The organism is Halotalea alkalilenta DSM 17697 (assembly GCF_000621205.1).
GTDB lineage: Bacteria > Pseudomonadota > Gammaproteobacteria > Pseudomonadales > Halomonadaceae > Halotalea > Halotalea alkalilenta.
This window is the reverse complement of record NZ_JHYY01000021.1, coordinates 1-168,256: the sequence shown is the minus strand read 5'-3', so window position 1 is coordinate 168,256 and position 168,256 is coordinate 1. Positions and strand designations below refer to the sequence as shown.

Here is a 168,256-nt window from a genome sequence, read left to right as displayed (position 1 = left end):
TCGCAAACCCCGGTGCAATCGATTGCCGGCCAGCGCGCTCTCGGAGGCGGCTGGAAGCCATCGTGGCATCTTCGAATACTTTGTCAGCAGTCTGCCGCGACATAGCCGCGGTGAGCCCACCCCTCCCCCCCGTTCGTCCCGAGCGGCGCCCATACGCGTCAAGACCGAGCGTCATCCCGGCGATTGGGGGGCGCCAGTCGAGGGATCGGACGGCGCCGCCGGGTCGGTGGTTCGAGACGAGATGTTTCCGAGCATCCTGAGCGAGTACCGCGAGTCGACGGGCCCTCGCTACGAACGGGCGCTATCAGCCGATCCTTCTTTCGGTGGCTCGGGCGAAGCCCTGGCGGATCCGTTCTTCCGGCAGGTGCTCGCCGATGAACACCACCACGCTCTTGCGGGGCTCGCTGCCCCATTCGCGGTCCCAGTCGAAGCCGTAGAGGCGAAATACGCCCTGGAACACCAACCGGCGCGGCTCCCCTTCGATATCGAGCACGCCCTTGTAGCGCAGCAGCCGGTTGCCGTGCTCTTCGAGCAGCTCGTTCATGAACTCGCTCAAGGCGTCGATATCGAGCGGGTAGATGCTCTCCAGCACCAGGGTGGAGATCGCATCGTCGTGGCGGTGCGGGGTCGGTGAGGGGGTGAACAGGGTAGTAGGAGGGATCAATGAGGCGGCGACCAGCGCATCGGGGTCGCCTTCGAGGTGGAAACCGCGCAGCTCGATCAGCTCCGTGAGCGGCACTTTGCCGTGATCGGCGAGCACGATCGGGGCGCGGCGGTTGATCCGCGCCAGCCGGGCACACAGCGCCTCGAGCCGGGCATCATCGACCTGGTCGCGCTTGGTCACCAGCAGTTTGTCGGCGAAGCCGACCTGCGCCTGGGCCAGCGGACGATCGAGCTGGCGCTCGGCGTGCACGGCGTCGACCAGGGTGAGGATGCCGTCGAGCTGATAGCGATCACGCAGCTGTTCTTCGGCGAAGAAGGCCTGGGCGATCGGACCGGGATCGGCCATCCCCGAGCACTCGATCACCAGCCGTTCGAAGTCGAGCTCGCCGGCGTCCAGCCGCTCGAGCAGGACCACCAGCGCCTGGGTCAGGTCGCCGCCGATCGAACAGCAGATGCAGCCGTCGGCCAGGGCGACGACGGTGACCGGGGTATCGCCGAGCAGCTGGTCGTCGATGCCGCTGGCGGCGAACTCGTTCTCGATCACTGCGATCTTGAGCCCGTGGCGGGCATCGAGCAGCTCACGCAGTAGCGTGGTCTTGCCGGCACCGAGGGCGCCGCTGAGCAGCGTCACTGGGATCGGCGTCACCGGGCTGTCGAGGGTAGGGTTGGTCATCGCGATTCCACTGGCGTGAATGTCGTCGCAGCCTACTAAAGGCGTCGGGGCCGCGCCAGGCGCGCCCGTCAGCAGCAGCGCACCGGACGGCCTTTGCCGCCGCCGTAGCGCGCGTCCTGGCGCTCGCGGAAGAACTCCTGGTAGCTCATCACCGGCTGGTCGGGATGCCGGGTGCGCATGTGCGAGACGTAGGTGTCGTAGTCCGGCATGCCGACCATGAGCCTTGCGGCCTGGCCGAGATAGCGGCCTGCACGGGCGATGTCGTTGAACATGGCGATTCTCCTCGCCACCGGCCGAAGCCGGCGGCGTGCTGGTTCAGTGGGCGCTGGGCATCGGTTGGTAAGGGGCTTCCTTGTCGCTGCGCTCGCTGTGGCGACGGGCCACCAGCGCGGTCTTGATCGCGTAAAACAGGATGCTCGAGACCACGGCGAGGAACAGCACGGTGAGACCGGCGTTGATGTAGTTGTTGATCATCACCTGCTGCATCTGCGCCGCGTTGACCGCCGGGGCGAGCAGCTCGCCGTTGGCCAGCGCCTCACGGTAGCGGTTGGCCTGGGCGAGGAAGCCGACCGCCGGGTTGGCGTCGAACAGCTTGATCAGCCCGGCATAGGTGGTGCAGATCAAAAGCCAAGCCGCGGGCACCGCGGTGACCCAGGCGTAGCGGCCACGCTTCATCTTGATCAGTACCACGGTGGCGAGGATCAGCGCGACGCCGGCGAGCATCTGGTTGGAGATCCCGAACAGCGGCCACAGGGTGTTGATCCCGCCGAGCGGGTCGACCACGCCCTGGTAGAGGAAGTAGCCCCAAAGCGCCACGCAGCCGACGGTGCCGAGCAGGTTGGCGAACCACGACTTGGTACGGGCGAGGGCGGGCACGAAGCTGCCGAGCAGGTCCTGGAGCATGAATCTCCCGGCGCGGGTGCCGGCATCCACCGCGGTGAGGATGAACAGCGCCTCGAACAGGATCGCGAAGTGATACCAGAACGCCATGGTGTTCTCGCCCGGCAGCACCTGGTGGAGGATCTGCGCGATCCCCACCGCCAGCGTCGGTGCGCCGCCGGCTCGCGCCAGCACGGTGTGCTCGCCGATATCCCGGGCGGTGGCTTCAAGCGTTTCAGGCGTGATCACGAAGCCCCAGCTCGACACCGTGGCGGCGACGCTTGCGACGTCGGTGCCGACCAGCGCCGGTGGGCTGTTCATCGCAAAGTAGAGGCCGGGTTCGATCACCGAGGCGGCGACCAGCGCCATGACCGCGACGAAAGACTCCATCAGCATCCCGCCGTAGCCGATGTAACGGGCGTTGACCTCGTTGTCGAGCAGCTTAGGCGTAGTGCCCGAGCTGATCAGCGCATGGAAGCCTGAGACCGCGCCGCAGGCGATGGTGATGAACAGAAACGGAAACAGCGCACCCTTCCACACAGGTCCGGTACCGTCGACGAACTGGGTCAGCGCCGGCATCTTGAGCTCCGGCGCGATGACCAGGATGCCGATCGCGAGCCCAACGATGGTGCCGATCTTGAGGAAGGTCGAGAGGTAGTCGCGCGGTGCGAGCAGTAGCCACACCGGCAGCATCGCGGCAACGATCCCATAGCCGATCAGCATCCAGGTGATCTGCACACCGGTGAAGGTGAAGGCCGGGCCCCAGTAGGGGTCGGCGGCGATCGCTCCGCCGTACCAGATGGCGCCGAGCAGCAGCACCAGGCCGATCACCGAGATTTCGCCGATGCGTCCCGGGCGGATGAAGCGCATGTAGATACCCATGAACACCGCGATCGGCAGCGTCGCGATCACCGTGAACATGCCCCATGGGCTCTCCGCCAGCGCTTTGACCACGATCAGCGCCAGCACCGCGAGGATGATGATCATGATCATGAAGCAGCCGAACAGCGCGATGGTGCCGGGTACCCGGCCCATTTCCTCGCGCACCATCTCGCCGAGCGAGCGGCCGTTACGCCGGGTGGAGAGGAACAGCACCATGAAATCCTGCACTGCCCCGGCGAACACCACGCCCGCGATCAGCCACAGCGTACCCGGCAGGTAGCCCATCTGCGCGGCCAGCACCGGGCCGACCAGCGGCCCCGCGCCTGCGATCGCAGCGAAGTGGTGGCCGAACAGCACATGGCGATGGGTCGGCACGTAGTCGAGCCCATCGTTGTTGACCACCGCCGGTGTCGCCCGGGTTGGGTCCAGGCGCATTACCTTGGTGGCGATGAACAGCGCGTAGTATCGATAGGCGACCAGATAGATCGACACCGAGGCGGCGACGATCCATAAGGCGTTGATCGATTCACCTCGGCGTAGTGCGACGACCCCCAGCGCGCAGGCGCCGACGACTGCCAGCAGCAGCCAGGGAAGATGTCGCACCAGGCCGCCGTTGACGGCTGGGGAGCGGTTCATGGGCAGGCTCCGGATGGGGCAGGAAGGAGACTGCGTTATAGCGGCACAGCATGAGTTAAGCATCACGACTTAAGTCGCAACCCGTGCGGGACAAGACGCCTCCTAATCCATCAGCGCTGCGCAATCGATCCGCGCCGAACCTTTAGCTGGTGCGGGGCCTGCGCCCCGCGGCAATGCTCAGCCGGCGAGCGGTGCGGTGCGAAGTTCGAGCCAGGCCAGCGCCTCGCCTTCTAGCTTGGGCGCCAGGCGGGCGCGGACCTCGGCGTGATAGGCGTCGAGCCAAGCGATCTCTTCTTGCGTGAGCAGCGCAATATCGATCGGTCGGGTGTCGATCGGGCACAGGGTCAGGGTCTCGAAGTACAGGAACTCGCCGAACTCACCGTCGGCCTCGACGAACGGCCGGTTGGCGACCAGGTTCTCGATCCGGATGCCCCACTGGCCGGGACGATAGAGGCCTGGCTCGATCGAGGTGATCATGCCTGCCCGCATCGCGGTCTGCGGGGCCGGCTGGGCATGATAGGAAATCACCTGCGGCCCTTCGTGGACGTTCATGAAGTAGCCGACCCCGTGGCCGGTGCCATGCCCGAAGTCGACCCCCGCGGCCCACAGCGGTGCCCGGGCGATGGCGTCCAGTAGCGGTGCCTTGAGTCCTTCCGGGAAACGGGCGCGGGAGAGCGCGATGGTGCCTTTGAGCACCAGGGTGTAGTCGCGTTTCTGGGCGTCGCTGGGCGTGCCGATCGGCACTACCCGGGTGATGTCGGTGGTGCCGTCGAGATACTGGGCACCGGAGTCGATCAGTAGCAGGCCGTTGCCCGAGATGCTGGCATGCGCCGTTTCGGTGGCGCGGTAATGGGGCAGTGCGCCATTGGCATTGAAACCGGCGATGGTCGGAAAGCTCAGCGAGACGAAACGTGAACGCTTCGCGCGACGCGCGCTCAAGCGCTCATCGATGGTCAGCTCGGTGATCACTTCCCCCCTGGCCAGCGCGGCTTCGAGCCAGGCGAAGAATTCGCACAGCGCCGCGCCGTCTTCTTCCATCGCATGGCGCACGTGGGCGAGATCGGCCTCGCTCTTGCATGCCTTGGCCAGCGTCGTGGGGCTGATGCCCTCGATCGCAGCGGCTCCCTCGGGCAGCGCCTGATGGAGCCGTAGGCTCAGCCTGTTCGGATCGAGCGACACCCGCGCCTGCGAGGGCAGCTGGGCAAGCGCCTCGAGCACCGAGTCGTAGGGGGCGAGGTTCACTCCGTCGGCGGCCAGCTCATCGATGAGTGCTGCGTCGAACTTGGTCTCGTCGACGAACAGCGTCGCTTGCTCGGGTCCGATCAGTGCATGGGCGAGGAACACCGGATTGTAGTCGACGTCGCTGCCGCGCAGATTGAACAGCCAAGCGACGTCATCGAGACTCGACAGCAGCTGCCACTGCGCGCCGCGCGCCTCGAGCGCCCGGCGCAGTGCGGTGAGCTTGACGGCGCGCTTGGTGGTGGCGAATTCATCGAGGTGGGCGTAGACCGGTGCCTTGGGCAGCGCCGGGCGATCGGGCCAGATCGCACCGACCAGATCGCGCTCGGTGGCGAGTTCGATGCCCTTGGCGGCGAAGGCGGCCTCGAGCGTACGGGCGGCAGCGAGGGAGAGCACCGCGCCGTCGACCCCGACTCGCGCTCCCTCGGCAAGCCTCGAGACCAGCCAGGCGATATGGTCGCGTCCTTCGGCGGGGATCAGTCGCTCCAGCCGTATGCCGCTGCCATCGAGCTGCTGCTCGGCTTGTACCCAGTAGCGGCTGTCGGCCCAGAGCGTCGCATCGTCGGCGAGTACCACCAGGGTGCCGGCCGAGCCGGTGAAGCCGGAAAGCCACTCACGGTTCGAGAAGTGGGCCGGCAGGTATTCGGACAAATGGGGATCGGAAGAGGGCGCGATCCAGGCATCGAGGCCCTCTCGCTTGAGTGCTTGGCGCAGCAAGTCGATGCGGTTGGCGATGGTCTGCACGGTCTCTGCGGGCATTTCTTCTCTCTCAGGGCGCGGTGGTCCATGGTCGCGGCGGGCGACGACGGGATTGACTCCCCAGCATACGCCGGATCGGCTCGATCGCCAGCGCCGGGATAGCCGCCGAGGCGGCCTGCACGGTCGCCGCGGTCTTCAGCGATAAGAAAGCCGTCGGCGAATCGAACGGTGGCCCGACTGACCGGGGCGCGGCCGTACCATTCGGTGCAAACGGCAATAAATCTCAACTAAAAGGCATTTTCTTAGCGGATATTGTCGGTTTTTCGCGCTTGTCCCACGGATCCAAGCGTCGGCTCAGGCGGGATCGAAAGCGCCCTGAACCAGACGGGTGGGACGATCTGATCGTCGTTGGTTTACTACTTTGGTAGGGGGTAGCATTTGCCGCATAGAGTCGGCCGGGCCTTGATGGTACCGTTCACAGCCATTCATTGGGCGGCCACGTTCTGTGCGTCCATCATGTACCTTTTTTACTAACCAGGTTCGGGAGAATTTCTCATGACCCAACCGATGGCCGTCATCTTCATGGGCGTCTCGGGTTCAGGCAAGACCACGGCCGCTCAGGCATTCGCTCAGCGCATGGGCTGGGCATTCGCCGAGGCCGATGAGTTCCACCCCCAGGCCAACATCGACAAGATGTCGGCGGGCATTCCGCTTCAGGATGAGGACCGCTGGCCGTGGCTGCGGGACATTCGCGATTGGATCAGTGCGAAGGGCGAGGCTGGCGAGAACGTCGTGCTGACCTGCTCCGCGCTCAAGCGCAGCTATCGCGACCTGCTCCGCGAGGCGAAATGCGACGTTCGCTTCGTGCTGCTGGACGTCGACTACGAGGTGCTCACCGAGCGGATGCGCTCGCGCAAGGGCCACTATATGCCGGTATCGCTGCTCGATTCCCAGCTCGCCACCCTCGAACGTCTCGCCGCCGACGAGTCGGGCGAGACGATCAAAGCAGAGTCCACGCCTGAGTCGATCGTCGACCAGGTCATCGCCGATATGAACCTCGCCAAGCCAAGCCGGCTTTGAGATCGCGCGCCGGGAGGCCGTCATGAATTCGACCGCAGAGTGGGAACAGACGCTTGGCGTAGCGCCTTTGTTAGGCATCGCCGGGGCGGCGATTGCGCTGCTCCTGGTGATGATCATCAAGTTCAAGGTCCATGCGTTCATCGCGCTGATCATCGTCAGCCTTTTGACCGCGCTGGTCACCGGGATTCCCGCCGGCCAGATAATGACTACCCTGACCAGCAGCTTCGGCAGCACCTTGGGTGGGGTCGCGCTGCTGGTCGGGCTGGGGGCGATGCTAGGCAGGATCATCGAGGTCTCCGGCGGCGCGCAGTCGCTGGCCGACGAGATGATCCATCGTTTCGGCGAGAAGCGCGCGCCGATGGCGCTGGGGGTCACCTCGCTGCTGTTCGGCTTCCCGATCTTCTTCGATGCCGGGTTGGTGGTGATGCTGCCGGTGATCTTCAGTGTCGCGCGCCGGGTCGGTGGCTCGATGCTGCTCTACGGCCTGCCCGCCGCCGGCGCTTTCTCGGTAATGCACATCTTCGTGCCGCCGCACCCCGGTCCGGTGGCTGCCTCCGAGCTGCTCGGTGCCGACGTCGGCCTGGTGATCCTGCTGGGCCTCGTGGTCGCTTTGCCGACTTGGTACTTCACCTGCTATCTGTTCGGGCTTTGGGTCGGTAAACGAGTCCATCTGCCAGTGCCGGACGTTCTCGGTGAGCAGCAGCCGCGCGAGGAGAATCCGCCCAGCGCCGGCCTTGTGATCTCCATGCTGCTGCTGCCTTTGATGTTGATCTTCCTCAATACCGGGCTCGACGCGCTGCGCGTGGCCGGCCTGCTCAGCGGCGAGGCGGCCTGGTTCGGCTACGCACGGATGATCGGCACCACGCCGGTGGCGCTGCTGATCGGGGTGCTGGTCACCGCGACGGTACTCGGCACCCGACGCGGCAAGGGGCGTGAAACGATCGAGAAGCTGCTCGACTCGGCGCTTGGCCCGGTCTGCTCGATCATTCTGATCACCGGCGCCGGTGGCATGTTCGGCGGGGTGCTGCGCGCGAGTGGAATCGGTGATGCGCTTTCGGGGGCGCTTTCCGAACTGGGGCTGCCGGTGATCGCTGCGGGCTTCCTGATCGCCGCACTGCTGCGTATCGCCCAGGGCTCGGCGACGGTGGCGCTGATCACCGCGGCCGGGTTGATCCAGCCCGCTCTTGCCGACCTCGGTGCGGTGCAGACGGCGGCGATCGTGCTCTCCCTGGCCGCGGGCTCGGTGGTGGTGAGCCACGTCAACGACTCCGGTTTCTGGCTGGTCGGTCGGTTCTTCGACATGGACGTGAAGACCACCTTGAAGACCTGGACGGTGCTTGAGACGGCGATAGGGTTGATGGGCTTCGCTATCGCCTGGCTGATCTTCTCTCTGGCCTGATCCTCACGGTCAGGCACTGGCGAGGCGGATAGCTTGGTCTATGCTGCGGGGGAGGCGTCTTATCGGCGTCTCCCCCGTCGTGCTTCAGGCGATCGTTCCCAGCAAATGCAGCCAGGGAGGATGCGCAATGTCCCCTAAAGCAAGAAGCTCCGGTCCCCGGATCAAGGATAGCGATACCTACGATGCGCTGCGCGACCAAGGCGCATCGAAGGAGAAAGCGGCGCGGATCGCCAATGCCGCGTCGAAGCAGGGCCGATCCGAGATTGGCAAGCGCGGTGGCGAGTCACAACCCTACGAGCAGTGGACGGTGCCGGCACTCAAGCAGCGCGCCAAGGAGCTCGGCTTGAGCGGCTATTCGGCGCTGCGCAAGGGTCAGCTGATCGACGCCCTGCGCGCGCATTGAACCGAAATCCTGCTTCTCGGGCACTCATCATGAGCGGGCTGCCATGGCTATTCTAGGCAGCCTGGGCGGCCTCGGCCGCGGGAACCAACCGCTGGGCGACCAGCGCGTGGAGGGCGGCGAGATAGGCGCCGCCCGGTGACGGCGGTGTGGGGTCCGAGAGCATCGCCACGCTCATCCCCAGGCTCGGCAGTACGTAGAGCAGCTGGCCACCGTAGCCCCAACCGAAATAGACCGGGTGGTCGCCGAAGCGGTCGATGAACCAGCCATAGCCGTACTCGCTACCGTTGAAGAACGAACGAGTGCGCGGCTGCCATGAGGCTGCGATCCAATCCTCCGACACCACACGGCGGCCATCGATGGCGCCGCCCCGGCGGAACAGTTCACCGAAACGCAGCAGCGCCATCGGCGATAGCGACATCTCGTTGCCGCCGAGGTAGATCCCCTGCGGGTCGCGGGTCCAGGCCGGGATCTGTATGCCGAGCGGATCGCCGAGCCAGGTTCGCGCCAGCGCCAGGGTCGAGGTATCGCTGACCCGGGTGAGGATTCGCGAGAGCAGGTGGGTGTTGCCGGTGGAGTAGAGCATCGCCCCGCCGGGACGGTCGACGAATGGGCGGGTAAGGGTGTAGGCGGTCCAGTCCCGGCTTGCGATCCAGCGCCCGTAGGACGCCCCCGAAGTACGTTCGAGTCCAGCCTGCATCGAGAGCAGGTTGCCTACCGTGATGCGCTCGAGCCCGGGTGTCGCATCCGCGGGCAGTCGGCCTAGCAGCTCGGTGATCGGCTGGTCGCTGGAGGCGATCAGCCCACGGTCGATCGCGATTCCGGTCAGTGCCGCGATCAGCGTCTTCGACAGCGACTTGATGTTGACCGGCCGATCCAGCGCGGGACCGCGCAACCGCTCGTTGACCAGCGTGCGCCCGTCGACCGCTACCAGCAGTGAATTGAGCCGCAAGAGCCTCCGGGCCTCGTCCACCGCGGCATCGAAATTCGGCGCCGGCTGGGCGCGCCCGAGCGCTGGCAGCAGCAGCGCTGCCGTGCCCAGGCCCGCGGCGGCGAGCAGTTTTCGGCGATGCAGCACCCTTCCTCCCTGCCGGCGATCCCGGCTCATTTCACCCAGCGAAGCCCCATATCGTGCTGTCCTTCTGCGTCGTTGACGTAGAGTGCGCCCTCGCTGACCATCACGCTCCATTCGATGCTTCTCTGCAGGCCTGCGGCCAGGGTTTCCAGCGCCTGCTGGTCTGGAGCTGCGATGCGCAGTCGGTCGAGTCGCGCCAGCGATGGGAGGTGCTTTTCTTCCCAGGGCGCGAGATTGCCGTAGGCGAGCAGGGATACGCGCTGGTCGCGGCGGGCGGCGCGGTCGAGGCGCTCAGCGTCCGGCTGGCCGACCTCGATCCAGTGCAGCACCCGGCCATCGAGGCTCTTCTCCCACAGTGCGGGTTCGTCGACGTTCGACAGGCCGCGCCCGAACTCTAGCCTTTCGTCGTACCATAGCGCATAGGCGAGCAGCCTGGCTGCGAGCCGCACCGGTGTCTCGGAGGGGTGGCGGGCGACGGTGAGCCGCACGCTGGGATAGAGCCCGCGATCGAGATCGCTCAGCTGGAGGTTGAACTTGTAGGGCGTGGCGGTAAGGGCCATGGGGTCTCTCGGTGCGTGGAGTGGTCGTGCATACTGCGGGGCCAAGGGCGTGTTCGCCGCATGATGGAGGATTTTAGCCTAACAATCTCTTACGCTTAGCCGTGTCGTGAGGTGACGGGCCGCTGCGGTGGACGTTTCGGGTCGAGCGGCAATTCTTTCCATTCTTCGAGGTCGTCGATGCGTCATCACGGCAAGAATCCCCTGCGGGCACTGCGCAAGTGGTTGAGCGTCTATGCGCGCCCGATGAAGAGCGACCGCGGGCGCGGCGGTTTGGTGATTCACCCCTATCGAGGCTACGGCTCCCATAGTGAAGTCTTTCTGATGGGGCGGGTGTTCCGTCAGAGCGGGGTCGGCGAGAGCATCGAGCAGGGTGGGGTGCTGCGCGACCTGATCGACGTCTTCCGCCGCCTGATGCGCCGCGGAATGAGCCAGGTCAACGTGGCGGTGCGCCTTGGCGACTCCCATACCATCGTACCCACTGACGCCGACGGCTACTTCGAGGCGCACATGGCGATCGACGGGCCGCTCGAGCTCAGCCGTGTGTGGCACGAGGCGGAGCTGCGGGTGCTGGTCGATAGCGAAGAGACGGTCAAGGCGACCACCGAGATCTACATCCCGCCGCTTGGCGTCGACTTCGCGGTGATCAGCGACATCGACGACACGGTGATGTACACCGGCGTCGCCAACAAGGCCAAGATGCTCTACCGGCTGTTCCTCGAAAAGGCCGATCGGCGGGCCGCTTTCCCCGGCGTCGCCGCTTTCTACCAAGCGCTCTATCTCGGCGACGGCGAGCGCGAGCGTCCGCTGCTGTATGTCTCGCGCGGTCCTTGGAGCATCTACGAGATGCTCGAAGAGTTCTTTCGCCTGCATCGCATTCCCGTCGGCCCGGTGCTGTTCCTGCGTGAATGGGGGATGTCGCTGCACCGGCCCTTCCCGCGCCGGGCCAAGGACCACAAGCGGCTGATGATCCGCAGGATGCTGTCGCTCTATGGGGAGCTGCCGTTCATTCTGATCGGCGACAGCGGCCAGCAGGACCCCGAGGTCTACGCCAAGATCGTTCGTGAGTTCCCGACCCGGATCAAGACCATCTACATTCGCGCGGTGAACGAGGACAGCGAGCGCGACGCGGCGATCCAAAAGCTCGCCCAGGAGGTCTCCGACGCCGGCAGCACCCTGGTGCTCGCCGCCGACACCGCGACCATGGCGCGCCACGCGCTCTCCCAGGGCTACATCTCCAAGGAGGCGCTGGCGACCGTGCTCAAGGAAGAAAAGCAGGAGCGCCGGATCAAGATCTGAGCCGGCGGGCCCTGTCCAACTCGCTTTGTGCTGTCACGCTGAGGACGACGAGGCCCCTTTCTTTATACGCCTTGCGGTCTTGCGCTCAAAATTCCGCGTGGGTCACTGGGTGGGATGGATGTCGTAGTCGAAGTAGCGCCGCATGATCTCGTCGTAGGTACCGTCGGCCATCACTTCATCCAGTCCCCGGTTGAACGCTTCGACCAGCGCGGTATCGCGCTTCCTGAACGCCGCCGAGGTGCCCTTGCCGAAGATCGCTTCGGGGCCTCTCACCGGCTCGCCCTGGATCGCGTAGGCCGCATCGCCGAGCAGCAGCGCCTGCGCCTGGGGCAGGTTGGCGAAGATCAGGTCGAGACGCCCGGTCTGCATGTCGACGGCGACGGTGTCGACCGTGGTATAGCGGCGGATATCCGCTTCCGGGTGGGTCGCGGTGACATAGTCGTCCTGGACGCTCGCCCGCTGCACGCCGACCCGCTTGCCGCTGAGATCGGTTTGCTCGTCGACCTCTAGGGGGCGATCGGCGGGGCCGACCCATACCGAAGGGTTGAAGTAGTACGCCTTGGCGAAGGAGACCTGCTGCTGGCGTGCCGGGGTCATCAGCATCGAGGAGGCGATGATGTCGTACTTGCGCGCCAAGAGCCCTGGGATGATGCCGTCGAAGCTTTGCGCCTGCCATTCGCAGCGCCGCTGCATCCGTTCGCAGATCGCGTTGACCAGCTCGACTTCGAAGCCGGTGAATTCACCATCGGCGGTGAGCATTTCGTAGGGCGGGAAGGGGACGTCGGAAGCGATGCGCAGCGGCGGCTCCTCGGCGAGGGCGACGGAAGAGAGAACGCAGAACAGCGAGGCACCGAGCAGGGCGCGCAGGGAAGGGAGCATGAGAGTGTCCGGTGTTGTCGTTGAAACCCACTCGCCGGTGCCCAGCACCGACGGCCGTTCATCCTAAGGCCGCCGCTGCCGCGGGCTCAAGTCTCGGCGGTGGGACCGGCGCGTAGCGCCGTCAGGGTCTGGTCGAGCCGCTCGATCAGGATGTCCGCGTGCTGGCGCTCGAACACCAGCGGCGGGCGAATCTTCAGCACGTCGCCGCCCGCGCCGGTAAGGCTCAGCAGCACCCCGCGCTCGCGCATGCCCTCGACCACCGCACGGGCGATGGCTGCGGCGCTGCGTACTGAGTTGGACGCGAATGCTACGGCGATGAAGAGCCCCGCGCCGCGCACCTGGCCGATCTCCGGGTGGAGAGCGGCGAGCTGGCCGAGGCCGCGGCGAAGGTATTCGCCCACTTCCTCGACCCGCCCAGGGATACCTTCGCGCTCGATCACGTCCAGCACCGCCAAGGCCGCGGCGCAAGAGACCGGGTTGCCGCCGAAGGTGTTGAAGTAGCGCGAGGCCTGGCCGAATGCCTCCATGCACTCCCTGCGCGCGACCACGGCGGCGACCGGGTGACCGTTGCCGAACGGCTTGCCGAGGGTGACGATGTCCGGACTCACGCGATGGCGCACGAACCCCCAGAAGGGTTCGCCGAGCCGCGCGAGCCCTGCCTGCACCTCGTCGGCGATGAACAGTCCACCGGCGCGATGGATGACCTCCACCGCTGGCGCGATGAATCCGGCCGGGTCGGTGAAGATACCGTCGCTGGCGAACACGCTGTCGAGCAGCAGCGCCGCCGGGCGGATGCCGGCCGCCGCCAGTTCGTCGACCGCGCGCTGCACCTGGGCGGCGAAGCGCTGGGCTGGGCTCAGCCCGTCGCGATCGCCGGCGCCGGGCAGCTCGACCGTGCGTACGTGCCTGCCGAGCGGCACTTGCGCGCCCAATGAGGGCGAGGCCTGGGCGAGCGCTTGAGTGACGCCGTGGTAGGCCATGCGGGTGACGATCAGCCCTCGAGCGCCGGTGTACTGGCAGGCGATGCGATAGGCGAGGTCGTTGGCTTCGCTGCCGGTGCAGGTGAAGATCACCTGCGCGAGCGGTGGTGGCAGCGTCGCCAGCAAGCGTTCGGCGCAGTCGAGGATGGTCTCGTCGAGATAGCGGGTGTGGGTATTGAGCCGCGCGGCCTGGCGCGAGATGGCGGCGACCACCTGGGGATGGCAGTGGCCGAGGCAGGCGACGTTGTTGTAGGCGTCGAGATAGGCCCGGTCATGACGATCGTAGAGCCATACTCCCTCGCCGCGCTGCGGGTGCAGGGGCTGGTCGTAGAACAGCCGGTAAGCGCCGCCGAGCACTTTGCGCCGGCGCTCGAGCAGCGCTCGGTCATCTGCATCGAGGCCGCTCATGGCGCCTGCTCCTGGGCGACGCCGAGCCGTGACAGCAGCTGCGCGATCAGCGCCTCGCGTGGCTGTGCCAGGCAGTACACCAGTGCACGGCGCGCGCGCGCATGGTTGCGCAATACGTAGTCGGCATTGTCCGGGGCGCGTGCGGCCCGCCACTGTGAAATGGTCACCACCATCATCAGCCGCGCGATGACAAGCTCCGGCAGCAGGCCCACCTCGATGGCCTGCAGCGGTGCCACGCGGTGGTAGCCTTCGACCACCGCCAGCGCTTGGTGCCAAGAGGTGTCGTCGAGCGCGAGCTGGTAGCTGACGGCGATCGCCAGCTCGTTGATCCTCGGGGCGCAGACCATGTCGCCGAAATCGATGATGCCCGCCACCCGTTCGCCGTGCTCGTCGACCAGCAGGTTGTGGCTGTTGAGATCGTTGTGGATCGCCTGGCGCCGGAGCCCGGCGAGCGCCGCCGCGGCGTGCCGCTCGAAGCGCTCGAGCCCGGCGATCGCCAGCTGGCGAGTGCCCGGCTCGATGATCGTCTCGATCAGCGGGCGGAGATCGGCGGCATGCTGCAGGTCCCACGGCAGCTTGAGCCGCATCGCCGGGTGGTGGAAGTCCTCCAGCGCCAGGTCGAGTTCGGCCGCAAGCGTGCCGAGCGCGCGGCGGCGATCGCTCGATACCGGGAGATCGGCCAGCGGCTGGCCGTGCAGATAAGTGCTCAGCCGCGCGACGCAGGGGGCGCCCAGGGCGCTTCGATAGCGCGGCACCGTCTCGCCGGACAGGCTGGTCACCACGCGCGGCACGGGGAGTAAGGGCGCGGTGCGGGCCAGGTGCAAGAGCGCCTGGGTGTGGAAATCGGCGATTTCGGCCCGCTCGGCCGGGTGGGCGATCTTGAGCACGTAGTCGTGGCCGTTCGATCCGCGCAGGTGGAAATTACGATCGCGCTCCCCTCCGAGGGCGCGTGCGGTAGCGCGCAGGCCATAGCGTTCGGCGACGAACGCCTCGGCTTGCTCGCACGATACCGGGGGCGATGCGGCGCTCAGCACCGCATCGATGACCTCGACCCCACTCATGGCCGTGCGTCCGCACTGCCGCGTTCGAACCCTTCGAGCACGCGGGCTAAGTTGTCGCCCAGCGCGTCCGACAAGTATCCCCCTTCCTGGATCAGCGCCGTGGGCAGCCCAAGCCGGGCGATCGCCGCGCCGATGTGGGCGAAGCCCGGGGTGGAGATAGCGACGCCTTGGTAGGGATCGTGCTCGTAGGTATCGAGGCCGAGCGAGACCACCAGCGCGCCCGGCGCGTAGTCGACGATCCGGCGGCAGGCATCGTCGAGCACCTCCAGGTAGCCCTCGGTGGCTAGCCCCTTGGGCAGCGGATAGTTGACGTTGAAACCAAAGCCCTCTCCCGAGCCGCGCTCGTCGGCATGCCCGGTGAAGAACGGAGTCATGTAGTGGGGGTCGGCGTGCAGCGAGATCGTGAGCACATCGCTGCGCGCATAGAAGAGCCCTTGGGTGCCGTTGCCGTGATGGACGTCGATGTCGAGCATTGCAACGCGCGAATGCCGGCTGCGCAGGTATTGGGCTGCGATCGCGGCATTGTTCAGGTAGCAGAAACCGTTGGCGCGCTCGGCGTAGGCATGGTGTCCCGGCGGGCGGCACAGCGCATAGACCGCGCGCTCGCCGTCGAGCAGCAGCTGCGCGGCCTCGATCGCGCATTGGGCCGAGCCGTATGCGGCTTTCCAGGTATGCATGCCGATCGGGCAGGCCATGTCGCCGAGGTGGAAGCCTACCTGTCCGACCAGATGGCGAGGGTAGGTACAGGGTTCGCCGGGAAAGGGATGGATGTTGGCGACCACCTCCTCGCCGGCACCCTCGAGCGTTTGCCAGCGCGGATGCACCGTGGAGAGGAAGTCGAGATAGCGCCGGGTATGAATCGCTTCGATCGGTGCCAGCCCATGCTCGCGTGGGGCGATGATCGTATGCCCTGCCGCGCGCGCAGCGGCGAGCAGGATCTCCCCTCGCGCGGGCTGTTCATTGCTGCGCTTGAGCCGGCCGCGCACTACGAAGAACTGGGGGTCATGCTGTAAGTGGTCGTCGTTATTGATTATTTTCACCGCGGGCTCCGTCGTGGCGGATGGATGAACGGATGCTTCATGTTTTAGTTATATGATGCATCATACACCCTGTACAGTCTCGCCATCTGGCTGTACATTTACTTTCAGGCCCGGGGACTTTCAGCGCATGGGGGTGAACCCGCCCGGCCGAGCAGCGAACGGAGAGCGATTCATGCAGCACCGGTTCGAGAGCGTCGAGCACGCTTCGCTGGGGGCCAGCGTCTACGGCCATTTGCGCGAGGCGCTGATCGAAGGGCGCCTGAAGCCCGACGACCGATTGCGCATTCGTGAGCTGGCGGACCAGTTCGGCACCAGCGTGACGCCAGTGCGAGACGCGATCCTGCGACTGGCCAAGGAGCAGGCGCTGGAGATGCGCTCGCCGCGCGATATCAGGGTACCGGTGCTGGACGTGCCAGGATATGACGAGGTCTATACGCTGCGCCTCGAACTCGAAGGCCTGGCGGCGGCCACCACCGCGAAGCGCATCCAGTCGCATGAGCTCGAGCTGTTCAGGCGCAACATCGAAGAGAATCATCAGGCGCTGTCGAATGGAGACATGGAGAGCGCGATGCGCCTCAATCAGCGTTTCCATTTTCATCTCGTCGAGCTCGCCGGGCTGCCGCTGCTCGAGCGCTTCATCGACAGCCTGTGGATGCGTGCCGGGCCTGTGATCGCGCTGGCCTATCGGGAGTTTTCCGAGCGGGTGGCGATCCAGCACCACTGGGAAGTGCTCGACGCGCTGGTGGCGAGAAGCGAAGAGGGCGCGCGTGCGGCGATTCGCGCCGATATCGAGGACGGCTACGAAATGATGGCGCACTTCCTTTCCACGCTGCGACGATAGCGGGCGCGAGGCGAGGAAGCACTTGGCCGTTTTGTTCATTCCAACGATAAGCAAGGACGAAACGATGCAGTCGATGTCTTCCGCGACGGATGCGTCGCTTGGCGTGGCACGGCGCGATCTGGCCGCTGCCTACCGTTTGATCGCCCATTTCGGGCTCGATGACAGCATCTACACCCATATCTCGATGCGCGCCGAAGAGGGCGAATCGCGCTTTTTGATCAACCCCTATGGCTACCGCTTCGAGGAGGTCCGCGCCTCCAACCTGGTCACCGTCGATCTCGAGGGCAATCTCGTCGACGACCCCGACGGGGCGGGGATCAACAAAGCCGGCTTCACCATCCACAGCGCGATCCATGCCGCCCGCGCCGACGCCCACTGCGTGCTCCACACCCACTCGGTGGCGGGCGTCGCGGTCTCCTGCCTGGAAGAAGGGCTGCTGCCGCTCAACCAGTGGGCGATGCAGTTCCATGGGCGCATCGCCTATCACGACTACGAAGGCATCGCGCTCGATCTCGCCGAGCGCGAGCGGCTGGTCCGCGACCTTGGCGACAAGCCGGTGATGATCCTGCGCAACCACGGGCTGCTGGTCTGCGGGCGCAGCGTCGGGGAAGCGTTCCGGCGCATGTACAACCTCGAGCGCAGCTGCAAGGCGCAGCTTGCGATCATGGCCACCGGCGCGCCGGTCCGCCGTCCCGCCGCGTCGCTTTGCGAGCATGTCGCCGGCCAGTACGAACGCTGGGACAGCGATCACGACACCACCGCGCGAGACCCCGAATGGGAGGCCTACCTGCGGCTGATCGCGCAGCTGCAGCCCGACTTCGCCGACTGAAATCCCGCGGCCGACCGCCGGCCGGCGATCGCTTCCGCTCGACAATTACAACAATGGGAAAAACGCCATGAGTGTTTTCGTATCGCTTCCCGGCCGCCTGGCGGCAACCGCCCTGGCCCTATGCATTAGCGCCGCCGTGCATGCCCAGTCGGCGCCGCAGTCGGGCGGGGTGATCAATGTGGCGATTCAGCCCGAGCCGCCTGGGCTGATGATCGGCCTGGTCCAGAATGCTCCGACCCAGCGCATCTCCGGCAACATCTACGAGGGACTGTTGCGCTATGACGCCCAGCTCCAGCCGATGCCGCAGCTGGCCAGCGCATGGGAGATCAGCGATGACGGGCTGACCTACACCTTCCACCTGCGCGAAGGTGTGCAGTGGCACGATGGAGAGCCATTCAGCGCCGACGACGTGGTGTTCTCCACCGACGTCTTCATGCGCGAGACCAATCCTCGCTCCCGGGCGATCCTCGACCATGTGGCGAGCATCGAGGCGCCGGACGCCAACACCGTGGTGTTCACGCTCAAGCAGCCGTTCCCGGCCTTCATCCAGGCGTTTGAGGTCGGCACGCTGCCGATGGTGCCCCGGCACGTCTATGCCGACACCGACTTCTACGACAACCCCGCCAACAATACGCCGATCGGCACTGGTCCTTTCAAGTTCGCCAGGTGGGACCGCGGCTCGGTGATCGAACTGGTCAAGAACGAGGATTACTACGAAGCGGGCAAGCCGTACCTGGACAGGATCTACTGGCACGTGATCCCCGACGCCGCCTCGCGCGCCGCCGCCTTCGAGAACGGTACGCTGCAGGTGATGCCCGCGGGGTCGGTGGAGAACTTCGACCTTGCCCGGCTCGAGGCGCTCGATGGCAGCTGCATGACCGAGGCGGGCAACGAGTACTTCAACCCGTTCGCCATGCTGTGGCTCAACAACCGCGAGGGGCCGACCGCCGACAAACGCTTCCGCCAGGCGGTGATGTACGCGCTCGATCGCGAGTTCGTCAGGAACGTGCTGTGGAACGGACTCGGCAAGGTGCCCAACGGCCCATTCTCGTCGACCCTGGCGGCCCACGATGCTGATCTCGAACAGTACGACTACGACCCCGACAAGGCACGCGAACTGCTCGAGGAGATGGGCTACGACGGTGCCCCGGTGCGCCTTTTGCCGCTGCCCTACGGCGAGACCTGGACGCGCTGGGCCGAGGCGGTGCGCCAGAATCTCGAGGATGTCGGTATCAGGGTGACCACCGAGTCCACCGATGTCGCCGGCTGGAACCAGAAGATCAGCGACTGGAGCTACGACATCGCTTTCACCTACCTCTTCCAGTATGGCGACCCCTCGCTCGGCATCGCGCGGACCTACGTCTCGAGCAACATCGCCAAGGGATCGCCCTGGAACAACGTCGAGGGCTACGCCAATCCCGAGGTCGACGCGCTGTTCGCCCGTGCAGCAGTCGAGAACGATGAAGCCGCGCGTCTCGCCGACTTCGCCGAGGTCCAGCGCATCCTGCGCGAGGACGTGCCGCTGGCGTGGCTTTTGGAGATGGGCCAGCCGACGCTCTACCGCTGCAACGTCCATGACCTGATCACCACCGGGATCGGACTCAACGACGGCTTCAAGAACGCTTGGATCGAACGCTGATCACGCCGCGCCGACGGACTGATAAGGAGGTGGATCGATGCCTTACGTTTCTTTCATCCTGGGGCGCCTGGTCAAGGCAGCGCTGGTGCTGCTGGCGATCGTGGTGCTCAATTTCTTCCTGATCCACATGGCGCCGGGCGACCCTGCGGCGGTGATGGCCGGAGAGGCGGGCGCTACGGACCAGCAGTTCCTCGATGACCTGCGCGAGCGCTTTGGGCTCGACCAACCGCTGCCGGTGCAGCTGTGGCGCTACGTCAGCGGTGTGGCGACGCTCGACTTCGGCTACTCGTACCGCCAGCAGATGCCGGTGCTCGAGCTGATTCTCGACCGGCTGCCGGCGACGCTGCTGCTCACCGGCACTGCGTTCGTGATTTCCCTGGCGCTGGGGGTGTCCGCCGGCGTGCTGGCGGCGATGCGGGCCAAGCATCCCTCGGGCTCGCTGATCATGGTCGTGGCGCTTCTGTTCTACGCCACGCCGCTCTATTGGGTCGCGATGATGGCGGTATTGGTGTTCTCGGTACTGCTCGGCTGGCTGCCGGCCTACGGCTACTCCACCGTGGGCGCCGACTACCAGGGGCTCGCCCATGTCGGCGATGTGGCCCTGCACCTGATCCTGCCGGCGACCACGCTGGGGCTTTTCTTCATGGCGGTCTATACCCGCATGACCCGCGCCTCGATGCTGAACGCCGGGCAGCAGGACTTCGTCAAGACCGCGCGCGCCAAGGGGCTGGCTCCCGGGGTGATCCAGCGTCGCCACGTGCTGCGCAACGCGGTGCTGCCGATCATCACCCTGGCGGGCCTGCAGGCGGGCCAAATGGTCGGTGGGGCGGTGTTGACCGAGACGGTGTTCGCCTGGCCCGGCATCGGCAGATTGATGTACGAGGCGCTGATGCAGCGTGACTACAACCTGCTGCTGGGCATCTTCTTCTTCTGCGCGCTGCTGGTGATCGTGTTCAACATGCTCACCGACCTGATCTACCGACTCGCCGACCCTCGGATCAAGGAGGCCAGATGAGCTTCTTCGCCCGCTTTGCCCAGAACCGTGGTGCGCTGTTCGGTCTCTTGATCCTCGTCATGGTCGTCGCGCTCGCGCTGCTCGCGCCCTTGCTCTATCCGGAGTCGCCGTGGCGGATGGTCCAGCGCCCGTTCCTCGCCCCGGGAGAGCTCTCGGGCTTTCCGCTGGGGACCGACACCATGGGCCGCGACGTCGCCGCCGGCTTGGCCCATGGCGCCTGGGTGTCACTGCTGATCGGGTTGATCTCCACCCTGGTGGCACTGGCGATCGGCGTGCCGCTGGGGGCATTGGCCGGCTACTTCGGCGGCTGGATCGACGATGCGCTGATGCGGATCACCGAGCTGTTCCAGACCATACCCAGCTTCGCGCTGGCGATCGTACTGGTGGCGATCATGTCACCGAGCGTCGGCTCGGTCGTCGCCGCCATCTCGATCGTCAGCTGGCCACCGGTGGCGCGCCTGGTGCGGGGCGAGTTCCTCTCGCTGAAGCAGCGTGAATACGTCGAGGCGGCGCGCCTGGCCGGGCTCGGGCACTGGGATCTGATCGTGCGCCAGATCCTGCCCAACGCGCTGTCGCCGGTGATCGTGCTGGCCTCGTTGATGATCGCCACCGCGATCCTGCTCGAATCCTCGCTTTCGTTCCTCGGGCTGGGTGACCCTGACGTGATGTCGTGGGGCTACATGATCGGCGCCGCGCGCACGGTGATGCGCCAGGCCTGGTGGCTGAGCGTGATCCCCGGGGTGATGATCCTGCTCACCGTGCTTGCGCTCAATCTGGTGGGCGAGGGGCTCGACGATGCGTTGAACCCGCAGCTCGCGCGACAGCGACACTGAGGAGCCGTTTGATGTCCAATCCACTGCTTCGTATCGAACGACTGGCGCTGGCGCTGCCCGAGGGGGCCGACCGGCTCTATGCGGCCGAGAACCTGAACTACGAGCTGAACCGGGGAGAAATACTCTGCGTGGTCGGAGAGTCCGGCTCGGGCAAGTCGATGACCGCCAACGCGGTGATGGGACAGCTCCCTCCGGGGGTGCGCGCCGCCGAGGGGCGGGTGCTGTTCGATGGCATCGACCTGCTGCGCCTGAGCGAGCCCGAGCACCGTAAGCTGCGCGGCAGGCGGATCGGGATGATCTTCCAGGAACCGATGACCGCGCTCAACCCGCTGATGCGGATCGGCGAGCAGATCGCCGAGGTGTTCGAAGCCCACGGCCTTTTGACCACCAGGCAGCGCCAGGCGCGGGTGATCGAGCTGATCGATGAGGTCGGTTTGCCGGATCCCCGGTCGATCGCACGGGCCTATCCCTTCGAGCTCTCCGGCGGCCAGCGCCAGCGGGTGATGATCGCCATGGCGCTGGCCCTGGAGCCGGAGCTGCTGATCGCCGACGAGCCGACGACCGCGCTGGACGTCACCACCCAGGCGCAGATCCTGCGGCTGATCAAGGCGCTCCAGGCGCGCCGGGGGATGGCGGTGATGTTCATCACCCACGACTTCGGGGTAGTGGCGGAGATAGCCGACCGGGTCTGTGTGATGCGCCACGGGCGGATCGTCGAGATGGGCACCGCCGAGGCGCTGCTCGCCGCACCGCAGGAGGCCTACACCCGGGCGTTGATCGACGCGATCCCGGGGGATGCGCTGCCGCCCGAGCGCGAGGCGCGGGAGGAGGTGCTGTTGAGCGTCGAGGGCTTGTCCAAGGTCTATCGCAGCGGCGGTGGCTGGTTCAAACCCAAGCGCGAGGTCGCGGCGCTGAACGACATCTCGCTCACCCTCGGGCGAGGAGAGACGCTGGGCATCGTCGGCGAGTCGGGGTCGGGCAAATCGACCCTGGGGCGCTGCATCGTCGGGCTCGAGCGGCCCGACGCAGGCGTGATGCAGTTCGCTGGAGCGCCGCTCGAGAACCGCAGCGCGGCCCTGCGCCGGCGTATCCAGATGGTTTTCCAGGACCCCTACGCCTCGCTCAATCCGCGCATTCGCATCGGCATGGCGATCGCCCAGGGGCCGATCGCCAACGGCGTGGCCAAGGCCGAGGCGCTGGCCCAGGCTCGTACCCTGCTGGCGACGGTCGGCCTCGACGAAGCCGTCGCCGAGCGCTATCCGCACGAGTTTTCCGGCGGCCAGCGCCAGCGTATCGGTATCGCCCGGGCACTGGCGCTGGCGCCTGAGCTGATCGTCGCCGATGAAGCGGTCTCCGCGCTCGACGTCTCGATCCAGGCCCAGGTGCTCGAGCTGTTCGTGCGCTTGAAGCGGGAGCTGAACCTTTCGCTCCTATTCATCACCCACGACTTGAGGGTCGCAGCACAGATCTGTGATCGGCTGATCGTGATGCGCAAGGGTCTCATCGTCGAGCAGGGCTCGGCGCAGCGGATATTCACTGCGCCTCGGGAGGCCTACACCAAGGAGCTGCTCGCCGCGATCCCCGGGCGCGACCGAGGGGTGTCGCATCTCGCTACGGTGACGGCCGGATGAGCATCGGCCCGTCTTAGCGGCCCTTGGTCCGCTGCTCGCTCAGCCCAGCGGGCCGCCGAGGATGGTCTTGCGCATCCCCTGGATCACGTGATCACCGCTCTCCTCGAGGAGTTCGGCATACCACGCTTGCGTCTCCTCCGGCTGTTTGCCGTGGGTAATGTCGCAGCGCTTTCTCGCCCGCTCGACGATCGAGGCGACGCGCTCGACGCGGGCGCGGTCGTAGGCATCGAGTGCCGCCGGGACGTCTTCACCTGCGGCGGCGAGGCACTCCGCCAGCACCCAGGCATCCTCCATCGCCTGGCAGCCGCCCTGGCCGAGGTCGGGCGCCATGGCGTGGGCGGCGTCGCCGAGCAGCGCCACCCGCTGGTCGACCAAACGCTCGAGCGGTTCGATGTCGTGGATCTCGACGCGCGCGACGGTGGCGGGGTCGAGGCGCTCGATCAGCCGCTGCACCGGTGCGGCCCAACCGGCGAAGTGCTCGCTGAGCTCGTCGCGGTAGAGGCCGCGATCGTTGACGCTGCCTTTGGCGAGCGGCACGTCGAAGAAAAAGTAGAATTGACCTCCCCCCATCGGCATCAGTGAAACCCGCTTGCCGTCGCCGACGAACTGCGCCCACTCGTCCGCCTGGGCGAGATCGTCGCTGGCCGTGACCCGGCCGTTCCAGTTGACGTAGCCGCAGTAGCGGCGCTCGATCGCCCGCCCCGCGACCAGATCGCGCAGCTTCGAGTGGGTGCCGTCGGCGGCGATCAGCAGGTCCGCTTCGATACGCTGCCCATCATCGAAGAACACGGCGACTCGATCGCCTTCGAGCTGGTAGCGCTCGCAGCTGACGCCGAGGGTGACGTGCTCCGCACCGACCGCGTCGAGCAGTACGCGCTGCAGTTCGGTACGCGCGATCGGCTTGGCGCTCTGGCGTACCTGGTCGTAGAGCGGCTCGAGGCTGAAGCGAGTGAGCAGGCGTCCGTCGCGGTCGCTGTAGCTCATCGTGCTCATCGTGCCACTGGCCGCGTCGATCGCGTCATGCAGCCCCAGCGCGCCGAGCACCTTGACCCCGTTGGACCATACCGAGATCGCCGAGCCCGCGGGCGTAAGCTCCGGGACGCGGTCGAACAGGCGGACACGGTGGCCCTGGCGCTTGAGGGCGATGGCAGCGGTGAGGCCGCCCATGCCGGCGCCGGCGATGACGATATCGAGCGTTTTCATTGGAATGATCCTTGCCATGAGCGATATGGAGATGGCGCCTGCGCAGTGGCGCACCGCTGATAGGGATCATCTTAAAGCCAAAGTGCGTACCGTTATCGGCGCTCAGCTGTACTGGATTCGGCAGCGGTGAGAGATTTCAAGCCTCCTGATGAGCGCAGGAGCTGCGCTATCGCCTCGTATCGATCCTGTCGGCGATATCGAGGATCTGCGACGACGGCAGATAGCCTTCGATATCCATTTTCGGTTCGCCGTCACGGCCGATCAGTATCACCCGCAGCGGGCCGAAGCCATCGCTTTGCAGCGCAGCCATGAGCGCGGCGGTCTCGTAGGGAGTGAGCGGATGTCCATCTCGACTGCCGACGCCGCCGATCACGGTGTACAGCGGCATGCCGCGCTGCTCGAGGGCGGTGCGGTTGGGCGGCTGGTCGAGCTCGATCGCCAGCCGGCGGTAATCGGGGTCGTTGGCCTGCGGTGCGATCATCACCAGCGGTCGATGGTGGCCGCGTTCGGCGAGCAGCGGATTGGCCGCCGGGTCCTGGGCGGCCGTCAGCGAGGAGGCCAGCAGGCCGGTCAGTGCGATGCAGTAGCCGAGCATGCGCTTCATCGGTGCTCCTTGCGCAGGGCGTCGATCCGGGTGATCGCGCCATCCAGCGCCTTTGCCGCCTGCTTGGCGACGTCGGCGACGGGGTGGGCACTGTAGCGATCGTTGAACGTCTCGATCGATAGCGGCCCGCGATAGTCGATCGCGGCGATCGCCGCATAGAACGGCTCGAGCGCGAGCTCTCCCTCGCCAGGAAAGCGCCGCGCGTGGCGGCTCCAGTCGAACAGCTGGCGCTTGCACAGCTCGTCGTCGCCGCTGTCGAGGAACACCTCGCGGCGCGGCGCGTCGGCGAGCTGGACCAGGAAGATCCGCTCGGCCGGCAGGGTCGCCATGAGTTCGAGCGGTTCGTTGCGGGCCAATGGATGGAAACTGTCGAGCACCAACCCGAACTGCGGATGGTCGAGCCGGCGCACGATCTCCCAGGCCTGGCGGTAGTCGCAGACCTGGTCGCCCCAGGCGAGCGCCTCGAAGCCGATGCGCTTGTCGTGGGCGCTGGCGAACTCGGCCGCAGCGCCAAGGTCGTCCAGACGGCGCTCGGCGCTGGCGCTCGCCGTGCGATCGGTGTTGCTCGCGATCAGCAAAAGCTCGGTACCGAGCGCATCCATCGTCTCGAAACAGCGCTTGAGACGCTCGCCACGCTGTTCGGGGTCGCAGTGGCCCTCGAAATCCTCGATCGGCTGCAGGCAGACCACGCGCAGGCCCAGCTCGCGGGCGAGACGGCCGATCCGCTTTTCGGTGAGACGGCTCTGCGCCAGGTCGGGGGCATGGATTTCGACACCTTCGAAGCCGGCGGCGGCGATCGCCTCGAGCTTGTCGGCCAGATCTCCACCGAGGCAGACAGTGGCTATGGTGCGCATGGGTCACTCCTGGGTCCGCGGGAACGCGCTTGCCGAGCGCAGATGTCGTTCTGGACAAGCGAGCAATGGCGCGCAGCTGGGCGCGGGCCGGCCTCCATCTTATTGCAGCCAGCGCGGATCGAGGATGCCATCGAGTCGCGAATAGGGAATCACCAGTTCCGGCTGGCCCTCCGAGTAGGGCGCGATCGCATAGACGTCGTACTTGAGCGTCAGCCCATCGGTGAGCGGCGCGACGTTGTCGCTGAGCGAGAACGCCCACTGCTCGGTGAAGCCGGGATCATCGGGAAACTGCCGCTTCGCCCAGTCGGCGTGGGCCTCGCGGGCGAGCTGTTCGAAGGCATCGCGGCGGCCCGGCAGCAGCAGGTCGTCGAGCCCGAGCGCTCGCCGGTCTCGCAGATCGAAGATCAGGTAGCGAGTGGTCGGCATGCCGTGGGCGCCGCCGGTGTAGACGTAGGCGTCGAGTTCGAGCACCACCAGGCTTGAAGTGCGGCGCAGCTCGCGGGCGCTGAGCTCGCTCGCCCAGCGTGGGTCGTCGGCGCCGATGCGTGCGGCGATGGCGAGGAAGCGGGTGGCATAGGCCTCGGGGCTGGCGGAGGCGGTGTTGGTCTCACCGACGTCCACCGCGATCCCCGCCAGGCCTTCACGCACCGCGCGGTCGAGCTCGGGCTGGCCCGGGTAGCGCGGGTAGTCGGCACGGACATAGGCGCAGTCGTCGCCCTGGCAGCCCGGAGCGACGCGTCGCCATTCGACCTGGGTGGCGGACGAGACCGGTTCAGGGGCGCGATCCGGTGCGGTGGCGCAGGCGCTCAGCAGCAGTGGCAGCAGCGCGAGAAGGATACGACGCATGATGGCTCCGTGAGGCGTGGGTGAGGAGACCCATGAAGCGACGCGCGGTGCGGGAATGCAAGCCATCATGTTCAGGTCGGCGGCCGGCCGGGCGGATATCCGAGCCGCTCGGCCAGGTTGACTCAGTAGCGCAGCTGGCGAGCGCGGGCATGCGCTTGGGCGGTGATCCTGATCGAGGCATTGGCGGCCCCGAACTGGCGGTAGCCGCCGCGCCGCTCGACGATCTCGAAGTAGAAGCGGTCCTGGAACGCCAGGGTGTAGACCTGGAAAAATTCGCCGTCGTCGATCCGGTCGTAGAGGATATGACGGCTTTGCAGCGCCTCGAGCAGCTCATCGGAGAGCTCGAAGCGCGCGGCGAGATCGTCATAGTAATTGTCGGGAATCTCGAGCAGCCTTGCGCCGGCCGACCGCAGCCGATCGACGGTGGCGAAGATGTCCGCGCATTCGAGCGCGATTTGCTGTATCCCGCCCTGGTGTTGTTCGAGAAAACGCCCAGGCAGCGTCTCCCGCGCCGGCGAGACGTTGAGCGGCAGGCGGATGGTGCCGTCCTGGCTGGTCACCGCCTGGCTCAGCACCAGCCCGCGGGGATCGGCGTACTCGTGCTCGCTGCCAGCGACGAAGTCGAACACGGTGCGATAGTAAAGCTGCCAGGAGAGCCGCTGGGTTGGCTGCAGCACGTAGGTGAGGTGGTCCACTGCGCGAATACCCGCTTCTTCGCCCTCTGGTTCGAAGAGCTGGAAGTCCTGGCGCCACTGCTTCTCCTTCGCGGTCTCGGGGTCGACCAGATAGATCAGGCTGCCTTCGACGCCGCGCAGCGCCGGGATGTCGCCTTCGCCCTCACCGATCGGACCGTGGTACACCGGGGCTCGAAAGGCGCGCGCCCGTGCCATCGCCAGCTCAGGGTCGCTGACCCGGAAGCCCACCGCGCAGACGGAGGGACCATTGAGCAGCCGATAGGTGTGGGCGAAGCTGTCGGTTTCGAAATTGAGCACGAGATGCAGCTCGCCTTGGCGCCAGAGGTCGACGTTCTTCGAGCGATGGCGCCCGACCTTGCGGAAGCCGAGCGCTTCGATCATCGCCGAGAAGGATTTCTCGCTGTCCTCGTCGAGGGTGAATTCAATGAAATGGATGCCGTCATAGCGCGGCGCCTGGGGAATCGGGGTGAAGAACTCGGCGTTCGGCACCATGTTCTCGACCAGGATCAGCGAACGGATGCCGTCGAGCGCAGTGGCCTGGGTGGGCGCGGCGCGAAAGGCGTCGTTGAAAATCTCGTGAGAGAGCGGGCCCTGGTAGCCGGTCTTGCCAAGCGCCTTCATGAATGACTCGATCGGCAGCCGTCCCTGCCCCGGGAAGTTGCGGTAGTGCCGGCTCCAGCTGAGCACGTCCATATCGAGCAACGGCGCATCGGCGAGCTGGACCAGGAAGATCTTGTCGCCGGGAATCCGCTGGATCGGCTCGGTGGGTAGGCCGAGCGCGAGGAGGTGGAAGCTGTCGAGCACGATGCCCAGCGCCGGATGGTCGATTTCCTCGACGATCGACCAGACCTCGCGATAGTCGTTGATGTGGCGGCCCCAGGCGAGCGCCTCGAAGCCGATCCGCAGGCCGTGGGCGTGGGCACGGCGGGCCAGCTCGCGGAAGTCCTCGACCACCCGCGAGCGATCATCGAGCGAAAGCGGCGAAGTGTTGCTGCACACCAGCATGAAGTCGGTGCCCAGCGTCTTCATCAGTGCGAACTTGCGCTCGGCGCGCTCGAAGTTGCGCGTGCGCTGTGGTTCCGGCATCGCCTCGAAATCGCGGAACGGCTGCAGTGCGATGATCTTGAGCCCCAGCCGCTCGGCCAGCCGGCGCACCTCCTCAGGGGGCCCCGCGTAGCCGAGCAGGTCGTTTTCGAAGATTTCGACGCCTTCGTAGCCGGCGCGCGCGATCGCTTCGAGCTTGTCGGGCAGTTCACCGCTCAGGCAGACCGTGGCAATGGCTCGCATGCTGTTCTCCTATGCAGATGTCGACTTGGTGAAGGCTGGTCGCTCGATGGCGCTTGACTCAGCAACATAGCGGCTGATCCCGCCTTTGGCCCGTATTGCGCCTCAGGAGGTGCTCAAGCCCGAACGCTGCTTCACGCTGTCGCGCCGGCGGGCGTCGATCGACTTGACCAGCAGCGCTACGGAAGCGACCAGCGCCGGGATCGACAAGCAGATGAAGATTGCCTGCATCGATATCGACGAGGCGAGCAGGGTGGCGCCGATGAAGGCGCTGGAGATTGCGCCGAGGCGACCGACGCCGTGCATCAGGCTGGCGCCGGTGGAGCGCACCGCAGTGGGGTAGAAGGCGTTGGCCAGCGCATTCATCCCGGTGTTGCTGCCGCTGAAACAGAAGCCGACCAGCGCCGCCAGCGCGCACATGGCGATGAAGCCGCCGCTGGTCAGTCCGATGCTGATCACCAGCGCGCCGCCAAGGCCATAGCCGAAGCAGAGCACCAGGTTGGGTTCGAGCCGGTCCATGCACCAGCCCCAGAACACCGATCCGACGGTGCCGCCGAGCTGGAAGAACGAGGCGATGAATGCAGCCTGGGCGACGGTGAAGCCCATGTCCTCGACCATCAGCGGTAGCCAGCTGCCCAGCAGGTAGACCAGGAACAGGCCGGCGAAGTAGACCACCCACATCGACAGGGTGCCGACCATGAACGGAGAGCTGGTGATCATCTTGAGCGGTGAGCGCTTGAGCGCACGTTCTACCTCGACGCCCTGGTCGCAGCTCGGTGCCACCAGTTCGAACTCCCGGCCCTTGAGTTCGGGCGCCAGGCGAAGGGCGACCCGTCGCGCCCGGGCGCTGAAACCCTCGCGCAGCAGCAGCAGTTTGACCGATTCGGGCATCTTCCAAACCATCAGCGGCAGCGTCACCAGGGGGAGCACGCCGCCCAGCACCATCAGCCCTTCCCAGCCATAGGCGGGTATCACCCAGGCGGAAACGAAGCCACCGAGCGAGGCGCCGAGGGTGAAGCCGCAGAACGCCACGGTGATCAACAGCGAGCGGTACTTCGCCGGTACGTACTCGGCGACCAGGGTGCCGGCGTTGGGCATCGCCGCACCGAGCCCTAGCCCGGTGATGAAGCGCAGCACCATCAGCGTGGTGAGATCGGTGGCGAAGGCGGTCATCAGGGTCATGCTGCCGAAGATGAATACGGCGGCACAGAGCACTTTCTTGCGCCCAAAGCGGTCCGCCAGCGGCCCCGCGAACATCGCGCTGATAGCGAGTCCGATCAGTGCGGCACTCATCACCGGGCCGAGATCGCTGCGCTCGATGCCCCATTTGGTCAGCAAGTCCGGCGCGGCGAACGCCATCACAGCGATGTCGAAGCCATCCAGTGCGATGATCAGGAAGCCGAAGCCGACCACCAGCCATTGGAACCCGCCTAGCGGACGCTCATCGACGAAGGTCTCGACATCCTGTTTGAAACGCTGCATGTGGCTCTCCTCATCCTTCGATGACGGGGTGCGGCTCCGCTCACTAGGTAATATTTACGCTATGCGAACAAATGTTTTCACCTCGAACGTGGCCTGGATCATAAAGGCAGTCGCTGCCGCCTACATTTCAACCAACGTCTTAGAAATGCCCCAGAATGTGCCATCGATGTAGAGATCTGTGGCGCAACTTATTGTTTTTTATGATTGATTCATGGGTTTGGCAGGATTGGAGCGGCCTTTCCCGAGCTTGGGACGTGGGGGGGCAGCTCGCTGCCCAGCGAGCGCGGCACGCCGGGGCGAGGCGATGCTCGGCCAGCCGCGTCGCCCCGTGTGCCGGGGGGCGACGAGCGGCGGCCTACGAGGCCCGGGCGATGCTCCCCGGGGTGGTATGAGCCGGCATGGAGGGGAAGGGGCTTACTGGGTGAGGAAGTCGACCGCGGCGAGATAGCCGTAGGAACCGAGACCGATGATGATCCCGTCCGCTCTTCCGGCGATGTAGGAGCGGTGTCGGAACTCTTCACGGCGATGCACGTTGGAAAGATGAACTTCGACCACCTTGCCGTCGAACGCATTCAAGGCGTCGAGAATTGCCACCGATGTGTGGGTATAGGCGCCTGCATTGATGATGACCGCATCGCAGCCCTGGCGCGCGCGATGGATTGCCTCGATCAGCTCCCCCTCGTGATTCGATTGGTAGCACTCGATCTCGGCCCGCCCGAAGGCATGTCCACGGACCTTGTTCTCGATGTCCTGGAGGGTCTCGTGACCATAGATCTCGGGCTGGCGCTTGCCGAGCAGGTCGAGGTTGGGGCCGTGGAGCAGGAGGATTCTCATCTTGGCTCGCTCGTGGTGGATGACGTGGATGATTCAGCGAAATCCTAACAGGCTTTCGGGCTGTGCAGCATCGCCGCTCACCGGCTGCCGGAGCGACGATGCCGATGGCGACCAGACCGGGCTGCATGCGCGAATTCCCGCGGATGAGGGGAGGCCGGCGCCGGGCACGGCCCGGCGCCTGGGGCTCAGAGAGCGAAGAACACCGTCTCTTCGCTGCCCTGCATGTGCAAGTCGAAACGGTAGCGGTCGAGGCCGTCGCTGCTGCCGTCGCGGCGTGCGATCAGCGTGCGGCGACGAGCCTCGGGCACTTCGGTGAGCATGGGGTCGCTGTCGAGCCCGGGTTCGCCCTCGAAGTAGATGCGGGTGAACAGATGGTTCAACAGCCCGCGCGAGAACAGGTGCAGATTCAGGTGCGAAGCCTGACCGTCGACCCGGCCCGGCAGCACCGTGTCGATCACGAAGCTGCCATCCTCGCGTGAGTGCAGCCGTCCGAAGCCGTCGAACGACGCCTCCGCGCACTCGGTATTGAACTGTCCGAAGCCGTCGGCTTGCCAGATCTCGAGCAGCGCATCGTTGACCGGATCGCCCGCGCCGTCGAACACCCGGCCCTCGATCCGTATCCGTTGCCCGGCTGGCGCATCGGTGCCGCGGATCAAGGGTACGTCACCGTTCTCGAGCAGTCCGTAGTGAAAGAAGGGGCCGACTGTTTGGCTGCCGCTCGGCAGCCGCGAGGTCTCCATCTCGCGCATCGCTCGTGGGGTGGTGGTCATCGGTCGAATCTCCTTGCGTTATTCGAACGGGGTCGCGCGCGGCGAGCCGATCACGATGTCGAAACGATAGCCAAGTGCGATGCCCGGTACGTCGAAGCGGCGATCGAAGCGGGCGATCAGCAGGTCGCGGGCGCGAGCGCTGGGGTTGGCCATGTAGATCGGATCGATCTCGAGCAGCTGGTCTCCGGGAAAGTACATCTGGGTGACCAACCGCTGGTGGAAGGCGCGGCCGAGCAGCGAAAAGTGGATGTGCGCCGGGCGCCAGGCATCATGGTGATTGCCCCAGGGATAAGGCCCCGGGCGAATGGTGATGAACTTGTAATAGCCGTTTTCATCGGTGAAGGTGCGTCCGGCGCCGGTGAAGTTAGGGTCGAGCGGCGCGGGGTGCTGGTCCTTCTTGTGGATGTAGCGCCCCGAGGCGTTGGCCTGCCAGATCTCGATCAGCGTGTTGGGCAGTGGCTGCCCCGCGTCGTTGCGGACTTGGCCTACGATCACGATCTTTTCGCCCAGCGGCTGGCCGTCGTGCTGGATCGTCAGGTCGTTGTCCATCCGTCCGATGTTGTGGAAGCCATAGACCGGCGCGGTCCGCTCGGTACGGCTCGATGCGACTGGCACCAGCTTGTTGCGCGGGCCGCGCAGCCGGGTCGACTGGTAGGGATCGAACACCATCGGCGGCTGGTGCAGGTTGGCAGGATTCTCGATCAGCGAGTTGGTCTCATAGCCGGTCACCGGCGAGACGTAGTCGCCAGGGATCGTCGGATCGTCCGATTCACGTATGCCGTGGCGGCCGAGGTCGATCGTCATTCTATATGTCCTCCTTCGTGCCGCTCACGGCGGCGCTTCGAAAGTCAGTGGTCGCTCATTCGAGCGCCGTGGGCCTGTCGCCCCAGCCATGCTGGCGCGCCATCGCAAGCGCATGGTTGGCGGCCGGGACACCGGCGTAGGTGGCAACGTGCATCATCACCTGGCGCAGCTCCGCTTCGCTGACGCCGGTGCGGCGGGCGGTGCGCAGGTGCAGTGCGAGCTCGCCATCACGGCCCAGCGCAGCGAGGATCGCGAGAGTGATGTGGCTGCGCTGGGTCACCGACAGGGTCGGGTCTCCCCACAGCTCGCCCCAGGCGAAGCGGGTGATCAGCTGCTGGAACGGTGCATCCAGGGGGGTGGCGCGCTCCAGTGAGCGCTCGACGTGCTCGGTGCCGAGCACCCGCTTGCGGATTTCTATCCCGGTATCGAAGTCGACCCCATGCATGCCCAGCCCTTCACGCGCGGGCGCAAGCCATGCATCGAGACGAGCGGCGAGTACGTCCGGCGCCTCGACCGAAGGCACATGGCCGACGTGCTCGAGGATCTCGAGCGGTGCATCGGCAAGCTTCGCGGCCAGTGACTCGAGCGTCTGCGGCGGCGTCGACAGATCGTCCGCGCCGCCGAGCAGGTGCACCCCGCGTGCGGCATCGGCATCCAATTCGGGGCCTTCGAACCCGGCCAGTACCGCGCAGAGCCGGGCATAGCTTCGATCGTCAGTGCGAGCGAGCCCCTGCGTCCAGCCCTCGACCAGCCCGGCGCGCTCGCGGCTGACCGGCGAGAACCAGCGCGGTGCGAGCTCGGGGGCGAGCGTCGAAAGCCCCTCTTCCAGCACCCGCTCGGCGCGGGCGGCCCAATGTTCGGGCGTGCCGATCCTTGCGCCGGTGTTGGTCAGCACCACCTGATTCAGTCGCGCGCGATGGTCGCGCAGCAGCGCCTGGCCGATCACACCGCCGATCGAGGTGCCGACGAAGTCGAAACGTTCGCTACCGGCGAGTGCGACCAGCGCCAGCAGGTCCTCGACCAGTGCGTCGAGCGTCAAGGGCCCATCACAGGGAGCGCTGGCGCCGTGGCCGGGCAGGTCCCAGGTCAGCACCCGATGGCGCTTGAGCAGCGCCGGCAGCACGCCGTCCCACACCGATTGAGACATTCCTAGTGGATGGGCGAGCACTACCAGCGGTGCGGCCTCGGGGCCGAGCAAGCGATAGCCGATCAGACGGCCGCCGCGATCGAAGAATTCCATCTCATAGCTCCTCTGGACGGCCGTCGACCCGCTCGATCACCGCAGCGATCCCCTGGCCGACGCCGATGCACATGGTGCACAGCGCATAGCGCCCGCCGCCCTGCTCGAGCTGATGAGCGGCGGTAGCGACCAGCCGCGCGCCGGACATGCCGAGCGGGTGGCCGAGCGCAATCGCGCCGCCGTTGGGGTTGACCCTGGGATCGTCGTCATCGATGCCGAGCTCGCGCAGGCAGGCCAGCGCCTGGGCGGCGAAGGCTTCGTTGAGTTCGATCACGTCCATCCGCTCGATCGAGAGACCCAGCCGCGCGAGCAGCTTGCGGGTCGCCGGCACCGGGCCGATGCCCATGATCCGCGGCTCGACCCCGGCCACGGCGACACCGAGCACCTTGGCGATCGGCTTCAGCCCGTGCTTCGTCACTGCCCGCCGGGAGGCCAGCAGCATCGCCACCGCGCCATCGTTGACCCCCGAGGCGTTGCCGGCAGTCACGCTGCCGCCTTCGGCGCGAAACGGGGCGGGAAGCCTGGCGAGCTTTTCCAGGGTAGTGTCGGCGCGCGGGTGCTCGTCGATCTCGAAGCGCAGCGGATCCTGCTTGCGGCGGGGGATTTCGACCGCCACGATCTCACGCGCCAGCCGTCCGCTCTCCTGGGCGGCGGCGGTCTTCTGCTGCGAGCGCAGTGCGAAGGCGTCCTGGTCCGCGCGCGAGATGCCGAACTGCTGGGCGACGTTCTCGGCGGTCTCGGGCATCGAGTCGACCCCGTAGGCGGCCTCCATCTTCGGATTGACGAAGCGCCAGCCGATGGTGGTGTCCTCGATCCGCTGGTCGCGGCCGAAGGCGCTTTGCGCCTTGCCCATCACATAGGGAGCGCGGGACATCGATTCGACTCCGCCGACCAGCAGGAGCTCCGCCTCGCCGGAGAAGATCGTCCGCGCGGCATAGCCGATCGCATCCAGGCTTGAGCCACACAGCCGGTTGACCGTGGTGCCCGGCACGCTGGTCGGCAGCCCCGCGAGCAGCGCGGCCATCCGCGCCACGCTGCGATTGTCCTCCCCAGCCTGGTTGGCGCAGCCGAAGATCACATCCTCGATCGCTTGCGGGTCGAGCCGGGGATTTTCGGCCAGCACGGCCTCGATCAGCCGTGCGGCGAGATCGTCCGGACGCACTGCGGCGAGCGTGCCGCCGAAGCGGCCGATGGCCGAGCGCAGCGGGGTGCAGATATAGGCATCGTTCATCCCTTCACTCCTTGGCGCTGGCGGTGAAATCCGCCTGGGCGCTGTCGTGGTGCGCCTCGGTGCGCGCCTTCAGCGCGCGCAGCGCCTCCAGCGAGCGGGCGTCCGGCGCCGGCGTGACCTCGACCCGGTCGGAGAAGCGAATCTCCCAGCCGGTGGCATCGCGGATCCGATCGCGGCTGACGCCCGGATGGATCGATACGACCACCAGTTCGTTGCTGCCGGCCTCGGGGGCGAGCACGCACAGGTCGGTGATCACCTTGGTCGGACCTCGACCTACGTGGCTGGCGGTCTGCGGGGGAAGTTGCGCGCGCGCCTGGCCGTCGCGGCCGAAGCCGAGCGTGGTGATGAAATCGACGTCGCGAACGAAGGTGCGCTTGGAGTGCTTGAGCATGATGAACACCTCGCGCGAGTGGGTGCCGATCTCCGGCGCCCCGCCGCCGCCGGGCAGGCGCACCTTGGGGTTGCGGTAGTCGCCGATCAATGTCGAGTTGAGGTTGGCGTAGCGGTCGACCTGGGCGGCGCCGAGGAAGCCGACGTCGATCCGCCCGCCCTGCAGCCAGTAGCGGAACATCTCGGGTACCGAGACGGTGGTCAGCGCGGTCTCGCACAGCTCGCCGTCGCCGATCGACAGTGGCAGCACCTCGGGCCTGGTCTGCACCGTGCCCGATTCGTAGATCAGCACCACCTCGGGGGCATGGGTGAGCCGGGCGAGATTGGCCGCCTGGCTGGGCAGGCCGATGCCGACGAAGCAGGTGGTGCCGTTGCCGAGCGCGCGCGCGGCGGTGACGGTCATCATCTCCTCGAAGCTGTAGTCGAGCGCGGCGTCGGCGCCGTCGCGGACTGGTACGGTATCGCTCATGACGGGCTCCCGATGGTGGATCGTTCGGCGGACTGGGGCTCGATCACGTGTTCCCGCATCCAGGCGGCGAACGCGTCGCGGTCGCGGGCGATCGCATCCCAGCTCTTGTAGAAACCGTTGTCGCGGGCGTAGTAGCCGTGGGCATAGGAGGGCCAGGCGCCGCGCGGCACCACGCTGATCGCGTCGATCGTCCAGGCCGGCAGTACACACGCGTTGGGGTGGGTGTCCAGCTCGTCGACTCGCTCCTCGACGGTGACCAGCGCGACGCGGGCGGCGAGCACCGCCTCCTTCTGTACCCCGATGATGCCCTCGACCAGCACGTTGCCGGCCCGGTCGGCCTTCTGGGCATGGATGATCGCCACGTCCGGCCGGTTGGAGGGGATCGCAGCGAGCTTCTCGCCGGTGAACGGACACTCGATATGGCGGATATCGGGATTGACCTGGGGCAGGTCGCTGCCGATGTAGCCGCGCATCACCGCCAGCGGCAGGCCGGCGGCACCGGCCTCGTAGGCATGGGCCATGGCCGCGTGGCTGTGCTCGAGCAGCTCGAGCGGGCGCGGGTAGCCGCGCTCGACCGCATCGCGCATGCGGTGCAGCGAACCGACGCCAGGGTTGCCGCCCCAGGAGAAGATCAGCTTCCTCGCGCAGCCCATGCCGATCATCTGGTCGTAGAGGATGTCCGGCGTCATCCGCATCAGGGTCAGTTCGCGCCTGCCCTGGCGAATGATCTCGTGACCGGCGGCGTAGGGGATCAAGTGGGTGAAACCTTCGAGGGCGACCGTCGCGCCGTCTTCGACGTAGCGGGAGATCGCCTCCTCGAGGCTCAGGAATTCGGCCATGGACATGGCTCCTTCGGCGCAGCGTGGTGGATGTATTCGTTTGGTGAACAAATATTTGATATGCGAACAAGCTATGCCCGGCGCTGGCGAAAATCAATTCGCCCTCGGCCGGCCGCGGTTTCCCACCATCGCCGCGAGGAATACATAAATCCGATGATTATCAGACTGTTGGCGTCCTCCCAGGCTCGGTGAGGGGAAGCATAGGGGCGGGCTGGTTACGACCAAGGTCTAGGATTTTTCGGCTTCCGTTTGCTGCTGCCATCAGCACTGGGGCGAACGATGCAGGGCCTTGAGTGCGCGCTGGCACAGCAGCCTGGCGTTGTCGCTGCTTCCCGCGTCGGCGTGGCCGGCGGCGGCGAGGTTGGTGCGCATCGCTTCGCGGTCGAGCTCGAGTCCTTCGGCCAGGGTGGCGGCATGTTCCAATGCTCCTTCGAGCAGCGCCTGGAGCTCGATCAGCGGTGCCCACTCGGCGTGCCACTGGCCGAGTCCGCGCTCCAGCGGCTGGGCGCAGGCATCGGTGACGACCCGGCTCAGCCCGTGGATCTGGCGCGCGGCGGCGATGATCAGCGCGCAGCGCACCGGGTTGCGCTTGTGCGGCATCGAGGAGGATTCCCCCACGCCCTTGCCGCCGGGCTCGCGGACTTCGCCGATCTCGCTCTGGGTCAGCAGCGAGATGTCGAGGGCGAACTTCTCGAGCGCGCCGGCCACCGCGTCGATACCGGTGGCCAGCGCGTGAACCGGCTGGCGATCGGTATGCCAAGGCAGCGCCGGGGCATGAAGGCCGAGGCGAGCGGCGAGTGCGTCCATCACCGCGGGACCATTCTCGAGTCCTTCGAGCATTCCGACCGGCCCGCCGAACTGCACCGGCAGCCGCTTCTGCTCGATCGCGGCCAGGCGGCCCGCGGCCTGGTCGAGTCCCAGCGCCCATTGGGCAGCCTTGACCCCGAAGCTGATCGGCAGCGCCTGCTGCATCAGCGTGCGGCCGATCATCAAGGTGTCGGTTTCGCTCTCGATCAATTGCGCCAGCGCCCGCTCGACCCGGGCGATGAGCGCGAGCAGCAGCGGCAATCGTGCCTGGGTGAGCTGCATCAGCGCGCTGTCGAGCACGTCCTGACTGGTGGCGGCGAGATGAAAAACCTTGCGCAGCGGCTCGGGCAACGCTTCCTTGGCCTGGCGGACGAAGGGAATCGCCACGTTGCCGCCGCGCTGGATCTCCTCCTCGAGTCGCAAGATGTCGAAGCGGTGTCCTTCGAGGTGGCGCGCAAGCGCGGCCTGGCTGCCTTCGGGCAGCTCGCCGGCGAGCTCCTCTGCGCCAGCGAGCTCGAGCTCGAAGCGCAGCATCGCGCCTACCAGCGCTTCGGCGCTGAAATGCTCGAGAGCCGCTGCGCTCATCAGTGGGCGTGAAAGAAGATGGACATGGCTGGTCATGGGGTGACCTCCATTGGAGCCTGCTAGAGAAAGTGGGGGCGAGGGGATAGCACAATAGTGCCTTAGCGGCAGATGCTCGGATAGGTAATGAGTACAGGTGTACGCCATGCGAACTCTATGCTAGGGTCGGGCGCATCGAGGCCTTGCCCACGAACGGGGTGAAAGGCGTTCGCTGGTTCGCGCGAGCAGATAACAGACAAGCGAGGATGCCCATGTCGTCCGATACGCAGCAGCCCTCCCTGTCGGGCGGAGAAGGGGGCTTGAGCCCCGACGATCGCGATTTCGTCACTGCGCTCGCCAGCGGCCTGGAAGTGATTACCGCCTTCGATGAGCTGCATCGCAGCATGACGCTCTCCGAGGTCGCCGAGCGTACCGGGATGAACCGCGCCCGCGCCCGGCGCTTTCTGCTCACCCTGCACTCGCTTGGCTATGTGGTGAAGCGCCATCGCTACTTCGAGCTGGCGCCCAAGGTGCTTTCGCTCGGTTACTCCTTTCTTTCCGCCAACGATTATCTCGGTGCGGTGCAGCAAGCGCTGGAGGAGATCACCGAGGCGCTCGGTGAATCCTCCTCGCTCGGCGTACTCGACGGTGACGACGTGGTCTACGCCGCGCGCTCGGCTTCAAAACAGCGGCTGATGGCGATTTCGCTCTCGGTCGGCACCCGGTTGCCGGCGGCGGCGACCTCGATGGGACGCATGCTGCTCGCATGCCTCGACGACGAATCTCTCGACGCCCGGCTGGCGGGGCTCGAACTCAAGACCTACACCTCGAACACCATCACCGACCGAGCGCGTCTGCGCGAACGGATCCTCGAGGCTCGCGGGCTGGGCTACTGCATCGTCGACCAGGAGCTCGACTCCGGCCTGCGTTCGCTGGCCGTACCGCTGCGCACCGCGGGGGGGAGGCTGCTCGGGGCGATCAACCTGAGCACCAACGCTTCCAGGGTCGACATGCAGACCCTTACCGAGCGCTTCCTGCCCTTCCTGCTCGAGCGCCGCGATCGCCTCGCTGCCCACCTGAGCTGAGCCTTTCGGGGTCGCTGGAGGCCGAGGCGAAGGCTATGATGCGCGCTCCATTCACGGGGCGCGTCATGCCCCCCAGGCCGGTAGCCGCATGTTTCGCTCGATCTCTTCCGCTCCGCTCGCATCGTCGTCGCCGTCGATTATCTCCCGTTCATCCGCCTTGATCCGCGTGGTGCTGGTGGGTTGGCTTTCGATCTTCGGCCTGGTCCAAGCCATGCCGGCGCAGGCCGTGGCGCCGCCGAGCGGCGTCGAGGCGCCCTCCTGGCTGCTGCTCGATGGCGATTCAGGCCAGGTGCTGGCCGAGCATGATGCCGATCGGCGCCGGTCGATGGCTTCGCTGACCAAGCTGATGACCACCTTCGTGGTGTTCCGTGCGATCGAGGCGGGCCGCCTCGATTGGGATGATACGGTGACCGTGCCGCAGGCGGTGCGTGAGGTCGCCGGCGACGAGTCCAAGATGTACCTGGTGCCCGGCGAGCGAATCAGCATCGCCACGCTGATGCGTGGGCTGATCATTGCCTCGGCCAACGATGCGGCGATCACCCTGGCGGTGGCGCAGGCGGGCGATATCCCTCGTTTCGTCGCCGAGATGAACCAGGAGGCGGCGCGGCTCGGCATGCGCGATACCCGGTTCGCCAACGTCTCCGGGATCACCGCGCCGGGGCACTACTCGACCGCGCGCGATCTCGGTCGACTGGCGCTGGCGCTGACCCGTGAATTCCCGGGCTACTACCAGATCTCCGCCGAGCCGGTCTTTCGCCACGGCCAGTTCGTCAAGCACGCGACCAACCTGATGGTCGGCGGCGACGACCGCAGCGTGGACGGGCTCAAGACCGGCTATACCTCGGCCGCCGGCTACTGTGTGATCGCCTCGGCCAAGCGGCCTCAAGTAAACGGCGGGTCGCGGCGGATGTTCGCGGTAGTGCTGGGCGCGGACAGCGACCTGCGTCGCTTCGACGATGCGAAGGTCCTGCTCGACTACGGCTATAGCCGTTTCCATAACGTCCAGCTCGCCCGTGCCGGGGTACCGTTCGGCGACCTGCCGGTCTGGAAGGGTGCGAGCGACCGGCTCGGCGTGGCCACCGACCACGACCTGGTGCTGTCGCTGCCGGACGATATCGACCCGAAGACGTTGCGCAGCGAGCTGGTCGGCGCGCGCGCGCCGCTGCTGGCGCCGGTCAACGCGGGCGAGGCGGTGGGCAGCTATCGGGTGCTGCTCGGCGAGCGGGTAGTCGCGAGCGGTGCGCTCTATGCGGTCGAGCCGGTGGCCGAGGGCGGGTTCATCTCCCGCACCGTCGACTCCGTGCGGCTGCTGTTCGGCGGCGGCGAGCCGGTCGCCGTCCAGGGCGATGCGCCCTTGGCCTCGCGCGGCTGAGGACTTGGAACCCCGTTCGTCGCTCGTTTTTGGTGTTTCAGGCGCTTGCCGTTGAGACCTGCCGGCCCTGCTGCCAGACGGCATGGATGCGCCGGCTGTTGACGATGGCCTCGAGAGGGTCGGCATCGAGCACCACCAGGTCCGCGCGCGTGCCTGGGGCGAGCCGGCCGCGGTCGTCTTGTCCCAGCAGCGCGCTAGCTTGACGGGTGGCGGTATCGAGCGCCTTCGGTGCGGACATCCCCGCCCGTACCAGCAGCTCGAGCTCGCGATGCTCGGCGAATCCCGGCAGGCGGTGGGGAAAGGCGCCGGCATCGGTGCCGAAGCCGAAACGAACGCCCCCTGCTTCGATCAGTCTGCCCATGTTGGTGAGGTTCATGGCCAGGTTTCGTCGCGCTTCGGCCGCCTCTGCGCTTGCCGCTTGCTCGCGCCGCCACTCGGCGTTGCCGAAGCGTTCGCGCATCGCGGGATCGAGCGCGGCGAGCAGGAAAGGATCCTCGAGCCGCTCGGGCTCGTCAGCGAACAGGAAGGTCGCCTCGTCGAGATGCAAGGTAGGGATGTACCAGGTACCGCTCTCCTGCAGCGTACGGATGAAATCGTCGTCGACCTCGCGATCGCGCACTCCGTGGGCGATCACGTCGACGCCCGCATCGATCAGACCCTTGGCGTGTTCGAGGGCACGGACGTGGCCCGCGACCCGATAGCCCAGCGCGTGCGCTTCGTCGATCGCGGCGCGATAGCTCTCTGGACTCATGGGCGGCACATCGCCGAAGCGATCTACCCACAGTTTGAACATATCGATGGGCTGCTGCGCCAGCTCACGTACCGCTTGACGCGCTTGCTCGGCGTCCTGCGGGCGCGGCGACAGACCATCCGGGGCGTAGATGCCCGGGCCGCCGGTGAAGAAGGCCGCGCCGCTGGCCGGATCGTCGCGCAGCCGCGCGAGGTCCTCGGGGTCAGGGGTCGGGGTCATGCCCAACGACATCACCGAGGTGACGCCGAAGCGCTGGAAGCGTCGAAGCGAGGCGATCGCGTTGTCGGTGGTGAAGAACCGTCGCCCTTGCTCAGTGCCGCTGACCAGGCCGACGTGGGCATGATCGCAGACCAGGCCGGGCATGACCCAGCGGCCCTGGTAGTCGATCCGGCGGGCATCCGCGGGGATCTCGAACCGCTCCATCGGCGCGATCGCGACGATCCGCTGGCCTTCGACCAGCAGCGCCGAGGGCGGGCCCATGCGCTCGCCGTCGAACGGGCGCAGGTTCAGTAGTACGGTGCGCCCAGCGCTGTGATCGTCGGCCCAGGACAGCGGTAGGGCGCCAGCGGCCAGGCCTGCGCCGAGCAGGGTGGTGAAGCGACGGCGGGTGAGCGATGAGTGCATCGATGAGGCTCCTGGGTCGATGGGTGAGACTCCAGGTTAGATCGATGAGCCGAGGATGGCCTCGAACGACTATGTATTTTAAGCGAGCCGAGCGCGCAGCGCAGCGCAGTCGCGCACTTCCAGGTCGACCAGCTCGGGCCAGGGCGGGGTGCTGCGCGGATCGTGTCCTTCGGCGCGGTTGACCAGCACGGTGTAGGCCCCCGCGCGGCGACCGGCGTCGAGATCGTGGACGCCGTCGCCGACCATCACCAGCCGTTCAGGCGCTGTATTCCAGAGCGCGGCGAGCCTGTAGAGGCCATCGGGGTCGGGTTTCGGCTTCGCTTCGTCGCGCCCGAGCACTTCGGCGGGAGTGAAGCAGTCGTCCAGGCCGATGGCGCGTAGGGTGACCCAGGCCAGCTCGCGTGCGTTGCGGGTGAGAATACCGAGCTCGCAACCCTGGTCCCGCAGCTGTCGCACCAGCGCCACCGCACCCGGCGCAGGACGCGAGATGCCGGCGAGCTCGCGCTCATGTTCGAGCAGCCAGGCATGCTTGGCGCGTGACTCTTGCGCTGGCAGCGAGGCTAGGTGGCCGAGGATATCGGCATTCTCAGGGATATCCAGCGCGCGACGGATCGCCGGGAAGTCGTGGACCGCGAGGGTGAGGGTGCCATCCATGTCGAACACCCAGTGGCGGCGCGAAGCGAGGGTCATCTTGGGCTCCTGTCTTGAACGTCCGGTGTCGAACTGCCGAGCTGCATCAGTGGCTGATCGTACGGGAAAACAGATTGACCACCGCGACCCCTGCGATGATCAGGCCGAGGCCGATCATCGCAGGCGCATCGAGGGTCTGACGGAACCAGAACACACCGACCAGGCTGATCAGCACGATCCCGATACCGCTCCACAATGCGTAGGCGATGCCCACCGGCAGGACGCGCAGGGTCAGCGAGAGAAAATAGAACGCGCCGGCATAGCCGGCCACCATCAGTGCCACCGGCACGGGGCGAGTGAATTGCTGCGAGGCTTGCAGCGCGGATGTCGCGATCACCTCGAGGGTTACCGCGATGAGCAGGTAAAGATAGGTCATCTGGTGCACGGGTCCGAAGGGAGTGGTCTTCCGAGTGTCGCTCAGATCGAAGGTCTAAGCGATACGTCCCGTGCAGGCACGGTGGGCGGAGAGCGCTCCCCGCCCGTCGTGCGTCATGCGCTGGCGTGGATCAAGCGGCGACGCGCTTGGCGATCGCGGCGGCGAAGCTCGAGGTGGTGCCGCTGCCGCCGAGATCGGGGGTGAGGCTGTCCTTGGCTTCGAGGGTGGCGATGATCGCCGCGCGCAGCCGCTCGGCTTTGTCCTGCTTGCCGAGATGGTCGAGCATCTGTGCGGCTGCGAGCAGCAGTGCACAGGGGTTGGCCAGGCCTTTGCCCGCGATGTCCGGCGCCGAGCCGTGGACTGCTTCGAAGATCGCCGCCTCTTCGCCGATGTTGGCGCCCGGGGCGAGGCCGAGGCCGCCGACCAGACCCGCGCAAAGATCCGACATGATGTCGCCGAACAGATTGGTGGTGACCACCACGTCGAACTGCTCGGGGCGCATCACCAGCTGCATGCAGGCGTTGTCGACGATCATCTCCTGGGTCTCGATCTCTGGATACTCCTCGGCGACCTTGCGCGCGGTCTCGAGGAACAGCCCTGAGGCGGTCTTGATGATGTTCGCCTTGTGCACGATGGTCACTTTCTTGCGCCCTGTGCTCTTCGCCAGCTCATAGGCGTAGCGGGCGATCCGCTCCGAGCCCTTGCGGGTGACCTGGATCTCGGACTTGGCGATCTCGCCGTCTTCGGAGAGCGTCTGGCCCTCGGAGCGATAGGCACCCTCGGTGTTCTCGCGCACGGTGATCATGTCGATGTTGCTGTAGCGCGACTTGGTGTTGGGGAAGCTGATCGCCGGACGCACGTTGGCGTAGAGATCGAAGATCCGCCGCAGCTGGACGTTGATCGAGGAGAAACCGCCGCCCACGGGCGTCATCAGCGGGCTTTTCAGCGCCACCTTGTGCTTCCTGATCGACTCGAGCGTCGCTTGGGGCAGCAGTTCGCCCTGCGACTCGAGTGCGCCGGTACCGGCTTCGACGAACTCGTAGTCGAGGCCGACGTCGAGGCTGTCGAGCACCTGCAGGGTGGCGTCCATGATTTCGGGGCCGATACCGTCGCCGCGAATCACTGCGATCGTCTGGGTCATTGCGGATTCCTGTCTGACGTGGCTGAGCGAGCGTCGGCGGCGAGCGCCCCGACCTCCAGGCCAGCCCGAACGGGCTGGCCGATCGAATGAGAGATGCGGCTGCTATTGTAGACAATCATGCGCGCAGATGGGAGTCGTTCGCGTCGGCTTTGGGTATTATTCCACACTGCGATCCGATGGAGTGCCCGTTCCGCGCTGCTCACCAGGTAAGTTTCCTACTTCGCGGTCTTTTATGTCGACAGTGGCGTGGCAGGAGCCGCTCATCGAGCGTGCGCAGGGCGAGTGAGTTTTCTGGCCGTCGCGATTCACGATCGCAGGCTGGTCGATGAGGGGCGGCTAGGCTCAGGGCGCCAGCGAGCCTGCGCCGAGGTAGTTGTCCTGCCAGTAGCGCACCGAAAGATTGGCCAGCTCGACCCTGCGGCCGCTGCCGGGGGCGTGGATCATCTGCTGGTTGCCGAGGTAGATGCCGACATGGGTGGCGCGGGAGCCGGCACCGAAGAACAGAAGATCGCCGGGGCGGGCCACAGCGGTCTTGGGGATCGCTTGGAACTGATCGTTGGTGATCCGCGGCAGCGAGAAGCCGGCGGCGCGGTAGCTGAGTTCGCTCAGCCCGCTGCAGTCGAGCCCTTGGGCGGGGTCGTTGCCGCCCCAGCGATAGGGTACCCCCAGGTTGCTCTTGGCGGTGGCGATGATCAGCGCACGTTCGATGCTGATTCCATCCGCGCTGTCCAGTCCACGGTCGCTGGTCTCGAGCGGTGGGCGTCCGGCACAGCCAGCGAGCAGGGCGAGCAGCACGATCAAGCAAAGTGGAAGAGGCGATCGACGCATGGGGGGCTCCAGGCCTTTGGCGGTCGCGCACCAGTATCGTTGCAGCGCTCGAGAGCGTCGAGCCTTGATTCGCTCGGCCAGCGTCGCCATCTCCCCGCCACGGATCGATCGAACCAGAGGAAGATATCGAATGAGCTTCACCGAACAGGCCCCGGGCGTGGTCGAACACGTCCCCTCGCGGACCCGCGGGTTCACGCTCAATCACTCGATGGTGCGGATCAAGGATCCCGAGCGGGCGCTCGCTTTCTACACCGGGATACTCGGTATGCGGCTGTTGCGTAAGCTCGATTTCCCCGAGATGCGTTTCACGCTCTATTTTCTCGATCACCTCGATGATGACGAGATCGCGCCCGAGGATGCCGGGGAGCGCAGCGTCTGGACCTTCTCGCGCCGGGGGCTGCTCGAGCTGACCCACAACTGGGGTACCGAGGAGGATCCAGGGTTCGGCTACCACAACGGCAATAGCGAACCACAGGGCTATGGCCATATCTGCATCGCGGTGCCGGATCTCATCGCTGCGGTGGCCTGGTTCGATGAGCAAGGGGTCGAGTTCACCAAACGCCCGGAACAGGGCAAGATGAAGGACGTCGCCTTCATCAAGGACCCCGATGGCTACTTGATCGAGATCGTCCAGCCTTCGCTCAGCGCAGAGCTCGGCGGCTGAGACGATGCTCGCCTTCCGGGGGATCGTGGCTATGCTCTTTGTTATCGACACAGCTACCGATATGCAGCGCCGGGCATGTCCGGCGCCGCCCGATTCAGGAGCGAAGCATGGGATTCGAACTGCGCCATGATCAATTGCAGCAGTGGCCGGTCGTCGAGGTGGTCGAGGAGGGAGCATGCCGCATGCGCGTCGCGCTGCGTGGGGCGACGCTGCTCTGCGCCAACGCTCGCGCACCCGATGGGAGACTGGTCGAACTGATCGATGGCTACCGTGAGGGCGCCGAGCTGGCCACCCTCGATGCAGCGCGCAGTGCGCTGATGGCACCGTTCAGTAATCGTATCAACGATGGTCGCTATCGCTTCGATGGAGATCTCTTGCGCTTGCCGGTGGTCGAGGGCGAGGGCCATGCGATGCACGGGGTGGTGCGCGGGCTCGATTGGCGGCTGCGTGACGCGGTGCTCGAGCCGGATCATGCTGAATTGGTATTCGAAACCCGGATAACGCCTCGTGCGCTCAGTGGATATCCCTTCGAAATCATTTGCTTGACCTCGTTTTCAGTCGATCGGAAGGGACTTTCCTGGAGTTTCGAAGCGCGCAACCTGGGGCGGTTGGACGCGCCCTTCGGCTGTGGTTGGCACCCTTACCTGCTGCCTCCTGGGGGTGATCTCGACGCCTGCCAGGTGCGCCTGCCCGCCTGTCGACGGGTGATTTGCGATGCGCGCCGGATTCCGCTGCCGGGTGACGAGGCCTATGCGGTTTGCGACGAAACGAAGCTTGCGCTGGCTGGCCGGGCGCTCGATGACTGCTTCTACGATCTCGAGCCTGATGCCGACGGCTGGCTGCGTACCAGGCTCGAGGCCCCTGACTGCGGGCTTGCCGTGGTCCTCGCCCAGCCGAGCGGCGCGGTGCAGCTCTATACCGGAGACTCCCTGGGGGCACGTCGGCGCCAGTCGATCGCGATCGAGCCGACCGAGTTTCCTCCCGACTCCTTCAATCGCGACGAGTTCGCTGCGGCGCTGCGCCTTGCACCCGGGGGGCGTCGCAGCTTCGGGGCGCGGCTAAGCTTGGAGGCGTTGGCGTAATGTTCGGCAAAAGTTGCGAAACGCGGAGCGAATCGATCGCTTCGAAAGCTGGCGACTTTCGTAATATTCGGTTGGTTGATGAGCGGTGATGCCCTGGGTGATTAGGTCATGCCGATTCGGTATGAGGCTGGATTGAATCGTAGAACCCTTCGATTCCTAGGAGTATCTTCGCAATCCAAATTTGACAGGCCGATGACCGGGGCGTGAATCCCGCATCGAATGATCGGAAAGACCACCGTGACCAGACGTTCAGCGAGGGCTGAGTAAGATGGATGCACGTAAGATCGAATGGGACATTCCATTCAAAGACAGCGTGACCGGATATAACGAACCGCGCCGCATGAGCCGCAAGCAGCCGAAGACCGGCTGTATCATCACCGCGCGTTATCATGGCGCCAACGTTCGCCTGCGCGTGCTCGACCGTGATGGCGACAAGAACTCCATCGCCGAGGTGATCGGTGTGGACGCCGATGGCGCAGAAAACGATGCTCAGCTGCTGCTGAACAAGGGCGATACCGTTGTGGTGCCCGACAGCAAGCGTGCCGTCGTTCGCTACTGCTGAGTGGCGCGCTCTCTCCTTTATATAGTCTTAGTATCACACTCCCCTTGAGCTTCGTCGTCCAGCCGCTCGCCGAGCGCGATGGCGCGGTTTTTCCGCAGCCAGCGCCCGACGCATGCGGTGTGGCGGGGTTTTCGCCGATCGTTCGATCGCATGGTCTATGCTGGTGAGCATTACCTTAGGCGAACTCGTTGTTTTGCAGTGCAATGACAAAGTCGCAACATATGGCCTCGTACCCAGGGCGACCCTGAGTGGTCCTGATGCCCGAGGGGCCAAGCGATTTCATCGACCGCGCCGCGAGCCGCGATCGATTAGCCAAGCAATCATCGACGTGAGGAGTGAAGATAATGACATTGCGTCTCGGCGATACCGCCCCAGATTTCACCCAGCGGAGCACCGCCGGCGATATCAGCTTCCACCAGTGGCTCGGCGATAGCTGGGCGATCCTGTTTTCCCACCCGAAGGACTTCACCCCGGTGTGCACCACCGAGCTGGGCGAGGTCTCACGGCTGAAGCCTGAATTCGACAAGCGCAATACCAAGGCGATCGGCCTGTCGGTGGACGGCCTCGAGGAGCACGAGCGCTGGAAGGGAGACATCGAAGAGACCCAGGGCTACGGGCTCAACTTTCCGCTGCTTGCCGATGATGACCGCAAGGTCGCTTCGCTTTACGACATGATTCACCCGAATGCCAACGACACCCTCACCGTGCGTTCGGTATTCATCATCGATCCGAACAAGAAGGTGCGGCTGATCCTCACCTACCCGGCGAGCGCTGGGCGTAACTTCCAGGAGATCCTTCGGGTCCTCGATAGTCTCCAGCTGACCGACAAAGAGAAGGTCGCGACGCCGGTGAACTGGAAGGAAGGCGACAAGGTGATCATCGCACCTTCGGTCAGCAACGAAGATGCCGAGAAACTCTTCCCGCAGGGTTGGGATGAGAAGAAGCCCTACCTGCGCTTGGTCGATCTGAAAAAGTAAGCCTCGACGGCAGCTGGTCACGAACGCCCGCGCCCCGCAAGGAGCGCGGGCGTTCTTCGTCGTTACGCTCACCAGCGCAGCAGGCCGCGCCGTTCGAGCCGCTGCAGCAGCCGATGGGTCGTCTCCATGCCGAGGAACGTCTCGAGCTGGTGCGCTCGCGTCGGGCCTATGCCGGGTACCTGCCGCCACTCGGATGGAGTGAGCGCCAGGAGGCTTGCGGTGTCTGCGATGGCGAGCGTTTCCCGTGCGCTTTGCAGCAGCGGGCGTGACAGCGGCAGCCCAAGGGCGATCAGCCAGTCGCTGGCGCTACGCCCTCGGGCTGCCTGGCGTGCGGCTCGCCAGAGCGGTGCGTCGAGATCCATCGCCTGCCCATCCAGCCAGTCGAGCAGATCCATCGAATCGCGCTCGGTAAGCAGCGCCCGCCAAGCACCTTCGTCGATGCCGGCAAGGTTCAGACCCGCGCGGCCCGAGAGCCAGCGCAGGCGAGCGATGAACTGATCGGTGCAGGCGGCGCTGGTGGTGGCGCTGGCTTCCATGCAGGTGGTCAGGCCATGCGCCTGCGCCGGCGGTGGTAGCGGTACGTTGCGGTGCGCCGTGCGACTCACCACCTCGGTGAAGCGAGGGATGGTGCTGCCTGCGAGCGCGATGCGGACCTGGTCTCCCGGGACCACCTCTAGCGTTTGCCAGCGGCGCAGCGAGCCCAGCGAGACGCGCGCCACCCGCTTGTCGTCGAGCATTACCGGCTCGAGCTCAAGCACTGGGGTGATCCGCCCTGTCCTGCCCACGGTGAAGGCCACTTCCCGCACCTCGGCCAGCGCGGCCGGAGCTGGATGCTTCCAGGCCACCGCCCAGTGGGGAGGGCTTGCACTCCAGGCGCTCGCCGGTGGCCGATGCGACTGCCTGAGTACTATGCCGTCGGTGGCGAACGGCAACGCCGTGCGATACCAGTGTTCGCGCCAGCGTGCCGCTTCATCGAGGGTCGCGACCCGATGGGTATTGGCGACGGTGTCGCCGAACCCCCAGCGCGACAGCGCCTCCAGCCGGGCTTCCTGCGTCGCCGGGCCATCGGCGTAGTCCCAGATGAATAGCCCGATCTCCTCCCGCTGCGCTTCGCTCAGATGCAGCCGGCCCATCAGCGCGATGATGCGGTGGCGCGCATTAGCTGCGCCGTCGGCGGCCTGGACGTGCATGTCGCGGTGCGCATATAGCTCGCCATGGAGGACCACTCGAGGTGGCGCCGGGGCTTCGAGGTGGAGAGGGACCGCTGGCAGCTCTTTGGCTCGTGCGCTCCAGTCGAGGCCGTGGAGGCCATCGCCGCGGCTGATCGCGCGGGTCAGAACGCCTTGCTCATAGACCAGCGTGACCGCGACGCCGTCGACCTTGGGCTGGACCCAGAGCGCTTGGCGCATACGTATCCACTCGGCGACCTCCTGCCGAGCGTGCAGCTTGTGAAGACCGGTTTGCGCCACCGGATGGGCGATGCGCGTGGCGTTGACGTAGCGCGGCGTGGCGGGAGCCATCCCGCAGCGTTCGAGGCGCTGGCGGGCTTGGTCGTAGACGCTGTCCTCTACTTCGCGCCGACCTTCGAGGTAGTAGGCGCGATCCCATTCGCGAACCTGCTGCGCCAGGGAGGAGAGCGCAGCACAGGCGCCGCCGTGTAGAGCTGCGGCGCCAACGGTCGGGGCGGCCAGCCCCAGGATCAGGCAAACGAACCAATAGGCTAAAGGCACGACGCTCCTCCCATCCGGCCAGTCTTCTTACCGATCGGCCGATGGGAGGAGCGTTTTAGCCTGGGGGCGTTTGTCTCAGGCGCGGGTGAGCTTCGCGGCGATGCCGGCGACGTACTCGCCCTGGAAGCGGGCGATCGTCAGCTCCTCTGCGCTTGGCTGGCGGGAACCGTCACCGCCGGCGAAGGTCGTCACGCCATAGGGCGTACCGCCGCGCACCTGGGAGATGTCGAACATTTCGGGAATGCCGTAGCCGATCGGCACGATCACCATGCCGTGGTGGGCGAGGGTGGTCCAGGTCGAGGTGATAGTCTGCTCCTGGCCGCCGCCGGTACCGGTGGAGGCGAACACGCTGGCGATCTTGCCACGTAGGGCGCCGCTGGCCCAGAGCCCACCGGTCTGGTCGAGGAAGGTACGCATCTGCCCGGCCATGTTGCCGAAGCGGGTAGGTGTGCCGATGATGATCGCATCATAGTCCGCGAGTTCGGCGGGGGTCGCCAGCGGTGCTTGCTGGTCGGTCTTGCCGCCGGCATTGGCGAATGCTTCCGCCGGCATCGTTTCCGGCACGCGCTTGATCGTGACCTCGACGCCCTCGACCTTGCTTGCGCCTTCCGCAACGGCATTGGCCATGGTCTCGATGTGGCCGTACATCGAATAGTAGAGCACCAGCAGTTTGGTCATCGTGTTCTCTCCTGACGTGCAAGTGGGTATGCGACGCAACAAGGGTAGCTCGTCGCAGCGTGAAGAGAAGTGTTTAGATTCCTACGCTGTATTCGTTTTTTTCGATCTTGGCTGGTTCGATCGGACGAAACGAGCCGTTGGTCTCGCCGGTCGGTGGAGGTTCGGGCCAGAGCGCCGATACCTCACGCCTCGTCCTGAATCTTGTCCTGTACCCGTAGCCAAGCGTTGGTCAGATGGCTGCCAAGCGCCTGGATCAAGCCATCCGCGTCGCGCGCTTCCAGGGCGGTGATCATCCGCTCGTGTTCTTCCACTGCGGCTGCCCATTTGTCCGCACCGCTGTGGCCGATGAAGCGAATGCGCTTGAGCCGGGACTGCAGTCCGGCATGGGCGTGCACCAGCGTGGCGTTGTGCGAAAGCCGCACGATCGAACTGTGGATCGACTGGTTGGCCTTGTAGTAGGCCAGGCGATCCTGATTTCGATAGTAGCCGAGCATCTCTTCATGGAGCGCGCGAACCTCGGCGATCTCGGCATCGCTGGCCTTTTCGCAGGCTATTTTGCCGGCGAGCTCCTCCATCGCGCGAATCACGACCAGCATGTCCTCGATGTCCTGGGCGCTGAAACGACGCACCGAGGCGCCGCGATTGGGCGTCAGCTCGACCAGTCCTTCGCTGGCGAGAAAGCGCAGCGCTTCTCGAAGCGGAGTGCGGGAGACCCCGAGCTGTTCGCACAGAGGGCCTTCGTAGATGCGCTCGCCCTGCACCAGCTCACCCTCGATGATCATGTCGCGAATCCGCTCGGTGATGGCGTCGTGCAGCGTATTGCGAGAGATGGAACCGATCTGGGTCATAGACTTCATCCCTAGTGAATGCACCGGCTGGTCCAGCCTGCCACGCCGCTGCGCGCGCGTCGTGGTGTCGTGGCGCGCGCGCCTCTCTGAGGCGCTAAGGCATCGCTGATTCTAACCATTCGTCGACACTGCGTCGTACGCTGGATCGATGGTTTGGCGTAAGTCGTAAGACCTAAGTGCGATGCTGTCAGCCCAGAAAAAATACCTTTGTATAATGTATACGTTTTATTTTCCGGCGCAATCTCATTCCACGCGACCCCCGCGTCCACCGGAGATGAGATCAGAAAATGAACGATCACGTGCTTGGAAAGGAGACAGCGGATCGTCCTGTCATCGCACTGGCGATGGGGGATCCCTGCGGAATAAGCCCCGAGCTCACCGCGCGTATCGCCAGTGACCCGGTGGTGCTGGAGCATGCCAGGCTGATCGTCATCGGCGACCGCCGGGTATTCGACCAGGGAGCCGAGGTCGCACGGGTCAGGCCTGCCATGCGCACGGTCTCCCTGGCCGAAGCGGAAGCGCCGAGCAGTGAGGCGGTGCGCTTCATCGACCTGAAAAACCTTGATCCCTCGCAGGTGGAGCGCGGCGTCGCGAGCCTCGAAGGCGGGGAGTTCGCCTCCGCCAATTTTCGCCAGGCGCTGGATCTGGCCCATCGAGGGCTGGTCGATGCGGTGTGTTTCACGCCGTTCAACAAAAAAGCGATGCGCTATGCCAATCCGGGCTACGACGATGAAATCCGCTTCGTCGCCGAGGCGATCGGCTTCTCCGGCCGCGCGCGCGAATTCAACATCCTGGAGAAGGTCTGGAACGCCCGGGTCACCTCGCACATCCCGCTCGCCGAGGTTTCCGCTGCGATAGACATCCCGCTGATCCTCGATGAACTGGCGCTCACCCACGCCTGCCTGATCGATGCCGGCCATGCCACGCCGCGTATCGCCGTTGCCGGACTCAATCCCCATGCGGGCGATGGCGGCAGCTTCGGCATGGAGGAGATCGATGTGATCGAGCCCGCGGTGCTCGAGGCCAAGGCGCGCGGCTGGGACGTCGAGGGCCCGTTCCCCGCCGACACCGTTTTCCTGCGCGCGCTGAAGGAGGGCTACCACGCGGTGCTGACCATGTACCACGACCAAGGCCAGATCGCGATGAAGATGCTCGGCTTCGATAGCGGCGTGACCATGCTCGGCGGCCTGCCTTTCCCGATCTGCACTCCTGCCCACGGTACCGCCTACGACATCGCGGGCCAGGGCCGCGCCGATATCGGTGCCAGCCGCGAGGCGCTCCTGCTCGCTGCGCGGATGGCCCGGCAGATCGCCCAGCGGCGTACCGCGACGGCCTGAACCATCGATGGTCTTTCTCGAACTCCACGTCAAAGAGTCACGATCATGATCAAGCCACTTTCACTGCTCTGCGCCACGTTGGCGGTATCCGCCCAGTCTCTGGCCTGGGAGCCCAATCGCCCGGTCGAATTCGTGGTGACCTCGGGGGCCGGTGGCGGCACCGACAACTTCGCGCGAACCGTGCAGGCGATCATCAGCAAGCACAACCTGATGGACGCTTCGATCATCGTCTCCAACAAAGGAGGCGGCAGCGGTGCCGAAGGCTTCGTCTACGCCGCCGGTTATCAGAACGATCCCTACAAGCTGACCTTCGGCACCAACAACGAGTACCTGCTGCCCAAGGTCAATCGGATGCCCTACGCGGCGGAAGACCTGCAGCCGGTAGCGGCGATGGCGTTCGACGAGTTCATGATCTGGGTCAACGGCAAGGCTGAGTGGGAGGATGCCGGTGCGTTCATCGCCGACGCCAAGGCCGAGCCGGGCAAGATGCGCTTTTCCGGCAGTCAGTCCAAGGATACCGACCAGACCCTGGTCAGCATGCTCCAGGCGGCGACCGGTACCGAGTTCCGCTATGTGCCGTTCAACGGCGGCAGCCAGGCGCTGGTGCAGCTTTCCGGCGGGCACGTCGACGCCAACGTCAACAACCCCTCGGAGAACCTCGGCCAATGGAAGGCGGGGATGGTCAAGCCGCTTTGCGTGTTCTCCCCCGAACCGCTGCCCGCGGGAGAGCCGGTCTACGACGGCAAGGGATGGGGCGACGTACCGACCTGCGCCTCCCAGGGCATACCGATCACCGAGTACCGCATGCCGCGCACCGTGTGGCTCGCTGCCGGCGTCGACCAGGAAGTGGTCGAGTTCTATCGCGATCTGCTGCAGAAAGTCGTCGAAACCCCTGAGTGGAAAGCATACGTGGCCAATAGCGTGCAGTCAGACACCTTCCTCAGCGGTGACGAGTTGCGCAGCTACATCGACGAGAACACGCGAGTGATCACGGAAGTCTTCGCCACCGAGGGCTGGCTGGTCGAGTGACCGCCGTCCGTTGCCCATCCAACCTTGGAGGTCACTATGGCTGACAAGCACGTGTCCCGGCACAGCATGGAGATCACGACCGCGCTGCTCACTGGCGCGATCGGGGTGACCGTCTGCATCGGTGCTTGGCAGGCGGGGGTCGGCTGGGAGCCGAGCGGCCCCTCATCAGGCTACTTCCCTTTCTACATCGGTGTGCTGATCGTGCTTGCCAGCCTGGTCAATCTGGGGCGGGCATTGATCTGGAAACGCCATCTCGATGAGGTCTTCCTCGATGGCGCGCGGGCGCGCTCGGTCGCCCGTTTCACCCTGCCGCTGGTCGGCTATGCGGCGGTCTCTGTAGTGCTCGGTCTCTACGTCGGTACCTTCCTCTACATGCTCTTCGCGATGCGCCTGCAAGGGAGCTATCGCTGGTGGGTGGCGGCGTCGACCGGCGCCGCGGTCAGTGCCTGCTTCTACCTGATCTTCGAAATCGGCTTCCAGGTCCCGCTGCTCAAAGGGCCGCTGGAGGCGTGGCTGGGCATCTACTGAGCCGCTTCGCACCGCGCCACTTGGAGGGCGTACCTCATGGACAACCTGATGCATCTGATGGATGGCTTCGCCACCGTCCTCAGCTGGTACCACATTACGATCATGGTGATCGGCGTGCTGCTGGGCGTGCTGGTCGGGGTGCTGCCTGGCCTGGGCGCCCCCAACGGCGTCTCGCTGCTGCTGCCGCTGACCTTCACCATGGATCCGATCTCGGCGATCATCCTGCTCAGCTGCATGTACTGGGGAGCGCTGTTCGGCGGGTCGACGACGTCGATCCTGTTCAACATCCCAGGCGAGCCCTCGTCGGTGGCGACCACCTTCGATGGCTACCCGATGGCGCGTGACGGCCAGGCGACCCGGGCGTTGACCCTGGCCTTCATCTCCGCCGGGCTGGGTGCGCTGGCCGGGGTGGTGATGATCACGCTGCTCTCCAGCTGGGTCGCGGAGTTCGGCCTGCGCTTCTCCTCGCCCGAGTACTTCGCGGTCTACTTCCTGGCCTTCGCCAGTTTCATCGGCATGAGTTCGAGCGCGCCCTCGAAGACCCTGGTCTCGCTGGCGCTCGGCTTGGTATTCGCCACTGTCGGCATGGATGCGGTATCGGGCGGGCTGCGGCTGACCTTCGGAATTCCCGACCTGGTCAAGGGGATCAGCTTCCTGGTCGCGGTGATGGGCCTGTTCGGCATCGCCGAGCTGATGGTCACCACCGAGGAGGGGCTGCATTTCAAGGGGATAAAGGCGCGCATCAGGCCGATGGATGTGCTGCGCACCGCCGCTGAGATGCCGCGCTACGCAGTGGCTTTGGTGCGCAGCATCCTGATCGGGATCTGGATGGGCATCACTCCGGCCGGCCCGACCGCGGCCTCGTTCATGAGCCATGGCATCGCCAAGCGCTTCTCCAAGCATCCGGAGCGCTTCGGCAAGGGCGAGCCGAGTGGGATCGTCTCCCCCGAGGCGGCCGATCACTCGGCGGGTACTTCCGCACTGCTGCCGATGCTCGCGCTCGGGGTGCCTGGCTCGGCCACAGCGGCGGTGATGATGGGCGGGCTGATGATCTGGGGACTCACCCCGGGGCCTATGCTGTTCGTCGAACGGCCGGATTTCGTTTGGGGGCTGATCGCCAGCATGTACCTGGGCAACCTGGTCGCAGTGGTGCTGGTGCTCGCCACCGTGCCGCTCTACGCCTCGATCCTGAGGGTGCCGTTCGCGATCATCGGACCGCTGATCATCGCGGTGATCTTCACCGGGGTGTACCAGGTCGCCAACTCCACCTTCGATATCCTGCTGGTGCTGCTCTTCGCCCTGCTCGGCTACCTGTTCAAGAAGCTCGACTACCCGGTCGCGCCGCTGGTGCTGGCGATGGTGCTGGGCGATCGCGCCGAGGAAGCGTTCCGCCAGTCGATGGTGTTCTCCGACGGTAGCGTTGCGGTGTTCTGGTCCAACCCGCTGGTCTCGACGATCATGGGGCTGGGGGTGTTCATGCTGGCTTGGCCGTTGGTGTCGAAAATGATCGGGCTGCGCGCCTTCCGACGCCGCAGCGCGATGAAGCCTGAGGCGTCGCAGGAGCGGCCCCGGCAGGGCGCGGAGACCCCCCGATGAACCTGGAGCATTACTTCGATCATGGCGATTCGAGCCGCGGTGAGCGGGTGGTCGAGGCTTGCGTGGTCGGCAGCGGCGGCTTCGGACGCAGCCTTTTGGTGCATGCGCCAAGGGTGCCGGGGCTCGATGCCCGGGTCGCCGTCGATCTCGATCTTGATACCGCCGTCGCCGCGCTGCGGGCCGCCGGATGGCCCCTCGACCGGATCCACGTCTGCCGCGAGGTCGCCGAGGCGCGCCGTGCCTGGAACGCGGGCCACTGCGTGGTCACCGACTCGCTGGCGATGGCGCTGGCGCTGCCCTTCGATGTGGTCGTCGAGGCGACCGGGCAGCCCGAGGCTGGCGCCCGCCATGCGGTTCTGGCGATAGAGGCCGGTCGTCACCTGGCGCTGGCCTCGAAGGAGGTCGACAGCGTGGTCGGCCCGATGCTCGCCGAGATGGCGCGAGAGCGCGGCTGTATCGTGACGCCGGTCGATGGCGACCAGCCGAGTTTGCTGCTGGGCCTGATCAGCTGGGCCGAGCGAGTCGGGTTGGAAGTGATCAGTGCGGGCAAGGCCAGCGAGTACGACTTCATCTACGACCCCTGCGCCCGTACGCTCGAGTGTGACGGGCGGCGGATAGACGCAAGCGGCCTCGATACGCTGTGGCAGCGCGGAGGGCAGCCGCTGGCGGAATGGCTGGCGGCGCGCGCTCAGCTGGCCGCAGCGCTGCCGCAGCGCGCGGTGCCGGATCTCTGCGAACTGGGGCTGGTCGCCAACCATAGCGCGCTGGTGCCCGACCAGCCGTCGCTGCACTGCCCGATCGCACGGCTCGGTGAGGTCGCCGATATCTTCGAGCGTCGCGAACTGGGAGGCCTGCTCGCCGGCGAAGGGCGGATCGACGTATTCAACTGCCTGCGCCGGGTGGACGAATTCAGCCCGGCCGGCGGCGTCTTCGTCAACGTCCGCTGCGGTGATCGCGAGAGCTGGCGGATGCTAGCGGCCAAAGGGCATCTGGTCGGTCGCGACGGCAATGCTGCGACGATCCTGCTGCCGCGTCATCTGCTCGGGCTCGAAGTCGCCACCAGCCTGTTCGAAGCGGTGCTCAACGGCGTCTCAAGCGGTGCCCGGGTACCGAAGCCGCGCTTCGATCTGGTCGGCATCGCCGAGCGCGACCTGCCCACCGGCACTGCGCTCACCGCGCATGGGCATCACCACACCATCGACCATCTGCGACCGGCGCTGGTGCCGGCCGCTGCGCTGACCGAGGAGGCGCCATTGCCGTTCTATCTCGCCGCGACCGGCCGGCTGCGGCGTGCGGTATCGGCCGGCGAGCCGATTCGCGGGGGCGATGTGGAACTCGACGAGACATCGATGCTCTGGCGGCTGCGCCATCAGCAGGACGCTCGTTTTCTTGGTGGCGCTCCTACCCGCTATGCGTAGGAGCCGCCCAAGCCTGCGTGGCGCTTAGGCGGGTTGCTCGCTACAGCTCGGTGACGTGGGCCCAGTCGATCCAGCCGAACTGCCAGGTGGCGAGGATCAGCAGACCGAAGGCGATGCGGTACCAGGCGAAGGCGGCGTAGCTGTGGTGGCCGATGAAGCGCAGCAGCGCGCGCACCGCGATCATGGCGAAGATGAAAGCGGTGACGAAGCCGATCGCGAGCATGCCGAGATTGCCATCGATCAGGGTGCTGCCGTGCTTGATGAACATGTAGGTGGTGGCGCCGATCATCGTCGGGATGGCGAGGAAGAACGAGAACTCGGTCGCGGCCTTGCGCGAGAGGCCGAAGAACAGCCCGCCGATGATCGTCGAACCGGAGCGCGAGGTGCCGGGAATCAGCGCCAGGCACTGACAGCAGCCGACCTTGAGTGCGTCGTGCCAGCGAATCTGCTCGATCGATTCAGCCCGCACGAGATGCTTACGCTTTTCCGCCCAAAGGATCAGGATGCCGCCGATCACCAGGGCGGCGGCGACGGTGACCGGGTTGAACAGATAGTGCTGGATCACGTCGGCGAAGGCCAAACCGAGCAGCACCGCCGGGAAGAAGGCGATCAGCACGTTGCGTACGAAGCGGCGCGACTCGACGTTGGTGGGCAGGCTGATCGCGATGCCTGCGATCTTGGCGCGGTACTCCCACACCACGGCGAGAATCGCGCCGAGCTGGATGATCACATTGAAGGCGACCGCCTTGTCGCCTGAGAAGTTGAGCAGGTCGGCGACGATGATCTGGTGGCCGGTGCTCGAGATCGGCAGGAACTCGGTCAAGCCCTCGACGATGCCTAGTATCAGCGCATCACCGGCGTCTCCAAAGGTCATGGATGTTCAACTCCTTGCGTACTCCACCGGGCAGTGGAGTAGATCCTGGGGAAAGAAGATGCGGTTGCGAGTTTCTCGTGCCGCGCAGGCGCAGGCGCTACAGCACCAGCAGCAGGAGGCCGCCGAGCACCAGTCGATAGATCACGAAGGGCAGCATGCCTATGCGGTCGAGCAGGGCGAGAAACGCTTTGATGCAGACCAGCGCGGTGACGAAGGAGATCATTGCGCCGAGCAGCGGGTCGCGCCAGCCGTCCACGCCGCCGGTTTGCCAAAGCTCGACGCCTTTGAATACGCCGGCGGCGGCGATCAGCGGGATCGAAAGCAAAAACGAGAAGCGCGCCGAGGCCTGGCGGGTGAAGCCGAGTAGCAGGCCCGCGGTGAGGGTTATCCCCGAGCGGGAAGTGCCGGGCACCAGGGCGATGACCTGGGCGAGGCCGATCAACAGCGCGGCGCGCAGATCGATCTGGGGCATTTCGCGGGAGCGCTTGCCGAGTCGGTCGGCCCACCACAACAGCAGCCCGAAGATGATCGTGGTCAGGGCGATCACTGTCATCGAGCGCATGGTCAGCTCGATCCAGTTGGCGAGCAGTCCACCGACCACCAGTATCGGTAGCGTAGCGGCGATCACCGACCAGCCGAGGCGGCTTTCGGGGCTCGAGCCGTGGCCGGTCAACTGGCGGGTCCAGCCCACCGCCACCTCGCGCAGCTGGGTGCGAAAGTAGAGCACCACTGCGGCGAGCGTGCCGACGTGGACGGCTACATCGAAGGCGAGCCCTTGATCGGGCCAGCCAAACAGTTGGGAGGGAAGTATCAGGTGGGCCGACGAGGAGACGGGAAGGAACTCGGTGAGCCCTTGGATCAGGGCCAGAACAATCAGGTGTGTCCATTCCATGCCGATATCTCGCAGTCGAGTGCCTGGGTCGCCCCATCCTGTCGGGGGATTGTGACGTTTTCATGACAGTGATGAGACCAAAGTCACGACACTGCCTGGCCCTTTGTACGTGTTTCGACGGAATACGGCGATTGCGGTGGGAGGTTTTGGACGCGGAGCCAGCAATCAGGAATGGTGTCGCGCAGAGTGCGTCCCGTGGGTGCGTTGGGAATCAGGCGTCGATCGCGCGGTTGGCGACATGCTCGCCATCAAGCGAGGAAATGCTCTGCCCCCAAACCAGGACCGCCCGCCAAAGGCGGGCGGTCCGGAGACTCACTTCGAGGCGCGCTTGCGCTCGTTTTCGGTGAGGTGTTTCTTGCGCAGGCGGATGTGGTTGGGCGTCACTTCGACCAGCTCGTCGCTGTCGAGGAACTCGATCGCCTGTTCGAGCGAGAAGCGTACCGGCGGGGTGAGGACGATGTTCTCGTCGTTGCCCGAGGCGCGCATGTTGTCGAGTTTCTTGCCCTTGGTCGGGTTGACCACCAGGTCGTTGGCACGGTTGTGGATGCCGATCAGCATCCCCTCGTAGACCTCGGTGCCATGGTCGATGATCAGCTTGCCGCGCTCTTGAAGGGTATAGAGCGCATAGGCCAGCGCCTTGCCGGTGACCATCGATACCAGTACGCCGTTGCGGCGCTCGATCGAGGCATCCGGCTTGAGCGGGCCGTAGTGATCGAAGCGGCTGGTGAGGATGCCGGTACCCGAGGTCATGGTCAGGAACTGGCCGCGGAAGCCGATCAGCCCACGCGCGGGGATGATGAAGTCCAGACGCACCCGGCCCTTGCCATCCGGGTTCATGTTGGTCATCTCGCCCTTGCGATAGCCGAGCTCTTCCATGATCGAGCCCTGGTGCTGCTCCTCGCAGTCGATGATCACCTCTTCGTACGGCTCCTGCTTGACCCCGTCGATCTCGCGGATGATCACCTCGGGGCGGCCGACCGCCAGTTCGAAGCCTTCGCGACGCATGGTCTCGATCAGCACCGAAAGGTGCAGTTCGCCACGCCCGGAGACGATGAACTTCTCCGGCGTCTCGCCCTGCTGGACGCGCAGTGCGACGTTGTGGATCAGCTCCTGGTCGAGCCGTTCCTTGATGTTGCGGCTGGTGACGAACTTGCCATCGCGGCCGGCGAACGGCGAATCGTTGACCTGGAAGGTCATCGACACCGTCGGCTGGTCGACGGACAGCGGCGGCAATGCCTCGACCGCGGCCGGGTCGCACAGGGTGTCGGAGATGCCGAGCTCGTCGATCCCGGTGATGCAGATGATGTCGCCGGCGGTGGCTTCCTGGGTCTGTACCCGCTCGAGACCGAGATGGGTCATGACCTGGCCGATCTTGCCGCGACGGGTAGAACCGTCGACGTCGATCACGGTGACCTGCTGGTTGGGCTTGACCGAGCCGCGCTTGATCCGACCCACGCCGATGACCCCGACGTAGCTGTTGTAGTCGAGTGCCGAGATCTGCATCTGGAACGGGCCGTCGAGCTCGACCTTGGGCGGCTCGACGATATCGACGATCGCCTGGAACATCGGCGTCATGTCGTCGGCCAGCTCTTCCGGATCGAGGCCGGCGATGCCGTTGAGCGCGGAGCAATAGATGATCGGGAAGTCGAGCTGTTCGTCGGTAGCGCCGAGGTTATCGAACAGATCGAAGATCTGGTCGATGACCCAGTCGGGACGCGCGCCGGGACGGTCGATCTTGTTCACCACCACGATGGGCCTGAGGCCCTGGTCGAAGGCCTTCTGGGTGACGAAGCGAGTCTGCGGCATCGGGCCGTCGACCGCATCGACCAGCAGCAGTACCGAATCGACCATCGACATCACCCGCTCCACTTCGCCGCCGAAGTCGGCGTGTCCGGGGGTGTCGACGATGTTGATGTGATAGTCGCGCCATTGGATCGCGGTGTTCTTGGCCAGGATGGTGATGCCGCGTTCCTTTTCCTGGTCGCTGGAGTCCATGATCCGCTCCTGACCCTCGTTGCGGCGGTCGAGGGTGCCTGACTGCTGGAGCAGCTTGTCGACCAGCGTGGTCTTGCCATGGTCGACGTGGGCGATGATGGCGATGTTCCGGATATGGGCGATCCGGGAATCGAGTTCGTGCTGTGACATTAATTATGTTCCGTAATCTGCTGAAAGCCTGTCTGTGATCCGCGTAGCCGGGTCATGCATGGGGAGATCGAACGCAAGCCGAGCCATCGATCGCTCGTTCATCCCGATGGGAATTCCATTCTTCGTTGGCTGTGCGCCCCGGATTGATCGAAGCCTGACCTCGGCTCGCGATGATCTCAGACAGGTTCTAGCGCACCCACCGAGCTGCTGCGGATATACGGAGCGTCGGATGCGCGGGGAGGGGCTGGCTCGGCATTGTACCCGCCGGAAGGGATACAGGATAGCCGTTGCGTGCGCATGGTGCACTTCGCACGTCTTGGCTCTGGCCCGATACCCCCGGCGAGCGCTCAGAGCAGGTATAAAGGAGGGAAGTCGCCGCTTGCTCGCTGGAGGGCAGGCAGGATCGATGACGAGAAAGCGGGCTGAAGCACCGGCATGGTGCTGTTTGTGGTTTTTTTGATCCAAAATGGTGCGATGGCTATGCTGGTACGGGCTGAAGGTGCTCGTCACTGGCTCAAGGGAGCATCGAAAAACCCTATTTAGTGAATGATTAATCAGAGTAATCATGGGGTTATGATGCGTTCTCGGAAATCTGCATCATTCTGGCACGCTCCATGCATCAAAAGGGTACAGTCAGAGCGCCTCCGAGGCGCCTTCTGTCGACCTGGAGGCCGCCCGTCGCGACCTGGGTTCGGCCGCGACGGGCATGTAGCCCGCTGCGACATGTGATTTCCCCCGAGGCGCCCTCTCGTGGTCGCCCGGTACTCGATCAAGATTTCGTTTCAAGTCCTGTGCCTACTGGAGACCAACATGGCAGAAAAGACACTTGCCCTCATCGAAGAACACGACGCCAAGTGGGTCGACCTTCGCTTCACCGATACCAAGGGCAAGGAGCAGCACGTCACCATCCCGTCGCGCAGCGTCGATGAAGAGTTCTTCGAGAACGGCCAGATGTTCGACGGCTCCTCGATCTCCGGCTGGAAGGGCATCAACGAGTCCGACATGATCCTGATGCCGGAAGACGGAACCGCCTACCTGGATCCGTTCACCGAAGACACCACCATCGTGCTGCGCTGCGACATCATCGAACCGGCCACCATGCAAGGCTACGAGCGCGACCCGCGCTCCATCGCCAAGCGTGCCGAAGCCTATCTGCAGAGCACCGGCCTGGGCGATACCGCCTTCTTCGGTCCCGAGCCCGAGTTCTTCATCTTCGACGAAGTCCATTTCAAGAACGAAATGAACGGCTCGTTTTTCAAGATCACCTCCGAGGAAGGCGCCTGGGCGACCGACTCGACCAAGCTCGAAGGCGGCAACCTCGGCCACCGTCCGCGGGTCAAGGGCGGCTACTTCCCGGTACCTCCCGTCGACTCCTTCCACGACCTGCGCGCGGCCATGTGCTCCACGCTCGAAGCGGTCGGCCAGGAAGTCGAGGTGCATCACCATGAAGTCGCCAACGCCGGCCAGAACGAGATCGGGGTCAAGTTCAATACCCTGGTCAAGAAGGCCGACGAAGTTCAGACCATGAAGTACGTGATCCACAACGTGGCCCACGCCTATGGCAAGACCGCGACCTTCATGCCCAAGCCGATGGCTGGCGACAACGGTTCCGGCATGCACGTCCACCAGTCGTTCTGGAAGGATGGGCAGAACATGTTCGCTGGTGACGAGTACGCGGGCCTGTCCGAAACCGCGCTTTACTACATCGGCGGCGTGATCAAGCACGCGCGCGCGCTGAACGCCTTCACTAACGCTTCGACCAACTCCTACAAGCGTCTGGTACCTGGCTTCGAAGCGCCGGTCATGCTCGCCTACAGCGCGCGCAACCGCTCCGCTTCGCTGCGTATTCCCTACACCTCGAGCCCGAAGGGCAAGCGCGTCGAGGCTCGTTTCCCCGACCCGACCGCCAACCCTTACCTGGCCTTCGCCGCGTTGCTGATGGCTGGCATCGACGGCATCCAGAACAAGATCCATCCTGGCGACGCGCTGGACAAGAACCTCTATGACCTGCCGCCGGAAGAAGGCAAGCTGGTGCCGACCGTTGCCTCCAGCCTGGAGCAGGCATTGGAAGCGCTGCAGGAAGATCGTGAGTTCCTGACCGCTGGCGGTGTGTTCACCGACGATACGATCGACGCTTACATCGAACTCAAGATGGAAGAAGTCAATGCGGTTCGTATGGTGCCAAGCCCGGTGGAATACGAGCTCTACTACAGCGTCTAACCACCGCTGGCCAGCTGCCTGAACCGAGCGCCGAGCGCCAGTTCGGGTAGCGGGCGGCAATGGCTGGTTACCGAACCCCGTCGACATCGTGCGACGGGGTTTTTTATCTCTACCTGTTCCCCTCGGATTGAATGGGTGCACCTCTCGTGTGCAGGTAAAGAGGTGGACCGGTTGGATTGCATGGAATGCGTCGAAGCCCCGGGTGCGCCGATGGGCAGCGGGCTTAGGCAAAAGATGGCAGGCAGGTGTAGATTATTCGTGCACCGTTATAGTGCGTTTTCTTGGCGTGCCATCAACGGAAGATGCGCTCCAATGGCGCGCGTCACGGGTGCGGTGCAACTGTGGCGCGCTTCTTGCACTACCCAGGTGAATGCTCCCTTTATGGAAGACAGGATGAGTCAAGGCATGTACCCGCGCCTGCTTGAGCACCTGACCACCGCCGTGGTCCTGCTGGATGACCAGCTCCGGGTCCGTTGGTTGAACCCGGCGGCCGAGGCCATGATGGGCTTGAGCCTGGCGCGGGTAGAGAACAGCTGTCTCGAGTGCCTCGACGGCGAGGAAGGGCAGATCAGCGCCATGCTGCTCAAGGCGATGGCCGAGCAGCACCCTTATACCCAGCGCGAAGCGACCCTGTTGGTCGCCACCGGCGAGCAGGTCACCGTCGACTACACCGCGACCCCGCTTTCCGCGGACGAACTGCTGATCGAGCTGGAACCGCGCGACCGCCTGCTGCGCATCTCTCGCGAGGAGGCGCTGATCGCTCGCCAGGAGATGGTCAAGGTGCTCACTCGCGGGCTCGCGCACGAGATCAAGAACCCGCTTGGTGGCATTCGCGGCGCGGCACAGCTGCTCGAGCGGGACCTGCCCGACCCGGCGCTCGCCGAGTTCACCCGGGTGATCGTCGAAGAGGCCGATCGGCTGCGCGATCTGGTCGACCGGATGCTGGGGCCGAACACCTTGCCTCATCACGAGCCGGTCAACATCCATGTGGTGCTCGAGCGGGTCGATACCCTGCTGCGCGCCGAGACCTCCCATGTCGAAATCCTGCGCGATTACGACCCGAGCCTGCCCAACGTGCTCGGGGACGAGTCACAGCTGATCCAGGCGGTACTCAACGTCGCCCGCAACGGTCTCCAGGCGATGGAGGAGAGCAGTACCGAGTCGCCGCAGCTGATTCTCAAGACGCGTGCGCGGCGGCAGTTCACTCTCGGCGTTGAGCGCCACCGGCTGGTTTGCGAAGTGGGCATCATCGATAACGGCCCCGGTATCCCGGAGTCGCTGCGCGAGTCGCTGTTCTATCCGATGATCTCCGGGCGCGCCGAGGGCACAGGGCTCGGGCTCTCGATCGCCCAGTCGATCCTCCACCAGCATCAGGGCCTGATCGAGTGCGATAGCCGCCCCGGGCATACCGAGTTTCGCCTGCTGGTGCCGCTCGATCTCGATCCCGAGAGCGTGGCCGAGGGGCGCCGGGCAGGGCCTGCAGCGGATGCCGCGGGCTTTTCGTACAAGTGAGGACTTCGATGGGCGACGTGAAGAACAACGAATCAATCCCCGACGACGGCCACGTCGCGGTCGCGGCACCGACAATAAGCCAATGCTGACGAGGAACCCTCATGAGTGACGTAGCGCGCGTATACATCGTCGATGACGACCGTGCCATCCGTTGGGTGCTCGAACGCACCCTGGCGCAGCCCGACCTCGACGTGCACAGCTTCGAGCGGGCCGATGCGGCGCTCGAAGCGATCATACGCCGCCCCCCCGACGTGCTGCTGACCGATATTCGCATGCCGGGCACCGATGGCCTCGACCTGATGGCCAAGGCGCGCGAGGCGCTGCCTGACCTGGCGGTGATCGTGATGACCGCTCATTCCGATCTCGACAGCGCGGTGGCTTCCTACCAGGGCGGCGCCTTCGAGTACCTGCCCAAGCCGTTCGATGTCGACGATGCCCTTTCCCTGGTTCGCCGCGCCGTCGCCCACGCGCGCGAGCGCAGCGCGCCGACCGAGGTGCCGCAGGGCATCACCGCCGAGATCATCGGCGAAGCGCCGGCGATGCAGGAGGTGTTCCGTGCGATCGGCCGCCTCTCGCACTCGAACATCACGGTGATGATCAACGGCGAGTCGGGGACCGGCAAGGAGCGGGTCGCGCGCGCGCTGCACCAGCACAGTCCGCGCGCGCGCGGGCCGTTCATCGCGCTGAACATGGCGGCTATCCCCAAGGAGCTGATGGAGTCGGAGCTCTTCGGCCACGAGAAGGGCGCCTTCACCGGTGCCACCGCCCAGCGCCGCGGGCGCTTCGAGCAGGCCGATGGCGGTACCTTGTTCCTCGACGAGATCGGCGACATGCCCGCCGACACCCAGACCCGGCTGCTGCGGGTGCTCTCCGACGGCGAGTTCTATCGTGTCGGCGGCCATACGCCGGTACGTGCCAACGTGCGGATCATCGCCGCCACCCACCAGAACCTGGAGAAACTAGTCGAGGAGGGGCGCTTTCGCGAAGACTTGTTCCATCGCCTCAACGTGATTCGCATCCATCTGCCACGGCTGGCCGAGCGCCGCGAGGACATTCCCCGGCTGACCCATCATTTTCTCGCCGAGGCGGCGCGCGAGCTCTCCGCCGAGCCCAAGATACTCACGCTCGAGGCAGAGCAGCACCTCTCCAGGCTCCCCTGGCCCGGCAACGTGCGCCAGCTCGAGAACACCTGCCGCTGGCTCACCGTGATGGCCTCCGGGCGAGAGGTGCTGGTCGACGACCTGCCTCCCGAACTGCGCGAAGCCGAAGGCGGCGAGATTCCCTCTGGCGATTGGCGCAGCGCTTTTCGGGGCTGGGCCGATCGTGCGCTCGCCGCCGGGCATACCCACCTGCTCGAGGAGGCGGTGCCGGATTTCGAACGCATCCTGATCGAAACCGCGCTCAAGCATACCGGGGGACGCAAGGGCGAGGCGGCCGAGCTGCTCGGCTGGGGGCGTAACACGCTGACTCGCAAGCTCAAGGTGCTGCTGCCGGCGCTGGCGGAGGGCGATTGAGGCTTGTTGGCCTGAGGTGGCCGACTGCTTGGACGGAGCCTAAGCTCCGCTTTAGGGTAGGGGGATGATCGGGATGCTTGACTGTGGGGCTAGCATCCCGAGCATTTTCAATGCATTGCCCTACTCTGGAGTCACCGATGAGTAATCCGTCAGCTTACCGCTATGCGCTCGCCATCGTCGCAGGTCTCTCGCCCGTTGTGGCCGAAGCCGCCGGGGAGAGATTGGAGGGGAGCGTCATCGCCGATGATCCGGCCTTCCATGAGTTGGTGGCCGAGGATGCCGAACTGGTCCGCTTGTACAGCGATGCCCGCTGGAGCGAGGGGCCTCTGGCGTTGCCCGATGGGCGGCTGATCTGGAGCGACATCGAAAACAATCGAGTGCTCTCCTGGCGCGCGGATGAAGGCGTCGACGAGCGGTGGTTACGTCCGGCCCAGTTCCACAACGGTCACGCGCTCGATCATCAGGGGCGGATCCTCGCCGCTTCCCATGGCAAGCGGGCGATCGAACGGCTGGAGGAGAACGGCGAGTGGCGCGTGCTGGTCGATCTCTATGGAGAGCAGAAGCTCAATAGCCCCAATGACCTGGTGGTCGATCGCCAAGGGGCGATCTGGTTCACCGATCCGACCTTCGGCATCGACTCCCCGACCGAAGGCTATGGCGGCCGCGCGGTGCAAGGCGGTGAATACGTCTATCGCTTCGACCCCGAGGACCAGAGCCTGACCCGTCTCGATACCCCCGCGGTGCAGACGCCCAACGGCCTGGCCTTCTCACCCGACGAGGGCATCCTCTACATCGCCGACTCCCGCCGCAGCGGGGCCGACGGCGAGGAGCCGGTGCAGCGGATCTTCGCATACGATCTCGGCGACGACGGCAGTCTGGTCAACGAGCGGGTCTTCACCGAGGTCTCGCCAGGCGCACCCGATGGAATCAAGGTCGATGAGCACGGCAACGTCTGGTCGAGCAGCGGCTCCGGCGTGCAGGTCTTCGCCCCGGACGGACGCCGCCTGGGCCGAATCGAGCTGCCGGAGAAGACTGCCAACCTGGCCTTTGCCAAGGAGGCGGACGGCTGGAAGGTCTACATGACCGCCACTAGCGGGCTCTATCGCGTAGACGTCGAGGCGGCCGCCGCGGGGGGGGATTGAAGCGGCTCGTCGTCGGTGGCGCGGAAGAAGAAATTTCTCCATCCGGGAACATCTCTGCACAAGCGCAGTCAGAGAGTATGGGAAGAGCAATCTTTCCCGTTCCCTTGAATGATCCCTGCTTACGCCTGCCGTTAATCCGGCAGGCGTTTTTTCTTTCTCCTGCTGAACGTGCTGCTCGACCTTGCGTGGAGCTTGCCAAGCCTCGAGCAGCCTGGTTCGCCGCGGTTAAGCTGGCCCCACCAGGGATCAATAACAGGGAATCTCATCCCATGCCTCGCGTTCGTCTCCTCCTGCTTTGCGCCGGTCTTGGCGCCGCACTGCCGCTGTATGCCGCCGAGCCTTTGAAGGTCTTCTCCACCCGTCCGCTCGATGGCGATCCTTTGCTGGTCGGCTTCACCCAGCAGACCGGGATACCGATCGAGACGGTGCGGCTCTCGCCCGATGAGTTCGATCGCTTGGTCGCCGCCGGAGAGCCGCCTGCGGACATGCTGATGACCGCGGATTCTGGTGCGGTGCGAACGCTGGAGCGCGCGGGGCTGCTGCAGCCGATCGAATCAAAACTGGTCGAGTCGCGGGTCGAGGAAGGGCTGCGTGATCTCGATGCGGGTTGGAGCGCCTACGCCACGCGGGCGAGGATCATCTTCGCCAATCCCAGCAAGCTGGAAGCGCTACCGGCGAGCTACGAAGCGCTCGCCGATCCCGCCTATCGTGGCAAGGTCTGCCTCGGGCCGCGTGGGTCCGCCTACACCTCGAGCTTCGCCGCGATGATGGTCGTCAATCACGGTGCCGAAGAGGCTCAGCGCTGGGCCGAGGGCGTGGTCGCCAACTTCGCCCAGCCGCCCGGCGCGCGCGACTCCGCGCTGCTGATGGCGCTTGCCGATGCTGAGGATCCTTGCGCGATCACCGTGGCCAACCACTACTACTATCCGCGGATCATGCAGGGCGACGACGAGGAGGCCAGGCGAGCGCTCGAGTCGCTCGAAGCGGTGTTCCCCAACCAGCAGGGCGAGGGCAGCGAAGGGCGCGGCGCCTACCGCAACGTCAATGTCTACGCGCTGGTGAAGGGTAGTCAGCGGGTCGATGATGCGAGGCTGCTGCTCGAGTATCTCGCGAGTGACGAAGCCCAGCGAATCGTCGGCGAGGGGGTGTTCTACCCGGTGGTCGAGGGTGTGGGGCCCGTGGCGGCGGAGCAGATGTTCGGCGAGTGGAAGATCGACGACACCTCTGTGCTGCGCTATGCCGATGCCTATGATGAGGCGCAGGCGGTACTGGAGCGCGCCGGTTGGGAGTGAGGCATGGGCTCGCAGGTCTGAGAGCGCCCCGCTGGGCGCTCTTCTTCATCCCATGGCCCGGGCTTGGTGGGAGTCGAGATCGGCGCAGCGGATTACTCCACGCTCGGTGATCAGCCCTTCGATCAATTCGTGCGGAGTAACGTCGAAGGCGGGGTTGAACACCTTGATCCCTTCGGGGGCGATGCGCTGCCCCTGGATTTCGACGATTTCCTTCTCATCGCGCTCCTCGATCGGAATGCCGGAGCCATCGGCGAGCTCGAAGTCGATGGTCGAGAAAGGGGCGGCGACATAGAAAGGAATGCCATGGGCGCGGGCCAGTAGCGCAAGCCCATAGGTGCCGATCTTGTTGGCGCTGTCGCCGTTGCGCGCGATGCGGTCGGCGCCAACGATCACCGCGTCGATCCTGCGGGTCTTCATCACATGGGCGGCCATCGAATCGGTGATCAGCGTGACGTCGATGCCGACGCTGGCCAGCTCCCAGGTGGTCAGCCGTGCGCCCTGGAGCAGCGGACGGGTCTCGCAGGCGATCACCGAGAGTTCGAGGCCTCGCTCACGGGCGAGATGGAACGGGGCCAGCGCGGTGCCATAGCGGGCGGTGGCGATCGCGCCTGCATTGCAGATCGTCATCACCGTCGCCCCGGCGGGAAGCAGGGCCAAGCCGTGCTCGCCGATCCTGCGGCAGGCCTCGGCATCCTCGGCCTGGATCGCCTGGGCCTCGAGCAGCGCGCGAGCGCGGATCGCCGCGACGCTCGGTTCCGACTGGCAGGCCCGGGCGATGCGGCGTACCGCCCAGGCCAGGTTCACCGCGGTCGGCCGCGAGCTCTCGAGATAGACACGGGTTCGCTCCAGCCCTTCCAGCAGTGACTGCGGTGAGTCGGCCTCGGCATCCCGGGCCCAGAGCGCGATGCCAAAGCCCGCGGCGATACCGATCGCAGGCGCGCCGCGAACCTCCAACTGCTTGATCGCCTCCCAGACCTCCTCGACCCGGCTCAATCGACGATAGCGCACTTCGAGCGGCAGCCGGCGCTGGTCGAGCAGGATCAGGGCGCCATCGCGCCATTCCACCGACGGGGGCAGACGGGCGGCCTGGTCGCTCATCGGTTGTCTCCCTGGCGATCATCTATCGCGCTTTCGAGATAGGCGCGCAGCGCCTCGACGTTCACGAATTCGCCCCGGCGCTTGATCAGGCTCGCCGCCAGTTCGAGCGCGTCCTGCTTGACCTCCAGGCGGATCGCCGGGTCCTGGATGCTCTCGATGTCGGCAACGTGGGCGAGGCCCACGATGCGACGGAATGCCTTGCAGCCGGCGAAGCCGATCGCTTCGCTGAACCAGCGTTGGAGCTGGGCGTCGAAGTAGCCTTCCACGGCGGCGAATGGATCGACGCTGCCGGCTGCGAGCTGCTCGCGCATGCCCCGCTCGAAGTGGCGCCAGCTCGTCTCGAGGGTGTCGTAGAGAAAGCGCCGGTAGGCCCGGCGGGCCTCGTTTTCAAGGCCATGGCCCCGATGGGAGAGGCTGGAGAGGATCAGGTTGGCCCAGAATGCGCCGATATCGAAGGCCAGCGGCCCGTAGAAGGCGAACTCGGGGTCGATCACCCGGGTGTCGCTTTCGCTGACGAACAGGCTGCCGGTGTGCAGGTCGCCATGGATCAGCGCCTCGCCCTGGCTGAGGAACAGCCGGGTCAGCTCGGCGACTTCACGTTTGAGTGCCTGATCCGCCCAGTGGCGTTCGAGGGTCGGGCGCAGCGCCTCTGGGAAATCGTTGCTCGGTCGATCGAAGTACGGGTCGATGAAGACCAGGTCTTCGGTGATGTTGCACAGGTCCGGATTGACGAACCGTGCGGCCAACGCCTTGGCCTCTCGCGGAGTAAGGGCGAAGTGCGAGGTGGCGTAGAGGGTCCGGGCGAGGTAGTCACCGATATGGCCGCCGAGCAGCGGCAAGTAGCGTCCCTGGATCAGCGCCGCGCGGCCGATCGTCAGGTGGGAGAGGTCTTCCATCACGGTCAGCGCCAGCACCGGGTCGAGGTGATGGAGCTTGGGCACGTGGGCGGGAATTACCTTGGCCGCCTCGAGCAGCGCCTCCCCTTCGATGCGGGCACGATCCAGCGACAGCGGCCAGTTTTCTCCGACCACCTTGGCATAGGGAAGCGCCTGTTTGACGATCAGGCTCTTGCCCGCGCCACGCACGCGAAAGACCAGATTGAGATTGCCATCGCCGATCTCATCGCATTCGAGGGGCTCATTGGCGGTGAAGAGGCCGAGGTGGCGCAGGTAATCGCAGGCATCGCTCGGGGCGAAGGTGCGATAGCCAGGGGCGTGAGCGTTCAAGCGGGCAGTCTCCACGCAGAATCGAGATGGTCTCGATCGAAATCGTCTAAGAACATGCTTAAAGTGAATAAAATCGTCGAATGAGCGCGTTAATGGCGGCTACTTCGGTGATTTTGCGAAAACAGGCGGCCCACGTTATGAGTTGGAAACGACCCTGTCAATCATTCTGGCGTCGGTCGGGGAGGGAGTGGCGCAATGCACGAGCCAGTGCATCGCAAAACCGCGATGAACGGTGGCGAATAGAGAAGGGGAACGTCGGGAGACCGGCCAGGGACCTGATGGACTGGGCGAGAAAGGTGGGTTGCGTCGAGCGCTGTTCAAGGGGGCATCCCTGCCAAACCTTGTCGCTCCCTCGACGCCCGCGGATGTTAAGCTAAAAACCACTCGGATGGTAATGATATAGGCGTGTACGGCTTGAAACTTTGGTACATGCCGGTACGGTCGCAATTCGCTTTCTCTGGGTGCTCAGGCGCTTTCACTTTCATCGAATGCGTCGTTGGACGCCTCTCGCTGGGCCAGGTCGAGGCGCGCGCGAACGTCATCATGCACGGCCAGGTAGCGCTCGATCGCCTCGCCTATGCGCTGGATCGCGCCTTCTATGCCTTGATGTCCGAACAGCCGGTTGAACTCGAACAGTATCGGATGGCCATCCAGCATCGCCACGTCGAAGCCGCCATGATCGATCCCACTCGCTCGGGCGAGGCGCTTCACCAGCGCCAGCGCCGCCTCCGGCACTGGGTCGTAGCGCACTTCACCGCCGACCGAGACGTTGCTGCGGAAATCACCGAGCGGGCTGACCCGCCAATAGGCAGCGACGATCTCGCTGCCGACCAGCACGATGCGCAGGTCGCGGTCGATCGGCAGTCGCGGCTGGGCATAAAGGACCTCGCGTTCGGCCGCCAGGGCTTCGAGCGTGCTGCGCTCTTCCACCAGGGCGACACCTTGGCCACGGGCGCTGCGTATCTCCTTGAGCACCATCGGATAGCCGATCCTGCGCTCGAGCAGTTCGAGATTGGCGGGGGTGGAGGCGAGGATTTCGGTGGCCGGCAGGTGTGCGTCGATCAGCGCGCGAAAGGCGCGGGTCTGCTCGACCTTGTCGTGGCCGAGGTAGTAGCTGGCGGGGCTTGGGAAAATCCGCTTGCCAAGCGCATGGACCAGGACGTTGACTTGCCAATAGGCGGGGAACAGCAGCCAGTCGGCGGCGCGGATCTCGTCGAGGTGGTCGTACATATGCTCCGGCTTGATGTAGCGCACTCCGTGCATCCCAAGGGTGCGATAGGGGTCGAAGCTGATCAGCTTGGGCATGATGGCCCTCACGAAAGACGAACGTTGAGTTGCTCGCGAGCCCCTCTGCGGCGGTGTCCTACCCGCATCGCATGGGTCGATCCGAGGACGGGCTGGCTATTGGCTCGCCGCAGACGGCGGCATTATTGGGCCGGCTTCATCGCCACGCAAGCGCCGACAGCGGCCAAAACCCCGGTACACTGCCTATTCATTCAAAGATCAATGCGTTGCCTCGTTGAGGTCATGCGAACCTGCAACGGCCCGCCATAGGAAGCCTTCGATGACGCAGATGCACTGGGCCCGACTGCTCGAGCCGATCCGCCTCCAGGACCGCCCGAGCGGCACCGGCCGCGAGGTCGGCCGCAGTCCTTTCCACAAGGACCACGACCGGATCGTCTTCGCCGGCTCCTTCCGCCGGCTCGGGCGCAAGACCCAGGTCCACCCGCTGACCGAGAACGACCATATCCACACCCGATTGAGCCACTCCCTCGAGGTCGGCTGCGTCGGCCGTTCGCTGGGGATGATCGTCGGCGAACGCCTGGGCGAGCGCTTGCCCTCGTTTCTCACCTCGGCCGACCTCGGGGTGATCGTCCAGGCGGCCTGCCTGGGGCACGACATCGGCAATCCGCCGTTCGGCCATGCCGGTGAGTACGCGATCCGGGACTGGTTCCAGGCCGCGCGGCGCCATTCGCCGCAGTTGTTCGAAGGCTTGAGCGATGCCGAGACCAGCGACCTGCTCACCTACGAAGGCAATGCCCAAGGGTTCAGGATCGTCACCCAGATCGAGTACAACCAGTTCAACGGTGGGATGCGGCTCACCGCGGCGACCCTCGGTGCGATGCTCAAGTACCCGTGGACGGTCGAGCATGCCCTCGGCGGTGGCAAATTCGGTGCCTACCAGTCGGAGCGCGAACTGCTGGCCGAGGTCGCCGAGCTGCTCGGGCTCAGGCGTCGAGAGCCGGGCATGTTCGCCTGGTGCCGTCATCCTCTGGCCTATCTGGTCGAAGCCGCCGACGACATCTGCTATGCGCTGCTCGATCTCGAGGACGGTCTCGAGATGGGCATCCTGCGCTTCGATGAAGTCGCCGAGGTGCTCTCCCAGATCGCCGGTCTCGAGCCGGGGGATCCATTCGTCGTCGAACTCGAGCGGATGGAGCGCAGCGGAGTGTCACGCCGTCGCCGGGTCGCTGCGCTGCGCGGGGCGGCGATGGAGCGCGCGGTCAATGAGGTCGCCGAGGCGTTCGTCGAGCATGAGCAGGCGCTGCTGGGGGGGAACCTGGATTCGGATCTGCTCGAACACTGCCATCCCGATCTCGCCTGGGGCGTCGGGCGTGCCAAGGAGCTCGCGCGCAAGCGGATCTTCCAGAACGAGCGCAAGGCCAAGCTCGAGATCGGTGCCTATACCACTCTTGGAATTCTGCTCGAGGCGTTCATCGGCGCCGCTCACGAGCTGCATACCACCGGCACCTCGAGCTTCAAGCACCAGCGGGTGCTGGCGCTGATCGGCGAGAATACCCCGCTGCCCTCCTGGAGCCTTTATGCGAGCTACCGCAGGATGCTCGACTTCATCGGTGGAATGACCGACCACTACGCGGTCGACCTGGCCCAGGAGATGGGCGGGCGGCTGCGCGGGGAGTGAGCTTGCGCGGCGCCGAGCCCGCCCGAGGCCGCAGCCAGCTCAGCCCTCCAAGCGCTCCTCGGCGTGACGCTCGCGGTTCGCGCGGCGCTCGGCGCGGGCCTGGGCACGGTTGGCGAAGTAGTTGGCACCCTTCTCGGCGTCGTAGCTGCCGTCCCACTTCGCGATCACCAGCACCGCGAGTGCGTTGCCGATCACGTTCAGCGCGGTACGCGCCATGTCCATGATCCGGTCGACCCCGGCGATGAACGCCAGCCCCTCGAGCGGGATGCCGACGCTGCCCAGCGTCGCCAGCAGCACAACGAACGACACCCCCGGGACACCAGCGATCCCTTTGGAGGTGACCATCAGCGTCAGCACCAGGGTGAGCTGCTCGCCGAGGCTCAGGTCGATGCCGTAGAGCTGGGCGATGAACAGCGCCGCGATGCTCTGGTACAGGGTCGAGCCGTCGAGGTTGAACGAGTAGCCGGTCGGGATCACGAAGCTGCAGATCGCCTTCGGTGCGCCGTACTCCTCCATCTTCGCCATGATCCGCGGCAGCACCGTCTCGGAGCTCGAGGTCGAGTAGGCGAGCAGCAGCTCGTCTTTGAGGATGCGGATCAGAGTGAAGATGCTGAAACCGTAGAAGTAAGCGATGCTGCCGAGCACCACGAAGGCGAAGAACGCGATCGCGAAATAGACCAGCACCACCAGCTTGGCGAGCGGCAGGAGCGAGGTGAAGCCGAAGTTGGCCACCGTCACCGCGATCAGCGCGAACACCCCGATCGGGGCATAGCGCATGATCATATGGGTGACCTTGAACATGGTCTCCGAGACTGCCCGCATGGTAGTGATGAACGGCTCGCGCAGGTCGTTCGGCAGCGCCGAGAGGCCGAGGCCGAAGAACACCGAGAAGAAGATGATCGCGAGCATGTCGCCGCGCACCAGAGCGTCGAAGATGTTCGACGGGATCAAGTTGAGCAGCGTGGCGATGAAGGCGTGATCATGGGAGACCTCCTGCGCGGTGGCGGTGTACTTCGAGATGTCGACGCTGGAGAGGCTCGACATGTCGATGCCCGCGCCCGGCTGGAACAGATTGGCGGCGACGAGGCCGACGACGATCGCAAGCGTCGTGACCACTTCGAAGTAGAGGATCGTCTTGGCGCCGATGCGGCCGAGCTTCTTGGCGTCGCCCATGCCGGCGATACCGACGATCAGCGAGGAGATCACGATCGGAATGACGATCATCTTGATCAGGCGGATGAAGATGTCGCCGGCGGGTTGCAGCACGTTGGCGACCGCCCACTGGCGGGCTTCAGGCTGGTCGTGCAGCAGGCTGCCGACCAGTACGCCTAGAATCAGGCCGATCAGGATCTGCCAGGCCAGGCCTGGTGCTCTGAAAGTCTTGCGCGTCATGATGGGTTCCAGTGGTGAGGCTGGCTTTGTTGCAGCTGAATTTAGTCTCGATTAAGCCCCGCACTCTACACGAGAGGCAGGGTCTCCTGTCTACGGTTGACGTCAGGAAAAAAAGCGAATTGCGACCATTTTCGCCGAAAGAGCGACCATGAGCGGAGTAGGCCGGGCTTGGCGGCGCTGCGACGAGGTCGAGCGGAGTGTAAGAAATATACTCCACTCGCGGCGGCTCACCTCGGCTGGAGAAACGGCCGTGCAGGCCGGTGTGCAGACTCAACATGCCAGTTTTAGGCGCTTGTAAAAGCCGGGTCGTCGGCACTATGCTTCATGAAAGTGGAATTTATATTTTCCATAACAAGAATCGCAAAGGCAGAGCCCTATCATGGAAGCGACCTCTTTCATCACTGATCTAAGCGCCGGCGTCCGTTCGGCCGACGGCAGCGAGGAGCGCACCCGCTACAAGGCCGCGTTCAAGTCCGAGGTGGACGGTTATCTCGCCGCCCACCCCGAAACCGCCTATGTCGACGTACTGCTGACCGATCTCAACGGCATCTTCCGTGGCAAGCGCCTGCCGGTGGATTCACTGCCACGGCTGGCCAAGGGCTGCTATTTCCCGGCCTCGATGTTCGCCATGGATCTGCTCGGCAACGTGGTCGAGGAGACCGGCCTCGGCCAGGAGATCGGCGAACCGGACCTGCTCTGCCTGCCGCTGCTCGGCACGCTGATGCCCAACGCCCACGATCCGGCGCGGATCGCCCAGGTACTGTTGACCATGGTCGACGAGCAGGGCGCTTCCCACCCGTTCGAGCCGCGCAACGTGCTCGCCCACGTCTGGGAGCAGCTCAAGGCGCGCGGGCTCTATCCGGTGGTCGCGGTGGAGCTCGAATTCTACCTGGTCGATCGCGAACGCGACGCCGAGGGTGCGCTGCAGCCGCCGCGCTCGCCGGTGACCAGCGAGCGCAGCGAGCAGAGCCAGGTCTATTCGCTCGACAATCTCGATGACTTCGCCGAGGTGCTCAGCGATATCAATCAGATGGCCCGGCAGCAGGGGCTTTCGGCCGAGGGGGCGGTGGCCGAGGCTTCGCCCGGGCAGTTCGAGATCAACCTCGAGCATGGCCACGATGTGCTCAAGGCCTGCGACGATGCGCTGATGCTCAAGCGGCTGATTCGTCAGATCGCCGACCAGCACGACCTCCAGGCCACCTTCATGGCCAAGCCTTACGGCGATTTCGCCGGCAACGGCATGCATATCCACCTGAGCCTGGTCGATCGCGAAGATTACAACCTGTTCGCCGACGAGGAGGTCGAGGACACCGAACTTCTGCACCGTGCCCTCGCCGGGATGATCGAGCTGATGCCCGCCTCGATGGCGCTGTTCGCCCCCAACGTCAACGCCTTCCGGCGCTTCCAGCCGGGCATGTACGTGCCTACCCGGGCCAGCTGGGGCTACAACAACCGCACCGTGGCGCTGCGCATCCCGCGCAGCGGTCGGCGTGACTACCGCATCGAGCATCGCGTCGCCGGCGCCGATGCCAACCCCTACCTGGTCGTCGCCGCGCTGCTCGCGGGTCTGCTCCACGGCCTCGATAATGCGCTGCCGCTCGATCCGCCGATCGAAGGCAACGGTCTCGATCAGCCCGGCGTCGAGCTGCCGACCCGCCAGAGCGATGCACTGGCGCTGCTCGAGGAGAGCGCGCCGCTGGCCCGCTACCTCGGCGAGGATTTCCTGCGGATCTACCGCTTGTGCAAGGCCAATGAGCTCGCGCGCTTCGAGCGCCAGGTCACCGAGCTCGAGCTCGACTGGCTGCTCAAGCACGCTTGAGCGGCATCGGCCGCAGCGCCTCGCCGAAGAGGGCGAGGCGCTGGCTTGACGAGTCTAGAAGGCGTACTGCAGCGCCAGGCGGTTCTGCCAGAACTCCTTGCCGTCGCGCGGCGAGCGCTGCACACCGAGGAAGTTGGCGACGCTGAAGCCATCGAGCGAACCGCGGAAGTTGTAGACCGCAAAGCCCATGTACTCGGACTGGTTGCGGCTTTCCACCTCGGATGATTCTTTGAGATCCATGAACGAGTAGCGTGCGCCGAGCACCAGCTGGTCGGTGGCCAGGCCCGAGACGTCGAGCGAGTAGGCGTTGCCGGCGCCGAGGTCCTGGGTGCTGGTGAAGAACGGCTGGGCGAAGATCGGCCCTGACGAAGAGTTGTGGGCGTAGGGAGTGACCAGCACGCCGTTGCGGTAGGCGTTCTCCTGCGCGGGGATGTGATTGTAGTTGAGCGTTGCCTTCAGAGTGCCGTAGTTCAGCCCCAGCTGCAGGCCATAGATACGGCTGTCGACCTCGCCGAGAAGCTCCTTGCCATCGCCGGTGCCGCGCATGAACTGCAGGCCGAGGAACGGGCGCAGGTCGCCTTCTGCGAGCGCTACCTGCCCTTCGAGATAGTTGATCTTGGTGTAGTCCTCATACTCCTGGTGCCATGCTTCGCCGCTCCACTTCAAGCCATTGGCGTACAGCGCCCGGGCACCGCCGATCGACCACATGCCGTCGGTGGTCTCCTCCACCGGCGAGAACGAGTCCCAGCGTGAGTTGTACATCGTGGTCTTGGTGAACGAACCGCCGGCCCAGGGCATGTAGCGGAACACCCGGGTCGCCTCGAGATAGTTCTCCTGGTCGCCATAGCGCAGGTCGACCGCCTGGAACAGGTTCGGCGTGACGCGCCAGTCCCAGGTACCGGCGAACGGCAAATCGAGTCGCTGGTTACCCGCGGTAATGGTGAAGGCATCGCGCTGATACTCGAGATAGGCCTCGCCGATGTTGGTCTGGTTGGGGCCGAGTTCCGTGACCACCCGGCTCGGGTCGTCGGCATGGTCGATGCCACGTTGCAGGATGCCACTCAACCCGAAGCGAAAGCCCTGGTAGCGCGCGCTGGTGAAGCCGACGAAGCCACCGTAGCTGATCGTGTCCTGGTTCTGCCCAGGGGTGAAGTAGGCGTTGTGGGTCGAGTAGTAGAGCGAACGCAGCGCACCGTGGAACTCGCCGAGAGTGAACATCTCGGTCAAGTCGCGGGCCTCACCGGATGACTGCTGCTGCATCGCGGGATCCGGCTGTGAGCTCTCCGGCGTCGGCTGGTTGGGATCCGTCGCGTCACTGGTTTGTGCCAGCACCAACGCCGGGGCTGCCAGCAGAGCGAGGCCTGCGAGCAAGCAGCGCGGCGCGAGGGAGGTAGGGTGGTCGAGCATCTAGCGATCTCCTGCGTATGCGTAGCCCTCGGTGGTTCCGGGGCCTTGGTTGTTGGTTTCTTGATGGTCTTGGAGCCGGCGCCGTAGCCATCGATGTCGGTGCGAACCGACTAACCTATGGGATGACCCGGCCAAGGGCGCTTAGTGGCAGAAGCTGCCGTGCTTTGCCTGGTCGTATCAGCCGGCGATGAAGACGGGTGATATCGCTCTTTCACCTTTTTGGCGCAAAAAGCCGGTCGGGTGCGCGTCATCAGTGCAGAAATCGCTGGTGATCGGCAAAGAAACGAACGTGCCATCGGTGCGCTTTGGTGAAATCCTTGTTGTCGCGATTGGGTTACGCAAGTGCCGTACCAGTTCTACCGCTGCGCTAAATCCTGCAACATGTCGCCGTCGAAACGGCCGCAGCGCTCTTGCGCGAGCGGCCTGGGCGTGGGCGATGGTTGGAGGCGATCTCTGCGGTAGGGGCATGCTCGAGGACGGTAGTGGTTTTTCAGCGCCACGGACGCGCGGCGGCGCCTTGGCCAGCCGGATCGATAGGTACGCTCGCGACCATCGATGAGCCCATCACCGCAACGGAGCTATTCCGCAGCCGCGCAGCACGAAGGCGGTCAGTTCGTCGATGAGTTCTGCCCGACGTGGGGGCGTATCGAGGGGGGCGCCGAGCATCTTTTCGGCCTGCAGCGCGTAGTCGGCATAGTACTGGGTCAGCGCCCAGATATGCATCAGCAGCAGGCGTGAGTTCATTGGTACCAGCTTGCCAGCGGCGATCCAGCCGTCGATCACCGCGAGCTTGCGTTCGCAGAGCTCGATCATCCGCGGCCAGTGGCGTTGCAGGCGGTGGCCACCGCTGAGCATTTCGGTGGTGAAGATGCGCGAGAGCTCCGGCTGATCGAGGCTGAACTCGAGTTTCCGCCGGACGTAGCGCGTCAGTGCCTTGGCCGGATCGACATGGTGTTCGTCGAACTCGCTCAACTCTGCCCAGGTATCCAGCAGGTGGGAGAGTATCTGGTCGAACAGCGACTCCTTGCCGTCGATGTAGTAGTGCAATTGTGATTTGGTCAATCCGGCGCGCTCGGCGATCGCTTGCGTGGATGCGCCGGTGAAGCCCTGCTGGCTGAACTCGATGATCGCGGCGTCTTGTATCGCAGCCATCGCCTGCTCGCGCGTCAGTTTGGTGCGTTTGCCGATCCGGCCGTATCGGCCTGAAGCGATCCTTTCCACCCGAGTACCTTCCATCGTTGTCCATGATTATGTTTGTATCGGCCAATGATACGAGAACCTTGGCGCCGAAGGCCTCGTCATACCAATTGCCGTTGGGGAAGGGCTCGTGTTCGCATGGTTGGCCGACCCATCGCCTTGGCACGATGATGCGGGAGTTGCGCGGCGGCGACAATCAGACGCCTGATTCCAGCTTCGCGTGGCCGATGCCACTAAAGCCCAATATCAATTCATTTGGCGCTTCGGCCTGATGGAACCATCGAAGCCGGAATCTAGAGGCCTTTGGTCATCGGCCTTCTGTAACGTTACAGCTCGGTCAGAGCGGCGTCGCTTTTCCAATCATTGTCGAACCAGGAGGGATCACCATGCCTGCGCCTGCTGTCTTTAACGATAAAGAAAATAGTCTCGAACCCGGCGGGGAGTGGTGGAGAAGCGCTGTGATCTATCAGATCTATCCGCGTTCCTTCGCCGACTCCAACGGCGACGGAATCGGCGACCTGCCCGGTATCACCGCCAAGCTCGAGTACCTTTCCAAGCTCGGCGTCGACGCGATCTGGCTGTCGCCGTTCTACCGCTCGCCGCAGGCCGACGCCGGTTACGACGTCGCCGACTATCGCGATGTCGATCCGATATTCGGAGAGTTGGCCGACTTCGACTCCATGCTCGAAAAGGCCCACGCCCTTGGGATCAGAGTGATCGTCGACCTGGTGCCCAACCACAGCTCCGATGAGCACGCCTGGTTCCAGGCCGCGTTGAAGTCGCCGGCAGGCAGCCCGGAGCGCGCGCGCTACATCTTCCGCGATGGGCGTGGCGCCGAGGGCGAGCTGCCGCCGAACAACTGGCAGAGCGTGTTCGGTGGCGATGCCTGGACACGGCCCGAGGGCCAGCGGCAGTGGTACCTGCATTTGTTCGATTCCAAGCAGCCCGATTTCGACTGGCGCAACCCCGAGGTGCTCGACGAGTTCGAAGATGTGCTGCGCTTCTGGCTCGACCGTGGAGTCGACGGCTTTCGCGTCGATGTCGCCCACGGGATGATCAAGCAAAAAGGCCTGCCCGATTGGGACGGTAGCCAGGCGATGGTGGAAGGCGGCAACGTTGGGCCGATGTGGGACCAGGACGAGCTCCACGATATCTATCGCGCTTGGCGCAAGCTGCTCGATGAGTACGATGGTGACCGGATGATGGTCGCCGAGGCCTGGGTCAAGCCCCAGGCACGCCTGGCGCGCTACATCCGTCACGATGAGATGCAGCAGGCGTTCAACTTCGACTACCTGCTGGCGCGCTGGGACGCCAACGAGTTGAAGGAGGTGATCGACGATTCGCTGGCGCAGTCCGCCCAGGTCGGCGCGCCGACCACCTGGGTGATGTCCAATCACGACGGCGTAAGGCATACCTCGCGTTTCGGTCTCTCCCAGCCCGGCGCACGGCCGAAGGGCATCAACGCGGCGGCGGAGCAACCCGATGAGGCGCTGGGGCTTCGCCGCGCTCGCGCGGCGATCCACCTGACCCTTGCGCTGCCCGGTTCGGCCTATCTCTACCAGGGGGAGGAGCTTGGCTTGCCCGAGCACACCACCATGGAGGACCGGTTTCGCCAGGACCCCGCGTTCTTCCGCACCGACGGTCACGAAGTGGGTCGCGATGGCTGTCGTGTCCCGCTGCCCTGGATCGCCGGAGCCCCCTCCTACGGCTTCGGCCCGAGCGAGGCGAGCTGGCTGCCGCAGCCCGAAAGTTTCGCGCGCTACGCCGCCGACCTCCAGGAGCGGGACGCCGAATCGACCCTCTCGCTCTACCGTCGGCTGCTGGGCCTGCGTCGCGAGTACGGCTTGGGAGAAGGTGAGCTCGAGTGGCTGCAGAGCCCGCGCAAGGATGTGCTCAAGCTGCGTAACGGCGCGGTGACCGTGCTGCTCAACCTGGGCGATGAACCGATCGCGCTGCCGGCTGGCAAGCCGCTGGCGCAAAGTGTGGCACAGCCGCTCGAAGGCGAGCTGCCCGGCAATGCGGCGGTCTGGCTGCTCGGCTAGCACGAGCATCGCGAATCGGGCGGTTTCGCCGTTGGCAGGGTAATATCATGGCGCCGATGCTTCCGAGGAGGCATCGGCGCCTTCATCGTTGGCACGCGAGCAGCACGCAGATGACGCCGCCCACACGTGATTCGCTATCGGGAGAGAGAACATGGCCAAGCAGCGCACGGGCGAGCGCCCTCGTGTGACGCTCAACCATCTTGCCGCGCGGTTGAAGGTCTCGGTGACTACGGTATCGAACGCTTTCAACCGCCCCGACCAGCTCTCCACCGAGCTGCGCGAGCGCGTGCTCGCCGAGGCGCAGCTGCTCGGATACGACGGGCCTGACGCTATGGCTCGTGGGTTGCGCACCGGCAAGACGCACATCATCGGCGTGGTGCTGACCGAAGACCTTGCCTACAGCTTCGATGATCCGATCGCCAACCGCTTCCTTTGTGGCGTTGCCCAGGTGCTCGATCGTCACGGCCATCGGCTGCTGCTGGTGCCTGAGCGCTCGCTGCACGGTACGGCCAGTGAACCGATGGCCGATGGTTTCGTGGTCTACGGGGTAGAAAACGACTCAAGCCTGGTGGAGCGGCTGCGTCAGCGTGGCAAGCCGGTGGTCACGGTGGATTTCGAGCTGCCGGACACGCCCAGCGTGCGCATCGAGGATCGCCGGGCGATGGGTGAACTGAGCCGCTGGGCGCTCGCCAACACTCCTGCGCATTTCGAACCGGTGATCGTCTCGCTACGCCTGGAGCGCTGGCGTAGCCAAGGTGAAGATGGCAAGCCGAAGCTCGAATTGATGCAGCACGTTCGCCTCGACAGCATCTGCAGCGCGCTGCAGGAGGCGGGGCACGACCCTGAGAAAGTGGCGATCTTCGATGTCGAGCACAACACCCAGCGCCATGCCGAAGCGGTGCTCGAGGCCGCGCTGCAGGATCGGCGCCCAAGGCTTTTGCTGTGCATGACCGACCGCATCGCGCTCGGTGCGCTGACGGTCGCCGAGCGCCTTGGGCTCTCGGTGCCGGGAGATATCCGGATCATCGGTTTCGACGGGCTCGACGAGGGGCAGCGGCGCTCGCCGCAGCTCACCACCGTCTACCAGGACAGCCAGCGCAAGGGTGAGCTCGCCGCCTGCATGGTGCTTGGTCTCGACCGTGCTCCACGTCGAACCTTGGCCGGCTGGAGCATCTACGGCGAGACCTGTCCGCCAGCCTGACTCCGCTCAGGCCACCTCGCGAATGCTCTCCTCCGCTATCGCAAGCCGTACCTGGCTGCCCGGCGCAAGCAGCGATGAGGCGCTGCGATTGAGCACATCGACCGAGAGTTCCACCCCCCTGGCCTTGACCCGGTAGCGGATCACGTTGCCGAGCAGGCTGTGATCGACGATCTCGCCGGCGATCCCCTGGCTTGCGTCGAGCTGGATCGACTCGGGGCGAATCGCCACTCGATTGGAGAAGCTGCGGTCGAGCAAGCGGCCGGCGACGTCCGCATCGAGCAGGTTGTAGTGACCGATGAAGCCGGCGACGAAGGCGTCTTTGGGTGCGGTATAGAGCGTTTCGGCGCTGCCGTTCTGAACGATCTTCCCTTCCCGCATCAGCACGATGCGGTCCGACAGGCTCAGCGCCTCTTCCTGGTCGTGGGTGACGAATACCATGGTCAGTTCGAGCTCACGCTGGATGCGCCGGATCTGCTCGCGAAGGTGTCGGCGGATACGTGCGTCGAGCGCTGAGAGCGGCTCGTCGAGCAGTAGCAGTCTCGGGCGCACCACCAGCGAACGGGCCAGCGCTACGCGCTGGCGCTGGCCGCCGGAGAGCTGATGCGGATAGCGAGCCTCCAGGCCGTCGAGCTCGACCAGCGCCAGTACCTCCGTGACCCTACGTTCCAACTCGTCCTTCCTGGTGCGCTGCATGCGCAGGCCGAAGGCGACGTTGTCGCGTACGGTCATGTTGGGAAACAGCGCATAGCTCTGGAACACCATCGCGATCCCGCGCCGCTGGGGGGCTACGTTGCTGATCTCCTCACCGTCGAGCATGATCCGGCCGCCGTCGATCGGGGTGAGGCCGGCGAGGCAGCGTAGCAGCGTCGACTTGCCGCAGCCGGAAGGGCCGAGCAGGGTGACCAGTTCTCCACGGGAGGCGGAAAAGTCGATCTCGCTGAACACTGGATTGGCGCCATAGCGCTTGTGCAGACGCTCTACGTTGAGAAAGCTCATGACGATGACGGATCCCGGTTGAGGCGGTTGGCGGCCCAGGTCACCAGCAGCACGACCATGAAGTAGGAGATCACCAGGGCGCTGGTGAAGTGGCCGCTGCCATTGCGCATGTTGTTGAGGTACACCTGCAGGGTTTCATAACGGGTGCCGACCAGCAGGTTGGCGAAGACGAATTCGCCGATCAAAAACGAGAACGACAGCAGTACCGCGACCACCAGGCCCTTGCGCAAATTGGGCAACACCACGCTGAGCGCGGCGCGAAAGGTGCTCGCTCCGAGCAGGTGGGCCGCGTCCATCAGGTCGCGCAACTCGATCGCCTGGAGATTATTGGTCAGTGCGCGATAAAGGAACGGCAGGGCGATGGTGAAATAGCAGCCGATCAGGATCCACGGCGTGCCGACCAGTGCGAGCGGTCCGCCGGCGAAGAGCTGCAGCAGACCCACCGAGGAAACCACCGGCGGCACCGCGAACGGCAGCAGGATCAGTACGTTCATCACTGCGTCGAGCCGAGGGAAGTGGTAGGCGATGACGAACATCGCCGGCAGCACCAGCAGGCAGGCGAAGGCGAGGGCGCCGGCGCAGACCAGCAGCGAACGCCCGAAGGCGGCGAGAAAGCGCGGCTCGCTCCAAAGGCGCAGGTACCAGTCGAAGGTCAGGCCGGCGGGCAGCAGGCTCGCCGACCATTGCGTCGCCAGCGAGTAGAGCAGGGTGGCGGCCAACGGCAGCACCAGCACCAGCAGTAGCAGCCACACCACCAGCCGGTGGTACATACTAGCCCTTGCCATGGTAGCTCCTCTTCAGCAGCCACTGGTGGACCACGGTGATCACCGCCATCAGTGCGACCAGCAGCATCGCCAGGGCGCTGGCGAGATTGGGGTCGAGGTAGATGTCACCGGCGACCAGCGCGGCGATGCGTACCGGTACGACGTTGAAGTTGCCCGTGGTCAGCGCATAGACCGTGGCATAGGCGCCCAAGGCGTTGGCGAGCAGAATCACGAACGTGCCGAGCAGTGCGGGCGTCAGTACCGGCAGGGCGATATGGCGCCAGTAGCGCAGCGGACCCGCGCCGAGCAGCGCTGCGGATTCGCGCCAGTCGTCGCGCAGTGCGTCGAAAGCGGGATAGAGCAGCAGCACGCCGAGGGGGATCTGGAAGTAGGTGTAGATCAGGATCAGCCCGCCCTTGGTATACAGGTTGAAGTCCTCGATCACTCCGAGCTGCTTGAGCAGCAGGGTCAGGGTGCCGTTGAAGCCGAGCAGGATGATGAAGGCGAAGGCCAGCGGGACGCCGGCGAAGTTGCTGGTCATGTTGGTGAAGCTGATCACCATGTCGCGCAGCCGGGAATCGACCTGGCGCAGCGACTGCACCCCGATCACCGCGATCGCGAGTCCCAGCAGGCTCGACCACAGCGAGATTTCCAGCGAGTAGCGAATCGCCTGGAGGTAGAAGGGCGAGTCGAGCACGTCGCGATAGTTCGAAAGGCCCCACTCTCCATCCACGGTGACGAAGCTCGCCACCATGATCCAGGCCAGTGGGACGAGCTGGAACACGGCGAAGAACAGGATGAAGGGCAACAGCAGCAGCAGCGCCCAATAGCGATGCTTCATGCTAAAAGCTCCTCGCCGGCCAGGTGGTCATGGGCGAGCTCGTCGAATATCACCATGATGATGTTCAGCCCACTCACTGCATGTTGATCAGCACGTGCTCCTGCCACTGCCGCGGCAGCCGCTGGGCGCTCTGTTCCCACGCGGCGGCATCTTCGACCGGGCGGGCGGCGACGTACTGCTCGGCCGGCAGCAGCTGGGCGGCGACGTCTTCGGGCAAGGTGAGGTGCTCGGCCCGGATCGGACGGGCATAGCCGCGGGCCAGGTTGATCTGGCCTGCATCGGAGAAAATGTACTCGCGGGCCAGTTTGGCCGCGTTGGGGTGCTTGGCGTACTTGTTGATGATCGTGGTATAGCCGGAGGTCAGCGAACCGTCGGAGGGAATCAGCACCTCGAAGCGGTCGCGGTCGATCTGGTCGCGATAGTTGAGGGCGTTGAAGTCCCAGACGATGCCGACCTCGACTTCGCCGCGCTCGATGTTGCTGATCACCGGGTTGGTGAACGAAAGCCGTCCTTGCTTTGCGAGCTCGGCGAAGAAATCGAGCGCCGGTGTCAGATCGTGCTCGCTGCCGCCGTTGGCATAGGCTGCGGCGAGCACCCCGCTTGCCGCCTGGGAAGCGGCGCCGACGTCACCGATGGTCACCTTGTAGTCGCCTTCGAGCAGATCGGCCCAGCTATGGGGCACCTCATCGACCAGCTGCGTATTGACGATGAAGGCTATGGTGCCGGTGTAGGCCAGCGCCCAGTGGCCGTCTTCGTCCTTGGCCCAATCGGGAATCTGTGCCCAGGTGGTCGGTTTGTAGGGCTGGGTGACACCCCTTTGCACCGCGCGCGGGCCGAAGGAGGCGCCGACGTCGCCGATGTCGGCGGTGGCGTTCTCTCCCTCGGCGGCGAACTTGGCGATTTCCTGGGCCGAGCTCATGTCGGTGTCGATGTGCTCGAGCCCATAGATCCGCTGCAGGTCCTCCCAGGTGTCCTTCCAGTTGGCCCAGCTGTCCGGCATGCCTACGCTGTCGACCCGGCCCTCCTGGCGTGCGGCTTCTTCCAGCTCGGAGGGAATCTCGGCCGCGGCGAGGCTGCAGCCCATGGTGATGGTCAGACCGATCATTGAAGCGAGCAAGCGGTTCATGCGGTACTCCTGGACGGGACGAGGGAAGGATCTGGTCTAGATCAGCAAAACCCGAGCCAATTTGGTCCGTCGAGATGATATTTCGCTGTCCCTCATCGTCATGGTCCGCTGTGCAACCCTTGAAAACACTGGCACGGGGCTTGCTTTTCATCTGCGCGTCATCGGCTGAGCGATGACGGCGCGAGCCGTGTCGGCGCGTCCCGTGGCACTTTCGTCAATCTGGTCTAGTCCAAAATGGAGCAACCGAGTGTCCGATGCCCCATCACGTTCCATCGGTGCCGTCGGCACCATCAGGCAGGCGCTGGCCGAGCAGATCGGCCAAGGCCTGCTGCCTCCGAACGGCAAGCTGCCGGCGGAGCGCAGGCTCAGCGAGCTGTTCGACACCACTCGGATCACTCTGCGCGAGGCGTTGAGCCAGCTGGAGGCGGAGGGATTGATCTACCGCGAGGAGCGCAGGGGATGGTTCGTCTCGCCTGCGCGGGTGCGCTACAACCCGCTGGCGCGCACCCACTTCCACGCCATGGTCGAGGCACAAGGCCGCACGCCCGCCACCGAGGTGCTTCAGGCCCGGCTCGTTCCGGCCAGTGGCGAGGTCTGTGCCTTGCTGGCGCTGCCGGCGCTGTCCAAGGTGATCCAGATCCGCCGGGTGCGCCGGATCGACGGGCGCCAAGTGCTGTATGTTGAACACAATCTCAATCCGGCTTATTTCCCCGGCCTGCTCGAGCTCGACCTCACCCGCTCGCTCACCGAGCTCTATGCCGGAGAGTACGGCATTCGCTATGGCCGGGTGCGGTTCGAGATCACCCCGATCGCGCTGGCCGCCGATGCGGCGCTCGCGCTTCGCGCTGCGGCCGGCAGCCCGGCACTGCAGATCACCCGGGTCAACCGGGATCAGCTCGACCGCATCATCGACTGCGACCTGGAGTACTGGCGCCACGATGCCATTCAAGTCAGCGTCGAAGTCCCCGAGCAGACCGAATGAGCCGCGCGGCTCGCCCACGTTAGGTGGGGTTTCCTTCCTCCCGGCCAGGGCTCTCGTCCTCCTACTTTGGTCGTAAAAATCCGCTCTCATACCCCATGGCGGCGCCTTCCCGTTTGGTTTGCGGCTAAGGTCTAGCTGTGGGTCGCTGCTGCTTTGGAGTATTCCTGGGTGGCTTTCTTTAACGATCAAGATGGCGACGACGTTGCTTGATCGAAACATCCGCACAGCCGGCAAGGGGTCCTCAATGACCGAAGCCATGTCATCGATCGAGTCACCGAACCGCAGCGGCGGCCCCCCTCGCGGGCGGGCGACTCGGGTGCGTCGCCAACGGGTGCGCGCCGCCTGGTTGTTCCTCTCTCCCATGCTCATCGGTCTTGCGCTGGTCGCGGGCTGGCCGCTGTTGCGCACGCTGTGGTTCAGCTTCACCGACGCCGAGCTCAACGACCTGGCCGCCGCGCGGTGGATCGGGTTCGAGAACTACCTGCTCTACGAGGATGGTATCTGGTACGGCGTGCTCGCCGATCCGGACTGGTGGAACGCAGTGGGCAACACGCTTTACTTCACCGCGGTGTCGGTGAGTCTCGAGGTGGTGCTCGGGGTGATCGTCGCGCTGGTGCTCAACGCCAAGTTCAGAGGGCGCACGCTGGTTCGGGCGGCGATGCTGATTCCCTGGGCGATCCCGACCGTGGTGTCGGCGCAGATGTGGGCATGGATGCTCAACGACCAGTTCGGCATCCTCAATCATGCGCTGATGGTGCTGGGGGTGCTCGACGCGCCGCTGGCCTGGACCGCCGATGCCAATCTTTCGATGTGGGCGGTGATCATGGTCGACGTATGGAAGACCACGCCGTTCGTTGCGCTCTTGGTGCTCGCTGCGCTGCAGATGCTGCCCTCGGACTGCTACGAGGCCGCGGAGGTCGATGGCATCCATCCCGTGCGGGTGTTCTTCCGCGTCACCCTGCCACTGATCACCCCGGCGCTGCTGGTCGCGGTGATCTTCCGCGTGCTCGACGGGCTGCGCATCTTCGACCTGGTCTACGTGCTGACCTCCAATTCGGCGAGCACCATGACCATGTCGGTCTATGCTCGCCAGCAGCTGGTCGAGTTCCAGGACGTCGGCTACGGCAGTGCCGCCTCCACGCTGCTGTTCTTGGTGATCTCGCTGATTGCGGTGATCTATCTCTATCTTGGCCGTCGTCAACTGGGGGTCTCGAGATGAGCGCCAACGTCGCCTCCCGTTCCCGTCCGCGCCGCGACGCCCTCGCGCCGCTCAAGCGTGCGCTCTGCCGGCTCGGTTTCTGGTGCCTGGTGCTGGTGCTGGGCATCTATGCGGTGTTCCCGTTCTATTACGCGATCATCACTTCGCTCAAACCCTCCAGCGCGCTGTTCGACGTGAGCTTCTGGATCCAGAGCTTCGATCTTTCCAACTACCGCTCCCTGTTCGCCCAGCCGACTTTCGTGCGCAGCATCTTCAACTCGGTGCTGGTCGCCGTCTGCGTGGTCTTCCTCGCCCTGCTGCTCGCGCTCACCGCCGCCTATGCGCTGGGTCGAGTGCGTTTTCGCGGGCGCGGAGCGGTGCTGGTGATCGTGCTCGGCGTATCGATGTTCCCGCAGATCGCGGTGCTCTCCGGGCTGTTCGAGGTGATCCGCTGGCTGGGGCTCTACAACACGCCCTGGGCGCTGGTGCTCTCCTACACCATTTTCACCCTCCCGTTCACCGTATGGGTGCTGACGACCTTCATGCGCCAGCTGCCCCACGAGCTCGAGGAGGCGGCGATCATGGACGGTGCGACGCCGTGGGTCACCCTGACCCGGGTATTCCTGCCGTTGATGTGGCCGGCGATGGCGACCACCGGCCTGCTCGCCTTCATCGCAGCCTGGAACGAGTTCCTCTTCGCCTTGACCTTCACCCTGACCGACTCGCAGCGCACCGTGCCGGTGGCGATCGCGCTGATCTCCGGTGGCAGCCAGTACGAGCTGCCCTGGGGACCGATCATGGCTGCGTCGGTGGTGGTCACCGTGCCGCTGGTGGTGCTGGTGGTGATCTTCCAGCGGCGCATCGTCTCGGGGCTCACCGCTGGGGCGGTGAAAGGCTGACACAGCTGCCGTGCGCGGACGCACGGCAGCCGATCGATCATGACAAGCCGGGTACTGCCCGGGCATTCGGGAGGTGCAACGCGATGGCCAACGTCGAACTGAGCGGCGTCGAGAAGCGCTTCGGCGCCAACCGCATCATCCATGGCGTCGATCTGAACATCGAAGACGGTGAGTTCGTGGTCTTCGTCGGCCCCTCTGGCTGTGGGAAATCGACCCTGCTGCGGCTGATCGCCGGGCTCGAGTCGATCAGCGCCGGCGAACTCAGGATCCAGGGCGAGCGGGTCAACGAGCTGCCGCCCAAGGACCGCGGGGTGGGCATGGTGTTCCAGTCCTATGCGCTCTATCCGCACATGAACGTATTCGACAACATGGCCTTCGGGCTCAAGCTCGCGGGCGGCGGCAAGGAGGAAGTGCGCCAGCGGGTGATGGAGACCGCCAAGATTCTCCAGCTCGAGGAGCTGATGGGGCGCAAGCCCAAGGAGCTTTCCGGCGGCCAGCGCCAGCGCGTGGCGATCGGCCGGGCGATGGCGCGCGAGCCGGATATCCTGCTGTTCGACGAGCCGCTCTCCAACCTCGATGCGGCGCTCAGGGTGCGCATGCGGGTCGAGATCGCACGGCTCCACGAGCGGCTCAAATCGACCATGGTCTACGTCACCCACGACCAGATCGAGGCGATGACCCTGGCCGACAAGATCGTCGTGCTCAGCGCAGGAAGGATCGAGCAGGTCGGTTCTCCGCGTGAGCTGTTCGAGCGCCCGGTCAACAAGTTCGTCGCTGGCTTCATCGGTTCGCCGAAGATGAACTTCTTCGAGGTGCGGCTGGTCGCCACCGGCGCGCATACCGTGGTCGAAGGGGCGGGCATCCAGCGGCTCGAGCTGCCATTCGAGACTGGAGCGCTGGCCGTCGGTGACAGCGTCACCCTCGGCATTCGCCCCGAGCATCTCAAGCTGGAGCCGGCTGGGACGGATGCCGGTTTCGTCGTCGGCAACGTCGAATACCTCGGCAACGAAGCCTATGTCTATCTGATCGCCAACGGCGCGCGCGCCTCGCTCGAGGAGGACCCGCCGGTGTGTCGCACCGAGGTCGATACGGGCTTGAAGCGTGGTGACCGGGTGAATCTGGTGCCGGATATCGAGCGCATCCAGCTGTTCGGGCCCGACGACCGCGCGCTGGCAAGGCGCGAAAACCGCGTCGACAGCCCCGCCAGGGCAGCGCTGTGAGCCGTCTGCCTGGTTGGGGCGGCGCATGTGCCTTGGCGTTGGCGCTGGTGGGGATGCAGGCGGCGAGCGCCGAGGGGGTCACCATCCGCTTCACCTGCGGTGGCGGCGATGTCTCGGATACCCCTTGTGTCCGTGCGGCCCAGGAGTGGGCCGAGCTCACCGGTAATCGTGTGCAGCTGGTCTCGATGCCTTTTTCGGGCACCGAGCAGCTGGCGCTCTACCAGCAGCTCCTGGGCTCGCGTTCACCCGACATCGATGTCATGACGATCGACTCGGTCTGGCCCGGGGTGCTCGGCGATCACCTCGTCGACCTGGCCGGCCACCTGCCCGCCGAGCTTACCGATGGCCAGTTTCCTCGCGTAGTGGACAACAACATAGTCGAAGGTCGGATGGTCGCATTGCCGGCCTTCGCCGACGTCAGCATCCTCTATTACCGTGAGGACCTGCTCGAGAAGTACGGTCGGCCGGTGCCCACGACCTGGGACGAACTCACCGAGACCGCTGCCTACATCCAGCGCGAAGAGCGCGCCGCAGGCAACCGTGGGATGTGGGGCTATGCCTTCCAGGGGCGTTCCTACGAAGGCTTGACCGTCAATGCGCTCGAATGGCTGCTCTCCGAGGGGGGCTCGAACTACATCGATGCCGATGGCCGGGTGGATGTGCTCTCGGCGCCGGCCGAGCGGGCGCTGACCAGGGCCGCGGGCTGGGTGGGTACGATCTCGCCGCCGGGCACGCTCAACTACACCGAGGAGGAGGCGCGAGCGGTGTTCCAGAACGGCAATGCCGTGTTCATGCGTAACTGGAGCTACGCTTGGGCGCTGGGCCAGAACGCCAACAGTGCGGTACGCGGCAAGATCGGCGTGACCCTCATGCCGCGCGGCGAAGGCGGCGGGCATGTTTCGGGGCTGGGTGGCTGGGGGCTTGCGGTGTCGCGCTATTCCCGCCATCCCGAGCAGGCCGCGTCGCTGGTGGCCCATCTCGGTGGATACGAGACACAAAAGCGCGCGGCGATCGAGCGTTCAGCGATGCCGACGTTCGAAGCGCTCTACGATGATCCCGAGGTACTCGCCGCCGTGCCGTTCATGGCCGAGCTGCGCGAGCCGCTGGCCAATGCCATGCCGCGTCCGGCGTCCGAGACGCGTACGCTCTATCCGCGGTTCACCACCGCGGTGTTCTCGCGTACCCATCGCGCGCTGTCGGGAGAGTCGAGCGCGGATGAGGCGCTGCAAGGACTCAACCGCGACCTGCTGAGGATCTCGCGCCGAGGATGGTAGCGCGGTGCGTTCGCCTTGGGTCGGGTCGATCAACTGCCAGGGAGAAGGCCATGCGACATCGTCCTCGTTTTACTCGCTGGATGCATGGGGCGGCCCTCGGGGCCGCCCTGGGCGCGACGGCTGGTCTCGTCCATGCCGAGGGCGTGACGATCAGCTTCACCTGCGGCTCGACCGAGCAGGCAGAGCACTGCCAGCGCGCCGCCGAGGAGTGGGCGCAGCAGACCGGCAACCAGGCCAATCTGATCTCGATGCCGAACTCTTCCACCGAGCAGCTGGCCCTCTACCAGCAGCTGCTCGGCTCCCATGCCAGCGACATCGATGTGATTCTCACCGACACCACTTGGCCCGGGATCCTCGGTGACCATCTGTATGACCTGCACCAGCTGCTGCCCGGGGACATCACCTCTGGCCAGTTCGAAACGGTGATCGCCAACAACACCATCGATGGCGAGCTCAAGGCGATGCCGCTCTATACCGATGCGAGCCTGCTCTACTACCGCGAAGACCTGCTCGAGAAGTACGGCCGTCCGGTGCCGCGTACCTGGGATGAAATGACCGATACCGCCGCCTACATCCAGCAGCGCGAACGCGAGGAGGGCAACCGTGGCATCTGGGGATTCGTGTTCCAGGGGCAAGCCTACGAGGGGCTGACCTGCAACCTGCTCGAGTGGGTCGTCTCGGAGGGCGGTGGACTGTTCCTCGATCAGGATGGCCAGGTCGATGTCGACAACCCCGCCACCCGTCGCGCGCTGGAGCGTGCCCATGGCTGGATCGATACCATCGCGCCCCGTGGCACGCTGAGCTATGTCGAGGAGCAGTCGCGGGGGGTGTTCCAGTCGGGCAACGCGGTGTTCATGCGCAACTGGCCCTACGTCTGGTCGCTGACCCAGAGCGAGGGCAGCCCGGTGCGTGGCAAGGTCGGGGTCGCCCCGGTGCCCAGCGGCTCCAGCGGTCGCCATGTCTCGACCCTCGGCGGCTGGAGCCTGGCGGTGTCGCGCTATTCGCGTCATCCCAAGGAGGCCGCTGAGCTGGTCGCCTACCTGACCCGGCGCGAAAACCAGAAGTATCGCGCGATGACCCTCTCCTACCTGCCAAGCTACGTCGATCTGTTCGAGGACCCCGAGGTGCTCGAGGCGGCGCCTTTCATCGGCACGATGCGCGGCCCGGTGGAGCAGGCCGTCGCCCGGCCGGCGAGCCTGGTCAAGACGCTCTATCCGCGCTACTCCAATGCGATCTTCGATCGTACCCACCGGGTGCTGACCAACGAGGCGAGCGTCGATGAGGCGCTGGAGACGCTCAATCGCGACATGCTGAGGATCGCGCGCCGCGGTTTCGAATGATCCCCGGCGGGCGCCGGACAATCGAGGAGCAAAGCATGCTCGACGGTAACCAGTGGTGGCGCGGCTGCGTGCTCTACCAGGTCTATCCAGCCAGCTTCATGGATGCCAACGACGACGGCATCGGTGATCTCGCCGGGGTCGCCGCGCGGCTCGAGCACATCGCCGGCCTCGGCGTCGACGGTATCTGGCTGTCGCCGTTCTTCACCTCGCCGATGAAGGATTTCGGCTACGACATTTCCGACTATCGCGACGTCGACCCGCGCTTCGGCACCCTCGCCGACTTCCGCGCCCTGATCGACCGAGCCCATGCGCTGGGGCTCAAGGTGATCATCGACCAGGTGCTGAGCCACAGTTCGGACCGGCATCCCTGGTTCGCCGAGAGCCGCGCCAGCCGCGACAACCCCAAGGCCGACTGGTACGTCTGGGCCGACCCGCGTCCAGACGGCACGCCGCCGAACAACTGGCTGGGCAGCTTCGGTGGGCCGGCCTGGAGCTTCGACACCCGGCGACACCAGTACTACTTCCACAACTTCCTCCCCGAGCAGCCCGACCTCAACTTCCACCATCCCGAGGTCCAGCAGGCCCAGCTCGAGACGCTCGAGTTCTGGCTCGAGCTTGGTGTCGACGGATTTCGCTTCGACGTGGTCAATTTCTACTTCCACGACGCCGCCTTGACCGACAATCCCGCGGTGGATCCAGAAGCGCAGGAGAAGCCGCTCAAGTACAGCCGCGATCTGCCGCGGAGCTACCAGTGGCAGCGCTACACCACCGACCGGCCCGAGAACCTCGAGTTCCTCAAGCGTATCCGCGCCCTGATGCGCCGCTACCCAGGGACGACGACGGTTGGCGAGGTCGGCGGCGACCGGCCGCTCTCGACGATGAAGCGCTACACCTCGGGTGGCGACAAGCTGCATATGGCCTACACCTTCGACCTGCTGGGGAGCGCCAGCAGTGCGGCCTACCTGCGTGGCGTGATCGAGCGCTTCGAGCACCAGGCGCAGGACGCCTGGCCCTGCTGGGCGCTCTCCAACCACGATGTCGAGCGGATGGCGAGCCGCTGGCAGGCCGAGGACGACCCTGTTCGCCTGCGCTTGCTGCTGTGGGTGCTGCTGTGCCTGCGCGGCAGTGTCTGCCTCTACCAGGGCGACGAGCTGGGCCTGCCCGAGGCGCAGGTGCCATACGAGCGGCTGCGCGACCCGGCCGGGATCAACGGCTGGCCGCGCTACAAGGGCCGCGACGGCTGCCGGACCCCAATGGCATGGGAGGCCGACGCCAGCCAGCTCGGCTTCAGCGAGGTCGAGCCTTGGTTGCCGGTCGAGCCGCGCCACCGTCCGCTCGCCGCCGACCGCCAGCGCGAGGATCGCGCCTCGCTCTACCACTGGTTGAGGCAGGCACTCTCCCTGCGCCGCGCTCATCCCGCCCTGCACCACGGTGAGATCGCCCTGCTCGAGGCCGGCGACGACTGGCTCGCCTTCGTGCGCCGCCACGAAGACGAAAGGCTGCTTTGCGTGTTCAACCTCTCGTCCTGCGCCGGGAATCGGCGGATCGCGGTGTCCGGGAGCATCACGCCGCTTGGGCTTCCCTGCTTCGACACGCCGGCGCCGCTCAGCGGCCCGGCGGGTCTCGATCTCGAGCTCGACGCGCACCAGGCGCTGTTCGCGCGAGTGGATTAGAACCAGGTCTCCATCTGCAGCCCGAACTGCCACTGGCCGCTGGTGAAGCCATTGCTGCCCAAGGCGTCGGTGGTGCTGTAGTCGTCGAGTTCGCTGGTCCAGTCGAGGTAGGAGACGAAGGCGCGCAGTTCGGGACGCATGAAGAAATCGCCGGTGATCGGTTTGAGCGTCGGCGCGAAGGTCAGCTTGGCGAAGCTGCCTTTGACGCTTTCGCGGCCAGCGTAGCCTTTGGGGCTCAGGTCCATGTTCTGCCAGGTGAACTCGTACTGGAGTTCGAAGTTCTCGTTGATCGCCTGGGCCAGGCGGGTGTTGAAGGATATCCAGTCGTAGCGATCGCCCTCGACGTAGCGATCCTTGCTGTGCTCCGCCATCAGCGCTGGCGCAATGCTCCAGGTTCGGTCGATCGGCGTGGTGCCATAGACCGCGGCACGCACCGCGCGTGCGTCACTGAGCAGCTCCGAGTCGCCGCCGATCGATTTGAGCTCGGCGCCGAGCCCGCCGCCGGCCATGAAAGCGGCCTTGAAGCTGCCTTCCCGCAGGCCGAAGAAGCTCTCTCCGTGATAGGCGAGCATGGAGTGCACGCCGCTCTCTGCGCTCTTGCCGTCGCGGCTGTTGGTGGTCAGCGCCTCGCACTCCTCTTCGCTCAGGCCGTATCGGTTCGCGCGGCAGTTGTATTCGTTGTCGTTGGCGCGGATGGCGTTGACCATCCACTGCCAAGGACCGAAGAAGTTGTTCGAAGTGAAGATGTACGCCTGGGTGTCGTCGCTGCCGCCAGCGCCAGAGTAATCGCCATAGCTGCGACCGATCATCGACAGGTTGGTGCGCCACCAATCGGTCGGCTGGATGTCGTAGATCCCGCCACCGGTACCCGCGAGGAATACGAAGTCGGCGTCGAACCAGTGGATGTCGAAGTTGTCGCGATCGAAGCGCTTGCCCGCCCAGAAGGTCGCATCGCGAAACGCCCGGCTGCCGCGCAGCGCCGGTAGCGCGGTCAGTTCGGCGTAGACCTGGCGAACGTTCAGGTCGCTTTGGTTGGAAGTCCAGTCGTTGAGGGTCTCTACGCCGTCGGCGAGCATCATCATGTAGCGCGCCTGGGTGCCGTTGTCGAACACTTGGTTGTAGCTCAGCTTGGCCTCGACGTAGGTGTCGGTTTCATTGCCCAGCCGTCCGACCGGACCACCCACCGAGCCGGCAGGAGTGAAGTAGGGGCCGCCCTTGCCGCCATTGCCATAGTCGTTGAACAGGATTCCCGAACGCGCATAGCCGCCGAACTCGAAACCGCTCAGCGGCTGCGGTCGAGCGGAGGCGGCTGGCGATGCCCCGTCGCTGGCCAGATTCGGCTCGCTCCCGCTTGGCATGCCGAACGCAGCGTCTGCTTGGCGATCGATCAGCTGCTCCTGGCTGGGCGCGGGAAGGGCCGCGAGCCGGGGAGCCTGGAGCTGCTCGAGCGCTTGGCGTGCCTCGGCGGCGCGGCGCTCGGCTTCCTCGGCACGCTGCTCCGCCGCGGTGATCCTGGCTTCCATCGCGGCCAAGCGCTGTTCGAGGGAGGGTGGTTGCTCGGCGAGTACGGGAAGGCTCAGGGTGAGTAGCCCCAGCGCCGATGGCAAGGTGAAGAAGAAGTGGCTGGTGGGAGCAGAGCGCATGGATGATGCCTGTATCGTTATAGAGTCGTGACTGTATCGATAAAGACTTCATCCTGTAACGTTAAAGTCCTGGGCCTTTGGTCGAGCATCGACCAAAGAAGCCCGGCTAAACAAGTCCGAGAGGGAGGGGGCCGGAAATCCGGCCCCGGCAGGGTTTCAGGAGTTTGGCGAGAATCTCAGGGGCGGGCGGCGGAGCGTGCCATGGTGAGGATCACCAGCGCCGAGATCAGCAGCGCGATGAAGGCCAGGCGCAGCCCGATCGCATGGGCGAGGAAACCGAGCATGGGAGGGCCGGCGAGCATACTGACGTAGCCCATCATCGCGACCGATGCGATCGCGGTGGAGGGCGACATGTCAGGGTTGCGGCCGGCGAGGCTGAGCAGGCAGGGGAAGAGCGTGGCCATGCCGAGCCCGGCGAGGACGAAGCCGAACAGCGCCACGTTGGGCGAGGCGAACAGAACCGCCACGCCTATCCCGATCATGCCGAAGGTCCCACCGATCTGCAGCGCACGCATCGGGCCGACGAAATCGATCCAGCGGTCGCCGAGCAGGCGGCCGATCGCCATCGATCCGGTGAATACCGCCAGGCCCAGCGCGGCATACCCCCTGCTCGCGCCGACATCGGTCAAGAACAGCGCCGACCAGTCGGCCATCGAGCCTTCGACGAATACCGTCGCCGCCGCGATCGCGCCGACCAGCCACAGCCGGCCCTTGGGCAGTACGAACAGCGGGCCGCCGGCCCGCTCTATGCGCGGCGGTGGCTTGATCAGCAAGCGCTTGCTGATCAGCGTGCCGATCAGCAGCACCACCGCGACCAGGCTGAGATGGTAGGCGGGCTGCAGGCCCGCGGCGGCGAGCGCGCCACCGCTGAGCGAGCCGATCATGCCGCCGAGGCTGAATACCCCGTGGAAGGAGGACATGATCGAGCGGCGATAGCGCCGCTCGAGGCTCGCGGCCTGGTCGTTCATCGAGATGTTCATCAAGCCCATGCCGGCACCGAACACTACCAGTGCGCCGCCGAGGGCATAAGCGCTCGGCGACCAGCCGATCAGCACGATCGAGAGGATCACCAGGTAGGCGCCGATGCGGGTGGTGCGCCGGCTGCCGAAAGTGCTGATCAAGTAGCTCGACAGCAGGGTCAGGCTCAGTGAACCGGCGACGGGACAGAGCAGCAGCAGGCCGATCTGCGCCTCGTTGAGCGAGAGCGTGTCGCGGATATCGGGAATCCGTACCGCCCAGTTGGAGAAAGCAAGGCCGGAAAGGGCGAAGAAGAAGGCGATGGAAGCGCGCCGGTAGGGGCTGGAGGTACGCTCTTGCGGCACTTCGGTGTACGAGGAGTCGGTCGAAGTTTCGGGCTCTGCCATACGGGATTCCCTGCTGCGGTGGTGGGTGCCCGGGCTACACGTAGTCGCCCACGACTGCAATTGCGGCCCTCGTCGAAGGGCGTGGATGAGACCGGTTCCGCCACGTTCGACGGCGGGCTTGGCGAGAAAGCACATCCTTCGCTGATAATCGGGCAAGCGCCCGGTCCATGCAATCTGTGTATGCGACACTCGGTGAAACCAACGGTTCGATGAGGAGATATGGAATGCGCGCGATACTGGCCCGTGTCGCTGCCCTGGCGGTGCTTGCGCTCTGCGCTGGCAGCGGCGTCGCCCAGGCGGCGCTGAGCCTCGATGAGGTCGATGACTATGTGCTCGCATTGACCTGGCACCCCGGCTTTTGCGCCGGCGCGGGGCAGGGGCGGGAGGAGTGCCGCGACGGCGATGGCGGACCGCTCGCGCTGCACGGTCTGTGGCCGGGGCTGCCGGCCACGCTTGCGCGCGATGGGGTCGGTCGCGGCGAGTGGAACCGCGAAGGGTGCTTTCGCTTCTCGCCCGAGCGAAGCGGGCCTTTCTGCTCGATCGAACCGTTGATTCTCGATCGCACCCTCGAGGCCGAGCTCGAGCGGGTGATGCCGGGGGAGCGCAGCTGCCTCGACCGCTACCAGTTCGCCAAGCACGCGTCGTGTTTCGATATCTCGCCGGAGCGCTATTTCTCTCAGGCACTAGGTCTGTTCGAGGCGGTGGAGCGTAGCCGCTTCGCGGCATGGCTTTTCGACCATCGAGGCGAGACGGTCGGGCGCAACGCGTTGATCCAGGCTTTTCGCGATGCATTCGGCGCCGATGGGCGCGCACTGATGCTGGTCTGCGATCGAGCCGACAACCTCACCGAGCTGCGCATCGGCCTCGATGCCCGAAGGATCGACGAGTTCCCCGCTTCGGCCAGCTTCAGCCGTGTTGGCACCGGGCGCTGTGGCGGTCGAATCACGCTACGCTGAAAGCTTTGGCGATCCGCTGAGTCATGCTGATCCTCGATCGGAAAGAGAGACGCCTTGGACATCGAATCTTCGTCATACCCCGCCCTCGAGGCGTTGGGCGAGTTCATCGCCGCTCATGCGCCGCTTTGCGTACTCAGTGGCGCAGGGGTGAGCACCGACAGCGGCATACCTGACTACCGCGACGCCCAAGGCGAATGGAAGCGCCCCGCGCCGATGACCCACCAGGCCTTCATGGGCAGCCACGCCGCGCGTCAACGCTATTGGGCCCGTGCGCTGGTGGGGTTCCGGGCGCTCGGCGAGGCGCTACCCGGGCCCGCCCATCTGGCGCTAGCGGCACTCGAGCGCCACGGTCTGGTCAATGGGGTGATCACCCAGAACGTCGATCGGCTGCATCAGGCCGCTGGCAGCCGGCGGGTGATCGACCTTCATGGCCGTGCCGACGAGGTGCGCTGCATGCATTGCGACGTTCGGATGCCACGCGCTGCGTGGCATGCCCGGCTGGCTGAGCTCAACCCCGCCTGGGCGATGCTCGATGCGGCCATCGCGCCGGACGGGGACGCCTATCTCGAGGGCGACTTCTCGACCTTCGAAGTACCGCACTGCCCGCGCTGCGGCATCGGCGTGATCAAGCCCGACGTGGTCTATTTCGGCGATATCGTGCCCAAGGCACGCGTCGTCGACGCGATGGCGCTGCTCGATGAAAGCCGCGGGCTCTGGGTGGTCGGCAGCTCGTTGATGGTCTTCTCGGGGTTTCGCTTCGCCCGCAAAGCGAGCGCCGACGGCCTGCCGATCGCCTGCCTCAACCTCGGCCGCACCCGGGCTGACGATCTCTACACGCTCAAGGTCGAAGCGCCGCTTGGCGAGAGCCTCGGCGCCCTGGCCGAGCGGCTCGGTTCATTCGTTGCTCGGCGATAGCTCGAGGCGGATGTCGCGACTTGGCCCGCCCTGGGTCAGCACCGGCAGCGGCTCGGTGTCGAGATAGCGCAGCTTGCCATCGATACGCAGGCTGGCTTCCAGCGCATAGCGGCGCTGCGGATCGATGCTCGAGGCGTCGTAGACCAGCGAGAAGCGCTGCGGCCAGCCGCCCTGGGTCGGCTGCCGGGTGATGGCGACGGTTTCACGGCCGGTGCCGAGGTCGATGAGCGAGACTTCGAGCGTGGCGTTGGCCGGCGGTGGGGTCGTGAGCTCGACTTCGCCTTCGAGCGTGGCGAAGTCCGGCCCCGAGGAAAACAGCGCGCAGCCGCCGAGCGAGCCGAGCAGCAGCACGGCGAGCGCGGAGGTGAAAAGCTTGAATGGTCGCATGGGATATCCGGGATTGCGGGTCGCGTGGAGCGTGGTGATGTGATGGCGGCCTTCAGCCGCCAGCGAGCTTGACCTTGTAGCCTTGGCTTTCGAGGGCGCGTTTGAGGGTGTCGCGGTGATCGCCCTGGATCTCGATCACGCCGTCTTTCAGCGCGCCGCCGCTGCCGCAGCGCTTCTTGAGTTCGGCGGTGAGCTTCTTCAACGCTTCCTCGGCGAGCGGCACGCCGCTCACCGTGGTCACGCCCTTGCCCTTGCGGCCCGAGGTTTCGCGACGGATCCGCACGACCCCATCGAGCCCGGCGAGCCTGGCCTGATCGCGGGCCTCACGGGCCGCCTCAGGATCGTCGCCACGCAGATCGCCGCGTTCGGTGGAATAGACCAGCGAGCTCAGTTGGTCTTTGAGAGATGGCATGGGTAAAACCTCGATCGAATCCGTCCCGGGCGAGCATAGCAGCCCCGCTGCGGCGGGGTGAAACCGTGTCACGCCGGAGGCTTTACATCCCTTCGACCAAAGAGTAATCCTTGGGTTCTCTTTAACGCCGCGCGCCGCGTGGCGGCTTGCAGACATCCAAGGAGCTTTCATGAGTGAAGCACGCAGCGCCCAGTATCCCGTCGCGGCCCAGTTCGTCGAACGTTGGTCACCGCGCTCGCTGACCGGAGAGGCGATCGACGACCAGACCCTGTTCAGCCTGTTCGAGGCTGCGCGATGGGCGCCTTCCGCCTACAACGTGCAGCCGTGGCGCTTCAGCTATGCCAAGCACGGTAGCGGCAGCTGGGATGCCTATCTCGAGTTCCTCAACGACTTCAACCGTAGCTGGGCCAAGAATGCATCGGCCCTGGTCGTGGTGCTGTCGAAGACCACCAGCCTTAGTGCCGAACAGGAGGTCGAGAACCCGAGCCACTCTTTCGATACCGGCGCGGCCTGGGCCAGCCTCGCGCTGCAGGCACACCTGTCGGGGTGGGTCACCCATGGGATGACCGGTATCCACAAGGAGAAGATTCGCGAAGTGCTGGAGCTGCCGGAGAACTACACGGTCGAGGCGGTGATCGCGATCGGCAAGCGCGGCGACAAGTCCGCACTGCCCGAGGGCCTGCAGGCCAAGGAATCGCCCAACGAACGCCGGCCGCTCGAAGAGACCGTGTTCGAAGGGCTGGGATTCAAGGCCTGAGTTTTGATGTAACGGCTGGGTGAAGCGATCATCCGCTTCAGGCGTCGTCCTTCTCACTTCCCTCCAGGCGTCGACGCTCCAGCTCCAGTGCCGCCTGCTGCGCCGCCAGCCGGCGGCGCTCCCTGGCCCGCTTGGGCCGCAGCAGGTCACGCCAGCGTATGTTGATGATCCCTATCCCGCTGATCACCAGCGCACCGCCGGCCAGCTTGAATATACCGAGGTCGTCGCCGAGCAGCAGCACGCCGAGGATGACCGCGAACACAGGGGTGAGCAGGGTCATCGGTACCAGCTTGGCCATCACATGGCGGCGCAGCAGCGAGTACCAGAGCCCGTAGGCGAGAATCGAAGAGAGTACCGCGCTGTAGATCACGCCGGTCCAACCGCGCCAGCCGGCGTTGAGGATCGCCTCCCATTGCCCGCTTTCGAAGATCAGCGACGCCAGTGCCACTTGCGGGATCGCTAGCAGCGAGACCCAACCGGCCATCGCCAGCGATGGAATCGGCGGGCCTATCTTGATCAGCAGGTTGGAGACGGCCCAGCCCATCGCGCTGAGCAGCAGCAGGCTCAGCGGTAGCGCAGAGGGCAGGCTCGGGCCTCCGGCGAGCACGATGACCCCCGAGAAGGAGACCGCCAGGCCGAAGATTCGCTTGGCATTGAGCCGCTCCTTGAGGAATATCGCGGCGAGGATGGTGGCGAAGGGCGTGCCGAGCTGGACCAGCAGCGCAGCGGTGCCCGCCTCGCTCATCGACAGGCCCAGGAACATCAGGCTGAAGTGCATCAATCCGAAGGTGAACGAGAGCAGCAGCAGCCACTTCAACTGGCGGCGGTTCACCCGCATGAACGGCAGCAGCAGCACGCCGACCAGGATGAAGCGCAAAACGGTCATCTCGAGCGGGGGGATTTCGGTGACGCCGACCTTGATGACGATGGTGTTGAGCGCCCAGATGAAGATGACACCCACGGCAATGAGAAAATCGGAAAGGGGCACGCGGGCCTCGCTTGGGTCGGCGGTGGAGAGTGCGCGACGGCTTGCCGTCCGGGCTACATTATCACCGCTGCCGTGGTCGTTGCGTCAATCTCGTTATAGGAGTCTCGCAGTGTCGTTCACTTTTCAAACCGTTCGATTCCGGCGCTCATGCGTTCGATCGGCCGCCGCCTTGCTGCTGCTGGTGGTTGCTTGCTTTACCGCGGTACAGGCCGCCGAGCGCGTACCGCTCGGCATCGAGACCCACACCGGCACGCGCTCGCTGGCGGTGGAGCTGGCCGGGACCGCCGAGCAGCGTGCGCGCGGACTGATGCAGCGCGAGTCGCTGCCCGAGGACGGCGGCATGCTGTTTCTATACGGCGGGCGGGAGCAGCCGGCGTCGAACGGCTACTGGATGTATCGCACCCTGATTCCGCTCGACATCGCTTTCATCGGCGGCGACGGCCGGATCCACTCCATCCGCACCATGAGCCCCTGTGAAAGCCGCACCGCGATGAACTGTCCGAGCTACTACCCCGATGCGCCCTACATCGCCGCGCTCGAGGTAGAGGGCGGTTACCTCGAGCGTCACGGCATCGAGGTGGGAGACCGCATCGGCCAGGGGCGCGAATTACTGTTCGATTGACGCGGGCGGCTGGGCTGCATTCAGCCACGCTGGCCTATCCGAGGCGCCAGCTCGGCACAGAAATGCTCGAACTTGCCGCTGTAGTAGTGCTCGCGTGGCCAGCCGATCCGGCCGATCGAGAACAGCAGCTCTTCGAGGCGGGCGCGGATGGTGGCGTGGTTCTTGGTATCGACCACGAAGACATGCTTGCCGCGCGCGTCGTCAGGGCTTTCGGCCAGCTGGCGGAGAATGAAGCGCAGCAGTGCGTCCTCGGGCGGCATGCTGTAGCCCACGATCACCAGCACGCTGGTCTCGCGCAGCAGTCGCACCGCCTTGGGAAAGACCTGCTGGAAGTAGCGCTCGCCGTAGTCTTGTACCTGCGAAGGCAGGATCAGCAGCGGCGGATCGCGGCGCACTTCCCGCTCGTCGCGAGCGCGATAGTCGAAATCGAAGCCGAACCCGTCGCTGCGGCTTTGCAGTTCGAAGCCGCCGTTGATCTTCAAAAGGTTGCGATCCAGACGACGGGGAGCCTGCTCCCATATCGACCGCCCGCAGATGCTGCTTGGGGTGATGCCCCGATAGAAGCGGTCGAATACCGGCGTTCCACTTGGTTCGATGCGCTCCTGCAGGCGTTCCAGGGTGAAGTCGTAATTGGTGGTGATGAAGTGGTAGAGCGGCCATAGCGGACCGAAGCCCGAGCGGCGCGCGCAGCGTTCCAGCGCGCTGAAGAAGTCGAGCATCGCCTGCTGGCCCTCGCTCGGCGGTGAATCGTCGAATCGCAGGCTGCCGTCGGAGATCGCATGCAGGTCGCAGCGGGCATGGAATCGGCGCCAGATCAGCGCGCGTATCTCGTTGATCGCAAGGCCCAGGTTCTGGCTGTCGATGTAGCGGTTGCGGATGTCGGGGTAGCGAACCTGCATGTCCATCGCGTACGACAGCGCCTTGAAGCGTTCGAAGTCGAGCCGCTGGTACTGCTCCCAACCCATCACGTGCAGGATGTGGCGCAGGTTGGGCAGGGCTTCCAGCTCCTCGACATCGAACGAGAAAAGCTCGCCATCGGTCGGCGCGCGCGGATCCCACGCCTTGGAGAATCCCGCGCCGCACCAGAACGTCACCACCGGTGGCGGCATGCCGATCGGGTCGCGCTCGAGCAACGTCTGCATCAGCGCGACGAAGGCCTCCTGGGTACTGGCGTTGCTCGTCTCGATCCCACTGGTCGCGTGTTCCTCCATCCTCGACTCTCCTCCTCGCGCGATTCGCCATACCAGTATGGTCCACGGCGGGCGCTTCGGGACGCAAATGCAGCCCGGGTACCGGGCGGTGTGGGTCTCAGCACATGTGTCCATGGCACCGAATGACGGAGAAAAGGGACGGGTCACGCTGATTGCATAAATGTTTCAGAAATTTTTCATGAGAGACTATTTCGATCTGATGCGTCCTTTCTCATCCTGAAAGGGCCGATGTTCCCCCGATGGATGTCAGCTGTATTGGAGAGCTTCATCGGTTGAAAAAAATAAAAATTCAGGGGGATGGGGGATGATGCAGGCGCTGGATTCTACCGTGCTGAAACTGACGAGCATCGTCGCGAGCCGTTGGGAAATCATCGATTTGATCATCGTGGGAACGACGAAATCCAATAGCATCAAAATGCTGCCGATCGTATGTTTGCTTTGGTATGCCTGGTTCTCGAAGTCCGATACGGAAAAGGCGAGGCGGATCGTCCTCAATGCCGGGCTCGGCGCTGTACTGGCCACGGTAGTGGCCAGGTTGATTCAAAGCGTCTTTTCGAATCGACCGCGGCCGATGCACGCGGAGAACCCCGATTACGTAGCGCCCTACGGCGTCGATCTGCAGGCATTGGAGAACTGGAGTTCATTCCCAAGCGATCACGCCGCGTTGGCCTTCGCCTTGGCAGCCGCCGTATTCCTGTTTTCTCGCCCACTCGGCATCTTCTGTCTTTCATGGGCGGCGATCGTCAGCACCTTTCCGCGCATTTATGCTGGATATCACTATGCATCGGACGTACTGGCGGGCGCTTTCATCGGTGTGATCGCCACCCTGCTGGTCAGTACATGGGGCAGGCCTTTGGTGTGTTGGCTGCATCGTATCGTTCAGCGGCTCGAAGAAAGACAAGCCCCTTTGTTTTATACGCTGGCTTTCGTCGCCTCGTACCAGGTCACCACGATGATGGATGAGCCGCGTAAGATCCTGCGCACACTCTACGAGGTCATGTGGTCGCTCTCTTGAGCTGGATGAGTCTCAGAGCTGGAGTTCGTAGAGGACGTGCTTGCGCTGGCGCTTCCAACCGAGCGACTCGTAGAACGCTTGGGCGTCGGCGTTTTCGTCGAAGATGGTCAGCTGCAGCGAGGTGGCGTGCTGCTCCTTGGCGAAGCGCGCGGCGGCCTGGGTCAGCTCGCGGCCGAGCCCATAGCGACGGGCCTCCGGGGTGACGTAGAGATCGTTGAGGATCCAGGTCCTGGAGGCTGCAATGGCGGAGAATGAAGGGAACAGCTGGACGAAGCCGACGCCGGTGCCACTGGTGTCGAGGGCGATGAACAGTACCGCTTCGTCCTGGATCAGGCGCGCCTTGAGGAAATTCCTCGCCAGCGTAAGGTCGATCGACTGGCCGAGGCTCTGACGATAGGCGTCGAGCAGCGGGGCGAGGAGGTCGACATCATCTAGTTGCGCGCGTCGAATCGTCATGAAGGGTCCTTGGCAGTGGAATCGTAGAAGGCGCCGCCGTTCGGCACCTCATCCCGTCAGGGTAGCGCGTCGGTTGCACCATCCCAAGCGACGCTCGAGCTCGTCCGCAGCCGGTGGGCGCAACGGATGGAAAAACGCCTCGCTGGCAGCGAGGCGTTCGAAGGGACCCGGCATGCGTCGCAGGGCTAGTAGAGGTTGGGACGCAGCTCGCCGCTCATGTAGCGCTGCGCCATCTTCTCGAGGCTGATCGCCTTGATCTTCGCCGCCTGGCCAGCGGTGCCGAAGGCCTCGTAGCGAGCGGCGGCGATGTCGCGCATCGCCTTGACCGTCTCGGCTAGGTACTTGCGCGGGTCGAATTCGCTCGGGTGCTCGGCCATGAAGCGGCGGATCGCACCGGTCGAGGCGAGCCTGAGATCGGTGTCGATGTTGACCTTGCGCACGCCGTGCTTTATGCCCTCGACGATCTCTTCGACCGGTACGCCGTAGGTCTCGTCGATCTCGCCACCGAAGCGGTTGATCACCTCGAGCCACTCCTGCGGTACCGAGGAGGAGCCGTGCATCACCAGATGGGTATCGGGGAGCCTGGCATGGATCTCCTTGATCCGCTGGATCGACAGCGTGTCGCCGGTCGGCGGGCGGGTGAACTTGTAGGCGCCATGGGAGGTGCCGATGGCGATCGCCAGGGCGTCGACCTGCGTCGCGCGAACGAAGTCGGCGGCCTCTTCGGGATCGGTGAGCAGCTGGCTGTGATCGAGCACGCCTTCTGCGCCGATGCCATCCTCTTCACCGGCCATGCCGGTTTCGAGCGAGCCGAGGCAGCCGAGTTCACCCTCGACCGAGACGCCGCAGGCATGCGCCATCTCGACGGTACGGCGGGTGACGTCGACGTTGTAGTCGTAGTCGGTCGGGGTCTTGCCATCCTCGCCGAGCGAGCCGTCCATCATCACCGATGAGAAACCGAGCTGGATCGAGCGCTGGCACACCGCCGGGCTGGTGCCGTGGTCCTGGTGCATCACCACCGGGATGTGCGGGAACTCCTCGACCGCGGCGAGGATCAGGTGGCGCAGGAAAGGGGCGCCAGCGTACTTGCGCGCTCCCGCCGAGGCCTGGACGATCACCGGCGAATCGGTGGCGTCGGCGGCCTCCATGATCGCCCGCATCTGCTCGAGGTTGTTGACGTTGAACGCAGGCACTCCGTACCCGTGCTCCGCAGCGTGGTCCAACAGCTGCCGCATGCTGATCAGTGCCATGAGGGGATGACCTCTCGGTGGGTGGGGCGCCCGCGGGCGCCCCGGTTCTCTCTCGACGCCTACCGCCGCGCTCGGATGTCGCGGCGTGTGGCCTGTGCTCTTTCGATTCAGCTTATCGTCGCATGCCGGCGCGACCCACGCCGCCTCCGGCCTCACCCGCGAGGGGTAAACCCTGGGCTCAGCGCTTGGCCGCCGCTTCCAGGGCAGTCACCGCCGGCAGCTGCTTGCCTTCGACGTACTCGAGGAAGGCACCGCCGCCGGTGGAGATATAGGAGACCTGTTCACTGATCCCGTACTTGTCGATCGCCGCCAGGGTGTCGCCGCCGCCGGCGATCGAAAACGCATCGCTTGCCGCGATCGCCTCGGCGAGCGCCTTGGTGCCCTCGCCGAACTGATCGATCTCGAACACTCCGACCGGACCGTTCCAGAGGATCGTGCCCGCCGCCTTCAGGCTGGCGGCGAAGGTCGCCGCGGTCTTCGGTCCGACATCGAGGATCATCTCGTCGTCGAGCACCTGGTCGACCGGCTTGACCGTCGCCTTGGCGCCCTCGGAGAACTCGGTGGCGACCACGACGTCGACCGGGATCGGTACCTCGACCTTGTCCATCAGCGCCTTGGCCTGCGCGACCAGGTCGGCTTCATAGAGCGACTTGCCCACCGAGTGGCCGGCGGCGGCGATGAAGGTATTGGCGATCCCGCCACCGACGATGAGCTTGTCGCATTTTTCCGACAGCGCATTGAGCACTTCGAGCTTGGTCGACACCTTGGAGCCACCGACGATCGCCAGCATCGGCCGCTTCGGCTCGGCCAGCGCCTTGTGCAGTGCCTCGAGCTCGGAAGCGAGCAGGGGACCCGCGCAGGCTTGAGGAGCGAAGCGAGCGACGCCGTGGGTCGAGGCCTGGGCGCGGTGGGCGGTACCGAAGGCATCCATCACGAACACATCGCAGAGGTTCGCGTAGGCGCGGGCCAGCGTCTCGTCGTCCTTCTTCTCGCCCTTGTTGAAGCGCACGTTCTCGAGCAGCACCACTTCGCCGTCGTCGAGCGCCGGCAGTCCTTCGAGGTAGTCCTTCTCCAAGCGCACGCTCTGTCCGAGCAGGTCGCTGAGACGGCTGGCCACCGGCGCGAGTGAGAACTCGTCGTCAGGCTCTCCCTCGGTGGGACGGCCGAGGTGGCTCATCAGCATCACCTTGGCACCGGCTTCCACCGCCGCCTTGATCGTCGGCAGGCAGGCACGGATGCGTGCGTCGGAGGTCACGCGGCCTTCCTTGATCGGTACATTCAGATCTTCGCGGATCAGAACTCGTTTGCCCTTGAGATCAAGCTCACCCATCTTGCGCACGTTCATGCGGCAGCTCCTGGAGGTTGGTAAGGAATATCGCTGAAACACAGCGGGTTGGCAATATGCGTAATATTACCAACCCGATGATTTAGAACGGAAAAAATGGAATATGGAATGTCTCGGCCATGCTTGGGCGCAGGCCCTGTTGGCGAAGACGCCCGCCCCGGCGGGATAGGTCGCCGGGGCGGGCGTGAGCCCGTGGGTGCGTCCGACGCTTGGATCAGCCCAGCGTCTCTTCGGCGATCTTCACCAGGTTCTCGACGGTGAAGCCGAAGTGCTTGAACAGATCCTCGGCCTTGCCCGACTCGCCATAGCTGTGCATGCCGAGGATATTGCCGTCGAGGCCGACATACTTGTACCAGCCGTTGACCGAGGCGGCCTCGACCGCGACCCGCTTGATCACCGCGCGCGGCAGCACCGATTCGCGGTATTCGGCGTCCTGCTCGTCGAACATGCTGGTGCAGGGCATCGACACTACGCGGACCTTGCGACCCTTCTCTTCTAGCACCTTGGCCGCGTCGACCGCGAGGCCGACTTCGGAACCGGTGGCGATGAGAATCAGCTCGGGGGTGCCTTCACTGTCGCGCAGCACATAGCCGCCGCGTTTGATCGCGGCGAGCTGGGCTTCGCTGCGCGGTTGCACTGGCAGGCCCTGGCGGGAGAGGGCCAGAGCGGTCGGGCCCTTCTCACGCTTGATCCCTTCGACCCAGGCCACCGCGGTCTCGACCGAGTCGGACGGGCGCCAGGTATGCAGGCCGGGCAGCGCGCGCAGCGCCTCGAGCTGCTCGATCGGCTGGTGGGTCGGGCCATCCTCGCCAAGGCCGATCGAATCATGGGTGAAGACATGGACGATACGGGTGTGCGACAGCGCGGACATGCGCACGGCATTGAACATGTACTCGACGAACACCAGGAAGGTGGCGTCGTAGGGAATGAAGCCGCCGTGGGTAGCGATGCCGTTGGCGATCGCCCCCATGCCGAACTCGCGCACCCCGTAGTGCAGGTAGGCGCCGCCGAAGTCGGTCTTGCTGATCGGCTCGACGCCTTTCCAGATCGTCAGGTTCGAAGGCGCGAGGTCCGCGCTGCCGCCGAAGAGCTCCGGGAAGATCGGGCCGAGCTCGTTGAGCACGTTCTGCGAGGCCTTGCGCGAAGCGATCTTCTCGCCTTTTTCCTGTGCCTCACGGATCAGCTTGTCGGGATCGAACGCGGCCGGCAGCGCACCGGAATAGCGGCGCTCGAGCTCCTTGGCCAGCTCCGGATAGGCCTCGGCGTAGGCGCTGAGTACCTTGTCGTGCTCGGCTTCGAGCTGGGCGCCCTTTTCGCGGGCGTCCCAAGCGTCGTAGATCTCCTGCGGGATGACGAACGGCGGGTAGTCCCAGCCGAGCTCCTTGCGTGCCAGGGCGACTTCGTCGTCGCCGAGGGCGGCGCCGTGGCTCTCTTCCTTGCCGGCCTTGTTCGGTGAGCCGAAGCCGATCACGGTCTTGCAGATGATGATCGAAGGCTTGTCGTCGACCTGCTTGGCCTGGTTGATCGCCGCATCGATCTGTTCGGCGTCGTGGCCGTCGATCGGGCCGATCACGTTCCAGTCGTAGGCTTCGAAGCGCTTGGCGGTATCGTCGGTGAACCAGCCTTCGACCTCGCCATCGATCGAGATGCCGTTGTCATCGTAGAACACCACCAGGTTGCCGAGGCCGAGGGTGCCGGCCAGCGAGCAGGCCTCGTGGCTGATGCCCTCCATCAGGCAGCCGTCGCCGGCGAAGACCCAGACCCGGTGGTCGACCACTTTGTGGTCGCCGCGGTTGAACTGGGCGGCGAGGGTGCGCTCGGCGATCGCCATGCCGACGCCGTTGGCCAGGCCCTGGCCGAGCGGGCCGGTGGTGGTCTCGATGCCGGCGGTGTAGCCGTGCTCCGGGTGTCCGGGAGTCTTCGATCCGAGTTGGCGGAAGTTCTCGAGCTCCTTCATCGGCAGGTCGTAGCCGGTGAGATGGAGCAGCGAGTAGTGCAGCATCGAACCGTGACCGTTGGAGAGGATGAAGCGGTCGCGATCCTGCCAGTCCGGGTTGTTCGGGTTGTGCTTGAGGTGGCCTCTCCATAGTACCTCTGCGATGTCCGCCATCCCCATCGGCATGCCCGGGTGACCTGAGTTGGCCTTCTGGACGGCATCCATGGAGAGGGCGCGAATCGCGTTGGCGAGCTGACGACGTGACGGCATGACGTTAGAGGCTCCTGAGGTTCACTGTGAGTGTCGAGGATGCGATCGGCCTGACCGACCGGAATGTAGGAAAGCTACGCAATTTTGCGACGCAGCGCCATCGGTGGTTATCCCGTGGTCGCCCGCGCTCGTCGCGCGCCATCGATGACGGGCGGCGGCTTGTCGCGGCGCGGGCGCCATACTACGGGCGTTGGCGGTTGTCGCGACACGGCCACGGCTCATCGTCACAGGATAGTGTCCATTCCCACGGCTGGATAGCCGTGATAATGATTTTCACTGCCGTGCTGCCGCGAGCCTTTTCCCGCCGCGTGCAGAAGGGGCGGGAAAGGCCTCAGCGCAGCTGGACCTCATCGAGGATGCTGGCGAAGGCGCGTGGATCGTGGGCGAAGCGGCCGAGGAACAGGCCATCTGCGCTGTCCTGGATGCGCGACAGCAGGCCCGGCCCGGCACTGCCGCCATAGATGATCCTGGCACGGTGGCCCGCATTCGAGATTCCGGCGCGCAGCAGATCGCAGACCTCGGCGATGAATGCCGGGGTGGCCGATTCGGCTGCGCCTATCGCCCATACGGGCTCATAGGCGAGGATCACTTCGCCGCTCAGGCCCTGGCGCTGCGCTTCAGTGAGCGCGCTCTCCAGCTGAGCGAGGCATGCCTGCGCGGCTTCCCCGGCGCTGCCTTGGTGCGTTTCACCGACGCAGAGCACCGGGGTCAGGCCGTTGCGCAGCGCAGCCGCGGTTTTCAATGCCACCGTCTCGTCGGTCTCGCCGAACAGGCGACGACGCTCGGCATGGCCGATTTCGGCATAGCGCGCGCCCATTTCCGCCAGCAGGGCGCCGCTGACTTCGCCGGTGAAGGCGCCCTGATCCTCCCAGTGCAGGTCCTGGGCACCGATGCGCATCGGGGTGGTGGAGAAGATCTCCTGCGCGGGGGCGATCAGCGGAAAGCTGGGCAGCAGGAACAGCTCGACCCGGCCTTCGAGGACAGCCGGGTGGCGGGCGATCGTGCTCGCCACTTCTCGGCACCAGTCGAGCGTGCGGCGCTGGCCGAAGTACATCTTGAGGCTCATGCCGAGAATGATGGGCGCTGCGCTCATGAATGTTTCTCGGCCTCGGCGTGCGTGGCTTCGTAGTCGCTCAGCGCCTGGACCTTGGCCGCCGAGGCGGAGCTCTCATCGAAGCGATAGGTCAGCCATTCGCGCGCCAGCCGCCGTGCGAGCTCGAGCCCGACCACCCGCTGGCCCATGCAGAGCACCTGGGCATTGTTGCTGAGAATCGCCCGCTCGACGGAGAAGCCGTCGTGGGCGGTCACCGCGCGGATGCCCGGCACCTTGTTGGCCGAGATCGCAACGCCCAGCCCGGTGCCGCAGATCAGTAGCGCCCGGTCCGCTTCGCCGGCGCTGACCTTTTCCGCTGCGCTGATCGCGACGTGCGGATAGGCGATGGAGCAGTCGGCATCGACGCCGACATCCTCGACCGAGGCGACCAGCGGGCTTTCGAGCAGGTCCGCCTTGAGCGCTTCTTTGTATTCGTAGCCGGCGTCGTCGGAACCGATGATGATGCGCAGTTTGTCGGTCATGTTCAGGAGTCCTTGGGTCATGCGGTAACGGGAGTGCCTTTGCTGATCACTTCGCCGACTGCGGCGACGATCAGCGCCAGCGAGATCGCGCCGGGATCAGGGGTGCCGACGCTCTTCTCCGCCAGGGGGCGGGCGCGGCCGATCTTGGGTACCAGGTGAGCGCTTTCCTCAGCGGCTCGATGCGCGGCCTCGGCCGCCTTGCGCCAGGCCTGGGCAAGCTCGGCGCCGCCTTCGACCTCGCGTTCGAGGGTCTGGTGGAAGGGGATCAGCGCGTCGACCATGGTCTTGTCGCCGGGAGAGGCTTTGCCGAAGTGGATGATGCCCTCCAGCGCCCGGCGTACGCCTTCGCTGACGCGTTTGGCGTCGGGGGCGTGCTCGTCGCCGATCGCGGTGCCCAGCGCGCCCAGCGCTACCCCCCACAGCGCGCCTGAGGTGCCGCCGGCACGATCGGCCCAGGCATCGGCGGCACGGGTCAAGAGGGTGCCGGCGCCGGCATCGCGGGCTTCGAGCTCGCGCGCCTTTTCCACCGCGGCTTTTACGCCGCGCTCCATACCGATGCCGTGGTCGCCGTCGCCGGCGATCGCATCGATCCGGCCGAGCCTCTCGACGTTGGCGAGCACCACTCGCTCGGCCGCCTCCAGGGCGGTGAGCACGCAGGCGGCGGCGCGGCGCGATTCGCCGGAGGCTGGGGTAACCACGTCGAGGTCGGGAATTTCGAGCTCGGTCGCCTCGAGCGGTTCGGCGAGGGTGATCTCGCCCTTGCGAAACGCTGGCGTCGCGGCGGGTGCGCGCCATAGCCGTTCCAGCTCTTCGTCGAGCCAGAAAAGAGTGAGGGAGAGCCCTGCCATGTCGAAGCTGGTGACCAGCTCGCCGACTTCGGGTTCGATTACCTCGATGCCGGCATCGGCGAGCAGCTGGGCAACTCGCCGATAGACGACGAATAGCTCTTCGTACTTGACGCTGCCGAGGCCATTGAGCAGCACCGTGACGCGCTGGCCGCGGGGCGATTCGACCCCTTCCGGCAGCTCCTCGAGCAGCGTAGCGACCAGTCGTTCGGCGAGTTCGTCGGCGGTGGGGATGTCGCAGTCCTCGATGCCCGGCTCGCCATGGATACCCATGCCGAGCGCCATCTTGTTGGCGGCGACCTCGAACAGCGGCTGGCTGGCGCCGGGCAGCGTGCAGCCGGAGAAGGCGACGCCGAGCGAGCGGGTGCGCTCATTGGCGCGCCTGGCCACCGCGAGCGTGGTGTCGAAGTCGTAGCCGGCCTCGGCGGCGGCAGCGGCGGTCTTGAACACGGTCAAGTCGCCCGCGATGCCGCGCCGTTTGTGGCGCTCCTCGATCGGCGCACTCGAGATGTCGTCGGTGACCGGCAGCACCTCGCAGCGGATGCCTTCCGAGTTGAGGCGCTCCTTGGCCATGCCGAAATGGAGTACGTCGCCGGCGTAGTTGCCGAAGCTCAGGATCACCCCGCCGCCGTTGTCGGCGGCGCGGGAGACGGAATAGACCTGGCGGGCGGAGGGCGAGGCGAACAGGTTGCCCATCGCCGCGCCATGGGCGAGTCCCTGGCCGACCAGCCCGGAGAAGGCCGGGTAATGCCCCGACCCGCCGCCGATCACCACCGCGACCTCACCCGGCCTCGATCGGGTATTGCGCACTACGCCGCCGGGAACTTGGCGGACCTTGTCGGAATAGGCGGCGACGAAGCCTTCGATCAGCTCGCTGGCGAAGTCCGAGGGGCGATTGAACAGACGAGTCATGGGTCTGGCTCCTGTGGCGGGGCGCCTGGCGGGCGCGCTGCACCGGTGATACCGGATATATGATCTTTGCGTGAACAAATGATGAGATGAATCCAGTATCGATCGGCTGGAGGAATGTCTATATACGACTTTGGTTGATCGCTATTTAGCCTTTCATCCCTTGGTGTGGCTCGGCTTGCGCTGGGTCGTGTGCTTTCTGCTGGCGATTGATCCAAAGTTCCTGTGGTGATCAAAAGTTGAGATGTGGCGTTTGTCCGGCCGGCTTTTATGGCTGTGCTATCGTTGGGCGCGCCAGGAGGCTGTCGAACGAGTGGGGGAGAAAAAGAACGATGAGCGAGCGCAGTGAGGTTGGCGAGGCTGATCTGATGACCGAGATCGCCGCACTCTACTATGTCGAAGGCGAGACCCAGGAGGCGATCGCCCAGCGGCTGGGGATTTCCCGGATCAAGGTGGGGCGACTGCTCAAGCGTGCCCATATGGAAGGCATCGTCGACGTACGGGTGCGGCTGCACCCCGCGGTCAGTGCCGAGATAGAGCAGGAGTTGAAGCGTCGCTTCGGCATCAAGCGGGCGCTGATCGCGCTCGACCACGGCGACGAGGAGCGCCAGCGCTCCAACGTTGCCAGCCTGGTCGCCGACCACCTGGCCCGCACGCTCGACGACGGTGCGATCGTCGCCGTGGGCATGGGGCGAAATGTCGGCTCCGTCGCCGACAACGTGTTCGTCCAGCAGGCGCGACGCTGCTCGTTCATTTGCGCGATCGGTGGCTCTTTGCGTGCCGGCGAGTACATGAACCCTGACCATATCTGCCGGCGCTTGGCGGCCAGGTTCGGCGGCGAGAGCGAGACGCTCTATGCCCCGGCGCTGGTGCAGGACGCGACCGCGCGCGAGCGGCTGCTCGACAACATCACCGTGCGCCAGACCCTCGATCGCGCCCGACGCGCCGATATCGCCCTGATCGGGGTCGGAGATCTGAGCGAGAACAGCAACATGGCGCGGATGGGGTGGTTCACGCCCCAGGAGATCGCCGAGGCGCGGCTGGCCGGAACGATCGGTGACATGATGGGGTACGACTTCATCGATATCCATGGCCGTCCGGCCAAGACGCCGATGCAGGGACGAGTGATCGGACTGTCGATCAGCGATCTTGCGCGGATCCCCGATGTCATCGCGATCGCCAGCGAAAATACCAAGGCTGCCGGGATACTCGGCGCGCTGCGCACCGGGGTGATCGACACCCTCGCCACCAGTGCGACCAATGCCCATACCATCCTGAGTCTCGACGAGGTGGGGCGGCGCTGAGCTCGAAGCGCCGTTGCCCTGGTAGCCCGGCGGCGGCGCCGAGGACCAGGGTGCGCGCTCAGGGTTCCAGCTCGTCTTCGATGTGGGCTCGGATGATTTGCTCGAAGTCGCGCTCGGCGGTGAATCCCAGCGCCGTCGCTCGCTCGGCGTCGAAGCCCGCCGCCCAGCCGCCGATCATGGCGATGATCTCTGGGTCGGGCCGTTCCTCGATCAGCGCCACCGCCGCGTCACCGGCGATGCGGCGCAGTGCTTCTATCTGATCATCGACGGTGGCGCTCACTCCCGGCATCGACAGGTTGCGGCGTGGGCCGATGAGCGCGGTATCGATCGTCGCCGCATGGAGCAGGAAGCCGACGGCGGAGCGGGGCGAGGCGAACCAGTGGCGCACCTCGCGCGGCACCGGCAGGATCGCGGGCTGGCCGACCAGCGGCTCGCGAATGATGCTGGAGAAAAAGCCCGATGCAGCAAGGTTGGGTTTGCCGGGGCGCACGCAGAGCGTGGGTAGCCGGATGCCGATGCCGTCGAAGAAGCCGCGCCGGGTACAGTCGGCGAGCAGCAGCTCGCAGATCGCTTTCTGGGTGCCATAGCTGGTCAGCGGCGTCGAGTGGAAGTCGTCGCCGATGCGTTCCGGCAGCGGTGCGCCGAATACCGCGATCGATGAGGTGAAGACCAGCCGAGGGCAGTAGCCGCTGCCGAGGTTGGCCTGGCGGATCGCATCGAACAGCTCGCGGGTGCCGTCGAGATTGATCCGGTAGCCCTTGTCGAAATCGCGCTCCGCTTCGCCGGAGACGATCGCCGCCAGATGGAAGATCAGGTCGGGTCGCCGTTCTACCAGGCGCTGCGCTTCTCCCGGCGCCGACAGATCACGCACTTCCCGGTGCAGTTCGCCTTGAAACGTCTCGGGCAGCGGCGGTTCGACCACATCGATGAGCGTCAGTGCTTCTATCTCGAGGCCGTGGCGCGCGCTTGGCTCGATCAACGCCTGGGTCAGCTTGACGCCGACCATGCCGGCCGCGCCGATGATGGCAACGTGCATGGAGTACTCCTTGGGTCGAGGGAATCAGTCGTCACGGTCTTCGGTGATCGGCGAGCGCACCAGGGTCGAATAGGCGACCGCCGCCATCGCGGCGATCACCCCGCCGATCAAAAACGAAAGCGTATAGGAGCCGGTGCGGTCGACCAGTATGCCGGTCAGCAGCGGCGCGAAGGCGCCGCCGAAGTAGCCGCCGAAATTCTGGATCGCGCCCACCGAGGCGACCTTGGAAGCGCCGACCACGTCGCTCGGCATCGCCCAGGCGGCCGCCTGCATGGTGGCGATGAAGCCAAGCGCCAGGGTCATTACCACGATCGACATCCATAGCGTCGGTACCAGCGGAATCAGGCAGACCAATGCGCCTGCGGCGACTGCGGCGACGCTCATCACGTGGCGCTTGGTGGTCAGGGTGCCCTTGCCCGAGGTCTTGGCGTAGCGAGTCATCACGTAGCCACCGCAGATACCGATTATCGCCGCGCCGAGGAACGGGATGGCGGCAAGCCACCCCGTGCCTTTGATGCTCACGCCGTGGGTGTGCTGGAGATAGAGCGGCAGGAAGATGATGAAGATGTTCCAGATCCAGATCACGCAGAAGAATCCCGCCATCATTCCCCACACCTGACGGTGCCTGAACAGCCCCAGCCAGGAGACCTTGGCATGACGCAGCGGCTGGGCGGCGCGGTCCTGCTCGATCATCTCGAGCTCCTCGGCGGTGATGCGGCGGTGGTTCTCCGGAGTGCGATAGAACAGGTAGAACGCCACTGCCAGCACAAGCCCGGCCAGGCCGAGAATCAAGAAGATCGCCTTCCAGCCCAGGGTGATCATGATCAGGGTCAGCACGGGAGGCGCGATCGCCGGGCCCCATTTCGAACCGCTGTCCCAGATCGCCGTGGCCTGGCCTCGTTCCGCGCGGGGGAACCAGTCGGCGGTCAGCTTGGCCGAGGCAGGCGAGTTGGGGGCCTCCATCACCCCGAGCAGGGCGCGGAAAACGACGAAATGCCATAGCCGGGTGCCGAACGCCATCAGCGCGGTGGCGATGCTCCAGCCGGCGATGGCGATGAAGTACATCCTGCGCGCGCCGAGCTTATCGACCAGCCAGCCGGTAGGCAGCTGGGAGAAGGCGTAGGTCCATGAAAATATGGTGCCGAGCAGCCCGATGTCCGCAGCGCTCAGGTTGAATTCGCGCATCAGCTCCGGTGCGGCGATGGCGATCGCGCTGCGGTCCATGTAGTTGATGATTCCGGCGAGCAGGGCGAAACCCACTATCCACCAGCGCAGGTTCCTGATCGTTCGCTGGCCCGCCGACAAGCGCGGGGCTTTGTGTACCTGGGCCATATCGATGCTCCTTGATGGGCGGTTGGCCCCGGCAGCCATGGTCTCGCGATCGGAGGGGGTGGCCATGGCGAGGGCCGGTTTTCTCGTTGCCGTAGGGCGATGGACGAAGATTCCCGCTTTGCGCCATTCGCTTTTAAATATTTGTTCCTTTTATGAACAGATGTTGAGCAACGAGTATCCGCCTCGCTCTGACGATATCCCTATTCGACTTTGGTCCTCGAAAATTGGCGTAGCGCTTGTTTTATAGCTGTCGTCTCGATGATTAATCGATACACCTATACCAATGTCGGGTACTAATGGCCGGTCATGGCCGCCATTGGCTGATTGGGCCATGGGAATGATGCGATCAGGGCGGTCAGTGCGTCATTGCGGCCCTATTCTTGGTCTGATGTCCCTGTGTTATTTCAACTTATTGTTTTTAATGGACAATTTTGTTGTCTGAAGTGTGGATCAAGGAGCGATCTACTAAAGTTCTATGATGCATGCATTGATAAAAGTATGACCAATTGGCGATATTGGCTCTGCTCATTTGAACCAGACAAGATCAAAAGATTGAATTCATTTCGATCCTAATGACCGAGCTCCAAGGGGAGTGGTGGCTATGGGCCGGCGACCGGTGAGACGCCGTCGGCGTGAATATCAAATCATCGTGGCGGTCTTCGCCGTCATGGAACATCGAACTACCGCTGGCGATATGGGAAGTGGCGCTGCCAGCCAATTGGAGTGAAATCGAACATGGCTTATACCGCGGATAACTGGCCGATCACTGCAGCGTTGTTGCAGTTCCCCGGCGTCGATGCACAAGGACGCCACATCAACGATGCCGAGCCCGAAGCATGGCAGCGGGTGTTCACCGAGGCGCGCGAGGCGGGTTTCACCGATGTCGATTTCACCGACAGCTGGGTCCGCCCGGGTGATCTGTCCGCCGCGCGCCTCGATGAGCTCAAGGCGGCGGCGCGGGCTGCCGGAGTGGGGACCCCGGCGATCTCGGCGATTCGTCGCAGCGTGATCGAAGAGGCTCGCTGGGAGGACAACCTGGCGTATAGCCATCGCACCCTGGAGGCCGCCGCGGCGCTTGGTTGCGAGGTGGTGTCGTTCGGGCTGCACCAAGCGTTGACCCCGCAGCAGCAAGCGCAGCTGTGGTTCTGGACCGTGGAAGGCCACAAGGACCCGGTGGGCGACGCGGCGACCTGGAAACTGGCGGTGGAGCGGCTTCGCGAACTGGGGCGCCATGCCGAAGAGCTTGGCCTGCTGGTCTCGCTTGAAATGTACGAGGACACCTACTTGGGCACCGCCGATTCGGCCGTTGCCCTGGTCAAGGATATCGGCCTGCCCAACGTTGGCCTCAATCCCGACATCGGCAACCTGATCCGCCTGCACCGGCCGATCGAATCCTGGGTCGAGATGCTCGAGAAAACCCTGCCTTATTCGAATTACTGGCACGTCAAGAACTACATCCGCGACGAAGATATCGCCCGCGACTACTTCGTCGCCATGCCTGCCCCGCTGGAATCCGGTTTGATCAGCTACCGCAAGGCGTTCGAGATCGCGCTGGCCAATGGCTTCCAGGGGGTGATCTGCACCGAACACTACGGCGGAGATGGGCTCAGCGTGTCGAGCAGCAACCAACGTTACCTGCGCGAGCAGATCCTGCCCAAGCGAGCCGGCTACGCGCTCGGCCAGAGCCAGGTACGCCAGGGCAACCAAGATTGAACCGCGATCGACATGACATTCGGAGGAACACCATGACGCGCACAGTGGCCATCATCGGTTCTGGATACATGGGCGGCGGTATCGCCCAGGTCCTGGCGATCGCAGGGGCACAGGTGAGGATCGCCGACGTCTCGTTCGAGGTGACCGAGCGTAATCGCCAGCGAATCGTCGAAGAGGCTCGCCAGTTCGTCGCCGACGGCCTGTTTCCGGAGGGTGCGATAGCGCTGATCGAGCGTAACGTCTCCGCCGCCGCATCGATCGAAGAGGCGGTCGAGGGGGCGGATTTCATCGAGGAGGCAGTACCCGAAGTTCTCGAGATCAAGCATGAGACCCTGCGCCGGATCTGCGCGGCAGCGAAGCCGGAGGCGATCATCGGTTCGAACACTTCGACCATCTCGATCGCCGCCCTGGCGCAGGCGGTGACCCATCCCGCGCGCTTCCTCGGCGTGCATTTCTCCAATCCTTCGCCTTTCATCCCCGGGGTGGAGATCATTCCCCACGCCGGCACTTCGCCGGATGCGATCGAAGCGGCCTGCGCGATCGTCCGCTCCACCGGCAAGGAGACCGCGACGGTCAAGGACGTCACCGGTTTCGTCCTCAACCGCTTGCAGTACGCGCTGTTCCACGAGGCGACCCAGCTGCTCGAAGAGGGCGTGGCGACGGCGGAAGAGATCGATACGCTGGTGCGTACCACCTTCGGCTTTCGCCTGCCGTTCTTCGGTCCGTTCGCGATCGCGGACATGGCGGGGCTCGACGTCTACAACTTCTGCTACAAGTCGCTGCAGAGCGATTTCCCCGATCGATTCGCCACCCCCAAGGTGCTCAGCGAGCTGATTCAGCAGGGCAAGCTCGGCACCAAGAGCGGGGCGGGCTTCCTCAACGTGCCTGCCGAACGCATCCCCGAGCTGATCGCCTATCGCAACAAAGCCTACGTCAAGATGAAGCAGCTGCTGGAAGAGCTGGGACCGGCTCCGCTCGACTAGACGGCGGTACTTCCCGCGCTCGGCTTCCTCGTACGCCGGGCGCGCTCTGACCCAACCACACTTTCCTCGCCTCGGGCGACGCTTTGCGCCGTCCGCTGGCGCACTACGCCTCGACGAAGGCAATACCCCAGGTGAGCCATGGATAGTAATGCGCTAGCGAGCACCACGACCTTATCCCCTGTGCTGCTGACCCTGATTGGGGTCGGCGCCATCGCCCTGCTGCTTTTCTTGATCATCAGGGTGCGTCTGCACGCCTTCTTCGCTTTGATCATCGTATCGATCTTGACCGCGATCGCCGCCGGTATCGATGTCCAGGAGCTGATCGGCACGCTGGTCGGGCCGTTCGGCAGGACGCTTGGCAATGTCGCCTTGTTGATCGGCTTCGGCGCTGTACTCGGTCGCATGGTCGAAGTGTCCGGCGGCGCCAACGTGCTGGCCAATCGCCTGCTCGAGGTGTTCGGCGAGCGTCGCGCACCGTTCGCGCTATCGGTCGCCTCGCTGTGCTTCGGGTTTCCGATCTTCCTCGATGCGGGCTTCATCGTGATGCTGCCGATCATCTATTCGGTGGCGCGCCGGCTCGGCGGAGGGATTCTGCGCTACGCGCTGCCTTCCACCGGCGCCTTCCTGGTCATGCACGCACTGGTGCCGCCGCATCCAGGGCCGGTCGCCGCGTCGGGGCTGATCGGGGCCGATGTCGGCATGGTGCTGGTCGTCTCCTTGCTGGTGGGCTTGCCCACCTGGTATCTGGTCGGCTATCGGCTGGCGCTGCTGCTCGCCAATAGGCATCCATCGTTCGCAGTGCCGGACCTGCTGGGCCAGCCCGACGCTGCGACCGAGAATGCGCCGGCGTTTTCCACCGTGCTGCTGGTCCTGGTGCTGCCGCTGGTGCTGATCTTCCTCAATACCGGGCTGACCACGCTCGCCGCCGACGGCCTCATCGCCGGTGAAGGCGTGTGGTTCCATACGCTGGTGTTCATCGGCAACACTCCCATCGCGCTGTTGATCACCACTTTGCTGGCCATGTACCTGCTGGTGATCAGGCGTACCCAGGGGCCGGTCGGTGAGCGCCTGGAGCGGCTCGTCGACGAAGGCCTCGGCCCGGTGTGCTCGATCATCCTGATCACTGGGGCGGGCGGTATGTTCGGCGGTGTGCTGACCGCCACCGGCATCGGTACTGCGCTTTCCAATGGCTTGGACGCACTTGGCCTGCCAGTGATCCTCTCCGCGTTTTTGATCGCGATCATCATGCGCGTCGCCCAAGGCTCGGCTACTGTCGCTGCGACCACCGCGGCGGGCCTGATGGCTCCGGCCGTGGCCGCTCATCCCGGGCTGGAAGGGTTTGCTCTCGCCTGCATCGTGGTGGCGATCGCCGCGGGATCGATCACCTTTTCGCACGTCAACGACTCCGGTTTCTGGCTGGTATCGCGCTTCCTGGGCATTAGCGTCAAGGTGGCGCTCAAGACCTGGACCGTGATCGGTACGGCGGTCGGCTTCCTGTCCTTCGCGCTGGTCTGGCTGCTCTTCTCGCTGGTCGTGTAGGCCTCCTGGCCGTCCCGATGCGCTGGGCATGGCTTGGTTTTCCAAGGCCATGCCCGCTTTTTCGGGCATAAGCTAAGCGTGCAGCCACGCTAGGCACCCCCTCACTGTGCGTGTAGAATTTTTTCCCCATCGTCGGCGATCGCTGCTGTTTTCGGCCGCCGTCGCTTCCACTTCTCACTCCCACATGCTCGAACCACGAGGCGAGGGTCGAAGACTGTAATGAGCGAATACTCCCTGTTCACCTCCGAGTCGGTGTCCGAAGGCCATCCCGACAAGATCGCCGACCAGATCTCCGATGCGGTGCTCGATGCGCTGATCGCTCGTGACAAGCAGGCCCGTGTCGCCTGCGAGACGCTGGTCAAGACCGGTGTCGCGATCGTCGCAGGTGAAATCACTACCAGCGCTTGGGTCGATCTCGAGGAGCTGGTGCGCCAGGTGATCCTCGAGATCGGCTACACCTCCTCCCAGGTCGGCTTCGATGGCGCCACCTGTGGCGTACTCAACCTGATCGGCAAGCAGAGCGTGGACATCGCCCAGGGCGTCGACCGCTCCAAGCCGGAGGACCAGGGCGCCGGTGACCAGGGGCTGATGTTCGGCTATGCCACCAACGAGACCCCCTCGTTCATGCCGGCGCCGATCCACTACGCCCACCGGCTGGTCGAGCGCCAGTCGGAGCTGCGCAAGAACGGCACCCTGGCCTGGCTGCGTCCTGACGCCAAGAGCCAGGTCACCTTCCGCTACGACGAAGACGGCAAGCCGGTCGGGGTCGACGCGGTGGTGCTCTCCACCCAGCACGACGAGAGCATCTCCCAGTCCGAGCTGCGCCATGCGGTCGAGGAGCTGATCATCCGCGACGTGCTGCCCGCCGAGTGGCTGAGCGAGAAGACCAAGTTCCATATCAACCCGACCGGCAAGTTCGTGATCGGTGGCCCGGTCGGCGACTGCGGTCTGACTGGACGCAAGATCATCGTCGACACCTACGGTGGCATGGCCCGCCATGGCGGCGGCGCGTTCTCCGGCAAGGATCCGTCCAAGGTCGACCGCAGCGCCGCTTATGCCGGGCGCTACGTGGCCAAGAACCTGGTCGCCGCGGGCCTGGCCGACAAGTGCGAGATCCAGGTCTCCTATGCGATCGGCGTCGCCGAGCCCACCTCGGTGTCGATCAATACCTTCAACACCGGCAAGATCAGCGACGAGAAGATCATCGAGCTGGTTCGCGAGCACTTCGATCTGCGTCCCTTCGCGATCACCTCCATGCTCGACCTGCTCCACCCGATGTATCAGCTCACCGCAGCCTATGGCCACTTCGGCCGCGAGCCGTTCGAACACACCTACGAGTGGATCGACGTCGACGGCCAGCGCAAGCGCGAGACCTTCACCGCCTTCCCGTGGGAGAAGACCGACAAGGTCGAAGCCCTGCGCCAAGGCGCCGGCCTGTAGCCGCGGCCCCGCGCGACCCGGACGCCTCGCCTCGTGCGGGGCGTTTTCTTTTGTGGATACTTCCTGGGGCGTGTTAGCACGCCCTAAGCCTTGGCGAATGTAGAGCCGGCTGGGTGATGGTGTATGTTGTTCCTTCATACCCGCTTCGAATACCAGACACCAACAACAAACCAAACCGGGGGCGCCTCATGGAGCTCAAATGGTTCGAAGACTTCGTCACCCTCGCGCGCTGTCTCAATTTTTCCCGCGCGGCCAGCGAGCGCCACGTCACCCAGTCGGCGCTGAGCCGCAGGATCCGGCTGCTCGAACAGCGCCTCGGCTTTCCCTTGGTGGACCGCACCACCCATCCGGTGGGCCTGACCCGCGAGGGGCTCGCCTTCCTGCCCAAGGCGCGCGAGATTCTGTCCACCCTGCAGCGCACCCGGGTCGAGCTCGGGTCGATCGATGACGGCCAGCCCTGCGTGATCAATTTCGCCGCGCTCAATACCCTCTGCCTGACCTTCTTTCCGCCTTGGTTCGCCGGGCTCCAGCAGGGGCATCCTGCGCTGCAGGTGCGTTTCTGCGATCCTCGCCCATCGTTCGCCGGCACCGTCTCCACCCTGATCGAGGGCGAGAGCGACCTGATGCTCACCTACGCCCACCCGTGGGTGGCGCCTGGCGATATCCTGCCGCGCTGTCCGTCGGTGTCGCTCGGTGTGGAGTGGCTGGTGCCGGTCTCGCGCCTCGACCAGGCGGGGCGGCCGCTCCATCCGATCGACGCCGAGGGAGCGATTCGCTACCTCGGCTATCGACAAGGCGCCTTCTTCGCCCAGCTGCTCGTGCGCCTGTTCGAACGCCAGCCGTTGGAGCTGGTCACGGTGTACGAGAACACCATGAGCAGTGCGCTGAAGGGCATGGTGATGGCGGGCAGCGGGCTCGCCTGGCTGCCCGAGAGCCTGGTGCGCACCGAGCTCGACGCCGGCCTGCTGGGGCTGGCGGGTGACGCGCACTGGCACCAGAAGGTCGAGATCCGCCTCTACCGCTCGCCGCGTCCGCTCGGACGCGGCATCGAGCAGCTATGGGAGGAGATCGTCGGCGGTTCGGCGTTGCCGGCTCGCAAGAGCAGCGATCACTTGCTGGTCAGGGTGTAGTAGCTGCGAAAGCCGTTGGACCGCCATCCCTTCAACTGCTGGTTGAGCCCGACGATGTTGTAGGTCTGGAACAGCACCACCCTGGGCGTGAGCTCGAACACTTCCCTCTGCAGCGCGTGGTAGCGCTGTTCGCGCGCGGCGGGGTCGGTCTCGAACAGGGCCTCTTCGATCTCCTGGTTGGCTTGCTCGGAGTAGAACGCCGAGTTCCAGCTCGGGTACATGGTATTGCGGGCCTCGAGCCGATTGTCCGGGTTGTAGATCAACCGAGAGGCCATGCCGTGGGCGTCGGCTACCGAGGTTTGCCACGACTGCAGGCTCATCTGGTACTCGCGTCCGCGCACGCGCGAGAACAGCTGGGCGTTGGCCATCCGTTCGAGCTCGAGGTCGATGCCGATTTGCGCCGCTGCGTTCTGCAGGCTCTGCGCCACCGTCGCCGAGTAGGGCAGGGTGCCGAAGATCAGCCGCATGCTGAAACCGTCCGGGTAGCCTGCTTCGACGAGCAGCTCCCGCGCCCGGTCGAGATCCTGGCTGAACGGCTGGCCTTCGCTCTGGTCGAGCGCGCCGAACGATTCGAGCGGCACGAAGCTGGCCCGCGGGATGCCGCTGTAGGACATCACCGTGTCGGCGAGGCCTTGGTAGTCGACCAGTAGCTGCAGAGCCTGGCGCACCTTCTGGTTGGAGAGGATCGGGTCGTCGTTGTTGAATCCCCAGTAGAAGAGCTGCGGTCGCAGCGCTTTGTCGATCTCGAGATCGGGCGCGGCCTCGACTGCGGCGAGATCCTCCGGCGTCAGGTCGCGGGCGACGTCGACGTCGCCGCGGGAGAGCAGCAGGCGCTGGGTGCCGGGCTCGGCGACATGGCGGATCAGTACGCGCGAAAGCGCGGGCGCCGGAGTCCAGCCGGGGTTGGCTTCGAGCACCACCGCCTCGCCTGCGTTCCACTGGCGCAGCCGATAGGGGCCGGCGCATTCGGTACGGGTGGTGAGGTAGCGGTTGCCGAGGTCGCCGTCGACTTCCTGTGCCATTACCGTATCGCGATCGATCGCGGTGGCGACCCGGTTGGCGGCGATCGCCTGGAGCATCAGCTCGGATGGATAGGGGCGATCGAAGCGGATCACCAGGGTGCGCGGGTCGGGCGCGGTGATCAGCTGCTCGACGTTGTCGGTGGTGAAGCCGTACTCCTCGAGGGTGGCGGCGTTGCCGAAGCCGAGCTTGACCACCCGAGCCAGCGACCAGGCGAGGTCGTCGGCCTCCACCGGCTCGCCGGAGGGAAAGGTCAAGCCGTCGCGCAGGTGGAAGGTGAGCGATCGCTCGTCCTCGTTCACCTCCCAGCTCTCGGCCAGCGCCGGAACCACCCGAGTGGCATCCTCCGGGTCATAGTCGACCAGCGCCGAACAGGTGTTCATCAGGATCTCGTTGGTCACCACTTCGCCGATCTGCGCCGGATCGAAGGTGCTGATCGCATCTATGTTCCATGCCATCACCAGGGTATCGGGCGGCGTCGCCGACCACGCGGCACTGCCTGCGCTGAGCAGGGCGGCGAGCGCGGCGGCCTTGATCATCGTGCGAGGACAGGCTGAGTGAAGGTGCGTCATGATGGTTCCTTTTTGTGCTTGTCTTTTGTGTTCGTCGCGGCGATGAACGACGCTCGAGTCAGGCCGCGCTGGCGGCCAGGAAGGCGCGGGTGTACGCCTCGCGGGTATGGCCCGCACGCACGTCGGCCTCGTCGAGCTCCTCGACGATGCGGCCGGCGTGCATCATGCCTACGCGTTCGCAGAGATGGGTCACCACCGCGAGGTCGTGGCTGACCATCAGGTAGGTGAGGCCCCGTTCGGCGCGCAGGCGTACCAGCAGGTTGAGAATCTCGGCCTGCACCGAGACGTCGAGCGCCGAGGTGGGCTCATCGAGCAGCAAGAGCTCCGGCTCGATCACCAGCGCGCGGGCGATGGCGACCCGCTGGCGCTGGCCTCCCGATAGCTGGTGCGGATAGCGATAGCGGAAGGCCGCGCCGAGCCCGACTTCGTCGAGCACTCGGTCGATGCGGCGCTCCTCGTCCTTGAATCGATGGATGCGCAGCGGCTCGCGCAGCACCTTGGCCACGGTCTTGCGCGGGTGCAGCGAGGCGTAGGGGTCCTGGAACACCATCTGCACCCGCTTGAACCAGTGCTTGTCGCGGCGTGGCGAGAGTTCGCGGCCATCGAACAGGATCGATCCGCCATAGTGGTCGTTGAGCCCGGCGATCGCTCTCAGCACGCTGGACTTGCCGCAGCCGGATTCGCCGATCAGCCCATAGGCGCCGCCGCGCGCGAGCTTGAACGAGACCTCTTCGATCGCCTTGACCCGGCCGCGTCCGCGGCCGAAGTGGATCTCGAGCGAGGCCATTTCGAGCAGGGGTTGCTGGTTCATCAGCGAATCTCCTCCAGCGGCAGCGACGGCGCTTCGCGCCAGGCCGGGTCGCGCGACAGCACCGGCAGCAGCCCGCGCTTGCGGTCGAGCCGCGGCAGGCTTTCCAGCAAGCCGCGGGTATAAGGGTGGCGAGCCTGGTGCAGTTCCCTGGCCGGCAGCGCTTCGACGATCCGGCCGGCATACATCACCAGCACCCGGTCGCAGTATTCGGCGACCAGGTTGAGGTCGTGGCTGATCAGCATCAGCCCGGCGCCGCGCCGTTCCACCAGTTCCCCGAGCACCTCCATCACTTGACGGCGCACGGTGACGTCGAGTGCCGAGGTCGGTTCGTCGGCGATGATCAGTTCGGGCTCCGAGATCAGCATCATCGCGATCATCACCCGCTGGCCCATACCGCCGGAGAGCTCGTGGGGAAAGAGCCGGTAGACCCGCTCGGGATCGCGGATACGCACCGATTCGAGCATTTCAAGCGTCCGCCGACGCGCCTGCGCGGCGTTGATCCGATGGTGCAGGCGGTACGCCTCGCTGACCTGGGTGCCGACCCTGATCAGCGGATTGAGCGAGAACTTGGGGTCCTGGAGGATCATCGAGATGCGATTGCCGCGTATCCGGCGCATCTGCCGTTCGCTGGCCGCATGCAGATCGATGCCGTCGAAGCTCATCCGCTTGGCCTCGATCCGGGCGTGTTTCGGCGTCATCTTGAGGACCGCGCGGCCGGTCTGCGATTTGCCCGAACCGGACTCGCCGACGATGCCGACCTTCTCGCGGCCGATGCGCAGCGAAACGCCGCGCACCACCTGATGCAAGCCACGCGGCGTCGGAAAGCCGATCTTGAGGTCTTCGATCTCGAGCAGGCTGGGTTCAGTCATGGTGGGGGTCCAGTAGGTCGCGCAGGCCGTCGCCGAACAGATTGAAGGCGAGACTGGTGAGCAGGATGGCGCTGCCGGGGATCGCCGCCAGCCACCAGCTGGTCAGCATGAATTCGCGTCCGGAGGAGAGCATCGCGCCCCACTCGGGGCTCGGCGCCTGGGCGCCGAGCCCGAGGAAGCCGAGGCCGGCGGCGGTGAGGATGATCGAGGCCATGTTGAGGGTGACCCTGACCACCACCGAGGGGATGCACATCGGCATGATGTGGTTGATCACGATCCGAAGCTTCGAGGCGCCCTGCAGCCGTACCGCAGCGACGTAGTCGCTGCCGCGGATCGAGAGCGTCTCCGCGCGGGCCAGCCGCGCGATCGGCGGCCAGGAGGCCAGCGCTATGGCGATGATCGCATTCTCGATGCCAGGCCCCAGGGCGGCGACGAAGGCCAGCGCAAGGATCAGGCTGGGGAAGGCGAGGAAGATGTCGACCACCCGCATCAGCAGAACGTCGACCCAGCCGCCCAGGTAGCCCGCCACGGTGCCGATCAGAAGCCCCACGGGGGCGACGATCGCGGCGGTGAGCAAGGCGATGTAGAGCGTGATCCGCGCGCCGAACACTACGCGGCTGAAGATGTCCCGGCCGAGTTCGTCGGTGCCGAACCAATGCTCGGCCGAAGGGGGCTTTAGGCGGTTGGCGAGGTTCTGGGCGTAGATGTCGTGAGTGGCGATCCACGGCGCCAGCAGCGCCATCGCCAACAGCGCGAGCAGGATGGCCAGGCCGAATAGCGCAGTGAAGTTCGAGCGCAGCCGCCACAGCGCGCGCCACAGCTGCTGGGCGCGAGCCTGGCGGCTGGAGCCTGCGATCTCGGCGGTGAGCCAGGCGCGCAGCCTGGTCGGATGGTCGGTGCGGGACATCGGGTCTCCTCCTTGGCCTCTGGCTCAGCGGGTGCGTGGATCGAGCAGGTGGTAGAGCAGGTCGCAGCACAGGTTCAGCACGATGAATATCGTCCCGACCAGCAGGGTGCAGCCGACTACTGCGTTCATGTCGCCAGCGAGCAGCGCATTGGTCAGGTAGCGCCCGAACCCGGGCCAGGCGAACACCGTCTCGATCAGTACCGCGCCTTCGAGCAGGAAGGCGTAGGACAGTGCGACCACGGTGATCACCTGCACCGCGATGTTGCGAAAGGCATGTACCCATACGGTCTTGGCCCAGGAGAGCCCCTTCACCCTGGCGGTGACCACGTACTCCTGGTTGAGCTGCTCGATCATGAAACTGCGGGTCATTCGCGCGATGTAGGCCATGGCGCTGAAGCCGAGGATCGAGGCCGGCAGCACGATGTGGCTGATCGCGTTGGCGAATGCCTGCCACTCGCCGAGCAAAGGGGCATCGATCAGCAGGAAGCCGGTGATCGGAGTGAGGGTGTACTCGTAGACGAAGTCGATTCGTCCGGGTCCGGCGACCCAGCCGAGGGTGGCATAGAACAGGGTCAGGCCCATCAGGCCGAGCCAGAAGTTGGGCGCCGAGTAGCCCAGCAGGGTCAGGACCCTCACGATGTAGTCGAGCGGGCTGTCGCGATACATCGCCGAGAGCACGCCGAGCGGGATGCCGAATCCAGTGGCGATCAAAATCGACAGGGTGGCGAGCTCGAGGGTAGCGGGAAACACCCGGGCGATATCGCTGAGCACCGGGTTGCCCGAGGTCAGCGACCTGCCGAAGTCGAATTGCACCACCTGTCCCACGTAGGTGGCGAACTGCTCGATCAGCGGCCGGTCCAGTCCGAGCTGTCGATACATCGCGTCGTAGGCGGACTGCGATGCGTTGTCGCCGAGGATCGCGATCACTGGATCGAGCGGCAGCAGGCGGCCGATGAAGAAGGTCAGCACCAGCAGCCCGAACAGCGTCGCCGCCACTGTCGCGAGCGTGCGTGCCAGCCAGTTGAATCCGCCGAGCAGCGCGCTGGGCTCGCGCGGCGGGAGCGCGGTGGAGTTGATCGTTGAGTCGCTCATGGCGTGCTCCTGGACGTTCATCGGTCGCGTATCGCGCCGGGCGGGATCGCCGCCGGACGCGACCCGGCCCGAGGTGGGTCGGTTGGGTGTCCGGTTCACTTGCTGGCGAGGTCGTAGTAGACCCTGAAGCCGTTCGCTTTCCAGTCGTGCAGCTCCGCGCGCTTGCCCGCGACGTCGTACATCTGGAACAGGATCGCGAACGGGCCCTGCTCGAACATCTCCCTTTGCAGCGCGTGGTAGCGGGCTTCGCGCGCGGCGGGGTCGGCCTCCAGCAGCGCCGCTTGGACCTCTTGATTGACCTCTTCTGAGTAGTACGCCGCGCGCCAGCTCGGGTACATGCTCTGGCGCGCCTCGAGCCGGTTGTCCGGGTTGTAGAGCAGGCGCGAGGCCATGCCGTGAGCGTCCGCCACCGAGGTCATCCAGGATTGGATCGCCGACTGGTACTCCCGCCCGCGCACGCGCGAGAACAGCTGGGCGTTGGCCATCCGTTCGAGTTCGATCCTGACGCCGACCTTGGCCGCGTTCTGCTGCAGGCTCTGGGCGATCGGTGCCGAATAGGGCAGGGTGCCGAAGATCAGCCGGGTCTCGAAGCCGTCCGGATAGCCTGCCTCGTCCAGCAGCCGCTTGGCCTCGTCGAGATCGAGCCTGAACGGCTGGCCCTCGGTCTCGTCGAGTGCGCCGAACGAACCGAGCGGCACGAAGCTCGCCCGCGGCGTGCCGCTGTAGGCCATCACGGTGTCGGCGAGCCCTTGGTAATCGACCAGGTAGCGCATTGCCTGGCGTACCTTGGGATTGGCGAAGATCGGGTCGCCGTTGTTGAGGTTTAAGTAGAAAAGCTGTGGTTTGAGTGCCTTGACCACCTCGATGCCATCGCTGCCGTCGAGGTTCCTGAGATCCTCCGGAGCCAGGTCGCGGGCGACGTCGACGTCGCCTCGCGCCAGCAGCAGGCGTTGGGTGCCGGCCTCGGCGACATGGCGGATCAGCACCTGAGGCAGCTTCGGCGCTTCACCCCAGTAGTCGCCGTTGGCCTCGAGCACCACCGCCTCGCCGGCGTTCCACTGGCGCAGCCGGTAGGGCCCTGCGCATTCGGTATGGTTGGTCAGGTAGCGGTTGCCGAGATCGCCCTCGACCTCCTCTGCCATCAGCGTCTCCCGATCGAGCGCGCTTGCGACCCGGTTGGCGGCGATCGCCTGGAGAATCAGCTCCTGCGGGTAGGGGCGATCGAAATGCAGCATCAAGGTGTGGGCGTCGGGGGCCTCGATCGCCTGGTCGATGCGGTCCGCAGTGAAACCGTATTCCTCGAGGGTGGCGGCATTGCCGAAGCCGAGCTCGACCACGCGCTTCATCGACCAGGCGACATCGCTCGCGCTCACCGGGTTGCCGGATGGAAAGCGCATGTCTTCGCGCAGGTCGAAAGTCAGGGTCAGGCCGTCATCGGACAGCGACCAGGAGCGTGCCAACGACGGCACCACATGGCTGGCGTCGTCGGGGTCGAAGTCGACCAGGGTATCGCAGGCGTTGCGCAGGATTTCGTCGGTGACCACTTCGCCGATCTGGGCCGGATCGAAGGTGCTGATCGCATCGATGTTCCAGGCCATCACCAGGGTGTTCGGCGGAGTCGCGGCGCTTGCGACGACCGGCGATACCAGCGCGATGGCGGCAGCGGCGAGCAGCCGACGGTAGCGCGATGAAGGGGGCGTCATGGCAGATTCTCTCGGTTTCGTCGTGGTCGTTGCGACACCCGCTGGTGTGGTCACTCCGCGGGACGCGGCTGGATCGGGGGCTTGAGCTCGGCGGGTAGCGGGCTTGCATAGGGCGTGCGCGCGAGCCGGGCGGCATGGTCCTCTTTGGCCGCTTCGATCAGCGAGGGGTCGAGCAGTGCCGCCAGGCCGGTCGCGACCATGGCCTTGGCGGCGTGGACCAGGCCCTTGTGAGCGGCGCCCGCCTGCCCTTGGGCGGTGATCTGCCAGGAGTGGCCTGGTGTACCGATCGCGTGGGTGGCGATCCTCGCCTGTACGGTCGGCACCGCCCAGCTGACGTCGCCGAGATCGGTCGAGCCGATCATCGGTTCTCCGCGCGCATCGAGCGCCACCACGCCGTCGTGGAGCGCTCGCGGCCAAGGGGCGAGGCCGACCCGGGCATGGTCGTTGTCGATGTCGGTCGCGGTCAGGGTCGCCTGGATCTGGGCGGCGAAATCGTAGTCTTCTTCGTCGAACGGCACGCCGCCGAGGCGCTCGAGGCAATGCTGCATGGCGCGTTCGAGTGGCGTGTTGCCGAGCAGGTTGGAGACCGCGCTGACCACCTTCGACGCCACCCGGGTCTCGGTCATCAGCGCCGCCCCCTGGGCGATCTTCTCGACCCGCTCGATCAGCGCACGCATGCCGGCAAGATCGCGCGCGCGGATCGCGTAGCGCACCTTGGCGCTGGCCTGGACCACGTTGGGGGCGATGCCACCGGCATCGAGCATCGCGTAGTGGATCCTGGCGCTCGATGGCATGTGCTCGCGCATGTAGTTGACGCCCACGTTCATCAGCTCGACCGCATCCAAGGCGCTTCGGCCCAAGTGGGGCGCGGCGGCGGCGTGGGCGGCGCGGCCCTCGAAGTGGAAGTCGAGCCGGGTGTTGGCCAGCGACAGCGCCTCGTCGACCCGGGTGAAGGAGGCGGGGTGCCAGGAGATCGCGATGTCGACGTCGTCGAAAAGCCCAGCGCGGACCATGAAGGTCTTCGCCGCGCCGCCCTCTTCGGCGGGGCAGCCGTAGTAGCGCACCCGGCCCGGCACGCCTTGGCTTTCGAGGTAGTCCTTCATCGCGGTAGCGGCGAGCAGCGCCGCCGAGCCGAGCATGTTGTGGCCGCAGCCATGCCCGTAGCCGTCGCCGGGCAGCGGCCGCGGCTCGGCGACGCCGGCGGCCTGGCTGAGCCCTGGCAGCGCGTCGTACTCGCCGAGGAAGGCGATCACCGGTCCTCCGGCTCCGGCCTCTCCGACCAGCGCGGTGGGTATCCCCGCGGCCTCCTCGGTGATCCGAAAGCCCTGGGCGTCGAGCATCTTGCGGTGCTCGAGGCAGGAGCGATATTCGCCGTAGGCGAGCTCAGGCGTCTCCCAGACCCGATCGCTGAGCGCCTCGAACAGTGAGCGTTTCTCGTCGACCAGCGTCCATACCCGTGCGGTTGCATCCATCTCGTCGTACTCCTGATCAAAGGTGGGTTAGGGGCCGTTCACTCCTATCTCGCGTCGCCGATCGATCGCCTCGATCCGGCTGGGCGAAACGCCGCCCTAGAGGTGGCGCGCGATGAACTCGAGCGTGCGTGAGAACACTCGGCGGCGCTGATCGCGTCGCAGGAAGCCGTGCCCGGCATGGGGCACGCGCAGGTAGTCGACCTCGCGACCGAGCCCGCGCAGGCAGCTGTAGACCATTTCGCTCTCGCCTGGGGGGACTCGTGGATCCTCGAGTCCTTGGACGATCAGAAGCGGCACCTCGATGCGGGAGATGCGGTGGATCGGCGAGAAACGCTCGAGTTCCGCGCCCTGGGTCTCGGGGTCGCCATATTCCGACGCACGCAGGCGCCGCCGCCAGGGGCCGGTGGTCTCGAGCAGGGTGTGGAAGTTGCCGATGCCGTAGAACTCGACCCCGAGCCGCCAGCGACCGGGATGCTCGGTGAGCGCCGAGAGCACCATGAAGCCGCCGTAGGAACGGCCGTAGGCCATCACCCTGCCGGCATCGATGGTCTTTTCGCCATCGCACCAGTCGCGTACCGCCATCAGGTCTTTGAGCGCATCGAGCCTGCGCTCGCGGTCGTCGAGCTGGTGGTAGCGCTTACCGTAGCCGGTGCTGCCGCGTACGTTGGGTGCGAGTACCATCACCCCGCGGTCGAGCAGGCACTGCAGGTCGGCGCGGAAGGTCGGGCGCCACTGGGCTTCCGGACCGCCGTGGATCACGATCACGCAGGGGTAGCCAGCGGCCGGCATCGGGCCGCGTGGGCGGTAGCGCAGAAACGGCACGCGCAGGCCGTCGAAGCTCGGGACCTCGTCCAGGGTCGGCTCGATGCCTTGGGGCAGGCTGGTGGATTGCAGCGGCAGCAGGCGCTCGCAGCCGCTCTGGCCCAAGCGATGGCGCCATAGGCCAGAGGGGGTGGTGGCGCCCTCGAGTGCGAACAAAAGCGCTTGCCCGTGCCAGGCCAGGTTCGAGATCACGCCGGGTGGATGGCCCTCGATCCGGTGCGCGTCGCCCCCATCGGGGCCGTCGCCGATCCACAGTTCGCTCCAGCCGTCGCGGTTGAGCGTCCAGGCCAGCCGTCCATCGGCGCGCGAGCGGGCGAAGCCGTCGAGCTCGCAGCGCTCGCTCTCGACCAGCGTCTCGAGCCGGGTGAAGTCGCGGTCGGCCCGGCACAGCGCCGGGCGCTCACGCTCCTGATCGCCGAGCACCAGGGCCTGGTCGTCAGGTCCGAACTTGATCTGCGAGTAGCGCGCGGGACCCGCGTGTTCGAGCAGCGGGTGGCAGTTCCCGCTTTCGATCTCGAGGCGATATAGCTGCTGGTCGTTGAGCGACTCGGGCGAGACTCGCACCAGCAGCGCATCACCGCTGGGAAAGAAGCCGACCACCTCGCGAAAGCCATCGCCCTCGACCAGGCAGCGGCGCGCGCCGCTTTCGACGTCGAGCAGGTGGACGTCCATATGGCGTCGATCGCGGGCGTTGCAGCTGAAGGCGATCGAGCGCCCGTCCGGAGACCAGGCGCCCCAGAGATGCACGACGCTGGGGTCGTCGGTGAGCAGGCCGATGCTGCCGTCGATGAGATCGACGAGGGCGAACTGATGGCGCTCGTCGCCGCCGTGGTCGTAAGTGAACAGGATCGCATCGCCGCTCGGGCTGAACGAGATCGAGCCCAGCGGCTCTGGCCAGTCGCTCAGCCGGCGCCGATCGAGGCTTTCGAGCTCGAGCAGCCAGAGCTGGTCGAAGCCGCTCTCATCGCTCAGGTAGGCGAGCCGCTTGCCGTCGGCACAGAGCGTCGGCGCCCTGAGGCTCGGCAGCGCATAGAGCGTCTCGATGTCGAATCCGGGAGTGGTCATGCGCGATGCCTCGGATCAGGGGATCAGTCGGTCGAGCAGGCGGTCGGTGGCGGCGCGCAGCGCGGTCGCCATCGGCGGCTGGGTAGCGAGATGGTTGGCCTCGGTGACCAGGGTCATCCTCGCTTCGGGCCAGGCACGATGCAGGCGCCAGGCGCTGATCATCGGGGTCACGGTGTCGTAGCGGGCCTGGACGATCTCCGCTGGATGGGCGCGGATCCGATCGAGCTCGTCGAGCAGCTGGTTTGGGCGCAGGAACGCGCGATGCCGGCAGTAGTGGGTGAAGCAGCGCGCCAGCGCGAGCGCTGCATCGCCTTCGAGCAGCTGGCGCACGTGCTCGGGGTCGGGCAGGAAGGTCTGGGTCCAGCCCGAGAACTGGCGCAGCCGCTCGGCCGCGGCGCGCTGGAGTGCGGGATCGTCGCTGGTCAGTCTGCGGTAGTAGGCGTCGAGCAGGTCATCGCGTTCATCGGGCTCGACGAAGGCGGCGAAGGTCTCCCAATGGTCGGGAAAGATCGCCCGGGAGCCCTGGAACCACCAGTCAATCCCCTCCTGGTCGGCGAGGAAGATCCCATGCAGGCGAAAGCCGAGGCAGCGTTCGGGGTAGGCTTCACCATAGGCCAGCGCCAGACAGCTGCCCCACGAGCCGCCGGTCACCAGCCAGCGGTCGATGCCGAGATGGCGACGCAGGCGTTCGATATCCTCGACCAGCGCCTGGGTGGTGTTGTCCTCGAGCGAGGCGGTGGGGGTCGAACGCCCGGCGCCTCGCTGATCGAACATCACCAGCCGGCAGCGGGAAGGATCGATGGTGCGTCCCTGGGCGGGCTTGAATCCGGCGCCAGGGCCGCCGTGCAGGAACAGCACCGGCAGTCCGTCGGGGTTGCCTGACTCTTCGTAGTAGAGCGCATGCAGGCTGGAGACTGGCAGGCGGCCGCTGTTCAGGATGCCGGGTAGCGGATATAGCGCCTGTTGATCGAGCACCGCTTCAGGGTTCGATTGCATGATCTCGCCTTGTCCCGCTGAGTTGTCGTTGGTATGGGTGGCCGGGGATGAGCACGCCCTTGGCCTCATGCTCATGGATCGGATCGATCGAGACCAATCAGGATTTGGAATGGCCCATTCCGTTTCGTCACCGCTGCTGCCGAGAGCGACGCTCAGGCGATGTCTGGCCAGGATCTTCGGCCTGGCATCGTTGTGGCTGCTGTGCGGCTGCTCGACGGTTGGCTACTACGGCCAGCTGGTCGAGGGGCACTACTCGCTGATGCGCGCGCGCCAGCCGATCGCGCCGATGCTGGCCGATCCCGGCGTGGATCCGGAGCTCAAAAGGAGGTTGGCGATAGCGCTGGAGGCCCGTGCCTTCGCCTCGCTCGTGCTGGGGCTGCCGGACAACCGCAGCTATCGGCTCTATGCCGAGCTGCATCGACCGTACGTACTTTGGAATTTGTACGCGGCTCCGCGCTTTTCGCTCGCCGCGCTCGAGCACTGCTTCCCGATCGCCGGCTGCGTCGACTATCGCGGCTATTACCGTCAGGCGACCGCTGAGCGGGAGGCCGGGCGGCTCGCGGCGCGGGGCATGGATGTGTACATCGGCGGGGTGCCGGCCTATTCGACGCTCGGCTGGTTCGATGACCCGCTGGTCTCGCCGATGCTTGCGTTTTCGGATGCCCGGCTGGTCGGGACGATCTTTCACGAGCTGTCCCACCAGCGCTTCTACCTTCCCGGCGACACCAGCTTCAACGAGTCCTATGCCAGCTTCGTCGAGGAGCGGGGGATCATCGAATGGCGCAGGCGCCGCTTCGAGCCGGCCGGTGATCTGTTGAGCCGGCAGCGCGCGCAGCTCAAGACGCTGCTGCGTGACACCCGCGAGCGCTTGTCGCGGCTCTATGCCTCACCGCTCGATCGGCAGGAGATGGCACGGCGCAAGGAGCAGATCTTCGCCGCCAATCGCGCCGCCTATCTCTGCCTGCGCGAGCGCGAGTGGCACGGCGATCGCCGCTTCGATGAGTGGATGCTGGGTGAGATGAACAACGCGACCCTGCTGGCCTTCACCCTCTACGACCGCTGGGTACCTGCGTTCGGCGCGCTGTTCGCTCGGGCCGGGGAGGATTGGACGCGCTTCTACGCCGCGGTCGAGGCGCTCGGCGGGCTGCCCGAGGCTGAGCGTCACGCCGCGCTCGAGCGCCTGATGGCGGAGGCTGGCGTTCAGGCATCCTCGAGCAGCACCACCACGAGCTCGGCAGGTCCGTGTGCGCCATAGGCGAGCACCTGTTCGATGTCGGCGGTCTTCGAGGGCCCTGAGATCAGCAGCGCATTGGTCGGCATGCCCGCGGCCCAGCCCTCGGTTTCGATCACCTCGTGCAGGTTGTCCTGGATCCTGCTGGCCTCGAGCAGGGCGATGTGCAGCGGCGGCACCAGGCTCATCAGCCGAGGCTCGTCGGCGCTCGGCCACAGGATCAAACTGCCGGTGGCGGCGATCGCGCCGCGAGTAGTGGTGAGGCTCGCCGGCACGCTGTCGAACAGCTCGCTCTTCCACGCTTCTATCGGCCGGTCGTAGGCGAATAGCGAGGGCGCTTTGGCGAGGCCCTCGATATGCGCGGCGAGCCTCGCGCCGTGGGCCATACCGGTGGCGACCAGCAGCCGGTCGATGCCGCGCGCCTCGAGCAGGTCCAGCACCCGCGTCGGCCAATCGGCACGGGTGGTGCGCTCGAAGCGAGTCTGCACCGCGCTCATCAGTTCGACCAGCCGCTCGATGCGCGCCGCACGGTCCGGATAGCGCCAGGGCTCGGTGACTACCGCAGGCTCGAAGTCGTCGGGGCGCGGGATGCTGCCGGCCAGCCCGCTGCGCAGCTTGGCGAGGATGCGTTCACGGGCGCTCATCGGTCGGCTCCACGGCGGTCATGGTCGAGGTGCTCGCGGGCAAGCTCGTGCAGCGAGCGGCTCGCCGGACGGGGTGGCGCATGGTTGAGCGTCCAGGGCCCGAGGCGTGCAGGGGTCAGCCGGCGCAGCCGGGTGAGCGCGAAGCTGAACGCCCGATAGAGCCTCGGCGAGGTGTAGAGCCGCACCCACATTCGCCACAGACTGCGCTCCCCGGGCGAGTACTTGCTGCCCTGTCCACGCAGCGGATGGGCGCTCGCAGCCGCGGGGGGCTTGACGTTCTCCTCGCGCAGCCGGCGCAGGATATCGGGGATAGGAATCTTCACCGGGCAAACCTCACCGCAGGCGCCGCACAGCGAAGAGGCGCTGGGGTGGTCCGGCGCGTTCTCCAGTCCGACCAGATGGGGGGAGATGATCGCGCCGATCGGTCCGGGGTAGACGGTGCCGTAGGCGCGCCCGCCGATGCGGGTGTAGACCGGGCAGTGGTTCATGCAGGCGCCGCAGCGAATGCAGTTCAAGGTCTGGCGAAGCTCGGCGTCCATGAAGGCCTGGCTCCTGCCGTTGTCGAGCAGCACCAGGTGGACCTCTTCGGGACCGTCGCGTTCTTCAGCCTTGCGCGGCCCAGAGATCATGTTGACGTAGGTGGTGATCGGCTGGCCGAGCGCCGAGCGGGTCAAGAGCGAAAGCAGCGGCACCACGTCGCGCAGGTTCTCCACCACCTTCTCGATCCCGGTCACCGCGATATGCACAGGTGGTACCGTGGTCGACATCCGGCCATTGCCCTCGTTCTCCACCAGCAGCAGGGTGCCGGTCTCGGCGATGGCGAAATTGACCCCGGAAACCCCGATGTCGGCGTCGAGAAACTTCTTCCTCAGTACTCGGCGGCCGGTCTGGATCAGTTCGTCGACGTCCTCGGTATAGGGCTCGCCCAGGTGCTGTTCGAACAGCTTGGCGACCTGGCGGGCGTTCTTGTGGATCGCCGGCATGATGATGTGGGTGGGCTTTTCATGGTCGAGCTGGATGATGTACTCGCCCATGTCGGACTCCAGCGACTCGATGCCCTCGGCCTCGAGCGCCTCGTTCATCTCCATCTCCTCGCTGACCATCGACTTGCCCTTGATCACTGCGCGGGCGCGGCGGCGGCGGGCGATGTCGAGCACCACCGCATTGGCCTCCTCGACGGTCTCGGCCCAGTGGACCTGGACCCCGTTGGCGGTGAGCCTCGCTTCCAGCCGCTCGAGCAGCTCCGGAAGCTTCGACAGCGCGCGGGCGCGGACATGGTTGCCGAGCTCGCGCAGCGGCTCGCGCTCCGCCTCGGGCATCACTGCGAGGCGCTTGGCGATCAGGCTGTCCATCGCCGTGCGCATGTTGGTGCGCAGCTGGGCGTCGTTCAGCGCCTCATGGGCATTGGCTTTCAGCTGGCGGCTGGAAAGCTCGACGGCGGGAATACGCGCGGCCTGGTTCATTGGCTCACCGCCGCTGGATTGGTGCGCCGCCACAGGAAGCTGGCGAGGTGTTCGCTGGGCATCCCCGCTGCGCGTTTCTCCATCGCGCCGCTGATGTTCATCAGGCAGCCGCCGTCGGCGGTGACCATCCGAGCCGCGCCGCTGCGCTCGAGGGATTCGACCTTGTTGGCGACCATCGCGCCGGAGATCTCTGGCATGCGTACGCAGAAGGTGCCGCCGAAGCCGCAGCATTCGCTCTCGTGGTCATGCTCGCGACGTTCGACATTGTCGAGCCGGTCGAGCAGGGCGCGGACATGCAGATGGGTATTCATCTCCCGTCGGGCGCTGCACGAGGTATGCAGTGCCACCGCCACCGGCGGCCCCTGGTCGCGCCACTGCACTCGACACACCTCGAGCAGGAACTCGGCGAGTTCGAAGGTGCGCTCCGCCAGCGCCTGCGCCCGGGCCAGCAGCACGGGGTCGTCGGCGAAGAGCGCCGGATAGTGGTGGCGGAACATCCCCGCACAGGAGCCGGAGGGCACTACCAGCGGGTAATCTCGCTCGAACAGCGCGAGCTGGGCGCGCGCCACCGCGCGCGCCTCGTCGGTATAGCCGGAGGTGTAGGCAGGTTGGCCGCAGCAGCTTTGCTGGTCGGGAAAGTGGACCCGGACCCCCTCGCGCTCGAGCAGTCGGATCGCATCCAGCCCGGCCTCGGGATAGAACAGGTCGACTACGCAGGTGCCGAACAGGTAGACGTCGCCCGGCTTGGTCGCGGGATAGTCGCGCGGCAGCGGGCGCGCAGGTGCCACCCGGGTGGCGTTCGGTGCTGCGTCGAAGAACATCTCGCTCATCAGGTACTCCTCCGGGTGGGCCCGGTATTGGTCTGTGCTGGCGGCGGTGTCAGGCCGTCGCCGGGGTGCTCATCGTCAGCTCATTGCCCGACCACCATGCCGGTGAAGACGTAGGCCTGAAGCAGCGTGATGATGCCGACGAAGGTGGCGAACACCAGGCTGTGCTTGAGTGTGAAGCGGAACAGGTCCGACTCCTTGCCGACCAATCCCGTCGCGGCGCAGGCCACCGAGATCGATTGGGGCGAGATCATCTTGCCGGTCACCCCGCCGCTGCCGTTGGCCGCCACCATCAGCGTTTCCGACAGGCCCAGCTGCTGGGCGGTGGCGGACTGCAGCGAGCCGAACAGGGCATTGGAGGAGGTGTCGGAGCCGGTCAGGAATACTCCCAGCCAGCCGAGGAAGGGCGAGAAGAACGGGAACGCCACGCCGGTGCCGGCGAGCAGCAGCGCCAGTGTCGAGGACATTCCCGAATAGTTGGTGACGAAGGCGAAACCGAGCACGGTACCGATCGTCGCGATTGGCCATCTGAGCTCGATCAGCGTCTCCTTGAAGGTGGACAGCGCCACTCGAGGCGACAGCTTGAGTACCCAGGTCGAGATGATCGCGGCGATCAGGATCGCCGAGCCGGTGGCGGCGAGCGGATCGAACTTGAATACCGCCGGCATCCCGGTGGGGTCGGCGGCGATCGGTGCGGTGCGCTCGACCAGCATGTGCAGCCACGGCACCTCGATATTGAAGGTGAGCCAGTAGAGCGCGCCGCCGGACAAGAACAGCGCCTTGAACATCGGCATCGTCCACAGCGTGACCAGGGCGGTGAGGATCAGAAACGGCGACCAGGCATAGAGCACTTGGCCCAGGGTATGGCTGGGCCCTGGCGTCGGCGGGGTGACGGTGTCCGCATTGATCCCGGCGAGCACCGCGACCGGACGCTTGGTGCGCAGGTACAGGGTGAGACAGGCCATGCTGACCAGCGCGGAGGTGATGTCGGGCAGCTCGGGGCCGATGAAGTTGGAAGTGGCGAACTGGGTGAGGGCGAAGGTGCCCCCGCTGATCAGACAGCCTACCCAGGTCTCGCGGATGCCCTTCCAGCCGTCCATCATCGCGACCAGCCAGAACGGCACCAGTACCGACAAGAAGGGCAATTGACGTCCGGTCATCGCACCGATGTCGAACGCCGGCAGGCCGCTCACCTGGCCGGCGACGATCACTGGGATACCCAAGGCGCCGAAGGCGACCGGCGCGGTGTTGGCGATCAGGCAGAGGCCCGCGGCATAGAGTGGATTGAACCCCAGTCCGACCAATAGCGCTGCGGTGATCGCCACCGGTGCGCCGAAGCCCGCGGCACCTTCGAGGAAGGCACCGAAGCCGAAACCGATCAGCAGCACCTGCATCCGCTTGTCTTCGGTGATCGAGAGTACCGAGCTTCGGATCACGTCGAACTGGCCGCTCTTCACCGTCAGCTTGTAGAGGAAAACCGCGGTGACGATGATCCAGGCGATCGGCCAGAGCCCGTAGAAGAAGCCGTAGATCGCCGAGGCCAGCGCCGGTCCCACCGGCATGCCGTAGACCAGCATGGCGATCGCCAGCGCAAGCGCCAGGGTGACGATCGCTGCGACATGGCCTTTGAGACGCAGCACCGCCAGGGCGACGAAGAAGAATACGATTGGCACCAATGCCGCTAGTGCGGAGAGCCATAGACTGCCAAGAGGCAGGTAGTCTTGCTGCCAGGGTTCCATTGGATGTCCTCATCGTCGCATCGACATCTGCGTGTCGAAGGGTATTGGAAAATTGGTAAAACCAATTTACCTTCAAGCTAGAGTCAGTAGAGGATGAGAGCCCTGTGAGGGTCAACGAAGTCGCATTAGACATTGGGCGTGAATCGTCGTTTGGAGGATTGATACTTTGGTACGACGAGTTGACCAATTGCCTCCGGCCAGGATGGCCGAGGCGGTAGGACAGCGGATCCGGCCGCGCCGTCTCGCTGATGAGATCGTGCGCGAACTCGAGCGCTTGGTGCTCGAGGGAAACTTCGTCGCCGGTGAGCGGCTCCCTGCGGAAAGGGTGCTGGCCGAGCGCTTCGGCGTCTCGCGTCCAACCCTGCGTGAAGCGATCCAGCGGCTGGCGGCCAAGGGGCTCTTGAGTAGCCGGCAAGGCGGGGGCACCTACGTTTCCAGCCAGCTCGGCGCGAGCTTCGACGATCCGCTCGATGGATTGATGTCGGAAAGCCTCGAGGCGCGCCACGACCTGCTCGAGTATCGCCATCTGCTCGAAGGAGGCTGCGCCTACTACGCTGCGCTGCGCGCCACCGATCTCGATCGTGAGCGGCTCTCTGCGGCCTTCGCCCGGGTCGAGGCGATCTATCGAGCCCCAGTGGGAGAGCAGCGAGACGAGGAGGCTGCGGCCGATGTCGGCTTCCACCTGGTGATCGCCGAGGTGAGCCACAACCTGGTACTGCTGCACTCGATGCGCAGTCTCCACGGCATGATGACCCGCAATACCGTGATCAACATCGCTGGAATGCATGCGCAGCGCGCCGAAACCCGGGACCGATTGTTCGAGCAGCACCGTGCGCTGTTCGAAGCGATCCGGGATGGCCAGGCGCGGCGCGCCCGCGCGCTTTCCGGCCAGCACATCGATTATGTCCGCGAAGTACTGCTCGAGTCCGAGGAGGAGGCACTGCGCTTTGCCAGGGCTCGGCGTCGGCAGGAGGCGAGGGGCGCGGGGGCCGGGCGTGGGCCGGACGGCTGAAGTGCCGGGCGAACGGCCCTGGCCGCCCTTGGGTGGCCGGGGCCTCGCTCAGTGAAAGGGACGCAAGGGCTTTCAGTGCATGCAGCGGCCTCAGGCCGAGCCTTCCGGCAGGCGAAAGCGGCCTACCGCTTCGCGCATCCGCGTGGTGCGGTTCTCGAGTGCGGCGGCGGCGGCGGTGGCCTGCTCGACCAGGGCGGCGTTCTGCTGGGTGACCTGGTCCATCTGGCCGATCGCTTGGTTGACCTGCTCGATGCCCTGGCGCTGCTCCTCCGAGGCCGCCGAGATGCCATTGATCAGGCTTTCGACCTGTGTAATGGCCTCGAAGATCGCCTGCATCCGCTGGTCGGCTGATTCCGCTTGGCTCGCGCCCTTGTCGATCAGCCCGCTGGCCTCTCCGATCAGCGTCTTGATGTCGCGTGCGGCGTTCGCCGACCGGGCCGCGAGCCCGCGAACCTCCTCGGCGACCACGGCGAAACCGCGCCCGTGCTCGCCGGCGCGGGCCGCCTCGACCGAGGCGTTGAGCGCCAGCAGGTTGGTCTGGAAGGCGATACCGTCGATCAGGCCGATGATCTCGTTGATCCGCTTCGAACCTGCGCTGATCTCGGCCATGTTGCCGACCATCTGCTGTACCGCGTCGCGTCCTTGGCGCGAGGCATCGGAGGCCTGTTGGGCGATCTCGCTGGAAAGACGGGCGTTCTCGGCGTTCTGGCGCACGGTGGCGGTGAGCTGATCCATGCTCGCGGCGGTCTGCTCGAGCGAGGCGGCCTGCTCTTCGGTACGCGAGGAGAGATCGGTACTGCCGCTGGAGATTTCGCGCGCGCCGAGGTCGATCCTGTCGCTCTCGGCGTGGATTTCGCCGATGGTCTCGATCAGCTGCTCGCGCATCCGCTGGATGTGGAACAGCAGGCTGGCGCTGTCTTTTCGTCGCAGCGCAAGGCTTGCGCTCAGATCCCCGGTGGCGATGCGCGCGACCATCTTCGCTGCCTCCTCGGGTTCGCCCCCGAGGCTTTGCGAGATGCTGCGGATCAGCAGCAGCATGAACAGCGAGACGATGCCGCCGACCAGCAGCAGCATCAGCGCCGAGCGCATCAGCGCGGCGGCGAAGTCGCGCTGCAGATCGTCGATGTAGACCCCCGCGGCGATGTAGCTGCGGGTGGCGGGATCGAGCGTAACGTAGCTCAGCTTGCGCTCGAGCTCGTCTCCATCGGCAGTGCGCGACAGGTACTCGACGAAGCCGCTGCCGTCACGATTGGCCACTTCGATCAGCGCTGGATAGATCGCGACGCCGTCGGAGTCGGTGAGCCCCGACATGTCTTCGCCGCGTTCGCGACGGGGGTGGGAGAGGATCTTTGCGTCTTCGTCGAAGGCGAAGATGTAGTTGTCGCCGTCGAAGCGCAGCGTGCCGATCAGGCGCAGAGCGCGATCGCGGGCGATGATCCGCGCCGAGCCTTCGCTGCTCGCGCGGCTGATCTCGGTATCGAGGATGCTGGCGGCGATCGAGACCAGGTTACGCAGCCCTTCATGGCGTTCCTGGACGCTTGCGGCGCGCTGCTGCAGCGCCATGATCACCACCAGCGCGATCATGCCGAGCCACATCAGCACTAGCGCGAAGTAGAGACGATGCCTGATTTTCCACCGTCGCGGCGGGCGGGACACCGAAGAGGATGCCAGTGGACGGGAGGGAGAGGGCAGGCTGATTGCCGTTGTAGTAGTTGTACTCATGCGCCTAAGGTACCTATCGGGGCATCGCCCAGCGATGCGGGATTACGGGGGAATAGCGCGTCAGCTTGGATGTATCGGCGGTAAGAAAAATTGCTTGAAGGGTCGACGCTGGGCGATCCGAATGCCCCAAAGTGTTCGGGTGACAAAGACAAACGCTCCCGGTTGGTGGAAAATGCCGCTCTCATCGGCCGCTGTGCCGATGGCGACTTCCCATTTCGTGCGCATGCGACGCATCGGGCGAATTCGTACAACTACGCACCAGGGATGCGTTTCAAGAGGCATTCATGAGTCTATTCCGTAAGAAAAGAATCGAGGTCATGACCGGCGCCAATGCGCGCAAGTCGGAGCTGAAGAAGGTGCTCGGCGCCACCGACCTGATCATGTTGGGGCTGGGGGCGATGGTGGGTACCGGGATCTTCGTCCTCACCGGGGTCGGGGCGGTGCAGGCCGGGCCTGCGCTGGCGCTCTCCTTCATCCTCGCGGCCAGTGCCTGCGCGCTGGCGGCGCTGTGCTATTCCGAGTTCGCTTCGATGATCCCGGTGGCGGGCTCCGGCTATACCTACAGCTACGCCACCCTCGGCGAACTGGTGGCATGGATCGTCGGCTGGAGCCTGATCGCCGAGTACGGCCTTGCCACCGCCGCGGTATCGGTGGGCTGGTCCGGCTATTTCCAGTCGCTGATCGGCGGTTTCGGCCTGCATCTGCCCACCGCGCTGACCGCCGCGCCCGGGGTCAACGCCGCGGGCGAGACCACGCTGTTCAACCTGCCGGCCTTCGTGATCATGATGGCGATCACCTCGGTCCTCGCCCTCGGTATCCGCGAGTCGAAACGGATCAACAACCTGCTGGTGGTGATCAAGATCGCGGTGATCCTGCTCGTGATCGCGGTCGGTATCTGGTACGTCAAGCCGGAGAACTTCGAGCCTTATGCGCCATTCGGCGTCTCTGGGGTGGTCAGCGCCGCTGCGCTGGTGTTCTTCGCCTTCCTCGGCTTCGACGCTGTCTCCTCCGCCGCCGAAGAGGTGCGCCAGCCGCAGCGTGATCTGCCGATCGGCCTGATCGGTTCGCTTTTGATCTGCGCGGTGCTCTATGCGCTGGTCGCGACGATAGCCACCGGTATCGTACCGTTCGCCGATTTCCGCGGTGTCGATGATCCGATCGCGCTGGTGTTCCAGCGGGCCGGGATCGACTGGCTCGCCGGGCTGGTCAGCCTCGCCGCGGTGACCGGGATGATGACCGTGATCCTGGTGATGGGCTATGGCTTGACCCGGGTGGTGTTCGCGATGTCCCGTGACGGGCTGATGCCGGGCTGGATGTCGAAGGTCGACGACCGTCAGGTGCCGGTCGCGTCGACCTGGCTGCTCGGTACGCTGTCGGCGCTGATCGCGGCTACCGTGCCGCTCAGCGCGCTGGCCGAGCTGATCAACATGGGCACCCTGCTGGCCTTCACCATCATCTCGCTGTCGGTGCCGGTGCTGCGCAGGACGCGCCCCGACCTCAAGCGCGCCTTCAAGGTGCCGGCACCCTGGGTGCTGGGGCCGCTCTCGGTGGTGATCTGTCTGATCCTGATGTTCAACCTGGCGCTCGAGACCTGGATCGCTTTCATGATCTGGCTGGCGATCGGCCTGGTGTTCTACTTCGGCTACTCGCGCCGGCACGCCAAGCTCGAGAACCTGCACTGAGCTCGCCCCCGCCCAGCGGCGGACGATCGGCGACGACCCCGGCCTTGTGCCGGGGTCGTCGCATCAGATTAATGACAAACCCCTTTTGACCCAGCGACGCTCTCAATCCTGGCGAGTCGAGAACCGTTTGGGTCCTAACGCGCCTCTTGCTCGCTTAGATGCGAGGGGCGGACCCCTCGCGCTCCCCCTTCAGGGGGACGCGCCGCCACGAGATCGCGAAACCCTGGCCGATCAATCGCTTGCCCTCGGGTCGGCGCGCATGGACGTCCCTGTCCGGGCGCGCCTTTTGCGACATCCATGTCGCAAACCCCGGTGCAATCGATTGCCGGCCAGCGCGCTCTCGGAGGCGGCTGGAAGCCATCGTGGCATCTTCAAATACTTTGTCAGCAGTCTGGGCGACGACCCCGGCCTTGTGCCGGGGTCGTCGCATTGGGCATCGGTTGCGACGATGTCTTTAGTAGGCGAACGGATTGTCGCCTAGGATGGGGGCACGTCATCAAGGAGTATGCCAATGAGCCAATCGATCAATCAGCGCGTGGTACTTGCCAAGCGCCCCGTCGGGCGTCCGGATCCGAGTGATTTCCGCCTCGAACAGAGCAGCGTGCCGAGCCCCGGCGAGGGTGAGGTGCTGCTAGAGATAGAGTACCTGTCGCTCGACCCCTACATGCGTGGACGGATGAGCGATGCCAAGTCCTATGCCGAGCCGGTAGCCATCGGTGCGACCATGGTCGGTGGCACCGTTGCCCGGGTCGTCGAGAGCCGGCATCCCGATTACGCCGAAGGTGATCTGGTGCTCTCCTATTCGGGCTGGCAGCGCTATGCGATCTCCGATGGCAGCGACCTGCGCCGGCTCGACCCAAAGCTGCCACCGACCACCGCCCTCGGGGTGCTCGGTATGCCAGGGTTCACCGCCTATTCGGGACTTCTGACCATCGGGCGGCCCCGCCCTGGCGAGACCGTGGTGGTCGCCGCGGCGAGCGGCCCGGTGGGCTCGGCGGTAGGGCAGATCGCGCGGATCAAGGGCGCGCGCGCGGTAGGGATCGCGGGCGGCGCCGATAAGTGCCGGCTGCTGCGCGAGCACTTCGGCTTCGATGTCGCCCTCGATCATCGCGCGCCTGATTTCGCCGCACAGCTGGCACAGGCCTGCCCGGACGGTATCGATGTCTATTTCGAGAACGTCGGCGGCAAGGTATGGGACGCCGTGCTGCCGCTGCTCAACGAGTTCGCCAGGGTGCCGGTGTGCGGCCTGATCGCCCAGTACAACGCCCACGGCCGTGCCGAGGGCGAGGATCGGCTGCCGGCGGTGATGTACGCGGTGCTGAGCCGCAGCCTGACCCTGCGCGGCTTCATCCAGCGCGAGTTCGTCGCCGAACAGTTTCCGAGCTTCCTGCGCGACATGGGCGGCTGGGTCGAAAGCGGCCAAGTGCGCTATCTCGAGGATGTGGTCGATGGCCTGGAAAATGCGCCCAGTGCGCTCATCGGCCTGCTCGAGGGTGCCAATCTCGGCAAGCTCATCGTCCGGCTGTGATCGATGCCGCTTCGGCCTGCATGGCCGGGGCGGTCCGCGGCTTCATGGCCGGCCTGGATCGCCCTAGCCGGCCGCGAGGCTGGCCAGGTAGTCCTCCACCTCCGCCTCGATCCAGGCGCGCAGCGCTCGGCAGTCGGGGGAGTCGCCGCGTCCGCGTGGCCATACCAACCAATAGGGATAGGGGTAGCTCACCTCTATCTCGCTCAGCCGCACCAGCTCTGCGCGTGCGAGCGCTCCCGCGACCAGGCTGAGCCGCTCGAGCGCGACGCCGTAGCCGAGCCGTAGCGCTTCGAGGATCAGGTTCGAGTCGTTGATCGCGAGCCCGCCGGGCGGCGGGGTCTCGACGCCGGCCGCCTGGCACCAGGCGCTCCACGGTTCCGCGGACTCGATCCGCGGCGCGCGGACGATCTCCTCGGCGCGCTCGGGCAGCCGGCCTCCGTTGAAGTGCGGCGCGCAGACCATCACCCAGCGATCCTCGAACAGCTTCTGGCTGGTCATGCCCTGCCATTCGCCGAGCCCCATCCGCACGCTCAGGTCGGCACCAGCGATCGCTGCCTCGTGCAGGCCGAGGGCGACCTGCAGGACCAGCCGGTAGTCGGGATGGCGGGCGCGAAAGCGCGGCAGCCTTGGCAGCAGCCAGTGCTGGCCGAAGGAAGGCAGGGTCGACAGGGTCAGGCTGGGGCTTCGTGGAGCGCGCCTCAGCTGTCTGGTGGCGGCATTCAGTTCGGCGAGGTGGTGGCCGACCTGAAGCGCATAGAGCCTGCCATTCTCGCTGACCATGATCCTTCTCCCGCTGCGCTCGAACAGCGCGACACCCAGGTGCTCCTCGAGCTGCTTGATCTGCTGGCTGACCGCTGAGTGGCTGACGCAGAGCTCGGCGGCGGCGAGGGTGACGCTGCCGAGCCGGGCGGTCGCCTCGAAGCAGCGCAGCGTGTTCAGTGCGGGCAGGCGTTGCATGTCAGTTTTGCTTACCTAAATGGAATGACGAAGTCGATATTCATCGCCGGCGAGGAGGGCTAGATTCGGCTTGAAGCGGCGATGTCGACGCATCGGGTCGATATCCAAGTTAAGCATGGCTGACGGAGATGGAACATGCGTTTGATCGGAATGCTCGATTCTCCCTACGTGAGGCGCACCGCGATATCGCTGCGTCGGCTCGGCATCGCGTTCGAGCTCGAGCAGCTGTCGGTGTTCAGCGAGCCCGAGCGGTTCGGTGCGATCAATCCGCTGTTCAAGGTGCCGACCCTGGTATGTGATGACGCCACCGTGCTGATCGACTCAGGCCTGATCATCCTCCATGCCGAGCGGCTCGCCGCGTCGCAAAGCCTTACGCCGGCGGCGCCAGCGGATGCGCTGCGAGACCTTAGGATCACCGGTCTGGCGCTGGCGGCGTGTGAAAAGGCGGTGCAGCGGATCTACGAGCAGCGGCTGCGCCCGGAGGAGAAGCGCCACGCGCCCTGGATCGAGCGGATCGACATGCAGCTCGCGGTGGCGTGGCGTGAGCTCGAGCAGGAGCTTGCCATCGCATCGCCGCCGCTCGACGCCGAGCGGGCGACCCATGGCGCGATTGCGCTGGCGGTGGCGTGGCGATTCTGCAGCGTGATGCTGCCTGAATGGACGGCGGGGATAGAAGCGCCGCGCCTGCGGGCCTTTTCCGCCGCCGCCGAGCGGCTCGACGACTTCCGCGCCTTCGATTTCGATTCACCCTGACCAGGAGACCTGCATGACCCGGCCTTTGCGTGTTGGTCTGATCGGCGATCGTTCGGACGCCGTGACCGCTCATCGGGCTATTCCGCTCGCCCTCGACCGGGCTGCCGCGCGGCTCGGTATCGAGGTCGAAGGCGTGTGGCTCGCAACCGTTGAACTGGAGAACGACGCGCCGCGCTGGGATGCGCTTTGGTGTACACCGGGCAGCCCCTACGCCGATACCGGGCGGGTACTCTCGATGATCCGCGCCGCGCGGGAAGCCCGGGTGCCTTTCGTCGGCACCTGCGGTGGCTGCCAGCATGCGCTGCTCGAATGGGCGCTCGACGTGCTCGGCTGGGATGATGCCACCCATGCCGAACTGGTCGATGGGGGCCGTGCGGTGATCGCGCTGCTGGCCTGTGCTTTGATCGAGCAATCGCAGCCGGTACGGCTGCTGCCGGGGAGCCGTTTGAGCGCGTTGCACGATGGTGCACTCGAGATCGAGGCGCGCTATCGCTGCAGCTTCGGCGTCAATCAGGCCTATCGCGAGGGATTGTTCGGCGACCGTTTGCGGATCAACGCCGAAGATGAAAGCGGCGAGGTGCGCGGGTTCGAACTCAGCGATCATCCATTTTTCGTCGCTGTCCTGTTCCAGCCCGAGCGTGCCGCGCTCGAGGGCAAGCGGGTGCCGCTCGCCGAGGGTCTGCTGGCGGCGGCTGCGCGGCACGCATTTTCACCAGGAGCCCGCATATGAGCCACCGTTACACCGCCGAGCTCGAATGGCTGCGTGGGGAGCAGCGGTTCACCGACAATCTCTATAGCCGTCGTCACCGCCTGCGTTTCGACGGCGGCATCGAGCTGGATGGATCCTCGTCGCCGCTGGTGGTGCCGGAGCCGATGTCCGATGCCTGCGCGGTCGATCCAGAGGAGCTGTTCGTCGCTGCGCTCGCCAGCTGCCACATGCTTTGGTTTCTCGGCATCGCGGCCAAGCGGCGGCTGTGCGTGGATCGCTACTTCGATCCCGCCTACGGGGTGATGGGCAAGGACGAGGCCGGGCGTGAAATGATCCGCGAGGTCGTGCTGCGTCCAGAGGTGATCTTCGCCGGGGACAGGCAGCCGGAGCGCGCGCTGATCGAGCGGATCCACCATCAGGCTCACCAGGCATGCTTCATCGCCAACTCGGTCAGAAGCGAGGTGCGCTGCGAACCCTGTTTCATCGTTTGAGATGTGGTGGATTGCTAATACTGAGAATATGTTGATATTGAATTGCCGTTTTTGTCTAAAGTAGGGCATGCGCGGTCCGGTTGGGGCGCTTATACTGCGCATGCCTTCCAACCCCCGAAGGTCCGCGGTGGTCGCGTCGATCCTCGATCCTGATCGGCGTCCGACGGTTCGTCTCCCATCCTTGGCGAGCCGCCACCGCAACTCTCTCACCGCGCGGCCCCCGCTATCGCCTCGGCGCCGCACGGAATTTCCATGCCCTCTCTATCGACACCCGACTCCCCCCGTAGCGGGGACCTGGCGCCAGCTGGAGCACGACATACATGACCCTCGACACCGCCCTGGCAGAGGAAAGCGCCGCCGAGCGCGTGCGGCCGGCCAATTCGCCGCGCAAGGTGATCGCGGCGAGCCTGATCGGCACCACGATCGAATTCTATGACTTCTATATCTTCGCCACCGCCGCAGCGTTGGTGATCGGGCCCGCGTTCTTTCCCTCCGAATCGCCCGGAGTGCAAACGCTCGCCGCCTTCATGAGCTTTGGTATCGCCTTCGTCGCGCGTCCGGTTGGCTCGGTGCTGTTCGGCCATTTCGGCGACCGGCTCGGGCGCAAGTCGACCCTGGTCGCAAGCCTGCTGCTGATGGGCGTCGCCACGGTAGGCATCGGGCTGCTGCCCGGCTATGCCTCGATCGGTGTGGCCGCGCCGATCCTGCTCTGCGTGCTGCGCTTCTGCCAGGGGCTCGGCATCGGCGGCGAGTGGGGAGGCGCTGCGCTGCTGGTCACCGAGAACGCGCCCAAGGGGCGGCGCGCTTGGTTCGGGATGTTCCCGCAGTTGGGGCCGTCGCTTGGCTTTCTGCTCGCCAACGGCATGTTCCTCGTGCTGCTGCTCGGGATGAGCAGCGAGTCTTTCATGGCCTGGGGCTGGCGCATTCCGTTTCTGGTCAGCGCGGTGCTGGTGTTCCTCGGCCTCTACGTCCGGGTATCCCTGGTCGAGTCCGAGGCGTTTCTTCGTGAACAGGCGCGTGAGCCGGTGCGCGCACCGCTCAAGGAGCTGCTGCGTGACCACCGGCGCCCGCTTCTCCAGGGCACGTTCGCGATGGTGGCCTGCTACGCGATCTTCTACATCACCACGGTGTTCACGTTGAACCATGCGACCAGCCAGCTCGGCTTCGACCGCGGTGGTTTCCTTGCCATGCTCTGCGTGGCGATCGTGTTCATGGCGCTGGCGACGCCGGTTTCGGCACTGGCCTGCGATCGTTTCGGGCGGCGTCCAGTGATCGTCAGCGGGCTTTGCTTCACGCTGCTTACCGGGCTCGTCCTCGGCAGCTTGGTGGCCAGCGGCTCGACGCCTTCGATGCTCTTGTTCTTGTGCATGGGATTACTGGCGATGGGGTGGATATTCGCCCCGATGGGAGCGCTGCTGCCCGAGCTGTTTCCAGTTCGGGTGCGCTATACCGGTGCGTGCGCGGCCTACAACCTGGCCGGCATCCTCGGCGCTTCGCTCGCGCCCTATGCGGCGCAGTGGCTGGTCGGCTGGGGCGGGCTGCAATGGGTCGGGGGCTATGTGGTGGGCATGGCGCTGCTCAGCCTGGTGGCGATCCTCTCGATCGGTGAGACCCGCGACCGGGCCTTCTGAATCTCTCCAACCTGTACTTTCGAACCGGCCGCATGGCCGGTTTTTCCATTGCGCGCGATGGTCTCCGAAGGCGTTTCCTGTGGGTTAGCTGTGGATGAGCTGTGTGTGTGCTCTGGATGAAATCGAGGGTTGTCCACAGGCTTGCGACGGGCCCTTTGGTGCCTTTAGAAAAGTCCTCCCAATGCTTGGGCTGGGGCGTTAGCGAGTACTTCAAAAGTGGATGGACGAAATCGGATAGGCACAATATATTGGTTGTCGGCGCCTAATTCTTTACCATATGTGGTACTTGGCGACTCTGGGTAAGAACGTTCCCGGACTTGCTTGTCAAGCGAGTTTTTGCGCCGCAGCCGCGCTTTTTTCATTTTCGTTTTTTCTGATCGACGGTTACGCAGCCCCCGACTGGTTCGCGCGTGCATTGGCTCGCGGCGGGCCGAAGACAGCGACCCGAATGGACATCGAGAACACCATGACGACTCCCCTGATTGTGAAGGACGCTGGCAAACGCCAGATGCCTTTCGACCTCGAACGCCTCGAACGCTACCTGGGTCGCATCCATGCCGAGTTCCCGAATCTCGACATCAGCGAGTACAAGCAGAAGGTCTTCGGCTTCATCGAGCGCAAGGAGAGCATCGCCGCCGACGACATGGTCGATTACCTGATCCGCGAGGCGGAGTCGCGTACCGACGTGGCGACGCCGGAGTGGGAGCTGTTCGCCGCCAGGCTCTATCTCAACAAGCTGTACAAGAAGGCGAGCAAGAACCGCTTCTACAACGATGACGACAAGTACGGCTCCTACGTCGGCCTGCAGGAGAGCCTGGGTGAACGCGGGATCTATTCCGGCGATATCCTGAAGAACTACTCCAAGGACGAGTTGATCGAAGCCGGGAAGGTGATCGAGCCCGAGCGTGACAAGCTGCTCACCTACAACGGCCTCTATCTGCTCGCGACCCGCTATCTCGCCACCGACCACACCCGCAACGTCTACGAGCTGCCCCAGGAGCGCTGGCTGACCATCGCGCTCTACCTGATGCAGGACGAGAAGCCTCGCGAGCGCCGGATGACCCTGGTCAAGGAGGCCTACTGGGCGCTGTCGAACCTGTACATGACCGTTGCCACTCCGACGCTGGCCAATGCCGGCAAGATCGGCGGCCAGCTGTCGAGCTGCTTCATCGATACCGTCGACGACAGCCTCCAGGGTATCTACGACAGCAACACCGACGTCGCTCGTGTCTCCAAGCATGGCGGTGGGGTTGGCGCCTATCTCGGCTACGTGCGCTGCTCCGGGTCGGCGATCCGCGGCGTGCCGAATTCCAGCGGCGGCGTGGTGCCCTGGGTCAAGCAGCTCAACAACACCGCGGTCAGCGTCGACCAGCTCGGCCAGCGCAAGGGCGCGATCGCGGTCTATCTGGACGTCTGGCACAAGGACATCGAATCGTTCCTCGACCTGCGCCTGAACAATGGCGACCAGCGGCTGCGCGCCCACGACGTGTTCACCTCGGTGTGCATCCCCGATGTGTTCATGGAGACCGTCGAGCGCCGTGGCGACTGGTACCTGTTCGATCCGCACGAGGTCAAGGCGATCAAGGGCTGGTACCTGCAGGACTTCTTCGATGAAGAGCGCGGCTCCGGCAGCTTCCGCGAGAAGTACGAAGAGGTGGTCGCCGACGAGCGGATCAGCCGCAAGATCGTCAAGGCGATCGATATCTTCAAGCGGATCATGGTCAGCCAGCTCGAGACCGGCAACCCGTTCATGTTCTACCGTGACGAAGTCAACCGGATGAACCCGAACAAGCACCAGGGCATGGTCTACTCGAGCAATCTCTGCACCGAGATCCTGCAGAACATGAGCCCGACCCGGCTGATCCAGGAAGTGATCAGCGGCGACCAGATCGTCACCACCAAGCAGGCGGGCGACTTCGTGGTCTGCAACCTCTCCTCGATCAACCTCGGGCGTGCGGTGCTCGCCGAACCCGATCTGGTCGACGAGGACATCCTCGAGCGGCTGATTCGCATCGAGGTGAGGATGCTCGACAACGTGATCGACCTCAACGAGCTGCCGGTGCCGCAGGCGACGATCACCAATCGGAAGTACCGGGCGATCGGTCTTGGTACCTTCGGTTGGCACCACCTGCTGGCGCAGAAAGGAATCGACTGGAACGACCCGCAGGCGGAAAGCTACTGCGACAAGCTCTACGAGCGGATCAACTATCTGGCGATCAAGGCGAGCATGGAGCTGGCCAAGGAGAAGGGCGCCTACAAGGTATTCAAGGGCAGCGACTGGCATACCGGCGAGTACTTCGAGCGCCGTGGCTACGACAGCGACGAGTGGCAGACGCTCGCCGCCTACGTCGCCGAGTTCGGGGTGCGCAATGCCTACCTGCTGGCGGTGGCACCGAACATGAGCACCGCCCAGATCGCCGGCTCCACCGCCTCGATCGACCCGATCTACAGCGTCTTCTACTACGAGGAGAAGAAGGACTATCGCCGTCCGGTGGTGGCGCCTGGCCTCTCGCTCGAGACCTATCCGTTCTACGAAAAGGGCGCCTACAAGGTCGACCAGTTCGCCAGCGTGCGCCAGAACGGCCGGCGCCAGCGCCACGTCGACCAGTCGATCAGCTTCAACTTCTACGTGCCGAGCGGGATTCGCGCCAGCACGCTGCTGGATCTGCATATGACCGCATGGAAGGAAGGGCTCAAGACCACCTACTACGTGCGCTCCAACGACATCGATATCAGCGAGTGCGAGTGGTGCTCGAGCTGATCCGAGGACTGGGTTTCGCCTGAAGAGTCGCCGAGCGCCGGCGCTTTTCAGGCGAACCGCGAGTTCTCGATCACAAGCCCCAGTCGGGGCGGCGCGTCGTCCGAATGGCTGACGCGCCATGCGCGTTTCGCTTCGTATTCGACCAGACAAGGCAGACCATGACCACGATCTCCGCTACTTCCCGCCTCGACCGGATCAAGATTCTCGAGCCGCTCAATCCGAACCGCTCCACTGGAATCATCAACGGCAAGACCAGCGGCATCCTCAACTGGAACGACATTCCCTACCCGTCCTTCTATCGGGCATACAAGGAGCTGTCGACCAATTACTGGATTCCCGACGAGGTCGACATGAAGGGCGACGCCAAGCAGTACGGCGAGCTCTCGGGCAAGGAGAAGTACGCTTTCGATGCGATCATCGGCCTGCTCGCCACGCTCGACTCGCCGCAGACGCGCTTCATCTACAACGTCGCCGAGTACATCACCGATCCCGCCGCTCACGCCAATGCGGCGATCATCGGCCAGCAGGAAGTGATCCACAACGAAAGCTATTCCTACGTGCTCGCCTCGATCGCTGGGCTCCAGGACCAGAACCGCGTGTTCGAACTGGCGCGCACCCATCCGACGATCATCAAGCGCAACGAGCCGATCATGGGGGCGTACAACGACTTCATGACCGAGAAGTCGGCCGAGACGCTGGTACGTGCACTGATCCAGTCGTCGATCCTCGAGGGGATCAACTTCTACTCTGGCTTCGCCTATTTCTACAACCTGGTGCGCCAGAACCGGATGACCGGCACCGGCAAGATCATCAGCTTCATCAATCGTGACGAGCTGGCGCACTCGAAGTTCATCAGCGAGCTGATCCGGGCGATCGTCGGCGAGAATCCTGAGCTCCAGGGCGACCGGCTGACCGAATACACCCACAAAGCGTTCGCCCACGCGATCGACCTGGAGACCGTGTGGTCCTCCGAGGTGCTCGATGGCATCGACGGCATCGACCTCGATGAGATGGTCGGCTACGTCAAGTATCGCGCCAACAAGATGGCGGGGATGCTCGGCATCGACAAGCTCTACTCCCAGAGCAGCGACAACGTGATGCCTTGGATCAAGGCTTACGCAGACAACTTCACCGAGACCAAGACGGACTTCTTCGAGATGCGTAACGCAAGCTACAAGAAGACCAACCTGGACAACGGTTTCGACGACCTTTGATTCATCGGTCCGCGCTGCATGCGGGCTTCGCCCAGGAGCGTCACCATGGAGATCCTGCTTGGGTTCGATTCGTTGAGTGGCAACACCCGCGAAGTGGCCGAGCTGATCAAGGCCGAGGCCGAGCGCCTCGGCCATCGGGTGACGCAGGTGTACGTGACCATCGAGTCGCTCGCCGATGTCCTTCCCGAGCCTTTTCCGGCCGAGCGGTTCGATCTCTACCTGCTGGGTTCATGGACTGCCAACTCGGGACGCACGCCGCCGGAGATGAAGGAATTCATCGCCGAGCTCTTCGAGCGGGTCGGCAAGCCTTTGCATGTCGCAGTGTTCGGTACTGGTGAGACCCAGTGGGGTGAAGAGTTCTACTGCGGCGCGGTGAAGCGAATGGCGAAGTTCTTCGCGTCGGCCTATCCGCGCTTGGAAATCGAACAGATGCCGCACGGCGACAAGGACCGTGTAGCGATCAACGAGTGGACGCGAGGCGTCATCACATCAAGGACAGCAGAAAGCCATGAACACCATCGACATCACCTCGCCTGACGCTTTCGCCGACGCCCTCGCAGCGCATCCGCTCCTGCTGGTGGATTTCTACAAGGATGACTGCCCAGGCTGCAAGATGCTCGACCTGTCGATCGGCAAGTTCGCCGCCAGCCCTGCGGCTGAAGGCGTGACCCTGGCCAAGGTCAAGCTCGAGGTGGTGGGCGAGTCGTTCTTCTTCTCGCACCGTCTGCGCCAGACCCCGACGCTCTTGCTGTTCAAGCAGGGTGAGGAGGTCGCACGCTCCCCTGGCTTCGTCGCGCCGGCGAAGATCGAGGAGCTGGTTCAGGAGCACGTCATGAGCGCCTGAGCGCTCAAGGCCCTCGTCGTCTCGATCAGGGTGTCGGTAGCAAGGCTTCGCCATTGCGAGCCACCACTCGCCCGTGGCTGATCACCAGCGCACGTGGGGCATGGGTGACTACCGCCTCGGCGATGGTCTCTCCCGTGGCCAGGAACAGGTCGGCTCGCTCGCCTACCTGCAGGCGCCGGGCCTCGTGTCCGATTGCCTCCGCACCCCGGCAGCTGCAAAGTTCAAGCGCCAGTTCGACCTCGTCGTCGCGTCGCAGGTTATTGCGCAGGCCGAGCAGCTTGGCGCGCTCGAGCATGTCCGCATTACCGTAGGGCCCCCAGGTATCGCGGACACCATCGTTGCCGACGCCGATGGGCACGCCCGCCGCGATCAAGCGCTGTATCGCCGGCACCTCGCGGGAGGCCGGTGCGGTGGTGAGTATCGTCACCCCGAGCGCGGCGCATTCGTCGATCAGTGCCTGGGTGCGCTGCCAATCAGGGGCGCCGAGACAGAAGGCGTGGCTGATCGACACTTGGCCTTGCATGCCGTGCGCACGGATGCGCTCGAAGATCAGCGCCATCGAAAAGGCGCCCAGTTCGCCGGTTTCGTGTAGATGCAGGTCGATCCCCTTGCCGTGCTTCTCAGCCAGCTCGAAGAGCGCGTCGAGCTGGCCTTTGGGGTCGCGGTCGATCGCACAAGGATCGAGGCCGCCGAGCAGGTCGGCGCCGAGCGCCAGGGCGCGATCGAGCAGCTCGATAGTGCCGGGGCGACGCATTACCCCCGACTGGGGGAAGGCGACGAGCTCGATGTCGAGCATTGCGCTGAGCCGTCGGCGAGTCTCGATCACGCCTTCGAGCGCCTTGAGTCCCTGCTCGGTATCGATATCGACGTGGGAGCGGATCAGCGTGGTGCCGAAGGCCAGCGCGCGAAGCGCATGGCGCATCGACTGGACCTGCGCGTCGAGGCCAAGTGCCTGGCGCACCTGGCGTTCGTTGTCGATCTTGTCGAGCAGCTGCGCCCCGACCTCATTGCGATACCAAGGCCAGCCGAGCAGCGACTTGTCGAGATGGGTATGGGCGTCGACCAGCCCTGGCAGGGCGATGTGGCCTTGGCCATCGATCACTTTTACACCGTCGGCCGTGAGATCGGGCGCCATGGCGGCGATTCGCCCGTCGCGGATCAGCAGGTCCACGCTCTCATCGCCCCAGGGGCGCACGCTCTTGAGTAGCAGGTCGTTCATCTCGGCTCCGTCGTCGCTTGGCTAGGAAACGTTCGACAGCCTAGCCGATTTACCCTTCGCCGAGGTGGCCTCTTTAGCTTGCCGCTGAGCCAGGCATGGAGCCGTACCCGCCAGTTGCGCTAGGCTGGGCAGGATTGATCTCCAACCGAGCGCCACCGATGCCCCTGAACCTGCGTATTGCGTTGATTCCCTTCTACTTGATGCTCTTGGCCTGCGTGCTCGCGATCACCGTGCCGCCCGTTCGCGCCGAGGTAGCCATTACCTTTCCACAGGCGGTGCAGCAGTCGGCGATGGTGATCGGGCGGGTACCGCCGGGCAGCAGGGTGGAGTATGCCGGGCGGGAACTGCGGGTCACCGGCTACGGTACGGTGGTGCTGGGTGTCCCGCGCGATGCGCAAGCGCAGGTGACGGTGAAGGTCACACCGCCGAATGCCGCGCCCCAGGAGGTCGCGATCAGGGTCGAGCCGCGCGCCTGGGATGTCGAGCGAATCAGCGGTGTACCGCCGAGGACCGTTTCGCCGCCGCCCGGGATCGCCGAACGAATTCGCCGCGAGCAGGCTGAAGTGAGCGCGTCGCGCGGACGTGATGATCCGCGCACCGATTTCGCCGAGCCTTTCGTCTGGCCGGTGAAGGGGCGGATCAGTGGCCGCTTCGGCAACATGCGGGTCTACGACGGCACGCCCGGCGCGCCACACTCCGGGATGGACATCGCCGCCGCCAATGGCACGCCGGTCGTCGCGCCAGCGAGCGGGGTAGTCACCTTCGCCAATCCCGATCTCTATCTCACCGGCGGAACGCTGCTGCTCGATCACGGCTATGGGATCAGCTCCAACTTCCTCCATCTATCCAGGATCGACGTCGAGGTCGGACAGCGCGTCGAGCAGGGCGAGGTGATCGGGGCGGTCGGCGCCACCGGCCGCGCCACTGGGCCGCATCTCCACTGGGGCATGAACTGGTTCGACGTGCGCCTGGACCCGCTGCTGGTGCTAGAGCGCAGTGCCGATCGTTGAGCCGCGCGAGGAGAGGATGCCTTCTGATCGTCCGGTTTCATCGTCCTGCGCAGTGTCGATCACGGACCGTCAGGCGAGACAGCGGCAAGGCAATGGTTCGCGAACAAGCAGGTTTCTCCTTGGGTAATGAAAATATTTATCATTACCCTTGACGCTTCCCGACAACGCCGCTAATCTCGTCCTCGTGGTGTTCGCCAAGCACCACACGTCACCGGTGAATGTCAGGTTCATCGTTGACATCTCCTCATCAAGCTAGTCACGGTCCTTCTACCGCTCCCTTTGGGAGCGGTTTTTTCGTTTCGACCCGTATGCGACGTGTAGTCGAAAGGTAATGATAATTTTTATCATTAATGTTGACTCGATCCTTTCCGCCCATGTATTCTCGGTTCCGTGGTGTTCGCCAAGCACCACACGCTACCGGTGAATGTCAGGTTCACCGTTGGCATCTCCTCATCAAGCTAGTCACGGTCTTTATACCGCTCCGGTCTCCGGAGCGGCTTTTTTCGTGTCCATAGCCAATTGGCTGCCGCGGCGGGCTCTGCTAGGATGACGCTTAGGGATTTCTTCGCTTGATGAGGCGTAAGAAAACGAAGCGTTCGCCACAGAGCGAGCCTTCCCTGGCACCAAGACCGCTCCCCGGGCGGTCTTTTTCTTTGTCCATAGCCTCCGTGGCGCGGCTTTTACACAGCGGTCGCAAGCGCTGACGCGAACGAAACCGACGCCGCCGCCCAGGCATGGCAGAATATTCCCCGCTGGTTGATAGCCTGGGTTTCAGGGTCTTGGTCTCGAGGTCACGATGCAACGATCGCTCTCCCTGGCGCTTCTTTGCGCTAGCTTTTCACTGCTTGCCGGCTGCCAGGGGTTGCTGCCGAGCGAGGCGCCCGGCACGCAACGCGCACCCTTTCCCGAGGCGGAGTACGCCAAGCTCGCGCGTTCGGGTAGTTCGACCATCGCAGGCCAGGTCTCGGTCGACCTCGGCCAGGGCCGCGTGGTGCCGGGGGCCGGGGTCGACGTACTCGCAGCGCCGGTGACCAGCTATTCGCGCGAAGCTTATGAAGCGCTACGGGCCGGCCGGCCGATCGCGCCCGCCGACCCTCGTGCACAGGAATACACCCGCCGCACGCTGGCCGACGATCACGGTAATTTCCGCTTCGAGCACCTGGCCGCTGGCAGCTACTACCTGATCAGCCGACTCGAATGGTCGACCGAGGAAAATGGCCAGCAGCGGCATCATCGCCAACCGGTACAGCGTGAAGTGAAGGTCGGCGAAGGCGCGGTCAGCAACGTGATGTTGAGTCCATGAGCTGCGATGTCCTGATAGTGCATGAGTGATTTCGAAGTGGATGGCGACTAACTTTCATTGGTTTCACCTCGAGCGGCTGGGCAAAATGGTCGGATTCCGTCGATCGGCGATGCCGATCGTGTCGCACGACTTGCCAGGCAGGCCAGCATGTCCCGAACCTTCGAAGTCAGTTTCGAGTTCTTTCCCCCCCGTACCGACGCCGGCCGTGAAAAGCTGAGTGCCACGCGGGACGCCTTGATGACCAAGAATCCCGAGTTCTGCTCGGTGACCTTCGGCGCAGGGGGTTCGACTCGCGATCGCACGCTCGAAACGGTGCTCGAACTGCGCGATGGTGGGGTCGATGCCGTTCCCCACCTGTCGTGCATTTCCAGCGACAAGCAGGAGCTGCGCGAACTGCTGGCACGCTACCGGGAGCTGGGCATTCGCCGCATCGTTGCGCTGCGCGGCGACATTCCCTCGGGCCAAGGCGGCGGCGGTGAGCTGCGCTATGCGAGCGAGCTGATCGAGCTCATTCGCGGCGAGCACGGCGATCATTTCGAGCTGCTCGCGGCGGCCTATCCCGAGATGCATCCGCAGGCCCGCGACTTCGAGTCCGACCTGCGCTTTTTCGCCGCCAAGATGAAAGCGGGGGCCAGCCGCGCGATCACTCAGTACTTCTTCGATGCCGAGGCCTACTTCCATTTCGTCGAGCGGGTGCGTGCCCTCGGCGTCGAAGCGCCGATCATTCCCGGGATCATGCCGGTCACCCAGTTCGAAAGCCTGGTGCGTTTCTCCGATGTCTGCGGCGCCGGCGTTCCGCGCTGGATCCGCAAGCAGCTCGAAGCCTATGGCGACGACCAGGAGAGCGTGCGTGCCTTCGGCCATGAGCTGGTGAGCCGGCTCTGCGAGCGCCTGATCGAGGGTGGCGCGCCAGGACTGCACTTCTATACCCTCAACCAAGCCTCCCCGAGCCTGCGGATCCTCGACGCCCTCGGCCGTTGAGGGCTCTCACCCCGCTTCGATGCGAGAGTTCGCGTCTCCTCGCCGATCTTGGCTAGGCTTCAGGACACGCGCGGCAGCGCCGCGTGCCCGTCAAGACATTAGGAGACGCAAATGAAGTATCTACCTTCCTTGCTGTGTGCCGCTGCATTGACCTCGGCCCCCTGGGCCATGGCCGCAGTCGAAGTGGACGTCCACCGGGTCAGCGCCGATGGTGTCGGCGACTCGATCGGTACCGTGACGTTCGAAAACACCCAGTATGGCCTGTTGATCACTCCCGATCTCTCCGGGCTCGACAGTTCCATCCATGGGCTGCACTTGCATACCACGCCGAGCTGCGAGCCGGGCGAGAACGATGCGGGCGAAGTCATCGCGGCCGGCGCGGCGGGTGCTCACTACGATCCGGATGAGCATGGCACCCACCAGGGGCCTTACGTCGATGATAGTCATCTGGGCGACCTGCCTGCCCTGGCCGTGGCCGAGGATGGCACCGCGCAGGTCCCGACGCTGGCACCGAGGTTGGAGGAGTCCGATCTCTATGGGCGTGCGCTGATGGTGCATGCAGGGGGCGATAACTACAGCGACCATCCGACCTTGGGTGGCGGCGGTGGTCGGTTCGCCTGCGGGGTGATCCCCGCCCATAGCCCTGGCTGAACAATGTGGCGAAGCGCCGCGCCGAAGGTGGCGCGGCGGTGGGAAGGTTCAGCGGCGCAGCGTGCCTGGATCGAGGATGCGCACGGTCTGGATCTCATTGTCGCGCTCGTTCTCGCGAGGCCGATTGACCCGGGTGGTGAGCTCTTCGGTGGTAGGCGTCGGTTCGATGGCGAGCTGTTCGAGAAAGTCGCAGTCGACGCACTCGCGGTAGCGTATTCCGCTTTGGTCCCAGCTGCGCAGGGTGTCCATTGCCGCGCAGCGGGGGCATACGGCGCCAGCGATGAAGCGCTTGATAGCGGGCATATCGATGCGCCCTCCAGGGCGAGATGAATGAAGGCGCCGCTACCCGTCGGCTAGGGACGGGGAGCGGCGATGGCGCGCGTTCAAGCGGCGGAACTGATCCCTGAATGGCGTAGCAGCGGCTCGATGCTCGGCTCGCGGCCGCGGAATGCCTTGAACATCTCGGCGGCGTCGCGAGCACCACCCTGCTCGAGGATTTCGAGGCGGAAGCGTTGCCCCGTGGCCTGATCGAACACGCCGGCCTCCTCGAATGCCGAGAAGGCGTCGGCCGAGAGCACTTCCGCCCACTTGTAGCTGTAGTATCCAGCCGCATAGCCACCGGCGAAGATGTGGCTGAAGCTGTGCTGGAAGCGGTTGAACTCGGTCTGCGGCACTACGGCGACCTTGGCGCGTACATCGTCGAGCATGCGCTGGACATCGGCGCTGGTCGGCGTCTCGAGTTCATAGTGCAGGCGGAAGTCGAACAGCGAGAATTCGAGCTGGCGCATCATCTGCATCGCCGACTGGAAGTTCTTCGCCGCGACGAGCTTCTCGTAGAGCTCCTCGGGCAGCGGCTCGCCGCTCTCCACGTGGGAGGCGATCAGATCCAGCCCTTCACGCTCCCAGCAGAAGTTCTCCATGAACTGGCTGGGCAGTTCCACCGCGTCCCATGCCACGCCGCTGATCCCGGAAACGTCGGCGACTTCCTGTCGAGTCAGCATGTGGTGCAAGCCATGGCCGAACTCGTGGAACAGGGTCAGCACTTCATCGTGGGTGAGGAGTGCGGGCTTGCCGCCCACCGGGCGGGTGAAGTTGCACACCAGATAGGCGACCGGACGCTGCAACTCGCCGTCCTCGCGCCGCAGACGGGTGCGGCAGACATCCATCCAGGCGCCGCCGCGCTTGCCTTCGCGCGCGTAGAGGTCGAGATAGAAGCCAGCGATCGGCGCGCCATCATCGAAGATCTCGAAGAAGCGCACGTCATCGTGCCACTTCGGTGCATCCTGGCGTTCGACCATCTCCAGGCCATAGAGCCGCTTGACCACCTTGAACAGGCCATCGATCGCTTTCGGCGCCGGGAAATAGGGGCGCAGCTGTTCTTGCGAGATCGAATAGCGCGCTTCGCGGAGCTTCTCGGCGGCATAGCTCGAATCCCAGGGCTCGAGGTGCGCGATACCAAGGGTCTCGCGGGCGAACTGCTGGAGTTCGGCGTATTCCCGCTCGGCCTGGGGCTTGCCGCGGGTGGCGAGGTCCTCGAGGAAATCGAGCACCTGGCGCGGAGACTCGGCCATTTTGGTCGCCAGTGACAGGTCGGCATAGGTAGCGAACCCGAGCAGCTCGGCGAGCTCATGGCGCAGCGAGAGGATTTCCGCCATCACTTCGGAGTTGTCGAACTTGCCGGCGTCCGGCCCCTGGTCGGAGGCGCGGGTGACGAAGGCGGTGTAGACCTCACGGCGCAGTTCACGGTCATCGGCATAGGTGACCACCGGGAAGAAGCTCGGGAAATCCAAAGTGACCCGGTAGCCTTCGACGCCCTTCGCTTCGGCGTTGGCACGCAGCGTGTCCCGTGCGCTCTCGGGGAGGCCTGCGAGGCGGGTATCGTCATCGATATCCAGGTGCCACGACTGGGTGGCATCGAGCACATTGTTGGAGAAGGTGTTGGAAAGCTCGGAAAGGCGTGCCTGGATCTCGCCATAGCGGGCTTTCTTGTCCGCTGGCAGGTCGACCCCTGCGAGTCGGAAATCACGCAGGGTATTGTCGATCGACTTTTTCTGCGCTTCGTTGAGGCCTTCGTACTCCGCGCTCTGGCGCAGTGATTCGAAAGCGGCGAACAGCCCTTCGTGCTGGCCGAACCAGGTGCCGTAGGCGGAAAGCTTGGCAAGGCAGGCCTGGTAGGCCTCTCGCAGCTCGCTCGAATTCTTCACCGAATTGAGGTGGGAGACCGGAGACCAGGCCTGGGACAGCTCCTCTCCGGCATCTTCCAGTGGCTTGGCCAGGCCTTTCCAGCTGAAATCACCCGCTGCCACGAGCCGGTCGACGTTGGCCCGATTGCGCTCGATCAGTGTATCGATCGCGGGCTCGACGTGGCGCGGCTCGATATCGGCAAAGGGGGGAAGCTCGTGGCGCTGGAGCAACGGGTTGCTATGCATGAAGGGTCCTCGGGGTGTACGGCTGTTCATACTGCATGTTGGGCCCACCTGGGGGAGTTTCAATTGCGCTTTTACGCCGGAAGGGAGGATTCGGCGTATCGAGAGATGAAATGACGATGATGCTGGACGATGTCCCGACCGAAGTATGTTCCGCTGAAAGGGCATTAGTCGATCGCGTCGTGACCGGCGTCCGAGCCTACCCTTTGCCTATCGTCCGAGGTGAATCATCGATGACCCTGTCCAGAAGAACTTTTCTCGCCGGTTGCTCGAGCGCGCTGATCGCGGCTCGCGCCAACTGGGCCATGGCGCAGGCCTCGACCAGTAGCAAGAAGGGGCTGGCGGGCGCCGCGCCCGCCGCTTCGGGCCTGCGTACCGAGTGGTACTACAACTGGGGACTGACGCCTTCTGATGAGGGCATGCCGGTGAACGATGCGACGATGCGCTTCGTGCCGATGGTCTGGGGATGGAATCCGGCGGACACGCCCCAGTGGCTGGACAAGATCGCCTCTCCCCGGCCGCAACTGCTGTTCGGTTTCAACGAGCCCGACCGGCAGGACCAGTCCAATGTATCGGTCGAGCAGGCGCTGGATGCCTGGCCGAGCCTCGAGCAGGTCGATCCCGTCGAACTGGTCGGGCCCTCCTGCGCTCAGCCTCACGGTGCCTGGATGCAGGAGTTCATGGCCGGGGCGCAGTCTCGTGGCTTACGGGTCGATTCGGTGGGGTTTCACCATTACGGATCTCCCTCGTCGGAGGCGTTCATCGATCTGCTCGAGTTCGTCCACCAGCTCTACGATCGCCCGCTGTGGGTCAATGAGTTCGCGGTAGGGGATTGGGAGGCATGGGACGGCACCAAGCCTAATCGCTATAACCGCGAAGAGACCCTGATATTCATGCAGGAAGTCTGCGCGTTCATGGAAAGCACGTCGTGGGTGCGCGGCTATTCCTGGTATCCATGGGGAATCGGCGGGGAGAATGATCCACTCGCGACCTCGACGTTGTTCGATGCCAATGGGGAGCTGAACGAACTTGGTCAAGCCTATGCCGCGATATGAGCGGGGTCTCGCTGGCAGGGAAGTGGCAGGGAAGTGGCAGGGAGGTACGAGGCCTTGTTCGCGGGGCATGCTGCGACGTGCGAGTGGCGAGAAGTCCCGGCTCTATGCCTGGCATCTCTCAGGGTAGCATCGCATTTCGTGGGTAATCGTTATTGCGCCCTGCCGACTAGACGGTGGTCAGAGCGTGTGGCTTTACAGACCCTGGCGCATCCAGCGCTCGAGCTTGACCACGGCGCGGCGGTCATGAGGCAACGGCAACAGCAGCGTCAGAGGGGGATGTGCGTCATGGCGAGTCAGGCGCGCCATACCGATGGGTGAGTCGTATTCGTAGCTGACTTTGGGTGGAAGCTTGATCAGACAGACCTCTCCGAGATCGTTGATCCAATAGAGCTCTTGCATGGATCTTCTCCTCCGGTCGGGTTTGAAATGCTTGGTTCCAGGCGAAAAAGGCCCGCGTTGTTGCGGGCAACGGCCTATCAAACAAGGTGTTAAAATTTAACCTAGGTTTATTTTTCGAGCAAGATGCGATCTGCTTTGCCTGCAGTTTCTCGCGTTGGCTGGCTATATCACGTCCTTGCCCGACTTCTGGATGGCGCGACGTACTGGCCGTTCACGCTGGGTTCCTCTGTGCTCGACTCCCACCTCGGCCTATGTTCGTCCGATCGCCGGAATGACCTTCTTCGACCTGGCCATCATCATCCCGCGGGATATCTTCCTGTCGTTCGGCGGCTTGTCGATCGCCTGGTTTGCAGTCATGGTACTCGACGAGTGCTACGCCCAGGCGTGCGCGGGCTTTTGGCGAGGGCGGGTTCCTGCTCTGGCGAGGCATGACGCGGTATCTGGCGATCCCACTGGTGGCATCGGTGCTGGTAACCGCCTTGATCAGGATATGAATGCATTCGACCGAGAACGAGGAAGCGAAGATGAACGTACGCGGCTTTCGCGGTCGCGCGCCGGTGCTTGGTGCGCGAGTCATGATCGATCCGACCAGCGTGGTGCTCGGCGACGTGGAGCTCGGCGACGATGTTTCCGTTTGGCCACAGGCAGTGATACGGGGCGACATGCATCGCATCCGTATCGGTGCGCGAACCAGCGTGCAGGACGGCGTGGTGCTGCACATCACCCACGCCAGCGACTACAACCCCGAGGGCTACCCTCTTTCCATCGGTCGAGAGGTGACCATCGGCCATCGTGCGGTGCTGCATGGCTGCACGATCGGGGATCGGGTGCTGGTCGGCATGGGGGCGGTCGTGCTCGACGGTGTGGTGGTCGAGGACGAAGTGCTGATCGCTGCTGGTGCGGTGGTGACTCCGGGCAAGCGGCTCGAGCGCGGCCACGTCTATGCCGGTAATCCTGCACGTAAGCTGCGGGAACTGAGGCCGGATGAATACGTGTTTTTCGGCTATTCGGCGGACAACTACGTGAAGCTCAAGGATGAGTATCTGAACGCCGCCGAGTAGTTTTCGCGGCCGAAGTGAACGCCTGCGTAATCGATTGTTTTTACGAACAATGGTGCGTCATAATCTGTTTCTTTGAACAGTGTTTTTTCGTTCACTGGTATTTTCTACAGATGAAGGCGCATGGCCGACTTCAAGACGCACCTATCCGCAGCGGCGATGACCGGCGCGGGACTTTCTGGCGCAGGCTGGTACCTGGGGGCCTGGACGCTCAGCGAGGCGCTGGCGCTGACCGGCCTGGTGGCCTTGGGGGGAATTCTCCCTGATATCGACGCTGATCGCTCTCACGCGGTGGGGCTGATCTTCACGATGCTCGCGGTGATCGCGATGGTCGCTGCGGTGATCGCACTGACACCGCACATGACGCTTGCTTCACTGGCCAGCACTGGGATCGGCGTCTACACCGGGGTGCGCTATATCGCCAGCGGCTTGTTTCGTCGTCTCACGGTGCACCGGGGAGTCTGGCATTCGCTGCTCGCCGCGCTGGCCAGCGGGTTTTCGATCAGCGCGCTTGGCTATCACTTCTTTGGTAGTGCGGCGGAGCAGGCCTGGCTGCAGGGCGCGGCACTTTGCCTGGGCGTTGTGATCCACCTTTTGCTCGATGAATGCTACAGCGTGGACATGGTCGGGCAGAGGGTGAAGCGCTCCTTCGGCACCGCGCTCAAGCTCTTCGATTATCAATCACCGTTCAGCGCCATGGCGATGGGTGTCGTGATCGTTTGCTTGCTGCCCTGGCTGCCGCCGTGGAATGGGCTGTTTACCCTCGTCGATTTGCTGCAGGAGCTTTGGCAGTACCGGTGGCGATGATCGATGAGTTCGTTTCGTAGCTTCCGCCCGGTGGCTGTTTTCCAGAGTTTTTGACCTTTGGGTCAAAAACTTGGCGAAAGCGCTTGCCAAGTGGCGAGTGGGTCTATAAAGTACGCCCTCGCTGACCGGGGTTAACCCGCAGCGGGAAGAGCAAGTCATTGATTGTTTTGGTGTTTCAGGTCGGCTCGGATGCGGTGGTCAGTATGCTCCGAACGACACGCTTCTCGAAGAAGTGATTGACACCAAAGCGTTTCTGAGTAGAATGCTCATCCACTCGACGCAGGGCAGGCTTCTTCGAAGCCAGGTTCAGTCCGCGGCGAGACGCTCTTTAACAAGTCGATCAGGCAATTTGTGTGGGCGCTCGGCTCGATGAGACGGCAACGTCACTGATGTATCCAGTCA

At 65.1% G+C, this 168,256-nt stretch carries 146 protein-coding genes; 67 read left to right on the top strand and 79 right to left on the bottom strand.

Going from position 1 to position 168,256, the window contains the following annotated elements; genetic code table 11:
* Positions 1–304: 304 nt before the first annotated feature.
* From yjiA to Q376_RS0102810, 4 genes are all read right to left on the bottom strand, one after another.
* Entirely contained in the window at positions 305–1,336 is a 1,032-nt protein-coding gene (yjiA, locus tag Q376_RS0102825) for a GTPase (protein ID WP_027349018.1), read from the bottom strand.
* A 68-nt stretch (positions 1,337–1,404) separates the two neighbouring features.
* Positions 1,405–1,608: a YbdD/YjiX family protein gene (locus tag Q376_RS0102820; RefSeq protein ID WP_027349017.1), complete on the bottom strand. Its 204-nt coding sequence runs from the start codon at positions 1,606–1,608 to the stop codon at positions 1,405–1,407.
* 43 nt (positions 1,609–1,651) lie between these two features.
* Positions 1,652–3,733, bottom strand: a complete 2,082-nt coding sequence (locus tag Q376_RS0102815; protein ID WP_027349016.1) for a carbon starvation CstA family protein — start codon at positions 3,731–3,733, stop codon at positions 1,652–1,654.
* A 177-nt stretch (positions 3,734–3,910) separates the two neighbouring features.
* Positions 3,911–5,731, bottom strand: coding sequence for an aminopeptidase P family protein (locus Q376_RS0102810; RefSeq protein ID WP_027349015.1), 1,821 nt, complete (start codon positions 5,729–5,731; stop codon positions 3,911–3,913).
* 495 nt (positions 5,732–6,226) lie between these two features.
* On the opposite strand from Q376_RS0102810, the gene Q376_RS0102805 reads away from it, so the two are divergent.
* The 3 genes from Q376_RS0102805 (at position 6,227) to Q376_RS0102795 (ending at position 8,553) form a co-directional block, all read left to right on the top strand.
* Positions 6,227–6,751, top strand: a complete 525-nt coding sequence (locus Q376_RS0102805; protein ID WP_155834112.1) for a gluconokinase — start codon at positions 6,227–6,229, stop codon at positions 6,749–6,751.
* A 22-nt stretch (positions 6,752–6,773) separates the two neighbouring features.
* A complete protein-coding gene (locus Q376_RS0102800) occupies positions 6,774–8,150 on the top strand; it encodes a GntP family permease (RefSeq protein ID WP_027349013.1) in 1,377 nt (458 codons plus the stop codon).
* 127 nt (positions 8,151–8,277) lie between these two features.
* On the top strand, positions 8,278–8,553 hold the full coding sequence (locus Q376_RS0102795; protein WP_027349012.1) for a DUF7218 family protein: 276 nt from the start codon (positions 8,278–8,280) through the stop codon (positions 8,551–8,553).
* Between the two features lie 52 nt (positions 8,554–8,605).
* Here Q376_RS0102795 and Q376_RS0102790 read toward each other — a convergent pair whose 3' ends face one another.
* On the bottom strand, positions 8,606–9,628 hold the full coding sequence (locus tag Q376_RS0102790; RefSeq protein ID WP_245598888.1) for a serine hydrolase domain-containing protein: 1,023 nt from the start codon (positions 9,626–9,628) through the stop codon (positions 8,606–8,608).
* Positions 9,629–9,654: 26 nt separating this feature from the next.
* The gene (locus Q376_RS0102785; RefSeq protein ID WP_027349010.1) at positions 9,655–10,185 is read right to left on the bottom strand and encodes a YaeQ family protein; all 531 of its coding nucleotides are present in this window, start codon (positions 10,183–10,185) and stop codon (positions 9,655–9,657) included.
* A gap of 177 nt (positions 10,186–10,362) precedes the next feature.
* Between Q376_RS0102785 and Q376_RS0102780 the strand changes: the two genes are divergently transcribed.
* The gene (locus Q376_RS0102780) at positions 10,363–11,481 is read left to right on the top strand and encodes an App1 family protein phosphatidate phosphatase (protein WP_027349009.1); all 1,119 of its coding nucleotides are present in this window, start codon (positions 10,363–10,365) and stop codon (positions 11,479–11,481) included.
* A 102-nt stretch (positions 11,482–11,583) separates the two neighbouring features.
* On the opposite strand, the gene Q376_RS0102775 is transcribed toward Q376_RS0102780, so the two are convergent.
* The 4 genes from Q376_RS0102775 to Q376_RS0102760 all read right to left on the bottom strand — a co-directional run bounded on the left by Q376_RS0102775 (position 11,584) and on the right by Q376_RS0102760 (position 15,849).
* Entirely contained in the window at positions 11,584–12,360 is a 777-nt protein-coding gene (locus tag Q376_RS0102775) for a transporter substrate-binding domain-containing protein (RefSeq protein WP_043445884.1), read from the bottom strand.
* 86 nt (positions 12,361–12,446) lie between these two features.
* Positions 12,447–13,748: an aspartate aminotransferase family protein gene (locus Q376_RS21225; RefSeq protein ID WP_043445880.1), complete on the bottom strand. Its 1,302-nt coding sequence runs from the start codon at positions 13,746–13,748 to the stop codon at positions 12,447–12,449.
* Positions 13,745–14,809, bottom strand: coding sequence for a phosphotransferase (locus Q376_RS0102765; RefSeq protein WP_027349007.1), 1,065 nt, complete (start codon positions 14,807–14,809; stop codon positions 13,745–13,747). The genes Q376_RS21225 and Q376_RS0102765 overlap by 4 nt, the downstream gene beginning before the upstream one ends.
* Positions 14,806–15,849, bottom strand: coding sequence for a histone deacetylase family protein (locus tag Q376_RS0102760; protein WP_027349006.1), 1,044 nt, complete (start codon positions 15,847–15,849; stop codon positions 14,806–14,808). Before Q376_RS0102760 ends, Q376_RS0102765 begins: the two co-directional genes overlap by 4 nt.
* 172 nt (positions 15,850–16,021) lie before the next feature.
* Here Q376_RS0102760 and Q376_RS0102755 point away from each other — a divergent pair, with 172 nt between their 5' ends.
* The 6 genes from Q376_RS0102755 to Q376_RS0102730 all read left to right on the top strand — a co-directional run bounded on the left by Q376_RS0102755 (position 16,022) and on the right by Q376_RS0102730 (position 22,637).
* Positions 16,022–16,690: a GntR family transcriptional regulator gene (locus tag Q376_RS0102755; protein ID WP_027349005.1), complete on the top strand. Its 669-nt coding sequence runs from the start codon at positions 16,022–16,024 to the stop codon at positions 16,688–16,690.
* A gap of 73 nt (positions 16,691–16,763) precedes the next feature.
* Complete coding sequence (locus Q376_RS0102750) at positions 16,764–17,519, top strand: class II aldolase/adducin family protein (RefSeq protein WP_052364897.1); 756 nt, start codon at positions 16,764–16,766, stop codon at positions 17,517–17,519.
* A gap of 67 nt (positions 17,520–17,586) precedes the next feature.
* Entirely contained in the window at positions 17,587–19,158 is a 1,572-nt protein-coding gene (locus Q376_RS0102745; RefSeq protein WP_043445876.1) for an ABC transporter substrate-binding protein, read from the top strand.
* Between the two features lie 37 nt (positions 19,159–19,195).
* Complete coding sequence (locus Q376_RS0102740; protein WP_027349002.1) at positions 19,196–20,173, top strand: ABC transporter permease; 978 nt, start codon at positions 19,196–19,198, stop codon at positions 20,171–20,173.
* A complete protein-coding gene (locus tag Q376_RS0102735; RefSeq protein WP_027349001.1) occupies positions 20,170–21,006 on the top strand; it encodes an ABC transporter permease in 837 nt (278 codons plus the stop codon). Before Q376_RS0102740 ends, Q376_RS0102735 begins: the two co-directional genes overlap by 4 nt.
* 11 nt (positions 21,007–21,017) lie before the next feature.
* Complete coding sequence (locus tag Q376_RS0102730; RefSeq protein WP_027349000.1) at positions 21,018–22,637, top strand: ABC transporter ATP-binding protein; 1,620 nt, start codon at positions 21,018–21,020, stop codon at positions 22,635–22,637.
* Positions 22,638–22,676: 39 nt separating this feature from the next.
* Here Q376_RS0102730 and hpxO read toward each other — a convergent pair whose 3' ends face one another.
* The 14 genes from hpxO to Q376_RS21215 form a co-directional block, all read right to left on the bottom strand.
* The gene (gene hpxO, locus Q376_RS0102725; RefSeq protein ID WP_027348999.1) at positions 22,677–23,840 is read right to left on the bottom strand and encodes an FAD-dependent urate hydroxylase HpxO; all 1,164 of its coding nucleotides are present in this window, start codon (positions 23,838–23,840) and stop codon (positions 22,677–22,679) included.
* A 166-nt stretch (positions 23,841–24,006) separates the two neighbouring features.
* Positions 24,007–24,444 (bottom strand): DUF4174 domain-containing protein, encoded by a 438-nt coding sequence (locus Q376_RS0102715; RefSeq protein ID WP_027348998.1) that lies wholly within the window; start codon positions 24,442–24,444, stop codon positions 24,007–24,009.
* Complete coding sequence (locus tag Q376_RS0102710; RefSeq protein ID WP_027348997.1) at positions 24,441–25,298, bottom strand: sugar phosphate isomerase/epimerase family protein; 858 nt, start codon at positions 25,296–25,298, stop codon at positions 24,441–24,443. Before Q376_RS0102710 ends, Q376_RS0102715 begins: the two co-directional genes overlap by 4 nt.
* Before the next feature lie 99 nt (positions 25,299–25,397).
* Positions 25,398–26,144 carry an RsiV family protein gene (locus Q376_RS0102705; RefSeq protein ID WP_027348996.1) on the bottom strand — a complete coding sequence of 249 codons (747 nt, stop codon included), beginning with the start codon at positions 26,142–26,144 and terminating at the stop codon, positions 25,398–25,400.
* A gap of 122 nt (positions 26,145–26,266) precedes the next feature.
* A complete protein-coding gene (locus Q376_RS0102700) occupies positions 26,267–28,126 on the bottom strand; it encodes a bifunctional sugar phosphate isomerase/epimerase/4-hydroxyphenylpyruvate dioxygenase family protein (RefSeq protein WP_027348995.1) in 1,860 nt (619 codons plus the stop codon).
* Positions 28,127–28,228: 102 nt separating this feature from the next.
* Positions 28,229–29,605: an MFS transporter gene (locus Q376_RS21220; RefSeq protein WP_043445871.1), complete on the bottom strand. Its 1,377-nt coding sequence runs from the start codon at positions 29,603–29,605 to the stop codon at positions 28,229–28,231.
* Between the two features lie 414 nt (positions 29,606–30,019).
* Entirely contained in the window at positions 30,020–30,439 is a 420-nt protein-coding gene (gene aroQ, locus Q376_RS0102690) for a type II 3-dehydroquinate dehydratase (protein WP_027348994.1), read from the bottom strand.
* A 185-nt stretch (positions 30,440–30,624) separates the two neighbouring features.
* Positions 30,625–31,209 (bottom strand): protocatechuate 3,4-dioxygenase subunit alpha, encoded by a 585-nt coding sequence (gene pcaG / locus Q376_RS0102685; RefSeq protein ID WP_052364892.1) that lies wholly within the window; start codon positions 31,207–31,209, stop codon positions 30,625–30,627.
* A gap of 18 nt (positions 31,210–31,227) precedes the next feature.
* On the bottom strand, positions 31,228–32,013 hold the full coding sequence (gene pcaH, locus Q376_RS0102680) for a protocatechuate 3,4-dioxygenase subunit beta (RefSeq protein WP_211266590.1): 786 nt from the start codon (positions 32,011–32,013) through the stop codon (positions 31,228–31,230).
* A gap of 55 nt (positions 32,014–32,068) precedes the next feature.
* Positions 32,069–33,253, bottom strand: a complete 1,185-nt coding sequence (locus Q376_RS0102675) for an alpha/beta fold hydrolase (RefSeq protein ID WP_027348991.1) — start codon at positions 33,251–33,253, stop codon at positions 32,069–32,071.
* A 1-nt stretch (position 33,254) separates the two neighbouring features.
* Complete coding sequence (gene pcaF, locus Q376_RS0102670; RefSeq protein WP_027348990.1) at positions 33,255–34,484, bottom strand: 3-oxoadipyl-CoA thiolase; 1,230 nt, start codon at positions 34,482–34,484, stop codon at positions 33,255–33,257.
* A 4-nt stretch (positions 34,485–34,488) separates the two neighbouring features.
* The gene (locus Q376_RS0102665) at positions 34,489–35,343 is read right to left on the bottom strand and encodes a CoA-transferase subunit beta (protein WP_052364891.1); all 855 of its coding nucleotides are present in this window, start codon (positions 35,341–35,343) and stop codon (positions 34,489–34,491) included.
* Complete coding sequence (locus Q376_RS0102660; RefSeq protein WP_027348988.1) at positions 35,340–36,182, bottom strand: CoA transferase subunit A; 843 nt, start codon at positions 36,180–36,182, stop codon at positions 35,340–35,342. Before Q376_RS0102660 ends, Q376_RS0102665 begins: the two co-directional genes overlap by 4 nt.
* Before the next feature lie 261 nt (positions 36,183–36,443).
* Positions 36,444–37,610 carry a lyase family protein gene (locus Q376_RS21215; RefSeq protein ID WP_052364890.1) on the bottom strand — a complete coding sequence of 389 codons (1,167 nt, stop codon included), beginning with the start codon at positions 37,608–37,610 and terminating at the stop codon, positions 36,444–36,446.
* Positions 37,611–37,822: 212 nt separating this feature from the next.
* Here Q376_RS21215 and Q376_RS0102650 point away from each other — a divergent pair, with 212 nt between their 5' ends.
* Positions 37,823–38,635: an IclR family transcriptional regulator domain-containing protein gene (locus tag Q376_RS0102650; RefSeq protein WP_052364889.1), complete on the top strand. Its 813-nt coding sequence runs from the start codon at positions 37,823–37,825 to the stop codon at positions 38,633–38,635.
* An 88-nt stretch (positions 38,636–38,723) separates the two neighbouring features.
* Positions 38,724–40,007 (top strand): D-alanyl-D-alanine carboxypeptidase family protein, encoded by a 1,284-nt coding sequence (locus tag Q376_RS21210; protein WP_081803361.1) that lies wholly within the window; start codon positions 38,724–38,726, stop codon positions 40,005–40,007.
* A 37-nt stretch (positions 40,008–40,044) separates the two neighbouring features.
* Here the strand turns inward: Q376_RS21210 and Q376_RS0102640 are convergent, their stop codons facing one another.
* The 5 genes from Q376_RS0102640 to Q376_RS0102620 all read right to left on the bottom strand — a co-directional run bounded on the left by Q376_RS0102640 (position 40,045) and on the right by Q376_RS0102620 (position 44,417).
* Entirely contained in the window at positions 40,045–41,382 is a 1,338-nt protein-coding gene (locus Q376_RS0102640) for an amidohydrolase family protein (protein WP_027348986.1), read from the bottom strand.
* Positions 41,383–41,460: 78 nt separating this feature from the next.
* Entirely contained in the window at positions 41,461–42,072 is a 612-nt protein-coding gene (locus Q376_RS0102635) for an HAD family hydrolase (RefSeq protein WP_027348985.1), read from the bottom strand.
* 46 nt (positions 42,073–42,118) lie between these two features.
* A complete protein-coding gene (locus Q376_RS0102630) occupies positions 42,119–42,448 on the bottom strand; it encodes a DMT family transporter (RefSeq protein ID WP_027348984.1) in 330 nt (109 codons plus the stop codon).
* Between the two features lie 130 nt (positions 42,449–42,578).
* The gene (locus Q376_RS0102625) at positions 42,579–43,589 is read right to left on the bottom strand and encodes an isocitrate dehydrogenase (protein ID WP_027348983.1); all 1,011 of its coding nucleotides are present in this window, start codon (positions 43,587–43,589) and stop codon (positions 42,579–42,581) included.
* A 342-nt stretch (positions 43,590–43,931) separates the two neighbouring features.
* On the bottom strand, positions 43,932–44,417 hold the full coding sequence (locus Q376_RS0102620) for a C40 family peptidase (protein ID WP_027348982.1): 486 nt from the start codon (positions 44,415–44,417) through the stop codon (positions 43,932–43,934).
* 130 nt (positions 44,418–44,547) lie between these two features.
* Between Q376_RS0102620 and gloA the strand changes: the two genes are divergently transcribed.
* From gloA to Q376_RS0102600, 4 genes are all read left to right on the top strand, one after another.
* Positions 44,548–45,081, top strand: coding sequence for a lactoylglutathione lyase (gene gloA / locus Q376_RS0102615; protein WP_027348981.1), 534 nt, complete (start codon positions 44,548–44,550; stop codon positions 45,079–45,081).
* Positions 45,082–45,188: 107 nt separating this feature from the next.
* Positions 45,189–46,163 (top strand): aldose epimerase family protein, encoded by a 975-nt coding sequence (locus tag Q376_RS21205; protein ID WP_043445865.1) that lies wholly within the window; start codon positions 45,189–45,191, stop codon positions 46,161–46,163.
* Between the two features lie 268 nt (positions 46,164–46,431).
* On the top strand, positions 46,432–46,725 hold the full coding sequence (locus tag Q376_RS21200) for a hypothetical protein (protein WP_052364887.1): 294 nt from the start codon (positions 46,432–46,434) through the stop codon (positions 46,723–46,725).
* Between the two features lie 344 nt (positions 46,726–47,069).
* The gene (locus tag Q376_RS0102600) at positions 47,070–47,702 is read left to right on the top strand and encodes a peroxiredoxin (RefSeq protein WP_027348980.1); all 633 of its coding nucleotides are present in this window, start codon (positions 47,070–47,072) and stop codon (positions 47,700–47,702) included.
* Between the two features lie 68 nt (positions 47,703–47,770).
* Here the strand turns inward: Q376_RS0102600 and ligB are convergent, their stop codons facing one another.
* The 3 genes from ligB to Q376_RS0102585 all read right to left on the bottom strand — a co-directional run bounded on the left by ligB (position 47,771) and on the right by Q376_RS0102585 (position 50,958).
* Positions 47,771–49,432: an NAD-dependent DNA ligase LigB gene (gene ligB / locus Q376_RS21195; RefSeq protein ID WP_052364886.1), complete on the bottom strand. Its 1,662-nt coding sequence runs from the start codon at positions 49,430–49,432 to the stop codon at positions 47,771–47,773.
* A gap of 75 nt (positions 49,433–49,507) precedes the next feature.
* Positions 49,508–50,110, bottom strand: a complete 603-nt coding sequence (wrbA, locus tag Q376_RS0102590; protein WP_027348979.1) for an NAD(P)H:quinone oxidoreductase — start codon at positions 50,108–50,110, stop codon at positions 49,508–49,510.
* 182 nt (positions 50,111–50,292) lie between these two features.
* Positions 50,293–50,958 carry a GntR family transcriptional regulator gene (locus Q376_RS0102585; RefSeq protein ID WP_027348978.1) on the bottom strand — a complete coding sequence of 222 codons (666 nt, stop codon included), beginning with the start codon at positions 50,956–50,958 and terminating at the stop codon, positions 50,293–50,295.
* Positions 50,959–51,245: 287 nt separating this feature from the next.
* Here Q376_RS0102585 and Q376_RS0102580 point away from each other — a divergent pair, with 287 nt between their 5' ends.
* From Q376_RS0102580 to Q376_RS0102560, 5 genes are read left to right on the top strand one after another with little or no spacing between them, the layout of a single operon-like run.
* Positions 51,246–52,295, top strand: coding sequence for a 4-hydroxythreonine-4-phosphate dehydrogenase PdxA (locus tag Q376_RS0102580; protein ID WP_052364884.1), 1,050 nt, complete (start codon positions 51,246–51,248; stop codon positions 52,293–52,295).
* Between the two features lie 45 nt (positions 52,296–52,340).
* Positions 52,341–53,324 carry a Bug family tripartite tricarboxylate transporter substrate binding protein gene (locus Q376_RS0102575; protein ID WP_027348976.1) on the top strand — a complete coding sequence of 328 codons (984 nt, stop codon included), beginning with the start codon at positions 52,341–52,343 and terminating at the stop codon, positions 53,322–53,324.
* 36 nt (positions 53,325–53,360) lie between these two features.
* Entirely contained in the window at positions 53,361–53,852 is a 492-nt protein-coding gene (locus tag Q376_RS0102570) for a tripartite tricarboxylate transporter TctB family protein (protein WP_027348975.1), read from the top strand.
* 36 nt (positions 53,853–53,888) lie between these two features.
* A complete protein-coding gene (locus tag Q376_RS21190) occupies positions 53,889–55,448 on the top strand; it encodes a tripartite tricarboxylate transporter permease (RefSeq protein ID WP_052364883.1) in 1,560 nt (519 codons plus the stop codon).
* Positions 55,445–56,866, top strand: coding sequence for an NAD(P)H-dependent oxidoreductase (locus tag Q376_RS0102560; RefSeq protein ID WP_027348974.1), 1,422 nt, complete (start codon positions 55,445–55,447; stop codon positions 56,864–56,866). Before Q376_RS21190 ends, Q376_RS0102560 begins: the two co-directional genes overlap by 4 nt.
* Before the next feature lie 40 nt (positions 56,867–56,906).
* On the opposite strand, the gene Q376_RS0102555 is transcribed toward Q376_RS0102560, so the two are convergent.
* The 3 genes from Q376_RS0102555 to typA all read right to left on the bottom strand — a co-directional run bounded on the left by Q376_RS0102555 (position 56,907) and on the right by typA (position 60,777).
* The gene (locus tag Q376_RS0102555) at positions 56,907–57,740 is read right to left on the bottom strand and encodes an undecaprenyl-diphosphate phosphatase (RefSeq protein ID WP_027348973.1); all 834 of its coding nucleotides are present in this window, start codon (positions 57,738–57,740) and stop codon (positions 56,907–56,909) included.
* 97 nt (positions 57,741–57,837) lie between these two features.
* The gene (locus tag Q376_RS0102550) at positions 57,838–58,632 is read right to left on the bottom strand and encodes an undecaprenyl-diphosphate phosphatase (RefSeq protein ID WP_027348972.1); all 795 of its coding nucleotides are present in this window, start codon (positions 58,630–58,632) and stop codon (positions 57,838–57,840) included.
* Positions 58,633–58,944: 312 nt separating this feature from the next.
* Complete coding sequence (typA, locus tag Q376_RS0102545; RefSeq protein WP_027348971.1) at positions 58,945–60,777, bottom strand: translational GTPase TypA; 1,833 nt, start codon at positions 60,775–60,777, stop codon at positions 58,945–58,947.
* Between the two features lie 810 nt (positions 60,778–61,587).
* Between typA and glnA the strand changes: the two genes are divergently transcribed.
* From glnA to Q376_RS0102520, 5 genes are all read left to right on the top strand, one after another.
* The gene (gene glnA, locus Q376_RS0102540; RefSeq protein WP_027348970.1) at positions 61,588–62,997 is read left to right on the top strand and encodes a glutamate--ammonia ligase; all 1,410 of its coding nucleotides are present in this window, start codon (positions 61,588–61,590) and stop codon (positions 62,995–62,997) included.
* A gap of 405 nt (positions 62,998–63,402) precedes the next feature.
* The gene (glnL, locus tag Q376_RS21185) at positions 63,403–64,509 is read left to right on the top strand and encodes a nitrogen regulation protein NR(II) (protein ID WP_052364882.1); all 1,107 of its coding nucleotides are present in this window, start codon (positions 63,403–63,405) and stop codon (positions 64,507–64,509) included.
* 101 nt (positions 64,510–64,610) lie between these two features.
* On the top strand, positions 64,611–66,023 hold the full coding sequence (ntrC, locus tag Q376_RS0102530; protein WP_027348969.1) for a nitrogen regulation protein NR(I): 1,413 nt from the start codon (positions 64,611–64,613) through the stop codon (positions 66,021–66,023).
* A gap of 137 nt (positions 66,024–66,160) precedes the next feature.
* Entirely contained in the window at positions 66,161–67,165 is a 1,005-nt protein-coding gene (locus Q376_RS0102525) for an SMP-30/gluconolactonase/LRE family protein (RefSeq protein WP_027348968.1), read from the top strand.
* 269 nt (positions 67,166–67,434) lie between these two features.
* Entirely contained in the window at positions 67,435–68,457 is a 1,023-nt protein-coding gene (locus Q376_RS0102520; RefSeq protein WP_027348967.1) for an extracellular solute-binding protein, read from the top strand.
* Between the two features lie 45 nt (positions 68,458–68,502).
* On the opposite strand, the gene mtnA is transcribed toward Q376_RS0102520, so the two are convergent.
* The 3 genes from mtnA to Q376_RS21175 form a co-directional block, all read right to left on the bottom strand.
* Complete coding sequence (gene mtnA / locus Q376_RS0102515) at positions 68,503–69,555, bottom strand: S-methyl-5-thioribose-1-phosphate isomerase (protein ID WP_027348966.1); 1,053 nt, start codon at positions 69,553–69,555, stop codon at positions 68,503–68,505.
* Positions 69,552–70,781, bottom strand: coding sequence for an S-methyl-5-thioribose kinase (gene mtnK, locus Q376_RS21180; RefSeq protein WP_052364881.1), 1,230 nt, complete (start codon positions 70,779–70,781; stop codon positions 69,552–69,554). Before mtnK ends, mtnA begins: the two co-directional genes overlap by 4 nt.
* A 465-nt stretch (positions 70,782–71,246) precedes the next feature.
* Positions 71,247–72,086 carry an ATP-grasp domain-containing protein gene (locus Q376_RS21175; protein WP_081803359.1) on the bottom strand — a complete coding sequence of 280 codons (840 nt, stop codon included), beginning with the start codon at positions 72,084–72,086 and terminating at the stop codon, positions 71,247–71,249.
* 259 nt (positions 72,087–72,345) lie between these two features.
* Here Q376_RS21175 and Q376_RS0102500 point away from each other — a divergent pair, with 259 nt between their 5' ends.
* Positions 72,346–73,704 carry a deoxyguanosinetriphosphate triphosphohydrolase gene (locus Q376_RS0102500; RefSeq protein WP_027348965.1) on the top strand — a complete coding sequence of 453 codons (1,359 nt, stop codon included), beginning with the start codon at positions 72,346–72,348 and terminating at the stop codon, positions 73,702–73,704.
* Positions 73,705–73,743: 39 nt separating this feature from the next.
* Here Q376_RS0102500 and gltP read toward each other — a convergent pair whose 3' ends face one another.
* Complete coding sequence (gene gltP / locus Q376_RS21170; RefSeq protein WP_052364880.1) at positions 73,744–75,096, bottom strand: glutamate/aspartate:proton symporter GltP; 1,353 nt, start codon at positions 75,094–75,096, stop codon at positions 73,744–73,746.
* 379 nt (positions 75,097–75,475) lie between these two features.
* On the opposite strand from gltP, the gene Q376_RS0102490 reads away from it, so the two are divergent.
* Entirely contained in the window at positions 75,476–76,915 is a 1,440-nt protein-coding gene (locus tag Q376_RS0102490; RefSeq protein WP_027348964.1) for a glutamine synthetase family protein, read from the top strand.
* Between the two features lie 54 nt (positions 76,916–76,969).
* Here the strand turns inward: Q376_RS0102490 and Q376_RS21165 are convergent, their stop codons facing one another.
* Entirely contained in the window at positions 76,970–78,322 is a 1,353-nt protein-coding gene (locus tag Q376_RS21165) for an OprD family outer membrane porin (protein WP_052364879.1), read from the bottom strand.
* A 564-nt stretch (positions 78,323–78,886) separates the two neighbouring features.
* Positions 78,887–79,474: a TetR family transcriptional regulator C-terminal domain-containing protein gene (locus Q376_RS0102480; protein WP_052364894.1), complete on the bottom strand. Its 588-nt coding sequence runs from the start codon at positions 79,472–79,474 to the stop codon at positions 78,887–78,889.
* Between the two features lie 503 nt (positions 79,475–79,977).
* Between Q376_RS0102480 and Q376_RS21160 the strand changes: the two genes are divergently transcribed.
* Positions 79,978–81,561, top strand: coding sequence for a glycoside hydrolase family 13 protein (locus Q376_RS21160; protein WP_245598887.1), 1,584 nt, complete (start codon positions 79,978–79,980; stop codon positions 81,559–81,561).
* Positions 81,562–81,712: 151 nt separating this feature from the next.
* Positions 81,713–82,762 (top strand): LacI family DNA-binding transcriptional regulator, encoded by a 1,050-nt coding sequence (locus Q376_RS0102470; protein WP_052364877.1) that lies wholly within the window; start codon positions 81,713–81,715, stop codon positions 82,760–82,762.
* Between the two features lie 6 nt (positions 82,763–82,768).
* On the opposite strand, the gene Q376_RS0102465 is transcribed toward Q376_RS0102470, so the two are convergent.
* From Q376_RS0102465 to Q376_RS0102445, 4 genes are all read right to left on the bottom strand, one after another.
* A complete protein-coding gene (locus tag Q376_RS0102465) occupies positions 82,769–83,758 on the bottom strand; it encodes an ABC transporter ATP-binding protein (RefSeq protein WP_027348961.1) in 990 nt (329 codons plus the stop codon).
* A complete protein-coding gene (locus Q376_RS0102460; RefSeq protein WP_027348960.1) occupies positions 83,755–84,543 on the bottom strand; it encodes an ABC transporter permease in 789 nt (262 codons plus the stop codon). The genes Q376_RS0102465 and Q376_RS0102460 overlap by 4 nt, the downstream gene beginning before the upstream one ends.
* Positions 84,530–85,363 carry an ABC transporter permease gene (locus tag Q376_RS0102455; protein WP_027348959.1) on the bottom strand — a complete coding sequence of 278 codons (834 nt, stop codon included), beginning with the start codon at positions 85,361–85,363 and terminating at the stop codon, positions 84,530–84,532. The genes Q376_RS0102460 and Q376_RS0102455 overlap by 14 nt, the downstream gene beginning before the upstream one ends.
* Before the next feature lie 73 nt (positions 85,364–85,436).
* The gene (locus tag Q376_RS0102445; RefSeq protein WP_027348958.1) at positions 85,437–86,489 is read right to left on the bottom strand and encodes an ABC transporter substrate-binding protein; all 1,053 of its coding nucleotides are present in this window, start codon (positions 86,487–86,489) and stop codon (positions 85,437–85,439) included.
* Between the two features lie 247 nt (positions 86,490–86,736).
* On the opposite strand from Q376_RS0102445, the gene Q376_RS0102440 reads away from it, so the two are divergent.
* From Q376_RS0102440 to Q376_RS0102410, 7 genes are all read left to right on the top strand, one after another.
* Positions 86,737–87,471 (top strand): UTRA domain-containing protein, encoded by a 735-nt coding sequence (locus Q376_RS0102440; RefSeq protein WP_027348957.1) that lies wholly within the window; start codon positions 86,737–86,739, stop codon positions 87,469–87,471.
* Positions 87,472–87,715: 244 nt separating this feature from the next.
* Positions 87,716–88,690 (top strand): carbohydrate ABC transporter permease, encoded by a 975-nt coding sequence (locus tag Q376_RS0102435; RefSeq protein ID WP_027348956.1) that lies wholly within the window; start codon positions 87,716–87,718, stop codon positions 88,688–88,690.
* Positions 88,687–89,568 carry a carbohydrate ABC transporter permease gene (locus tag Q376_RS21155; protein ID WP_052364876.1) on the top strand — a complete coding sequence of 294 codons (882 nt, stop codon included), beginning with the start codon at positions 88,687–88,689 and terminating at the stop codon, positions 89,566–89,568. The genes Q376_RS0102435 and Q376_RS21155 overlap by 4 nt, the downstream gene beginning before the upstream one ends.
* Positions 89,569–89,651: 83 nt before the next feature.
* Positions 89,652–90,788, top strand: a complete 1,137-nt coding sequence (locus tag Q376_RS0102425; protein ID WP_027348955.1) for an ABC transporter ATP-binding protein — start codon at positions 89,652–89,654, stop codon at positions 90,786–90,788.
* Complete coding sequence (locus tag Q376_RS0102420) at positions 90,785–92,062, top strand: ABC transporter substrate-binding protein (protein ID WP_155834110.1); 1,278 nt, start codon at positions 90,785–90,787, stop codon at positions 92,060–92,062. The genes Q376_RS0102425 and Q376_RS0102420 overlap by 4 nt, the downstream gene beginning before the upstream one ends.
* A 50-nt stretch (positions 92,063–92,112) precedes the next feature.
* On the top strand, positions 92,113–93,402 hold the full coding sequence (locus tag Q376_RS0102415) for an ABC transporter substrate-binding protein (protein ID WP_081803356.1): 1,290 nt from the start codon (positions 92,113–92,115) through the stop codon (positions 93,400–93,402).
* A gap of 35 nt (positions 93,403–93,437) precedes the next feature.
* Positions 93,438–95,075, top strand: a complete 1,638-nt coding sequence (locus Q376_RS0102410; RefSeq protein ID WP_027348952.1) for an alpha-glucosidase — start codon at positions 93,438–93,440, stop codon at positions 95,073–95,075.
* Here Q376_RS0102410 and Q376_RS0102405 read toward each other — a convergent pair.
* Together Q376_RS0102405 and Q376_RS21150 are read right to left on the bottom strand one after the other, a co-directional pair.
* Positions 95,072–96,718: a carbohydrate porin gene (locus Q376_RS0102405; protein WP_052364874.1), complete on the bottom strand. Its 1,647-nt coding sequence runs from the start codon at positions 96,716–96,718 to the stop codon at positions 95,072–95,074. The genes Q376_RS0102410 and Q376_RS0102405 overlap by 4 nt on opposite strands.
* A 176-nt stretch (positions 96,719–96,894) precedes the next feature.
* The gene (locus Q376_RS21150; RefSeq protein WP_052364873.1) at positions 96,895–98,082 is read right to left on the bottom strand and encodes an MFS transporter; all 1,188 of its coding nucleotides are present in this window, start codon (positions 98,080–98,082) and stop codon (positions 96,895–96,897) included.
* Positions 98,083–98,306: 224 nt separating this feature from the next.
* Between Q376_RS21150 and Q376_RS0102395 the strand changes: the two genes are divergently transcribed.
* Together Q376_RS0102395 and Q376_RS0102390 are read left to right on the top strand one after the other, a co-directional pair.
* Positions 98,307–99,038 (top strand): ribonuclease T2 family protein, encoded by a 732-nt coding sequence (locus Q376_RS0102395; protein ID WP_052364872.1) that lies wholly within the window; start codon positions 98,307–98,309, stop codon positions 99,036–99,038.
* A gap of 60 nt (positions 99,039–99,098) precedes the next feature.
* Positions 99,099–99,953, top strand: coding sequence for an NAD-dependent protein deacetylase (locus Q376_RS0102390; protein ID WP_155834114.1), 855 nt, complete (start codon positions 99,099–99,101; stop codon positions 99,951–99,953).
* Here the strand turns inward: Q376_RS0102390 and Q376_RS0102385 are convergent.
* Both Q376_RS0102385 and yciH read right to left on the bottom strand, forming a co-directional pair.
* Positions 99,933–100,340 carry a YbaY family lipoprotein gene (locus Q376_RS0102385; protein ID WP_027348948.1) on the bottom strand — a complete coding sequence of 136 codons (408 nt, stop codon included), beginning with the start codon at positions 100,338–100,340 and terminating at the stop codon, positions 99,933–99,935. The two genes, Q376_RS0102390 and Q376_RS0102385, sit on opposite strands and share 21 nt — an antisense overlap.
* Positions 100,341–100,392: 52 nt before the next feature.
* Complete coding sequence (yciH, locus tag Q376_RS0102380; RefSeq protein WP_027348947.1) at positions 100,393–100,752, bottom strand: stress response translation initiation inhibitor YciH; 360 nt, start codon at positions 100,750–100,752, stop codon at positions 100,393–100,395.
* A 169-nt stretch (positions 100,753–100,921) separates the two neighbouring features.
* On the opposite strand from yciH, the gene Q376_RS0102375 reads away from it, so the two are divergent.
* Positions 100,922–101,509, top strand: a complete 588-nt coding sequence (locus Q376_RS0102375) for a nitroreductase family protein (RefSeq protein WP_027348946.1) — start codon at positions 100,922–100,924, stop codon at positions 101,507–101,509.
* Positions 101,510–101,546: 37 nt separating this feature from the next.
* On the opposite strand, the gene Q376_RS21145 is transcribed toward Q376_RS0102375, so the two are convergent.
* Positions 101,547–102,497 carry a DMT family transporter gene (locus Q376_RS21145; protein ID WP_081803354.1) on the bottom strand — a complete coding sequence of 317 codons (951 nt, stop codon included), beginning with the start codon at positions 102,495–102,497 and terminating at the stop codon, positions 101,547–101,549.
* Positions 102,498–102,666: 169 nt separating this feature from the next.
* Here Q376_RS21145 and Q376_RS21140 point away from each other — a divergent pair, with 169 nt between their 5' ends.
* Positions 102,667–103,119: a DUF192 domain-containing protein gene (locus Q376_RS21140; protein ID WP_245598886.1), complete on the top strand. Its 453-nt coding sequence runs from the start codon at positions 102,667–102,669 to the stop codon at positions 103,117–103,119.
* A gap of 20 nt (positions 103,120–103,139) precedes the next feature.
* Here the strand turns inward: Q376_RS21140 and Q376_RS0102360 are convergent, their stop codons facing one another.
* Positions 103,140–104,330 carry an SIR2 family protein gene (locus tag Q376_RS0102360; protein WP_027348945.1) on the bottom strand — a complete coding sequence of 397 codons (1,191 nt, stop codon included), beginning with the start codon at positions 104,328–104,330 and terminating at the stop codon, positions 103,140–103,142.
* A gap of 304 nt (positions 104,331–104,634) precedes the next feature.
* Here Q376_RS0102360 and Q376_RS23885 point away from each other — a divergent pair, with 304 nt between their 5' ends.
* Positions 104,635–105,345, top strand: coding sequence for a phosphatase PAP2 family protein (locus Q376_RS23885; protein WP_052364871.1), 711 nt, complete (start codon positions 104,635–104,637; stop codon positions 105,343–105,345).
* 12 nt (positions 105,346–105,357) lie between these two features.
* Here Q376_RS23885 and Q376_RS0102350 read toward each other — a convergent pair whose 3' ends face one another.
* From Q376_RS0102350 to Q376_RS0102320, 7 genes are all read right to left on the bottom strand, one after another.
* Positions 105,358–105,801 carry a GNAT family N-acetyltransferase gene (locus Q376_RS0102350; RefSeq protein ID WP_027348944.1) on the bottom strand — a complete coding sequence of 148 codons (444 nt, stop codon included), beginning with the start codon at positions 105,799–105,801 and terminating at the stop codon, positions 105,358–105,360.
* A gap of 185 nt (positions 105,802–105,986) precedes the next feature.
* Positions 105,987–107,051: a class II fructose-bisphosphate aldolase gene (gene fba, locus Q376_RS0102345; protein WP_027348943.1), complete on the bottom strand. Its 1,065-nt coding sequence runs from the start codon at positions 107,049–107,051 to the stop codon at positions 105,987–105,989.
* A 178-nt stretch (positions 107,052–107,229) separates the two neighbouring features.
* Positions 107,230–108,396, bottom strand: coding sequence for a phosphoglycerate kinase (locus tag Q376_RS0102340; RefSeq protein ID WP_027348942.1), 1,167 nt, complete (start codon positions 108,394–108,396; stop codon positions 107,230–107,232).
* 214 nt (positions 108,397–108,610) lie between these two features.
* Positions 108,611–110,602, bottom strand: coding sequence for a transketolase (tkt, locus tag Q376_RS0102335; protein WP_027348941.1), 1,992 nt, complete (start codon positions 110,600–110,602; stop codon positions 108,611–108,613).
* 331 nt (positions 110,603–110,933) lie between these two features.
* A complete protein-coding gene (locus tag Q376_RS0102330; RefSeq protein WP_027348940.1) occupies positions 110,934–111,695 on the bottom strand; it encodes a triose-phosphate isomerase family protein in 762 nt (253 codons plus the stop codon).
* Positions 111,692–112,177, bottom strand: a complete 486-nt coding sequence (locus Q376_RS0102325; protein WP_027348939.1) for a ribose-5-phosphate isomerase — start codon at positions 112,175–112,177, stop codon at positions 111,692–111,694. The genes Q376_RS0102330 and Q376_RS0102325 overlap by 4 nt, the downstream gene beginning before the upstream one ends.
* A 17-nt stretch (positions 112,178–112,194) precedes the next feature.
* On the bottom strand, positions 112,195–113,934 hold the full coding sequence (locus Q376_RS0102320; RefSeq protein ID WP_027348938.1) for a dihydroxyacetone kinase family protein: 1,740 nt from the start codon (positions 113,932–113,934) through the stop codon (positions 112,195–112,197).
* A gap of 329 nt (positions 113,935–114,263) precedes the next feature.
* On the opposite strand from Q376_RS0102320, the gene Q376_RS0102315 reads away from it, so the two are divergent.
* Positions 114,264–115,235 carry a sugar-binding transcriptional regulator gene (locus Q376_RS0102315; protein WP_027348937.1) on the top strand — a complete coding sequence of 324 codons (972 nt, stop codon included), beginning with the start codon at positions 114,264–114,266 and terminating at the stop codon, positions 115,233–115,235.
* A gap of 58 nt (positions 115,236–115,293) precedes the next feature.
* Here Q376_RS0102315 and denD read toward each other — a convergent pair whose 3' ends face one another.
* Both denD and Q376_RS0102305 read right to left on the bottom strand, forming a co-directional pair.
* Entirely contained in the window at positions 115,294–116,271 is a 978-nt protein-coding gene (gene denD, locus Q376_RS0102310; RefSeq protein ID WP_027348936.1) for a D-erythronate dehydrogenase, read from the bottom strand.
* 24 nt (positions 116,272–116,295) lie between these two features.
* Positions 116,296–117,603: an MFS transporter gene (locus tag Q376_RS0102305; protein WP_027348935.1), complete on the bottom strand. Its 1,308-nt coding sequence runs from the start codon at positions 117,601–117,603 to the stop codon at positions 116,296–116,298.
* A 735-nt stretch (positions 117,604–118,338) separates the two neighbouring features.
* Here Q376_RS0102305 and Q376_RS0102300 point away from each other — a divergent pair.
* From Q376_RS0102300 to Q376_RS21130, 5 genes are all read left to right on the top strand, one after another.
* The gene (locus tag Q376_RS0102300) at positions 118,339–119,316 is read left to right on the top strand and encodes a sugar phosphate isomerase/epimerase family protein (RefSeq protein WP_027348934.1); all 978 of its coding nucleotides are present in this window, start codon (positions 118,339–118,341) and stop codon (positions 119,314–119,316) included.
* Positions 119,317–119,348: 32 nt separating this feature from the next.
* On the top strand, positions 119,349–120,299 hold the full coding sequence (locus Q376_RS0102295) for a 3-hydroxyacyl-CoA dehydrogenase family protein (RefSeq protein ID WP_052364870.1): 951 nt from the start codon (positions 119,349–119,351) through the stop codon (positions 120,297–120,299).
* Between the two features lie 138 nt (positions 120,300–120,437).
* A complete protein-coding gene (locus Q376_RS0102290; RefSeq protein WP_052364869.1) occupies positions 120,438–121,838 on the top strand; it encodes a GntP family permease in 1,401 nt (466 codons plus the stop codon).
* A gap of 219 nt (positions 121,839–122,057) precedes the next feature.
* The gene (metK, locus tag Q376_RS0102285; RefSeq protein ID WP_027348931.1) at positions 122,058–123,278 is read left to right on the top strand and encodes a methionine adenosyltransferase; all 1,221 of its coding nucleotides are present in this window, start codon (positions 122,058–122,060) and stop codon (positions 123,276–123,278) included.
* 188 nt (positions 123,279–123,466) lie between these two features.
* Positions 123,467–124,408 (top strand): LysR family transcriptional regulator, encoded by a 942-nt coding sequence (locus tag Q376_RS21130; protein ID WP_052364868.1) that lies wholly within the window; start codon positions 123,467–123,469, stop codon positions 124,406–124,408.
* Here Q376_RS21130 and Q376_RS0102275 read toward each other — a convergent pair.
* The 9 genes from Q376_RS0102275 to pip form a co-directional block, all read right to left on the bottom strand.
* Positions 124,387–126,000, bottom strand: coding sequence for an ABC transporter substrate-binding protein (locus tag Q376_RS0102275; RefSeq protein WP_081803350.1), 1,614 nt, complete (start codon positions 125,998–126,000; stop codon positions 124,387–124,389). The two genes, Q376_RS21130 and Q376_RS0102275, sit on opposite strands and share 22 nt — an antisense overlap.
* Positions 126,001–126,058: 58 nt before the next feature.
* Entirely contained in the window at positions 126,059–126,811 is a 753-nt protein-coding gene (locus tag Q376_RS0102270) for an ABC transporter ATP-binding protein (protein ID WP_027348929.1), read from the bottom strand.
* Entirely contained in the window at positions 126,811–127,680 is an 870-nt protein-coding gene (locus Q376_RS0102265; RefSeq protein WP_027348928.1) for an ABC transporter ATP-binding protein, read from the bottom strand. Before Q376_RS0102265 ends, Q376_RS0102270 begins: the two co-directional genes overlap by 1 nt.
* Complete coding sequence (gene nikC / locus Q376_RS0102260) at positions 127,673–128,587, bottom strand: nickel transporter permease (RefSeq protein ID WP_027348927.1); 915 nt, start codon at positions 128,585–128,587, stop codon at positions 127,673–127,675. The genes Q376_RS0102265 and nikC overlap by 8 nt, the downstream gene beginning before the upstream one ends.
* A gap of 24 nt (positions 128,588–128,611) precedes the next feature.
* A complete protein-coding gene (locus Q376_RS0102255) occupies positions 128,612–129,679 on the bottom strand; it encodes an ABC transporter permease (RefSeq protein WP_027348926.1) in 1,068 nt (355 codons plus the stop codon).
* A 95-nt stretch (positions 129,680–129,774) separates the two neighbouring features.
* On the bottom strand, positions 129,775–131,382 hold the full coding sequence (locus tag Q376_RS0102250; RefSeq protein WP_027348925.1) for an ABC transporter substrate-binding protein: 1,608 nt from the start codon (positions 131,380–131,382) through the stop codon (positions 129,775–129,777).
* Positions 131,383–131,432: 50 nt separating this feature from the next.
* On the bottom strand, positions 131,433–132,854 hold the full coding sequence (locus Q376_RS0102245) for a M20 family metallopeptidase (protein WP_027348924.1): 1,422 nt from the start codon (positions 132,852–132,854) through the stop codon (positions 131,433–131,435).
* 96 nt (positions 132,855–132,950) lie between these two features.
* The gene (locus Q376_RS21125; RefSeq protein ID WP_052364867.1) at positions 132,951–134,741 is read right to left on the bottom strand and encodes a S9 family peptidase; all 1,791 of its coding nucleotides are present in this window, start codon (positions 134,739–134,741) and stop codon (positions 132,951–132,953) included.
* Between the two features lie 15 nt (positions 134,742–134,756).
* Positions 134,757–135,737 (bottom strand): prolyl aminopeptidase, encoded by a 981-nt coding sequence (pip, locus tag Q376_RS0102235; protein ID WP_052364866.1) that lies wholly within the window; start codon positions 135,735–135,737, stop codon positions 134,757–134,759.
* 109 nt (positions 135,738–135,846) lie between these two features.
* On the opposite strand from pip, the gene Q376_RS21120 reads away from it, so the two are divergent.
* Positions 135,847–136,992, top strand: coding sequence for an aminopeptidase (locus tag Q376_RS21120; protein WP_081803349.1), 1,146 nt, complete (start codon positions 135,847–135,849; stop codon positions 136,990–136,992).
* Here Q376_RS21120 and Q376_RS0102225 read toward each other — a convergent pair.
* The 4 genes from Q376_RS0102225 to Q376_RS0102210 form a co-directional block, all read right to left on the bottom strand.
* Positions 136,938–137,612 (bottom strand): LutC/YkgG family protein, encoded by a 675-nt coding sequence (locus tag Q376_RS0102225; protein ID WP_027348922.1) that lies wholly within the window; start codon positions 137,610–137,612, stop codon positions 136,938–136,940. The genes Q376_RS21120 and Q376_RS0102225 overlap by 55 nt on opposite strands.
* Positions 137,609–139,075, bottom strand: a complete 1,467-nt coding sequence (locus Q376_RS0102220) for a LutB/LldF family L-lactate oxidation iron-sulfur protein (protein WP_027348921.1) — start codon at positions 139,073–139,075, stop codon at positions 137,609–137,611. Before Q376_RS0102220 ends, Q376_RS0102225 begins: the two co-directional genes overlap by 4 nt.
* Positions 139,072–139,905, bottom strand: a complete 834-nt coding sequence (locus tag Q376_RS0102215; RefSeq protein WP_027348920.1) for a heterodisulfide reductase-related iron-sulfur binding cluster — start codon at positions 139,903–139,905, stop codon at positions 139,072–139,074. Before Q376_RS0102215 ends, Q376_RS0102220 begins: the two co-directional genes overlap by 4 nt.
* 80 nt (positions 139,906–139,985) lie before the next feature.
* Positions 139,986–141,641 (bottom strand): lactate permease LctP family transporter, encoded by a 1,656-nt coding sequence (locus Q376_RS0102210; protein WP_027348919.1) that lies wholly within the window; start codon positions 141,639–141,641, stop codon positions 139,986–139,988.
* Positions 141,642–141,828: 187 nt separating this feature from the next.
* Between Q376_RS0102210 and Q376_RS25485 the strand changes: the two genes are divergently transcribed.
* Positions 141,829–142,653, top strand: coding sequence for a GntR family transcriptional regulator (locus Q376_RS25485; protein WP_281173335.1), 825 nt, complete (start codon positions 141,829–141,831; stop codon positions 142,651–142,653).
* 90 nt (positions 142,654–142,743) lie between these two features.
* Here Q376_RS25485 and Q376_RS23880 read toward each other — a convergent pair whose 3' ends face one another.
* Complete coding sequence (locus Q376_RS23880; protein WP_081803348.1) at positions 142,744–144,375, bottom strand: methyl-accepting chemotaxis protein; 1,632 nt, start codon at positions 144,373–144,375, stop codon at positions 142,744–142,746.
* A 284-nt stretch (positions 144,376–144,659) separates the two neighbouring features.
* On the opposite strand from Q376_RS23880, the gene Q376_RS0102195 reads away from it, so the two are divergent.
* Positions 144,660–146,057: an amino acid permease gene (locus Q376_RS0102195; protein ID WP_027348916.1), complete on the top strand. Its 1,398-nt coding sequence runs from the start codon at positions 144,660–144,662 to the stop codon at positions 146,055–146,057.
* A gap of 511 nt (positions 146,058–146,568) precedes the next feature.
* Positions 146,569–147,585 (top strand): NADP-dependent oxidoreductase, encoded by a 1,017-nt coding sequence (locus Q376_RS0102185; protein WP_027348914.1) that lies wholly within the window; start codon positions 146,569–146,571, stop codon positions 147,583–147,585.
* A 63-nt stretch (positions 147,586–147,648) separates the two neighbouring features.
* Here Q376_RS0102185 and Q376_RS0102180 read toward each other — a convergent pair whose 3' ends face one another.
* A complete protein-coding gene (locus Q376_RS0102180) occupies positions 147,649–148,542 on the bottom strand; it encodes a LysR substrate-binding domain-containing protein (RefSeq protein WP_027348913.1) in 894 nt (297 codons plus the stop codon).
* Between the two features lie 135 nt (positions 148,543–148,677).
* Between Q376_RS0102180 and Q376_RS0102175 the strand changes: the two genes are divergently transcribed.
* From Q376_RS0102175 to Q376_RS0102140, 8 genes are all read left to right on the top strand, one after another.
* Positions 148,678–149,295 (top strand): glutathione S-transferase family protein, encoded by a 618-nt coding sequence (locus Q376_RS0102175; protein WP_027348912.1) that lies wholly within the window; start codon positions 148,678–148,680, stop codon positions 149,293–149,295.
* Between the two features lie 13 nt (positions 149,296–149,308).
* Positions 149,309–150,025 carry a CTP synthase C-terminal region-related (seleno)protein gene (locus Q376_RS0102170; RefSeq protein ID WP_027348911.1) on the top strand — a complete coding sequence of 239 codons (717 nt, stop codon included), beginning with the start codon at positions 149,309–149,311 and terminating at the stop codon, positions 150,023–150,025.
* Positions 150,022–150,495, top strand: coding sequence for an OsmC family protein (locus Q376_RS0102165; RefSeq protein WP_027348910.1), 474 nt, complete (start codon positions 150,022–150,024; stop codon positions 150,493–150,495). The genes Q376_RS0102170 and Q376_RS0102165 overlap by 4 nt, the downstream gene beginning before the upstream one ends.
* Positions 150,496–150,815: 320 nt before the next feature.
* Positions 150,816–152,126, top strand: a complete 1,311-nt coding sequence (locus Q376_RS0102160; protein WP_027348909.1) for an MFS transporter — start codon at positions 150,816–150,818, stop codon at positions 152,124–152,126.
* A 466-nt stretch (positions 152,127–152,592) separates the two neighbouring features.
* The gene (locus Q376_RS0102155; RefSeq protein WP_211266589.1) at positions 152,593–154,887 is read left to right on the top strand and encodes a ribonucleoside-diphosphate reductase subunit alpha; all 2,295 of its coding nucleotides are present in this window, start codon (positions 152,593–152,595) and stop codon (positions 154,885–154,887) included.
* A 158-nt stretch (positions 154,888–155,045) separates the two neighbouring features.
* A complete protein-coding gene (locus Q376_RS0102150) occupies positions 155,046–156,101 on the top strand; it encodes a ribonucleotide-diphosphate reductase subunit beta (protein ID WP_043445896.1) in 1,056 nt (351 codons plus the stop codon).
* 45 nt (positions 156,102–156,146) lie between these two features.
* A complete protein-coding gene (locus Q376_RS0102145) occupies positions 156,147–156,638 on the top strand; it encodes a flavodoxin (RefSeq protein ID WP_027348906.1) in 492 nt (163 codons plus the stop codon).
* Positions 156,610–156,945, top strand: a complete 336-nt coding sequence (locus Q376_RS0102140) for a thioredoxin family protein (RefSeq protein ID WP_027348905.1) — start codon at positions 156,610–156,612, stop codon at positions 156,943–156,945. The genes Q376_RS0102145 and Q376_RS0102140 overlap by 29 nt, the downstream gene beginning before the upstream one ends.
* Positions 156,946–156,970: 25 nt before the next feature.
* Here the strand turns inward: Q376_RS0102140 and Q376_RS0102135 are convergent, their stop codons facing one another.
* Complete coding sequence (locus Q376_RS0102135) at positions 156,971–158,164, bottom strand: amidohydrolase family protein (protein ID WP_027348904.1); 1,194 nt, start codon at positions 158,162–158,164, stop codon at positions 156,971–156,973.
* A 158-nt stretch (positions 158,165–158,322) separates the two neighbouring features.
* Between Q376_RS0102135 and Q376_RS0102130 the strand changes: the two genes are divergently transcribed.
* From Q376_RS0102130 to Q376_RS0102115, 4 genes are all read left to right on the top strand, one after another.
* Entirely contained in the window at positions 158,323–159,174 is an 852-nt protein-coding gene (locus tag Q376_RS0102130; RefSeq protein ID WP_155834108.1) for a M23 family metallopeptidase, read from the top strand.
* A gap of 796 nt (positions 159,175–159,970) precedes the next feature.
* Positions 159,971–160,477 (top strand): hypothetical protein, encoded by a 507-nt coding sequence (locus tag Q376_RS23875; protein ID WP_052364864.1) that lies wholly within the window; start codon positions 159,971–159,973, stop codon positions 160,475–160,477.
* 147 nt (positions 160,478–160,624) lie between these two features.
* Positions 160,625–161,458 (top strand): methylenetetrahydrofolate reductase [NAD(P)H], encoded by an 834-nt coding sequence (metF, locus tag Q376_RS0102120; protein WP_027348902.1) that lies wholly within the window; start codon positions 160,625–160,627, stop codon positions 161,456–161,458.
* Positions 161,459–161,569: 111 nt separating this feature from the next.
* Positions 161,570–162,109 (top strand): superoxide dismutase family protein, encoded by a 540-nt coding sequence (locus Q376_RS0102115; RefSeq protein ID WP_027348901.1) that lies wholly within the window; start codon positions 161,570–161,572, stop codon positions 162,107–162,109.
* A 48-nt stretch (positions 162,110–162,157) separates the two neighbouring features.
* Here the strand turns inward: Q376_RS0102115 and Q376_RS0102110 are convergent, their stop codons facing one another.
* Together Q376_RS0102110 and prlC are read right to left on the bottom strand one after the other, a co-directional pair.
* Complete coding sequence (locus Q376_RS0102110; protein ID WP_027348900.1) at positions 162,158–162,412, bottom strand: YheV family putative zinc ribbon protein; 255 nt, start codon at positions 162,410–162,412, stop codon at positions 162,158–162,160.
* Positions 162,413–162,492: 80 nt separating this feature from the next.
* A complete protein-coding gene (prlC, locus tag Q376_RS0102105; RefSeq protein ID WP_027348899.1) occupies positions 162,493–164,538 on the bottom strand; it encodes an oligopeptidase A in 2,046 nt (681 codons plus the stop codon).
* 230 nt (positions 164,539–164,768) lie between these two features.
* Between prlC and Q376_RS23870 the strand changes: the two genes are divergently transcribed.
* The gene (locus tag Q376_RS23870) at positions 164,769–165,590 is read left to right on the top strand and encodes a glycosyl hydrolase (RefSeq protein WP_162177874.1); all 822 of its coding nucleotides are present in this window, start codon (positions 164,769–164,771) and stop codon (positions 165,588–165,590) included.
* Between the two features lie 192 nt (positions 165,591–165,782).
* Here Q376_RS23870 and Q376_RS0102095 read toward each other — a convergent pair whose 3' ends face one another.
* Positions 165,783–165,989 (bottom strand): hypothetical protein, encoded by a 207-nt coding sequence (locus tag Q376_RS0102095; RefSeq protein WP_027348897.1) that lies wholly within the window; start codon positions 165,987–165,989, stop codon positions 165,783–165,785.
* Positions 165,990–166,513: 524 nt separating this feature from the next.
* On the opposite strand from Q376_RS0102095, the gene Q376_RS0102085 reads away from it, so the two are divergent.
* Both Q376_RS0102085 and Q376_RS0102080 read left to right on the top strand, forming a co-directional pair.
* A complete protein-coding gene (locus Q376_RS0102085) occupies positions 166,514–167,050 on the top strand; it encodes a gamma carbonic anhydrase family protein (RefSeq protein WP_027348896.1) in 537 nt (178 codons plus the stop codon).
* A gap of 120 nt (positions 167,051–167,170) precedes the next feature.
* On the top strand, positions 167,171–167,854 hold the full coding sequence (locus Q376_RS0102080) for a metal-dependent hydrolase (protein ID WP_027348895.1): 684 nt from the start codon (positions 167,171–167,173) through the stop codon (positions 167,852–167,854).
* Positions 167,855–168,256: the final 402 nt, after the last annotated feature.

Bases quoted from the DNA above. Each gene is read 5' to 3' on its own strand.
- yjiA (WP_027349018.1), bottom strand. From the start codon at position 1,336: ATGACCAACCCTACCCTCGACAGCCCGGTGACGCCGATCCCAGTGACG.
- Q376_RS0102820 (WP_027349017.1), bottom strand. From the start codon at position 1,608: ATGTTCAACGACATCGCCCGTGCAGGCCGCTATCTCGGCCAGGCCGCA.
- Q376_RS0102815 (WP_027349016.1), bottom strand. From the start codon at position 3,733: ATGAACCGCTCCCCAGCCGTCAACGGCGGCCTGGTGCGACATCTTCCC.
- Q376_RS0102810 (WP_027349015.1), bottom strand. From the start codon at position 5,731: ATGCCCGCAGAGACCGTGCAGACCATCGCCAACCGCATCGACTTGCTG.
- Q376_RS0102805 (WP_155834112.1), top strand. From the start codon at position 6,227: ATGACCCAACCGATGGCCGTCATCTTCATGGGCGTCTCGGGTTCAGGC.
- Q376_RS0102800 (WP_027349013.1), top strand. From the start codon at position 6,774: ATGAATTCGACCGCAGAGTGGGAACAGACGCTTGGCGTAGCGCCTTTG.
- Q376_RS0102795 (WP_027349012.1), top strand. From the start codon at position 8,278: ATGTCCCCTAAAGCAAGAAGCTCCGGTCCCCGGATCAAGGATAGCGAT.
- Q376_RS0102785 (WP_027349010.1), bottom strand. From the start codon at position 10,185: ATGGCCCTTACCGCCACGCCCTACAAGTTCAACCTCCAGCTGAGCGAT.
- Q376_RS0102780 (WP_027349009.1), top strand. From the start codon at position 10,363: ATGCGTCATCACGGCAAGAATCCCCTGCGGGCACTGCGCAAGTGGTTG.
- Q376_RS0102775 (WP_043445884.1), bottom strand. From the start codon at position 12,360: ATGCTCCCTTCCCTGCGCGCCCTGCTCGGTGCCTCGCTGTTCTGCGTT.
- Q376_RS21225 (WP_043445880.1), bottom strand. From the start codon at position 13,748: ATGAGCGGCCTCGATGCAGATGACCGAGCGCTGCTCGAGCGCCGGCGC.
- Q376_RS0102765 (WP_027349007.1), bottom strand. From the start codon at position 14,809: ATGAGTGGGGTCGAGGTCATCGATGCGGTGCTGAGCGCCGCATCGCCC.
- Q376_RS0102755 (WP_027349005.1), top strand. From the start codon at position 16,022: ATGCAGCACCGGTTCGAGAGCGTCGAGCACGCTTCGCTGGGGGCCAGC.
- Q376_RS0102750 (WP_052364897.1), top strand. From the start codon at position 16,764: ATGTCTTCCGCGACGGATGCGTCGCTTGGCGTGGCACGGCGCGATCTG.
- Q376_RS0102745 (WP_043445876.1), top strand. From the start codon at position 17,587: ATGAGTGTTTTCGTATCGCTTCCCGGCCGCCTGGCGGCAACCGCCCTG.
- Q376_RS0102740 (WP_027349002.1), top strand. From the start codon at position 19,196: ATGCCTTACGTTTCTTTCATCCTGGGGCGCCTGGTCAAGGCAGCGCTG.
- Q376_RS0102735 (WP_027349001.1), top strand. From the start codon at position 20,170: ATGAGCTTCTTCGCCCGCTTTGCCCAGAACCGTGGTGCGCTGTTCGGT.
- Q376_RS0102730 (WP_027349000.1), top strand. From the start codon at position 21,018: ATGTCCAATCCACTGCTTCGTATCGAACGACTGGCGCTGGCGCTGCCC.
- hpxO (WP_027348999.1), bottom strand. From the start codon at position 23,840: ATGAAAACGCTCGATATCGTCATCGCCGGCGCCGGCATGGGCGGCCTC.
- Q376_RS0102715 (WP_027348998.1), bottom strand. From the start codon at position 24,444: ATGAAGCGCATGCTCGGCTACTGCATCGCACTGACCGGCCTGCTGGCC.
- Q376_RS0102710 (WP_027348997.1), bottom strand. From the start codon at position 25,298: ATGCGCACCATAGCCACTGTCTGCCTCGGTGGAGATCTGGCCGACAAG.
- Q376_RS0102705 (WP_027348996.1), bottom strand. From the start codon at position 26,144: ATGCGTCGTATCCTTCTCGCGCTGCTGCCACTGCTGCTGAGCGCCTGC.
- Q376_RS0102700 (WP_027348995.1), bottom strand. From the start codon at position 28,126: ATGCGAGCCATTGCCACGGTCTGCCTGAGCGGTGAACTGCCCGACAAG.
- Q376_RS21220 (WP_043445871.1), bottom strand. From the start codon at position 29,605: ATGCAGCGTTTCAAACAGGATGTCGAGACCTTCGTCGATGAGCGTCCG.
- aroQ (WP_027348994.1), bottom strand. From the start codon at position 30,439: ATGAGAATCCTCCTGCTCCACGGCCCCAACCTCGACCTGCTCGGCAAG.
- pcaG (WP_052364892.1), bottom strand. From the start codon at position 31,209: ATGACCACCACCCCACGAGCGATGCGCGAGATGGAGACCTCGCGGCTG.
- pcaH (WP_211266590.1), bottom strand. From the start codon at position 32,013: ATGACGATCGACCTCGGCCGCCACGGCATACGTGAATCGGACGATCCG.
- Q376_RS0102675 (WP_027348991.1), bottom strand. From the start codon at position 33,253: ATGGAATTCTTCGATCGCGGCGGCCGTCTGATCGGCTATCGCTTGCTC.
- pcaF (WP_027348990.1), bottom strand. From the start codon at position 34,484: ATGAACGATGCCTATATCTGCACCCCGCTGCGCTCGGCCATCGGCCGC.
- Q376_RS0102665 (WP_052364891.1), bottom strand. From the start codon at position 35,343: ATGAGCGATACCGTACCAGTCCGCGACGGCGCCGACGCCGCGCTCGAC.
- Q376_RS0102660 (WP_027348988.1), bottom strand. From the start codon at position 36,182: ATGGCCGAATTCCTGAGCCTCGAGGAGGCGATCTCCCGCTACGTCGAA.
- Q376_RS21215 (WP_052364890.1), bottom strand. From the start codon at position 37,610: ATGACCAGCCATGTCCATCTTCTTTCACGCCCACTGATGAGCGCAGCG.
- Q376_RS0102650 (WP_052364889.1), top strand. From the start codon at position 37,823: ATGTCGTCCGATACGCAGCAGCCCTCCCTGTCGGGCGGAGAAGGGGGC.
- Q376_RS21210 (WP_081803361.1), top strand. From the start codon at position 38,724: ATGTTTCGCTCGATCTCTTCCGCTCCGCTCGCATCGTCGTCGCCGTCG.
- Q376_RS0102640 (WP_027348986.1), bottom strand. From the start codon at position 41,382: ATGCACTCATCGCTCACCCGCCGTCGCTTCACCACCCTGCTCGGCGCA.
- Q376_RS0102635 (WP_027348985.1), bottom strand. From the start codon at position 42,072: ATGACCCTCGCTTCGCGCCGCCACTGGGTGTTCGACATGGATGGCACC.
- Q376_RS0102630 (WP_027348984.1), bottom strand. From the start codon at position 42,448: ATGACCTATCTTTACCTGCTCATCGCGGTAACCCTCGAGGTGATCGCG.
- Q376_RS0102625 (WP_027348983.1), bottom strand. From the start codon at position 43,589: ATGACCCAGACGATCGCAGTGATTCGCGGCGACGGTATCGGCCCCGAA.
- Q376_RS0102620 (WP_027348982.1), bottom strand. From the start codon at position 44,417: ATGCGTCGATCGCCTCTTCCACTTTGCTTGATCGTGCTGCTCGCCCTG.
- gloA (WP_027348981.1), top strand. From the start codon at position 44,548: ATGAGCTTCACCGAACAGGCCCCGGGCGTGGTCGAACACGTCCCCTCG.
- Q376_RS21205 (WP_043445865.1), top strand. From the start codon at position 45,189: ATGGGATTCGAACTGCGCCATGATCAATTGCAGCAGTGGCCGGTCGTC.
- Q376_RS21200 (WP_052364887.1), top strand. From the start codon at position 46,432: ATGGATGCACGTAAGATCGAATGGGACATTCCATTCAAAGACAGCGTG.
- Q376_RS0102600 (WP_027348980.1), top strand. From the start codon at position 47,070: ATGACATTGCGTCTCGGCGATACCGCCCCAGATTTCACCCAGCGGAGC.
- wrbA (WP_027348979.1), bottom strand. From the start codon at position 50,110: ATGACCAAACTGCTGGTGCTCTACTATTCGATGTACGGCCACATCGAG.
- Q376_RS0102585 (WP_027348978.1), bottom strand. From the start codon at position 50,958: ATGACCCAGATCGGTTCCATCTCTCGCAATACGCTGCACGACGCCATC.
- Q376_RS0102580 (WP_052364884.1), top strand. From the start codon at position 51,246: ATGAACGATCACGTGCTTGGAAAGGAGACAGCGGATCGTCCTGTCATC.
- Q376_RS0102575 (WP_027348976.1), top strand. From the start codon at position 52,341: ATGATCAAGCCACTTTCACTGCTCTGCGCCACGTTGGCGGTATCCGCC.
- Q376_RS0102570 (WP_027348975.1), top strand. From the start codon at position 53,361: ATGGCTGACAAGCACGTGTCCCGGCACAGCATGGAGATCACGACCGCG.
- Q376_RS21190 (WP_052364883.1), top strand. From the start codon at position 53,889: ATGGACAACCTGATGCATCTGATGGATGGCTTCGCCACCGTCCTCAGC.
- Q376_RS0102560 (WP_027348974.1), top strand. From the start codon at position 55,445: ATGAACCTGGAGCATTACTTCGATCATGGCGATTCGAGCCGCGGTGAG.
- Q376_RS0102555 (WP_027348973.1), bottom strand. From the start codon at position 57,740: ATGACCTTTGGAGACGCCGGTGATGCGCTGATACTAGGCATCGTCGAG.
- Q376_RS0102550 (WP_027348972.1), bottom strand. From the start codon at position 58,632: ATGGAATGGACACACCTGATTGTTCTGGCCCTGATCCAAGGGCTCACC.
- typA (WP_027348971.1), bottom strand. From the start codon at position 60,777: ATGTCACAGCACGAACTCGATTCCCGGATCGCCCATATCCGGAACATC.
- glnA (WP_027348970.1), top strand. From the start codon at position 61,588: ATGGCAGAAAAGACACTTGCCCTCATCGAAGAACACGACGCCAAGTGG.
- glnL (WP_052364882.1), top strand. From the start codon at position 63,403: ATGTACCCGCGCCTGCTTGAGCACCTGACCACCGCCGTGGTCCTGCTG.
- ntrC (WP_027348969.1), top strand. From the start codon at position 64,611: ATGAGTGACGTAGCGCGCGTATACATCGTCGATGACGACCGTGCCATC.
- Q376_RS0102525 (WP_027348968.1), top strand. From the start codon at position 66,161: ATGAGTAATCCGTCAGCTTACCGCTATGCGCTCGCCATCGTCGCAGGT.
- Q376_RS0102520 (WP_027348967.1), top strand. From the start codon at position 67,435: ATGCCTCGCGTTCGTCTCCTCCTGCTTTGCGCCGGTCTTGGCGCCGCA.
- mtnA (WP_027348966.1), bottom strand. From the start codon at position 69,555: ATGAGCGACCAGGCCGCCCGTCTGCCCCCGTCGGTGGAATGGCGCGAT.
- Q376_RS21175 (WP_081803359.1), bottom strand. From the start codon at position 72,086: ATGCCCAAGCTGATCAGCTTCGACCCCTATCGCACCCTTGGGATGCAC.
- Q376_RS0102500 (WP_027348965.1), top strand. From the start codon at position 72,346: ATGACGCAGATGCACTGGGCCCGACTGCTCGAGCCGATCCGCCTCCAG.
- gltP (WP_052364880.1), bottom strand. From the start codon at position 75,096: ATGACGCGCAAGACTTTCAGAGCACCAGGCCTGGCCTGGCAGATCCTG.
- Q376_RS0102490 (WP_027348964.1), top strand. From the start codon at position 75,476: ATGGAAGCGACCTCTTTCATCACTGATCTAAGCGCCGGCGTCCGTTCG.
- Q376_RS21165 (WP_052364879.1), bottom strand. From the start codon at position 78,322: ATGCTCGACCACCCTACCTCCCTCGCGCCGCGCTGCTTGCTCGCAGGC.
- Q376_RS0102480 (WP_052364894.1), bottom strand. From the start codon at position 79,474: ATGGCTGCGATACAAGACGCCGCGATCATCGAGTTCAGCCAGCAGGGC.
- Q376_RS0102470 (WP_052364877.1), top strand. From the start codon at position 81,713: ATGGCCAAGCAGCGCACGGGCGAGCGCCCTCGTGTGACGCTCAACCAT.
- Q376_RS0102465 (WP_027348961.1), bottom strand. From the start codon at position 83,758: ATGAGCTTTCTCAACGTAGAGCGTCTGCACAAGCGCTATGGCGCCAAT.
- Q376_RS0102460 (WP_027348960.1), bottom strand. From the start codon at position 84,543: ATGGCAAGGGCTAGTATGTACCACCGGCTGGTGGTGTGGCTGCTACTG.
- Q376_RS0102455 (WP_027348959.1), bottom strand. From the start codon at position 85,363: ATGAAGCATCGCTATTGGGCGCTGCTGCTGCTGTTGCCCTTCATCCTG.
- Q376_RS0102445 (WP_027348958.1), bottom strand. From the start codon at position 86,489: ATGAACCGCTTGCTCGCTTCAATGATCGGTCTGACCATCACCATGGGC.
- Q376_RS0102435 (WP_027348956.1), top strand. From the start codon at position 87,716: ATGACCGAAGCCATGTCATCGATCGAGTCACCGAACCGCAGCGGCGGC.
- Q376_RS21155 (WP_052364876.1), top strand. From the start codon at position 88,687: ATGAGCGCCAACGTCGCCTCCCGTTCCCGTCCGCGCCGCGACGCCCTC.
- Q376_RS0102425 (WP_027348955.1), top strand. From the start codon at position 89,652: ATGGCCAACGTCGAACTGAGCGGCGTCGAGAAGCGCTTCGGCGCCAAC.
- Q376_RS0102415 (WP_081803356.1), top strand. From the start codon at position 92,113: ATGCGACATCGTCCTCGTTTTACTCGCTGGATGCATGGGGCGGCCCTC.
- Q376_RS0102410 (WP_027348952.1), top strand. From the start codon at position 93,438: ATGCTCGACGGTAACCAGTGGTGGCGCGGCTGCGTGCTCTACCAGGTC.
- Q376_RS0102405 (WP_052364874.1), bottom strand. From the start codon at position 96,718: ATGCGCTCTGCTCCCACCAGCCACTTCTTCTTCACCTTGCCATCGGCG.
- Q376_RS21150 (WP_052364873.1), bottom strand. From the start codon at position 98,082: ATGGCAGAGCCCGAAACTTCGACCGACTCCTCGTACACCGAAGTGCCG.
- Q376_RS0102395 (WP_052364872.1), top strand. From the start codon at position 98,307: ATGCGCGCGATACTGGCCCGTGTCGCTGCCCTGGCGGTGCTTGCGCTC.
- Q376_RS0102385 (WP_027348948.1), bottom strand. From the start codon at position 100,340: ATGCGACCATTCAAGCTTTTCACCTCCGCGCTCGCCGTGCTGCTGCTC.
- yciH (WP_027348947.1), bottom strand. From the start codon at position 100,752: ATGCCATCTCTCAAAGACCAACTGAGCTCGCTGGTCTATTCCACCGAA.
- Q376_RS0102375 (WP_027348946.1), top strand. From the start codon at position 100,922: ATGAGTGAAGCACGCAGCGCCCAGTATCCCGTCGCGGCCCAGTTCGTC.
- Q376_RS0102360 (WP_027348945.1), bottom strand. From the start codon at position 104,330: ATGGAGGAACACGCGACCAGTGGGATCGAGACGAGCAACGCCAGTACC.
- Q376_RS23885 (WP_052364871.1), top strand. From the start codon at position 104,635: ATGATGCAGGCGCTGGATTCTACCGTGCTGAAACTGACGAGCATCGTC.
- Q376_RS0102350 (WP_027348944.1), bottom strand. From the start codon at position 105,801: ATGACGATTCGACGCGCGCAACTAGATGATGTCGACCTCCTCGCCCCG.
- fba (WP_027348943.1), bottom strand. From the start codon at position 107,051: ATGGCACTGATCAGCATGCGGCAGCTGTTGGACCACGCTGCGGAGCAC.
- Q376_RS0102340 (WP_027348942.1), bottom strand. From the start codon at position 108,396: ATGAACGTGCGCAAGATGGGTGAGCTTGATCTCAAGGGCAAACGAGTT.
- tkt (WP_027348941.1), bottom strand. From the start codon at position 110,602: ATGCCGTCACGTCGTCAGCTCGCCAACGCGATTCGCGCCCTCTCCATG.
- Q376_RS0102330 (WP_027348940.1), bottom strand. From the start codon at position 111,695: ATGAGCGCAGCGCCCATCATTCTCGGCATGAGCCTCAAGATGTACTTC.
- Q376_RS0102325 (WP_027348939.1), bottom strand. From the start codon at position 112,177: ATGACCGACAAACTGCGCATCATCATCGGTTCCGACGACGCCGGCTAC.
- Q376_RS0102320 (WP_027348938.1), bottom strand. From the start codon at position 113,934: ATGACTCGTCTGTTCAATCGCCCCTCGGACTTCGCCAGCGAGCTGATC.
- Q376_RS0102315 (WP_027348937.1), top strand. From the start codon at position 114,264: ATGAGCGAGCGCAGTGAGGTTGGCGAGGCTGATCTGATGACCGAGATC.
- denD (WP_027348936.1), bottom strand. From the start codon at position 116,271: ATGCACGTTGCCATCATCGGCGCGGCCGGCATGGTCGGCGTCAAGCTG.
- Q376_RS0102305 (WP_027348935.1), bottom strand. From the start codon at position 117,603: ATGGCCCAGGTACACAAAGCCCCGCGCTTGTCGGCGGGCCAGCGAACG.
- Q376_RS0102300 (WP_027348934.1), top strand. From the start codon at position 118,339: ATGGCTTATACCGCGGATAACTGGCCGATCACTGCAGCGTTGTTGCAG.
- Q376_RS0102295 (WP_052364870.1), top strand. From the start codon at position 119,349: ATGACGCGCACAGTGGCCATCATCGGTTCTGGATACATGGGCGGCGGT.
- Q376_RS0102290 (WP_052364869.1), top strand. From the start codon at position 120,438: ATGGATAGTAATGCGCTAGCGAGCACCACGACCTTATCCCCTGTGCTG.
- metK (WP_027348931.1), top strand. From the start codon at position 122,058: ATGAGCGAATACTCCCTGTTCACCTCCGAGTCGGTGTCCGAAGGCCAT.
- Q376_RS21130 (WP_052364868.1), top strand. From the start codon at position 123,467: ATGGAGCTCAAATGGTTCGAAGACTTCGTCACCCTCGCGCGCTGTCTC.
- Q376_RS0102275 (WP_081803350.1), bottom strand. From the start codon at position 126,000: ATGACGCACCTTCACTCAGCCTGTCCTCGCACGATGATCAAGGCCGCC.
- Q376_RS0102270 (WP_027348929.1), bottom strand. From the start codon at position 126,811: ATGAACCAGCAACCCCTGCTCGAAATGGCCTCGCTCGAGATCCACTTC.
- Q376_RS0102265 (WP_027348928.1), bottom strand. From the start codon at position 127,680: ATGACTGAACCCAGCCTGCTCGAGATCGAAGACCTCAAGATCGGCTTT.
- nikC (WP_027348927.1), bottom strand. From the start codon at position 128,587: ATGTCCCGCACCGACCATCCGACCAGGCTGCGCGCCTGGCTCACCGCC.
- Q376_RS0102255 (WP_027348926.1), bottom strand. From the start codon at position 129,679: ATGAGCGACTCAACGATCAACTCCACCGCGCTCCCGCCGCGCGAGCCC.
- Q376_RS0102250 (WP_027348925.1), bottom strand. From the start codon at position 131,382: ATGACGCCCCCTTCATCGCGCTACCGTCGGCTGCTCGCCGCTGCCGCC.
- Q376_RS0102245 (WP_027348924.1), bottom strand. From the start codon at position 132,854: ATGGATGCAACCGCACGGGTATGGACGCTGGTCGACGAGAAACGCTCA.
- Q376_RS21125 (WP_052364867.1), bottom strand. From the start codon at position 134,741: ATGACCACTCCCGGATTCGACATCGAGACGCTCTATGCGCTGCCGAGC.
- pip (WP_052364866.1), bottom strand. From the start codon at position 135,737: ATGCAATCGAACCCTGAAGCGGTGCTCGATCAACAGGCGCTATATCCG.
- Q376_RS21120 (WP_081803349.1), top strand. From the start codon at position 135,847: ATGGCCCATTCCGTTTCGTCACCGCTGCTGCCGAGAGCGACGCTCAGG.
- Q376_RS0102225 (WP_027348922.1), bottom strand. From the start codon at position 137,612: ATGAGCGCCCGTGAACGCATCCTCGCCAAGCTGCGCAGCGGGCTGGCC.
- Q376_RS0102220 (WP_027348921.1), bottom strand. From the start codon at position 139,075: ATGAACCAGGCCGCGCGTATTCCCGCCGTCGAGCTTTCCAGCCGCCAG.
- Q376_RS0102215 (WP_027348920.1), bottom strand. From the start codon at position 139,905: ATGAGCGAGATGTTCTTCGACGCAGCACCGAACGCCACCCGGGTGGCA.
- Q376_RS0102210 (WP_027348919.1), bottom strand. From the start codon at position 141,641: ATGGAACCCTGGCAGCAAGACTACCTGCCTCTTGGCAGTCTATGGCTC.
- Q376_RS23880 (WP_081803348.1), bottom strand. From the start codon at position 144,375: ATGAGTACAACTACTACAACGGCAATCAGCCTGCCCTCTCCCTCCCGT.
- Q376_RS0102195 (WP_027348916.1), top strand. From the start codon at position 144,660: ATGAGTCTATTCCGTAAGAAAAGAATCGAGGTCATGACCGGCGCCAAT.
- Q376_RS0102185 (WP_027348914.1), top strand. From the start codon at position 146,569: ATGAGCCAATCGATCAATCAGCGCGTGGTACTTGCCAAGCGCCCCGTC.
- Q376_RS0102180 (WP_027348913.1), bottom strand. From the start codon at position 148,542: ATGCAACGCCTGCCCGCACTGAACACGCTGCGCTGCTTCGAGGCGACC.
- Q376_RS0102175 (WP_027348912.1), top strand. From the start codon at position 148,678: ATGCGTTTGATCGGAATGCTCGATTCTCCCTACGTGAGGCGCACCGCG.
- Q376_RS0102170 (WP_027348911.1), top strand. From the start codon at position 149,309: ATGACCCGGCCTTTGCGTGTTGGTCTGATCGGCGATCGTTCGGACGCC.
- Q376_RS0102165 (WP_027348910.1), top strand. From the start codon at position 150,022: ATGAGCCACCGTTACACCGCCGAGCTCGAATGGCTGCGTGGGGAGCAG.
- Q376_RS0102160 (WP_027348909.1), top strand. From the start codon at position 150,816: ATGACCCTCGACACCGCCCTGGCAGAGGAAAGCGCCGCCGAGCGCGTG.
- Q376_RS0102155 (WP_211266589.1), top strand. From the start codon at position 152,593: ATGACGACTCCCCTGATTGTGAAGGACGCTGGCAAACGCCAGATGCCT.
- Q376_RS0102150 (WP_043445896.1), top strand. From the start codon at position 155,046: ATGACCACGATCTCCGCTACTTCCCGCCTCGACCGGATCAAGATTCTC.
- Q376_RS0102145 (WP_027348906.1), top strand. From the start codon at position 156,147: ATGGAGATCCTGCTTGGGTTCGATTCGTTGAGTGGCAACACCCGCGAA.
- Q376_RS0102140 (WP_027348905.1), top strand. From the start codon at position 156,610: ATGAACACCATCGACATCACCTCGCCTGACGCTTTCGCCGACGCCCTC.
- Q376_RS0102135 (WP_027348904.1), bottom strand. From the start codon at position 158,164: ATGAACGACCTGCTACTCAAGAGCGTGCGCCCCTGGGGCGATGAGAGC.
- Q376_RS0102130 (WP_155834108.1), top strand. From the start codon at position 158,323: ATGCCCCTGAACCTGCGTATTGCGTTGATTCCCTTCTACTTGATGCTC.
- Q376_RS23875 (WP_052364864.1), top strand. From the start codon at position 159,971: ATGCAACGATCGCTCTCCCTGGCGCTTCTTTGCGCTAGCTTTTCACTG.
- metF (WP_027348902.1), top strand. From the start codon at position 160,625: ATGTCCCGAACCTTCGAAGTCAGTTTCGAGTTCTTTCCCCCCCGTACC.
- Q376_RS0102115 (WP_027348901.1), top strand. From the start codon at position 161,570: ATGAAGTATCTACCTTCCTTGCTGTGTGCCGCTGCATTGACCTCGGCC.
- Q376_RS0102110 (WP_027348900.1), bottom strand. From the start codon at position 162,412: ATGCCCGCTATCAAGCGCTTCATCGCTGGCGCCGTATGCCCCCGCTGC.
- prlC (WP_027348899.1), bottom strand. From the start codon at position 164,538: ATGCATAGCAACCCGTTGCTCCAGCGCCACGAGCTTCCCCCCTTTGCC.
- Q376_RS23870 (WP_162177874.1), top strand. From the start codon at position 164,769: ATGACCCTGTCCAGAAGAACTTTTCTCGCCGGTTGCTCGAGCGCGCTG.
- Q376_RS0102095 (WP_027348897.1), bottom strand. From the start codon at position 165,989: ATGCAAGAGCTCTATTGGATCAACGATCTCGGAGAGGTCTGTCTGATC.
- Q376_RS0102085 (WP_027348896.1), top strand. From the start codon at position 166,514: ATGAACGTACGCGGCTTTCGCGGTCGCGCGCCGGTGCTTGGTGCGCGA.
- Q376_RS0102080 (WP_027348895.1), top strand. From the start codon at position 167,171: ATGGCCGACTTCAAGACGCACCTATCCGCAGCGGCGATGACCGGCGCG.